At 63.4% G+C, this 230686-nt stretch carries 198 protein-coding genes, 3 tRNA genes, 4 pseudogenes and 1 riboswitch (2 of these 206 only partly in view); of the genes and pseudogenes, 100 read left to right on the top strand and 105 right to left on the bottom strand.

Annotated elements, in window-relative coordinates; genetic code table 11:
• The 4 genes from secD to queA form a co-directional block, all read right to left on the bottom strand.
• Window positions 1-1456, bottom strand: the 5' portion of a protein-coding gene (secD, locus tag HU719_RS01295; protein WP_186535244.1) for a protein translocase subunit SecD. 407 nt of this gene lie to the left of the window's left edge; the window shows 1456 of its 1863 coding nt (coding positions 1-1456); the start codon lies at window positions 1454-1456; the stop codon falls past the left edge of the window.
• Window positions 1457-1519: 63 nt separating this feature from the next.
• Window positions 1520-1855 carry a preprotein translocase subunit YajC gene (gene yajC, locus HU719_RS01290; protein ID WP_056795769.1) on the bottom strand — a complete coding sequence of 112 codons (336 nt, stop codon included), beginning with the start codon at window positions 1853-1855 and terminating at the stop codon, window positions 1520-1522.
• Window positions 1856-1900: 45 nt separating this feature from the next.
• Window positions 1901-3016: a tRNA guanosine(34) transglycosylase Tgt gene (tgt, locus tag HU719_RS01285; RefSeq protein WP_186517516.1), complete on the bottom strand. Its 1116-nt coding sequence runs from the start codon at window positions 3014-3016 to the stop codon at window positions 1901-1903.
• 14 nt (window positions 3017-3030) lie between these two features.
• Window positions 3031-4080: a tRNA preQ1(34) S-adenosylmethionine ribosyltransferase-isomerase QueA gene (gene queA / locus HU719_RS01280; RefSeq protein WP_186517478.1), complete on the bottom strand. Its 1050-nt coding sequence runs from the start codon at window positions 4078-4080 to the stop codon at window positions 3031-3033.
• Between the two features lie 108 nt (window positions 4081-4188).
• On the opposite strand from queA, the gene HU719_RS01275 reads away from it, so the two are divergent.
• The 3 genes from HU719_RS01275 to HU719_RS01265 all read left to right on the top strand — a co-directional run bounded on the left by HU719_RS01275 (window position 4189) and on the right by HU719_RS01265 (window position 5960).
• Window positions 4189-4273 (top strand) — tRNA-Leu (locus HU719_RS01275).
• 91 nt (window positions 4274-4364) lie between these two features.
• The gene (locus tag HU719_RS01270) at window positions 4365-5159 is read left to right on the top strand and encodes a potassium channel family protein (RefSeq protein WP_186535243.1); all 795 of its coding nucleotides are present in this window, start codon (window positions 4365-4367) and stop codon (window positions 5157-5159) included.
• 321 nt (window positions 5160-5480) lie between these two features.
• Window positions 5481-5960: a GNAT family N-acetyltransferase gene (locus HU719_RS01265; protein ID WP_186535242.1), complete on the top strand. Its 480-nt coding sequence runs from the start codon at window positions 5481-5483 to the stop codon at window positions 5958-5960.
• A 10-nt stretch (window positions 5961-5970) separates the two neighbouring features.
• On the opposite strand, the gene HU719_RS01260 is transcribed toward HU719_RS01265, so the two are convergent.
• Window positions 5971-6267, bottom strand: a complete 297-nt coding sequence (locus HU719_RS01260) for an addiction module antidote protein (RefSeq protein ID WP_186517484.1) — start codon at window positions 6265-6267, stop codon at window positions 5971-5973.
• The gene (locus HU719_RS01255; RefSeq protein WP_186517486.1) at window positions 6264-6560 is read right to left on the bottom strand and encodes a type II toxin-antitoxin system RelE/ParE family toxin; all 297 of its coding nucleotides are present in this window, start codon (window positions 6558-6560) and stop codon (window positions 6264-6266) included. The genes HU719_RS01260 and HU719_RS01255 overlap by 4 nt, the downstream gene beginning before the upstream one ends.
• A 241-nt stretch (window positions 6561-6801) precedes the next feature.
• Between HU719_RS01255 and HU719_RS01250 the strand changes: the two genes are divergently transcribed.
• The gene (locus HU719_RS01250) at window positions 6802-7695 is read left to right on the top strand and encodes a bestrophin family protein (protein ID WP_186535241.1); all 894 of its coding nucleotides are present in this window, start codon (window positions 6802-6804) and stop codon (window positions 7693-7695) included.
• A 174-nt stretch (window positions 7696-7869) separates the two neighbouring features.
• Here HU719_RS01250 and phnE read toward each other — a convergent pair whose 3' ends face one another.
• The 4 genes from phnE to HU719_RS01230 are packed head-to-tail and all read right to left on the bottom strand — an operon-like array spanning window position 7870 to window position 11100.
• Complete coding sequence (gene phnE, locus HU719_RS01245; RefSeq protein WP_186535240.1) at window positions 7870-8637, bottom strand: phosphonate ABC transporter, permease protein PhnE; 768 nt, start codon at window positions 8635-8637, stop codon at window positions 7870-7872.
• Entirely contained in the window at window positions 8634-9461 is an 828-nt protein-coding gene (locus HU719_RS01240) for a PhnE/PtxC family ABC transporter permease (RefSeq protein ID WP_186517492.1), read from the bottom strand. The genes phnE and HU719_RS01240 overlap by 4 nt, the downstream gene beginning before the upstream one ends.
• Complete coding sequence (locus HU719_RS01235) at window positions 9455-10249, bottom strand: ATP-binding cassette domain-containing protein (protein ID WP_186517495.1); 795 nt, start codon at window positions 10247-10249, stop codon at window positions 9455-9457. The genes HU719_RS01240 and HU719_RS01235 overlap by 7 nt, the downstream gene beginning before the upstream one ends.
• Window positions 10246-11100 carry a putative selenate ABC transporter substrate-binding protein gene (locus tag HU719_RS01230; RefSeq protein ID WP_186517496.1) on the bottom strand — a complete coding sequence of 285 codons (855 nt, stop codon included), beginning with the start codon at window positions 11098-11100 and terminating at the stop codon, window positions 10246-10248. The genes HU719_RS01235 and HU719_RS01230 overlap by 4 nt, the downstream gene beginning before the upstream one ends.
• 117 nt (window positions 11101-11217) lie before the next feature.
• Here HU719_RS01230 and selD point away from each other — a divergent pair, with 117 nt between their 5' ends.
• A complete protein-coding gene (gene selD / locus HU719_RS01225) occupies window positions 11218-12252 on the top strand; it encodes a selenide, water dikinase SelD (RefSeq protein ID WP_186535239.1) in 1035 nt (344 codons plus the stop codon).
• Complete coding sequence (mnmH, locus tag HU719_RS01220; protein WP_186535238.1) at window positions 12252-13355, top strand: tRNA 2-selenouridine(34) synthase MnmH; 1104 nt, start codon at window positions 12252-12254, stop codon at window positions 13353-13355. Before selD ends, mnmH begins: the two co-directional genes overlap by 1 nt.
• 33 nt (window positions 13356-13388) lie before the next feature.
• On the opposite strand, the gene HU719_RS01215 is transcribed toward mnmH, so the two are convergent.
• The 17 genes from HU719_RS01215 to hmpA all read right to left on the bottom strand — a co-directional run bounded on the left by HU719_RS01215 (window position 13389) and on the right by hmpA (window position 43027).
• Window positions 13389-13775, bottom strand: coding sequence for a lysozyme inhibitor LprI family protein (locus HU719_RS01215; protein ID WP_186535236.1), 387 nt, complete (start codon window positions 13773-13775; stop codon window positions 13389-13391).
• A gap of 40 nt (window positions 13776-13815) precedes the next feature.
• Window positions 13816-14355 carry a hypothetical protein gene (locus HU719_RS01210; protein WP_186517500.1) on the bottom strand — a complete coding sequence of 180 codons (540 nt, stop codon included), beginning with the start codon at window positions 14353-14355 and terminating at the stop codon, window positions 13816-13818.
• 66 nt (window positions 14356-14421) lie between these two features.
• A complete protein-coding gene (locus HU719_RS01205; RefSeq protein ID WP_186517501.1) occupies window positions 14422-14985 on the bottom strand; it encodes a GNAT family N-acetyltransferase in 564 nt (187 codons plus the stop codon).
• Between the two features lie 243 nt (window positions 14986-15228).
• On the bottom strand, window positions 15229-15489 hold the full coding sequence (locus HU719_RS01200; RefSeq protein ID WP_186535233.1) for a DUF3077 domain-containing protein: 261 nt from the start codon (window positions 15487-15489) through the stop codon (window positions 15229-15231).
• The gene (locus HU719_RS01195; protein WP_186535231.1) at window positions 15486-15731 is read right to left on the bottom strand and encodes a hypothetical protein; all 246 of its coding nucleotides are present in this window, start codon (window positions 15729-15731) and stop codon (window positions 15486-15488) included. Before HU719_RS01195 ends, HU719_RS01200 begins: the two co-directional genes overlap by 4 nt.
• An 895-nt stretch (window positions 15732-16626) precedes the next feature.
• Window positions 16627-28713, bottom strand: coding sequence for an autotransporter-associated beta strand repeat-containing protein (locus tag HU719_RS01190; protein WP_367616349.1), 12087 nt, complete (start codon window positions 28711-28713; stop codon window positions 16627-16629).
• Window positions 28668-31913 (bottom strand): beta strand repeat-containing protein, encoded by a 3246-nt coding sequence (locus HU719_RS23735; RefSeq protein ID WP_186536809.1) that lies wholly within the window; start codon window positions 31911-31913, stop codon window positions 28668-28670. Before HU719_RS23735 ends, HU719_RS01190 begins: the two co-directional genes overlap by 46 nt.
• 306 nt (window positions 31914-32219) lie before the next feature.
• Window positions 32220-32603: a YkgJ family cysteine cluster protein gene (locus HU719_RS01180; RefSeq protein WP_186536808.1), complete on the bottom strand. Its 384-nt coding sequence runs from the start codon at window positions 32601-32603 to the stop codon at window positions 32220-32222.
• Between the two features lie 266 nt (window positions 32604-32869).
• Entirely contained in the window at window positions 32870-34078 is a 1209-nt protein-coding gene (gene alaC / locus HU719_RS01175; protein WP_186521136.1) for an alanine transaminase, read from the bottom strand.
• Between the two features lie 126 nt (window positions 34079-34204).
• On the bottom strand, window positions 34205-35332 hold the full coding sequence (locus HU719_RS01170) for a hypothetical protein (RefSeq protein ID WP_186536807.1): 1128 nt from the start codon (window positions 35330-35332) through the stop codon (window positions 34205-34207).
• Window positions 35333-35468: 136 nt separating this feature from the next.
• A complete protein-coding gene (cyoE, locus tag HU719_RS01165; protein WP_186521134.1) occupies window positions 35469-36356 on the bottom strand; it encodes a heme o synthase in 888 nt (295 codons plus the stop codon).
• Window positions 36357-36367: 11 nt separating this feature from the next.
• Complete coding sequence (gene cyoD / locus HU719_RS01160; protein ID WP_186521133.1) at window positions 36368-36700, bottom strand: cytochrome o ubiquinol oxidase subunit IV; 333 nt, start codon at window positions 36698-36700, stop codon at window positions 36368-36370.
• Window positions 36700-37323 carry a cytochrome o ubiquinol oxidase subunit III gene (gene cyoC / locus HU719_RS01155; protein ID WP_186521132.1) on the bottom strand — a complete coding sequence of 208 codons (624 nt, stop codon included), beginning with the start codon at window positions 37321-37323 and terminating at the stop codon, window positions 36700-36702. Before cyoC ends, cyoD begins: the two co-directional genes overlap by 1 nt.
• 3 nt (window positions 37324-37326) lie before the next feature.
• Window positions 37327-39345, bottom strand: coding sequence for a cytochrome o ubiquinol oxidase subunit I (cyoB, locus tag HU719_RS01150; protein ID WP_186536806.1), 2019 nt, complete (start codon window positions 39343-39345; stop codon window positions 37327-37329).
• 3 nt (window positions 39346-39348) lie between these two features.
• Window positions 39349-40293, bottom strand: coding sequence for a ubiquinol oxidase subunit II (cyoA, locus tag HU719_RS01145; protein WP_186521130.1), 945 nt, complete (start codon window positions 40291-40293; stop codon window positions 39349-39351).
• A 557-nt stretch (window positions 40294-40850) separates the two neighbouring features.
• Window positions 40851-41357, bottom strand: a complete 507-nt coding sequence (locus HU719_RS01140) for a disulfide bond formation protein B (protein WP_186521129.1) — start codon at window positions 41355-41357, stop codon at window positions 40851-40853.
• Between the two features lie 494 nt (window positions 41358-41851).
• Window positions 41852-43027: an NO-inducible flavohemoprotein gene (gene hmpA / locus HU719_RS01135; RefSeq protein WP_186536805.1), complete on the bottom strand. Its 1176-nt coding sequence runs from the start codon at window positions 43025-43027 to the stop codon at window positions 41852-41854.
• 154 nt (window positions 43028-43181) lie between these two features.
• Between hmpA and norR the strand changes: the two genes are divergently transcribed.
• The 11 genes from norR (at window position 43182) to HU719_RS01080 (ending at window position 57780) form a co-directional block, all read left to right on the top strand.
• Complete coding sequence (gene norR / locus HU719_RS01130) at window positions 43182-44732, top strand: nitric oxide reductase transcriptional regulator NorR (protein WP_186521127.1); 1551 nt, start codon at window positions 43182-43184, stop codon at window positions 44730-44732.
• Window positions 44733-45274: 542 nt separating this feature from the next.
• Window positions 45275-46174, top strand: coding sequence for a chemotaxis protein (locus tag HU719_RS01125; RefSeq protein WP_186537324.1), 900 nt, complete (start codon window positions 45275-45277; stop codon window positions 46172-46174).
• Window positions 46175-46261: 87 nt separating this feature from the next.
• On the top strand, window positions 46262-46573 hold the full coding sequence (locus tag HU719_RS01120) for a hypothetical protein (protein ID WP_186522921.1): 312 nt from the start codon (window positions 46262-46264) through the stop codon (window positions 46571-46573).
• A complete protein-coding gene (locus HU719_RS01115) occupies window positions 46570-47304 on the top strand; it encodes a YkgJ family cysteine cluster protein (RefSeq protein ID WP_186522919.1) in 735 nt (244 codons plus the stop codon). Before HU719_RS01120 ends, HU719_RS01115 begins: the two co-directional genes overlap by 4 nt.
• Before the next feature lie 257 nt (window positions 47305-47561).
• Window positions 47562-48725, top strand: coding sequence for an efflux RND transporter periplasmic adaptor subunit (locus tag HU719_RS01110; protein ID WP_186537325.1), 1164 nt, complete (start codon window positions 47562-47564; stop codon window positions 48723-48725).
• Window positions 48722-51808 carry a multidrug efflux RND transporter permease subunit gene (locus tag HU719_RS01105; RefSeq protein WP_186537326.1) on the top strand — a complete coding sequence of 1029 codons (3087 nt, stop codon included), beginning with the start codon at window positions 48722-48724 and terminating at the stop codon, window positions 51806-51808. Before HU719_RS01110 ends, HU719_RS01105 begins: the two co-directional genes overlap by 4 nt.
• A 9-nt stretch (window positions 51809-51817) precedes the next feature.
• Window positions 51818-52489, top strand: a complete 672-nt coding sequence (locus HU719_RS01100) for a heavy metal response regulator transcription factor (protein WP_186537327.1) — start codon at window positions 51818-51820, stop codon at window positions 52487-52489.
• A 182-nt stretch (window positions 52490-52671) separates the two neighbouring features.
• The gene (locus HU719_RS01095) at window positions 52672-54066 is read left to right on the top strand and encodes a heavy metal sensor histidine kinase (protein WP_225917091.1); all 1395 of its coding nucleotides are present in this window, start codon (window positions 52672-52674) and stop codon (window positions 54064-54066) included.
• Window positions 54067-54205: 139 nt separating this feature from the next.
• A complete protein-coding gene (locus HU719_RS01090; protein ID WP_186537328.1) occupies window positions 54206-54430 on the top strand; it encodes a hypothetical protein in 225 nt (74 codons plus the stop codon).
• Window positions 54431-54637: 207 nt separating this feature from the next.
• Window positions 54638-55948: an OprD family porin gene (locus HU719_RS01085; protein WP_186537329.1), complete on the top strand. Its 1311-nt coding sequence runs from the start codon at window positions 54638-54640 to the stop codon at window positions 55946-55948.
• 329 nt (window positions 55949-56277) lie between these two features.
• The gene (locus HU719_RS01080) at window positions 56278-57780 is read left to right on the top strand and encodes a sensor domain-containing diguanylate cyclase (protein WP_186537330.1); all 1503 of its coding nucleotides are present in this window, start codon (window positions 56278-56280) and stop codon (window positions 57778-57780) included.
• Here the strand turns inward: HU719_RS01080 and HU719_RS01075 are convergent.
• Complete coding sequence (locus HU719_RS01075) at window positions 57777-58253, bottom strand: ferritin-like domain-containing protein (RefSeq protein WP_186522903.1); 477 nt, start codon at window positions 58251-58253, stop codon at window positions 57777-57779. The two genes, HU719_RS01080 and HU719_RS01075, sit on opposite strands and share 4 nt — an antisense overlap.
• A 200-nt stretch (window positions 58254-58453) precedes the next feature.
• On the opposite strand from HU719_RS01075, the gene HU719_RS01070 reads away from it, so the two are divergent.
• The gene (locus HU719_RS01070; protein ID WP_186522901.1) at window positions 58454-58663 is read left to right on the top strand and encodes a DUF3820 family protein; all 210 of its coding nucleotides are present in this window, start codon (window positions 58454-58456) and stop codon (window positions 58661-58663) included.
• A gap of 426 nt (window positions 58664-59089) precedes the next feature.
• On the opposite strand, the gene HU719_RS01065 is transcribed toward HU719_RS01070, so the two are convergent.
• The 3 genes from HU719_RS01065 to ptsP are packed head-to-tail and all read right to left on the bottom strand — an operon-like array spanning window position 59090 to window position 64624.
• Complete coding sequence (locus tag HU719_RS01065) at window positions 59090-60820, bottom strand: PTS fructose-like transporter subunit IIB (RefSeq protein WP_186536442.1); 1731 nt, start codon at window positions 60818-60820, stop codon at window positions 59090-59092.
• On the bottom strand, window positions 60820-61770 hold the full coding sequence (gene pfkB, locus HU719_RS01060) for a 1-phosphofructokinase (RefSeq protein WP_186536441.1): 951 nt from the start codon (window positions 61768-61770) through the stop codon (window positions 60820-60822). The genes HU719_RS01065 and pfkB overlap by 1 nt, the downstream gene beginning before the upstream one ends.
• A gap of 1 nt (window position 61771) precedes the next feature.
• Window positions 61772-64624: a phosphoenolpyruvate--protein phosphotransferase gene (gene ptsP, locus HU719_RS01055; protein ID WP_186536440.1), complete on the bottom strand. Its 2853-nt coding sequence runs from the start codon at window positions 64622-64624 to the stop codon at window positions 61772-61774.
• A 294-nt stretch (window positions 64625-64918) separates the two neighbouring features.
• On the opposite strand from ptsP, the gene cra reads away from it, so the two are divergent.
• Window positions 64919-65911, top strand: a complete 993-nt coding sequence (gene cra, locus HU719_RS01050) for a catabolite repressor/activator (protein WP_186520293.1) — start codon at window positions 64919-64921, stop codon at window positions 65909-65911.
• A 2-nt stretch (window positions 65912-65913) separates the two neighbouring features.
• Entirely contained in the window at window positions 65914-66690 is a 777-nt protein-coding gene (locus tag HU719_RS01045) for a TatD family hydrolase (RefSeq protein WP_186536439.1), read from the top strand.
• A 168-nt stretch (window positions 66691-66858) separates the two neighbouring features.
• On the opposite strand, the gene ampE is transcribed toward HU719_RS01045, so the two are convergent.
• The 3 genes from ampE to HU719_RS01030 all read right to left on the bottom strand — a co-directional run bounded on the left by ampE (window position 66859) and on the right by HU719_RS01030 (window position 70581).
• Window positions 66859-67689 carry a regulatory signaling modulator protein AmpE gene (ampE, locus tag HU719_RS01040; RefSeq protein WP_186536438.1) on the bottom strand — a complete coding sequence of 277 codons (831 nt, stop codon included), beginning with the start codon at window positions 67687-67689 and terminating at the stop codon, window positions 66859-66861.
• Window positions 67686-68252, bottom strand: a complete 567-nt coding sequence (ampD, locus tag HU719_RS01035) for a 1,6-anhydro-N-acetylmuramyl-L-alanine amidase AmpD (RefSeq protein ID WP_186520290.1) — start codon at window positions 68250-68252, stop codon at window positions 67686-67688. The genes ampE and ampD overlap by 4 nt, the downstream gene beginning before the upstream one ends.
• 181 nt (window positions 68253-68433) lie before the next feature.
• Entirely contained in the window at window positions 68434-70581 is a 2148-nt protein-coding gene (locus HU719_RS01030) for a DUF1631 domain-containing protein (RefSeq protein ID WP_186536437.1), read from the bottom strand.
• 241 nt (window positions 70582-70822) lie between these two features.
• Between HU719_RS01030 and nadC the strand changes: the two genes are divergently transcribed.
• Window positions 70823-71671 (top strand): carboxylating nicotinate-nucleotide diphosphorylase, encoded by an 849-nt coding sequence (gene nadC, locus HU719_RS01025; protein WP_186520288.1) that lies wholly within the window; start codon window positions 70823-70825, stop codon window positions 71669-71671.
• A gap of 157 nt (window positions 71672-71828) precedes the next feature.
• On the opposite strand, the gene trxB is transcribed toward nadC, so the two are convergent.
• Complete coding sequence (trxB, locus tag HU719_RS01020; protein ID WP_186520287.1) at window positions 71829-72791, bottom strand: thioredoxin-disulfide reductase; 963 nt, start codon at window positions 72789-72791, stop codon at window positions 71829-71831.
• A gap of 319 nt (window positions 72792-73110) precedes the next feature.
• Here trxB and cysZ point away from each other — a divergent pair, with 319 nt between their 5' ends.
• From cysZ to HU719_RS01005, 3 genes are all read left to right on the top strand, one after another.
• Window positions 73111-73860, top strand: coding sequence for a sulfate transporter CysZ (gene cysZ / locus HU719_RS01015; protein ID WP_186520286.1), 750 nt, complete (start codon window positions 73111-73113; stop codon window positions 73858-73860).
• Window positions 73861-73941: 81 nt separating this feature from the next.
• Complete coding sequence (locus HU719_RS01010) at window positions 73942-74760, top strand: hypothetical protein (protein ID WP_217843687.1); 819 nt, start codon at window positions 73942-73944, stop codon at window positions 74758-74760.
• A gap of 106 nt (window positions 74761-74866) precedes the next feature.
• Window positions 74867-75199 (top strand): hypothetical protein, encoded by a 333-nt coding sequence (locus HU719_RS01005; protein ID WP_186536435.1) that lies wholly within the window; start codon window positions 74867-74869, stop codon window positions 75197-75199.
• Window positions 75200-75268: 69 nt separating this feature from the next.
• Here HU719_RS01005 and HU719_RS23795 read toward each other — a convergent pair.
• Together HU719_RS23795 and HU719_RS23790 are read right to left on the bottom strand one after the other, a co-directional pair.
• Window positions 75269-75691 (bottom strand): annotated as a pseudogene (locus HU719_RS23795) (methyl-accepting chemotaxis protein); the annotation flags it as partial.
• A gap of 165 nt (window positions 75692-75856) precedes the next feature.
• A pseudogene (locus HU719_RS23790) lies at window positions 75857-76495 on the bottom strand (PAS domain-containing protein); the annotation flags it as partial.
• 277 nt (window positions 76496-76772) lie between these two features.
• On the opposite strand from HU719_RS23790, the gene HU719_RS00995 reads away from it, so the two are divergent.
• Window positions 76773-77966 carry a glycosyltransferase family 4 protein gene (locus tag HU719_RS00995; protein WP_186536432.1) on the top strand — a complete coding sequence of 398 codons (1194 nt, stop codon included), beginning with the start codon at window positions 76773-76775 and terminating at the stop codon, window positions 77964-77966.
• Here HU719_RS00995 and HU719_RS00990 read toward each other — a convergent pair.
• Together HU719_RS00990 and HU719_RS00985 are read right to left on the bottom strand one after the other, a co-directional pair.
• On the bottom strand, window positions 77959-78441 hold the full coding sequence (locus tag HU719_RS00990; protein WP_186520281.1) for a glutathione peroxidase: 483 nt from the start codon (window positions 78439-78441) through the stop codon (window positions 77959-77961). The genes HU719_RS00995 and HU719_RS00990 overlap by 8 nt on opposite strands.
• 145 nt (window positions 78442-78586) lie before the next feature.
• A complete protein-coding gene (locus HU719_RS00985; RefSeq protein ID WP_016501463.1) occupies window positions 78587-79072 on the bottom strand; it encodes an FKBP-type peptidyl-prolyl cis-trans isomerase in 486 nt (161 codons plus the stop codon).
• Here HU719_RS00985 and HU719_RS00980 point away from each other — a divergent pair.
• Complete coding sequence (locus HU719_RS00980) at window positions 79071-79373, top strand: DUF3565 domain-containing protein (RefSeq protein WP_186536444.1); 303 nt, start codon at window positions 79071-79073, stop codon at window positions 79371-79373. The genes HU719_RS00985 and HU719_RS00980 overlap by 2 nt on opposite strands.
• A gap of 33 nt (window positions 79374-79406) precedes the next feature.
• Window positions 79407-81497, top strand: coding sequence for a phosphate acetyltransferase (gene pta, locus HU719_RS00975; protein ID WP_186536430.1), 2091 nt, complete (start codon window positions 79407-79409; stop codon window positions 81495-81497).
• Between the two features lie 76 nt (window positions 81498-81573).
• On the opposite strand, the gene HU719_RS00970 is transcribed toward pta, so the two are convergent.
• From HU719_RS00970 to HU719_RS00925, 10 genes are all read right to left on the bottom strand, one after another.
• Entirely contained in the window at window positions 81574-82299 is a 726-nt protein-coding gene (locus HU719_RS00970; RefSeq protein WP_186536429.1) for a YiaD family glycine zipper/OmpA-like lipoprotein, read from the bottom strand.
• Between the two features lie 94 nt (window positions 82300-82393).
• Window positions 82394-83038: an MBL fold metallo-hydrolase gene (locus tag HU719_RS00965; protein WP_186520278.1), complete on the bottom strand. Its 645-nt coding sequence runs from the start codon at window positions 83036-83038 to the stop codon at window positions 82394-82396.
• A gap of 11 nt (window positions 83039-83049) precedes the next feature.
• A complete protein-coding gene (locus HU719_RS00960) occupies window positions 83050-83397 on the bottom strand; it encodes a type II toxin-antitoxin system ChpB family toxin (RefSeq protein WP_186520277.1) in 348 nt (115 codons plus the stop codon).
• The gene (locus HU719_RS00955) at window positions 83394-83648 is read right to left on the bottom strand and encodes an AbrB/MazE/SpoVT family DNA-binding domain-containing protein (RefSeq protein ID WP_225917090.1); all 255 of its coding nucleotides are present in this window, start codon (window positions 83646-83648) and stop codon (window positions 83394-83396) included. The genes HU719_RS00960 and HU719_RS00955 overlap by 4 nt, the downstream gene beginning before the upstream one ends.
• 203 nt (window positions 83649-83851) lie before the next feature.
• Window positions 83852-84544, bottom strand: coding sequence for a sensor histidine kinase (locus tag HU719_RS00950; protein ID WP_186520275.1), 693 nt, complete (start codon window positions 84542-84544; stop codon window positions 83852-83854).
• Window positions 84541-86148, bottom strand: coding sequence for a tetratricopeptide repeat-containing response regulator (locus HU719_RS00945; protein WP_186520274.1), 1608 nt, complete (start codon window positions 86146-86148; stop codon window positions 84541-84543). Before HU719_RS00945 ends, HU719_RS00950 begins: the two co-directional genes overlap by 4 nt.
• A gap of 160 nt (window positions 86149-86308) precedes the next feature.
• Window positions 86309-89026 (bottom strand): winged helix-turn-helix domain-containing protein, encoded by a 2718-nt coding sequence (locus tag HU719_RS00940; protein WP_186536427.1) that lies wholly within the window; start codon window positions 89024-89026, stop codon window positions 86309-86311.
• A 432-nt stretch (window positions 89027-89458) separates the two neighbouring features.
• Complete coding sequence (locus tag HU719_RS00935; RefSeq protein ID WP_186536425.1) at window positions 89459-90823, bottom strand: DUF1329 domain-containing protein; 1365 nt, start codon at window positions 90821-90823, stop codon at window positions 89459-89461.
• Between the two features lie 26 nt (window positions 90824-90849).
• On the bottom strand, window positions 90850-92721 hold the full coding sequence (locus HU719_RS00930; RefSeq protein ID WP_186520271.1) for a DUF1302 domain-containing protein: 1872 nt from the start codon (window positions 92719-92721) through the stop codon (window positions 90850-90852).
• Between the two features lie 324 nt (window positions 92722-93045).
• Window positions 93046-94728, bottom strand: a complete 1683-nt coding sequence (locus HU719_RS00925) for a fatty acid--CoA ligase (protein WP_186536423.1) — start codon at window positions 94726-94728, stop codon at window positions 93046-93048.
• 226 nt (window positions 94729-94954) lie between these two features.
• On the opposite strand from HU719_RS00925, the gene HU719_RS00920 reads away from it, so the two are divergent.
• From HU719_RS00920 to HU719_RS00910, 3 genes are all read left to right on the top strand, one after another.
• On the top strand, window positions 94955-95920 hold the full coding sequence (locus HU719_RS00920; RefSeq protein WP_186536421.1) for a 2-hydroxyacid dehydrogenase: 966 nt from the start codon (window positions 94955-94957) through the stop codon (window positions 95918-95920).
• 51 nt (window positions 95921-95971) lie between these two features.
• Complete coding sequence (locus HU719_RS00915; RefSeq protein WP_186536419.1) at window positions 95972-96970, top strand: methyltransferase; 999 nt, start codon at window positions 95972-95974, stop codon at window positions 96968-96970.
• 40 nt (window positions 96971-97010) lie between these two features.
• Window positions 97011-97131: riboswitch (yybP-ykoY riboswitch) on the top strand.
• An 87-nt stretch (window positions 97132-97218) separates the two neighbouring features.
• Entirely contained in the window at window positions 97219-97806 is a 588-nt protein-coding gene (locus HU719_RS00910; protein WP_186520267.1) for a TMEM165/GDT1 family protein, read from the top strand.
• Window positions 97807-97847: 41 nt separating this feature from the next.
• Here HU719_RS00910 and HU719_RS00905 read toward each other — a convergent pair whose 3' ends face one another.
• The 4 genes from HU719_RS00905 to HU719_RS00890 form a co-directional block, all read right to left on the bottom strand.
• Window positions 97848-98663: a M48 family metallopeptidase gene (locus HU719_RS00905; RefSeq protein WP_186520266.1), complete on the bottom strand. Its 816-nt coding sequence runs from the start codon at window positions 98661-98663 to the stop codon at window positions 97848-97850.
• A gap of 113 nt (window positions 98664-98776) precedes the next feature.
• Complete coding sequence (locus HU719_RS00900; protein ID WP_186520265.1) at window positions 98777-99397, bottom strand: SOS response-associated peptidase; 621 nt, start codon at window positions 99395-99397, stop codon at window positions 98777-98779.
• Between the two features lie 15 nt (window positions 99398-99412).
• Complete coding sequence (locus tag HU719_RS00895; RefSeq protein WP_186520264.1) at window positions 99413-99673, bottom strand: putative signal transducing protein; 261 nt, start codon at window positions 99671-99673, stop codon at window positions 99413-99415.
• Complete coding sequence (locus HU719_RS00890; protein ID WP_186520263.1) at window positions 99673-99855, bottom strand: CPXCG motif-containing cysteine-rich protein; 183 nt, start codon at window positions 99853-99855, stop codon at window positions 99673-99675. Before HU719_RS00890 ends, HU719_RS00895 begins: the two co-directional genes overlap by 1 nt.
• Window positions 99856-99980: 125 nt before the next feature.
• Between HU719_RS00890 and HU719_RS00885 the strand changes: the two genes are divergently transcribed.
• On the top strand, window positions 99981-101147 hold the full coding sequence (locus tag HU719_RS00885) for a 1-acyl-sn-glycerol-3-phosphate acyltransferase (protein WP_186536417.1): 1167 nt from the start codon (window positions 99981-99983) through the stop codon (window positions 101145-101147).
• Window position 101148: 1 nt separating this feature from the next.
• On the opposite strand, the gene HU719_RS00880 is transcribed toward HU719_RS00885, so the two are convergent.
• A complete protein-coding gene (locus HU719_RS00880; RefSeq protein ID WP_186536415.1) occupies window positions 101149-101409 on the bottom strand; it encodes a hypothetical protein in 261 nt (86 codons plus the stop codon).
• Between the two features lie 161 nt (window positions 101410-101570).
• Between HU719_RS00880 and HU719_RS00875 the strand changes: the two genes are divergently transcribed.
• On the top strand, window positions 101571-101777 hold the full coding sequence (locus HU719_RS00875) for a hypothetical protein (protein WP_186520260.1): 207 nt from the start codon (window positions 101571-101573) through the stop codon (window positions 101775-101777).
• Window positions 101778-102163: 386 nt separating this feature from the next.
• Here HU719_RS00875 and HU719_RS00870 read toward each other — a convergent pair whose 3' ends face one another.
• The gene (locus tag HU719_RS00870; RefSeq protein WP_186523594.1) at window positions 102164-102748 is read right to left on the bottom strand and encodes a YajG family lipoprotein; all 585 of its coding nucleotides are present in this window, start codon (window positions 102746-102748) and stop codon (window positions 102164-102166) included.
• A gap of 762 nt (window positions 102749-103510) precedes the next feature.
• On the opposite strand from HU719_RS00870, the gene mqo reads away from it, so the two are divergent.
• The gene (gene mqo / locus HU719_RS00865) at window positions 103511-105016 is read left to right on the top strand and encodes a malate dehydrogenase (quinone) (protein WP_186537489.1); all 1506 of its coding nucleotides are present in this window, start codon (window positions 103511-103513) and stop codon (window positions 105014-105016) included.
• Window positions 105017-105313: 297 nt separating this feature from the next.
• Here the strand turns inward: mqo and HU719_RS00860 are convergent, their stop codons facing one another.
• The 3 genes from HU719_RS00860 to HU719_RS00850 all read right to left on the bottom strand — a co-directional run bounded on the left by HU719_RS00860 (window position 105314) and on the right by HU719_RS00850 (window position 106803).
• Complete coding sequence (locus tag HU719_RS00860) at window positions 105314-105604, bottom strand: PA4642 family protein (protein WP_186521586.1); 291 nt, start codon at window positions 105602-105604, stop codon at window positions 105314-105316.
• A gap of 68 nt (window positions 105605-105672) precedes the next feature.
• Window positions 105673-106143 (bottom strand): hypothetical protein, encoded by a 471-nt coding sequence (locus HU719_RS00855; protein ID WP_186521587.1) that lies wholly within the window; start codon window positions 106141-106143, stop codon window positions 105673-105675.
• 102 nt (window positions 106144-106245) lie between these two features.
• On the bottom strand, window positions 106246-106803 hold the full coding sequence (locus HU719_RS00850) for a hypoxanthine-guanine phosphoribosyltransferase (protein WP_186537394.1): 558 nt from the start codon (window positions 106801-106803) through the stop codon (window positions 106246-106248).
• Window positions 106804-106964: 161 nt separating this feature from the next.
• On the opposite strand from HU719_RS00850, the gene upp reads away from it, so the two are divergent.
• Both upp and HU719_RS00840 read left to right on the top strand, forming a co-directional pair.
• A complete protein-coding gene (gene upp / locus HU719_RS00845) occupies window positions 106965-107603 on the top strand; it encodes a uracil phosphoribosyltransferase (protein ID WP_186521589.1) in 639 nt (212 codons plus the stop codon).
• Window positions 107604-107605: 2 nt separating this feature from the next.
• Entirely contained in the window at window positions 107606-108880 is a 1275-nt protein-coding gene (locus HU719_RS00840; protein WP_186537395.1) for a uracil-xanthine permease family protein, read from the top strand.
• 142 nt (window positions 108881-109022) lie between these two features.
• Here the strand turns inward: HU719_RS00840 and hemH are convergent, their stop codons facing one another.
• The gene (hemH, locus tag HU719_RS00835) at window positions 109023-110036 is read right to left on the bottom strand and encodes a ferrochelatase (protein ID WP_186521591.1); all 1014 of its coding nucleotides are present in this window, start codon (window positions 110034-110036) and stop codon (window positions 109023-109025) included.
• A 13-nt stretch (window positions 110037-110049) separates the two neighbouring features.
• Window positions 110050-110955 carry a TIGR01777 family oxidoreductase gene (locus tag HU719_RS00830; RefSeq protein ID WP_186537396.1) on the bottom strand — a complete coding sequence of 302 codons (906 nt, stop codon included), beginning with the start codon at window positions 110953-110955 and terminating at the stop codon, window positions 110050-110052.
• 189 nt (window positions 110956-111144) lie between these two features.
• On the opposite strand from HU719_RS00830, the gene HU719_RS00825 reads away from it, so the two are divergent.
• From HU719_RS00825 to HU719_RS00805, 5 genes are all read left to right on the top strand, one after another.
• Window positions 111145-112131, top strand: coding sequence for an NAD(P)/FAD-dependent oxidoreductase (locus tag HU719_RS00825; protein ID WP_186521595.1), 987 nt, complete (start codon window positions 111145-111147; stop codon window positions 112129-112131).
• Between the two features lie 107 nt (window positions 112132-112238).
• Window positions 112239-113207, top strand: a complete 969-nt coding sequence (locus tag HU719_RS00820) for a YbgA family protein (protein WP_186537397.1) — start codon at window positions 112239-112241, stop codon at window positions 113205-113207.
• On the top strand, window positions 113197-114066 hold the full coding sequence (locus HU719_RS00815; RefSeq protein WP_186537398.1) for a MerR family transcriptional regulator: 870 nt from the start codon (window positions 113197-113199) through the stop codon (window positions 114064-114066). Before HU719_RS00820 ends, HU719_RS00815 begins: the two co-directional genes overlap by 11 nt.
• A 19-nt stretch (window positions 114067-114085) precedes the next feature.
• Complete coding sequence (gene phrB / locus HU719_RS00810) at window positions 114086-115504, top strand: deoxyribodipyrimidine photo-lyase (RefSeq protein ID WP_186537399.1); 1419 nt, start codon at window positions 114086-114088, stop codon at window positions 115502-115504.
• 20 nt (window positions 115505-115524) lie between these two features.
• Window positions 115525-116220, top strand: coding sequence for an SDR family NAD(P)-dependent oxidoreductase (locus HU719_RS00805; RefSeq protein WP_186537400.1), 696 nt, complete (start codon window positions 115525-115527; stop codon window positions 116218-116220).
• A gap of 341 nt (window positions 116221-116561) precedes the next feature.
• Here HU719_RS00805 and HU719_RS00800 read toward each other — a convergent pair whose 3' ends face one another.
• The 6 genes from HU719_RS00800 to hemA form a co-directional block, all read right to left on the bottom strand.
• Window positions 116562-117080, bottom strand: a complete 519-nt coding sequence (locus HU719_RS00800; RefSeq protein ID WP_186521602.1) for an acyloxyacyl hydrolase — start codon at window positions 117078-117080, stop codon at window positions 116562-116564.
• Window positions 117081-117188: 108 nt separating this feature from the next.
• Window positions 117189-117986, bottom strand: a complete 798-nt coding sequence (gene murI, locus HU719_RS00795) for a glutamate racemase (protein WP_186537031.1) — start codon at window positions 117984-117986, stop codon at window positions 117189-117191.
• Entirely contained in the window at window positions 117979-118734 is a 756-nt protein-coding gene (locus tag HU719_RS00790; protein ID WP_186521604.1) for a molybdopterin-synthase adenylyltransferase MoeB, read from the bottom strand. Before HU719_RS00790 ends, murI begins: the two co-directional genes overlap by 8 nt.
• A complete protein-coding gene (gene prmC / locus HU719_RS00785; RefSeq protein WP_186537030.1) occupies window positions 118728-119558 on the bottom strand; it encodes a peptide chain release factor N(5)-glutamine methyltransferase in 831 nt (276 codons plus the stop codon). Before prmC ends, HU719_RS00790 begins: the two co-directional genes overlap by 7 nt.
• A gap of 1 nt (window position 119559) precedes the next feature.
• Window positions 119560-120642: a peptide chain release factor 1 gene (gene prfA / locus HU719_RS00780; RefSeq protein ID WP_186537029.1), complete on the bottom strand. Its 1083-nt coding sequence runs from the start codon at window positions 120640-120642 to the stop codon at window positions 119560-119562.
• Window positions 120639-121916 (bottom strand): glutamyl-tRNA reductase, encoded by a 1278-nt coding sequence (gene hemA / locus HU719_RS00775; protein ID WP_186521615.1) that lies wholly within the window; start codon window positions 121914-121916, stop codon window positions 120639-120641. The genes prfA and hemA overlap by 4 nt, the downstream gene beginning before the upstream one ends.
• A 249-nt stretch (window positions 121917-122165) precedes the next feature.
• Here hemA and HU719_RS00770 point away from each other — a divergent pair, with 249 nt between their 5' ends.
• The 9 genes from HU719_RS00770 to HU719_RS00730 all read left to right on the top strand — a co-directional run bounded on the left by HU719_RS00770 (window position 122166) and on the right by HU719_RS00730 (window position 130675).
• Entirely contained in the window at window positions 122166-123887 is a 1722-nt protein-coding gene (locus tag HU719_RS00770; RefSeq protein ID WP_186537028.1) for a tetratricopeptide repeat protein, read from the top strand.
• Between the two features lie 3 nt (window positions 123888-123890).
• Complete coding sequence (gene lolB, locus HU719_RS00765; protein WP_186537027.1) at window positions 123891-124508, top strand: lipoprotein insertase outer membrane protein LolB; 618 nt, start codon at window positions 123891-123893, stop codon at window positions 124506-124508.
• Between the two features lie 4 nt (window positions 124509-124512).
• Window positions 124513-125373, top strand: coding sequence for a 4-(cytidine 5'-diphospho)-2-C-methyl-D-erythritol kinase (gene ispE / locus HU719_RS00760; protein ID WP_186537026.1), 861 nt, complete (start codon window positions 124513-124515; stop codon window positions 125371-125373).
• Window positions 125374-125393: 20 nt separating this feature from the next.
• Window positions 125394-125468 (top strand) — tRNA-Gln (locus HU719_RS00755).
• A 47-nt stretch (window positions 125469-125515) separates the two neighbouring features.
• Window positions 125516-126457, top strand: a complete 942-nt coding sequence (locus HU719_RS00750) for a ribose-phosphate diphosphokinase (protein ID WP_186521623.1) — start codon at window positions 125516-125518, stop codon at window positions 126455-126457.
• Window positions 126458-126579: 122 nt separating this feature from the next.
• Complete coding sequence (locus HU719_RS00745; RefSeq protein ID WP_186537025.1) at window positions 126580-127176, top strand: 50S ribosomal protein L25/general stress protein Ctc; 597 nt, start codon at window positions 126580-126582, stop codon at window positions 127174-127176.
• Window positions 127177-127255: 79 nt separating this feature from the next.
• A complete protein-coding gene (pth, locus tag HU719_RS00740; protein WP_186521627.1) occupies window positions 127256-127840 on the top strand; it encodes an aminoacyl-tRNA hydrolase in 585 nt (194 codons plus the stop codon).
• A 23-nt stretch (window positions 127841-127863) separates the two neighbouring features.
• Window positions 127864-128964: a redox-regulated ATPase YchF gene (ychF, locus tag HU719_RS00735; protein ID WP_186521629.1), complete on the top strand. Its 1101-nt coding sequence runs from the start codon at window positions 127864-127866 to the stop codon at window positions 128962-128964.
• Window positions 128965-129514: 550 nt separating this feature from the next.
• Window positions 129515-130675, top strand: a complete 1161-nt coding sequence (locus tag HU719_RS00730) for an MFS transporter (protein WP_186537024.1) — start codon at window positions 129515-129517, stop codon at window positions 130673-130675.
• Window positions 130676-130684: 9 nt separating this feature from the next.
• On the opposite strand, the pseudogene HU719_RS00725 reads toward HU719_RS00730, so the two are convergent.
• Window positions 130685-131686: pseudogene (locus tag HU719_RS00725) on the bottom strand (Fic family protein).
• Between the two features lie 219 nt (window positions 131687-131905).
• Here HU719_RS00725 and HU719_RS00720 point away from each other — a divergent pair.
• The 3 genes from HU719_RS00720 to HU719_RS00710 all read left to right on the top strand — a co-directional run bounded on the left by HU719_RS00720 (window position 131906) and on the right by HU719_RS00710 (window position 135325).
• A complete protein-coding gene (locus HU719_RS00720) occupies window positions 131906-132295 on the top strand; it encodes a YybH family protein (protein WP_186537023.1) in 390 nt (129 codons plus the stop codon).
• A gap of 86 nt (window positions 132296-132381) precedes the next feature.
• Window positions 132382-133881 carry a purine-cytosine permease family protein gene (locus tag HU719_RS00715; protein WP_186537022.1) on the top strand — a complete coding sequence of 500 codons (1500 nt, stop codon included), beginning with the start codon at window positions 132382-132384 and terminating at the stop codon, window positions 133879-133881.
• A 13-nt stretch (window positions 133882-133894) separates the two neighbouring features.
• Window positions 133895-135325, top strand: coding sequence for an aldehyde dehydrogenase family protein (locus HU719_RS00710; protein WP_186537021.1), 1431 nt, complete (start codon window positions 133895-133897; stop codon window positions 135323-135325).
• Window positions 135326-135698: 373 nt separating this feature from the next.
• On the opposite strand, the gene HU719_RS00705 is transcribed toward HU719_RS00710, so the two are convergent.
• The 4 genes from HU719_RS00705 to HU719_RS00690 all read right to left on the bottom strand — a co-directional run bounded on the left by HU719_RS00705 (window position 135699) and on the right by HU719_RS00690 (window position 142280).
• Window positions 135699-138098, bottom strand: coding sequence for a DUF3772 domain-containing protein (locus HU719_RS00705; RefSeq protein WP_186537020.1), 2400 nt, complete (start codon window positions 138096-138098; stop codon window positions 135699-135701).
• A 55-nt stretch (window positions 138099-138153) separates the two neighbouring features.
• A complete protein-coding gene (ada, locus tag HU719_RS00700) occupies window positions 138154-139194 on the bottom strand; it encodes a bifunctional DNA-binding transcriptional regulator/O6-methylguanine-DNA methyltransferase Ada (protein ID WP_186537019.1) in 1041 nt (346 codons plus the stop codon).
• 87 nt (window positions 139195-139281) lie between these two features.
• A complete protein-coding gene (locus HU719_RS00695) occupies window positions 139282-140439 on the bottom strand; it encodes an MFS transporter (RefSeq protein ID WP_186522694.1) in 1158 nt (385 codons plus the stop codon).
• Window positions 140440-141068: 629 nt separating this feature from the next.
• The gene (locus HU719_RS00690; RefSeq protein WP_186523501.1) at window positions 141069-142280 is read right to left on the bottom strand and encodes an MFS transporter; all 1212 of its coding nucleotides are present in this window, start codon (window positions 142278-142280) and stop codon (window positions 141069-141071) included.
• Window positions 142281-142475: 195 nt separating this feature from the next.
• Here HU719_RS00690 and HU719_RS00685 point away from each other — a divergent pair, with 195 nt between their 5' ends.
• Complete coding sequence (locus tag HU719_RS00685) at window positions 142476-143408, top strand: FecR family protein (RefSeq protein WP_225917089.1); 933 nt, start codon at window positions 142476-142478, stop codon at window positions 143406-143408.
• A 98-nt stretch (window positions 143409-143506) separates the two neighbouring features.
• Window positions 143507-143583, top strand: a tRNA-Met gene (locus HU719_RS00680).
• A gap of 58 nt (window positions 143584-143641) precedes the next feature.
• Here HU719_RS00680 and HU719_RS00675 read toward each other — a convergent pair.
• Together HU719_RS00675 and HU719_RS00670 are read right to left on the bottom strand one after the other, a co-directional pair.
• The gene (locus HU719_RS00675; RefSeq protein ID WP_186537459.1) at window positions 143642-144256 is read right to left on the bottom strand and encodes a LysE family translocator; all 615 of its coding nucleotides are present in this window, start codon (window positions 144254-144256) and stop codon (window positions 143642-143644) included.
• Between the two features lie 545 nt (window positions 144257-144801).
• Complete coding sequence (locus HU719_RS00670; protein WP_186536847.1) at window positions 144802-145584, bottom strand: IclR family transcriptional regulator; 783 nt, start codon at window positions 145582-145584, stop codon at window positions 144802-144804.
• Between the two features lie 179 nt (window positions 145585-145763).
• Here HU719_RS00670 and hmgA point away from each other — a divergent pair, with 179 nt between their 5' ends.
• The 3 genes from hmgA to maiA are packed head-to-tail and all read left to right on the top strand — an operon-like array spanning window position 145764 to window position 149006.
• A complete protein-coding gene (hmgA, locus tag HU719_RS00665; protein ID WP_186536839.1) occupies window positions 145764-147065 on the top strand; it encodes a homogentisate 1,2-dioxygenase in 1302 nt (433 codons plus the stop codon).
• A gap of 3 nt (window positions 147066-147068) precedes the next feature.
• Window positions 147069-148361: a fumarylacetoacetase gene (gene fahA, locus HU719_RS00660; RefSeq protein WP_186536838.1), complete on the top strand. Its 1293-nt coding sequence runs from the start codon at window positions 147069-147071 to the stop codon at window positions 148359-148361.
• Between the two features lie 12 nt (window positions 148362-148373).
• Window positions 148374-149006, top strand: a complete 633-nt coding sequence (gene maiA, locus HU719_RS00655) for a maleylacetoacetate isomerase (protein WP_186536837.1) — start codon at window positions 148374-148376, stop codon at window positions 149004-149006.
• On the opposite strand, the gene HU719_RS00650 is transcribed toward maiA, so the two are convergent.
• Entirely contained in the window at window positions 149000-149806 is an 807-nt protein-coding gene (locus HU719_RS00650) for a SirB1 family protein (RefSeq protein WP_186536836.1), read from the bottom strand. The two genes, maiA and HU719_RS00650, sit on opposite strands and share 7 nt — an antisense overlap.
• A 122-nt stretch (window positions 149807-149928) precedes the next feature.
• On the opposite strand from HU719_RS00650, the gene HU719_RS00645 reads away from it, so the two are divergent.
• Window positions 149929-150948, top strand: coding sequence for a Glu/Leu/Phe/Val dehydrogenase family protein (locus HU719_RS00645; protein WP_186536835.1), 1020 nt, complete (start codon window positions 149929-149931; stop codon window positions 150946-150948).
• A gap of 6 nt (window positions 150949-150954) precedes the next feature.
• Here the strand turns inward: HU719_RS00645 and HU719_RS00640 are convergent, their stop codons facing one another.
• Window positions 150955-151218: a YebG family protein gene (locus HU719_RS00640; protein WP_186536834.1), complete on the bottom strand. Its 264-nt coding sequence runs from the start codon at window positions 151216-151218 to the stop codon at window positions 150955-150957.
• Between the two features lie 240 nt (window positions 151219-151458).
• Between HU719_RS00640 and HU719_RS00635 the strand changes: the two genes are divergently transcribed.
• Entirely contained in the window at window positions 151459-151929 is a 471-nt protein-coding gene (locus tag HU719_RS00635) for a phosphate-starvation-inducible protein PsiE (protein WP_186536833.1), read from the top strand.
• A gap of 3 nt (window positions 151930-151932) precedes the next feature.
• Here HU719_RS00635 and HU719_RS00630 read toward each other — a convergent pair whose 3' ends face one another.
• The 5 genes and pseudogenes from HU719_RS00630 to HU719_RS00610 form a co-directional block, all read right to left on the bottom strand.
• Window positions 151933-152232 (bottom strand): DUF3509 domain-containing protein, encoded by a 300-nt coding sequence (locus tag HU719_RS00630; RefSeq protein WP_217843686.1) that lies wholly within the window; start codon window positions 152230-152232, stop codon window positions 151933-151935.
• A gap of 132 nt (window positions 152233-152364) precedes the next feature.
• Window positions 152365-152712, bottom strand: coding sequence for an HPF/RaiA family ribosome-associated protein (locus HU719_RS00625; protein WP_186520058.1), 348 nt, complete (start codon window positions 152710-152712; stop codon window positions 152365-152367).
• Window positions 152713-152891: 179 nt separating this feature from the next.
• A pseudogene (gene fecA / locus HU719_RS00620) lies at window positions 152892-155231 on the bottom strand (TonB-dependent Fe(3+) dicitrate receptor FecA); the annotation flags it as partial.
• A 68-nt stretch (window positions 155232-155299) separates the two neighbouring features.
• On the bottom strand, window positions 155300-156223 hold the full coding sequence (locus HU719_RS00615; RefSeq protein ID WP_186537380.1) for a FecR domain-containing protein: 924 nt from the start codon (window positions 156221-156223) through the stop codon (window positions 155300-155302).
• Window positions 156220-156714, bottom strand: a complete 495-nt coding sequence (locus HU719_RS00610) for a sigma-70 family RNA polymerase sigma factor (protein ID WP_186520061.1) — start codon at window positions 156712-156714, stop codon at window positions 156220-156222. Before HU719_RS00610 ends, HU719_RS00615 begins: the two co-directional genes overlap by 4 nt.
• A 158-nt stretch (window positions 156715-156872) precedes the next feature.
• Between HU719_RS00610 and HU719_RS00605 the strand changes: the two genes are divergently transcribed.
• The 6 genes from HU719_RS00605 (at window position 156873) to HU719_RS00580 (ending at window position 163266) form a co-directional block, all read left to right on the top strand.
• A complete protein-coding gene (locus HU719_RS00605; RefSeq protein WP_186537379.1) occupies window positions 156873-157178 on the top strand; it encodes a DUF3649 domain-containing protein in 306 nt (101 codons plus the stop codon).
• Complete coding sequence (locus HU719_RS00600) at window positions 157175-158743, top strand: PepSY-associated TM helix domain-containing protein (RefSeq protein ID WP_186537378.1); 1569 nt, start codon at window positions 157175-157177, stop codon at window positions 158741-158743. Before HU719_RS00605 ends, HU719_RS00600 begins: the two co-directional genes overlap by 4 nt.
• Window positions 158743-159069 carry a DUF3325 domain-containing protein gene (locus tag HU719_RS00595; RefSeq protein ID WP_186520064.1) on the top strand — a complete coding sequence of 109 codons (327 nt, stop codon included), beginning with the start codon at window positions 158743-158745 and terminating at the stop codon, window positions 159067-159069. Before HU719_RS00600 ends, HU719_RS00595 begins: the two co-directional genes overlap by 1 nt.
• A gap of 4 nt (window positions 159070-159073) precedes the next feature.
• Window positions 159074-159625 carry an RNA polymerase sigma factor gene (locus HU719_RS00590; RefSeq protein WP_186520065.1) on the top strand — a complete coding sequence of 184 codons (552 nt, stop codon included), beginning with the start codon at window positions 159074-159076 and terminating at the stop codon, window positions 159623-159625.
• On the top strand, window positions 159622-160593 hold the full coding sequence (locus tag HU719_RS00585) for a FecR family protein (RefSeq protein WP_186520066.1): 972 nt from the start codon (window positions 159622-159624) through the stop codon (window positions 160591-160593). The genes HU719_RS00590 and HU719_RS00585 overlap by 4 nt, the downstream gene beginning before the upstream one ends.
• A gap of 261 nt (window positions 160594-160854) precedes the next feature.
• Entirely contained in the window at window positions 160855-163266 is a 2412-nt protein-coding gene (locus tag HU719_RS00580) for a TonB-dependent siderophore receptor (RefSeq protein ID WP_186537377.1), read from the top strand.
• Window positions 163267-163591: 325 nt separating this feature from the next.
• On the opposite strand, the gene HU719_RS00575 is transcribed toward HU719_RS00580, so the two are convergent.
• The gene (locus HU719_RS00575; protein WP_186536411.1) at window positions 163592-164467 is read right to left on the bottom strand and encodes a helix-turn-helix domain-containing protein; all 876 of its coding nucleotides are present in this window, start codon (window positions 164465-164467) and stop codon (window positions 163592-163594) included.
• A gap of 212 nt (window positions 164468-164679) precedes the next feature.
• Here HU719_RS00575 and HU719_RS00570 point away from each other — a divergent pair, with 212 nt between their 5' ends.
• Complete coding sequence (locus HU719_RS00570) at window positions 164680-165579, top strand: DMT family transporter (protein ID WP_186536409.1); 900 nt, start codon at window positions 164680-164682, stop codon at window positions 165577-165579.
• A 7-nt stretch (window positions 165580-165586) separates the two neighbouring features.
• Here the strand turns inward: HU719_RS00570 and HU719_RS00565 are convergent, their stop codons facing one another.
• The gene (locus HU719_RS00565) at window positions 165587-166561 is read right to left on the bottom strand and encodes a 2-hydroxyacid dehydrogenase (protein ID WP_186536407.1); all 975 of its coding nucleotides are present in this window, start codon (window positions 166559-166561) and stop codon (window positions 165587-165589) included.
• Window positions 166562-166785: 224 nt separating this feature from the next.
• Window positions 166786-167733: a LysR family transcriptional regulator gene (locus tag HU719_RS00560; protein WP_186536406.1), complete on the bottom strand. Its 948-nt coding sequence runs from the start codon at window positions 167731-167733 to the stop codon at window positions 166786-166788.
• A gap of 180 nt (window positions 167734-167913) precedes the next feature.
• On the opposite strand from HU719_RS00560, the gene HU719_RS00555 reads away from it, so the two are divergent.
• The 6 genes from HU719_RS00555 to HU719_RS00530 all read left to right on the top strand — a co-directional run bounded on the left by HU719_RS00555 (window position 167914) and on the right by HU719_RS00530 (window position 174455).
• Entirely contained in the window at window positions 167914-169440 is a 1527-nt protein-coding gene (locus HU719_RS00555) for an efflux transporter outer membrane subunit (protein ID WP_186536405.1), read from the top strand.
• A complete protein-coding gene (locus HU719_RS00550; protein ID WP_186536404.1) occupies window positions 169437-171614 on the top strand; it encodes an FUSC family protein in 2178 nt (725 codons plus the stop codon). Before HU719_RS00555 ends, HU719_RS00550 begins: the two co-directional genes overlap by 4 nt.
• A complete protein-coding gene (locus tag HU719_RS00545; RefSeq protein ID WP_186520074.1) occupies window positions 171604-171804 on the top strand; it encodes a DUF1656 domain-containing protein in 201 nt (66 codons plus the stop codon). The genes HU719_RS00550 and HU719_RS00545 overlap by 11 nt, the downstream gene beginning before the upstream one ends.
• Window positions 171805-171814: 10 nt before the next feature.
• Window positions 171815-172675 carry an efflux RND transporter periplasmic adaptor subunit gene (locus HU719_RS00540; protein WP_186536403.1) on the top strand — a complete coding sequence of 287 codons (861 nt, stop codon included), beginning with the start codon at window positions 171815-171817 and terminating at the stop codon, window positions 172673-172675.
• A gap of 141 nt (window positions 172676-172816) precedes the next feature.
• Window positions 172817-173143: a helix-turn-helix transcriptional regulator gene (locus HU719_RS00535; protein ID WP_186520076.1), complete on the top strand. Its 327-nt coding sequence runs from the start codon at window positions 172817-172819 to the stop codon at window positions 173141-173143.
• Window positions 173133-174455 (top strand): type II toxin-antitoxin system HipA family toxin, encoded by a 1323-nt coding sequence (locus tag HU719_RS00530; protein WP_186520077.1) that lies wholly within the window; start codon window positions 173133-173135, stop codon window positions 174453-174455. Before HU719_RS00535 ends, HU719_RS00530 begins: the two co-directional genes overlap by 11 nt.
• 11 nt (window positions 174456-174466) lie before the next feature.
• Here the strand turns inward: HU719_RS00530 and HU719_RS00525 are convergent, their stop codons facing one another.
• Window positions 174467-174922, bottom strand: coding sequence for a universal stress protein (locus HU719_RS00525; RefSeq protein WP_186520078.1), 456 nt, complete (start codon window positions 174920-174922; stop codon window positions 174467-174469).
• 226 nt (window positions 174923-175148) lie between these two features.
• Here HU719_RS00525 and HU719_RS00520 point away from each other — a divergent pair, with 226 nt between their 5' ends.
• The 4 genes from HU719_RS00520 to HU719_RS00505 all read left to right on the top strand — a co-directional run bounded on the left by HU719_RS00520 (window position 175149) and on the right by HU719_RS00505 (window position 180479).
• Complete coding sequence (locus HU719_RS00520) at window positions 175149-176054, top strand: LysR family transcriptional regulator (RefSeq protein ID WP_186536402.1); 906 nt, start codon at window positions 175149-175151, stop codon at window positions 176052-176054.
• 306 nt (window positions 176055-176360) lie between these two features.
• A complete protein-coding gene (locus HU719_RS00515) occupies window positions 176361-177884 on the top strand; it encodes an MFS transporter (RefSeq protein WP_186536401.1) in 1524 nt (507 codons plus the stop codon).
• A 28-nt stretch (window positions 177885-177912) separates the two neighbouring features.
• Window positions 177913-178974: an HlyD family secretion protein gene (locus HU719_RS00510; RefSeq protein ID WP_186520081.1), complete on the top strand. Its 1062-nt coding sequence runs from the start codon at window positions 177913-177915 to the stop codon at window positions 178972-178974.
• 11 nt (window positions 178975-178985) lie between these two features.
• Window positions 178986-180479 (top strand): efflux transporter outer membrane subunit, encoded by a 1494-nt coding sequence (locus tag HU719_RS00505; protein ID WP_225917088.1) that lies wholly within the window; start codon window positions 178986-178988, stop codon window positions 180477-180479.
• A 93-nt stretch (window positions 180480-180572) separates the two neighbouring features.
• Here HU719_RS00505 and HU719_RS00500 read toward each other — a convergent pair whose 3' ends face one another.
• The 14 genes from HU719_RS00500 to HU719_RS00435 all read right to left on the bottom strand — a co-directional run bounded on the left by HU719_RS00500 (window position 180573) and on the right by HU719_RS00435 (window position 198361).
• Window positions 180573-181385 carry an SDR family oxidoreductase gene (locus tag HU719_RS00500; protein WP_186536400.1) on the bottom strand — a complete coding sequence of 271 codons (813 nt, stop codon included), beginning with the start codon at window positions 181383-181385 and terminating at the stop codon, window positions 180573-180575.
• Between the two features lie 239 nt (window positions 181386-181624).
• Window positions 181625-182089 carry a multidrug transporter gene (locus HU719_RS00495; RefSeq protein ID WP_186521496.1) on the bottom strand — a complete coding sequence of 155 codons (465 nt, stop codon included), beginning with the start codon at window positions 182087-182089 and terminating at the stop codon, window positions 181625-181627.
• Between the two features lie 158 nt (window positions 182090-182247).
• Window positions 182248-183702: a mannose-1-phosphate guanylyltransferase/mannose-6-phosphate isomerase gene (locus HU719_RS00490; RefSeq protein WP_186521498.1), complete on the bottom strand. Its 1455-nt coding sequence runs from the start codon at window positions 183700-183702 to the stop codon at window positions 182248-182250.
• Window positions 183703-183737: 35 nt separating this feature from the next.
• Window positions 183738-184385 carry an alginate O-acetyltransferase AlgF gene (locus HU719_RS00485; RefSeq protein ID WP_186521494.1) on the bottom strand — a complete coding sequence of 216 codons (648 nt, stop codon included), beginning with the start codon at window positions 184383-184385 and terminating at the stop codon, window positions 183738-183740.
• A gap of 17 nt (window positions 184386-184402) precedes the next feature.
• Window positions 184403-185563 (bottom strand): alginate O-acetyltransferase, encoded by a 1161-nt coding sequence (locus HU719_RS00480; RefSeq protein ID WP_186521492.1) that lies wholly within the window; start codon window positions 185561-185563, stop codon window positions 184403-184405.
• A gap of 10 nt (window positions 185564-185573) precedes the next feature.
• The gene (locus HU719_RS00475) at window positions 185574-187034 is read right to left on the bottom strand and encodes an MBOAT family O-acyltransferase (RefSeq protein WP_186521490.1); all 1461 of its coding nucleotides are present in this window, start codon (window positions 187032-187034) and stop codon (window positions 185574-185576) included.
• Window positions 187035-187216: 182 nt separating this feature from the next.
• Window positions 187217-188320, bottom strand: coding sequence for a mannuronate-specific alginate lyase (locus HU719_RS00470; protein ID WP_186521488.1), 1104 nt, complete (start codon window positions 188318-188320; stop codon window positions 187217-187219).
• A 7-nt stretch (window positions 188321-188327) separates the two neighbouring features.
• Window positions 188328-189770, bottom strand: coding sequence for an alginate O-acetyltransferase (locus HU719_RS00465; protein ID WP_186521486.1), 1443 nt, complete (start codon window positions 189768-189770; stop codon window positions 188328-188330).
• Window positions 189771-189783: 13 nt separating this feature from the next.
• Complete coding sequence (gene algG, locus HU719_RS00460) at window positions 189784-191343, bottom strand: mannuronan 5-epimerase AlgG (RefSeq protein WP_186521484.1); 1560 nt, start codon at window positions 191341-191343, stop codon at window positions 189784-189786.
• Window positions 191344-191361: 18 nt separating this feature from the next.
• The gene (locus tag HU719_RS00455) at window positions 191362-192840 is read right to left on the bottom strand and encodes an alginate export family protein (protein ID WP_186521482.1); all 1479 of its coding nucleotides are present in this window, start codon (window positions 192838-192840) and stop codon (window positions 191362-191364) included.
• The gene (algK, locus tag HU719_RS00450) at window positions 192837-194279 is read right to left on the bottom strand and encodes an alginate biosynthesis TPR repeat lipoprotein AlgK (RefSeq protein WP_186536398.1); all 1443 of its coding nucleotides are present in this window, start codon (window positions 194277-194279) and stop codon (window positions 192837-192839) included. The genes HU719_RS00455 and algK overlap by 4 nt, the downstream gene beginning before the upstream one ends.
• Window positions 194280-194291: 12 nt before the next feature.
• On the bottom strand, window positions 194292-195458 hold the full coding sequence (locus HU719_RS00445; RefSeq protein WP_186521478.1) for an alginate biosynthesis protein Alg44: 1167 nt from the start codon (window positions 195456-195458) through the stop codon (window positions 194292-194294).
• A gap of 36 nt (window positions 195459-195494) precedes the next feature.
• Entirely contained in the window at window positions 195495-196976 is a 1482-nt protein-coding gene (gene alg8 / locus HU719_RS00440; RefSeq protein WP_186521469.1) for a mannuronan synthase, read from the bottom strand.
• Window positions 196977-197044: 68 nt separating this feature from the next.
• A complete protein-coding gene (locus tag HU719_RS00435) occupies window positions 197045-198361 on the bottom strand; it encodes a nucleotide sugar dehydrogenase (protein WP_186521467.1) in 1317 nt (438 codons plus the stop codon).
• An 899-nt stretch (window positions 198362-199260) separates the two neighbouring features.
• On the opposite strand from HU719_RS00435, the gene HU719_RS00430 reads away from it, so the two are divergent.
• From HU719_RS00430 to HU719_RS00395, 8 genes are all read left to right on the top strand, one after another.
• On the top strand, window positions 199261-199704 hold the full coding sequence (locus tag HU719_RS00430; protein WP_186536397.1) for a hypothetical protein: 444 nt from the start codon (window positions 199261-199263) through the stop codon (window positions 199702-199704).
• A gap of 100 nt (window positions 199705-199804) precedes the next feature.
• The gene (locus HU719_RS00425; protein WP_186536396.1) at window positions 199805-200584 is read left to right on the top strand and encodes a hypothetical protein; all 780 of its coding nucleotides are present in this window, start codon (window positions 199805-199807) and stop codon (window positions 200582-200584) included.
• A gap of 116 nt (window positions 200585-200700) precedes the next feature.
• Entirely contained in the window at window positions 200701-201468 is a 768-nt protein-coding gene (locus HU719_RS00420) for a hypothetical protein (RefSeq protein ID WP_186536395.1), read from the top strand.
• A 45-nt stretch (window positions 201469-201513) separates the two neighbouring features.
• Window positions 201514-202293, top strand: coding sequence for a hypothetical protein (locus tag HU719_RS00415; protein ID WP_186536394.1), 780 nt, complete (start codon window positions 201514-201516; stop codon window positions 202291-202293).
• A complete protein-coding gene (locus HU719_RS00410) occupies window positions 202293-202967 on the top strand; it encodes an ABC transporter ATP-binding protein (protein WP_186536393.1) in 675 nt (224 codons plus the stop codon). Before HU719_RS00415 ends, HU719_RS00410 begins: the two co-directional genes overlap by 1 nt.
• A complete protein-coding gene (locus tag HU719_RS00405) occupies window positions 202957-204135 on the top strand; it encodes an ABC transporter permease (RefSeq protein ID WP_202883367.1) in 1179 nt (392 codons plus the stop codon). The genes HU719_RS00410 and HU719_RS00405 overlap by 11 nt, the downstream gene beginning before the upstream one ends.
• On the top strand, window positions 204128-205588 hold the full coding sequence (locus HU719_RS00400; protein ID WP_186536391.1) for a TolC family protein: 1461 nt from the start codon (window positions 204128-204130) through the stop codon (window positions 205586-205588). Before HU719_RS00405 ends, HU719_RS00400 begins: the two co-directional genes overlap by 8 nt.
• Complete coding sequence (locus HU719_RS00395) at window positions 205581-206810, top strand: efflux RND transporter periplasmic adaptor subunit (protein WP_186536390.1); 1230 nt, start codon at window positions 205581-205583, stop codon at window positions 206808-206810. Before HU719_RS00400 ends, HU719_RS00395 begins: the two co-directional genes overlap by 8 nt.
• 375 nt (window positions 206811-207185) lie before the next feature.
• Here the strand turns inward: HU719_RS00395 and yaaA are convergent, their stop codons facing one another.
• Window positions 207186-207965, bottom strand: coding sequence for a peroxide stress protein YaaA (gene yaaA, locus HU719_RS00390; protein ID WP_186518813.1), 780 nt, complete (start codon window positions 207963-207965; stop codon window positions 207186-207188).
• Between the two features lie 137 nt (window positions 207966-208102).
• On the opposite strand from yaaA, the gene HU719_RS00385 reads away from it, so the two are divergent.
• From HU719_RS00385 to moaE, 5 genes are all read left to right on the top strand, one after another.
• Window positions 208103-209218 (top strand): polysaccharide deacetylase family protein, encoded by a 1116-nt coding sequence (locus HU719_RS00385; RefSeq protein ID WP_186518811.1) that lies wholly within the window; start codon window positions 208103-208105, stop codon window positions 209216-209218.
• A 314-nt stretch (window positions 209219-209532) separates the two neighbouring features.
• The gene (locus HU719_RS00380) at window positions 209533-210927 is read left to right on the top strand and encodes a PhoH family protein (protein WP_186518809.1); all 1395 of its coding nucleotides are present in this window, start codon (window positions 209533-209535) and stop codon (window positions 210925-210927) included.
• Window positions 210928-211035: 108 nt separating this feature from the next.
• Window positions 211036-211506: a cyclic pyranopterin monophosphate synthase MoaC gene (moaC, locus tag HU719_RS00375; protein WP_186518807.1), complete on the top strand. Its 471-nt coding sequence runs from the start codon at window positions 211036-211038 to the stop codon at window positions 211504-211506.
• A complete protein-coding gene (locus HU719_RS00370; protein WP_186518805.1) occupies window positions 211506-211751 on the top strand; it encodes a MoaD/ThiS family protein in 246 nt (81 codons plus the stop codon). The genes moaC and HU719_RS00370 overlap by 1 nt, the downstream gene beginning before the upstream one ends.
• Window positions 211752-211753: 2 nt before the next feature.
• The gene (moaE, locus tag HU719_RS00365) at window positions 211754-212200 is read left to right on the top strand and encodes a molybdopterin synthase catalytic subunit MoaE (RefSeq protein ID WP_186537102.1); all 447 of its coding nucleotides are present in this window, start codon (window positions 211754-211756) and stop codon (window positions 212198-212200) included.
• 134 nt (window positions 212201-212334) lie between these two features.
• Here moaE and rhlB read toward each other — a convergent pair whose 3' ends face one another.
• Both rhlB and HU719_RS00355 read right to left on the bottom strand, forming a co-directional pair.
• The gene (gene rhlB, locus HU719_RS00360) at window positions 212335-213801 is read right to left on the bottom strand and encodes an ATP-dependent RNA helicase RhlB (RefSeq protein WP_217843685.1); all 1467 of its coding nucleotides are present in this window, start codon (window positions 213799-213801) and stop codon (window positions 212335-212337) included.
• A 99-nt stretch (window positions 213802-213900) separates the two neighbouring features.
• Window positions 213901-214557, bottom strand: coding sequence for an alpha/beta hydrolase (locus HU719_RS00355; RefSeq protein WP_186537100.1), 657 nt, complete (start codon window positions 214555-214557; stop codon window positions 213901-213903).
• Window positions 214558-214891: 334 nt separating this feature from the next.
• Between HU719_RS00355 and HU719_RS00350 the strand changes: the two genes are divergently transcribed.
• The 4 genes from HU719_RS00350 to HU719_RS00335 all read left to right on the top strand — a co-directional run bounded on the left by HU719_RS00350 (window position 214892) and on the right by HU719_RS00335 (window position 219048).
• Window positions 214892-215920 (top strand): amino acid ABC transporter substrate-binding protein, encoded by a 1029-nt coding sequence (locus HU719_RS00350; RefSeq protein WP_186518797.1) that lies wholly within the window; start codon window positions 214892-214894, stop codon window positions 215918-215920.
• A gap of 67 nt (window positions 215921-215987) precedes the next feature.
• Complete coding sequence (locus tag HU719_RS00345) at window positions 215988-217166, top strand: amino acid ABC transporter permease (protein WP_186518795.1); 1179 nt, start codon at window positions 215988-215990, stop codon at window positions 217164-217166.
• A gap of 9 nt (window positions 217167-217175) precedes the next feature.
• Window positions 217176-218273: an amino acid ABC transporter permease gene (locus HU719_RS00340; RefSeq protein ID WP_186537099.1), complete on the top strand. Its 1098-nt coding sequence runs from the start codon at window positions 217176-217178 to the stop codon at window positions 218271-218273.
• Window positions 218274-218283: 10 nt separating this feature from the next.
• Window positions 218284-219048: an amino acid ABC transporter ATP-binding protein gene (locus HU719_RS00335; RefSeq protein ID WP_186518791.1), complete on the top strand. Its 765-nt coding sequence runs from the start codon at window positions 218284-218286 to the stop codon at window positions 219046-219048.
• Between the two features lie 50 nt (window positions 219049-219098).
• On the opposite strand, the gene algW is transcribed toward HU719_RS00335, so the two are convergent.
• Entirely contained in the window at window positions 219099-220259 is a 1161-nt protein-coding gene (gene algW, locus HU719_RS00330) for a Do family serine endopeptidase AlgW (protein ID WP_186518789.1), read from the bottom strand.
• A 195-nt stretch (window positions 220260-220454) separates the two neighbouring features.
• On the opposite strand from algW, the gene HU719_RS00325 reads away from it, so the two are divergent.
• From HU719_RS00325 to cysN, 3 genes are all read left to right on the top strand, one after another.
• Window positions 220455-221213, top strand: a complete 759-nt coding sequence (locus tag HU719_RS00325) for a Nif3-like dinuclear metal center hexameric protein (protein WP_186518787.1) — start codon at window positions 220455-220457, stop codon at window positions 221211-221213.
• Between the two features lie 372 nt (window positions 221214-221585).
• Complete coding sequence (gene cysD, locus HU719_RS00320) at window positions 221586-222503, top strand: sulfate adenylyltransferase subunit CysD (RefSeq protein WP_186518785.1); 918 nt, start codon at window positions 221586-221588, stop codon at window positions 222501-222503.
• 15 nt (window positions 222504-222518) lie between these two features.
• Entirely contained in the window at window positions 222519-224420 is a 1902-nt protein-coding gene (gene cysN, locus HU719_RS00315) for a sulfate adenylyltransferase subunit CysN (protein WP_186537098.1), read from the top strand.
• 112 nt (window positions 224421-224532) lie between these two features.
• Here cysN and HU719_RS00310 read toward each other — a convergent pair whose 3' ends face one another.
• Entirely contained in the window at window positions 224533-224784 is a 252-nt protein-coding gene (locus HU719_RS00310) for a bacteriocin immunity protein (RefSeq protein WP_186537097.1), read from the bottom strand.
• 110 nt (window positions 224785-224894) lie between these two features.
• A complete protein-coding gene (locus HU719_RS00305) occupies window positions 224895-225374 on the bottom strand; it encodes an Lrp/AsnC family transcriptional regulator (protein WP_186518779.1) in 480 nt (159 codons plus the stop codon).
• Between the two features lie 127 nt (window positions 225375-225501).
• Here HU719_RS00305 and HU719_RS00300 point away from each other — a divergent pair, with 127 nt between their 5' ends.
• Window positions 225502-226692 carry a methionine gamma-lyase gene (locus HU719_RS00300; RefSeq protein WP_186537096.1) on the top strand — a complete coding sequence of 397 codons (1191 nt, stop codon included), beginning with the start codon at window positions 225502-225504 and terminating at the stop codon, window positions 226690-226692.
• A 269-nt stretch (window positions 226693-226961) separates the two neighbouring features.
• Here HU719_RS00300 and HU719_RS00295 read toward each other — a convergent pair whose 3' ends face one another.
• Entirely contained in the window at window positions 226962-227396 is a 435-nt protein-coding gene (locus HU719_RS00295) for a ZapG family protein (protein ID WP_186537095.1), read from the bottom strand.
• A gap of 135 nt (window positions 227397-227531) precedes the next feature.
• Here HU719_RS00295 and HU719_RS00290 point away from each other — a divergent pair, with 135 nt between their 5' ends.
• From HU719_RS00290 to zapE, 3 genes are all read left to right on the top strand, one after another.
• Entirely contained in the window at window positions 227532-228167 is a 636-nt protein-coding gene (locus HU719_RS00290) for an alpha/beta hydrolase (protein ID WP_186537094.1), read from the top strand.
• A 25-nt stretch (window positions 228168-228192) separates the two neighbouring features.
• Window positions 228193-229542 carry a tryptophan--tRNA ligase gene (locus HU719_RS00285; protein ID WP_186518771.1) on the top strand — a complete coding sequence of 450 codons (1350 nt, stop codon included), beginning with the start codon at window positions 228193-228195 and terminating at the stop codon, window positions 229540-229542.
• A gap of 517 nt (window positions 229543-230059) precedes the next feature.
• Window positions 230060-230686: the 5' portion of a cell division protein ZapE gene (gene zapE / locus HU719_RS00280; protein ID WP_186518769.1), read on the top strand. Its footprint extends 468 nt past the window's final position; only the first 627 of its 1095 coding nucleotides appear in the window; the start codon lies at window positions 230060-230062; its stop codon lies off the right edge, out of view.

The raw sequence follows: 230686 nt of genomic DNA, 5'->3' as shown, positions 1-230686 counted from the left end.
TGGCGATGACGCCGAAGCCGCGATAGATGGCAATGATGAACAGCGACACGAACAGCATGCCCCACAGGGATGCATCGATACCCTTGGTGATGTTGTCAGCACCCAGGCTTGGGCCAATGGTACGTTCTTCGGCGAAGTACATCGGCGCAGCCAGACCACCGGCACGCAGCAGCAGGGCAAGTTCAGACGATTCGCCCTGGCCGTTCAGGCCGGTAATGCGGAACTGGCTGCCCAGCGGCGACTGGATAGTCGCCAGGCTGATGATCTTTTTCTCTTCCTTGAAGCTCTGTACGGCTACGTCTTTCTCGACGCCACCGACGGTCTGCTTCTCATAGCGGGTCACCGGCTTCTGCTCGATGAAGATCACCGCCATGCTGCGCCCGACGTTGGTGCGGGTGGCACGGCTCATCAGCTCGCCACCATGGCCGTCAAGGCGGATATTCACCTGCGGACGGCCGTGCTCGTCGAAGCTTGCCTGGGCATCGGTCACCTGGTCACCGGTGATGATCAGGCCACGCTCGACCGGCGCCGAACGGCCGCCTTCGCGAAACTCGAACACCTCGGTGGTGGCCTTGGAGGCACCCGGCTCGGCACCGAAGCGGAACTCAAGGTTGGCGGTCTTGCCGAGAATACGCTTGGCTTCGGCAGTGTCCTGCACGCCTGGCAGCTCGACCACGATCCGGTTGGCGCCCTGGCGCTGAACCAGTGGTTCGGCAACGCCCAGTTCGTTGACCCGGTTACGCACCGTGGTCAGGTTCTGCTTGATCGAGTATTCGCGGATTTCGGCAACCTTGGCCTGGGTCAGCGCCAGACGCAGCACGGCGAGCTCGTTGCGCTCGGTGGTGGTCAGGTCGAAATCACTGAAATTCTTGCGGATCAGGCTACGTGCCTGCTCGCGGGTGGCATCGTCAGAGAAGCCCAGCATGATCCCGCCATCCTGCTGCGGCAGGCTGCGGTAGCGGATGCGCTCTTTGCGCAGGAGGGTCTTGACCTCACCTTCGTAGACTTTCATGCGTGCGGTCATGGCCTTGTCCATGTCCACTTCCAGCAGGAAGTGCACACCACCGGACAGGTCCAGGCCGAGTTTCATCGGGCTTGCACCCAGGTTGCGCAGCCATTGTGGGGTGGTCTGGGCCAGGTTCAGGGCCACGACATAGTCGTCACCGAGGGCCTTGCGCGCCACGTCTTTGGCTGGAAGCTGGTCTTCCTGGTTGGTCAGGCGCACCAACGCACTGCCCTTCTCGCCCAGGCTGCCGCCTTTGACGACGATACCGGCATCGGTCAGCGCCTTGGTGACGCGATCGAGGTCGGCCTGGCTGACATGCAGGGCGGAGCTGGCACCGCTGATCTGCACCGCCGGATCATCCGGGTAGAGGTTGGGTGCGGAATAAATGAAGCCGATCGCCAGGACCAGCACGATCAGCAGGTATTTCCACAGAGGGTATTTGTTCAGCATCACGCCGCCCGTTCAAGACGCGGGACGCTTTGCGCGCCCCGACTGGAAAATAAAACCGGTAACTCAGATAGCCTTGAGCGTACCTTTTGGCAGGGTCGCCGCAATGGCACCCTTCTGGAACTTCAGTTCGACGGTATCGGACACTTCCAGAACAACAAAGTCGTCAGAGACTTTGACAATTTTGCCGGCGATGCCGCCGTTGGTGACGACTTCGTCACCTTTCTGCAAGTTGCCCAGCAGGTTTTTCTGCTCTTTGGCGCGCTTGGCCTGTGGGCGCCAGATCATCAGGTAGAAGATGACCAGAAAACCGACCAGGAAGATCCACTCGAAGCCGGTACCGGCTGGGCCGGCTGCAGGGGCTGCGGCGTCCGCGTAGGCGGCGGGAATCAAGAAGCTCATGGGGTGCACTCCTAATGCAAATATTTTAATAATGGATGCGAACAGTCAGTCCAAAGGCGGCACGGCAAGCCCGCGTTTGGCGTAGAAGGCGTCGACAAAGGCGGCCAATTTACCCTGTTGAATAGCCTCGCGTAAACCGGCCATCAAGCGCTGGTAATGGCGCAAGTTGTGGATGGTATTCAGCATGCTGCTCAGCATTTCGCCGCATTTGTCCAAGTGGTGCAGATAAGCGCGGGAGAAGTTGCTGCAGGTGTAGCAGTCGCAGGTCGGATCCAACGGCGAATCATCGTGGCGATGGAACGCGTTGCGGATCTTGATCACGCCGGTATCAACGAACAGATGGCCGTTGCGCGCGTTGCGGGTTGGCATCACGCAGTCGAACATGTCGACGCCGCGGCGCACACCCTCTACAAGATCTTCCGGCTTGCCTACCCCCATAAGGTAACGAGGTTTGTCAGCCGGCATCATGCCTGGAAGGTAGTCGAGCACCTTGATCATTTCGTGCTTGGGCTCGCCCACCGACAACCCGCCGATGGCCAGGCCGTCAAAGCCGATATTCTCGAGGCCTTCGAGCGAGCGCATGCGCAGGTCCTGGTACATGCCGCCCTGAACGATGCCGAACAGCGCCGCGGTGTTGTCGGCGTGGGCGTTCTTGGAGCGCTGGGCCCAGCGCAGCGACAGCTCCATGGAGGTGCGCGCGACATCGTGCTCGGCCGGGTACGGCGTGCACTCGTCGAAGATCATCACCACGTCCGAACCCAGGTCACGCTGCACCTGCATCGATTCTTCCGGGCCCATGAACACTTTCGAGCCATCGACCGGCGAGGCGAAGGTCACGCCCTCTTCCTTGATTTTGCGCATGGCGCCCAGGCTGAACACCTGGAAACCGCCGGAATCGGTAAGAATCGGGCCTTTCCATTGCATGAAGTCATGTAGGCCGTTGTGCTTCTTGATCACTTCGGTGCCCGGGCGCAGCCACAGGTGGAAGGTGTTGCCCAGGATCATCTCGGCACCAATGGCCTCGATGTCACGCGGCAACATGCCCTTGACCGTGCCGTAGGTGCCCACCGGCATGAACGCCGGGGTTTCGACGGTGCCACGCGGGAAGGTGATGCGGCCGCGACGGGCCTTGCCGTCGGTGGCCAGCAGTTCGAACGACATTCGACAGGTGCGACTCATGCTTGATCCTCTGGGCCGCGTGGCGCCGGATTGCGGGTGATGAACATGGCATCACCGTAACTGAAGAAGCGGTAGCCCTGCTCGACCGCCGCCGCGTAGGCAGCCATGGTCTCGGGGTAACCGGCGAAGGCCGAGACCAGCATCAGCAGCGTGGACTCCGGCAGGTGGAAGTTGGTGACCAGGCAGTCGACCACATGGAACGGCCGGCCCGGGAAAATGAAAATGTCGGTATCGCCGCTGAACGCCTTGAGCACGCCATCACGGGCGGCGCTTTCCAGCGAGCGCACGCTGGTGGTGCCAACGGCAACCACGCGCCCACCACGGGCGCGGCATGCCTGCACGGCATCGACCACATCCTGGCTCACTTCGAGCCACTCTTTATGCATGGTGTGGTCTTCGATGTTGTCGACCCGCACTGGCTGGAAGGTACCCGCGCCCACATGCAGGGTGACGAAGGCACGCTCGACGCCCTTGGCGGCGATCTTGGCCAGCAGCGCCTCATCGAAGTGCAAGCCAGCAGTTGGCGCGGCCACGGCGCCGGCACGTTCGGCGTAGACGGTCTGATAGCGTTCACGGTCGGCGCCCTCATCCGGGCGGTCGATATACGGCGGCAGCGGCATGTGCCCGACGCGCTCGAGCAGCGGCAGCACTTCTTCGCTGAAGCGCAGTTCGAACAGCGTGTCGTGGCGGGCGACCATTTCGGCCTCCCCACCGCCATCGATCAAAATCTGCGCGCCCTCTTTCGGCGCCTTGCTGGCGCGCACATGGGCCAGCACCCGGTGGCTGTCGAGCACACGCTCGACCAGCACTTCGAGCTTGCCGCCCGAGGCTTTCTGGCCAAACAGCCGCGCCGGGATGACCCGGGTGTTGTTGAACACCATCAGGTCGCCGGGGCGCAGGTAGTCGAGCAGGTCGGTGAACTGCTTGTGGGCCAGCACCCCACTGGGGCCGTCCAGAACGAGCAGGCGGCTGCCGTGGCGCTCGGCCAGAGGGTGGCGGGCGATGAGGGAGTCTGGGAGTTCGAAAGAGAAATCGGCGACGCGCATGATGATGTTCGGTTCGACAGGGCCGGGAAGTTTAGCCCAACGGACGAAAATTGACCATGAAAGCCGATTGACCGGTTGCACGACCCTCTCTATACTGCGGCGCCACAAGCCCTGATGGCGGAATTGGTAGACGCGGCGGATTCAAAATCCGTTTTCGAAAGGAGTGGGAGTTCGAGTCTCCCTCGGGGCACCAAATCTGAAAAAAAACCTTGCTCAAGCAAGGTTTTTTTTTGCTCGAAAAAAAGCCTCAATGGCCTGGCCTTTGATCTCAAGGATGATGACGCTTGAACACAGCATCGGACCCAGAAAAAAAAGTATTCATGGATCGTTGGGCTGAGCGGACCAAGGACCATCCGTGGCGGGCTGTGGCGGTGCTCATGCTATGTATCGCTGCCACTTTCGGGGTTGTACATTGTGCCCCATGGTACTGGGCACTCGTCACCATCGTCGTTTTCTATGCTGCTTTCACGTTTGTGATTTTTTGCACCTCCCGCCCACGTGGCTGGGAAGGAAGCATCCTTTTCCTCACCTTTATCATGGCCGCGGTGCTTTTCATTGCTTTGTTTGGCTTTGTTTATAAAACAGGAACTCTCATCGTTTTCGAACACTGCAGCGCATTAGAAAACGGTGTTCAGGAATGCACAGCGAACACCGAGGCGTGGGACTGGTACTACTATTCGACTGTCGTTTTCACCACGCTTGGCTTCGGCGATGTTACCCCAACGCTGTTTGCCGGCAAGGTCGTGACCTCTGTGGAAGCCCTCCTTGGAATGGCATACGGCGTGACTGCCGTCATTACCTTTTTGGGGCGTCATTCGTGGCTTAATGCCCAGGGTAGCGCCGATGACAAGCAGGCTTCTCCAGCCGCGTCCCCTTGCCGCTCGGCAGATCCACAATTGATTTCCCTAGTGGGTGCAGTGGCCGCCCAGAGCCACGACCTTGCCAACCTGCGCGAACAATTTGCAACTCACCTCATGGAAACGGCCATCAAGCTGAAACACTTGAAATATGCGTTGTGGATAACGTGGGGGTTGCTCGCGATGTTGACGATCATCTTTGTTAGCTGGCAACTTCATTAACGAATGCGCCTCAGCCACTGTATGAACAGTCTGCCCCGAGGCCCCTTCATCGCGGAGTGCGCGCATATCCGGCGCAGTGATGCACAGTAAGTTACACAAAATGCAACTTTGTGTAGAGCCATCTTGACCTTATCGTTGATTTCACCGTGGGCTGACGCCGGACAGTGTCAGGTCGGGCAGATCCACTCGCCGTGCTGGCCATCGCGGGGCAAGCCCGCTCCCACGCCGAATCTCCCACGCGCGCGCTCACACCTGAGCGCCTGCATCCAAAAAACTGCCCATGGACTAAGCTGGCCCTTCACCACCTGCGCGAGCCCGCCCATGAATCTGAGTCACCGCCCGGCAAGGACTGCCGACATCCCCGCCATCTGCTGCTTCCCGCAGGGCGCGGATGAGCTGTTCTACATGTTCCCAAGGGCCACCTACCCGCTTACCCCCGCGCAACTGAGCGAGGCAATAGCGCAACGCAGTTGCTCCACGGTTGTGGAAGGTGACGGGGTGGTGCTGGGCTTTGCGAACTTCTACAAGGCCGAATGCGATGGCGTTTGCGCGCTGGGCAATGTGGTCGTGGCCCCAGCTGCCAGGGGCCGAGGGGTGGCGCGCTATCTGGTGCAGGTCATGATCGAACTGGCCCGTGAAGAATTCGCCGCGCGTGAGATTTGGGTTTCATGCTTCAACCACAACACGGCCGGCTTGCTGCTTTATCCACAGCTGGGGTTCGTGCCGTTCGCCATTGAAGAGCGGCAGGCGCCAGATGGCAGCAGGGTTGCACTGGTACAGATGAAGATGGGCTCAGCCTGACCGCCTTTGCTCAACCACCCAAGGCGTGCGGCTGTGCCGAGAGATCAAGGCCCAATGCACGAATGACTTTGAGCACTGTGTCAAAGCGAGGCTTTGCGCCAGGGCCGAACGCCTTGTAGAGGCTTTCGCGGCCCAGGCCTGTCTCCTTCGCGATTTGCGACATCCCCCGCGCCCGAGCGATGTGGCCCAGCGCGCGGAGTATCTCGTCAGTATCGCCATCGGCAAGCACCTGGCTCAGGTATTCACTGATCGCTGCATCACTATCGAGCAACTGCGCCATGTCGAACGGGATGAGTTTCTCGCTCATATCAACTCCTTGGCCAGCGCCCTTGCCTTGAGGATGTCGCCAGCTTGTGAAGACTTGTCCCCGCCCACCAGGAGCAGGACCAACCTGTTGTTCCGGGTGATGAAGTAAACCCTGTAGCCGCCGGAGACATCGATACGCAGTTCGCTGATCCCCCCGCCGACCGGTTTGCAATCGCCTGCATTGCCCAACGAGAGACGCTCGATCCTCCGGCCTATCGAAAGCCGTGCGCGCAGATCACGCAGTTGGGCCAACCATAGGGAAAAGCTCTCCGTTTGTTCAATTTCATAGCTCACCGGACCTCCCAGACTGTATCCTAACGAATACAAACAATCAACGTTCAGGATCGCTGTACAGCAGATCCCCACCAACCCGGAACACTGCCTTGATCACGCAAACAGAGGCATCCAGCCGCTTCCCAGTCTCACGTGGTCTATTTCCCTATTCCCCGTCCCCCATTTCTTGTTACACCCCCGCCGTGAACCCCAACCGCGTCCGTGGCGTCGGATAAAGCACCACCGCTTCGAGACACCCCTTGTGAAAAACCTCCTCATCCGCAATTTCCGCCTGGCCCACAAGACCATCAGCTACATCGGCTGGTCACTGTTCTGGCTGCTGATCTGGGACGTGCTGGTCACCATCGACTTCATGCTGTTCTTCAACAGCAAGTTCAGCCTGCCGCTGATCCCATTGACTTTGCTGGGCTCGGCGCTGGTGGTGCTGGTGAGCTTCCGTAACAGCAGCGCCTACAACCGTTGGTGGGAAGCGCGCACCTTGTGGGGAGCGCTGGTGAACAGTTCGCGCAGCTTTGCGCGCCAGGTGCTAACGCTGGTCGACGACCCGGACGATGGGCTGAACCCGGTAAAGGCGACGCTGCTACGCCGGCATATCGCCTATGTGAACTGCCTGGCGGCGCACTTGAAGAACGAAAAATGCCCGGACGAGTTGATCGCGTTCATTCCGCCGCAGGAATTCGAGCGGCGTAACCGCTCCAACAACTTTGCCAATGACATTCTCGGCGGCTCGGCGGCCTTGCTTGCGCGGGAGTATCAGGCCGGGCGGCTGGACAGCATTCGCCTGGCGCGGCTGGAGTCGACGCTGGTGGACCTGTCGAACGCACAAGGCGGCATGGAGCGCATCGCCAATACGCCGCTGCCCTACCCTTACGTGTATTTTCCGCGGCTGTTCATCACCCTGTTCTGCCTGATCGTGCCGGTGGGGCTGGTGGAATCGCTGGGCTGGTTCACCCCGCTGGCCTCGACCGTGGTGGGCTTCATGCTGCTGGCGATCGAGCGCATCGGCACCGACCTGCAGAGCCCGTTCCGCTCCAGCGAGCATCAAATCCCCATGGACACCATCTGCGAGACGATCGAGCGCAACCTGGATTCGATGCAGCGTGAATCGCAGTGCGAGGAGCAGATGGTCAAGTAGGCGGTCAACGGTGCGGGCCTCACTCGATCTTGTGTAGGAGCGGCCTTGCGTCGCGAAAGGGCCGCAAAAGCGGCCCCGGCGATATCAGCTTGAACTATAAATCTGGGGCGCTACGCCCTCCTTTCGCGACGCAAGGCCGCTCCTACACAAGACCGTGCCGGCCTAAACCAGCGCTCAGGCCCGCACATACCGCTGGCGCAATACGTCACTGAATGCATCCACCAACAACACCAGCACCAGCATGGCGATGATCACCGTGCTGGCCTGTGCCTCCTGGAACAGGCTGAGGGTGGTGTAGAGCATCTGCCCCAAGCCACCCGCGCCGACAAACCCAAGCACACTGGCCATGCGAATGTTGTTTTCCCAGCGATACAAACTGTAGGCCAGCAGCTGCGGCCAGAGGTTGGGCAACGTGCCAAAGCAGAACGCAGCCACCTGGCTGGCGCCCTGCAAGCGAATGGCCGCAGCCGGCTCGGGTGGGGCGTTTTCCAGCGCTTCGGCAAACAACCGCCCGAGCACGCCTGCGGTGTGCAGCGCCAACGCCAGGGTGCCGGCATTCGGCCCAAGGCCTGCAGCCAGCACTGTGAGCGCCGCCCACACCAACTCCGGGATCGCCCGCAGCGCATTGAGCAGCAGCCGCGCGGCGCCTTGCAACGGCCAGCCGAAACGCCCAGCCGCAGGCAGTGCCAGCAACATGCCGAGGACCATCGCCAGCAACGTGCCCATGCCGGACATCGCCAGGGTTTCCAGCGCGCCGCGCCCCACTGCGCGCAAATGCTCGGGCGACAGGTCTGGGTGCATGAAGCGCCCGGCGTACTCGCCCATTTGCGCCAGGCCGCCGTTGCCGACCAGCGCCTGCAAGTCCAGCTCCAGAAAGGCGAACGATGCCGCTACCGCCAAGGCAATACCCAGCAGCACCAGCCGGTTGATCAGCCGGCTCATGCCAGCCTGCCGCGCAGCAGACGGCTGAACAGATCAGCGAGCATTACCAGCAGCAAAAATGCCAGCAACATACTCGCCACCTCCGCCCCTGCGAACATGCGCATCGACAGGTCGATCTGCTGGCCCAGGCCGCCTGCGCCGACAAAGCCCATCACCACCGAGGCGCGCACCGCGCATTCCCAGCGGTACACGGTATATGACACCACTTCGGCTGCGGCATTGGGCAGAACGCCGTAACAGAACGCCAGCAACCGCCCACTGCCCGCCTGCAACAACGCATGGGCCGGGCGCTGGTCGACCGACTCGAAGATTTCGGCGTAGACCTTGCCGAGCATGCCGCTGTAGGTGATGGCAATGGCCAGCACCCCGGCCGTCGGGCCCAGGCCTACTGCGCGTACGAACAGCAGCGCCCAGACGATCTCCGGCACGCTGCGCAGAAACACCAGCACGCCGCGCACCGGCATGCGCAGCACCCGCGAGGCCCAGCCCGGCCTGCCGCCACGCGACGCCGCCCGCAACGACAGTGCGCGGCTGGCCAGCAGGCTGGTCGGCACCGCCAGCAGCAGCGCCAGGCTCATGCCGGCCGTGGCCACCGCCAGGGTCTGCAAGGTTGCCTGCCATAACAGGGCAAGGAAGTCGCGGTCGTGCGCCGGTGGCCAGAAGCCGCTGACGAAGCTGCCCATCTGCTGACGGTTTTCGGCTTGCAGCAGCACACCGGGGTTCAGCTCGCTCAGGTGCAGCCCCGGCCATAGCAGCGCCAGGCACACCACAGTCAACAGCACGCGGGGCAGCGCTGCCGGGTCGCGGTCAGCGGCAATCAGCATCGCGGAATCTGCACCGTCAACGCTGGGGCGCTAACCACCGGCGCTGCCAGATGCTCGTTGGCATACAGCGCCTGCAACAAATCGTCACCGACCGCGTGCGCCGGGCAATCGAACATCACCTGCCCTTCACGCAGGCCGATCACCCGAGGGAAATGCGCAAGCGCCAGCTCCACCGCGTGCAGGCTGGCGACCAGCGTCAGGCCCCGTTGCTGGGCATGGCGGTTGAGCAGCGCCAGGCTGTGCACGGCCAATACCGGGTCCATGGCCGACACCGGCTCATCGGCCAGCAGCAGCTCAGGGCGTTGATACAGCGCACGGGCGATGCCGACCCGCTGCAACTGGCCACCCGACAGCTGCCCGCATTGGGCGAATAGTTTGTCCGCCAGCCCAAGCTCGGCCAGCGCCTGGCGCGCACCCGGCACATCGCCTGGGTGCAGCAGGTTGAGCAGACCGCGCAGCGTGCCCCACTGCCCCAGCCGCCCGGCGAGCACCGCCGTCACCACCCGTTGCCGCGGCGGCAGCGGCGGCGCCTGATGCACCAGCGCCACCCGCGCGCGCAGGCGCTGGCGGGCGCCGGCAGGCAGCGCCCAAGGCTGCGCGCCAAGCAGTTCAAGCTGGCCGGCACTGGGCTGCACGGCAGTTGCCATCAAGTGCAGCAAGCTGGACTTGCCCGCCCCGGACGGCCCGATGATCGCCACCCGCTCGCCTGTTTCGATGCGCAGGTCGACGGCACTGAGCGCCTGCACCTGGCCATGGCGCAGGCTTGCCGCTTGCAGACAGATACTCACTTGAGCAGGCCGGCCTCGCGCGCTGCCTGTTCGGTGCCCTGGTAGTTTTCAGGCTTGGTCTCGATGAAGCGGCTGGCCGCCTGCAGGTCGAGGATGGCTTTGTCGGCAGGCTTGGCCGGGTCGAGGGCCAGGAACGCCTGCTTGATCTTGTCCTTGAGCGCCGGGTCCATGTTGCCGCGCACGGTCCAGTTGTAGTCGTAGTAGGTGGGCGTGGTGGCAAACACCTTGACCTTGCTGGTATCGACCTTGCCGGCATCCACCAGTTTTTGCCAGACGCTGGCGTTGAGCACCCCGGCATCCACCTTGCCCGCCGCCACCCAGGCCACGGTAGCGTCGTGGGCGCCGGAATAGGCGACGCGGCTGAAATAGCTCTCGGGCTTGATGTTGTCTTCTTTCAACATGAAGTAACGCGGCATCAGGCTGCCCGAGGTCGACGAGATCGAGCCGAAGGCGAACGTTTTGCCCTTGAGGTCGGCCAGGCTCTTCACATCCGGGTTGGCGGTGATGAACTTGGAGGTGAACTGCGCATCCTGCTCACGCTGCACCAAAGGCGTGGCGGTCGGGTCTTTGAGGTGCACCTGAACAAAGGTGAAACCACCCAGCCAGGCCAGGTCCAGGCGGTTGCTGGCCAGCGACTCGACCACGGCGGGGTAGTCGGCCACCGGCACGAACTGCACCTTCATGCCCAGTTTCTGCTCCAGGTATTCACCCAGCGGCTTGAACTTGCGCAACAGCTCCGTCGGCGCCTCGTCGGGGATGGCGCTGACCCGCAGCACATCGGCTGCCTGGGCGACAAATGCGCAGCAGGACAGAGCAAGGCCGGCGGCGAGCGCCAGAGGGCGTTTGAGCATGGGAGTTCTCCGATTCTGGAACAAGGGCTTTAGCGCGTAATCGGGGAAGTATAAGAGCCACGGGCACAAAGGCCAGCTTTGCTACAATCGCGCCAATCATTGTAGGTAGAGGTGCGTATGAGCGAGCCGATTCGTCTGACCCAATACAGCCACGGTGCCGGTTGCGGGTGCAAGATTTCCCCCAAGGTGCTGGACGTGATCCTGGCCGAAAGCGGCACCCAGGCCGTGGACCCAAACCTGTGGGTGGGCAACGCCTCGCGTGACGACGCCGCGGTCTATGCCCTGGATGACGAGCGCGGCGTGGTGTCGACCACCGACTTCTTCATGCCCATCGTCGATGACCCTTACGACTTCGGCCGCATCGCCGCTACCAACGCCATCAGTGACATCTATGCCATGGGCGGCGACCCGCTGATGGCCATCGCCATTCTCGGCTGGCCAGTCAATGTGCTGCCGCCTGAAGTGGCCCGCGAAGTGATTCGCGGCGGCCGTGCGGTGTGCGCAGAAGCCGGTATTCCGCTGGCGGGCGGGCACTCCATCGACGCCCCCGAGCCGATCTTCGGCCTGGCCGTCACCGGTGTGGTGAGCAAGCGCCACCTCAAGCGCAACGACACTGCCCGCGCCGGCAGCACCCTATACCTGACCAAACCACTGGGCATCGGCATCCTCACCACCGCCGAGAAAAAGGCCAAGCTGCGCGAGCAGGACCAGGGCCTGGCCCGCGACTGGATGTGCACCCTCAACACCCCCGGCAGCCGCTTCGGCAAGCTGGCCGGGGTGCAGGCCATGACCGACGTCACCGGCTTCGGCCTGCTCGGCCACCTGGTGGAAGTCGCCGAAGGCAGCGGCGTGACCGCACGCCTGGACTTCGCGGCAGTGCCGCGCCTGCCAAGCGTCGACTATTACCTGGCCGAGGGCTGCATCCCCGGCGGCACCTTGCGCAACTTCGAAAGCTATGGCCACAAGATCGCCGCACTGAGCGACTCGCAGAAACACCTGCTGTGCGACCCGCAGACCAGCGGTGGCCTGCTGGTGGCGGTCAGCGCCGAAGGTGAAGCCGAGTTCCTCGCCGTAGCCCGCGAGCTGGGCCTTGAGCTTGCGCCCATCGGCACCTTGGTGGAACGACAGACCCACGCAGTCGAGGTGATTTGATGCGCCCCGACTGCACCGAGTTGCACCGATTGTTCGTCGACGATGTGCCGCTGATGGACATGCGCGCCCCGGTTGAATTCGCCAAGGGCGCCTTCCCCGGCGTAGTCAACCTGCCGCTGATGACCGATGACGAGCGCCACAAGGTCGGCACCTGTTTCAAGCAGCAAGGCCAGGCGGCGGCCATCGCCCTTGGCCACCAGTTGGTCAACGGTGCGGTCAAGCAACAACGCCTGGAGGCCTGGGCGGCGTTCGCCAAGGCCCACCCCGACGGTTACCTGTATTGCTTTCGCGGCGGGCTGCGCTCGCAGATCGTCCAAGGCTGGCTGAAGGAAGCCGGCATTCATTACCCGAAAGTGGTCGGCGGCTACAAAGCCATGCGCACCCTGCTGCTGGAAACCACCCAGCAGGCCGTGGCACAGTGCGATTTCGTGCTGCTGGGCGGGCTGACCGGCACCGGCAAGACCGATGTGCTGCTCAAGCTCGACAACGTGCTCGACCTCGAAGGCCATGCCAACCACCGCGGCTCCAGCTTCGGCAAGCGGGCCACCGCGCAGCCGGCGCAGATCGACTTTGAAAATGCCCTGGCCATCGATGTGCTGAAAAAGCGCCAGCGCGGCATCGAGCAGTTCGTGCTTGAGGACGAAGGCCGCATCGTCGGCAGTTGCGCAGTGCCGCTGGAGCTGTACAAGGGCATGCAGCAGTACCGCCTGGTGTGGCTTGAGGACAGTTTCGACAACCGCGTGCAGCGCATCCTGCGCGACTATGTGATCAACCTGTGCGGCGAATTTGTCGCGCTGCATGGCGAAGAGAGCGGGCCGCAGCTGTTTGCCGAGCGCATGCGCCAGAGCATGGCCAATATCCACAAGCGCCTGGGCGGCGAGCGCTTCCAGCGCTTGTACGGGTTGCTGGAACAGGCGCTGGACGAGCAACTGCGCAGCGGCGACGTGGGCCTGCATCGGGGCTGGATCGAAGGGCTGCTCAATGAGTATTACGACCCGATGTACGCCTATCAGCGCGAGGCCAAGGCCAGCCGCATCGAGTTTGCCGGCGATGCGCTGCAGGTTCGCGAGTACCTGAAGGCGCGGGCCGAACCGCGACCTTGATACCGGGCTCGTGTAGGAATGGTAGCAAGGCCACTACTGCCCCGGGCTAAGCACCCGCTCAAGCTCGGCAGCGCGTGTTTTGCTCATGTCCATCACGCACATCGCCCCCTCGATCCGATACAGGCTGCCGTCACTGAGGTTGCGGTGGAACGCGCAGTTGCCATCGCGGTAGGCAATCCATTTGCGCTGCACCTCGCGCAGGGCTTTTTGTTGGCCAGGGGCAAGCTTGGCCAGCAATTGTTTGTACACCCGGTTCAGGCGCTCATCCTGCAATTTGGTCTCGGCCTGGATACAGGCACCCATGGCTGTAGTGCTGGAAGCGGTGTCCATGCATTGGGTGTAGGTCGACGAGTAGTCGTCGGCCTGGGCGCTGGCCAGGCCAAACAGCGCAATGGCGCCAATCAGATTACGGGGCAGCATGACGAATCCTTTTCCAGGGCAATAGCCATGCAGCCTAGCATCACAACGCCTGCTGCGGCGCAGGCGGGCGCATCACCTTGTTCGGCTCGAAACGCAGCGACGGCATTTCGGTGGCCGCATAGAATGCCAGCCCGATAGCCGCCATCAGCGCCACATCCAGCCAGCGCCAGCCGGGCACTTCATTGGCGTGCCTGGCCTTGTAGCACCACCACAGCTGCCCCGCGCAAAACGCCACGATGGCCGCCAGCCACAGGTAAAAGCCCACACCAAAGCCGACCACATTCTGGAAGTCATAGCTCTGGTTGTCCGGCAACCGTTCCACGCCAAGGCTGCTTACTGCCAGGTACAACGCCGCCAGGCCGCACACCAGCGCCAGCTTTCGAAATTTGCGGTGGGCCAGTATGGCCAGCGCCAGCAGGGGGTTGGCGAACCACTGGTACTCACCCAGGGTGATCCCCCAGGGGCCATAGATAAGGATCTGCAACGCGGGCATGTGCCGCCCACTGGCCATCAACACGGCGTCGAAGCCCAGGCTCAGCAGGTAGATGCAGAGGCTTAGGGTCAGGTAGAAAGCGGGCAAGGGACACACCAGAGCGAACGGGACAGGCTGCGACCTTAACCCAGCCCCTGCCCCGCCTCCAAACCTTCACGCAACCGGCGGCTCCAGCAGCAGCCCGTACATGCCCGAGTCAGACAGTTCGCCGGCCACGCACCAGCGTGCGCGCAAAGTGCCTTCGAGGACGAAGCCCTGGCGCTCCAAGGTACGCGCCGAACCCTGGTTGCGAGGGTCGATTTCGGCCTCCAGGCGGCGCAGATGCAGGGTGTTGTGCAGGTAGTCGATGAAGCAGGTCAGCGCTTCGTCCATGTAGCCGCGGCCTTGCGCAACGCGGGCCAGGCAGTAGCCGATCTCGCCGCGGCGCGAGGCGTCTTCGAGGTTGAACAGCTGGACCATGCCGATCAGCTCGTCATTATCGCGGCGGTACATGCCGAGTTTGAGCAGTTGGCCACTGGCGTAGGCTTCGCGGTCGGCGGCCAGGGCGCTTTCGGCCTCGGCCAGGGTTTGCCACGGGGCGTGATACCAGTAACGCATCACTTCCGGGTCAGCCATGATGGTCAACCATTGCTGCGCATCGCCATGGCGCATGGGGCGCAGTTGCAGGCGGGGGCTTTCGAGGCACAAGTCGCTGGAGAAACTGCGGGGTTCGGGCACGCCGGGACTCCTGTCCGATGTGGGAAAGATGACAGTCTAGCGTCAGCGGCGGTTTGCAGGTACCCGTCGAAAGACGGAGGGTATGGAGAAGGGCTTCGGGCGTGCGCTATATCGATGCGGTCTTACGCGGTTGCGTGTAGGAGCGGCCTTGTGCCGCGAAGGGCTGCGGAGCAGCCCCAGGATCTTCGCATCATGCAGAGTGGCGGGGGCTGCTTTGCAGCCCTTCGCGGCACAAGGCCGCTCCTACACGGGATCGCGTCGATTGCGCCGCATGCCGCGTTCCAGGTCATTGATCAATGCCTTGGCCATTGCGCTCAGAATGCGCGCAGCGCTGCCGGCCAGCAGGTCGCTTTCCAGTTCGGCCTCGGCGGTCAGGTGACGGATGCAGCCCAGTAACACCGACAGCTCGTCGAACGCGCGCTCGAACGGGATGCCCGGCTTGATGCAGAACAGGTCAAGGAAGGTTTCGGCACCTGCGGTCCCACAGGACCGGGGCTCGTTCATATGGATGCCTGCTCGGCGACGGCATGGTCTACCAACACGATGACCAACTGTGAAAGAACGATGGCGGTGTCGAGCGTGCTTTGCGAGCGGTGCTCTGGGGGGCATTGGGCATAGTCGTGGACGGTGGTTGCCAGGGTGTCCATCAGCGTGGCGGCTTGGGCCATGGCTTCGGCGGGTGGGAGGGCGTTGATGATTTTCAGGTAGTGGGTTGGGCAAGGGGGATCTGGTACTAATTTTTTCATGGTGTCTCCTAGTAACTAATGGAAACAACCACCTCCATCCTTCTCACAGACAAGGGTGGCAGTCGTACGCATGGTGAGAAGACCGTGTAGACACCATCAAGCCACGGCCGGGCGAAAGCCCGCACGCGCACGACTGCCATAAAATGGAAAGCCAGATGGTGGGTTACAACGGGCTTCTCACACCCGGTCGCCAAATGTGACGACCCCGCGAAGTTAACCCCGGTGTATTTCCCCGCCAATTCGGCGATTTCCGACAGGGGCGTAGGATAGGTCCGAATGGGTTTGGGACTGAAGGATTTGGTTTCAGTTTGGGAAATGTCTTACAGAGGGGGCGGGGTGGCGGCGGGATGTTCGGTTTGAGGTGGCGTCAGGGCTTACAGGTGTCCGCCATGGGCCTTTCAGCGCCTATCAGATCGAGCGCCGCCCGCGCGGCGCATCGCAGGCTATCTTACACAGAGCTCGCCCATCCCATATCGATGCCGTCTACGCGGTCAGTGTAGGAGCGGCCTTGTGTCGCGAAAGGGCTGCGGAGCAGCCCCAGCGATTCTGGTGGGTGCACATATCCAGGGGCTGCTTCGCAGCCCTTTCGCGACACAAGGCCGCTCCTACACAATCAAAAGCGACTTGCCCGAAACCATAGAATCTCCCACATTTGTTTCGGGCCAATATCGCCTGTGCCATTGCCTGGTCCGCCTTGTTTGCAGGGCGCGGTTTCAGCGTGGGCGCCAGACTCTTTCGGCGTCATAGCAGGCTCTCGCTAGCTTGCACATGCATCAACAGCGACGCGGTCTCTGTAGGAGCTGGCGATAGCCTGCGATGCGCCGCGCGAGCGGCGCCAGATCTCACAGGCGCTGAAAGCCCACTGCCATGCACCTGCATGCCCAACGCGCACCCCTCAGAACCCCATACTGAAGCTCACCACCACTCCATGATCCCGCGCCCCGCTAGACACCTGCCCGGAATACCCCACCCCCAACTTGCCGTTCTGCCCCACCGACATATCCAACCCTGCCTCGACCACGGCCGCGTCACGAGCAATCGGTACACCTGAGGTAGAGAAACTGCCGCCGCCGTCCACAAACCGCACATCCGTCTGCGCCTGGGTGTCGCCAAACGCATGCCGCCAGCCCACCGACAACCGTGGCGTCACGCTGGTGCCCTTGCTCAGTTCGATGCGCTTGCCTACGCGCACACCCAAGGTGGAATACGTGACATCCTCCTCGACGCTGCCATGCAGGCGCCCGGCATCGCCCTTCTCGTGCAGGTGCTCGCTGTCATAGTTGACATACGCAAGCCCCGCGAACGGCTCAACCGCAATGCCGCCGGCATCGAAGGCATAACCCACTTCGCCGAACACCTGGGCGGTGCGTGCCTTGTACTTGCCTTTGATGCGGTCGTTGTAGGCGCCCACGGTGACATCACGCTTGGTCTCGATGTCGTGCCAGCTGTAACCGGCACCCAGCCGGGCGGCAAAGGCGTCGAGCTGGTAGTTGAGGTAGGTGGCCAGGTGATAACTGTCCACCGACGCGTCGGAGCCGCGGCGGTTGGCGTCGATGCTGGCATTGGTGTAGCCGGCCGCGATACCCAGCTTCCACTGCTCATCCAGCGCTTTGTCCACGCCCAGCATGAAGCCCTGCAACTGCCGGTCGACAGACGCCGCGCCGCCACGGGCGTCATAGCTGCCCCAGCCGCCGATGGCGCGCATCCAGCCCACGGCCTGGCCTTGGCAGCCTTCGCCGGTAAGTTGCTGGTTGGCGGTGGGGGCCAGGGTGCGGCGCGGGTCGTTGACGGCGCTGCAATCGGCCTGGCGCATGCGGTCGTTGACGGCGTCGCGCAGGTAGCGCGAATCCTCAAGCAGCACGGTAGCGGTGCTGGCGTGGATTTCACCGGACAGGCTGTCGAACGCGGCCTGCGCCTGCGCCGTGGCCATCGGCAGGATATTGTCAACCAGCATGGGCGGTGCGCCAGGGCCGGTCAGTGCGCCCGCGACACCACCTTGGTTGGGGGTGCCGGCAACGCTGCCCATGCTCGCACCATTGCGCGTTACCGACAGGGTCACCTGGTTGGCGCTGTAGTCCAGCGAGGTGCTGAGGAACGCCGAATTGCTCAGGTTGGTGCCGGCGAAGGTACCGTTGATGCCGCCCGTTGCACTGACCACGGTGTACTGCCCACTGCCCGTGAAACCGCTGAGGTTGAGCACCTGCAGGCTGCCGCCCAGGTTGGCGGTGCCGCCGACGGCCAGGTAGCTCACCGGGTTGCTGGTAATGTCGATGGCCAGGGTGCCGGTGGCACCGTTGGTGAAGTTGCCGGCCACCGTGAGGTTGCCGCCCTGCCCCGGCATCACCGTGCCGAGGTTGTTAAGGCTGGCGACACTGCCGGTGCCAGTGAGCATCGCGCCATTGGCCACGTTCACGGCGGCGGCCAGGTTAGCGCCGGGGTTGGCAGTGTTACCCACTTGCAGCACGCCTTGGTTGACGTTGAAGGCGCCGCTGGCCTGGTTGCCGGTCAGCAGCAAGGTGCCGTTGCCCTGTTTGACGGTGGTGCCGCTGCCGCTCAGGGTGCCATTGAAGGTGCCGTTGCTGGCCTGCATGAACACCAGGCTTGCGTTGTTGGCGATGCTGCCCTGCAGGCTGGTGGTGTCGCCTGCCAGCGTGCCGCCGCTGACGGTGGTGCCGCCGCTGTAGGTGTTGGCACCGGACAACAGCAGCAACCCGGCGTCGAGTTTTTCGATGCCGCCGCTGCCGACGATGGGGGCGCTGATCAGCGCAGTGGCGCCGCTGTCTACCCGCACCACGGCCTGGCTGCCGTCGCTTGCGTTGACGGCGGTCAGGCTGCCAGCGTTGCCGGCCACCAGCTGGTAGCCGCTGGTGAGGAACTGCATGCCGGTGAACGCCTGGCTGCCCTGGACGGTGACGGTCCCGGCCTGCCCGGCAAATACGGCGAACTGCCCCCCGGAGGTTTCACTGGTGGTGCCGGTGGCGTTGGTCCAGTTGCTGGCGCTGCCCCATGTGCCATTGCCGCCAACGATGCTGCCGTCAGGGGTGGTCTGGGTGCCGTTCCAGAATTGCAGCGCGCCCGCCGCCCCTTGCACCACCAGGTTGACCTGGTTGGCGATGGCGGTCTGCAGGCTGAGGTCGCCCAAGGCGACGCTGCCGGGGATGGCGCCGAATACCAGGGTGTTGTCGGTCAGCGCGCCGCCATAGCTGAACAGGCGGTACACGCCCGGGCCGAAACCGCCGGCATCGGTAATGTCCAGGGTGCCGTCGAGGGTCAGGTTGCCGGCCACATTGACCACGGTGGTGGCGGCGCTGGCCGCGCCGAGGGCGAAGTCCAGGGTGCTGCCCGAGGCCAGGCTGAGGCTGCCGAGCGACAGCGGCGTGGCGCTCTGCCCGGCGCTCAAGGTGCCGCCGTTGGCAACCTGCACGTTACCTGCGAGGGTGCCATTGCCGCCCAGGGTGGCGCCGCTGGCAACCTGCACAGTGGCGCTGTTCAGGCGGCCGTTGACCAACAGCGTGCCGGCACTGACGGTGGTGTTGCCGGTGAGGGTGTTGTTGCCGGTCAGCAGCAGCTCGCCGGTGCCGGTCTTGGCCAGGGTGCCGCTGCCACTGAGGTTGCCGGCGTAGGTGCCGTTGCCCGCCTGGGCGAAGGTCAGCGCGGCATTGTTGAGGATCGCCCCTTGCAGGCTGCTGCTGTCGCCCACCAGGCTGCCGGCGTTGATGCGGGTGCCGCCGGTGTAGCTGTTGCTGCCACTCAAGGTCAGTTCGCCAGCGCCGTTCTTGACCAGGCCGCCGCTGCCGCTGATATCGCCAGCCAGCCCCAGCGTGTTGCTGCCGGCGATGTTCAGGGCGCCGTTCAGCACAGCGTCGTTGGCCAGGGTGACCGCGCTGTTGCTGTCCAGCGTGGTATTGCCGGCGGCGGTCAGGGTGCCGCTGCCCAGCGCGCTGTCGTTGCCGACCACCAGGGTGCCACCATTAAGGCTGGTGCCGCCGCTGTAGCCATTGGCAGCGTTGAGCACCAAGGTGCCGGTGTCGTTCTTGACCAGGCTACCGGTGCCGTTGATGGCAACGTTGAGGGTGGCTGTCTTGCTGGGGTCGACCCGCACATAGGTGCTGCCGGTGCTCAGCAGTTCGCCATCGATACCGCCTTGCAGCACATAGCCGTCGGTGACGAACTGCATGCCGCTGAGGTTGTGGCTGCCATCGACGGTGACCGTGCCCGCCGCCCCCTGGAACACCGCGAAGGTATCGTTCCACTCGCTGTTGACCAGGCCGTTGGCGTCGGTCCAGTTGCTGTCAGTGGCGTTCCATACGCCATTGCCGCCATTCACCACGCCGTTGGCGAGGGTCTGGCTGCCGTCCCAGAACAGCACGTTGTTGCTGCCGCCCACGACCAGGTTGACCTGGTTGGCCACCGCGGTCTGCAAGGTCAGGTCGCTGAGTGGCACGGGTGAGCTGCCGATCTGCATGCCGTTGTTGGTCAGCGCCCCGCCGTAGTCGAACAGGCGGTAGACGCCAGCACCGAAGCCGCCGATGTCGGTCACGTTGAGGGTGCCGCCAAGGGTCAGGTTGTCGGTGACGTTGACCAGCGCGGGGCTGGCGTTGGGCGCGCCAAGGGCTGCGTTGAACACCGAGCCGCTGCCCAGGTTCAGGCTGCCGACGTTCAGCGTGCTGCCGCTGCTGCCGGCCAGGGCACCGCCACTGCCGACCAGCACGGTGCCCGCCAGGCTGCCGCTGCCGCCAAGGCTTGCGCCACTGCCGACATTGACGGTGCTGCTGGCCAGGCTGCCGTTCACTTGCAGGGTGCCGCCATCCACGTTGGTAACGCCGGTGAGGCTGTTGTTGCCGGTCAGGGTCAAGGTGCCGGTGCCTTGTTTGATCAAGGTGCCGGTGCCTGCGATATCACCGCCGAAGGTGCCGCCTTGCACGCCCAGGCTGTTGCCGGCGCCAATCTGCACGCTGCCGTTGCCACCGAGGGTGCCAAGGGTGGTGTTGCCGGCAAGGTTCAGGGCCGCGCCGCTGGCCACGTTGAGTGCGCTGAGGGTATCCAGGCTGGTGGTGCCCAGGGTGCTCAGGCTGCCGGCGTTGAGGTTGAAGATGCCGCTGAAACTGTTGTTGCCCGACAGCGTCAGGTCGGCCAGGCCGCTTTTGTTGAGCGTGCCGGCGCCACTGAGCGCACCAGCCAGGGTCAGGTCTTCGCTGCCGAGCACGTTGAGCACGCCACTGACCGCGATGGCGTTGCCCAGAGTGGTAGCGGTGCTGGCATCGAGGTTGCCGGTGCCGGTGACGCTCAGGCTGCCAGTGCCCAGCGCTGCGTCATTGCCAACCACAAGGGTGCCGGCCTGCAGCACAGTGCCGCCGCTGTAGGTGTTGGCGCCGTCGAGTTCCAGGCTGCCACTGCCACTTTTGGTCAGGCTGCCGGCGCCGGACAAGGTGCCGGCCAGGGTGATGTCATGGCTGCCGAGCACGTTGAATGGCCCAGCGATGCTGACGTTGTTGGCCAAGGTCACGGCCTGGCTGCCGAGCAGGCTGGTATTGGCCGCCGCATTCAGCGTGCCGCTGCCAAGCGCGGTGTCGGAACCTACGATCAGGCTGCCGGCGTTGAGCGCGGTATTGCCGCTGTAGCTGTTGTTGCCGGCCAGTTCCAGGCTGGCGGTGCCGGCCTTGACCAAGCCGCCGCTGCCGCTGATGTCGCCGTCGAGGGTCAGGTTATGGCTGCCTGCGATATTCAGCAGGCCGCCGAGCACCAGTTCGTTGCCTAGGGTGACCGCCTTGTTGCTGTCCAGGGTAGTCGCGGCGCTGGTGCTCAGCGTGCCAGTGCCCAGCGCGGTATTGCTGCCCACCACCAAGGTACCGCCGCTGAGCAGGGTGCCGCCGGTGTAGCTGTTATTGCCGTTGAGTACCAAGGTGCCGGTGTCGAGTTTATCCAGGGTGCCAGTGCCGATGACGGCCACATCGAGGGTGGCAGTGGCGCCTGGGTCGACGCGCACGGCGGTGTCGCCAGTGCTGCCGTTGACCAGGTTGAGTGCTCCCCCCGCGCCGCCGAGCAGGTGGTAGCCGTCAGTCATGAATTGCAGGCCATTGACGCTCTGCGCACCGACCACCGTGACGTTGCCGGCGCTGCCCTGGAACACCGCGAAGCTGCTGTCCCAGGTGCCATTGGTGGTGCCGTTGACGTCGGTCCAGTTGCTGTTGCCGGCATTCCAGGTGCCGCTGCCGCCATTGACCTGGCCGTTGCCGGTGGTCTGGCTGCCGTCCCAGAACAGGATGCTCTGGCTGCTGGCGCCGACCAGCAGGTTGATCTGGTGGGCAATCGCGGTTTGCAGGCTGAGGTCGCCCAGGTTCAATCCACCCGGCAGGCTGCCGAATTCCAGGGTGTTGTCGGTCAGCGCACCGCCGTAGTCAAACAGCCGATACACGCCGTTGCCGAAGCCGCCGATATCGCTGACGTTGAGAGTGCCGTCGAGGGTGAGGTTGCCATCGACGCGGAACAGCGCGTTGCCCCCGGTGGAGGGCGCGGCCAGGCCGACATCGACGATGGCGCCGCTGTCGAGCACCAGCGCACCGAGGCCAAGGGTGTTGTTGCTGGTGCCCACCAGATGGCCACCGCTGCCGATGATCACCGGGCCACCGACGTAACCGCTGCCGCTGAGGCTGGCGCTATTGCCGACCGTGAGGCCGGCACTGGTCAGGCTGCCATCGACTTTGAGCGTGCCGGCGTTGACCTGGCTGTTACCCAGCAGGCTGCTGATGCCGCTCAGGGTCAGGGTGCCGGTGCCGACCTTGGCCAGGTTGCCCGCGCCGCTGAAGGCGCCCGCGAAGAGGCTGTCGGCGCCGTTGCTGCCAACGCTCAAGGTGGCACTGTTGCCGATTACGGTGCTGCCGCTGCCGGTGAGGCTGGCCAGGTTCGCATCGCCATTGAGGTTCAGGGTGCCGGCGCTGCCGACGTTCACCCCGGAGACGTTGTCCAGCACCCCGGCGCCTTGCAGGGTCAGCGAACCTGCGGCGATATCGACATCACCGGTCAGGCTCTTGCTGCCGATCAGCAGCGCATCGGCAGTGCCGGTCTTGATCAAGCTGCCGCTGCCACTGATATCGCCAGCGAGGGTCAGGGCGTTGAGGGTGTTCAACGTCAGGCGGGTGCCGGCGGCCACATCCACGCTATTGGCCAGCACCATTGCCACGCTGTTACGCAGCGTTGCATCGCCCGTGACACTCAGGCCCGCGCCGCCCAGTGCGGCGCTGTTGCCCAGCACCAGGGTGCCGGCGGCAAGCTCGGTGCCGCCCTGATAGGTGTTGCTGCCGTTCAGGGTCAGGGTGGCGTTGCCGGTTTTGCTCAGGCTGCCAGTGCCGGCGAGGGTGCCGGCCAGGGTCAGGTCGTTGCTGCCTGCGACGGTCAGCCCGGCGTTGAGCACGACATCGTTGGCCAGTGCGGTTGCGCCGCTGCTGCCAAGGGTGGAGGCGCCAGCGACGGTCAGCCCGCCCTGCCCCAATGCGGCATTGTTGCCGACCAGTAGGGTGCCGGCGTTGAGGGTGGTGCCGCCGCTGTAGGTGTTGGCCGCGCCGAGGGTCAGCGTGGCGTTGCCATCCTTGAGCAGGCCGCCAGTGCCGGCGATCGCCCCGTTGAGGGTCAGCGCGTAGCTGTTGCCAAGGGTAAGGTCGGCGCCGCTCAGGTTGATGGCATTGCCCAAGGTCATCGCCTGGCTTGCGTCAAGGGCGCCAGCGCCGGTGACAGTGAGCGCGCCGCTGCCAAGCGCACTGGCGTTACCCAGCAGCAGGCTGCCGGCCTGCAGCGTGGTACCGCCGCTGTAGCTGTTGCCAGCGTTGAGGATCAGCTCGCCAGTGCCCCGTTTGTCCAACGCGCCAAGCCCACTGATCACGCCATTGAGGGTGAGGCTCTGGGCATTTCCGACGCCCAGCGTGGCGGCGTTGCCGAGGGTGATGGCATTGCCCACCTGCAACACGCCCAGGCTGCCCAAGGTACTGTTGCCGGTGACCGCAAGGCTGCCGCTGCCAAGGGCGCTGTCATTGCCCAAGGTGAGCGTGCCGGCAGCGAGGGTCGTGCCGCCGGCATAGCTGTTGGCGGCGCCCAGGGTCAGGTTGCCGGTGCCGGTCTTGATCAGCCCTTCCGGGCCGCTGATCACGCCGTTGAGGGCGAGATCGTTATTACCCGCCAGGGTCAGGTCGCCGTTCAGCAACAACTGGTTGGTGACGTTGTTCAGCGTGGTGCTGGTGGCAAGGTTCGCCGCGTTGGCGACGGTCAGCGCGCCCGTACCCAGTGCAAGGTTGTTGCCAAGGGTCAGCGTGCCGGCATTGAGCACGGTGCCGCCTGCGTAGGTGTTGGCGCCGGCCAGGGTGAGGTTGCTGGTGCCATTTTTGACCAGCGCGCCTGCACCACTGGCCACGCCGCCCAGGTTCAGGCCATTGCTGCCGGCGACGGTCACGCTGCCGGTGATGTTCACGGCATTGGCCAGGCTCACGTCAGCGCTGCTGTCCAGCGTGGTGCCAGCCGCTGCGCTGAGGATGCTGGTACCCAGCGCGGTGTCGCTACCCAGCAGCAGAGTGCCGGCATTGAGCCGGGTATCGCCCTGGTAGGTGTTGTTGCCGTTGAGCGCCAGCACGCCGGGGCCGCTCTTGACCAGCTCGCCGCTGCCGCCAATGGCACCGTTGAGCACCATGTTCTGGGCGCCAGCCAGGGTCAGGCTGCCGAGCAGGTCGATCTGGTTGCCCAACGTCAGGTTAACGCTGCTGCCCAATGTGCCGCCCTGCGCTTGCAGGGTGCCGGTGCCGAGCGCTGCGTTGCTGCCCAGAATCAGCGTGCCGCCGCTGAGGGTGGTTGCGCCTTGGTAGGTATTGGTGCCGTTGAGGGTCAGGGTACCGCTGCCGGCCTTGTCCAGGCCACCGTTGCCACTGAGTACGCCGTTGAACGTGAGGTTGTTGCTGCCGTTCACGCCCAGGTCGGCGTTGAGCGCGATGGCGTTGGCCAGGGTGAAATTGCCGGTGCTGCCGAGGTTGCCGCCATTGACGGTCAGCGCGCCGCTGCCCAGTGCCTGCGCGTTGCCCAGGGTGATGGTGCCGGCGTTGAGCACGGTGCCACCTGCGTAGGTGTTGGCATTGCTCAAGGTCAGGTTGGCCGCGCCGTTCTTGATAAGGCTGCCGGCGCCCGCAACGATGCCGCTCAGGCCCAGGTCGGCAGTGCCGCCAATGGTCAGCGGGCCGGCCAGGGCAAAGGTATTGCCCAAGGTGACGGCGGTGTTGCTGTCCAGGGTGGTGTTGGCCGCCGCATTCACCTGGCCGGTGCCGAGGGCGGTATTGCTGCCCACGATCAAGGTGCCGCCTTGCAGCGCGGTGCCGCCGGTGTAGGTATTGGCGCCGTTGAGGATCAGCGTACCGGTGTCGAGCTTGCCAAGGGTACCGGCGCCAGACAGGCCGACGTCAATGGTGGCGGTAACGTTCGGGTCGACGCGCACGGCGAAGGCGCCGTTGCTGCCGTTCATCAGCGTCAGACCGCCGCTGCCCACCAGGCGGTAGCCATTGTTCATGAATTGCAGGCCGGTGGCCGCCTGGGTGCCGACCACGGTCACATCGCCGCCGGTATTCTGGAACACCGCGAAGGTATCGCCCCAAGCGCTGTTGAGGGTGCCGCCGACGTTGGTCCAGTTGGTGCTGCCGGTGCTCCAGGTGCCGACGCCGCCATTGATGGCGCCGTTGGCGATGGTGTTGTTGCCATCCCAGAACTGCACACCGCCCGCTGCACCGCCCACCAGCAGGTTGAGCTGGGTGCCGATCGAGGTTTGCAGTTGCAGGTCACCAGGCAAGACGCTGCCGGGCACGCTGCCGATGTTCAGGCCGTTGTCGACCAGGGTGCCGGTGTAGTCGATCAGGCGATACACGCCTACGCCAAAGCCGCCGATATCACGCACATTGAGCGTGCCATCGAGGGTGAGATTGCCGTTGACGCTGACCAGCGCGGTGCCGCCGGTGGCCGGGCTGCCCAGGCCGACATCGAAGACCGAGCCGCTGTGCAGGGTGAGGCTGCCGGTGTTGAGGGTGGCCCCGCTGTTAGCCGCCAGATGCCCGCCATTGGCGATGTCCACCGCGCCGAGCACGCTGCCGACACCGGTCAGGGTCGCGCCGCTGTTGACCTGCACGCCGCTGGTGGCGAGGGCGCCGCTGACGTTGAGCTGGCCGGCGTTGACCGTGGTTGCGCCGCCGATTGCGCTGGTGCCAGACAGCTCAAGGCTGCCGCTGCCGTTTTTGATCAACCCGCCGCTGCCGGCCAATACACCGCTGAACAGGCTGTCGAGGTTGTTACTGCCCACACTGAGGTTGCTGCCCGCCCCCAGGTTGACACCCCCGCCGCCGCTCAGGCCGCCGACGCTGGCGCTATTGCCCAGGTTCAGGCTGGCGCCTGCGCCGACATTCAGCGATGAGGCATTGCCCAAGGCGTTGCTGCCAATGGTGGTCAGGCTGCCGCTGGCCAGGTCAATCGCCCCGGTGAAGCTGTTGTTGCCGCTCAGGGTGAGGTCGGCCAGGCCGTTCTTGATCAGCCCGCCGGCGCCGCTGATGGACCCGCTCAGGGTCAGGTCGTTGCTGCCGCCGAGGGTCAGGTCATTGCCCAGCACTACCGCGTTGCCCAGGTCGACGACTGCGCTGTTGTCCAGGCTGGCGGCACCGGCAATGGTCAGGGCGCCGCTGCCCAGAGCGCTGTCGTTGCCGACAACCAGCCCGCCGGCGTTGACCGTGGTGCCGCCGCTGTAGCTGTTGGTGCCATTGATTGTGACGGTGGCCGCGCCGTTCTTGATCAACTGCCCGGCGCCGCTGATGGTGCCATTCAGGGCCAGGTTGCTGCTGCCCACCAAGGTCAGGTCGGCGCCCAGGTTGATCGCGTTGCCCAGGCCGAACACATCGCTGGTGTCCAGGCTCGCGTTGGCGGCTACATTCAGCGCGCCGCTGCCGATTGCGCTGCCGTTGCCCAGTATCAGCCCGCCGCCGTTGAGCGTGGTGCCGCCGCTGTAGGTGTTGTTGTTGGTGAGCGTGAGGGTGCTGTTGCCGTTCTTGACCAGGCCGCCGCTGCCGTCGATCAGGCCGCCAAGGGTCAGGGCCTGGCTGCCGGCCAGGGTCAGGTCATCGTTGAGAGTGATGGCGTTGCCCAGATTGAGCGCAGTGGTGGTGTCCAGGCTACCGGCGCCGGCCACGGTGAGTTTGCCGCTGCCGAGCGAGCCTGCGTTGCCGAGCACCAGCGCCCCGGCGTTGAGGGTGGTGCCGCCCAGGTAGGTATTGGCATTGCTCAAAGTAAGGGTGCTGGCGCCATTCTTGATAAGGCTGCCTGCGCCTGCGACCAAGCCGCTCAGGCCGAGATCGGCACTGCCATCGACGGTCACCACGCCGGCCAGGTTCAGCGCATTGCCCACCGTGAGCGCGGTGTTGGCGTCCAGGTGGGTGCCGGCGGCGGCGTTCAGTGCGCCCGCACCGAGGGCTGCGGCATTGCCGAGCACCAGGGTGCCGGCGTTGAGGTTGGTGTTACCGAAGTAGGTGTTGGCACCGTTGAGGGTCAAGGTGGCATTGCCGTCCTTGCTCAGCCCGCCTACGCCCGCAATCACCCCGCTCAGCGCCAGGTCGTTGCTGCCCACCAGGTTCAGGGTGCCGCCCAGGTTGAGGTTGTTGGCGATGTTCAGACCGGCGATGCTGCTGTCCAGGCGGGTGTTGGCGCCAGCGTTCAAAACGCCGCTTCCCAGCGCAGTGTTGCTACCCAGGATCAGCGTGCCGGCATTCAACGTGGTGCTGCCGCTTTGGGTGTTGGCGCCGCTGAGGGTGAGCGCGGCGCTGCCGTTCTTGATCAGCTCGCCAGTGCCGCTGAGGTTGCCGGCAAGGGTCAGGTCGTTGGCGCCGGCGAGGGTCAGGTTGGCGCCAAGGTTCACAGCATTGGCGACGCTCATCGCAGCGCTGTTGGCCAGGGTCGAGGCACCGCCGACAGTCAACGCACCGGTGCCCAGGGCTGCGGCATTGGCCAAGGTCAGGGTGCCGGCGTTCAGGGTCAGGCCGCCGCTGTAGGTGTTGCTGGCGCCGAGGGTCAGGTTGCTGCTGCCGTTCTTGACCAGGCCCCCGCTGCCGCTGATCACGCCGCCCAAGGTGGTTGCCGAACTGCCTGGCAAGGTCAGCGTATTGCTGCCGAGGTTGACGGCATTGGCCAGGGTGACCGCCGTGCTGGCATCCAGGCTGGCGTTGCCGCCCAGGGTCAGCGCGCCGCTGCCCAACGCAGCGTTATTGCCGACGATCAGGGTGCCGGCATTGAGCGTGGTACCACCGCTGTAGGTGTTGGCGCCGTTCAGCGCCAGGCTGGCGCTGCCGTTCTTGACCAAGGTCCCGCTGCCAGTGATTACACCCGCCAGGGTGGTGGCGTTGCTGCCGAGCAGGTTGAGGCTGTTGGCGCCGAGGTTGACCGCGTTGGCCAGGTTGACCGCCGTGCTGGCATCCAGGTTGGCGTTGCCGCCCAAGGCCAGCGCGCCCGTGCCCAAGGCGGCGTTGTTGCCAACGAGCAGCGTGCCCGCATTGAGCGTGGTACCGCCGCTGTAAGTGTTGTTGCCGTTCAGGGTCAGGCTGGCGCTGCCGCTTTTGATCAACCCGCCGCTACCGCTGATTACGCCGCCCAGCGTGGTGGCGCTGGTGCCGAGCACATTGAGGGTGTTGGCACCGAGGTCGACGAGGTTGGCCAGGGTGACTGCACTGCTCGCATCCAGGCTGGCGTTGCCGCCCAGTGCCAGCGCACCGGTACCTAAAGCGCCGTTGTTGCCAACGATCAGCGTGCCGGCATTCAGCGTAGTACCACCGCTGTAGGTGTTGGTGCCGTTCAGCGTCAGGCTGGCGCTGCCGTTCTTGACCAGGCCACCGCTGCCGCTGATCACACCGGCCAGGGTCGTGGCGCTGCTGCCCAGCAGGGTCAGGGTGTTGCTGGCGAGGTTGACGGCGTTGGCCAGGCTGACCACAGCACTGGCATCCAGGTTGGCGTTGCCGCCAGGGCCAGCGCGCCGGTGCCCAAGGCGGTGTTGCTGCCGACGGTGAGGGTGCCTGCATTGAGGCTGGTGCCGCCGCTGTAGGTATTGTTGCCGCTCAGGGTCAGGCCGGCACTGCCGCTCTTGACCAGGCCACCTGTGCCGCTGATCACGCCAGCGAGGGTGGTGGCGTTGCTGCCGAGCAGGTTGAGGCTGTTGGCGCCAAGGTTGACGGCGTTGCCCAGGGCTACGGCGGTGCTGGCATCGAGGCTGGCGCTGCCACCGAGGGTCAGCGCGCCGCTGCCCAAGGCGGTGTTGCTGCCCACTGTCACGGTGCCAGCGTTGAGGGTGGTACCGCCGCTGTAGGTGTTGTTGCCGCTGAGGCTGAGCCCGGCGCTGCCGTTCTTGATCAGCGAGCCGCTGCCGCCGATCACCCCGCCCAGGCCAAGGTTGGCGCTGCCGCCGAGTGTCAGTGCACCGCCAAGGGTCAGCGCATTGCCCACGTTGACCGCCGTGCTGGCGTCAAGGCTGGTGCCGCCGGCTGCAATCAGCGCGCCGCTGCCCAGGGCTGCATTGTTGCCCAGCACCAAGCTGCCGGCGTTGAGGTTGGTGGCGCCGGTATTGGTGTTGGCAGCGGTCAAGGTCAAGGTGGTGTTGCCGTTCTTGGTCAGGCCGCCCGCGCCGGCAACCACGCCGCTTAGGGTGAGGTTGTTGCTGCCGGGCAGGATCAGGCTGCCGGCGAGGTTGAGCTGGTTGGCCAGGTTGAGGTTGGCTGCGCTGGTGTCCAGGGTGGTGCCGGCGGCGGCGTTCAGGGCACCGCTGCCAAGGCCGGTATTGCTGCCGATGATCAACGTGCCGACGTTCAGCGCGGTGGCGCCGGTCTGGGTGTTGTTGCCGCTCAGGGTCAGGGCGCCGCTGCCGTTCTTGATCAGCCCGCCGGTGCCGCTGATGTTGCCGGCCAGGACCATACCATTGGCACCGGGCAGGGTCAGGTTGGCGTTGAGGTTGACCGCGTTGGTCAGGGTCATCGCTGCGCTGTTGCCTAGGGTCGCGGCGCCCCCGACATTCAGCGCCCCGGTGCCGAGGGCCGCAGCGCTGGCCAGGGTCAGGGTGCCGGCATTGAGGTTCAAGCCACCACTGAAGGTGTTGGCGCCGCTCAGGGTCAGGGTGCTGCCGCCGTTCTTGGTCAGCGCGCCCGTGCCGCTGATCACACCGCTCAAGGTGGTAGCGGCGCTGCCTGGCAGGGTCAGGGTGTTGCTGCCAAGGCTGACCGCGTTGCCCAGGTTGACGGTGGTGTTGGCATCGAGGCTGGCGTTGCCACCCAGGGTCAGCGCGCCCGTGCCCAGCGCTGCACTGCTGCCCACGGTAAGTGTGCCGGCGTTGAGCAAGGTGCCGCCGCTGAAGGTATTGCTGGCGTTCAGCGTCAGGCCGGCAGCGCCATTCTTGACCAGGCCGCCGGCGCCACTGATCACCCCACCCAGGGTCATGGCGCTGGTGCCTGGGAGGGTCAACGTGTTGCCGGCCAGGCTGATGGCGTTGGCCAGGCTTACGGCGGTGCTGGCATCCAGGCTTGCGTTGGCGCCCAGGCTCAGCGCCCCGGTGCCCAGTGCCGCATTATTGCCGACGATCAGCGTGCCGGCATTCAGGCTGGTACCACCGGTGTAAGTGTTGGCGCCACTGAGGGTCAGGTTGCCGCTGCCGCTCTTGATCAGCGAGCCAGTGCCGCTAACCACCCCACCCAGGCCCAGCGCGTTGCTGCCAGGCAAGGTCAGCGCTGCGTTAAGGCTGACGGCATTGCTCAGCACCAGTGGCATGCTGCCTTGCAGCGTAGCGGCGCCGGTCACGTTCAGGGCACCGCTGCCCAGCGAAGTCGCACTGCCCAGGTTGAGGCCGCCGCCAGCGAGGGTGGTGCCGCCGCTGTAGGTATTGCTGGCGCCGAGGTTGAGCACACCGATGCCGGTCTTGATCAGCGAGCCGGTGCCAGACACCACGCCATTGAGCGCCATGGCGTTGGCGCCGCCTGTGGTCAGCGCACCGCCCAAGGTAATGGCGTTGGCCAGGGACAGGTTGGCAGCACTGGCCAACAGGCTGCCGCCGTTGGCGATGATGCTGCCGCTACCGAAGGCTGCGGCGTTGTCGAAGTTGAGCACGCCGCCGTTGAGGGTGGTCTGGCTGTTGCTGCCGAGCACCTGGCCAATCAGGCTCCAGGTGCCGCTGTCGACGATCAGCCGGTTGAAGTTGATGTAGTTGGCGGCGTTGATGCTGCCGGTGCCGGTGGTACCACTGCCGCCGCCAATCGCATTTTGCAGGGCCAGGGTATTGGTACCACCGGCGCCGCCGTCGATTACGCCGGCCGCTGCGAAGGCCAGGTTGGGGTTGCTGGTGACCAGCAGTTCCACGCCGACACCGCCCCCAGCGCTGACACTGGAACCCGTGATGGCGTTGAAGCGGTTGGCGCTGTTGGCGCCCATCGACAGGCTGCCAGTGATGCTGCCGGCGTTGGTGAAGGTGTTGCCACCACTGTTTGCCGCCTGGAAGGCTGCCCGCCCGACAATGCTGCCAGTGTTGGTCATGTTGACCGAGCCGCCACCTTGCACGGCGATCACTGGAATATCCTGGGTCAGTACACTGGCGCTGGCCAGCGCGTCAGAGCCGATGGTGCCGGCGTTGTTGATGACCGTGGTGCCGCCTGCGCCGTTACGCACATCCAGGGCCATGCCGTTGAGGTTGAGCAGGTTGGCACTGAGCAGCCCGCCGGTGCCCTTGAGCACGCCACTGGCGTTGTTGTTGATTACTACCGTGCTGGCGTTGCTGGTGTTGCCGATGATGGTGCCGGTGGTCAGCCCACCGATCAGGCCCAGCACCGAGGGGTCGATCAGGCCGTTGTTGGTGAAGGTGATGTTGTTGCCAGTCAGGCTCATGCCCGCACCCAGCAGCGGCGCGCCCATGGTGGTGCCGCCGACCACGGTGACGTTGAGGTTGTTGGCGCTGCTGGAAAAGCTGTTGGTGCCGCCCAGCAGCGAGGCCTGGCCGCTGCAGGACACAGAAGCCCCAGCGCCTGGGAATGCGGGCGTACAGGCCGCTTCGGCGTGCTCGATTGCAAGGCTTGCAAACAAGGCCCCGGTCGCCAGGCTCACGGCGAACGACAAGCGAGAGAGGCGCACAGGCAAACGGGCGGCGACAAGACGATCCACGGCAAGCTCCTTCTTCGTGGATCAGGCGGCAGTCTGTGTGACCGGTGCAGCGGCTGCATGGGCGACGACTGAATACCTGACCCAACCAACAAATTCCTTTGAAGAAATTTGTAGCTGCTACTTGGCGCGCAGCACGCAGAAGGGGCCGGTCAAATGGTGTTAATACTTTCTCGAAGTACCACGTGGTTCATGGGTTACAAGGCAGAAGCGCCGGTTTTTGAGCCGACGAGCGGTCATGGCAATACGCCAGAACCTGACGCATTTGCCGCCGTTAATTGGCCCACCAATAGTTGGTGCGCCGTGCGCTCACGCCACCTGGGCGCCGTCATCCGGCCAGTGCGGCTCGTTGGCCCCCGGCGGGGTCAGCGGCGGCAGCCCATAGGCGGCCCGGGCGTCGTCACAGCTTGGGTTGTGCTGGCCATGCTCCCAGGAGGCTTCGAACTCGCGGCACGGGCTTGAGCGCTGTTCATAGATGGTGCACGCCACCTGCGTGCCGATTTCGCCGCCCAGGCTTACGCAACGGCAAGGCTTGGCGTCGGTACCGATCATCGCGACCCGTGTCGGGTTGATCTGCACCACCAGGTCGTCAGGCACAACGCCACCCGCCGACTGGCATTCACCCCAGAAGAAAGACACACGAAAGTAGCCGCAGCAGGCGCCGCAGGTAAGGCAAGGGTTCTGTTCGGACATGATGACCAGGGAGGGGGAGGTTGTTGTTATTGGGGCTAGCGCCCGCGCCGCTATTTGTAATCCAGCCGCGGCCGGCTGAACAGAGGGATGATGAAAAAAAGACGGCCGCTGGTCGCGGCCTTGAGCTTGGAGCAGCAAGCGGCAAGTGGGTATCCACCTCCCTTCCCTGCCTAGGTTTGTGGTGAGCGGGCTTGCCCCGCTCGCCACCAGGAGATTTGTCTGCGCTTGGAAGCCAGGTACAGACCTAGTTCTCTACTGCTTGCCGCTTACCCCTCGCGGTTTGCGTCTGCGCGGAACATCTGGCGAATGCCGCGAATGGCCTGGCGGATGCGGTCCTGGTTCTCGATCAGGGCAAAACGCACATGGTCATCGCCATATTCACCAAAGCCAATGCCCGGCGACACGCAAACCTTGGCCTCGGCCAGCAGCTTCTTGGCAAACTCCAGCGACCCCAGGTGGGCGTAGGCCTCGGGGATTTTCGCCCAGACATACATCGACGCCTTGGGGTTCTCGACCATCCAGCCCAGTTCGTGCAAACCTTTAACCAGCACGTTGCGGCGCTGGCGGTACTGCTCGGCGATATCACGCACACACTGCTGATCACCTTCCAGCGCCGCGATGGCCGCCACCTGCAACGGGGTGAAGGTGCCGTAGTCGTGGTAGCTCTTGATGCGCGCCAGAGCATTGACCAGCTCGGGGTTACCGACCATAAAGCCGATGCGCCAGCCGGCCATGTTGTAGCTCTTGGACAGGGTGAAGAACTCAACCGCAATGTCCTTGGCCCCCGGCACCTGCAGAATCGACGGTGCTTTCCAGCCATCGTAGACAATGTCGGCATAGGCCAGGTCGTGCACCACCAGCACATCGTACTGCTTGGCAAGCGCCACCACGCGCTCGAAGAAATCCAGCTCGACGCACTGGGCGGTAGGGTTGGAAGGGAAGCCCAGGATCATCATCTTCGGCTTGGGGATGGACTCGCGTATGGCCCGTTCCAACTCGTTGAAAAAGTCCACGCCCGGCACCAGCGGCACCGAGCGCACCTGGGCACCGGCAATTACTGCACCGTAGATGTGAATGGGGTAGCTGGGGTTGGGCACCAGCACCGTGTCGCCCTGGTCGAGGGTGGCGAGCATCAGGTGCGCCAGGCCTTCCTTCGAGCCAATGGTCACGATGGCTTCGCTTTCCGGGTCGATATCGACCTCGTAGCGTTCCTGGTACCAGCGCGAGATGGCACGGCGCAGGCGCGGGATGCCGCGAGAGGTGGAATAGCCATGGGTGTCTTCGCGCTGGGCCACTTGCACCAGCTTCTCGACGATGTGCGGCGGCGTGGCGCCGTCGGGGTTACCCATGCTCAGGTCGATGATGTCCTCGCCACGGCGGCGGGCAGCCATCTTGAGTTCGGCAGTGATGTTGAAGACGTAAGGCGGGAGACGATCAATGCGCGCGAAACGGCGCGGCGAACCAGGGTTGGCCATGGTTTCCTCTGAAGACGTAAGCGCCCGGAACCGTCCGAGCGACGCTGGCCGCTGCGGCGGCCGACGACGAAGATAATCTCATCGGCCGCCCAGTGTAAAGGCCTGGGTTCACCAGGCCGTGGCGGGTCAGGCCTCATCAGCCTCGGCGTGTTTTTTCCAGAGTTTCAGGTTCAACCCTTCCGACGGGTTGAAAGGTTCTCCATTGACCGTGTCATAGGCCACCGCCTGATCGCCGTGGTAAACCCACCGTTGGCCGTCTTTTTCCTCGGTGAACACTGTGTAGGAGTGCTTACGCATGGCCAGGTACTGGGCGTCGTCCTCTGCCACCTTCACATACCAGCCATCGAGCAGTTCCTGATCCAGCTTCAAGGCGGGGTCCAGCACCGTCCCCCAGCGCCCCAGGAAATCCGCTGCATGAAACCTTACGATGCGCCCCGGCTCTTTGAGAGTACCGGGCTCGCTAACGCCATCGAGCGAAGCATTGCCGACCAGCGTGGCATGGCGCCCCGGCAGTGGCCAGACGCTGATCTGGGTGCCTGGTTCGGTGAACGGGATCACCGCAGCGAACCCCATCGAGCGCTCGTCGCGGGCATAAAACCCTACGTACTCTGCCACGTTGCTCTGCAGTTTGTAGCGTTCCGGCGAGAGATTGAAAGGCCCGGGGACCGGATCGACCGCGAATATATTCACTTTGACGGCACTGAGCAGTGGGTCTTTTGCCATGGCGTTGGCCAGCATATGACAGCAGATCGCGCCCCGGCTCCAGCCGACCAAATTGACCGTGTCCGGAATCAGCGGCTTACGGTTCTCCTTGATCAGTTGCTCCTCCAACTCCTGCAGCGTGATCTTTCGATTGCTGTGATCGAAGCGCTGCCACATCCAGGAGTTGCGTGCGCGCTGCCCATCAACGCCCGCAGGCTCGCCCTCGATCCGTTCGAATTCACCCTCGGCACTCAAGTCCCCTCGCCAGTCACTGTGCCCCTTGATCACGTTGAGCGCATGCTGCACGTTCTCGTCCCACCCCGATCCGAACGCGGTACCGAACACTTCGTAGTGGTCTTGGTCCTGCACGAAAAGACGCTCATGCTGATGATTGCCAGAGCCTGGCCCGTCGATCGCGATCCAGTCGATGAAACGCTTGCCCTGGTCGCTATCGGCCAAGGTGGCGATCAGTTCGCCCTCCCAGTACAGCGGGTTGTGATCATCTGCCCGGTTCGATCCAGTCCCCGAAAAATACACGGTAAAAACGCCCATCACTTCGCACCTCGTCATGTTGTCGAGGTGCGAAAATAGGGTTGGGCACGGGGCTCATATCAGCAGGAATACTGACCCACCAGGGAAAAAAAACCCGGCACTCAAGGCCGGGTTTTTTAATGAAGCGCTTGCTCGATCAGCGCGCGTAGGTCATCAGCACATCGGCGGCAGTCTGGCTGTCCACCCCCATCATTACGCTCAAGGCGGTCACGAGAAGGATGGAGAAGCCAAACACTTTGCGCGCCCACTTGCTGTCGTCCTCAGCCTTGTAGCCGCCCCAGGCCATGTACAGCCAGTACAGGCCCATGGCAGCCGCGACGGCCAGGTAACCCAGGCCTGCGTAACCGCCAAGGGTCAGCATCAAGGTGGCCAGGACGAACGCCAGCACGTACAGCACGATCTGCTTTTTCGCAGCCAGGATACCGCGCTGCACCGGCAGAACCGGGATGTTGGCAGCGCTGTAGTCCTTGAAGCGGAAGATCGCGATGGCGAAGCTGTGCGGCATCTGCCACAGGCTGAACATCACCAGCAGGGTCACCGCAGCCAGGTCGAAGCTGTTGCTGACGGCGCAGTAGCCGATCACCGGAGGCATGGCACCGGACAGGCTGCCGACCAAGGTGCCGTGCACCGATTTGCGTTTGAGCCACAGGCTGTAGAAGCCAACGTAGACCACAAAGCCGACCAGGGCGCAGAACGCCGCCAGCGGGTTGGCCTGGACATACAGCATGCCAAAGCCGACCACCCCAAGCAGGGTGGCGTAAGCCAGCGCGAGGGGCAGCGACATGCCGCCCTGCACCATGACGCGGTTCTTGGTGCGTTCCATCTTGTGGTCGATGTCACGGTCGATGCAGTTGTTGAACACGCATCCCGAGGCAACCACCAGGGAAGTACCGATTACCACCGCCAGGAACAGGGCGAAGTCCACTTGGCCCTTCGAGGCAAGGAAGAAGCCGCCTGCCACGGAAAGCACGTTACCGAAAATGATCCCCGGTTTGGTGATTTGGATAAAGTGCTTTACGGACATGCAGTCTTACCTCACTTGGCCATCATTTCGAAGTGGATGCTGAACATGATCCACAGCGACAGGCCGACCAGCAGAGCGATAACCATGACGGTGAACAGGAACGTCGACACATTGGAGCGTTGCTCTTTCGAGCGGTCCATGTGCAGGAAGTACACGAGGTGTACTACCACCTGAATGACGGCCATGGCCACCACGATCAGGACGGTCAGGTTCTTCGGCAGGCTCGGGTACATCACCAGGCCAAACGGGATAGCGGTCAGGATGATCGACAGTACGAAACCGATCATGTACGACTTGACGCTGCCGTGGCTGCCTTCGTGATGGACGTCGTGTGCGTTAGCCATTAGATAACTCCCAACAGGTAAACGACGGTGAATACGCAGATCCAGACCACGTCCAGGAAGTGCCAGAACAGGCTCAGGCAGCTCATGCGGGTCTTGGCGGTCGGCGTGATGCCGTGCTTGTTGATCTGATACATCATGATAGCCATCCAGATCAGACCGGCAGTCACGTGCAGACCGTGGGTACCTACCAAGGCGAAGAACGCCGACAGGAAGCCACTGCGCTGCGGGCCGAAGCCCTCGGCGATCAGGTGATGGAATTCATAGATTTCCATCGCGATGAAGCCGGCACCGAACAGGAAGGTCACAGCCAACCAGCCCAGTACACCTGCCTTGTTGCCGGCGAACATCTTCAGCATGGCGAAGCCGAAGGTGATCGAGGACAGCAGCAGGAACGCGGTTTCAACCAGCACGAAATCGAGCTGGAAGATGTCGTGACCCGACGGGCCGCCGGCAAAACTGCCGGACAGCACCGCGTAGGTGGCGAAGAGCGACGCAAACAGGATGCAGTCGGTCATCAGGTACAGCCAGAAACCCAGTACGGTCATCTGGCCCGAGTCGTGGTGGTGATCATCGTGCCCATGGTCGTGACCATGTGCATCACCGTGCATTACTTGACTGGACATTGATTACACCCGCTCAAACGATTCGACACGTGCGCCGGCAGGCAGAGCACCTGCTTGGGCCAGCGCTTTCATGCGCTCGCCTTCGATGCGCGCCACTTCTTCGGCCGGAACCATGAAGCCCTGGTCGTCACGTGCAGCGTGGCGAACGAAGACTGCGATGGTTGCCACCAGGCTTGCGCCCACCAGCCACCAGATGTGCCAGATGAAGGCGAAGCCGAACACGGTCAGGAACAGACCCATGAACAGACCGGTGGAGGTGTTGCTCGGCATGTGGATCGCTTCGTACTTGGCCGGAGCCTTGTACGCAACACCGGCTTCCTTGGCTTCGTGCCAGGCGTCCAGGCCAACTTTCTCAGGCATGTGAGCGAAGTTGTAGAACGGAGGTGGCGACGAAGTGGACCATTCCAGAGTACGGCCGCCCCATGGGTCGCCGGTCACGTCGAGGTTCTGGTTGCGATCGCGAACCGAAACGACGATCTGGATCAGCTGGCAAGCGATACCGAACAGGATCAGCACGGCGCCGACAACGGCTACGTACAGGTAGGGTTCCCACAGTGGGTTGTCGGAGTGGTTCAGACGACGGGTCATGCCCATGAAGCCCAGGGCGTACAGCGGCATGAACGCAACGTAGAAGCCCGACAGCCAGAACCAGAAGGCAGCTTTGCCCCACTTCTCGTTCAGGGTGAAGCCGAAGGCTTTCGGGAACCAGAAGGCGAAGCCGGCAATGTAGCCGAATACCGCACCACCGATGATCACGTTGTGGAAGTGAGCGATAACGAACAGGCTGTTGTGCAGCACGAAGTCAGCACCCGGAACGGCCAGCAGTACGCCGGTCATGCCACCAATGGAGAAGGTGACCATGAAGCCCAGGGTCCACATCATCGGTGCGGTGAAGCGCACACGGCCTTGGTACATGGTGAACAGCCAGTTGAACAGCTTCACACCGGTCGGGATGGAGATCAGCATCGTCGCCAGGCCGAAGAAGGTGTTGACGCTGGCGCCGGCACCCATGGTGAAGAAGTGGTGCAGCCATACCGCAAAGCCCAGGATCGCAATGGCACCCGATGCGTAGATCATCGCGTGGTGGCCGAACAGGCGTTTGCTGGAGAACGTCGAAGTCACTTCCGAGAACACGCCGAAGGCCGGCAGGATCAGGATGTAAACCTCAGGGTGACCCCATGCCCAGAACAGGTTGACGTACATCATCGGGTTCCCACCAAGCTCGTTGGTGAAGATGTGGAAGTCCAGATAACGGTCAACAGTCAGCAGGGCGAGTGCGGCGGTCAGGATCGGGAAGGAAGCGACGATCAGCACGTTGGCCCAGGTGCAGGTCCAGGTGAAGATCGGCATGTCCATCAGTTTCATGCCAGGGGCGCGCATCTTCATCACAGTGACGAGGAAGTTCACGCCGGTCAGTGTCGTACCCAATCCGGATAGCTGTAGCGCCCAGATATAGTAGTCGACACCTACCCCAGGGCTGTACTGGATACCCGCAAGCGGCGGATAGGCAACCCAGCCGGTCTTGGCGAATTCACCAACACCCAGCGAGATGTTGACCAGCAGCACGCCTGCCAGCAGCAGGTAGAAGCTCAGGGAGTTCAGGAACGGGAAGGCAACGTCACGAGCACCGATCTGCAGAGGAACAGCAAGGTTCATCAGGCCGGTGAAGAACGGCATCGCCATGAAGATGATCATGATCACACCGTGAGCGGTGAAGATCTGGTCATAGTGTTCAGGCGGCAGATAGCCTTCGGAGCCACCGGTAGCGGCAGCCAGCTGGGTACGCATCATGATGGCGTCGGCAAAGCCACGCAGCAGCATGATCATCGCGACGATGATGTACATCACCCCGATTTTCTTGTGGTCGACGGTGGTCAGCCACTCAGTCCACAAGTAGGTCCACTTGCGGAAATACGTAACGAGGCCGACGACAGCGATACCGCCGAGCGCAATCATGGCAAGCGTCACCATGACTATCGGCTCGTGATAGGGTATCGCCTCCAGGGTTAATTTACCGAACATCTCTTACTCCTCTGCACCGGCAGCTGGTTGCGTACTCGATTCCACACCCGTGGTAGTGGCCAGATCTTTGCTGCCTGCTTCTTCGTGGACCGGCTTGCCGCGGTTCATGCCTTCGTACTTGTCGACGATGGTCTGGAACAGCTCCGCTGGCGCCTCGCTGTACAGCGCGACTGGGTTGTATTCGCTAGGCTTGGCCAGAGCTTCATACTCGGCTTTGCCCAGTTTCAGCGGCGACTGCTTCACTTCGGCGACCCACTTGTCGAAGTCTTCCTGGGAGGTAGCAGTTGCCTTGAATTTCATGCCGGTGAAACCAGCACCGCTGTAGTTGGCGCTGATGCCGTCAAACACACCGTTTTCGTTGGCGATCAGGTGCAGTTTGGTGGTCATGCCCGCCATGGCGTAGATCTGGCCGCCCAAGCCCGGGATGAAGAACGAGTTCATCACGGCGTCCGAGGTGACGCGGAAGTTCACCGGGGTGTTGGCCGGGAAGTTGATCTTGTTGACCGTGGCAATGCCCTGTTCCGGGTAGATGAACAGCCATTTCCAGTCCAGCGCGACCACGTCGATCTGGATCGGCTTGACGTCCGAATCCAGTGGGCGGTACGGGTCCAGCTTGTGCGTGGAGTGGTAGGTGACATAACCCAGGGCGATGATGATCAGGATCGGGATGATCCACACCGCGGCTTCGATCTTGGTCGAGTGCGACCAGTCAGGGGTGTAGGTGGCAGCCTTGTTGGAAGCACGATACTTCCAGGCGAACACCAGCGTCATGATGATCACGGGCACGACCACCAGCAGCATGAGGCCGGTGGCGATCAGGATCAGGTTCTTCTGCTCAATGCCGACCTGTCCCTTCGGGTCGAGCAGGGTCCAGTTGCACCCACTGAGTAAAAGCATGCCTAAAAAGGGCAATATGCCAAACAGTCTGGGGTAACGCTTTTTACTCATCTCACGACCTCTAGATCAGCTTGCTTCAATGCAATTTGTGTTTTGGTAGCCAACACTTCGTCCTGCCAAGTGCGGCATTTCGCGCCCGAACTCGCTCCTGCCGGGGGCCTGAAAAAAGGCCTTGGCGTCAAGCGGATTAGCGGTGCGTGGTTTCGTAGGCAACAGGCCTGTACTTCAGACCAAGTCCATTTGGTGCGGGAAAACGCGGAGGGGTGTCCGCCCGGTATCGCCGTTGGGCGAAACTTGACGAAGTCAGCAATAAGGGAGCGCTGCGGCTTCCTTCAATCCTGCGACTCGCAAGCAGTGCCGAACGGAAATTGGGGGCGATTGTAGATAGGTCGCCCCCCCTTTACTATGACTTATTGAGCAACAGTCTTTTACAGAATACGTAACAATACTGCTCAAAAAATCAACTTCGCGACAGTTTGTCGCACCCCTTCCAGTACCCCTGTAGCCCGCGTCGCGCAAGGCCCGGAGCATGACCCTGATCAATCTTTGAGCGAGGCCGGGGGCTTATCTCGCGGTGCAATAGACCTGGGTCAAACAATGACTTTGGTCTATGCCCGACGACGGTTTCGGTAGATCCCCAAGGGGACCAACAGGGCAGTCAGGACGAAGGCGACCAGTGCCCATTGGGCAAGCGACAGGCCCAGAATTGGCGGGTAAGGGGTAGAACAGAAACCGTCGACCTGGAATGCCAGCGGCCACAGCTTGGCCAGCGGCAGGTCGTCGACGATCGGTTGCAGGGTATCGATGCCGCAGCTGACCATCGGGTTGGCGAGTATATAGACATGGTTGCCGGCTGCAATGATTCCGCCGATGGCGCTCAGCACCACCAATGCCTCGAACAGGGTGAGGCTGCGCTTGCCCGGCATTGCGGCGGCCAGGAAGGCGAACACGGCAATGAACAGCAGTGCGTAGCGTTGCAGGATGCACAGCGGGCAGGGTGCTTCGCCGAGCACCACTTGCATGTACAGGGCACCGCCGATCAGCGCGAGGCAGATCACGCCGAGCAGCACCAGAAAGCGCCGTTCGCGATTCAGGCGCGATGAGAGTTCGTTCATTGCCTATTCCTTCGATGGAGAGTGGCAGCGTGGGGCTGCCCGACGGGCGCCAAGTTTACACGCAGAGTAAAAGAGCGCGTCGAAGAAAGGCGTGCGCGGCTGTGCATGGACGAACTGAGACCGGGAGAGTGGGTTTCGGTTCAGCGATACGCCTTAAAAAACGCACCGCCCCCAGCGCCGGACAGGGCCAGGCCCCTCGACACCGGGAGTGAAGAATACAGTGATTAAAGGAGGATTAAAGATGAAGGCGGATGTACGCCGCTTCATCTTGGGGGATGTATGGATGAAGCCTCGCCTGCGGGCATGGGGCGCGGTGGGGTGGAAATCCAGGCGTCCTGCCAGATCGCCGGGGCCGCTACGCAGCCCTTCGCGGCGCAAGGCCGCTCCTACAAGGGATGCGCTCGCCTGTAGACATGCGCCCCAGGCTGTAGGAGCGGCCTGGTGCCGCGAAAGGGCCGCAAAGCGCCCCCCCCCCCGGCATTCACGTACTGCGATCACTCCAACGCCGCTGCCGGCCCAAAGAACTCATAACGGCTCTGCCCCTCCGGCACGCCCAGCGCCTTGAGCTGACGCTTGATCGCCGCCATGAACCCCTTGGGCCCCAGGAAGTAGGCATCCACGTCACGCTCACGCGGCAACCACTCGGCCAGCAGGTCCTGGTTCAGCAGGCCAACGGCGTCCGCCTGGTTGGCCGGGTCCTCGGCGTAGCAATAGAAACGTTTGAGCTGCGGATGACGCGCGGCCAGTTCATCGATCCAGTCGCGGAACGCATGCACCGCGCCATTGCGTGCGCAATGGATGAAATGCACCGGGCGCTCGGTTTTCAACGCCGCCTCCAACATTGCCAAGGTAGGGGTGATGCCCACACCCCCACTGATCAGCACCAACGGTTTGTCACTGGCGCTGAGGGTAAAGTCACCCGCTGGCGGGAACAGCTGCACGGTGTCACCGACCTTGAGCTGCGCGTGCAGCCAGTTCGACACCTTGCCGCCCGCCTCACGCTTGACGCTGATGCGGTACTGCTGGCCATCGCTCAACGCCGATAGCGAATAGTTGCGGCGCTGCTCGCTGCCATCGACGAACAGCTGCAGGCCAATGTACTGGCCGGGCTCGGCTTTGAGTACCGGCTTGCCATCTATTGGCGCAAAGTAGAACGAGACGATTTCCTCGCTCTCTTGCTCGCGGCGCACCAAGCGGAACTCGCGGGCGCCACGCCAGCCACCGAGAGCATGTTCCTTGGCCTGGTAAAGCGTTTCCTCGGCGCCGATGAGAATGTCCGCCAGTTGCCCGTAGGCCGCGGCCCAGGCAGCAATCACTTCAGGCGTGGCGATGTCCTTGCCCAGCACTTGCTCGATGGCGCGCAACAGGCAGCTGCCAACGATGGGGTAATGCTCGGGAAGAATCTGCAAGGCCACGTGCTTGTTGATGATCTGCCCCACCAGGCCGCCCAACTGCTCAAGCTGGTCGATGTGGCGGGCGTACATCAGCACGCCATTGGCCAACGCTCGCGGCTGGTCGCCGCTGGCCTGGTGGGCCTGGTTGAACAGCGGGCGTACCTCGGGGTACTCGTTGAGCATCATTTTGTAGAAATGCGTGGTCAGCGCCTCACCGCCGCTTTCGAGCAGTGGGACGGTGGCTTTGACGATTGCACGTTGTTCGGCATTGAGCATTGCAGCAACTCCTGAGCCTTAGGCTTCATATGATTGCCTTGGCTATTTCAGCAATCGTGCCAACTGCCACAGCCAATGAATACAGGGCCTATCCAGCACCCATGTCAAAATGACGCGCCACGGCGTATAGTCATTCCGACTACCAGGAGTCGATATGACCGCAAAGCCCCTGCTTACCGCCCTCCTCCCGCTGGTCAGTGACCTGTCCTGCGACCTGCCCGACCAGGAACGTTACCGCCGCTTGCTGCAAGCCATGCGCGGCCTGCTGCCGTGCGATGCCGCAGCCCTGCTGCGCCTGGACGGCGAATGGCTGGTGCCGCTGGCGGTGGACGGCCTGTCAGCAGACACCCTGGGCCGGCGCTTCAAGGTCAGCGAACACCCGCGCTTCCAGGCCCTGCTCGCCAGCCCCGCCCCTACCCGCTTCGCCAGCGACAGCCAATTGCCCGACCCCTACGACGGCCTGGTCGAAGGCCAGCATGTCGACCTGGAAGTGCACGACTGCATGGGCTGCCCATTGATGGTCGACGACCAGCCTTGGGGCCTGCTGACCCTCGATGCGCTCACCCCCGGCCAGTTCCAGAGCCTGGAACTGGAAGCCCTGCAAGCCTTCGCCAGCCTGGCCGCTGCCACGGTGACCGTGGCGGAGCGCATCGAGCACCTGGCCCTGCGCGCCGAAGACGAACACCAGCGCGCCGAGGTATACCGCCAGGCCAGTAGCCAGGGCCGTGAATTGATCGGCCAGAGCAAGGCGCACAAGCGCTTGCTGGAAGAAATCAACCTGGTCGGTGGCAGCGAGCTGACCGTGCTGATTACCGGCGAAACCGGTGTCGGCAAGGAGCTGGTAGCCCAGGCCCTGCACCGCGCCAGCCACCGCGCCGACAAACCACTGATCAGCCTCAACTGCGCGGCGCTGCCGGAAACCCTGGTGGAGAGCGAGCTGTTCGGCCACGTCCGCGGCGCCTTCACGGGCGCCCATGGCGAACGGCGCGGCAAGTTCGAGCTGGCCAATGGCGGCACGCTGTTTCTCGATGAAGTCGGCGAGCTGCCCCTGGCGGTGCAGGCCAAATTGCTGCGGGTGCTGCAAAGCGGGCAACTGCAACGCCTGGGTTCGGACCGCGAGCACCAGGTGGATGTGCGCCTGATTGCCGCGACCAACCGCGACCTCGCCGAAGAGGTGCGCAACGGCAACTATCGCGCGGATTTCTACCACCGCCTGAGCGTCTACCCGCTGCATGTGCCGCCGCTGCGCGAGCGTGGCCGCGACGTGCTGCTGCTGGCGGGGTATTTCCTCGAGCAGAACCGCTCGCGGCTTGGGTTGGGCAGCCTGCGCCTGTCTGCCGAGGCGCAGGCTGCGCTGCTGGCCTACGATTGGCCGGGCAATGTGCGCGAACTGGAGCACCTGATCGGCCGCTCGGCGCTCAAGGCCCTCGGCCAGCAGGCGCGACGCCCGAAAATACTCACCCTTGAGGCCGCTGACCTTGACCTGCGCAGCGTGGCCCCCAGCGCGCCGCTGCCAGCCGCGCCCGTGCAGGACGCCGTCGCGTTGCCCGAGGGCGGTTTGCGCGAAGCGCTGGATGATTACCAACGCCAAGTCATCGAGGCTTGCCTACAACGCCACGCAGGCAACTGGGCGTCGGCCGCGCGCGAGCTGGGCCTGGACCGCGCCAACCTGAGCCGCGTGGCCAAGCGCCTGGGTTTACGCTGAGAGGGGCTGCTGCGCAGCCCAATCGCAGGCTGACGCCAGCTCCCACTGGATCTGGGCAAGGCGTCGATAGTGCAACTGTGCGCGGTCTCTGTGGGGGATTCTATGGTTTTGTACAAGCCTGTTCTCGCCAGACACATTTCCCACAGAATTGGGTCCAACCAGCAATGTTGCGGTTGAGCACGGTCTCTGTGGGAGATTCTATGGTTTTTGTACAAGCCTGTTCTCGCCAGACATATCTGCTTGTGGCGAGCGGGCTTGTCCCGCGTTGGGCTGCGCAGCAGCCCCTTGGGTTTTCAGGGCTGCTGCGCAGCCCAACGCGGGACAAGCCCGCTCGCCACAACTCTCTGTCATTTCCCACAGGATTGGGTCCAATCCAGCAATGTTGCGGTTGAGCAGGGCCTGCGTGGGAGCTGGCGACAGCCTGCGATTGGGGCGCGTAGCGGCCCCGCTTTACATGATCTGACACAAACCGTGCTAAAGCCCCTCGCCCCCAGGCCGATAACCCGGCATCCTCCCCGTAATTTCCATACCGAAGGTCGCCCATGGCCACGCAAAATGCCCGCGCGGACGCGTTGTCCCTGCTGCTCTTCACCCTGCGCAGCGGCAAGCTGATGGCAATCAACTTGCTCAAGGTCAGCGAAATCATCCCCTGCCCGCCACTGACCAAGCTGCCCGAAGCGCACCCGCACGTAAAAGGCGTGGCCACCCTGCGCGGCAACTCGCTGTCGGTCATCGACCTGTCCCGCGCCATCGGCGAACAGCCCCTGGCCGACCCCAACGGCGGCTGCCTGATCGTCACCGAGATCAGCCGCTCGCGACAAGGCCTGCATGTGCAAGCCGTCAGCCGCATCATTCATTGCCTGAGCACCGACATCAAACCGCCCCCGTTCGGCTCGGGCAGCCGTTCGTTCATCACCGGCGTGACCCGGGTCGACAACACCCTGGTGCAAGTGCTGGACATCGAAAAAGTGATTCACGGCATTACCCCGCCGGCCCACGAAGTGCAGCCGGGTGCACTCAGCGAAGAAGACGCAAGCCTGCTGGCCGCGGCCAATATCCTGGTGGTCGACGACAGCCAGGTGGCGCTGCAACAGTCGATCCACACCCTGCGCCACCTTGGCATCGAATGCCACACTGCGCGCAGCGCCAAAGAGGCGATCAACGTCCTGCTGGACCTGCAAGGCACCGAGCGCGAAATCAACATCCTGGTCTCCGACATCGAAATGTCCGAGATGGACGGCTTCGCCTTCACCCGCACGCTGCGCGAAACCCCGGACTTCCAGCACCTGTACATTCTTCTGCACACCTCGCTGGACAGCACCATGAGTAGCGACAAGGCCAAGACCGCCGGCGCCAACGCCATCCTGACCAAGTTCTCCTCGCCAGAGCTGACCGACTGCCTGGTGGTGGCGGCCCGCGCAGTGGTCTTCGCCGAGCGCTGATATATCCGGCGACAAACTCCCCGGCTTGATGTCGGGGCGTCTTCGGGCATAATTTCCACCCCTCCGCTGCTCAATGGCACACCGCCCATGAAACCTCTCGCCTTCTTGCTGACCGCCTGTGCGCTGGTCAGTGGCGCAGCCCACGCCTCCAGCACCCAAGCCTGGAACGACCAGCGTCAGCACATGCTCAAGGCCTGCCTCAGCGCCAGCCAGTTCAAAAACGCCCACGCCTTGGGCAAACCTGCCGAGTTCGATGACCGCGTCGGCTACAGCGCATTGCTGGTCGAAGGCGTCTACCCGCAAAAACACATGAACAACCGCACCGGCACCGAGCTGTGCCTGTACGACCGCCAGCGCCAGCAGGCTTTCGTCAGTGAGTGGGACGCAGGCAAACGGTGAGCGCCAGCATTCGTTTCAGTTGTACCGGGTGCGGCAAGTGCTGCACCGGCCATCATGTTCCGCTGACCCTCACCGAAGCGCGCCAATGGGCGCAATCCGGCGGCCAGGTCATCGTGCTGGTCGAAGGTTTCATCAATGAAGGCCCAGGCATGCCGGCCGAGCAGCGCGAGCACGTGCTGCGCCGCTCCCACCCGGTAGCCTGCGGCAGCGGCGAACTGCGCGTGTCGGTAACATTCGCGGCCTTCAACCCAGGGCGCTGTCGCAACCTCGACGCCGATGACCGCTGCCTCATCTATGACAACCGCCCATTGGTGTGCCGCATCTACCCGGCCGAGATCAACCCGCACCTGCCGCTGCGTCCCGAGGCCAAGGACTGCCCGAGCGAGGCCTGGGCGCAAGGCCCGGCGCTGATTGTCGGCGGGCAGTTGCAGGATGCCGAGCTCAAGGCGTTGATCGAGGCCTCACGCCAGGCCGACCGCGACGATATCGCCAGCAAGGTTGCCATCTGCCAGGCGTTGGGCATTACCACCAGCGCCCTCAAGGGCAACGGTTTTACTGCCTGGCTGCCGGACATGCAGGCTTTTGCGGGGTGCTTGCAAGAAGTGCCCACGAATGCAGCAGGCGCCTGGGCGCTGCACATCGAGGACGCCGCGCTGAGCACACAGGTGCAGCCTTACGGGGTGCACGTCAGCGCCGAAGCGCCGCTGTACTACGCGTTTATCGGGTTTTAACGGAGGTCTTGTAGGAGCGGCCTTGTGCCGCGAAAGGGGTGCGTAGCGCCTCCACGATTCGTGCTTCAAACTAATATCGCCGGGGCTGCTACGCACCCCTTTCGCGACACAAGGCCGCTCCTACACAGGGCGAGTCAGGTTGCCTGTTCTGACGCTATCGAAAGTGAAACTGACAACGCTGTCAGCCAGCGGTCACGCTGGCGACCTGATGCCTACGCTATACACACCCTCTCCTCTGCCGGTGATTGGCCCAACCTATGTCTCGACGCCTGCCCCTTTTGCTGTTGCTTGCGCTGATCATCGCCGGGCTGTGCGCCGGCTCATGGTGGTTGAGCACCAAGCTCGGCCACCAGCCACCCAAGATGGCGGCCAATGCAATACCGGTGCGGGTGATCGGCGTAGTACGCCAGGACGTCCCCCGTCACCTCGACGCCATTGGTTCGGTACTGTCGCTGCACAGCGTCGAGGTGCGCCCGCAGGTCGAAGGTGTACTGACCCAGGTGCTGGTCAAGGAAGGCCAGGCCGTCAAGCAGGGCGACCTGCTCGCCAGCCTCGATGACCGCGCATTGCGCGCAGGCCTTGAGCAGGCCCGCGCCCAGCTCGGCCAAACCCAGGCGCAACTGCAAGTGGCCAACGTCAACCTGCGCCGCTATCAGGTGCTGAGCACCGACGACGGTGTTTCCAAACAGACGCTTGACCAGCAGCAGGCCTTGGTCAAGCAACTGCAGGCCACCCTCAAAGGGGACCAGGCCGCCATCGACAACGCCGCCGTGCAACTGGGCTACACGCAAATCCGCTCGCCGGTGAGCGGCCGCGTTGGCATCCGCAACATCGACCCCGGCAACCTGGTGCGCAGCAGCGATGCCCGCAGCCTGTTCAGCGTGACCCAGATCAACCCCATCGCAGTGGAATTTGCCCTCGCCCAACAACACCTGCCGACGCTGCACAGCCTGCTCGACAGCGCCACTCCCGCCGAGGTTGAAGCCTTCATCGACGCCGACGGCGAGCGCAGCCTGCTCGGCAAAGGCCACCTGACGCTGATCGACAATCAGGTCTCCGCCACCACGGGCACGGTGCGAGTAAAGGCCGAATTCGATAACAAGGACGGCCACCTGTGGCCCGGCCAGCTCGTTACCGTGCGCCTGCGCACCGCCCTGCAAGCCAACGCCCTGGTGGTGCCGCCGCCTGTGGTGCAACGCAGCATCGATGGGCACTTCGTCTACCGCCTCGACGGCGACAAAGTGACCAGCGTGCCGGTAAAAGTGCTGTACCAGGACAGCACACTGAACATCATCGACGGCGTGAAGGCCGGTGACTGCCTGGTGCTCGACGGCCAGTCCCGGCTCAAGCCTGGCAGCCTGGTCGAGCCCAGCGAGCCCTGCCCGGCAGGTGCCAACAGCGCCCCACGGGCTCAGCCATGAACACCCGCAACGGCCTGTCAGCCTGGTGCATCGACCACCCCATCGCCACCTTGTTGCTGACGTTTGCCCTGGTACTGCTGGGCGCGATTGCTTTCCCTCGCCTGCCGGTGGCGCCCTTGCCCGAGGCGGACTTCCCGACCATCCAGGTGACCGCCCAGTTGCCCGGTGCCAGCCCCGAAACCATGGCCTCATCGGTGGCGACGCCGCTGGAAGTGCAGTTCAGTGCCATCCCCGGCATGACCCAGATGACCAGCAGCAGCGCCCTGGGCTCGACCAACCTGACCTTGCAGTTCACCCTCGACAAGAGCATCGACACTGCCGCCCAGGAAGTCCAGGCGGCGATCAATACCGCCACCGCGCGCCTGCCCCGTGACCTGCCCAACCCGCCGACCTGGCGCAAGGTCAACCCGGCCGACAGCCCGGTGCTGATCCTCACGGTCAGCTCCGCGCAGATGCCCGGCAACCAGCTCAGCGACTACGCCGAAACCCTGCTGGCACGCCAGCTCAGCCAGATCGACGGGGTTGGCTTGATCAACATCACCGGCCAGTTGCGCCCGGCGATCCGCGTGCAGGCGCAACCCGAAAAGCTCGCCGCCATCGGCCTGACCCTGGCCGACATCCGCCTGGCCATCCAGCAGACCAGCCTCAACCTGGCCAAGGGCGCGCTGTACGGCGAGCACAGCGTGTCGACCCTGGCTGCCAACGACCAGCTGTTCCACCCCGAGGACTACGCGCAACTGGTCGTCAGCTACCGCGACGGCGCACCGGTGTACCTGGCGGATGTGGCCAAGGTAATCAACGGCGCCGAAAACGCCTACGTGAAGGCGTGGTCCGGCCAGCAACCCGGGCTTAACCTGGTAATCTTCCGGCAACCGGGGGCCAACATCGTCGATACCGTCGACCGGGTGATGGCCGCGCTGCCGAGGCTGCAGCAGATGCTGCCGGCGGCCATCGAGGTTTCGGTGCTGCAAGACCGCACCCAGACCATCCGCGCCTCGTTGCACGAGGTCGAACTGACGCTGTTGATCGCCGTGGCGCTGGTCATCGGGGTAATGGCGCTGTTTCTGCGCCAGTGGTCGGCAACCCTGGTGGTCTCCTGCGTGCTCGGCGTGTCGCTGATTGCCAGTTGCGCGCTGATGTATGTGCTCGGTTTCAGCCTCAACAACCTCACCTTGGTGGCCATCGTCATTGCCGTGGGGTTTGTGGTGGACGACGCCATCGTGGTGGTGGAGAACATCCACCGCCACCTGGAAGCCGGCGACGACAGCCGCACCGCCGCGCTCAAAGGCGCCGGCGAGATAGGCTTCACCGTGGTGTCGATCAGCTTTTCGCTGGTCGCCGCGTTCATTCCGCTGCTGTTCATGGGCGGCGTGGTAGGCCGGTTGTTCAAGGAGTTCGCCCTCACCGCCACCGCGACCATCCTGATTTCGGTGCTGGTGTCGCTGACCCTGGCGCCCACCCTCAGTGCGTTGTTCATGGGCAAGCCGCAGCATGGCCCGCAGGATGGCGTTGGCCCGCGCCTGGTGCGCTGGTACGAAAAAGGCCTGAACCGGGCGCTGGCGCACCAGCGCATCACCCTTGGCATCTTCGGCATCACCTTGGCGCTGGCGGTGGCGGGCTATGTGGCCATCCCCAAAGGGTTCTTCCCGTTGCAGGACACAGGCTTCATCCTCGGCACCACCGAGGCTGCGGCCGATGTGTCGTACCCGGCCATGATCGAGAAACACCAGGCGTTGGCCAAAATCATCGAAGCAGACCCGGCGGTGCGCGCCTTCTCGCATTCGGTGGGGGTCACCGGCAGCAACCAGACCATCGCCAACGGCCGCTTCTGGATCGCCCTCAAGCCACGCGGCGAACGCGATGTGTCGGCCAGCGAGTGGATCGACCGCATGCGCAGCAAGCTGGCCACAGTGCCCGGCATCGTCCTTTACCTGCGCGCAGGCCAGGACATCAACTTGAGCTCCGGCCCCTCGCGTACCCAATACCAGTACGTGCTCAAGAGCAACGACGGCGTGGCGCTGAACCTGTGGACCCAACGCCTGACCGAGCGCCTGCGCCAGAGCCCGGCCTTGCGCGACCTGTCCAACGACCTGCAACTGGGCGCCAGCGTCACCCGTATCGACATCGACCGCCAGGCCGCCGCGCGCTTCGGCCTGACCACCACCGATGTCGACCAGGCGCTGTACGATGCCTTTGGCCAGCGGCAGATCAGTGAATTCCAGACCGAAACCAACCAGTACAAGGTGATCCTCGAGCTGGACGCACGGCAACGGGGCAAGGCCGAAAGCCTCGGTTTCTTCTACCTGCGCTCGCCACTGACCGGCGAGATGGTGCCGTTGTCGGCGCTGGCCCATGTGGCCGCACCCAGCACCGGGCCGCTGTCTATCAGCCATGACGGGCTGTTCCCGGCCGCCAACCTGTCGTTCAACCTGGCACCGGGCGTGGCGCTGGGCGATGCGGTGCAGCTGCTGGAACGCACCCAGCGCGAAATGGGCATGCCCGATTCGATCAGCGGCAACTTCCAGGGCGCCGCCCAAGCCTTCCAGAGCTCGCTGTCGAGCCAGCCGTGGCTGATTCTCGCAGCGCTGGTGGCGGTGTACATCATCCTCGGTGTGCTCTACGAAAGCTTCGTGCACCCGCTGACCATCATCTCCACCCTGCCCTCGGCCGGCCTCGGCGCGCTGTTGCTGCTGTGGGCCATGGGCCAGGACTTCACCATCATGGGGCTGATCGGGGTGGTGCTGCTGATCGGTATCGTCAAGAAAAACGGCATCCTGCTGATCGATTTTGCCCTCGATGCCCAGCGCCAGCATGGTCTGTCAGCGGAACAGGCGATTCACCAGGCATGCCTGGTGCGCTTTCGCCCGATCATCATGACCACCCTCGCCGCGCTGCTCGGCGCGGTGCCGTTGATGTTCGGCTTTGGCGCCGGCGCCGAACTGCGCCAGCCGCTGGGCATAGCGGTGGTGGGTGGGCTGCTGGTGAGCCAGGCGCTGACGCTGTTCACTACCCCGGTCATATACTTGGCCCTGGAGCGCCTGTTCCACCGCCGCCAGGCCGCTGCCGCGCCGACCGCCAGTTGAGACAAGACCATGCGTGTGCTGATCATCGAAGACGAAGAGAAAACCGCCGACTACCTGCATCGCGGGCTCGGTGAACAGGGTTTCACCGTGGACCTGGCACGCGATGGCATCGATGGCCTGCACCTGGCGCTTGAGGGCGACTATGCGGTAATCGTGCTGGATGTGATGCTGCCCGGCCTGGATGGCTACGGCGTGCTGCGTGCGCTGCGGGCGCGCAAGCAGACGCCGGTGATCATGCTGACCGCCCGTGAACGGGTCGAGGACCGCATCCATGGCCTGCGCGAAGGTGCCGACGATTACCTCGGCAAGCCGTTTTCGTTTCTCGAACTGGTCGCCCGGTTGCAGGCCCTGACCCGCCGCAGCACCAGCCACGAACCCTTGCAGGTGCAGGTGGCCGACCTGCGCATCGACCTGCTGGCGCGCAAAGCCAGCCGCGCCGGCCAGCGCCTGGACCTGACCGCCAAGGAATTCTCCCTGCTCAGCGTGCTGGCAAAGCGCCAAGGCGAAATCCTGTCCAAGACCGCCATTGCCGAGCTGGTCTGGGATATCAATTTCGACAGCGACGCCAACGTCGTCGAAGTCGCCATCAAACGCCTGCGCGCCAAGCTCGATGGGCCGTTCGACAATAAATTGCTGCACACCATCCGGGGGATGGGCTATGTCCTCGAAAACCGTGACTGACCTGCACGTACTGCTGAGCATGATTACCGAGCACGCTCTCTGTAGGAGCGGCCTTGTGTCGCGAAAGGGCCGCGTAGCGGCCCCAAAATCTCGGCCGCATGCAAAATCACCGGGGCCGCTGCGCGCCCCTTTCGCGACACAAGGCCGCTCCTACACAGTCAAAAGCGGCTTGCCTGACGCATATGACCATGTTGCGTAACTCCATCGCCGTGCGCCTGTCCGTGCTGTTCACCCTGGTGGCACTGCTGGTGTTCATGCTGATCGGCAGCGCGCTGTACCGCCAGGTGGACCGCAGCCTCGACATGCTGCCCGCAGCCGAGCTGGACGCCCGCTTCAGCGTGCTCGAATCCACCCTCAAGCGCTACGGCACCGCCGAGCACTGGGCCAAGGTGCACAACAAGCTCAACCTGCTCAGCGAAGAAGACCGGCGTATCCGCTTCTGGGCAGTGAGCAGCAACCCGGCATTCGAATACGGCCACCCCACCGAGCAGGTCCGCGCGCTTGCCGAGAGTGGGCCCGGCATGCGCGACCTGCGCCTGCCTGAGCGGGCATACCCGTATAAAGTACTGGTCAGCGACCTGCCGGCACTGGGCGAACGCCCGCCGCTGCGCTTTCTGATCGCCATCGACACCGAAACCTTCGCCCAGGCCCAGCACAGCCTGCTGGTGGCAATCGTAGGCTTTGCGGCACTGGGCGTGTTGCTGGCGTCCTTGCTCAGCTACTGGGTGGCGCGCATCGGGCTCAAGCCGTTGCTGGCGTTGTCTGACGAAGCGCAGACCCTCGCCCCGCCGCGTCTGGACGGGCGCCTGCAGACCAAGCACCTGCCCCCGGAGCTGGCGCGCTTTGCCGATGCTTTCAATACCGCGCTGGAGCGGGTCAGCCAGGCCTATTCGCAACTGGAGGCGTTCAACGCCGATGTGGCCCACGAACTGCGCTCGCCACTGACCAACCTGATCGGCCAGACCCAGGTGGCACTGACACGCGGGCGCAGCGCCGAACACTACTTCGAGGTGCTGCAATCGAACCTTGAGGAACTGGAGCGGCTGCGCAGCATCATCAACGACATGTTGTTTCTGGCCAGCGCCGACCAGGGCAGCAAAGCCACCGCGCTCAGTTGCGCGTCATTGGCCGAAGAAGTCGCCACCACCCTCGATTACCTCGACTACATCCTTGAGGATGCCCAGGTACAGGTCAGCGTCAGCGGCGATGCCCAGGCCCTGATCGAAAAGGCCCAACTGCGCCGTGCCTTGATCAACCTGCTGCACAACGCCGTGCAGCACACCGCCGCCCACGGGCACATTGCGGTGCACATCGACAGCCACGAGGGCCAGGTGAGTATCGCAGTCAGCAACCCGGGGCCTGCGATTGCCGAGGAGCACCTGCCGCTGTTGTTCGAACGGTTCTACCGGGTGGACGCGGCCCGGGCCAACAGCGGCGGCAACAACCATGGGCTGGGCCTGGCAATCGTCAAAGCCATTGCGCTGATGCACGGCGGCAGTGTTTTTGTGCGCAGCGAGGCGGGCGCCAACACCTTCGGGTTGAACCTGCCAAGCGTCAACCCCGCGGGTTTGCCGTAACAAGGCGGGGGCTAGCCCTGTAATCATTACTTTTTGCGCAAGAGTGCTTATCGCAACGGCCCCTGTTTCCAGGGCCATTACAGGACTAACTTTAGCCCTGTCTCCATTAGCACTTGCCCCGCAAGAAGGTAGCTTCAAAATGTCCAACAGTATGGGTGTTGCCAGCGTATTCATTCTGTCGTCCCTGTTGTTGTCGCCCCTGGCCATGGCGGAAGAATCGCCGGCCTTCGTCGCCCGTAATGCCGAACTTTCAGCTGTTCACCAAGAGGCCCGTGAAGCCCTCGCCGCGCATCAGCGCGATGCGGCAAAAGACGCACAGCAGACAGCTTCCAAAGTTCAAGCCGACGATAACGCCGAGAGCTGATCGGGCTTGATTCGGTACCCAGTTTTCCCTCGGCTACGTCATGGGCACTGCCTGTGTTGATATGTTAGCCTTTCAAAGCCGCTGCGCATCAGCGGCTTTTTTTATGTGTCGAAAATATCAGCCCGGCTGCTGCGTCTCTTTAAGGGAGACTGTGCAGACACGACAATAAAAACTGCCCCACCGCCCGACCAAAGGAGCTTGTCCCCGGTGCCTTACGCGTTTCGTTTTACCCCGCTATTCATTGCATTGACCGCAACGATCCCCTTCGCCGCACAGGCCGATGAAGACAAGGCTGATGGCTTTATCGAAGGCTCGTCGCTCAACCTGAATTTCCGTAATGCCTACTTCAACCGCAACGAGCGCAACGCCGGTGTGCGTGACAAGCGCGAGTGGGGCCAAGGCGCCGTGGCGCGCTTCGAGTCTGGCTACACGCCCGGTGTAATTGGTTTTGGCCTGGATGCCCACGCCATGGTCGGGCTCAAGCTCGACGGCGGCGACGGCCGCGCGGGTACTTCCATTTTGCCCAGCGAGCCGGGCGACAAATCGCGCCAGGCGTTTTCGACCGCAGGCGCGGCGCTCAAGCTCAAGGGCTTCGATACCGAATTCAAGGCCGGTGACCTGTTCCTTACCAACCCGGTTATCGCCGGTGGCGAGACGCGCATGCTGCCGCAGACCTTCCGCGGCTTTGCCCTGAGCAACACCAGCATCGACGGGCTGATGCTCGAAGGTGGCCAGGTCAGCTTCACCAAGCCGTACAACCAGAGTGGCCACCGCCGCATCGATACCTACTACGGCGCCCTGCAAGACGGTGACAAGAGCAAGCACCTGAACTGGGCCGGCGCTTCGTGGAGCGGCACCGAGAACATCACCGCCAACCTGTACGCCGCTGAACTCAAGGATGTCTGGAACCAGTATTACGCTGACTTCGACTACACCTACGCGGTCAACGACCTGGTCAGCCTCAACCCTGGCGTGCACTTCTATCACACCCAGGACACCGGCCAGTCGCTGCTGGGCAGCATCGACAACAACACCTACAGCGTGCATTTCACTGTCGCTGCCGGTTACCACAGCGTCACCGCCGCCTACCAGCGGGTCAATGGCAACACGCCGTTCGACTACATCAACCTGGGCGACAGCATCTACCTCGACAACTCGCGCATGTACTCGGACTTCAACGCCCCCAACGAGCGTTCGTGGAAGCTGCAGTACGACTATGACTTTGCAGGCGTCGGTGTGCCTGGGCTGAGCGGCACGGTTTCGTATTCGCGCGGTGAAGCCGACTTGACCAAGGCCACCCAGGACACCACGCACTACGCCTACTACAACCCCGAGGGCAAGAACGCCAAGCACTGGGAGCGCGACCTGGACCTGAAGTACGTGTTCCAGGAGGGTGACTTCAAGGACCTGTCAGTGCTGGTGCGCTACGCCACCCACCGTGCCGGCCAGGGCTATTCGCAGCAGGACGACAACGACGAAGTGCGGGTGATCGTGGATTATCCGGTGAACGTCTTCTGACCTGATCAATTCAGCGCCCAGAAACATCTCGTTGTGGCGAGCGGGCTTGTCCCGCGTTGGGCTGCCCAGCAGCCCTGAAGGTTTGAGGGCTGCTGCGCAGCCCAACGCGGGACAAGCCCGCTCACCACAAAAAACCTGTCTTCCAACGCTCAGCCAAAGTCGCGCAGCTATCGATCCTCATGGCAGGGCATGCCCACTGACCTGCCCCCCCGGACATTTCCGTCGGACGGTCTCGTATATTTCTTGTCCGACAATCGCACCTTCCCTATCATATTGCCGCCGCGTAATGGCCCATCCCCCATGGATTCAGGGGCTTTGCAGTAGCGAGCATGACGTCAATCACCCGATCACCGCGTTCCGCCCTGTACAAGTCGCACCCTGAACTGGTCCTGAACCTGGGCAGTTGCCTCGCTGTGCTCGCCATTCTGGGCATCGTCGGCTTCCTGCTGGCGCGTGAGCGCGACAGCGTCGAACAGTCGGCTATCCGCTCATCGCGCAACATTGTCCAGCTGATCGAAAGCGACATCGTGCGCAACGTCGAGCTGTACGACCAATCGCTCAAGGGCGTGATCTGGGCAGTCGAGCACCCGGAACTGTTGAAGGTTCCGCCCAGCCTGCGCCAGCAGATCCTGTTCAACCAAGCCTTCTCCGCGCCGATACGTGGCGACATTCTCTGGCTGAACGCCAAAGGGGATGTAGTGGGCGACTCCACCAGCGCCGTCCCGCGCCAAGCCAACTTTGCCGACACCGCGCCGTTTCAGGCGCACCGCGAAAACCCAGGCCTGGGCCTGGTGATCGGCCCACCGTTCAAGGCACGCCTGGGCGACCTGGACTGGTGTATCAGCTTCAGCCGGCGCATTTCCGGGCAGCACGGCGAGTTCATCGGGCTGGCAGCCGGCGCCTTGCGGCTTTCCTATTTCGACCAGCTGTTCCAGCGCCTGGATATCGGCGAAGAAAGCAGCATCAACCTGCTCAATACCGACGGCCAACTGCTGGCACGCCAACCCACGCGCCCACAGGACCCGATGATCGGGACCAATTTTTCCGCAACGCCCAATTTCAAACGCATCCTCACTGAACGCTCCGGCAGCTTCTCGGCCCATTCACAAACCTACGGCACCCAGCGTATCTACACCTTCGCCAAGGTCGGCGACCTGCCGCTGATCGTGCTGGTGGTGCATTCAGCCGACGAGGTGTACCAGCCGTGGAAGCGCACAGCGCTGCTGGTCAGCGCCGCCACTGGGGTGCTGTGCATCGGCATCCTGTGGCTGACGTTGCTGCTGGGGCGCGAACTGCGCCGCCGCCATGAAGCCGAGCAAGGGCTTGAGACATTGGCCGCCACCGATAGCCTGACGGGCCTGGCCAACCGCCGCCGCCTCGACCAGATGCTGCGCCAGGAATGGGCGCGCGCCCAACGCAATCGCAAGCCGCTGGCGGTGCTGATGGTCGATGTGGATATGTTCAAGGCGTTCAATCAACGCCACGGGCATGCCGGCGGCGACCATGTGCTGCGCGAGGTAGCCAAGACCATCGAACGCTGTATACGGCGCCCGGCGGACCTTGCGGCGCGCTATGGCGGGGAGGAATTCCAAGTGGTGTTGCCGGAGACCGATCTGGCCGGGGCCCTGATGCTGGCCGAGCGTATCCGCGCCAGTGTCGAAGCCATGCCACCGTTTGCCGGTGACGAACGTGCCGTTACGGTAAGTGTCGGGATTGGCCTGCACATCCCCGGCACCCAGCGTGATCTGACACAGCTGTTGGGCGCCGCGGATGAGGCCCTCTACCGGGCCAAGGCGCGTGGCCGTAACCGGGTAGAGGGGCCCGAGGATTAAGAGCTGGCGCGAGCAGAGTTGCGCAGCGCCTTGACCTGATCATGGTTGCGCTGTACGCCCTGCAGTTGTTTCTCGACCAGGCTATAGGACTGGTCGGTGGCAGCGCGGCCCAGCTTGACCAGCTTCTCGCGGGCTTCCTTGTAGGCTTTCAGGGCGTGGTCTTCACCGCGCTCAACTTCGTTGAGCACCGCCTCTTCATCCTTGCCGGTCAGCATCGACTTGAGGTTGACCCAGCCACGGTGCAGGTCACCGCTGATGCTGGTGCTGGTTTCCGGATCACCGCCCAGACGACGCACTTCGCTCTGCAGTTCGGCCGCAGCGCTGGCGCATTCGCCGGCACGCTGTACGAAGAACGCCTTGAGCTGTGGGTTCTTGACGTCATCGGCAGAAGTGCGGAAGCCCTTCTCGCCATCTTTGCTGTATTCGATGAGGTCGTTCAGTACGTCGATAACGTCTTTGTTTGGATTGCTCATGGGTACAACTCCTTGGCAGATGGAAGTCCCTAGTACTAGAGCAGGCTTCGTGCCAAGCCGAGCGGAATTAAGTAATCTTTAAAAATCAATAAGTTATGCCGGAATGCAAAATAGCCATCATTGGCGTTCTGCATGATTTGCGCTTGGGCGTTCGTGCAGATTGCAGTATGGTCCGCGCATGACTTGCTACAGGTGGCGCGATGAAACCCGAGACCCTGCAACTACTGGTGACCCGCAGCATGCCGTTCGGCAAATATCAGGGCCGGTTGATCGCGGATCTGCCCGGTGATTACCTGGCCTGGTTCGCCCGCAAAGGCTTCCCGCCCGGTGAGCTGGGCGGGTTGTTGGCGTTGATGCACGAGATTGACCATAACGGCCTGGGCGACCTGCTCAAGCCTTTGCGCCGCTGACTTGAGCCGCCCGCTCCCACGCCGAGTTTTGCGAGCACAGTCTTGTGCAGGCCTGCTCCGGCCTCATCGCAGGCTGTCGCCAGCTCCCACAAGTGAACTGCGCCGGACCGGGATAGACAGCCTGACTGAGAACCTGTGGGAGATTCTATGGTTTTGTACAAGCCTGTTCCCGTCAGATATATATCCTTGTGGCGAGCGGGCTTGCCCCGCGTTGGGCTGCGCAGCAGCCCCTTGGGTTTTCAGGGCTGCTGCGCAGCCCAACGCGGGACAAGCCCGCTCGCCACAACTCTCTATCATTTCCCACAGGATTGGGTCCAACCGGCAAGGTTGCGGTTGAACATGGCCTCTGTGGGAGCTGGCGAGAGCCTGCGATGAGGCCACCACAAGCTTGCACAGAACCATAAATTTCCCGCGCTGCCCGGACAATCAGCGTGTGGTCTGAGCCGGAGCCACTGCCAATTCCACCTGCTCGGCCTTCTTGATCAGCGCATACACCACCGCCGTCACCAAGCTGCCCGCAACAATCGCCAGCAGGTACAGCAGCGCGTGGTTGATCGCATTGGGGATCAGCAGCACGAACAGCCCGCCATGCGGGGCCATCAGTTTGCAGCCGAAATACATCGACAGCGCGCCGGTCAACGCCCCGCCGGCAATGCTCGCCGGGATCACCCGCAGCGGGTCCTTGGCAGCGAACGGGATCGCGCCTTCAGAGATGAAGCACAGCCCCAGCGCCAGCGCCGCCTTGCCCGCCTCACGCTCGCTCTGGGCGAACTTGCGCCGCGCCAGGAACGTCGCCAGGCCAAGCCCGATGGGCGGCACCATCCCGGCGGCCATGGTCGCCGCCATCGGTGCGTAGCTGGACGAAGCCAGTAGCCCCACCGAGAACGCATAGGCAGCCTTGTTGATCGGCCCCCCGAGGTCGACACACATCATGCCGCCCAGCAGCACCCCAAGCAGGATGGCGTTGGTGGTGCCCATGCTGTCGAGAAAATGCGTCAGCCCCACCAGCATCGCCGCCACCGGCTGGCCAACCACATAGATCATCACCAGCCCCGTGAACAGGCTCGCCACCAGCGGGATGATCAGGATCGGCTTGAGCGCATCCAGGCTGCTCGGCAGGCGTACCCAGCGGGCCAGGGCCTTGGCGCTGTAGCCGGCCAGAAAACCTGCGACGATCCCGCCAATGAAACCTGCACCCAGGGTGCTCGCCAGCAAACCGCCAATCATCCCCGGCGCAAGGCCTGGGCGGTCGGCGATGGACCAGGCGATGTAACCCGCCAGCAGCGGCACCATCAGCTTGAACGCAGCATCACCGCCGATCTGCATCAAGGCGGCGGGCAAGGTGCCAGGCTCCTTGTAGGCTTCGATGCCGAAGACGAATGACAGCGCGATCAGCAGCCCGCCCGCCACCACCATCGGCAACATGAACGAGACGCCGGTCAGCAGGTGCTTGTACACCCCGGCTTTCTCGGTTTTCTGGGCGGCCTGGGCGCTGTCGCCGGCGCTTTCAACCTTGCCTTCGGCAAGCGCCTTGTCCAGCGTGGCGCGGGCTTGCTTGAGGGCGATGCCGGTGCCGCAGCGATAGATGCGCTTGCCGGCAAAGCGCGCCGTCGGCACTTCAATATCCGCGGCCAGCAGCACCACGTCGGCCTCGGCGATAGCCTCGGCCGGCAGTGGGTTGCGTGCCCCGACCGAGCCTTGGGTCTCGACGGTGAGCTGGTAGCCGAGCGCCGCAGCGGCCTGCTGCAAGGCCTCGGCGGCCATGAAGGTGTGGGCGACGCCGGTCGGACAGGCCGTCACTGCCACCAGCCGTGGCGCCGCCGCCGCCGCAGCCGGTGGGCTGTCGTGCAGTACCTGGGCACTGGCGGCGGCTTCGTCGAGGAAGCCTTCGCGGTCGGCCAGGGCCTGCGCCGGCGTGCTCTGGTACACCCGTTTGCCGGTGAAGCGGCTCAGGTCCACCGGGCCGGTGCTGACCACCAGCACCCAGTCGGCGCCAGCGATCTGTGCCGAGGTCAGGCGGCGTTCGGGGTGTTCGCTGTCCTGCACCTCGACGCTGGTACTCCAGCCCCGGCGTTGCGCAGCCGCAGACAGCAGGCGTGCACTGAGCACGCTGGATACCTGGCCGTTGGGGCAGGCAGTGACAATGGCAATGTTCATCAGCGGCCCTCAGGTTCTTGTTGTTCGGTCAGTTGCACGCCGGCTTCAAGGCGCGCCAGTTGCTCACGGTCACAAATGCCGAAGCCGACCTGGGTAACGGCCTGCGCGGCAATGGCGGTGGCGCGGCGCAACGTGGCGTGCGGCGCCTCGCCTTGCAACAGGCCATGGACCATGCCCGCCACCAGGGAGTCCCCGGCGCCGACGGTGCTGGCAATGCGCACGCTTGGCGGCTGTGCATGCAGCGCCTGGCCGGCGGCGAACCAGCTGACGCCGTGCTCGCCCTGGGAGACAACGACATGGGCGATGCCTGTGCTCAGTAGCTGGGCAGCCGCCGTGCGCTGCTGCGCCGGCGCCTCCACCGCCATGCCGAGCACCTCGCCCAGTTCTTCGGTGTTGGGTTTGACCAGCCATGGCGCGGCTTGCAAACCGGCGCGCAGGGCGTCGCCGCTGCTGTCCAGGGCAACTTTCAGGCCCATCGCCTTGAGCCGTTCCAGCAATTGCCGCAGCCACTGCGGGCTGACTCCACGGGGCAGGCTGCCGGCCACCACGACCGCGTCATGGCCGGGGGCAATCTGCGCCAGGCGCTCAAGCAGTGCGGCACACGCGGCTTCGTCGACCTGTGGCCCGAGGCCATTGATGTCGGTGACCCGGCCGTCGGCTTCGACCACCTTGATATTGCTGCGCGTCTCGCCCGCTACGCGCACGAAACAGTCAGTAAACCCACGCGCGGCGATCAACGCTTCGAAGGGTTGCAGATTGTCCTGGCCGAGAAACCCGCCAACGGTGACGCTGTGGCCCAGGTCAGCCAGCACTTGGGCGACGTTCAGCCCCTTGCCGGCGGCGTGGCTGTGCTGGGCCTGGCTGCGGTTGACCGCACCGGGGCGCAGGGTGTCGAGGCTGACGGTGAGGTCCAGCGCAGGGTTGAGGGTCAGGGTAAGGATCTTGGCCATGTCAGTATCGCTCCACCAGCGCCCGAACCGCTTCGGCGCTGTCCTGTTGCAGGGCTTCGCGCGCCAGGGCGCGAGCCGTCGAATAATCGGCCTGGCGCACCAGTGCCTTGACTTCGGCGACGCTGCGCGCTGACACACTGAGCTCGTCCACCTCAAGGCCCAGCAGCACCGCCACCGCTTGCGGGTCGGCAGCCAGCTCGCCACACACGCCTACCCACTTGCCATGGGCATGGGCGGCGCGCACGGTCATGTCGATCAATTGCAGCACCGCCGGGTGCAGGCCGTCGGCCTGGGCCGAGAGGCTCGGGTGGCCGCGGTCGATGGCCAGGGTGTACTGCGTCAGGTCGTTGGTGCCGACGCTGAAGAAGTCCACCTCACGCGCCAACTGCGGGGCCAGCAAGGCCGCCGATGGCACCTCGACCATGATCCCCACTTGCAGGTCGCGCACCGGGATCTGCTCGCGCAGCCGGTCGACCATCGCCTTGGCCGCGCGCCATTCATGCATCTGCCCGACCATCGGGAACATGATGCGCAATGGCCGGTCGTCAGCGGCCTGCAGCAGCGCGCGCAGCTGGTCTTCCATGACCTGCGGGCGCTGCAAGGTCAGGCGCACGCCGCGCACGCCAAGGAAAGGGTTTTCCTCTGCGCCAATCGGCCAGTAAGGCAGCGGTTTGTCGCCGCCGACATCCAGTGTACGTACCACCAGCGGGCGACCTGCCAGGCCATCGAGCACGCGGCGGTACTCGGCCTCTTGGGTGGCAACATCGGGAGCCTGGGTGTGGGCCATGAAAATCAGCTCGGTGCGCAGCAGGCCAACCCCTTCGGCGCCCTGCTCCACCACTTTGTCGATGCTTGCGCTGTCGCCGATGTTGGCGCACACCTCCAACGCGTGGCCGTCGCGGGTGGTCGCCGGCTCATGGCGGCTGGCCCAGGCCGCTTGCAGGCGCTGCTCGCGGGCGTCGCGCTCGGCCAACGCACGCTGCAGTTCATCTGCTTCGGGGGCAATCGTCACGCGGCCGCGCTGGCCATCGAGCAACAACGGCGTGCCGCTGTCGAGCACCAAGATCGCCTCCCCTGCGCCAACTACGGCAGGGATGCCCAGGGCGCGAGCCACGATGGCGCTGTGCGCGGTGGCGCCGCCGTGGGCGGTGACGATGCCGGCGACGCGGGCCGGGTCCAGGCGCGCTACATCGGACGGGCCGACTTCGGCCATCACCAGCACATAAGGTTGTTCAGGCTCGGCGCTTTGTTGCACGCCGCACAGTTGCGCCAGCACGCGCCGACCAATGTCGCGCAGGTCGGCGGCGCGTTCGGCGAGCAGCGTGTCCTGCAGGGCTTCCTGCTCGCGGGCGGCGGCTTCGATCACCGCCATCCAGCCGGCAGCCGCGCTTTCACCTTGGGCCAGGCGCAGTTCGACTTCATCGGCCAGCGCCGGGTCGCCGAGCATTTCCTGGTGCGTGACGAAGATCTCGCCAATGGCCTTGTCACTGCGCTGCACGAGGTGTTGCAGGTCTGCATGCACCGCATCAAGGGCACTGCGCAGCTTGACGCGCTCCTTGGCGGGCGACTCGCCGCGCAGCGGGTAGTCGATATCACGCTCGACGCAGACATGCGCCGGGCCACAGGCGATACCAGGCGCTGCGGCCACGGCCTGCAAGGTGCTGCCGGCAACCGGCGCAACCACGGCTTCAGGCGGGGCCTCGGGCAGCACTTGCACGGCCGCAGGCACCGGCTCCACCGCCTCGCCAAGGCCTTGCTCGATAGCAGCAAGCAACGCCGGCAGGGCGTCGGCGGCAATGCCGGGCTCGGCCACCAGTTCCAGCGTCTGGCCACGCCGGGCACCGAGGCTGAGCAACTTGCTCAGGCTTTTGACCGACACTGCTGTTTGCGGGCTGTCGGCTACGCGGATCCGAATCTCGCCATCAAAACGCTTCGCCAGTTGTGCCAGCTCCTTGGCCGGGCGGGCGTGCAGGCCGTGGGGGTTGGCCAGCACCACGCGGGCACTCGGCCAGTCGGCGGGGACTTCACCGCCAAGCACTTCAAGCACCGTACGGCTGCTGGTGGCCTGGTAGAGCATCTGCCCGCGGCCTTCGATCAGCACTTCGCACAGCCGCTCAAGCAACGCCTGATGCGCAGCGCCGAGGCTGGCCAGGCAGAACAGCCCGTTCAGCGGCTGGTCGCGGTAACGCAGCGGTTGCTGTGGGGTAATGAACGCCAGGCCCGGCTGGCGCACCTGGCGCTCGCTGTGCAGCCACCAAAGGCCTTCGCCCAGCGGCAGCGGCTCGGCCTGTTGCAGCACACCGGCAAAGCCGCTCTCGACGCAGCCAGCGCGCTGTAACAGGCGTGCGCCGCGCCAGGCCAGCTCGTCAAAATCTTCCGCGGCAAGGTTCAGCCCGACCAGTTGCGCATCCAGCGCCAGCGCCTGGGGCGCGCCCTGCAACAGTTTGAGCAGCGCTTCTGCGGAACTGGCGCGGCGCAACGCCTCGGCAAGGTCGGTCTCGCCTAGGGCGCGGGTCAGCAGTTGCAACAGGCGCAAGTGCTCGTCAGAGCGCGCGGCGATGGCGATGGCGAGGTAGACGATCTGCCCGTCGCCCCAGTCCACCCCGTCGGGGAACTGCATCAGGCGCACGCCGGTGGCATACACAAGGTCGCGGGTCTCGGGGGTGCCATGGGGGATGGCAATGCCTTGGCCCAAAAAGGTCGAACCCTGCGCCTCGCGGGCACGCAGGCCATCAAGATACCCCTCGGCCACCAGGCCATCGGCTACCAGCCGTTCGGCCAGCAACGCCAGCGCCTGGCCTTTGTCGGCGGCTTTCTGGCCCATGGCAATCTGCTCCACGGCAAGCTCGAGCATGACCTTCTCCTTTACGGCGCCCATGTTGGCAGCCGAGGTATTGTTGTGAATTTCAACGGCACGGGCCGTTCAAATAACCTGCGCAGGCGGCGAATTCGATAATCCGGGCAGGAAATTTCGCCACGCTGAAACGTTTAATCTGACCAAGCCGGCACGTTACTCGATAATCTTCCAACGAAAAAGCCCCATCCCGTCGGACAATTGCGACAATGGTCGCCTGCGCACACGCTTGCCCTTGGGACACACTACCCGGTCAGGCAAGCAGCCAGTCCCGGAAATAACAAGGAAAATTCGGTGAAACTCAGCGATATCGCCCGTCTGGCCGGTGTGTCAGTCACCACCGCCAGCTACGTCATCAACGGCAAGGCTGAACAGCAGCGCATCAGCAGCAGCACCGTCGAGCGCGTGCGTGCGGTGGTCGAGGCCCATGGCTTCACCCCCAACCCCCAGGCCGCCGGCCTGCGCAGCCGCCATACCCGGACCTTGGGGTTCATTCTCCCGGACCTTGAGAACCCCAGCTACGCCCGTATCGCCAAACAGCTGGAGCAAGGTGCTCGCGCCCGTGGTTACCAGTTGCTGATCGCCAGCAGTGATGACCAGCCAGAAATCGAACACCAGTTGCAGCAGCTGTTCCGCGCGCGGCGCTGCGACGCGCTGTTCGTCGCCAGTTGCCTGCCCGCGCAGGACACCAGCTACCGCGAACTGCAAGACAAAGGCCTGCCGGTAATCGCCATCGACCGTGGGCTGGACCCGGCCCACTTCTGTTCAGTCATCAGTGATGACCGTGATGCCAGCCGCCAACTCGCCGGCAGCCTGCTGCAAACCGCCCCGCAGAGCATCGCACTGATCGGCGCGCGCCCAGAGCTGTCGGTCAGCCAGGCCCGTGCCGGCGGTTTCGATGAAGCGCTGCAGGGGTTTGCCGGGCAAGTGTGGCGCTACCAAGGCGAGGCGTTCAGCCGTGAGTGCGGGCAGCGCCTGATGCAGCAACTGATCGACGAGCAAGGCGGGCTGCCGGATGCGCTGGTGACCACCTCCTACGTACTGCTGCAAGGGGTTTTCGACACCTTGCAGGCGCGCCCTGCCGGCTCGCGTCAGTTGCAGCTGGGCACCTTCGGCGACAATCAGTTGCTCGACTTCCTGCCGCTGCCGGTCAACGCCATGGCCCAGCAGCACGGTCTGATCGCCGCAACTGCGCTGGAGCTGGCCCTGGCGGCCATCGAAGAAAAACGCTACCAGCCCGGCGTGCACGCCATTGGCCGCACCTTCAAGCGCCGCATCACGGCCTGACCATGCGCCTGATCGATACCCACACGCACCTGGACTTCCCCGACTTCGACGGCGACCGCCGGCAACTGCTGGCCAGCGCTGCGGCGCGCGGGGTGGAACGCATGGTGGTGCTGGGGGTGTATCAGGACAACTTCCAGCGCGTGTGGGACCTGGCCTGTAGCGACGAGCGAATTTTCGCAGCCCTTGGCCTGCACCCGGTCTACCTCGACCAACATCGCCCCGAGCATCTGGCAACATTGCGCGACTGGTTACAGCGCCTGTGTGGCGACCGACGGCTGTGCGCGGTGGGCGAATTCGGCCTGGATTACTACCTGCCAGCGCTTGACCCGCAGCGTCAGCAAGCGCTGTTCGAAGCCCAGTTGCAACTGGCCTGCGACTTCGCACTGCCCGCCCTGCTGCACGTTCGCCGCAGCCATGCGCAGGTGATTGCCACGCTCAAGCGCTACAAGCCTGCGCGGGCGGGGGTCATCCATGCGTTCGCCGGCAGTTATGAAGAGGCGCGCGAATATATAAAGCTGGGGTTCCGCCTGGGGCTTGGGGGGGCTGCGACCTGGCCCCAGGCGCTGCGCCTGCGCAAGACCCTGGCCCGCCTGCCGCTGGAGGCTGTGGTGCTGGAAACCGATGCCCCCGACATGGCCCCGGTGATGTATGCGGGCATGCGTAACAGCCCGGAGCATCTGCCTGAGATAGCTGAAGCATTGGCGCAGGTGATGGGGGTTGAGGCTGGCGAGTTGGCTGAGGTGAGCAGCCGCAATGCCGATGAGCTGTTTGGCTGGTAGCTTCAGCCTGTACTGGCCTCATCGCAGGCTATCGCCAGCTCCCACAGGGGTTGCGTCATACATCGATATAAAGGCCCGGCGCGATCCCTGTGGGAGCTGGCGATAGTCTGCGATGAGGCCACCACAGGCGTGTACACCCCCCAGAACCTCCCATAAAGACCGCGCAGGTCAGGCCAGCACGGTACACAGCGCAAAGCAGGCGTACCACAACACCGCACAGCGCAGCAGCAGCTCCCACAAGGTGTCCAGACGCGCCAGCCCTTGCTGATGGCCTTCCTCCTCGGGAATGTCATCCGCCACCCGGCCAACCTGCGCAACCAAATGCCCCGCGCTGACATGCCAGTCGAGCAAGGCATGCAACATCACCCGGGTGACCGCGACGAAGTTGCCCACCAAGGCAAAGCTCACCGCAACCACCCGCACCGGCAACCAGTCCATGGCATGGCGCAGCTGCGCAGCCAACGCCTGGATGCCTGGCTGGCGACTGTGCTCGGCACCCAGCGCCAGCAGGCGATAGGCCAGCGCCGCGGCAGGCCCCAGCAGGAAGTACCAGAAAACCACCGCAAAGAAGCTCTGATAGGCCTGCCACAGCAGGTGCCCCTGAACGCGCTTGATCAAGCTGCCGGCGTCTTCGGCCTGTAACCCAAGGTCACGCTCGGCCGCGTGCAGCGCGGCCTGGTCATCACCGCGGCGCCAGGCATCGCGAAACGGCCCGAGCGATGCCTTCACATCACCACGGCCCAGGCTGTAGATCAGCACCAGCAAGTGCACGGGCAACGCCAGCAGGCCGTAGGCAACCGGCTCCAGCACGTGCAGCAGCAGCAACAGCACCACCACCGGGGCCAGTACCAGCAGCGTCAACGCCCAGGCCGGCGCTGCCTTGCCGCTGCGTTCAAGGCGCAGCAACTCGCCAAGGAACAACCCGTCACGCTGCAGACGCTGGCGCAGGGCGGAAAACTTCTCGACCCACAGCACCAGCACCAAGACCAGAAAACTCATTGTTTGCCCTCACTGTGTTGCAAGGCGGCGCGGTAGCGCTGCCAATCGAATGCCGGGCCGGGGTCGGTCTTGCGCCCCGGCGCGATGTCGCTATGGCCCTGGATGCGCTGCGTATCGATCTGCGGCCAGGCTTGGCGGATCTGCGCAGTCAGGCGCTCGAGCGCCAGGTACTGGGCATCTGTATAGGGCAGCTCATCGGTGCCTTCAAGCTCGATGCCGATAGAAAAGTCATTGCAGCCTTCGCGCCCGTCAAACCTCGACACCCCCGCATGCCAGGCGCGGTCATGCAACGACACGAACTGCGTCACCGCGCCGTCGCGCTCGACAAACAGGTGCGCCGACACCGTCAGGTGGCAGATGCTTTCGAAGTAAGGGTGTTCGGCAGCGTCCAGGCGATTCTGGAAGAACGCCTGCACCTTGCCAGTACCGAAGCAGGCGGGCGGCAGGCTGATGTTGTGGATAACCAGCAACGACACAGCCTCGCCGGCGGGGCGTTCATTGAAGTTCGGCGAGGGGCAGCGGGTGACGCCGGTGAACCAGCCAGTCGCGCGGTCCAGTTGCATGGGGCAGATCCTGAAAGGGGCCAGGGGCAGGTTGATGCTTGGCAGTGGGGTTCGTTGAGGGCCATCGCGGGGCGAGCCCGCTCCCACAAAAGCCGTACTTCCTGTAGGAGCGGGCTTGCCCTGCGAAGGGTCGCAAAGCGGCCCCAGCGGGCATGCACTCAGTATGCCTGCGCAAGCGCCGTCAGCGCACCTGCTGAGCGCGCAACTGCGCAAGCACAGCATCCAGGGCGCGCTCGAACAGCAACCCGTCATCAAGCAGGCGAACCTCCCCCCGACGCAGGGCCACGGCCAGCTCGGCGCGGCTCCATTCACGCACCTTCATGCCGGTGCGGTTGGCAAATACCAAGCGGTCGCTGCAGTCGATACGCGCCACCAGCTTGCAGCGCAGCGCATCACCGTCATCCATCACCTCAACCCAGGTGCCCAGACGCAGGCGATCGACCTGATGCAGCGCAGGCTCCTCGGCAACGCCCGGCTGCCTCGGCGCACAGGTGGACTCATCCGCCAGCGCCAGCACGATGTCGGACTGCACACAGACCTGCGCTGGCACCTCGTCATCGGCCAGCGAGCCACCACAGGCACGCAGGTGCAGGCGCTCCAGTTGCTGGAAGAAATCGCGGGTGGCGGCTGAATCCAGGGCAACCCCGGCCAGCCCCTCACGCAGCGCCTTGAGCAACGCCGGTAATTGTTCAAGCAACTGCTCAGGTTGCGGGTGCGGCGCAATGCTGGCCAGCAACGCGTCGACCGTCGCCAGGCCCTCGGCCCAGGCGCTGGAAGCTTCGCCCTGCTTGAGCCAGGCCAGCAGCAGCACCTGGCTCCAGGCATGCTCAAGCATTTGCACCAGCGTCAGTGGCAACACACGCCCGCGCAAGCGCTGGTTCAGTTCATCCTGCACCCGCAGCCGCGCCTGCTGGGTACGGGCGCGGCCTTCTTCGGCGTCGCGGGTGCGCTGCTCCAGCAGTTCGTTACGCCGGCGCTCGTCCTGGCTGAAGGCCAGAAACTCGTCGAGCAATTCGTTGAACAGGCTGCAGTCTTCGGAAAAATCGTTGAGCAAGCGTTGCACCACACGCTCGACACGCAAGTGCAGGCTGTCGCGCAGGCCTTCGCCGTCGGTTTCCCAGCCAATCGCCACGGCGGCGATTTCGTTGACCAGGCGCCGCGCCGGGTGGGTGGCGCGGCTGAACAGTGTCTTGTCGAGCAACGCCACCTTGAGCAGCGGGATATGCAAGCGGCAGATCAGCGCGCGCAGGCTCTCAGGCAGGTTGTAGTCGTCCTGGATAAAGGCGAACAGCAACGCCACCAGGTTGATCATGTCTTCATCGCCAACGGCAATGCGCCGGCGCGTGCCGCTGCGCACGCTCACCCGCAGCAGCAGTTGTTCAAGCTGCTGGCCAAGGTCGAAGTCGTCCGACTCGCCCGGCGCCGGTACATAGTGTTGCAGGTGGGTCAGCAGGCGCAGCAGGTCGCTGGTGCTGATCGCCTGCACCGCGCCGGCACTCGACAGGCGCGGTGCGAACTGGCCACGGGCCGGCGCCAGCAAGTCGCCCAGCGCCGCGATGAACGCCTGGCCGGAACTGTCGGGCGTGGGGTCGTTGGCCAAACCATCGGCGCAAGGCATGCCAAGCGGGCTGCTGCGCCGGTCTTCGGCGCGGCGGCGCGGCGCAGGCAGCAGGTCGGGCAACACATCGGCGCTGGCCAGCAACTGGTTGGCTTCGCCATAGAGCTGGTCGAGGTCGCGCAACACATAACGCTCGAACAGCTTCAGCAACACCAGCTTGACGTTCAGGCCCACACCCAAGCTGCGCCCGGCGGCGAGAAAATAGCCACACAGGCTGGCGGGCCCCATAGGGTTGCGCGACTCATCCAGCTCGACGTCCAGCAATACGCTGAAGCGCAGGTTCAGTTGTTGCAGCACGAAGCCATCGCGTGAAAGCACCCGATCAACCATGCCCTGCACCGCCACTGCACGCTCCAGAGGGCCGTTGGCCGACGCAGGGGGCAGGCCCAGCTCGTAGGCGTCAGCCTGGCCGATACGCGAGAAGGCGTCGTAGAAGGTGTCGAGAAAGCCGCGCTCGATGCTCTTGCGCTTGAGGCGCAGGTCGCGCATGGCTTCGAAATAGAGGTTCTGGTCGGGGCGCCCGCTGGCCTTGTCGGCCATCTCGAACAGGGTGTCGTCGGCATTGTCGAACAACGCTTGCAAACCCTGACGCAGCTGCATTGCAGCCTTGTCGCGCACTTGCAGCAGCAATACCGGAAGGCAGGGCGAGAGCGCACGCGCGCCTCGGTCGATGGCCCCCGCCAGGGGCACCACCTTGCCTTCTTTATGCATCCGGAACTCCTTGCTGGATGTAGCGATATTCGACAGGACAGTACGTCAAAGCTATGACGCCAAATACAAGGCGCCATTATCTGCGAAAACGCCCATAGCCGCCAGCGGCCTTTTGTACGCCTGAACTGACCACGGTTTTGGCAAAAAGCTCACAACGCCTGACAAAAGGTCATCGCCGCCGCTGCTGTACAGCCCGCGCCCCTGCCCTATAATCGCCGCCATCTAGCTTGTGGAGCCGACCATGCCGAACCTACGCCTCGCCGACCTGACCGCCGAAATCGAAGCCAACGTGCGCCGTGCACTGCGCGAAGACATCGGCAGCGGCGATATCACCGCCGAGCTGATCCCGGCCGAGCGCCTGGCCACCGCGACCATCATCACCCGCGAAGACTGCGTAATTGCTGGTACCGCGTGGGTGGATGCGGTGTTCCGCCAGCTCGACCCGCGGGTTGCGGTGCACTGGCAAGTGGCTGACGGCGACCGCGCGGTGGCCAATCAGGCGCTGTTCCACCTTGAAGGGCCGGCGCGCTCGCTGCTCAGTGGCGAGCGTTCGGCGCTGAACTTCCTGCAGATGCTGTCGGGCGTCGCCACCCGCGCACGCTTTCTGGCCGACCTGGTCGAGGGCACCCAGGTGCGCCTGCTCGACACCCGCAAAACCTTGCCGGGCTTGCGCCTTGCGCAAAAGTACGCCGTCACCTGCGGCGGCTGCGACAACCACCGCATCGGCCTGTACGACGCTTTCCTGATCAAGGAAAACCATATCGCCGCCAGCGGTGGCGTGGCCGAAGCGGTTGCCGCCGCGCACCGCATCGCCCCAGGCAAGCCAGTGGAAATCGAGGTAGAAAGCCTTGATGAGCTGCGCCAGGCACTGGCGGCGGGCGCCGACATCGTCATGCTCGATGAACTGACCCTTGACGAAATGCGCGAAGCGGTGCGCATCAACGCCGGCAAGGCCAAGCTTGAGGCCAGCGGCGGAGTCAATGAAGAGACACTGCGGGTGATTGCCGAGACCGGCGTTGACTACATCTCGATTGGTGCCATGACCAAGGATGTGAAGGCGGTGGACCTGTCCATGCGCCTTAGCCTGTGAATTGATCGCGGGGCAAGCCCGCTCCCACAAGATCTCAGTCAGAGATCTCCATCAGGGGATGGCACGAGGCCGGTGCAGTGGGCCTATTACCGTCCTGGGCTTGCTCGGAGTGCCAAACCACCGCGAAAGGGCCGCAAAGCGGCCCCATCTGCCTCGATCAGAACGAAGCGTTGGCCAGCCCGTCCAGGTAGCGTTCGACGTCCAGCGCCGCCATGCAGCCAGCACCGGCCGAAGTGATCGCCTGGCGATAAACGTGGTCAGCCACATCGCCTGCCGCGAACACGCCCTCGACGTTGGTGGCGGTGGCATTGCCTTCACGGCCGCCATTGACCACCAGGTAGCCATCCTTGAGGGTCAGCTGGCCTTCGAACAGCGACGTGTTCGGGGTGTGGCCAATGGCAATGAATACGCCGTCGACCTTGATTTCATCGCTGCTGCCGTCGTTGTTCTTCAGGCGCGCGCCGGTCACACCCATGTTGTCCCCCAGTACTTCATCCAGGGTGGCATTGAGCTTGAGTTCGATCTTGCCTTCAGCGACACGGGCGTTGAGCTTGTCGATGAGAATTTTCTCGGCGCGGAAGGTATCGCGGCGGTGCACCAAGGTGACTTTGCTGGCGATGTTGGCCAAGTACAGCGCCTCTTCCACAGCGGTATTGCCACCACCTACCACAGCGACCGGTTTGTTGCGGTAGAAGAAACCGTCGCAGGTGGCGCAGGCCGAAACCCCTTTACCCATGAAGGTTTCTTCCGACGGCAGGCCCAGGTAACGGGCACTGGCACCGGTAGCGATAATCAGCGCGTCGCAGGTGTAGGTGCCGCTGTCGCCCTGCAGCGTGAACGGCTTGTTGGCCAGATCGACGGCATTGATGTGGTCGAAGACGATTTCGGTCTCGAAGCGCTCGGCGTGTTCCTGCATGCGCTGCATCAGTGCCGGGCCGGTCAGGCCATGGGGGTCGCCCGGCCAGTTGTCGACTTCAGTGGTGGTGGTCAGCTGGCCACCGGCCTGCATGCCGGTGATCAGCAGCGGCTTGAGGTTGGCACGCGCAGCATACACGGCAGCGCTGTAACCGGCAGGGCCGGAACCCAGAATGATGACGCGCGAATGACGTACTTCGGACATGACGAACTCCTGTCGAGCGGGCCGCACCGTCAAGGTGGCGGTTGCGCCAGCTGGAATTAAAAAGGGCCTACGCAGCACTTGGGGAAGCACTACAACGCGTCGGCCCTGAAACGAAAAGTTGAGCGCACTGTAGCGAGGCCGCAGAGATTAAGGAAATATCCTTCGACAATCCACCTTATAGGCACTCTCTATTTGCGAAGAATCGCGCCACTTGCCAGCCGCGCCCTTTGTTACACGCCGTTTCGCAGTGCTCGGCCACCTTCCGTCAGCGCAACAAACTCGGTAAGGTCAGCGCGTTTTCCACACGCGGAGCCTTCCCATGCAAGCCAATGTTCTTTCTGGCCCTCAATACCTGCGCGAGGGCCTGAAGCTTGTGCTCAGCCCTGGCCTGCGCCTGTTCGTGCTGCTGCCCCTGGCAGTGAACCTGCTGCTGTTCTGCGGCCTGATCTGGTTTGCCGGCCAACAGTTCAGCACCTGGCTCGACCACCTGATGCCCACCCTGCCCGACTGGCTCAGCTTTTTGAGCTATGTGCTGTGGCCACTGTTTGTGGCGCTGTTGCTGCTGATGGTGTTCTTCACCTTCACGATGCTGGCCAACGTGATCGCGGCCCCATTCAACGGTTTCCTCGCAGAAAAGGTCGAGGTGGTGCTACGCGGCGAGGATAACTTCCCCACGTTCAGCTGGGGCGAACTGGTCGCCATGGTGCCCCGCACCTTTAGCCGCGAAATGCGCAAGCTGGGGTACTTCCTGCCACGGGCCATCGGCCTGTTCATCCTGTCGCTGATTCCGGTGGTCAATTTGATTGCCGCGCCGCTGTGGCTGGTGTTCGGCATCTGGATGATGGCTATCCAGTACATCGACTACCCAGCGGATAACAACAAGATGAGCTGGCAGGACATGCTCGCGTGGCTGCGCAGCAAGCGCTGGCAGTCGCTGGGTTTTGGCGGCATCACCTACCTCGCCTTGCTGATCCCGTTCGTAAACATCCTGATGATGCCGGCAGCGGTTGCCGGGGCCACCTTGTTCTGGGTTCGCGAAGAGGGGCTGGCTAAAAAGACGGAGCGGTAGATAGGTACGCTCCTCGACACTTCACCCTATGGCTCAATCATCTGCGCCACCTGTTGGCATTCATATCAAGAGGATAAGCAGATGAATGACGATGACAAAACCAAAGAAAAGGAAGTAGTACCGAACCTCGACGGTGAAGGCTCGGTGATCATTGATGAGGGCGGTATTGATCCGGATGAATCGGTAATTATCGACGAGGGCGGTATTGATCCGGATGAATCGGTAATTATCGACGAGGACGGTGACGGCACCGTGGATCCACAGGTCGTTGATCCAGACGTCGATACAGAGGTCGATCTAGAGGTCGTTGATCCAGAGGTTGTTGATCCAGAAGTCGTTGATCCACCAGAAGTCGTTGATCCGGAAGTCGTCGATCCGGAAGTCGTCGATCCAGAAGTCGTCGATCCGGAAGTCGTTGATCCAGAAGTCGTTGATCCAGAAGTCGTTGATCCAGAAGTCGTCGATCCGGAAGTCGTTGATCCGGAGGTAGTCGACCCAGTAGATCCAGAGATCAAGCCAGAACCTCAGGGCCCAATTGACCCCGATGGCCCGCTGGGCAATCTGCGCGAAACCGGCCGCATGGGCCCTCCCCTGACCAACGAGCAACACGATGCCTTCGGTTTGGTACAGGAAAGCGTTTACGCGGTGCTGATGGAAGTACTGCCAAAGCATGGACTGAATGCCACTGGACATTGGCTCATCTCCAACACCGATGATGCCTCCGACCGGCTACCTGTCGATATCTATCTGACCTGGGCAGTGATTACCGGAAATCTGGAAACTTCTGACCAACTGCAGTACGGCTTTTACGGGGAAAGCATCATGCGCGATGAAGGCAACTTCGCAGCCGCCCTCAACGAAGCGTTCGCGCAGATGTTGGCAATGGACATCATCGCCTGATCTTCCAAAGCTGGTTAACGGGGGCAGGCACAGCAGTTCATTCTGCGGCATCCCTCTATCAGGCACTCAGCCGACCAGCGCCTCTGATTAAAAAGGAATATTGCACATGACCACAGCTTTTGAAACGCACCAAAACAATGCTAGCGAGTTGCTCGATAAAGCCTTGCAGGAACAAGGTATCGATCAGCCCGCCGATCAAATCTACATCAACAGCGTCAACAACCATACCGAAAAGCTAGTGATTCATAGTGAATCGCTGCCTGTCTTGGTAGCCAACGCCCTCCTCGACAACGAACGGCCCAACATTACCGCAAGTTTCAGCGGTGTGTTCTCAGTCGCTTACTCGTTCGAAGATGAATATCGTATCGATGGCGAAGAACAGAGCATCGAAACGTTCGCCGCTATCGCCGGCGAGGTTTATGACCAGCTGATTGGCTGAACCAACATCGCGCCTGCGTGATGGAGCCCATCAAGCAGGCGTGCCTGGGCGCTGCAGGCCGGCCTACGCTCAGTTGTTCAACTGGCTGGAAAACTGCCCCACCGCATCCACTACCTTCTTCGCCCCTTCCTGAATCTCGACGATCACCCCACCTGTATCGGCAGCCAACGCCAGCCCTTGCTCGGCCTGGCGCTTGCTGGTGTCGATGATGTCGACCGCCGCTTGCGCGAGCTGCTCGTTCTGCTGCACCACCTTGGCAATCTCTTCGGTAGCGCTGCTGGTGCGCGAAGCCAACTGACGCACTTCGTCGGCAACTACCGCAAACCCTCGGCCTTGCTCACCGGCGCGGGCAGCCTCAATAGCGGCGTTGAGCGCCAGCAGGTTGGTTTGCCCGGCAATGTCACTGATGGTCTTGATGATCGCGCCAATGACCTTGGACTGTTTGTCCAGGGCCTGAATGCCCTCGGCGGCGTCCTGCATCGAACCTTCCAGGCCGCGCATCACCTCGACTGTCTGCGTGACCACTTCGGTGGCTTTGCGTGCACTGTCGTCGGTTTCAAGCGAGGTGGTATAGGCAATGTCAGCAGCCTGGGCGACGGCTTGCTCCTGGTTGACCTGGTCGGTTACCACGGTTGCGAACTTGACCACTTTGTAGAGCACGTCATGGGCGTCGAAGATCGGGTTGTACGAAGCCTCCAGCCATACCGTGCGACCATGGGCGTCAATACGCTTGAAACGCCCGGCCACGTATTCGCCACGGCGCAACTGGTCCCAGAACGTCTTGTAATCGCTGGAGTTCACCTCCTCGCCATCGCAGAAAATGCGGTGATGCTTGCCGCGCACCTGCTCAAGGCTGTAGCCCATACTCTTGAGAAAGCGATCATTGGCCGTCAGCACCACACCTTCAAGGTTGAACTCGATCACTGCGGTGGAGCGCATCAGCGCCTTGATCAGGCTCTCGTGCTCGCGAGAGGCTTCGATGGTGCGGGTCAAGTCGCTCGAATGCAGCGAAAAATGCTTGATGCGCCCGTTGGCGTCTTTGACTGGCTGCAGAATCGAGCGCAGCCAGGCCTCATCGCCGTTACCCCGCAGCAAACGGAAAGCGCCGTTGAGGTGCTCGCCACGGGCGATGGCGGTTTTCATGCGCTGGTAGAAATCGAGCTTCTTCACATGGGCCGGAATGATTTCTTCGATGTTGCGCCCAAGCAATTGCTCGGCACGGTAGCCCATCTCGCTCTCGAAATTGCCGTTGACCGACTCGATACGCCCCTGCGGGTCCAGCTGCAACACCAGCATCTCGCTGTCGAGGCTGTTCTTGACCTGCTCGACCGACAATAGCTCTTCACGCAGTTGCTGGATTTCTTGCTTCAGTTTGCTGTTGAACATCACCGCTCTCCCGGAGCGTACACCTATAGGCGAATGCATTTGCATCGGCTCGGGCGGGTAAAGCTTGATTGACCTTGCGCAAAAAAAAGGTGCGCAAGACTACCCGTTTTGCGCTGGTTATTTGGCGTCACCTGCTCGTCACAAAAACGCCACATGAGCGCAACCCGAGCGGCGCAGACTTTGCCCCATGAACACACCGCCCATGCGCATTACCCTGGTCAGCGAAACCTTCCCGCCGGAAATAAATGGCGTGGCCAATACCCTGGGTCGGTTGAGCGATGGGCTGCGTTCGCGTGGCCATCAGGTCGAGCTGGTTCGCCCGCGCCAGCCCAGCGACTCAGACACGGCACACACCGATGACCTGCTGCTGTGCCGGGGCTGGCCAGTGCCAGGTTACCCTGGGTTGCAATGGGGCGAGTTGTCGATGCACACGCTGTGGCGGCGCTGGCGCCGGCAGCGCCCGGATGTGCTGTATATCGCTACCGAGGGGCCGCTTGGGCTGAGCGCGCTGCGCGCGGCGCGGCGCCTGGGTATCCCGGTGGTCAGCGGTTTTCACACCAATTTTGCGCAATATTGCGGGCAGTACGGCCTGGGGCTGCTGACGCGGATGCTCACCCACTACCTGCGCTGGTTCCATCGGCGTACCGCGATCACCCTGGTGCCCAGCGCCAGCCAGCACCTGGAGCTGGAACGGCGGGGTTTCGAGCGGCTCGGGCTGATGGCACGCGGCGTAGATGCCTGCCTGTTCAACCCGGCCCGGCGCAGCGTCGCGCTGCGTGAGCAATGGGGCCTCGGCGCGGATGACATTGCGCTGCTCTATGTGGGGCGAATCGCCGCTGAAAAGAACCTGGCGCTGCTGCGCCCGTGCCTGCTGCAACTGCAGAAGACTTACCCACAGCGCCGGATGCGCCTGATTGTGGTCGGCGACGGCCCGTTACGGACAAACCTTGAGCAGCAGTGGCCCGATACGCTTTTTTGCGGTGCCCAGCGCGGCGAGGTGTTGGCCGAACATTACGCCAGCGGCGATATGTTCCTGTTTCCCAGCCTGACCGAAACCTTCGGCAACGTGGTGCTTGAGGCGCTGGCCTCGGGGTTGGCAGTTGTGGCCTATGACGAAGCTGCCGCAGCCCAGCATATTCGCCATGGCCACAGTGGCGCGTTGGCGATGCCGGGGGATCAGGCGGCGTTCATCGATGCCGCTTGCTGGCTGCTCGAACAGGACGAGACATTGCGCCGGGTACGCCTGAATGCCCGCCAGCACGCCAGCCGCCAGGGCTGGCCGGCAATCATCGAGCAGTTCGAAGGTTACTTGCAGCAGGCCTGCCGCGAGGGCATGGCGGTTGCGTCACCCTCCGCCAGGGTGACGCCCGACATCAGCTAAGCGCTTTCTCGATGGCCTGCACCACGCCTGGGTCGTCCGGCGCAGTGCGCGGGGAAAAGCGCGCCAGCACGCGGCCGTCCTTGCCCACCAGAAACTTTTCGAAATTCCAGCTGATATCACCCGGAAACTCCGCGCCCTCCCCCGCCAACAGGCGATACAGCGAGTGGCGCTGCGGGCCGTTGACCTCAAGTTTGGCGCCCAGCGGGAAGCTGACCCCGTAGTTGAGGGCACAAAACGCCTGAATGTCCTGTTCGCTGCCAGGCTCCTGCCCGGCAAACTGGTTGCACGGCAAGCCCAGCACATTGAACCCTTTGCTCTTGTACTGCTGGTGCAGTTTTTCCAGTGAAGCGTATTGCGGCGTCAGGCCACACTTGGAGGCAACGTTGACAACCAGCACCACCTGGCCCTTGAACGGAGCCAGCGGCAGATCGTCGCCGTTCAGCGCTTTCAACGTCAGCTCGTGAAATGCACTCATGATCTATCCCCTCTGAGGTTCCTGGTGGTCGCAAGGGCGAATCGCGCCCACTAAAAAGGCGCGCGGCCAAGCCGTCGACCCTCCCGAGGAGGGCTGCAACGGCTTGCCCGAGCGCCTGGCGACTCTCTGAGCGTAGCGCAGAAAATCAGTGGTGATGGCCACCTTCACCGTGGATGTGACGGTGAGCGATTTCTTCTTCGCTGGCATCACGAACATCGACCACTTTGACCTGGAAGGTCAGACGCTGACCGGCCAGTGGGTGATTGCCGTCAACGGTGACGTCGTCGCCGTCGAGGTCACGGATGGTGACGATCTGCATCTGGCCGTCCGGCGCCGAGGCGTGGAACTGCATGCCGACTTCCAGCTCGTCGACGCCTTCGAACAGGCTGCGGTTCAGGGTGCTGACCAGCTCGGCCAGGTATTCGCCGTAGGCGTCTTCTGGCTCGATGGAAACGTTCAGCTCGTCACCGGCCTGCTTGCCTTCCAGGGCTTTTTCCAGGCCTGGGATGATGTTGCCGGCACCGTGCAGGTAAACCAGCGGGGCGCCACCGGCGGAGCTGTCGATGGTCTCCCCGGCGTCGTTGGTCAGGGTATAGTCGATGGAGACTGCCTTGTTGGCGGCGATCAGCATGGGGCAAGACCTTTTGCAAAAGAAAGTAGAGCGTGGAAGTGTAACCAACGCATCGCCCGATTGCGAACCGACCATGGGCGAAGGGACGCCCGTCAGTCTGATCACAGGGTTCGATCAAGACCAGGACGGCCATTGGGTCGTGGCACTTTCCTGCGGCCACACCCAGCACCTGCGCCATCAACCGCCCTGGCAAGCCCGGCCCTGGGTGCTCGACAGCGCCGAGCGCCAGCGCCGTATCGGCCAGGCATTTGCCTGCGGCTGGTGCGCGCAAGGGGTGGTTAGCGCTACCCTTGAACACTGATTTTTCTTGCAGCGCTTATTTCGAGAAGCACCCATGCAGACATTTTTCATCGCACCGACCGATTTCGGTGTGGGCCTCACCTCCATCAGCCTGGGCCTGGTCCGCACCCTGGAGCGCGCAGGGCTCAAGGTCGGGTTCTTCAAGCCCATCGCCCAGCCACACCCTGGCGACACCGGCCCGGAACGCTCCAGCGAGCTGGTTGCCCGTACCCACGGCATCAAGCCGCCAACCCCGCTGAGCCTGGGCCATGTCGAGCGCATGCTGGGCGACGGCCAGCTGGACGAGTTGCTTGAAGAAATCATCCGCCTGTACCAGCAGGCCTGCGTCGGCAAGGATGTGGTGGTGGTCGAGGGCATGGTGCCCACCCGCCATGCCAGCTACGCCGCGCGGGTCAACCTGCACCTGGCCAAGAGCCTGGACGCCGAGGTGATCCTGGTCTCGGCCCCCGAAAACGAAGTGCTCAGCGAGCTTTCCGGCCGGGTCGAGTTGCAGGCCCAGCTGTACGGCGGCCCGCGCGACCCTAAAGTGCTCGGGGTGATTCTCAACAAAGTCCGCACCGACGAGAGCATGGCCGAATTCGCCACGCGCCTGCGCGAGCACTCGCCGCTGCTGCGCGGCAACGACTTCCGCCTGCTCGGCTGCATCCCCTGGCAGGCTGAACTCAACGCCCCGCGTACTCGTGACGTGGCCGATCTGCTCGGCGCCCAGGTGCTCAACGCCGGCGACTACGAACAGCGGCGCATGAACAAGATCATCATCTGCGCACGCACCGTGGCCAACACCGTGCCGCTGCTGACCTCCGGCACCTTGGTGGTGACCCCGGGCGACCGTGACGACATCATCCTGGCGGTGAGCCTGGCGGCGATCAACGGCGTGCCGCTGGCCGGCCTGCTGCTGACCAGCGACAGCAAGCCCGACCCCCGCATCCTGGAACTGTGCCGGGGCGCGTTGCAGGCCGGGTTGCCGATACTTTCAGTGAGCACCGGCTCCTACGACACCGCCAACCAGCTCAACTCGCTGAACCGGGAAATCCCGGTGGATGACCGCGAGCGCGCCGAATTCATCACCGATTTCGTTGCCACCCACCTGGACGCGGCATGGCTGCATCAACGCTGCGGCACCCCACGCGAGCTGCGCCTGTCGCCGGCGGTGTTCCGCTATCAATTGATCCAGCGCGCTCAGCAGGCCAACAAGCGCATCGTCCTGCCCGAAGGCGCCGAGCCGCTGATGGTGCAGGCTGCCGCCTTGTGCCAGGCGCGGGGTATCGCCCGCTGCGTGCTGCTGGCCAAGCCCGATGAGGTGGCCGCCGTCGCTCGCGCCCAGGGCATCAGCCTGCCGCCGGATCTTGAAGTACTCGACCCTGAGCTGATCCGCGCCCGCTACGTCGAGCCAATGGTCGAGCTGCGCAAGAGCAAGAACCTCAACGCGCCGATGGCCGAGCAGCAACTTGAAGACCCCGTGGTGATCGGCACCATGATGCTCGCCCTCGGCGAGGTCGACGGGCTGGTTTCGGGCCTGGTGCATTCCACCGCCAATACCATCCGCCCGGCCCTGCAGTTGATCAAGACCGCGCCGGGCGCAAGCCTTGTGTCGTCGGTGTTCTTCATGCTGTTCCCGGACCAGGTGCTGGTGTACGGCGACTGCGTGATGAACCCGCACCCAAGCGCCGCGGAGCTTGCCGAGATTGCCCGGCAAAGCGCCGAGTCTGCCGAGTCGTTCGGCATTGCGCCGCGGGTGGCCATGCTCAGTTATTCAAGCGATTCGGCCGCAAGCGACGAGGAAGTGGAAAAAGTCCGTGAGGCCACCCGCCTTGCGCACTTGGCCGAGCACGGCCTGCTGATCGACGGCCCGTTGCAGTACGACGCTGCCGCCAACCCGGACATCGCTCGCCAACTGGCGCCTTCAAGCCCGGTGGCCGGGCGCGCCACGGTATTCGTGTTCCCCGACCTCAATACAGGCAACACCACCCACAAGGCGGTGCAGCGCAGCGCCGATTGCGTCAGCCTGGGGCCGATGCTGCAGGGCCTGCGCAAGCCGGTGAACGACCTGCCGCGCGGGGCGCAGGTGGATGACATCGTGCATACCATCGCGCTGACCGCGATCCAGGCCAGCAACGTGCGCTAAAAAAATCGCGGGGCCAGGCCACTCCCACAAACTTGTGGGAGCGGGCTGGCCCCGCGATCAGTTTCAGCCAAGCGGCTCAGGGATACTGCTGCACAGTGCCCTGCTGGTCATACTGCTGGCCAGGAATCGGCTTGAGGTTGACCTCGACGCGGCGGTTCTGCGCGCGGCCATTGGCATCGGCGTTGCTGGCAATCGGCTGGTCCGGGCCCATGCCACGCACGCTCACCCGCGAAGCATCGACACCTTGCGAGGTCAGGTAGGTGCTGACCGACTGGGCGCGGCGCTGCGACAGGTCCATGTTGTGCTGGCGGCTGCCGGTGCTGTCGGTGAAGCCAACCACTTCGATGGTGTTCTGGTTGAACTGCTTGAACGAGTTGGCCAGGTTGTTCAGTGGCGCATAGAAGCTTGGCGAAATGTTCGCAGAATCAGTGGCGAAGGTAATGTTGCCCGGCATGATCAGCTTGATCTGGTCACCCTGGCGCTGCACTTCAACGCCCGTGTTGGCCATTTTCGCGCGCAGCTCGGCTTCCTGCTTGTCGGCGTAGTAGCCGTAGCCCGCAGCGGCAGCGCCCACGGCAGCGGCGCCAATCAGCGCGCCTTTGCCACGGTGGTTATGGTCGATGGCAGCGCCGGCAATGGCACCTGCCAGCGCGCCCAGCCCGCCGTACTTGGCTGTTTTGCTCATGCCACCGGAACCCTGTTCCTGCCCCTGGCTCTGGCCGTCATAGGGGTTGGGGCTGGCGCAGCCGGACATCAGCGCGGCGGCGGTTGCGACAATAATCAGACGACGCATGGTGAACATGGACAAGCTCCTACTGAATTCATAAGTACAGCGGATCGCATACGGATCTGTGCCGGGCTTGGATCACAGCGAAGCGCAAAGATTCCATGAAACTTCAGGCACGCACGAATGGGTTCTCGCGCATTTCTTCGCCGAGGCGGGTATCCGGGCCATGGCCGGTCACCACGATGGCCTCTTCATCCAGACGGTACAGCCGCTCCTTGATGGAACGAACGATAGCCCGTTGATCGCCCCCCCACAAATCGGTCCGGCCAACCCCCCGGCGGAACAACGTGTCACCGGCAATCAGCAGCTTGTGTTCGGCGAACCAGAAGCTCATCGAGCCAGGCGTATGACCGGGCGTATGCAGCGCCACGCCACAGCCACAGGCCAGTTCCTCGTCATCGGCCAGCCAGCGGTCTGGCGCCGGGACCGGGGTGTAGGGCACGCCGAACATCTGGCACTGCATTTCAAGGTTGTCCCACAGCGGCTGGTCATCCTTGTGCAGATGCAGCGTGGCACCGGTCAACGCCTTCAGGCGCCCCGAGGCGAGAAAATGGTCGAAGTGGGCATGGGTGTGGATGATGCTCACCAGCGTCAGGCCATGGTGCTGCAGGCGGGCGAGGATCTTCTGCTCGTCACCGCCCGGGTCGACGACGATGGCTTTTTTAGTCAGCGGATCGCCGATCAGCGTGCAGTTGCACTGCAACGGGCCGACGGGGAACGTTTCGCGGATGAGCGATACCGGTAGGTTTTGCATGGGGGGACTCATCAGTCAAAGAGTGTCTGAACGCGCGCAAGTGCATCCAGTATTACCGCTTCGGGGACGGACTCGACACGCACGGCGTTTCTCGCTGTAAGGTCTACGCTTCGAATCTGGTTGCAGAGCATGACGCCCTGCGTCAGCGTTCCCGCGCCGCTCAATGTCACCGCAAAGCCTGCATGCCTCGCAAAATCGCCACCCTGGGATATAGGTGCGATTACAGCAAGCCCTGAAATGTTAAATGAGCCAGGAGTCAACACCAGTGCCGGCCTGCTGGCTCCTTGCTGCTCCCGACCCACGGTGGGATCAAGGCAGATCTGGACAATGTCACCTCTGGCAAACCGTCCCCGCCTCATACCTCACGCCCCACCGGACGCATCGCGTTCCATTCGGACATGTCTTCGGGCTCAGGCGCGTCAAAGTCGCACTGCGCCATAAGTTCATCCAACGTGTACTGCGGCCTCGGCCTGACCGGTTTGAGAACCAACGTTTCACCGGCCGTGTCCAGGCTAAGGGTGGAACCAACTCCCAGACGCAATTGCTTGAGAACCGCGGCAGGCAAACGAATAGCTGCGCTATTGCCCCATTGCTGAATTTTGATCTGCATAAGTATCTCCCAAGGTAGATACATAGTAGAAACGCTCCCGCTCAAAGCAAGTGAAATGTAGAAACGAAGTATCTACATTGTCACCCTACGAAGCTTTGCAAAAGCCCATCTAGTACGAGCAGGATGCATCCTACGCGATCTTGGGAAACAGCTTAAAAATGGTAACACCGCGCTGTTTGCCACGCATATCCAAGCGCCGGCACTCAGGGCAGATACAACCTGAACAACCCGCCCCCCAAGGCCCCGCCGTTGGCGATCTCGATGCGCCCGCGCACGCCGTTGCGCTCGTGCAGCGCAGCGATGCGGGCGGCGAAGTACAGGCCGAGGCCGGTGCTGCCGCTCTGCGCGTCGATGCCTTGTACATAGTCGTGCTGGCGCTCGAGCATGCGCTGTGGATAACCGGTGCCGTCGTCGTTGACGCTGATTACCAGTTGCTCGCCCTCCTCCTCGATGCTGATCAGCAATGCGTGGCCGGCGTAGCGCGTGGCGTTGGTCAGCACGTTGCCGACCACCGAGGCCACCAGTTCGCGGTCGAAGAAGCCCAGCGGGCTGGCGGTGTCGATGCGCCAGGTAGCAAGGATATCGCGGTGCAGCAACACCTCTTGCTGGGCGGCGAGCTGGGCTTCGATGAAGTCGTCCAGCTCGTGGTAGTCCGGGCACACCGGCAACTGGTTGACGCCCAGCTTGTAAAGGCCCAGCAGTTGCACCAGCATGCCGTTGAGGTGGCTGAACTCGTGCTCCATGATGCCCTGCTCGGTGCCGCCCTGCAGCTCTGCAGGCAGGCGCGCCAGCCACTGGTTGTGGGTCTGGATCAGCACCGACAACGAGTTTTTCAGGTCATGCACGGTGGAGGCAATCACCGTGGAAAAATCCAGCCCCTGATTGTCCTGACTCATGCGCCGAATACCCGCAGATGCAACTTGCGATAGCGCTCATAGCGGCTGTCGCTCTTGGGAATACCGCCCACGCTGGTCAGGCAGTTGCGACACTCTTGCAACAGCGCCGGCGGGGTCACCTCACCACCGATGCGCAACAGCGCCTGGGCGGTGTTGAGGGCGATACTGATGTTCTTGGGCTGCAATGCCAGGGCCTTGCGGAACATGCCAAGGGCTTCGCTGAGCTGGCCGCCCTGATAACTGCGCACGCCTTGGCGGTTCAGGTCGACCGCCTCGGTCACCGCCCCCAGCACTGTCGGGTCGTCGGTCAGCTTGGCGACGCTCTGCATCACCTTGGGGTCGTCGCCGTAGGTTTCGACACAACCTTTGAGAATCGAGCTGCCTGCCGCGTCCTGGCCGAGCTGCTGCAACTGCTTGGCCACCGTCAGCGCAGCCTCTACCGAGAAGAACTGGTCCATCTTCTCAAGCCGCTGCATCGCCTGCTCGGTGAGCTTGGCTGCGGTTTCGGCATCGCCGGCCTGCTGCAGGCTGGCGGCTTTCATCAGCCGTGCGCGCACTTGCAGGCCCTGGTCCTCGACATGCTCCTTGGCCACTTCGCTGAGCACGGTATTGATTTCAACCCGAGTCCGGGCATCGAGGCCGTTGCCGACGTTCTTGTTCATCAGGGCCTGGGCCAGGCCCAGGTTGCTTTCGGCGCTCTTGTAGCGCGAACTCTGGCCTTGGCTTACCGCATGGCGGAACGCCTTGGAAGCGCTGTCGAAGTCGGCGTTTTCCAGCGCCAGCTTACCCAGCGCGGCCTGCCGGCGTACTGCCAGCGGCGACAAGCGCACCGCTTCTTCGAGCATATGCTGGGCGCGCTTGCTCTCGCCCTGGGCGATCAAGGCTTCGGCCATCCCGTCGTAGAGGCTGGGCATGATCGGGAAAGCCTTGAGCGCCTGCTCGAACACACCTTGGGCCTGGGCATGCTGGCCGCGCTTGAGCATCAGGTTGCCCAGTGCCGCATACACCCATGGCTGTGGCCGGCTGGCGAGGATGCCCTTGAGGAACTTCTCCAACTCATCGAACCGGTTGAGGTCGCGCAGGGCGTCGGCGCGGTAGCGCAGGCACAGTGGGGCGAAGCGCGGGTCCTGTTTGCACAGTTCGGCGCAAGCCACCAGCACCTGGGCCGGCTGGCCGCGGTCAAGGGCCTGCAGGATCGGTTTGAGCAAGGTTTTGCGCTGCACCAGTTTTTCCAGCCGCTGGGCAAGCCCCACGCGGTTGAACGGTTTGGTCAGGTAGGCATCCGGTTCATGCTCGATGGCGCTGAGCACGATGGCCTGGCTACTCTCGGCGGTCACCATGATGAACACGCATTCATGGCTGATCAGCTTGTCGAGCAGCAGGTCTTCGAGCACCTGCTGGCCGTTCTTCTTGCCGTCGCCCAGGTGAAAATCCTGAAGCACGAAGTCGTAGCGCTTCTGCCCGCACATGCGCAGCGCCTGCTCGCCGCTGTCGGCGGTGTCTACGTCGCGCACACCCAGTTCGCGCAGCATCGAGCGCGTAGAGGTACGAAAGTCGGTGAAGTCGTCGACGATCAGAAAGCTTTTTTGCCCGTACTGCAGCATCAAGACGACCTGTATTGAAATAATTGAAAAAAAGCGCGTAGCGACGCGTACCGCCGAGAATATATCGGCAGCGCATCGTGAAAGATGAGGCCTGAAAGGCCGCGCAAAACTAGTGGCACGTAGCCATTATTGTAGCCGGCCCTGCGCTGCACGGCTACCGCTAGGCCAACAACCCCAAGGCCTTGGCCCGCGCCACCGCCTGGGTACGCCGCTCTACGCCGAGCTTGCTGTTGATATGGCTGGCGTGGGTCTTGACCGTGTGCAGCGAAATGAACAACCGCTCGCTGATCTGTTGGTTGGAACAGCCCTGGGCGATCAGCTCCAGTACCGCAAGCTCTCGGCCGCTCAGGCTTTCTGCGCCGCTGTTCGGCACCTCTGGCAGCTCGGGCAGGCGCGCCAGCAGATCGCCCCTGAGCGCGCACTGGGTGCGTGGGGCAAGTTGTTCGCGCAACCACTGCGGGTGGCCCTCAATCAACCGCTGGAAGGCCTGCAGCACGCCACCCTGCGCAGCATCTAGCGCCTGCATCAGGCACTCGCTGGCCTGCTGTTCACGGCCCTGCGCCAGCAGCAAACTCACCAACTGGCACAACCCACACACCGCCAAGGCCAGGCCGCCACTGCCCTGCCCCCGTACCGCCAGCCCATGCAGCCGCGCTTCGGCGTCAGCGATGCGCCCCAGCACCTGCTCAAGCAACGCGCGCTGCAGTTCGATATGCAAAGGCAGCAAAGGGTGGAATTCAGGCGCAGCGGCGGGTTGCTGGCCGCCGTAGGTCTGGCCCAGGCGCAACAACCACGATTCGGCAAGGTCCGTGCGCCCCTGGGCCAGCCACAGCTCGCACTTCACCAAGGTGATCATGGCCAGGTAGAAAATCGGCGGCACATCCCAGATATGCATCAGCCGCTCGGCCTCGGCCAACTCGGCGAAGGCTTCGGCAAAGCGGCCTTCGCGCCCGTCCAGCGAAGCGATCACGCAGTGCCCGATCAACACGCTTATATCGCGACACGCCCGCGCTTCGCTAAGCCCCGCACGCAAGCGGGCTCGCGCCTGCGCCGGCTGCAGGCGCGTGGCCAGCAGATAACCCTCATAGAGCGTCAGCCGAGCGCGTACCGCATAAAGGCGCTGCGCCGACAGCCCCTGCAAGCGCTGCAGGCCCTGGTGCACCTCGTCCAGGGCCCTGAGCACTTCGCCACGGGCATGCAGCACCCGCGCCCGGTCGTAATGGGCCAGGGCTTCGAACAGCGGGTTGCCGACCCGCTGGGCCAGCTCCAGCGCCTCGCGGTTCCAGCCCCGGGCGCGCCAGAAATCGCCGTCGGCAATGGCCAGGTTGGACAGGGTCGACAGGCAGACCAGGCGCTGCCCATAGCGTTTTAACGGCAAGGTTTGCAGGGCTTCGCCGCAGTACGCAAGCGTGCGCTGGCGATCCCCTCGCCCGCGAGCGATGACCCCGCTCAGCGCCAGCCACTGGGCCAGCATGGAGCGCTGCGCAGTGGCCGATGGCGCTGGCAGAAACCGGCTGAGATGAGCCGCCAGCTCTTCGGCGGCGTCCAGTTGGCAGGCCAGGCCCAGTGCCCAGCTGTACAGCACGATCAGCCGCGGCGTGCTGATCAGCAGGCTGTCGGGGAGGTCCATTTTCCAGCGCAGCAACATGCCGACGTTCTGCTCGGCCAGCAGTTGTTCTTCAGAGAGGCTCTGCACCAGGTCTGCCGCAACATCGAGGTGGCCGGCGCGCAAGGCCTGTTCAACGGCCTCGTCGAGCAGGCCCTGGGCTTGGAACCAGCGGCAGGCGCGCAGGTGCAGACTGACCAGCGGCTCACTGCTCTGGCGGCTACGCAGCAAATCGGAAAACAGGTGGTGGTAGCGGAACCACCGGCCATGCTCGTCAAGCGGCACCAGAAACACTTGGTGGGCTTGCAGGTAGTGAAGAACCTCAGCGCTGTCCACGCGTTCACGCAGCGCGTCGCACAGGTCGGCGCAGAAGCGCTCCTGGCAGGCGGTATCGTAAAGAAATGCCTGCACATGGGCGGGCAGAATATCGATCACTTCTTCGAGCAGATAGTCGCGGATCAGGCCCTCGCCGCCATGCAGGGCTTGCGGCAAGGCACCGTCTTCACCCGACTCGCTGGCGGCCAGTTGCCAGAAACGCAAGCCCGCCACCCAGCCGTCGCTGCGCTGGATGAGGTTGTCCAGAGCCTGGCCGCGCAGCCCGGTGGGCTGCCGACCGATCACCGCCAGGGCTTCGTCCGGGGTCAGGCGCAGGTCCTGCTCGTTGAGTTCGACCAACTGCCGCGATAGCCGCAGCCGCGCCAGGTGCCAGTCGGGGCGCTGCCGGCTGGTCACCAACAGGGCCAGGCCTGCTGGCAGGTGGTTGAGGAAAAACTGCAGGCAGCGGTCGAGCACCGACCCCTGAGCCAGGTGATAGTCGTCAAGCACCAGCAGCAGAGGGGTGTCGGGCTGCAGGTACAGCGCCAGCTCATCGAGCAGGCCATCAAGCCATTCTTCAAAGGCGAAGGGTTGATGGCGCTGGCGCATTTTCAGCAAGCCCATCGCTTGGCCGCCCAACGCCGGGCAGAACTGCTGCAGGCCTTCGAGCAAACGCTCAAGAAAACGGCCGGGGTCGGCATCGCGCTGGCTCAAACCCAGCCACAGGCTGCGCCAATGGCTGGGCAGCGCCTGGCAGAACTCGATGGCCAGGGAGCTTTTGCCAAAGCCTGCCGGCGCGCTTACCAACAACAAGCGCCCTGCAAGGCCGGTGCTCAAGCGCTGGCAAAGGCGTGGCCGGGGGACGTGCGCCTCTGGCAGCGGTGGCCGATAGAAACGCCCGTCCAGCAGGCCAATGGCCTGGCTGGCGACTCCATGCATACGGGACAGATCAGTCATGGCCGGCTCGTTCTGATGGAAACTTCGTCGGTACGGATGTTGCGAGACTAGCGGCAAAAACAGCGCATTTGAAGGCAATGGCCGCGATTTGCACAAAAAGACTACGACAAAACGCAACAACGCTGATCGACATCAGCGGGCCGGATAACCGGCCATAAGCCAGCATTGGTCTCTACGCAACTTTGGCGCGGCGCAGGAGCACAAGTTGTTGTGGCGAGCGGGCTTGCCCCGCGTTGGGCTGCGGAGCAGCCCTGAGGGATACCGGTGTGTGAATACTTTGACAGAGATAGGTTTTAGAGCTGCTTCGCAGCCCAACGCGGGGCGAGCCCGCTCACCACAATGAAATATGTCTGAGCGAGAAATTGTGTAGAGACCCATGACGCAAACGGGGCCGCATCGCGGCCCCGGATCGGTCAGAAGCCTGCAACAGGCTTAGCGCACCCCGGACTGGCGCAGTGCCGCGGGTTGGAAGTCAGCTTTGCTGGCAGTAAAGCCGAAGTCGTAAGCGCGCTTTTCTTCGTTTTTCATGCCCAGTGCCAGGTAACGGCCCGATTGCAGGTCGTAGATGGCTTCCAGGGTATACCACGGCACCTGGTTGGCGTAATACGGCTGGGCATGCGCCTCAGACACCCGCCACAGCTGGTTGCGGCCATCGTACTGGTCGATCACCGCGGCCTGCCAGGTGTCCTCGTCGATGTAGAAGTCACGCTTGGCGTAGATATGCCGCTGCCCAGGCTTGAGGGTTGCCACCACATGCCAAACACGGCGCAGCTCATAGCGCGAGAGGTCCTGGTTGATATGGCCGGCCTTGATGATGTCGGCGTATTTGAGCTTCGGGTCATCCAGTTTGAAAGCGTTGGAGGCGATGTACAGTTCTTTCTTGCCCTCAAGCTTCCAGTCGTAGCGGTCGGGCGCACCGTTGAACATGTCCAGGTTGTCCGAGGTACGCAGACCGTCGGCGGCGGTACCCGGCCCGTCATACGACACTTGCGGCGCCTGGCGCACGCGGCGCTGGCCGGCGTTGTAGATCCAGGCCTTGCGCGGCTCCTTGACCTGGTCGAGGGTCTCGTGCACCAGCAGCACGGTGCCGGCCAGGCGCGCCGGGGCGGTCACCTCCTGTTTGAAGTAGAACAGGATGTTGCCGGGGTTGGCCGGGTCGTAGTCCTTCATGCGGTCGCGGAACACGAACTGGTCCTGGAAGTACACCAGGCTGTAGGAGCCGTTTTGCTGCGGCGTGGCCTGGGTCACCAAACGCGTGACGCTGCCGCCACGGTAGCGGGTGATGTGGTTCCAGATGACTTCCAGACCGTCTTTGGGGATCGGAAACGGCACCGCAGTGCGGAAGTTGTTCAGGCCGTTGCCACCTTCTACCAGGGTGGTTTTGGTGGCGTTTTCCTTGATGGCGGCGAACACATCATCAGGCACCGTGGCGCCACGGTGGGTTTTGTACACCGGGATCTTGTAGCTGTCGGGGTAGCGTTTGAGCATGGCCATCTGGCCGGGCGACAGTTTGTCCTTGTACTGCTCGGCGTTCTGCGCAGTGATGGTGAACAGCGGCTTTTCGCTGGCATAGGGATCGGACAGGAAACCTTTGCCATCGACACTGCCGGCAGTTTTGCCCAGCGGCTCCCAAGGGCCGATGGAGCCGTCGGCGTTGCCGGCCTTTTCTGCCCCCATCGGCGTCAGCGTGGAACCCAGCTTGGCCGCCTGGTCGGCAGACACCGCCGCCATGACGCTGGTCGCCAGCAAGGACATGCCCAAGACACCGGCCTGCAGTAGTCGTGTGGTCATTTTCATACGGTTGTCGTCCTGAATCAGTGGGCTTAGAAGTTCACGCCGAAGCTGAGGGCGACGAAGTCGCGGTCATCTACGGTTGTGTACTTGCCATCGAAGAAGTTGGTGTACGAAAGGCTCGCCGTGTAGGTGTTCTGATACTCGGCGTCCAGGCCCAGGCTGACTGCCTTGCGGCCTTCCTCGAAGTTGGCACCTGGGCCTGGCGAGTAGCCAGACACGTCGTGGGACCAGGCCACGCTAGGCTTGAGGTTGACCCCCGAGAACACATCCGGGTACTCCCAGATGGCACGGGCACGGTAGCCCCAGGAGGTGCTGGTGGTGAAGCCATCGCTGTTGCAGTTACGCGACAGGTTGGCGGTCGATGTACCCAGGCCCGAGCCACCAATGGTGCCGGCGTTCAGGGTCTGGCAGGTGCCGTTGGGCAGCTCCCCTGGGCCGTAGACCGGGTCGCGGCCGTAGCGCGCCTTGCTGGTGCTTTCGAGCCCGCCCACGTAAGTGACGCCGACTTCGCCGACGAGGGTGAGGCGGCTGGCGCCCATTACCTGGTCCAGGAAGTGGGTGAATGTGGTCTGGAACTGGGTGATCTCTTTACGCCGGTAACCATGCAGGTCTTGCCCTGGCGTGCCCTTGAGCACCGAAGCATCGTTGAAGCCGCCAATCGGCGTCACACCTGCGAACAGGATATCGGTTGAGTTCAGTTGCACCGGGGCGTTGGGCCGGTAGCTGAGTTCACCGCTCCAGGCAGTGCCGGTGGGCAACGTGGTGGAGAAGCTCAGGCCGTACAGGCGAATGTCTTCCGGGTACTCGACGAAATACTGCGAATTGCCCGCCACTATAAGCGCCTGCAGGTTTGCCGGCAGTGCTGCAATACGGTCGAAGACTCCCTGCGAAGCGCCGGTGGCGCTGAAGATCGGCGCGCGGCTGTGGTAGTTCATGAAGTAGGCGCCGAACTCGGTGTCGAGCGGCTCGAACATATAGCGGAAGGCAACGCCAAATTGGCCGCTGTCGCGCGCGTCACGATCGGCGCCGCGCCTGACCAGCACGCCTTCGTCGTTGTAGTTCACGCCGTTGGCGGCGAGCAGACCACGGACGCCTGCAGGCAAGCCGTTCAGCGTACGGGCGCTGCTCAGCACCCGCAGGTTGTCGGTACAGCCATCGGCAATGATGTCCGGCTGCGAGAAGAACGTACCGCAGTTGTCGACGACAGTCTGGTCCCACTCCACCTGGTAGAAGGCCTCGGCCGACAGGTTGTCGGTCAGGCTCTGGGAGACATAGAACATGTTGACCGGAATCAGCCCTTCCTTCACCTCGGAGCCGGGGCGGCGGAATGCCGATACGTCGATCGGGTTGATGGAGTTGATACCGCCGCCAATGAAGGTGCTTTCACCCCAGCTGACCACCTGCTTGCCGAAGCGCACCGAGCCCGGCATGTCGCCGATGGAATAGTTGTGGTAGACGAACGCATCGAGAATCTCGCCGCCCGAGGACTGCGCGCCCTCTTTGCGGTTGGAGTCACTGATGTCCTTGAACTCGCGGTGTTCATCCTTGAGCTCGAAGTCGTACCAGTACTTGCCGCGCACGAACACCCCGGTGTCGCCGTACTTGAGTTCGAGGTCGTGGATGCCCTTGAAGATCTTCGAGAAGGTCTCGCCCTTCTTGAAGTTCAAGTGACCGTCGTCGGAGGTTTGCGACAACCCCTTGCCGCCATTGTTGGCGCCGATGAGGTTCTTGTTCGGGCTGGCGGTGGACCAGCTGGCGCCGACAGAGAGCGACGAGTCGAACTGGCCTTCGATTTCACCGATGTTGAAGCTGACAGCGAAAGCAGGGCTTGCGAGCGTGGAAGCAAGGCTGACGGCCAAAGGCAGTCGGGCCCGGCGCCAGAACGGGTTTGCAGATGTCATCGACGCTACTCCATGTACTTTATTGTTATGGCAGTGAGTCCCTTCAGAAACGGCCCGAGCGCCTGGTGACATGGCTCCTGCCCGCAGCGCCGCACAACGTGCGTCGCCTCCCCCATTCCTGAAAATCCCCTGAGCCGACTATAGCCAGCGGCCAAAGGTGCTTGATCCCTCTAAAGTGTGATTTGCGCTCCGTGCGGCCGACGAGCACCGGGTAATTGCGCCTGATGATCGCCGTGCACAAGCATGGCTCATTTTTTTGCTTTGACAAGCCACCAACCCCTCTAGCGTGGGCAACGGCCTGAAAATAGCCGCGCCCGCTCGCGTTTACAGGGTGGACAGAAATGCGCTGTTACTGGCCTGCCATTCAGTGATGTCCAGGCGGATACGCTTCTTGTCGAGCTTGCCGACGCTGGTCTTGGGAATTTCAGTAACAAGGGCGATCTGGCTGGGGATGGCCCACTTGTTTATATGGCCCTGCTCGACGAACGGCTTGAGATGGTCCTTGAGCGTACGCGCATCGACCACTTGGCCCTCGCGCACCACAATCAGCGCGAATGGCCGCTCACCCCATTGCGGGTCGGGCACGCCCACCACGGCCACCTCGCGCACCCCCGCGTGGCGGCTGATGAGGTCTTCGAGGTCCAGCGAGGACACCCACTCACCGCCGGTCTTGATCACGTCCTTGATGCGGTCGCGAATATCGATGAAGCCCATGCTGTCCAGGGTGGCCACATCCCCGGTATGCAGCCAGCCGCCCTGCCACAGCTCGGCGCTTTTTTCCGGCTCCTTGAAGTAGCCCATGGTCAGCCACGGCGCACGCAGCACCAGCTCGCCCTGATGTTCACCATCGGCAGGCAGGAAATTGCCGTCGCCATCGACAATGGCCGCCTCGACCAGCGGCACCGGCACCCCGGCCTTGATGCGGTAGGTGACGCGTTCGTGCTCGCTACCGGCTTGCAGTTCGTCGTTCAGGTGCGCGGCGCTGATCAGCGGGCAGGTCTCGGACATGCCATACGCGGCAGTCAGCTGGATGCCGCGCGCCAGCGCCGCCTCGTAGAGGGCGCGGTTGAGTGCGCTGCCGCCAATGATGATTTTCCAGCCGCCGAAGTCCTGGCCTTGCGAGTTGGGGCAGTTGAGCAGCATTTGCAGGATGGTCGGCACACAATGGGAGAAGGTGACCTTCTCTTCGCGCCACAGCTTGACCAGCATGTCGGGCTCGTAGCGGCCGGGGTACACCTGTTTCATGCCAAGCATGGTCGCGGCGTAGGGAATGCCCCAGGCGTGCACATGGAACATCGGGGTGATGGGCATGTACACATCATCGCTGCCGATCAGCCGCACGCTGTCGATACTGCCGGTGACCGACGTTTCGGCCAGGGTGTGCAGTACCAACTGACGGTGGGTGAAGTACACACCCTTGGGGTTGCCGGTGGTGCCCGTGGTGTAGAAGGTGGTGGCGACCGAGTTCTCGTCAAAGTCGGGGAAGTCGTAGTGCGGGCTGGCCGCAGCCAGCAGCTGCTCGTACTCGCCAACCAGCCCCGGCAAATCGGCTGATTTGCCTGGCCCGTCGGTCAACAGCAGGGTCTTGTCCACCGTGGTCAGTTGCCCGGCAATGGCCTGGTACAAGCCGACGAAATCGCTGTTGACCAGCACGAAGCGGTCTTCGGCGTGGTTCATGGTGTACAGAATTTGCTCAGGCGAAAGGCGCACATTGATGGTGTGCACCACCGCGCCGATCATCGGGATGGCGAACATGCATTCGAGGTAGCGATGGCTGTCCCAGTCCATCACCGCCACGGTATCACCGGCCTTGACCCCGGCAGCGCTAAGCACGTTGGCCAGGCGCGCGATACGCTCGGCGAGCTGTGGATAAGTCAGCCGCACCTGGTCGCGGTAGACGATCTCGCGGGTTTTCTCGTAACGACCACCCGACATCAGCAGTCGCTTGATCAACAGAGGGTACTGATAGGCGCCCTCGGCGGGCTTGATGATGCGCGTCTGCAACATAGAGATCCCTTTTCTGTAGAACGGCCCGGACATTTCAGACAGTTACTGTAGATCGGTGAGGCACCCGTCAAATCAGCCAAAGGAATGATTCGGCTTTGCCAGGTATGAGAAACGTGGCCCGGCGGCCTTGAGTGTGCACCACACTTGATGACGTAACCGCGCCTGATTAAGTAAGGTGCAGGTCGGGCGCCACCGCCCAGACCACGCCCCCGCAGAAGGACCCGTCATGACCGCCGCACGCGATGCCGTATTTCTCGACCATGCCTCCCTGGACCTCGGGGACCTCGACCTAGGCCCCTTGCAGCAGTGCTTTTCGTCGCTGCGCTGCCACCCGGCGACCGCCGCCGACGAAGTCGCCGAACGCCTGAAGGGCGCCACAGTGGCGATCAGCAACAAGGTGGTGCTCGATGGTGCAACCCTGGCGGCCAACCCGCAGCTCAAGCTGATCCTGGTGTCGGCGACCGGCACCAACAACGTTGACCTCGCCGCGGCGCGCGCCCAAGGCATTACCGTGTGTAACTGCCAAGGTTATGGCACCCCTTCGGTGGCCCAGCACACCTTGGCCCTGCTGCTCGCGCTGGCCACGCGCCTTTGCGACTACCAGCAGGCCGTGGCGGCCGGGCAATGGGCCAAGGCCAGCCAGTTCTGCCTGCTCGACTTCCCTATCGTCGAGCTTGAGGGCAAGACCCTCGGCCTGCTGGGCCATGGCGAATTGGGCGGGGCGGTGGCGCGCCTGGCCGAAGCGTTCGGCATGCGTGTCCTCAGTGGCCAGATTCCCGGCCGGCCGGCGCGCGCCGACCGCTTGCCCCTGGACGAACTGTTGCCCCAAGTCGACGCCCTGACCCTGCACTGCCCGCTCACCGAGCAAACCCGGCACATGCTCGGGGCCCGTGAGCTGGCGCTGCTCAAGCCCAGTGCGCTGGTGGTCAACACCGCGCGCGGCGGGCTGATCGACGAGCAGGCCCTGGCCGATGCGCTGCGCAGCGGGCACTTGGGCGGGGCCGCCACCGATGTGCTCAGCGTCGAGCCCCCCATCAACGGCAACCCGCTGCTGGCGGCGGATATCCCACGCCTGATCATCACCCCGCACAGCGCCTGGGGCGCGGTGGAGGCGCGCCAGCGCATCGTCGGCCAACTGGCCGAAAACGCCCAGGCGTTCTTTGCCGGGCAGCCACGGCAAGTGGTCGGCTGAACCGCAGGCGGCTCTGCTACACTGCGCGACTTTTTTCAGGAGGCGTCGTCCATGGACCCGCGCAGTGAAGTGTTGCTCCGCCAGGCGGAGCTGTTCCAGGGCTCGCTGCTGATCGCCGGCGCCCCCGCCGACGGCCTGCTCGCCGAGCTGCCGCAAGCCCAGGCCTGGACCTGGCACGCCGGCGACCAGGCGCAGCTTCTGGGCCGTTTTCCTGGCCGCTGCCACCACGGTGTCGACGCACCGCAGGTGCCCTTCGACAGCGCCGTGCTGTTTTTGCCCAAGTCCCGCGAGCTTGCCGCCTATCTGCTCAACGCCCTGGCCTCGCGCCTGGCTGGCCGCGAGCTGTACCTGGTCGGTGAAAAGCGCGGCGGCATCGAGGGCGCAGCCAAGCAATTGCAGGCGTTCGGCAAGCCGCGCAAGCTCGACAGCGCCCGCCATTGCCAGTTGTGGCAGGTAACCGTAGATAACGCACCGGTTGCGCAGCCGCTGGAAAGCCTTGCAGAACGCTTCGAACTGGCGTTGCCTGACGGGCCGCTGCACGTGGTCAGCCTGCCTGGCGTATTCAGCCATGGCCGCCTGGACAAGGGCACCGCGCTGTTGCTGGAGCATCTGCAAAACCTGCCCAGCGGCCATGTGCTTGATTTTGGCTGTGGGGCTGGTGTGCTGGGCGCGACGGTCAAGCGCCGTTACCCGCAAAGCCAGGTGACGCTGCTGGATGTCGACGCGTTTGCGGTGGTTGCCAGCCGCCTCACACTGGCCGCCAATGGCCTTGAAGGCGAGGTAATCAGCGGCGACGGCATCGATGCAGCGCCCCAGGACCTGAGCGTGATTCTGAGCAACCCGCCGTTCCACACCGGGGTGCACACGCATTACCAGGCAGTTGAAGACTTGTTGGCGAAATCTGGCAAAATTCTGCGAAAAGGCGGCGAAATGCGCCTAGTTGCCAACAGCTTCCTGCGCTACAAACCGTTGATAGAGGCCGCCTTGGGCAACTGCGAAACCCGCGCCGAAGCACAGGGTTTCAAAATTTACCGCGCCACGCGCGGTTGAAAAACAGCGCTTGCCTAAAGCGTTTGGCCTAGGCAGAATCCGCACCGTCCTAGGGGAGTAGTCTCCCGCAAGCACCCAGCTTGCCCGGCACGCGTCAACATACTTGGCCCTCAGGCCATGGCGCGTGCGACCCACGGTCCACACAGATGGATCCAGGGTTTGACAAGACCTATGACACGCACACCTTACCCGGGGCGGGGAGGCTGTACGTGTCATAGCCGTGTCGACCCGCCCCCGTAGGAATCCTGATGCTGGAATCGTTGCTCGTCCCCACCGCCATCGTTGCGCTCGCCGAAATTGGCGACAAGACGCAATTGCTCGCGCTTATTCTCGCGGCCCGCTTTCGCAAGCCTTGGCCGATCATTGCCGGTATCGTCGCCGCCACCTTGGCCAACCATGCCGCCGCGGGCGCTGTGGGCGCCTGGGTCAGTGGGTTTTTCAGCGAGTCGGTGCTGCACTGGGTACTGGCCGCAAGCTTCACCGCCACGGCCTTGTGGACCTTGGTGCCGGACAAGATGGACGATGATGAAACCAGCAACGCGCGCCGCTTCGGGCCGTTCCTGACCACGCTGATTGCGTTCTTCCTGGCGGAGATTGGTGACAAGACCCAGGTCGCCACAGTGATGCTGGCTGCGCAGTATCCGCACCTGATCATGGTGATCATTGGCACCACGCTGGGCATGCTGATTGCCAACGTGCCGGTGGTACTGGCGGGTAATTTTGCAGCAGATAAACTGCCGTTGACGCTGATCCGTCGCCTGGCGGCGGCGGCGTTCGTGGTGCTGGCAGTGGTCGCCGTGTATTCGGCAATGAAAACCAGCGGCTGGATAGGCTGATCGAAAAAACGCCGCCCCTTGCAGGAGCGGCGTTCGAGGGCTTACTTCTTCGACGCTTGGTACAGCGGCATCACCTTCGGAATGGCTGCCTGCAGCGACGCAATACGGCTGGTGGAAGCCGGGTGAGTGCTCATGAACTCAGGCGGCGCGCCTTCGGAAGCCTTGCTCATCTTGTTCCACAAGGTGATCGCAGCGTTCGGGTCGTAGCCGGCGCGGGCCGACAGTTCGAGGCCGATCAGGTCGGCTTCGTTCTCGTTGGCGCGGCTGTTGGGCAGGGTCATGGAGTAGTTCACCACGGTGTCTGCCATGGCCATCTTGTCCTGGCCAATGCCGAAGATGGCGCCGGCGCCTTGGCGGGCCATTTCCACGCCGTAGGCCTTGGACATTGCTTCACGGCCATGCTCGCGCAGGGCGTGGGCAATTTCGTGGCCCATCACGGCGGCGATTTCTGCGTCGGTCAGCTTCAGCTGGTCGATCAGGCCGGTGTAGACGATGATCTTGCCGCCTGGGCCGCAGTTGGCGTTGAGCTCGTCGCTCTTGATGACGTTGACTTCCCATTTCCACTGCGCGGCGTCCGGCCGGAACTGTGGTGCCTGGGCGATGAGGCGGTCAGCAATGGCCTGCACCCGCTTGGCGTCTTTGCTGGACTTGTCCAGCACGCCTGCGTTGGTGGCTTCACCGAGGGTCTGCTGGTACGACTTGGCGTACATCTGGTTGACCTCATCGGTCGAGAGCATGCTGAACATGTACTGCTTGCGTTCAACACCGACGGCGCCACCACTGGTGGTATTGACCGCCTGACAGCCGCCCAGCAGGATGCCGGCGCTCAACATGCTGACAACGAATGACTTACGCATGAAAACACTCCCTATTTACGTGCCGCGTATCCTAGGCGTTGGCGCTTCAGGCCGCTAGAGCTTTGGGTAAGTTTTCCTACGTAAGCCGACGATTCAACTGACCCGGTGCAGGCTCACGCTGGGGTCAGGCATTCCGGGCCGTCAAGCTTGGGGTCGTTGACCAACAGCGCCAGGGCGCGCTCGCGCAGGCTGGCCGGGGGTTTGGCGAGCAGCTCGTGCAGGCGCGCCAGCGGCGTATCGGGGTCGAGCCACAGCGCCTGCTCGGCTTCATCCAGAATCAGCGGGCGGCGCTGGTTCATTGCAGGCTGGGTGATTACCGCGCAGCTTAGCCAAACCTGCTCTTGCACCGGGTATTGTTCCCACACGGCGGCAAAGAACAGCGAAGCGCCCTCCCCCGGTGTCACCCAATACGGGCGTTTGCGTGCAGTGCCGCGCCACTCGTAAAAGCCGTTGGCCGGCATCAGGCAGCGCCGCTGGCGGAACGCATCGCGAAACATCGGTTGTTCGGCCAGGGTCTCGGCGCGGGCCTGGGCGGGCGTGCGCGAGAGGTCGGTCAGCCAGGCCGGGGTCAGCCCCCAGCGCGCACTGGCCAATTGCAACTGGCCGGCCTGCTGGCGCTGGATCAGCACCGAGGCGCCGGGCGAAATGTTCCATTGCGCACGCTGCTCAGGGGGAAACCCCGGCAAGCCGGCAAAGGCTGGGGACCAGCGAAACAGGGCGTAGCGTCCACACATGGGCGAAATCAAAACCTAACAGATCAGGGTTCCCGGATAACTTTCCGGTTCGTCGCCGGCAAGGGGCTGGGCAGCATTGTACGCATCGATCAGTTGCCGTGCGTAGGCGGCATGCTCATCGGCGACCGCCAGGCCCAACAGCCCGTGCATCGGCAGCTCACCCACCGCGCCCATCAGGTCGCGCCCGACCAGGTGCACCTCAACGCCTTCGCTGGCGAGCATGCCCACCAGCATTTGCGCCTCCAGCAGGCTTTCAGGCTCGTATATACGCAGCATCAGTCGTTCTCGCCGTAAACATCGAGCATCCACTCATCACCCTCGACCTGCAGCTTGAAGGTGATGGGCTTGCAGCAGACCTGGCAGTCCTCGATGTACTCCTGGTCGCCGGCAGACAGGTCCACGGTCGTTTCAACCTGTTCACCACAGTACGGACAATCGTAGATAGCAGTTTCCAGCATCGCGGTCTCCTGAGTGACTTGTGCGTATAATTGCCGGTCTATTTACAGGGCTGATGTGTGTCGGAGCCGTTTTTCCGACCCCGCCCCTACCTTATTACCCTAGCCGTTTCCAACAAGAGAGCATGATGGGCGAATTCGATGCCATCCGACCGTACGACGACGCTGAGGTGCCTGCCGTTCTGGCGCGCCTGTTCAGCGACCCGGCATTCCTCGATATCCTCACCCACTTCCGCTTCCCGCGGGCAGCGGGCGCCTTCGGCTGGCTGCTCAAGCCACTGATCGCGCGGCGCCTGCGCAAAGAGTTCGCTGGCGTGAGCTGCGTTTCGACGTTGCAGGACAAAGTCGAGTACTACGTCGACCGGACCATCGACCGTGCAACCGACGGCGTCACCTACACCGGCGTCGAGCAGCTCAAGGCGGGCACCGCCTACCTGTTCCTGGCCAACCACCGCGACATCGTCATGGACCCGGCTTTCGTCAATTACGCCGTGTACCACGCAGGCTTGCCCACGCCGCGGATCGCCATCGGCGACAACCTGCTGCAGAAGCCCTTCGTCAGCGACATGATGCGCCTGAACAAAAGCTTCATCGTGCACCGCTCGATCAGCGGCCGCCGCGAGAAGCTCGCCGCCTACCAGTTGCTGTCGGCCTACATCAACCATTCCATCCGCAGCGATGGCGCCTCGATCTGGATCGCCCAGGCCGAAGGCCGCGCCAAGGACGGTGATGACCGGACCGATTCGGCGATCCTGAAAATGTTCCACATGAGCCGCAAGGACGAGCCGTTTGGTGCGGTGATCCAGAGCCTGAACCTGATTCCGGTATCGATCAGCTACGAATACGACCCGTGCGACCAGGCCAAGGCCCGCGAGCTGTACATCCGCGCCACCACCGGCAGCTACACCAAGGCGCCGGGCGAGGACGACAACAGCATTGCCCAGGGCATTACCGGCTACAAAGGCCGGGTGCACATCAACTTTGCACCGCCTGTAACCGAGTACCACGAGGACACCAAGCAACTGGCCCTGGCCATCGACCGGCAGATCCTCGGCGGCTACCGGCTGTTCCCGGTGCACTACCTGGCCTATGCGATGTGGGCCGAGAAAGACGAGGCACTGCAAGTGCCGAGCGCTGACAAGGTGTTCCCGGCCGAAGAGCTGCAAAAGGCCCGCGCAGAATGGCAGCGCCGCCTGGACGCCTGCCCTGCCGAGCAGCGCCCGTACCTGGTGCAGCAATATGCGACGCCGGTGCGTAACCAGTATCAGGTCAAGCGCCAGGCCACCTTGGCCTGAATCAGGCCCAGGTGCTGAGCCACGACAGCAGCAGGGCCATCGCCAGGCAGGTGAACCCGAGGCTGTAGTAATAGCGCGGCACGCGCAGGTCGAAGCCTTGCGCCGCGCCCTCATCCACCGCCAGCCGCTGGCGGGTGATTGCTGCACGGCGCCGGGCGCTGTGCAGCAGCAAACCGCCCGGGCAGGTAATCAGCAGGGCCAGAAGGTTTACCAGTTTGGCCGGATGGGCAGCGAGAAAGCCCATGAGCACTTGCAACGACATCGACACGACCCTCGGTTTCAGGTTCAGCAAAGCCCGGCATTCTACCTAGGCCCGTTGGCACGCCCGCACTTTTGCGACCAACTGCGACTAAATTTCATCTGTCATACGCTCGTCATCAAGACAGGCCACCCTGTCGGCCTGCAACCGAACCGGAGCTTGTCATGCTGCACGCCGAAAACCAGGACCGTCTCTACCTTGTTGCCCAGAGTGACGAACAGCAGGCGCTGATCGATGGTTTTTCCATCAACGTGCAAGACCGCCACTGGCTGGTGTACTGCGCGCTCGGCGGTCACAGCCATGACGACCTGCCCGAGGTCGATACGCAAACTGGGATCAGCCTGCTCGACTTTCACGTCCACGCCGCCTGAGCCTGTGCGGGCCTCATCGCAGGCTGGCGCCAGCTCTCACAGAAATTGAGTCTGCTACCCATATCGCAGCTGACGCGGCCCCTGTGGGAGATTCTATGGTTTTGTACAAGCCTCTTCCCACTAGACATATCTCCTTGTGGCGAGCTCCCTTGTGGCGAGCGGGCTTGTCCCGCGTTGGGCTGCGCAGCAGCCCCTGGGGTTTTCAGGGCTGCTGCGCAGCCCAACGCGGGACAAGCCCGCTCGCCACGGCTCTCTATCATTTTCCACAGGATTGGGTCCAACCAGCAATTTTGCGGTTGAGCACAGCCTGCGATGAGGCCCGCGAAGACCACAAAAAAGCCCGCTGCCTGACACTCAGGCAGCGGGCTTTATGTTGAAGCCGGACGTTACTCGCCCAGTACCTGACCGACAGTCGGGTCCTTGAACAGGCGGGTCAGCGCATCGCTGAGCACGTCGCTCACCAGCTTGGTGTTGGTTTCCTGGTTCGGCGCCATGCCGAAGCGCTGGTCCAGCGAAGCACCGTAGCGGCCGCTGTAACGGCGGTTGGCGTTGGACACGTCAGCACGGAAGGTGGCGCCGATGGTGGCCTCGGTCACGTACATCTTGTCCTTGGGCGACTGATACTTAAGCTCCGCCAAGGTGACCGTCAGCTGTGGCGCGCCAGCGGCGTTGGGCGTCGGGGTGAAGCCGAGCAGGCGTACCGCAGCTTCGGCCTGGGCCTGCAGCTTGGGCACGACATCGTTGCCATTGACCGTGATGGTGCTGGTTTCAGGGTACATGCCACCGCGGGTGCCCAGCGACTGCGAAGCACGGCCATCAACCACTCGCACCACCACCGCCTGGCCATGGCCGACCGGCGCCAGCTGTTGGGTAAGCTTGGGCTGCGGGCTGAGTTGTTGCGGGCTGTGGGCACAACCGGCCAGGCTCAGGCTGGCCACCGCGAACAAACCGAACAACAGACGTTGCAACATGCGCATTTCTCCAGAAAAAGCGGCAAAGGCGCACAGTATACCCAGCGCCGAGCGGTTAGCGGCAAGCTGCGAGAAAAACCGCCGTAGAGCGCGCATGCACGGCGCTCGGGCTTGCACCCCGGCAAGAGGTGGTTGGCAGCAACGCATACTCGCTACCTGACAAACGCTGCAATAAAAACCAATAAGAACGACCTTTCTGCCCGCGACATCGCTATAATCTCCCCCCGATTATAAGGACGTCTCCTGATCGGGCCCCGCATTCGCCGATTGACCCCGGCACCCTCGACGCTTCGCCCACAGAGAGCCTTCCACTCAGGTCTTGCATTGGCTGTCGTGCCTGCTGTTCTGGCCGCCTGCTTGGCATGAACCTGCGGGTTGCCATCGCGCATCCCTTTTGAGGTTCACGTCTCCAAAAGAGCGTGAAAAACACGGTTTTCACTACTTCACAAGAGTGTGGCGAGCAAATGAACAGTCTGGCATGTGTAAAAGCGACAGATGTGTCTGCAACAGCCCTGAACAGGCGGCAAACGTACTCCTGCTGGATGGGAGCCTGAGGCCGGTCCATAACGCACGACGGATCACTTGACCATAAGTCGAATTGCCGCAGGGGTGGCAATCGGGGTTCAATAGTGCAACCCCCCGAGACTGATTGGCGGTGTCCGCGGAAGTGGCAACAACTGCGAAGAGTCGGACATGGCAATCCGGGCAACCCCGGTTTCCTATGCTGTCAATTAGGTGCTGTAGATTGTGGAGACGCGTTAAATGGCGCAGAACGAATCGGTTGATGTAGTACTGGTAGGCGCGGGCATCATGAGTGCCACCCTGGCCGTACTGCTCAAGGAGCTCGACCCGGCCCTCAAGCTGGAGGTCGTCGAAGCGATGGACTCCGGTGCTGCGGAAAGCTCCAACCCGTGGAACAACGCCGGTACCGGCCATGCCGGCCTGTGCGAGCTCAATTACACCCCGCAGGCCGCCGATGGCAGCATCGACATCAAAAAGGCCGTGCACATCAACACCCAGTTCGAGGTTTCCCGGCAGTTCTGGGCTTACCTGAGCAAAAAGGGCACCTTCGGGTCGCCGCGCGCGTTCATCAACCCGGTCCCGCACCTGAGCTACGTCGAAGGTGACAAGGGCGTGGGCTTCCTCAAGAAGCGTTTCGAGCTGCTCAAGCAGCATCACGCCTTCGCCGAGATGGAGTACACCGAAGACAAGGCGGTGATGAACGACTGGATGCCGCTGATGATGCCCGGCCGCCCCGCCGACCAGCACATTGCCGCCACCCGCGTGATGAAAGGCACCGACGTCAACTTCGGCGCGCTGACCAACAAGCTGCTCAAGCACCTGGGCAACAGCCCGGATGCGCAGGTCAAGTACAGCAAGAAGGTCGTCGGCCTGCGCCGCAACGGTAGTGGCTGGACAGTGAGCATCAAGGACGTCAACAGCGGCAGCAGCCGCGAAGTCGACGCCCGCTTCGTGTTCCTCGGCGCCGGTGGCGCTGCCCTGCCGCTGCTGCAGCAATCGGGCATCCCCGAGAGCAAGGGCTTCGGCGGCTTCCCGGTGAGTGGCCAGTGGCTGCGTTGCGACAACCCGGAAATCGTCAAGCAGCACCAGGCCAAGGTCTACAGCCAGGCCGCTGTCGGCGCACCGCCCATGTCGGTCCCGCACCTCGATACCCGCGTGGTCGATGGCAAGAAGTCGTTGCTGTTCGGGCCGTACGCAGGCTTCACCACCAAGTTCCTCAAGCACGGCTCGTTCATGGACCTGCCGTTGTCGGTGCGCCTGGGCAACATTGGCCCGATGCTGGCGGTGGCCCGCGACAACATGGACCTGACCAAGTACCTGGTCAGCGAAGTGATGCAGTCGATGGAGCAGCGCCTTGATTCGCTACGCCGCTTCTACCCTGAAGCCAAGGCTGAAGACTGGCGCCTGGAAGTGGCCGGCCAGCGCGTACAGATCATCAAGAAAGACCCGAAAAAAGGCGGCATTCTGCAGTTTGGTACCGAGCTGGTTTCGGCCCAGGACGGCAGCCTCGCAGCCCTGCTGGGTGCATCACCAGGCGCTTCGGTGACCGTGTCGATCATGCTCGACCTGATCGATCGCTGCTTCCCCGATCAGGCCAAGGGTGCCTGGGCCGCCAAGCTCAAGGAAATCTTCCCGGCCCGCGAAAGCGTATTGGCGACCGACGCTGCCCTGTACCACAAGATCAGCGCCGACAACGACGCAGCGCTGGACCTGGTGGAAAGCAGCCCGGCCAAGCACTACGCCTGAGCCGCGCGTAAAACGAAAAAACGCCCTTCGGGGCGTTTTTTTGTATTCGTGGGGTGAGGGTGAGGTTCGACGGTTTTGTACAAGCCTGTCCTGGCCTCAACATGGCTGGTGGGACCCAATCCTTTGGGAAATGATAGAGCGTCGTGGCGAGCGGGCTTGTCCCGCGTTGGGCTGCGCAGCAGCCCTGAAAACCCAAGGGGCTGCTGCGCAGCCCAACGCGGGGCAAGCCCGCTCGCCACAAGGAGATATGTCTGGCGGGAACAGGGTTGTACAAAACCATCAAACTGCTCAGGTCAATCAGCCGCGGGCCTTGTCGATGATCTCGATGTAGTCCGGCGCGGTGCGCTGGTCGGCGATCACTTCGGCAAAGGTCTTGCCGTGCTCATCCTTGCCATCGACATCGAAGCCCGCCTCGACGAAGAAGCCGACAAAGCGCTCGAAGTCGTCGATACGCAGCCCACGGTAGGCTTTGATCAGCTTGTGATGCGATGGCGACGTCACGCCATCGGCTGGCTCGAATTGCAGAAACGCCTTGATGTAGTCGTCGCTGATTTCATCGCCAATTATTTGTTTCTTGTCTTTACGCATCGCCGGCTCCCACTGAATCATCACGGAATTTCGAAGGCCGGCAGTGTACCCCTCGCCCGCCTCGGGCCTCAACGCGTACGTACGGTGCCGGTGTGCAGGTCGGCCCAGATGTGGCCGTTGGGGTAGCTCAGAAACTGCACATACAGGGTTTCGTTGCGCAGCAGGTCCATGATTACCCGGTAGTCAGCCATGGGGTAGTTGAGCGTCAGGGTGCGCGTCTTGTCGTCGTAGACCGGCTTTTTCAGGCTCTTGCCACCCTCACCATCGAAGTTGAGCAACACCTGATTGATGGTGGCGCCCTTGTTCATCGGCTTGCCCTTCAGGCGCATCTGCAACGATGCGGTGATCGGGATCGGCTGCTGGTCGGACTGGCGCTGGGTGCCAACCACGACCGAATAGTCGGTGACTTGCAGCAGTTGCTGGGCGGTCGGTGCTTCCTGGCGCAACGACAGGTCATCAGCGGGCAGGAACTGGCTGTGCAGCGGGGCCGCAGAGAGTGGCAGGCTCAGCGCCAGCAGCAGAGGGAAAATCGCGCGCATGTGAGGCTCCTTGGCATGAGGAGGCACTCTAGCATGGTGGGTTTGCCGCTATAGGGCTGATTGCATGCCGCCGCCGGCGGTGGCGGCATGCGCGAGGCAGCGTTACAGGCCTTTGACGGCGAAGATGCCATTGGCGTTGCGCCAGTAGCCTTTGTAGTCCATGCCGTAGCCGAAGATATAGCGGTCGATGCACGGCAGGCCGGCATAGTTGGCCTTCAGGCCCGGGCTGGCCTTGCGATCGTGGTCCTTGTCGATCAGCACTGCGGTGTGCACCGAACGGGCGCCGGCGTGCTTGCAGAACTCGATGATGGCGCTGAGGGTGTGGCCCTCATCGAGAATGTCATCGACGATCAGCACGTCGCGGTCGATGAACGAAACCTCAGGCTTGGCCTTCCAGAACAGCTCGCCGCCGCTGGTCTGGTTGCGGTAGCGGGTAGCGTGCAGGTACGAGGCTTCGAGCGGGAACTGCAAATGCGTGAGCAGCTTGCCGGCGAAGATCAAGCCGCCGTTCATCACACAGAACACCACGGGGTTCTTGTCGTGAAGGTCGGCGCTGATCTGCTTGCCGACCTCGGCGATGGCCGCCTCGACCTGAGCTTCGGTGTAAAGGCAGTCAGCCTCGTGCATCACTTGACGGATGTGCTCTAGATCGGCGGACATGGCGCTCTCCAGGGGGTGCAGTTTGGAAAAGCGGGCAAAGGTACGCATCCGCTCGGCCCAGATCAAGCCTTTCTGGACTAACGTGCACAATGACTGCACGACAGCAAAGACTGAATAGATTAATCTAGCGCGGTTTTTTTGCCCGCCTTCCGGAGCCCCCCATGCCTATTCGTGAGATCCGCCATCCGCTGATCCGCCACAAGCTCGGCCTTATGCGCCGCGCCGATATCAGCACCAAGAATTTTCGCGAACTCGCCCAGGAAGTCGGCGCGCTGCTGACTTATGAAGCCACCCAGGACCTGCCGCTCGAAAACTACGAAATCGACGGCTGGTGCGGCAAGGTACAAGTCGAGAAAATCGCCGGCAAGAAGATCACCGTGGTGCCTATTCTGCGCGCCGGTATCGGCATGCTCGACGGCGTCCTCAGCCTGATCCCGGGTGCCAAGGTCAGCGCCGTCGGCGTGGCCCGCAACGAGGAAACCCTCGAAGCGCACACCTACCTGGAAAAGCTCGCCCCCGACATCAACCAGCGCCTGGCCCTGATCATCGACCCGATGCTGGCCACCGGTGCCTCGATGGTCGCCACCATCGACCTGCTGAAAAAAGCCGGCTGCAAGGAAATCCGCGCCATGGTGCTGGTCGCCGCCCCGGAAGGCATCGACGCGCTCACCCGGGCGCACCCGGATGTACAAATCTACACCGCTTCCATCGACCAGCGCCTGAACGAGCACGGCTACATTGTGCCGGGCCTGGGCGATGCTGGTGACAAGATCTTCGGCACCAAGCAGAAGGACGCCTGACCATGCAGGACGGCTTCAACGACCCGCTCTGGCGCCAGGTCGTTTCGGGCGCGCAGATGCTCTTCGTGGCATTTGGCGCGCTGGTGCTGATGCCGCTGATTACCGGCCTGGACCCCAACGTCGCCCTGTTCACCGCAGGCATCGGCACCTTGCTGTTCCAACTGGTCACCGGCCGTCAGGTCCCGGTATTCCTGGCGTCGAGCTTTGCCTTCATAACCCCGATCATCCTCGCCAAAGGCCAGTTCGGCCTGGCCGCGACCATGGGTGGGGTGATGGCCGCAGGCTTTGTCTACACCTTCATGGGTTTGATGGTGAAGATCAAAGGGACAGGCTTCATCGACCGCATGCTGCCGCCGGTGGTCATCGGCCCGGTCATCATCTCCATTGGCCTGGCCATGGCGCCGATTGCCGCCAACATGGCCATGGGCAAAGGTGCTGACGGCGCGGCGCTGATGCCGTACAAGACCGCCATGCTGATCTCCATGCCGGCCCTGCTGACCACCTTGGTGGTGGCGGTGTTCGGCAAAGGTATTTTCCGCCTGGTGCCGATCATCTCCGGGGTGCTGGTGGGCTTTGCCCTGTCGTTCGCCTTTGGCGTGGTCGACACTGCCAGGATCGCTGCAGCACCGTGGCTTGAACTGCCCAATTTCACTGCGCCCGAGTTCAACTGGCAGGCGATTCTGTTCATTGTTCCGGTGGCCCTGGCGCCGGCAATCGAGCACATCGGCGGGGTAATTGCGGTGGGCAGCGTGACCGGCCGTGACTACCTGAAAAAGCCTGGCCTGCATCGCACGCTGCTCGGTGATGGCCTGGCCACCACCGCAGCCGGCCTGTTCGGCGGCCCGCCCAACACCACCTATGCCGAAGTGACCGGCGCGGTGATGCTGACCAAGAACTACAACCCGAAGATCATGACCTGGGCGGCGCTGTTCGCCATCACCCTGGCGTTCATCGGCAAGTTCGGCGCCCTGTTGCAGAGCATCCCGGTGCCGGTGATGGGCGGCATCCTGTGCCTGCTGTTCGGCTCGATCGCAGCGGTGGGCATGAATACCATGATCCGCCACAAGATCGACCTGGCCGAGGCGCGCAACCTGGTGATCGTGTCGGTGACCTTGGTGTTCGGTATCGGTGGCGTGCTGATCGGCAGCGGCGACGGCCCGGACGACTGGGGCCTGAAAGGCATCGCGCTGTGCGCGGTAGTGGCCATTGCCCTGAACCTGGTGCTGCCTGGCAACGACAGCTGGAAGAACAACAAGCTGGACGACCAACTGCCTTAAGGTTCTACAACACCGTAGGAGCGGCCTTGTGCCGCGAAAGGGGTGCGAAGCACCCCCAGCTTTGCGGCCCAACTTTATATCGCCGGGGGCGCTTCGCCCCCTTTCGCGGCACAAGGCCGCTCCTACAAGGACCGCGCCGCCGTTAAACGTTTTCGCACATCCCCGCCAGCACCCGCACCCATTCTGGGTGATCGTTCAGGCACGGCACCAGCACCAACTCCTGGCCGCCCGCTTCGATGAACTGCTCGCTACCGCGCATGCCGATCTCTTCGAGCGTCTCGATGCAGTCGGCAACGAACGCCGGGCACATTACCAGCAGCTTCTTCACCCCGGCCTTGCCCAGTTCGTCCAGGCGCGTCTCGGTATAGGGTTCGATCCACTTGTCACGCCCAAGGCGCGATTGGAACGACACCGACCACTTGCCATCCGGAATGCCCATTTTCTGCGCAAACGCCTTGGCGCTGGCTAGGCATTGGCCGCGATAGCACACCGCACGCACTTCGGCGCTGGCATCGGCGCAGCAGTCGGCGGCGCGCAGGTCGTGTTTTTCGCCGCGGATGAGCTTTTTCACATGGCGCTCAGGCAAGCCGTGGAAACTCAGCAACAGGTGGTCGAAACCCTGCTCCAGGTAGGGCCGCGCACTGGCGGCCAGGGCGTCGATGTATTCAGGGTGATCGTAGAACGGCTGCAGCAAGCGGGTCTGCAACGGCAGGTTGCGCTCGGCAATGGTCTGCCTGGCCTGCTCGACCACGGTGGTGACGGTGCTGTCGGCGAACTGCGGATACAGCGGCGCCAACGTCACCTGGCGCACGCCTTGGGCAGCCAGGCGCTCGAGCACCTCTGGCAGCGCCGGCTGGCCGTAGCGCATGGCAATTTCCACAGGCCCGTGGGGCCAGTGCGGCTGCATCGCGGCCTGGAGCCTGCGGGTCAACACCACCAGCGGCGAGCCTTCGTCCCACCAGATCGAGGCGTAGGCGTGGGCCGACTGCTCGGGGCGCTTGATCAGGATCAGCGATACCAGCAGGCGGCGCAGCGGCCAAGGCAGGTCGACGACGTACGGGTCCATCAGGAACTGGTTCAGGTAACTGCGCACATCGGCCACCGAAGTGGAGGCCGGCGAGCCCAGGTTGACCAGCAGCAGGGCGTGATCGGTCATGCAGCGTCCTATGTCAGAGGCGGCTGGACAAGTCGTCCAGGGCCGATTGCAAATCGTTGAAGCGGAAGGTGAAGCCTGCCGCCAGCAGCCGCTCGGGGCGCGCGCGCTGGCCGCCCAGCAGCAGCGTCGACAACTCGCCGAGCCCGGCCTTGAGCAACAGCTTGGGCACCGGCAGGCAGGCGGGCCGATGCAACGCACGGCCCAGGCATTTGGCGAACTCGCGGTTGCGCACCGGCTCCGGCGCGCAAGCATTATAGGGACCGCTGGCGTCGTTGTGCTGCAACAGAAAATCAATCAGGGCGATCTGATCATCGATGTGCACCCACGGCATCCACTGCCTGCCGTCGCCCAGCGGCCCGCCGAGGCCGAGTTTGTAGGGCAGGCGCAGGCGCGACAAAAAGCCGCCATCGGCTGCCAAAACCAACCCGGTGCGCACCAGCACCACGCGAATGCCCAGCGCTTGGGCGCGGCTGGCGGTTTCTTCCCAGGCGATACACAACTGGCTGGCAAAATCTTCCTTGACCGGTGGCGAGGCCTCGGTCAATTCGCGCTCGCCGCCATCGCCGTACCAGCCCACAGCAGAGCCCGAAACCAGCACGGCCGGGCGCTGTTCCCGGCGCCCAAGCCAGCTCAGCAGTTGCTCGGTCAGGGTGATGCGGCTGGCCCACAGCAAGGTGCGCCGCGCGGCAGTCCAGTGCCGGTCGGCGATGGGCGCGCCGGCCAGGTTGACCACCGCATCCAAGGTGTCGTCATCGGCAATTTCGTCCAGACGCGCAATGCCGCGCACGTCGCTGCCGCAAAGCTTGGCGACCTGTTCGGGGTTGCGGCTCAAGACGGTCAGGCGATGGCCCTGCCCGCGCCACAATTGGCACAGGTGGCGGCCGATCAGCCCGGTACCGCCGGTCAGCAATATATGCATGGCTGTGTCCTCACAGTTGGCGGCCGTGGTCTATTTTTAAGATCAAGGCACTTTTTTGACCGAACGCTCTCGGATAAACCATAGGCGAACCTGCATTTATCGAGCGGAATAACCTTATACAGATTTTACGCATTGTACAGGTTTGCCGGGCAGCGTAGGCTGCACACAGCAAGGTTCGAAGAGGCCATCATGACTGTACCTATTGCCATCATCGGGGCCGGTATCGCCGGCCTGTCCGCCGCCCAGGCCCTGCAGAAGGCCGGGCATACCGTTCATTTGTTCGACAAAGGCCACGGCAGTGGCGGGCGCATGGCCAGCAAGCGTAGCGAAGCCGGCGCCCTGGACCTCGGCGCACAGTACTTTACCGCCCGCGACCGGCGCTTCGTCGAGCAAGTACAACAGTGGGTCGCTGCCGGCTGGGCCGAGCAGTGGAAACCACAGCTGTACAACTATCGCGACGGTGAGCTTACCCCTTCGCCAGACGAACAGGTACGTTGGGTTGGCGTGCCGCGCATGAGCGCCATCACCCGCGGCCTGCTCAATGACGTGACGGTCAACTTCGGCTGCCGTATCGCCGAGGTGTTTCGCGGCAAGCAGTATTGGCACCTGCAGGACACCGACGGCACCAGCCATGGCCCGTTCAGCCGGGTGGTGATTGCGGTGCCGGCACCTCAGGCCACACAACTGCTGGCTGCCACCCCCAAGCTTGCGGCGGTAGCAGCAGGCGTGCAAATGGAACCCACCTGGGCGATCGCGCTAGCGTTCGAGACCCCATTGCAGACCCCGATGCAGGGCTGCTTCGTGCAAGACAGCCCGCTCGACTGGCTGGCACGCAACCGCAGCAAGCCCGGGCGCGACGAGCAACTCGACACCTGGGTGCTGCATGCCACCTCCAACTGGAGCCGGCAGCATCTGGACCTCTCCAAGGAAGAGGTGATCGAGCAACTGGGCGGCGAATTCGCCGAGCTGATCGGCTGCGTGGTGCCTACTCCAGCCTTCACCATCGCCCACCGCTGGCTGTATGCGCGGCCGGCCGGCAATCATGAATGGGGCGCCCTGGCTGACGCCGACCAGGGCTTGTACGCCTGCGGTGACTGGTGCCTGTCAGGCCGAGTGGAGGGCGCCTGGCTAAGCGGCCAGGAGGCCGCGCGGCGTCTACTGGAGCACATGGAGTAAGCGCGGGCCAGCTTGTACAAAAATTATTGTTTGTATAAGTTTGGTTTTGTGCTGGAATAGGCTTGTACAGCAAATGAATTTTGTACAAGCCTATTTCGGAGGGCGCAATGAACCTATCCCCAGCACGCCGCAAGCCACGCCTGGCCATCAGTGCCTGCCTGACCGGCATGGACGTGCGTTTCAATGCCGGCCACAAGAACTCCGAGCTCTGCCATGAACTGCTCGGCGAGCACTTCGACTGGGTGCCTGTATGCCCGGAAGTGGCCATTGGCCTGGGGATCCCCCGCGAGCCGATTCGCCTGGTAGGCGACCCCGAAAACCCGACCGTAACCGGCACCCGCGATTCCAGCGCCGACTTTACCGCCCCGCTGCGCGCCTATGGCGAGCGGATGGCTGACGAACTCGGCGACATCTGCGGCTATGTGTTCATGCAAAAATCCCCCTCCTGCGGCCTGGAGCGGGTCAAGGTTTATCAAGATAACGGCTACCCCGCCGCACAAGGCGCACGCGGTGCCTATGCCCAGGCGTTCTGCGCCAGCCGCCCGGACCTGCCGGTCGAAGAAGAAGGCCGCTTGCACGACCCGGTCCTGCGCGAAAACTTCATCAGCCGGGTGTACGCCTACGCCGACTGGCAGCAATTGCTGCGCGAGGGCTTGAGCCGCGGGGCGCTGGTGCGCTTTCATTCACGCTACAAGTACCTGTTGATGGCGCACAACCCGCAGGCCTATCGCAGTGTCGGCAAATTGCTGGGCAGCATGACCCGCGACGATGACCCGCAGCAGATTGGGCCGCGCTACTTCAGCCAGTTGATGCAGGCCCTGCGCCGCTGCGCCAGCCGTGGCACCCATGGCAATGTGCTGCAGCACTTGAGCGGTTATCTGCGCGACGGCCTTGGTCAGGCCGACAAAGCCGAACTCAAGCAGGTGATCAATCAGTACCAACACGGCATAGTGCCACTGGTGGTGCCAATGACGCTGCTCAAGCATCATCTGCGTCATCACCCCGACCCTTACTTGATGCAGCAGGCCTACCTGCAGCCTCACCCCGAGAACCTTGGACTACGTAATGCAATCTGATGAACTGCTGCCCATTGGCGAGGTGGCCCGCCTTACCGGTGTAAACCCCGTCACCCTGCGCGCCTGGGAGCGCCGTTATGGCCTGATCAAGCCCCAGCGCACCGCCAAGGGCCATCGGCTGTATCCACAAGACCAGGTCGAGCGCGTGCAGGCAGCGCTGCGCTGGCTGGAACGTGGCGCGGCCATCAGCAAGGTGCGCGAGTTGCTGGACAACGCCAGCGACACAACCACCGAAGTCGAAGGCGAATGGGGCGAGCGCATCACCCAGTTGATCGACGCCATTGGCCGCCTGGCACAGCGCCCGCTCGACCAGTTGCTGAACCAGGCGATGGCGTTGTACCCGGCAGTCACCGTGTGCGAACACTTGCTGATGCCGCTGCTCGACACGCTGTCGCGGCGCTGGCAGTCGCATTTTGACGCACGCCTGGAACAGGCGTTCTTCCACACCTGGCTGCGCAGCAAGCTCGGCGCCCGCGTGTACCACGACAGCCACTCGTTGCCCGGCCCTTGCGTGCTGTTGGCACGCACCGACGACGCGCCGTTCGATGCCGAGTTCTGGCTGTGTGCCTGGCTGCTGAGCAGCAACGGCCAGCCGCTGGAAATTCTGGAATGGCCGGTTGAGCCGCGCCAATTGCGCCAGGCGGTGGAGCTGCTACAGCCGCGCGCGCTGCTGTTGCACCTGGGCCGGCGCCCAGACCTTGCCGCCTGGACCCGCAGCCTTGCCGACATCCCGACGCGCAAGCTGCTTGGCGGCTCGACGCTGAGCCTGCACCAGGCCGAGTTGCAGAATATGGCCCTGCCCGACACCCTGCTGTTCGACAGCCCCCAGGCGGCCCTGCGCTGCCTTCAGCACCCCTGACCCCAAGGCTCGCCTCCCCATGCAATTGATCTGGCTGCGCAGCGACCTGCGCGTCGACGACAACACCGCCCTTGCCGCCGCCTGCCAGCGTGGCCCGACCATTGCCCTGTGGGTCGCCAGCCCCGGCCAATGGCAGGCCCATGATGATGCGCCGTGCAAGGTCGATTTCTGGCTGCGCAACCTGCGCGCGCTGCAGGCCGCCCTACAGGCGCTGAACATTCCATTGCTGGTTCGCCATACCGACACCTGGGCGCAAGTGCCGCAAACCGTGGTCGACGTATGCCGTGAGCACCAGGTGGAGGCCGTGCACTGGAATGACGAGTACGGCGTCAACGAAACCCTGCGCGACCAGGCCACCGCCGCGCAGCTCGACGCCTGCGGCATTGGCCACCACAGCTACCTCGACCAGTTGTTGTTCAAGCCCGGCAGCATCCTCACCCGCACCGGCCAGTATTTTCAGGTGTTCGGCCAATTCAAGCGGGTGTGCCTGGAGCACCTGCACCGCAGCCTGCCTGCCTACGCCCATAGCCCGCAGCAGCAAGCGCAGCTGGCCATCGCCAGTGATCCGATCCCCGACCACATCGAAGGTTTCGAAGGCACCACCGAGGCGCAGCGTGAGCATTGGCCAGCCGGCGAGCAGGAAGCCCAGCGGCGCTTGGCGCAGTTTGTCGATGAGCGCATCGAAGACTACGTGCAACAGCGCGATCTGCCGGCCACGGCCGGGACCAGTGAGCTTTCGGCGTACCTGGCCGCAGGCGTGATCTCCCCGCGCCAGTGCCTGCACGCGGCGCTGGCCAGCAACCGCGGCGAATTCGACAGTGGCAACGCCGGGGTGCAAACGTGGGTCAGCGAACTGCTTTGGCGCGAGTTCTACAAACATATCCTGGTGGGTTATCCACAGGTCTCGCGCCACCGCGCGTTCCGCGAGCACACCGAAGCGCTGCCGTGGCGCAATGCACCGGACGACCTGCAAGCCTGGAAAGAAGGCCGCACCGGCTTCCCGCTGATCGACGCCGCCATGCGCCAGTTGCTGCACACCGGCTGGATGCACAACCGGCTACGCATGATCGTGGCGATGTTCCTCAGCAAGAACCTGCTGATCGACTGGCGCGAAGGCGAGCGGCACTTCATGCGGCATTTGATCGACGGCGACCTGGCCGCCAACAACGGCGGTTGGCAGTGGAGCGCCTCGACGGGCACCGACTCGGTCCCCTACTTCCGCATCTTCAACCCCGTAACGCAGTCGCAGCGCTTCGATCCGAAGGGAACTTTCATTCGGCACTGGTTGCCCGAATTGCAGGGCATAAGTGACAAAATGATTCACCTCCCGGTGAAATCTGCCGATCTTTTTGCTACAACACGCTACTTTAGTCCAATAGTCGATCTTGACAGCAGTCGTCAGCGGGCATTGCAAGCGTTCAAAGGCTTGTCCGGCTGACAGTAACAGAGGACAAGGCCTTGTTTGATAGTCGCCGTTTATGGATTACGGGGGCAACCAACGGATTGGGTTTGGCATTGGTACATCAGGCGCTCGAGAACGGGCATCTGGTGGCCGCCAGTGGCAAGGAAAGCCGCCCGCTTGAAACACTTCAACTCCAGTACTCGAGCCGCTTGCTGAGCCTGGCCGGGGGGCTGCAAGCCGCCGAGCCAGGCTTGGTTCTGCAGCAAGCCTGGGGAGCGCTGGACACGCTACTGGTCAACGCCGGCGGTTGTGATCACATGGCTGATGATCCCCCCCAGAGTCAGCTTTTCGAAGCCATCGCGCTCAGCAATTTCGAGGCCTGCAAACAGAGCCTGGCTCAAGCACTGCCGTTGCTGGCCAAAGGCGAGCGCCCGCAGGTGATGGTGGTGCTCAGCCGCCATAGCGCACAGCAACTGGCACACCCTACCCAGCCTGCGTCAGCCAGCAACAGCCTGACGCATTGGTTGCGTGAGCAGCGCGCTGCGCTGGGGCAGCTGGGCATTGACCTGACCATCGTGGCGCCACAGCCGCTGCATAGCCCCCTGCCCTTGGCGATACCCGAAGACTGGACCGCCGAGCAGGCAGCGGCGCAGCTGTTGGAGCGCCTGGAAAGGCGGCAAGCGGAATTGGTGCTGGAAGTGCTCCGCCCGGACCAGCTTTGGCCGCTGCCGCAGCAGGCCAGCTCCACGTAAGCTCCTTTGCGGGGAATTCCATGGTTTTGCGCCAGCCTGAACCGGCCTCATCGCAGGCTGGCGCCAGCTCCCACAGGGACCGCGACAGCTGCTATTGCTATACGGGTGCCTGGCTCAATTCCTGTGGGAGATCACCCAGCCCTTCCGGGCTGCGCTGTCGCGCAGAGAACTGGGCACCGTGGGAGCGGGCTTGCCCCGCGATGCGATGCTGGCAGTGCTATCGCTATCGCTGGGCAAGCCCGCTCCCACGTTTCGATGTAAATCGGACAGTTAGCGTTTGTTCTATGAGAGCTGGCGCCAGCCTGCGATGAGGCCGGTGCAGGCGGCTAAAACCACAAGCCTTACAGCGGCATACGGTAGTGCAGCGCGTAACTCTCGACGCCATCGTTAGGCTGCTTGATGCCGGCGTTGGAGTAGTGAATCGCCCGCACGCCAATCTCCTGCCCGCCCGCAAAGCGCAAGCCGAAACCGATGCGGTCCTCGAACTGGAACGACGACCCCAGCTCGTTGCTCTCAAGCTGGGTACTGGAAAACGCCGCAACCCCGATACCCGCCTCGATATACGGTTTGACCGAGTCCCCGGCAAACTCGTAGACGAACACCGGCGCAAACGAAAGGCTGTGGTTGCTGGCAGTCTCGTCGCCATCCCAATACGTATAGGCCCCATCCCAATAGCCGGTCACACGCCCGACACTGGTCTGCCACCAACTGGCGTCCCAGTTCGATTGCAGCCCCAACCGGTAGACCATGGTGGAGTCACCGGTCTGGCCCACCGACAGCGAAACATCCGCCGCCTGAGCCGTTATGACCTGCCCTAGTGAAAGCGCGGCAAAGGCCGCCAAAGTGCACAGCTTGTTCATTGGAAACACCCTTCATTGCGCTGTTGTTGTCAGTGCTGGCCTGCCATGCAGGCTGAAGGATAGAAACCAGCGGTGGAACGATAGTTCCAACGAATTTTCACGCTTTTTTTACATTTCGAAGCGTTGCACGCCGCATGATTGGTGCCACAGCAGCGGCAGCACTTTTTTCAGCATGGCGGGGTCGCCACTACTCCAGAACCGCGTGCCCTGCGCCGGGCCTGCAGCGAGCAGTTCACGGGCGCCAAGCAGGCGTTGCAGTTGGCGAGCCACGGCGGCGCCGGTATCGATGATGGCGACATCGCCCGGCACCAGCTCGGCCAGTAGCGGGCGCAGGAAGGGGTAGTGGGTGCAGCCCAGAATCAAGGTGTCGCAACCGGCTGCCAGCAGGGGCTGAACGTAACCTGCCAGCAAGTGGCGCAAGGCCGGGCTCGCCAGGTCGCCACACTCGATGCACTCCACCAAGCCCGGGCAGGGCTGGGTGATCACCTGCACGTCATTGGCAAAACGGTCGAGCAAGGCGGCGAACTTGGCGCTCTGCAACGTGCCGGTGGTGGCCAGCACGCCGACCACGCCAGAGCGGGTCGCGGCGGCGGCAGGCTTTACCGCAGGCTCCATGCCTACCAGCGGCCAGTCCGGGTACAGTTCGCGCAGGTCGGCCACCGCTGCCACCGTTGCGGTGTTGCAGGCCAGGACCATCGCCTTGGCACCTTGCTCACGGAAAAACCCGGCGATGTGGCGCAGCCGCCGGCGAATGTAGTCCGGGGATTTCTCGCCGTAGGGTACATGCCCGCTGTCGGCCACATAGAGCAACGATTCGTTGGGCAGCAAGCGCTGGATTTCAGCCAGCACCGACAACCCGCCAACGCCCGAATCCATTACGCCCACTGGCGCCGAGGCTTCAGCCATGGCGGCTGGCGCACACGGCGCAGGCGGGGTCGCGCTTGACCCGCAACTCGCGCATGCGCGTGCTGAGGGCATCGATCAACAGCAAGCGCCCGACCAGCGGCTCGCCAAAACCTGCCAACAGCTTTATGGCTTCGAGCGCCTGCAGGCTACCCACCAGGCCAACCAACGGGCCGAGTACGCCAGCCTCGCTGCAGGTCAGCTCAGCCTCGCTGCCATGGCCGTACAGGCAGTGGTAGCAAGGACTGTTGTCACGGCGGGTGTCGAACACCGAAAGCTGGCCTTCGAGGCGGATCGCCGCGCCGCTGACCAACGGCTTGCCAGCGTCGACGCAGGCAGCATTGACCGCTTCGCGGGTAGTGAAGTTGTCCGAGCAGTCCAGCACCACATCCACCGCCGCCACGGCGGCAGCGAGGGTGTCGTCATCCAGCGCCTGGCGGTGGGCCACAAGGGCGACTTCGGGGTTGATCGCCTGCAAGCGCTGGATGGCCGAATCGACCTTGCTCATACCGACGCTTGCGCTGTCATGAATGACCTGGCGTTGCAGGTTGGTCAGGTCGACCGTGTCGAAGTCGGCCAGATGCAGCGCGCCCACCCCCGCGGCGGCCAGGTACAGCGCCACCGGCGAGCCAAGCCCGCCGAGGCCGACCACCAGAGCCTTGGCCTGTTTGAGTTTCAGCTGGCCGTCGATATCGACCTGCGACAGCAGGATCTGCCGGCTGTAGCGCAGCAGCTCCTGGTCGCTCAGCATGGGCGGCGCCCCAGGCTGATGCGTTCATGGCCGCCAAGGTCAATGCGGCTGGCAACGTCGTTGAAGCCACTGGCAACCAGCAACTCACGCACGGCAGCGGCCTGGTCGTAACCATGCTCGAGCAGCAGCCAGCCACCGGGCAGCAGATGCTGCGGCGCTTGGGCGACGATGACGCGCAGGTCATCCAGGCCGTCTTCGCCAGCTACCAGGGCGCTGCTGGGCTCGAAACGCACGTCGCCTTCGACCAGGTGCGGGTCGGCCGCGCGAATGTACGGGGGGTTGCTTAGAATCAGGTCAAAACACTCATCGGCCAGCGCCGCAAACCAGTGGCTGCCAAGCACCTGCACATTATCCAGCCCGAGGCGCTGGCGATTGCGCTCGGCCAGGGCCACGGCCTCGTCGATGCGGTCCACGGCGGTGACCTGCCAGGCCGGGCATTCGTTGGCCAGGGCCAGGGCGATGGCGCCCGTGCCGGTGCCAAGGTCAAGCACCCGTGCAGGCTTGGCCGGCAGCAGTTGGAGTGCGGTTTCAACCAGCAGCTCGGTGTCCGGGCGCGGGATCAAGGTGTGCGGTGCCACTTCCAGGTCGAGCTTCCAGAAGCCCTGCTGGCCGAGGATATACGCCACCGGCTCACCCGCGCGGCGGCGCGCCAGAAACACCGAATAGGTCTCGGCCGCCTCGCTGCTGACGATGCGCTCGGGCCAGGTATGCAGGTAACTGCGCGACTTGCCCAAGGCGGCTGCCAGCAGCAGCTCGGCGTCCAGGCGCTCGCTTGGCGATTCAGGCAACTGCGCATTGCGCAGCAGGCTGGCGATGATGGTCATGTCAGTCCCCTAGGGCGGCCAACTGATCGGCCTGGTATTCGGCCAGCAGCGGTTCGATTACCGCATCCACGCCACCGGCGAGCACGTCGTCCAGGCAATAGAGCGTGAGGTTGATGCGGTGGTCGGTAACCCGGCCCTGTGGATAATTGTAGGTGCGGATGCGCTCGGAGCGATCACCCGAACCCACCAGCAACTTGCGCTCGCTGGCGATGGCGTTTTGCGCAGCGCTGGTCTGGATGTCGTTGAGCTTGGCCGACAGCCAGGACATGGCGCGGGCACGGTTCTTGTGCTGCGAACGCTCTTCCTGGCACTCCACCACGATACCGGTCGGCAAGTGGGTGATGCGGATTGCCGAGTCGGTCTTGTTGATGTGCTGACCACCGGCACCCGATGCGCGGTAGGTATCCACCCGCAGGTCGGACGGGTTGATCTCGATGGCGACCTGCTCGTCAGGTTCGGCCAGCACCGCCACGGTACACGCCGAGGTGTGGATGCGGCCCTGCGATTCGGTCTCGGGCACACGCTGGACGCGGTGGGCGCCGGACTCGAACTTGAGCTTGCCGTACACGCTGTCGCCTTCGACGCGGGCGATGATTTCCTTGTAGCCGCCGTGCTCGCCCTCGTTTTCCGAGAGGATCTCCAGGCGCCAGCCGCGTTTTTCGGCATAGCGCGAGTACATGCGGAACAGGTCGCCGGAGAAGATCGCCGCCTCGTCGCCGCCCGTACCTGCACGGATTTCAAGGAACACGTTACGCCCGTCATTGGGGTCCTTGGGCAGCAGCATGCGTTGCAGTTGCGACTCAAGGCCCACCAGTTGCTCCTTGGCGTCGCGCACCTCGTCGACGGCCATCTCGCGCATATCGGGGTCGGCGTCCTTGAGCAGCGCCTGGGCGCCCTCCAGGTCGTCCTGCACCTTGCGCCACTCTTTATAGGCGGCGACTACCGGCTCGACTTCGGCGTATTCGCGGGAATAGGCGCGAAAGCGGGTCTGGTCGGAAATGACTTCGGCATCACCCAGCAGCGCGGTGAGTTCCTCGAAGCGGTCCTGGAGGGTATCCAGTTTGTTCAGCAGCGACGCTTTCATTGCGGGGTTTTGTCCGTCGAGCCCTCGTGGAGGGCAAACAGCTCCTGGGCCATGGCCAGCGCATCGACGCGGCCTTCGGCTGAGAGCTTTTTCAGCTGCACGCTGGGGGCGTGCAGCAGCTTGTTGGTCAGGCCCCGGGCCAGTTGCATGAGCACGTCCTCGGGGTTGCTGCCATTGCCCAGCGAACGCAGGGCCTTTTGCAGTTCTTCGTCGCGCAGACGCTCGCTTTGCTGGCGATAAGCCTTGAGCACATCGACCGCCGCCAGCTCGCGCAGGCGCACCATGAAATCGTCGGCGCCGGCCGAGACCAGCTCTTCGGCAGCTTGCGCGGCGCCCTGGCGGCTCTTGAGGTTCTCGGCGACGACTTCGTGCAGGTCGTCGACGGTGTACAGGTAAACGTCGTCCAGCTCGCCGACCTGCGGCTCGATATCCCGCGGCACGGCGATGTCGACCATGAAGATCGGCTTGTGCCGGCGCTGCTTCAGCGCGCTTTCCACCGCGCCCTTACCCAGAATCGGCAACTGGCTGGCGGTGGAACTGATGACGATGTCGCTGTGCACCAGCTCCTGGGGGATTTCCGACAGCAATACGGCGTGGGCGCCGAACTGCTCGGCGAGCATGCTGGCGCGCTCAAGGGTGCGGTTGGCCACGACAATGCGGCGCACGCCCTGCTCGTGCAGGTGGCGGGCAACCAGGGTGATGGTTTCGCCAGCACCGATCAGCAACGCCTGGCTGCGCCCCAGGTCAGAGAAGATTTGCTTGGCCAGGCTCACGGCGGCGAACGCCACCGACACCGGGTTCTCGCCGATGGCGGTATCGGTGCGCACCTGCTTGGCAGCGCTGAACGTCGCCTGGAACAGGCGCCCGAGCAGCGGCCCGACAGTGCCGGCCTCGCGGGCAACGGCGTAGGCCGACTTCATCTGGCCGAGAATCTGCGGCTCGCCAAGCACCAGCGAGTCGAGCCCGGAGGCGACCCGCATCATGTGTTTGACCGCCTCGTGCTCCTCGTGGATGTAGGCGCTGGCGCGCAGCTCCTCGAGGCTGAGCTGGTGATAGTCAGCCAGCCACTGCAGCACCGCATCGGCGCCGAGCTGGTCCTGCTCTATATATAGCTCGCTGCGGTTGCAGGTGGACAGGATCGCAGCCTCGCGGCTGGCGGTCAGTCGGCAGAGCTGCTGCAGGGCGTCGACCAGTTGCTCTGGGGTAAACGCCACGCGCTCGCGTACGTCTACCGAGGCAGTCTTATGGTTGATACCAAGTGCAAGAAAGGCCATGCAAGATCGCTGGTGGGGACGTGAAGCCGATAATTGTCCTACTTCGCAGGTTCCAGAACAACCACCGTTCGCTATTGTCGTGATACCGAGTAGCCAGCAACCCCATGAAGGATGGTTTCAGCCCCCGTCGCTACAGGAACCTCCCCCTGCCAAGAAGGTCGCATTCAACCACATGCTGCGTGGGTGGGTTTGCCTCCACGCTTGTGTCATCATGCTCCGACCGCCGGTTTAAGCCCTCAAAAGCCTTCTATGAACAAATCCTACGCATTGCTGCTTACCCTCGCCCTGCTTCAAGGCTGCCAGAGCCTGGCGCCGAAGACGGACGCCCAGTCGCCCGCTGCCGACGCCGGCAAGCACGCAGACAAGCCTATGGAGTACGGATCGTTCAAGCAGGACACGCTCTACAGCCTGTTGGTTGCCGAGCTGGCCGGCCAGCGCAACCGCTTCGATATCGCCCTGGCCAACTACGCAGACCAGGCCGAAAAAACCCAGGACCCTGGTGTTTCCGAGCGCGCCTACCGCATTGCCGAGTACCTGGGCGCCGACGAGCCGGCCCTGGACACCGCGCTCATCTGGGCCCGCAACGACCCACAGAACCTCGACGCCCAGCGCGCCGCAGCCATCCAGCTGGCCCGCGCCGGGCGCTACGACGATTCCATGGCTTACATGGAAAAGGTCCTGCAAGGCCAGGGCGACACGCATTTCGACTTCCTCGCCCTGTCGGCGGCCGAAACCGACCAAAGCACCCGCGACGGCTTGATGCAAAGCTTCGATCGCCTGCTGGTCAAGTACCCCGAGAACAGCCAACTGGTGTTCGGCAAGGCGCTGCTGCTCAACCAGGACGAAAAGCCGCAACAGGCGCTCGACCTGCTTGAAGCGCACCCACCGCAAAATGGCGAAATCGCCCCGGTGCTGCTGCGCGCGCGCCTGCTGCAAACCCTGAACCGTGGCCCCGAGGCCCTGCCGCTGCTGCGCGGCGCCATCCGCGACAACCCCGATGACAAGCGCCTGCGCCTGACCTACGCGCGCACCCTGGTTGAGCAGGACCGCATCGACGACGCCAAGGCCGAGTTCGAAAGCCTGCTGCAGCAGTACCCCGAAGACGACGAAATCCGCTATTCGCTAGCCTTGGTGTGCCTGGAAACCAAGCACTGGGATGAAGCCGAAGGTTATCTGCAAGAGCTGGTCGAGCGCGACGCCAACGTCGATGCCGCGCACTTCAACCTGGGCCGCCTGCGCGAAGAGCGCGGCTTGCCCGCTGCCGCCCTGCGTGAATACGCGCTGGTCGGCACCGGCCCGGATTACCTGCCTGCGCAACTGCGCCAGGCCGACATTCTGATTGCCAATGGCCGCAGTTCCGAAGCCTCGCGCCTGCTTGCCGAAGCCCGCGAAGCGCAGCCCGACTACGCCATCCAGTTGTACCTGATCGAGGCCGAAAGCCTGGGTAACAATGGCAAGGAAGATGAGGCCGATCTGCTGCTGCAACAGGCAACCAAACGCTACCCGGACGACCTGAACCTGCTCTATACCCGCGCCATGCTCGCCGAAAAACGCGACGATTTGCCGCAAATGGAAAAAGACCTGCGTGCGATCCTCACCCGCGAGCCAGAAAACGCCATGGCGCTCAACGCCCTGGGTTATACCCTGGCCGACCGCACCAGCCGCTATGCCGAAGCCAAGACGTTGATCGACAAGGCGTACCAGCTGACCCCGGATGACCCTGCCGTGCTCGACAGCCTGGGCTGGGTCAACTACCGCATGGGCAAGCTCGATGAAGCCGAGCGCCTGCTGCGCCAGGCGTTCGAGCGTTTCCCTGACCACGAAGTGGCGTCCCACCTGGGCGAAGTTCTGTGGGCCAACGGCAAGCGCCGCGAAGCCCGGCAGATCTGGGCCAAGGGCTTCGAAGCCCAGCCTGACAGCCCCATCCTGCGCAAGACCCTGTTGCGCCTGACCGGATCCGAGAGCCTGTAAACCATGCTGCTGCGTCATTGCATTACCCTCACCCTCATCGCCCTGCTGGCCGGTTGTGCAGGCTTGGGCAACAAAGAAGCCGTTCGCGGCCAGGGCAACGCGCAACAATGGCGCGAGCACAAACAGCAATTGAGCACCCTCGACGGCTGGCAGATCAGCGGCAAGGTCGGTATCCGTGCCCCGCGCGATTCCGGCAGCGGCACGCTGTTCTGGCTGCAACGCCAGGACTACTACGACATCCGCCTGGCCGGCCCGCTTGGCCGTGGCGCCGCCCGCCTGACCGGCCGCCCCGGTGGCGTGGCCCTGGAAGTGGCCAACCAAGGCACCTTCGAAGCGGCGGACCCAGAAGCGCTGCTTGAAGAACAACTTGGCTGGCGCCTGCCGATTTCGCACCTGGTGTGGTGGGTGCGCGGCCTGCCCGCCCCGGACACCAAGAGCCAGTTGACCCTGGACGGCGACAGCCGCCTGGCCGCACTGACCCAGGACGGCTGGCAAGTGGAATACCTGAGCTACACCGAGCAAAACGGCTACTGGCTGCCCGAGCGGCTGAAGCTGCATGGCGAAAACATCGACGTAACCCTGGTGGTCAAGGACTGGCAGCCCCGCCAGCTGGGGCACTGACTCCATGCACACACTGGTACTGCCGGCCCCGGCCAAGCTCAACCTGTGGTTGCACATCACCGGCCGGCGCGCCGACGGTTACCACGAGCTGGAAACGGTGTTCCAGTTTCTCGACCATGGCGACGAGCTGAGCTACGCGCTGCGCGAAGACGGGCAGATCTGCCTGCACAGCGACATTCAAGGCGTCCCCCACGACAGCAACCTGATCGTGCGCGCCGCGCGCCTGCTACAGGCGCAATCGGGCACCAGCCTGGGGGCTGATATCTGGCTGCACAAGGTACTGCCCATGGGCGGCGGCATCGGCGGTGGCAGCTCGGACGCTGCCACCACGCTGCTGGGCCTGGCGCATTTATGGCAGCTCGACTGGGATGAAGACCGCCTGGCAGCCTTGGGCCTGGCCCTTGGCGCCGATGTACCGGTGTTCGTGCGCGGCCACGCAGCTTTCGCCCAAGGCGTGGGCGAGCAACTGACTCCGGTCGATCCTGCCGAGCCATGGTATGTGGTGCTGGTCCCGCAAGTGTCTGTCAGCACAGCGGAAATTTTTTCGCATCCAGAGTTGACACGTGATTCCCTCCCCCTTAAGATGCGCCCCGTTCCCGAGGGAAACAGTCGAAATGACTGCCAACCGGTAGTAGAGCAACGGTATCCAGAAGTTCGCAATGCGCTGAATTCTCTGGGTAAATACACCGAAGCACGAATGACCGGAACTGGAAGTTGCGTGTTTGGGGCCTTCCCAAGCAAAGCCGAAGCTGATAAAGTTCTGGCCCTTCTTTCAGAGACCCAAGCAGGGTTTGTGGCAAAAGGAAGCAATATTTCGATGTTGCATCGCAAGCTGCAAAGTCTGATCAAGAAGTCGAGCTCATAAGAGTTCGCAGCAACAGATACAGGGGCGTCGCCAAGCGGTAAGGCAGCAGGTTTTGATCCTGCCATGCGTTGGTTCGAATCCAGCCGCCCCTGCCATTTTCCTATACTCATCCAGGTATACCCTCAGCCTTCAGGTACTGCGCGTGTCCAAGATGATGGTCTTTACGGGGAACGCTAACCCCGATCTGGCTCGGCGTGTCGTACGTCAGCTGCATATCCCTCTCGGTGACGTCTCTGTCGGTAAGTTCTCCGACGGCGAAATCAGCACTGAGATCAATGAAAATGTCCGCGGTAAAGACGTATTCATTATTCAGCCGACCTGCGCCCCGACCAACGATAACCTGATGGAACTGGTAGTGATGGCCGACGCCTTCCGCCGCTCCTCAGCATCCCGAATCACCGCCGTGATTCCTTACTTCGGATACGCCCGCCAGGACCGCCGTCCGCGTTCGGCACGTGTAGCCATCAGCGCCAAAGTTGTCGCTGACATGCTCACTGTCGTGGGTATCGACCGTGTTCTCACCGTCGACCTGCACGCTGACCAGATCCAGGGTTTCTTCGATATTCCTGTCGACAACATCTACGGCTCGCCCGTACTGGTCGACGATATCGAAGACCAGCGTTTCGAGAACCTGATGATCGTCTCCCCGGACATCGGTGGCGTTGTGCGTGCACGCGCCGTTGCCAAGTCCCTGGGTGTCGATCTCGGGATCATCGACAAACGCCGCGAGAAGGCTAACCACTCCGAGGTTATGCACATCATCGGCGACGTCGAAGGGCGCACTTGCATCCTGGTAGACGACATGGTCGACACCGCCGGCACCCTGTGCCATGCGGCCAAAGCCTTGAAAGAACACGGCGCTGCCAAGGTTTACGCCTACTGCACGCACCCTGTTCTGTCGGGCCGCGCGATCGAAAACATCGAGAAGTCGGTACTGGACGAACTGGTGGTGACCAACACCATCCCGCTGTCCGCCGCTGCTCAAGCCTGTGACCGTATCCGCCAGCTGGATATCGCACCGGTTGTCGCTGAAGCGATGCGTCGCATCAGCAATGAAGAATCGATCAGTGCGATGTTCCGCTAAGCGGACCACGTGTTGATATGAAGCGCCCCGCCCCGGCACCTGTTGCCGGGGCGGGGCTTTTTTGCCATCCCCGTCCGGCGCTGGTCGCAAACGCCCTCGGGGGGCTATTTTGGAGAAACAAAATGACTGATTTTACCCTGAACGCCCAAGCGCGTACTGACCTGGGGAAAGGTGCGAGCCGCCGCCTGCGTCACTCGCTGAACGTGCCTGCCGTTGTTTACGGTGGCAACAAAGACGCCCAGTCCGTGACCATCCTGGCCAAGGAACTCGCCAAACTGTTCGAAAACGAAGCTGCCTACAGCCACGTTATCGAGCTGAACGTTGACGGCACCAAGCAAAACGTCATCGTCAAGGCTATGCAGCGTCACCCAGCCAAGCAGTTCATCATGCACGCCGACTTCATTCGCGTCGTTGCTGGCCAGAAACTGACCGCTCAGGTTCCAGTTCACTTCGTCGGCGAAGAAGCCCCGGTCAAGAAAGGCGGCGAGATCTCGCACGTTGAAGCTCAGATCGAAGTTTCCTGCGAAGCCAAAGACCTGCCTGAGTTCATCGAAGTCGACCTGTCCAAGGCCGAAATCGGCACCATCATCCACTTGTCGGACCTCAAAGCGCCTAAAGGCGTAGAGTTCGTCGCTCTGGCCCACGGTGATGACAAGGCTGTTGCCAACGTTCACGCTCCACGCGTTGCACCAGAAGCACAAGAAGGCGCTGCCGAGTAATCCACTCGCACGCCGGCGTTGACCGGGTTACAGTGCCGCGCGCCCTGTAACCCACCAACTCCAAGGAAGAGCCCCTGACGTGACCGCCATCCAGTTGATCGTTGGCCTGGGTAACCCCGGCCCCGAATACGAACAGACCCGGCATAACGCAGGGGCTCTTTTCGTTGAGCGCATTGCCAGCGCCCAGCGCGTCTGCTTGACCGCTGATCGCAAGTATTTCGGCCTGACGGCAAAATTCAGCCATCAAGGCAACGATGTTCGTCTGTTGATCCCCACCACCTACATGAACCGCAGCGGCCAGTCCGTGGCGGCATTGGCGAATTTCTTCCGGATCAAACCGGACGCCATTCTGGTGGCCCACGACGAACTCGACCTGCCCCCCGGCGTCGCCAAGCTCAAGAAGGGCGGCGGCCATGGCGGGCATAACGGCCTGCGCGACATCATCGCGCAGCTCGGCAACCAGAACGACTTCCACCGCCTGCGGCTTGGCATTGGCCACCCGGGCGACGCCAAACTGGTCTCCAACTTCGTCCTGGGCCGCGCGCCGCGCGCCGAGCAGGAGAAGCTCGACGCCAGCATCGATTTTGCCCTCGGCGTGCTGCCGGATGTGCTCGCTGGCGATTTCGCCAAGGCGATGCGCGAGCTGCACAGCCAGAAGGCCTGACCACTCTACCGAGGGGAATTCCCATGGGTTTCAACTGCGGCATCGTCGGCCTGCCCAACGTCGGCAAGTCCACCCTCTTCAACGCCCTGACCAAGTCCGGCATTGCGGCGGAGAACTTCCCCTTCTGCACCATCGAGCCGAACAGCGGCATCGTGCCGATGCCCGACGCCCGCCTGGCGGCGCTGGCCGAGATCGTCAAACCAAACCGCATCCTGCCGACCACCATGGAGTTCGTCGACATTGCGGGCCTGGTTGCCGGTGCGTCCAAAGGTGAAGGCCTGGGCAACAAGTTTTTGGCCAACATCCGTGAAACCGACGCCATCGCCCACGTGGTGCGCTGCTTCGAAGACGAGAACGTGATCCACGTCTCCAACAGCGTCGACCCCAAGCGCGACATCGAGATCATCGACCTCGAACTGATCTTCGCCGACCTGGACAGCTGCGAGAAGCAACTGCAGAAAGTCACCCGCAACGCCAAAGGCGGCGATAAAGACGCCCTGGCGCAAAAGGCCATTCTGGAAAAGCTGATCCCGCACTTCACCGAAGGCAAGCCTGCGCGCAGCCTGATGAAGCACATGGCTGAGGACGAAAAAGCCGTCATCCGTGGCTTCCACCTGCTGACCAGCAAGCCGGTCATGTACATCGCCAACGTCGCCGAAGACGGCTTTGATAACAACCCGCACCTGGACGTGGTCAAGGCCATTGCCGAAGAAGAAGGCGCGGTGGTTGTACCGGTGTGCAACAAGATCGAAGCCGAGATCGCCGAGCTGGACGACGGTGAAGAGAAGGACATGTTCCTTGAGGCCCTGGGCCTGGAAGAGCCTGGCCTGAACCGCGTAATCCGCGCCGGCTACGAGCTGCTGAACCTGCAGACCTACTTCACTGCCGGCGTTCAGGAAGTCCGCGCCTGGACCGTGCGCATCGGTGCCACCGCACCGCAGGCCGCTGGCGTGATCCACACCGACTTCGAAAAAGGCTTCATCCGCGCCGAAGTGGTGGCCTATGACGACTTCATCCAGTTCAAGGGTGAGAGCGGTGCCAAGGAAGCCGGTAAATGGCGCCTGGAAGGCAAGGAATACATCGTCAAAGATGGCGACGTGATGCACTTCCGCTTCAACGTCTAAGCGCAAGAAGCCTGGCGTAAGCTCAAACCCCTTGAGGTCATGCCTCAAGGGGTTTTTTGTGGCCAGTTGTTCTGCAGTACCGGTGGGAGCGGGCTTGCCCCGCGATAGCGTTGGGCGGCACACCTGTTTGATCGATTTCGGCTTCAGGGTAATTTGCTCTCGGGAGGGCCCCATCGCAGGCTATCGCCAGCTCCCACAGGTATTCACTGACTTCTAGTTCATGGGGTCCCTGTGGGAGCTGGCGCCAGCCTGCGATGAGGCCCTGGAGGGCTTGCACAGACCCCTAGAATCTTCCACAAAATGACATATCGACCTGAAGCCAGTAGAGATCCTGTGGGAGCTAGTCAGGGCGCCGAACTACCGCGATTACGCGAGCGAGGGCAACACTGTGCCTGGGCTTTCACATGACAGCCCAAGCCCTTACACTTTCCAACAGTTGAACGCGGGATAACCGAAGCACTGCCTCGAAACCCGATGGACCTGACCTTGCCGGTCAGCCTTCGGGACCAACCGGTCCGGGCCACGGCCGGCTGTTTATCGGAGGCACCGCATGAACCCGCGTATCTGGCTACTGGCCCTGGCGACCTTTGTCACCGGCATGGCCGAAAACATCACCGTCGGCATTCTGCCGGTACTGGCCGATGGCCTCGAGGTACCGCTTGGCGTAGCCGGGCAACTGACCACGGCCTTCTCCTTGAGCTTCGCCCTCGCCGCGCCCTTCTCTCCTTTGCTCACCGCCCGTCTGCCGCTGCGCCGCTTGCTGTGCGCCGCACTGGGCGTGTTCGCCCTGTTCAACCTGCTGGCAGCCATCGCGCCAGGCTACAGCACACTGTTGGTTGCACGCCTGGGCATGGCCGCGACCAGCGCCCTCACCTGCCTGATCTGCACACTGATGGCCACGCGCATGGTGCCGGCCGCCCTGCGCGGGCGTGCCATTGGGGTAATCTTCATGGGCATCTGCAGTTCGCTGGTACTGGGCGTGCCTGCCGGTATGCTGCTGAGCGAGGTGCTGGGCTGGCGCGGCGTATTTGCTGGGCTGAGCCTGCTGGCGACCGCGGTGCTGCTGATGGCCTGGCGCGGCTTGCCGCAATTGCAGGGCAGCGAGCCCATCGCCTTGGCCAGCTACCTGCGCCACCTGCGCGATGGCCGCTTGCTGGCGGCACAGCTGGTGTCGCTACTGATGATCGCCGGGCATTTCACGGTGTTCGCGTATCTGGCGCCCTACGCCCAGCATATCGCCAACGTGCCGGCGGCTTGGCTCGCAGCCGTGTTTGCCGCCTTCGGCATTGCCGGTGTGGCGGGTGGCTATGTCGGCGGCTGGATGGCCGACCGTCTGGGCGCAAGCCAGGCAATCCTGCTGGCGCCGCTGCTGTACCTTGCAAGCCTGCTGGCGCTGCCGTTCTGCGCCGGCACGCCTTGGCTGTTCTTGCCGGCGATGATGCTCTGGGGCGCGCTCAGCTGGACCACCTCGCCCGTGGTGCAGAGCTACCTGGCCACACGCGGTGCGGATACCTTCCCGGCGGGCATGAGCCTGAACCTTTCGGCGATGCACCTGGGCGTCGGGCTTGGCTCGGCCATTGGCGGCGTGGTGATTACGGGTGCAGCCTTGTCAGCGACGCCCTGGGCTGGGGCGCTGCTGACCGCGCTGGCGGCGGGGCTGGCGATGTGGATTTCAATGCCTCGCGGCGTTGAGCTAAAGCTGGCGCCATGAGTCAGGGCCCTACAAGACGCGCCGGTATTGCTGGCCTGGACTCCGTGGAGAAGCGGGGTTTGTCATCTCGATCAGGCCCGCCGCCAATGCCGGCTTGAGGTAGTTGGCACTGAAGGTCGGCCGGTGAGTCAGCTCCAGGCGCTGCATCAACTCATTGGCCTTCAACGCGACACCCGGTCTGAGCACATCAAGCAGTCGCGCTACTTGATCGGTTACTTGATCGGTTACTTGATCGGTTACTTGATCGGTTACTTGATCGGTCTCGACCAAGGCCTCCAACAATGCTCGCAACATGTACTCGACAAAAGGCGTGGCTTCACCCGCCCTGTCTGCCGCCGCCAGCGCAGCGTAATAAGCCTCCTGCTGCGCACAGATCACCGACTACACCGGCAAGTAAGCTAACACAGGGCGCCAGCGGCTCAGGATCAGGGTCTGCCATAAACGCCCCATGCGCCCGTTGCCATCGGCAAACGGGTGGATGAACTCGAATTCGTAATGAAAAACACAACTGCTGATCAGCGGGTGCCAGTCACTCGCGCCCAACCAGGCCAGCAGGTCGTGCATCAAGGGCTGTAAACGGCTGGCTGGCGGGGCCATATGCAGCAGACGCTGCTCCCGATAGATACCTACCCCGCCCTCGCGAAAATGCCCAGCGTTGTCGATCAACCCGGCCATCAGCGACTTGTGCGCGGCCAACAGGTCTGCCTGACGCTCAGGACGCCAGTTGCCCATCGCTTCATAGGTGCAGAACGCATTTCGCACTTCCTGAATTTCGCGCGGCAAGCCCAGCACACGCTTGCCATCCAGCACTGCGGTGACCTGCTCGACGCTCAGGGTGTTGTTCTCGATGGCAAGGGATGCCTGAATGGTGCGGATGCGGTTGCCCCTGCGCAACTGCGGCGTCAGCGCAGCTTCTCGATTGGCAGTCAGCACCCCCACTTGCTCACTGATATCAGCCACCAGCGCCAGCATGGTCGGGGTCACGGTCAGCGGCGGCTGATATTTGCTCATGGGCAGAGGTTCCATCGATTTCAGTTGCATTCAAAAACAGCGCCCTGTCACCAGACAGAGGCTGTCGACACCTTAGCCAGTGATAACGGCAGGGTAAAGCTAGCGACAACATTGGTTCACGATTTTCTGAACTGATTATTTGCCCCAGCCGATTTGTCGCCCAGCCTGCGCACACCAGAATCGCTTCACCACAATCACAAGAACAGTGAGGCCACTCCCGTGGACCAGACACTTCAGGTGCGCCAAGCCGCCGCCGACCTCGTCGCCGCCTTTGCCAGCAACGACACCACCCGCTATTTCGCCTGTTTCAGTGAGGACGCCTCCTTCCTGTTTCACACCCTGCCCCAACCACTGCTGTCGCGCCGCGCCTATCAAGAAGTGTGGGCCGGCTGGCAGGCCGAGGGCTTTGCCGTGCTGGGCTGTGAATCCAGCAACGGGCAGGTGAGCCTGCAAGGTGAAGTCGCGATCTTCATGCACGACGTGGCCACGCGCATTCGCCTGGCCGGCGAAGAACACGCGCTGCGCGAACGCGAGACCATCGTGTTTCGCAAACAGGGCGAACGCTGGCTGGCGTGCCACGAGCACCTGTCGGCTATCTCGCCAGCCTGACCTTTTTAAAGCGGCCTTGCCGCACTGCCATCGCACCCACAACAAGGCCTGCCACAGGCCGACAACATTCGCGCTGGAGCACCCCCATGAGCCACTCGACCGGTATCGAGACCAATGGCGTCGAGCAGATCCCCGATGATCAACGCGACGCCTCCCCGCTGGACCTGTTCCGCCTGATCTTCGGCGGTGCCAATACCTTCGCCACCGCTGTACTGGGCAGCTTCCCGGTGTTGTTCGGGCTGTCGTTCCAGGCCGGGGTGTGGGCGATTCTGCTCGGCGTCGGCATCGGCGCGTTGATCCTGGCGCCGATGGGGCTGTTTGGCGCACTTAATGGCACCAACAACGCCGTATCGTCCGGCGCACATTTTGGCGTGCATGGGCGCATCGTCGGCTCGTTCCTGTCGCTGCTGACGGCGGTGGCGTTTTTCTCGCTGTCGGTGTGGAGCTCAGGCGACGCGCTGGTCGGCGGCGCCAAACGCCTGATGGGCCTGCCGGAAACCGACCTCACCCTGGGCCTGGCCTACGGCCTGTTCGCCGTGCTGGTGCTGGTGGTGTGCATCTTTGGCTTCCGCTTCATGCTGTGGGTCAACAAGATCGCGGTGTGGGCCTCGAGCCTGTTGTTCCTGCTGGGCATCGCGGCCTTTGCCGGGCCTTTCGATGCGGGCTATGCCGGCAGCGTCAACCTGGGCCAGGCAGGCTTCTGGGCAGCGTTTGTCGGTGCGGCGATTCTGGCCATGAGCAACCCGGTTTCGTTTGGTGCGTTTCTCGGCGACTGGTCACGCTATATACCGCGCGCCACGCCCAAGCGGCGCATCATGCTGGCGGTCATCGTCGCCCAGGGCGCCACGCTGATCCCGTTCCTGTTCGGGCTGTGCACGGCCACGCTGGTGGCCAGCCAGGCGCCTGACTACATTGCCGCCAACAACTATGTCGGCGGCCTGCTGGCGATTGCACCGGGCTGGTTCTTCCTGCCGGTGTGCCTGATTGCAGTGATTGGCGGCATGTCCACTGGCACCACGGCGCTTTACGGCACGGGCCTGGACATGTCCAGCGTGTTCCCGCGCCTGCTCAGCCGCGCCGCCGCCACCCTGCTGATCGGCGTGCTGGCGATAGGCTTCATCTTCATCGGCCGCTTTGCCTTCAACCTGGTGCAAAGCGTTTCGACCTTCGCCGTGCTGATCATCACCTGCACCAGCCCATGGATGGTGATCATGATCCTCGGCCTGATCACCCGCCGCGGCTTTTACCACGCCGATGACCTGCAAGTGTTTACCCGTGGCCAGCAGGGCGGCCGTTACTGGTTCGACCACGGCTGGAACTGGCGCGGCATGGGCGCCTGGCTACCGAGCGCCGCCATCGGCCTGTGCTTCGTCAACCTGCCAGGGCAGTTCGTCGGCCCGCTGGGCGAGCTGGCCGGCGGCATCGACCTGAGCCTGCCGGTCACCCTCGGCATCGCGGCAGTGCTGTACCTGAGCCTGCTCAACCTGTTCCCCGAGCCTGCCGCCGTGTATGGCCCGCAAGGCCCACGCTGGGTGCGCTGCAAAAGCGCCCCGACCCAACCCGTAACCTGCGCCAAGATGGCCTGACCGGAAGCCGACCATGACCCCTTCTCACTATATCGACGGCCGCTGGGCCGAAGGCCAGGGCAACGACTGCATCGTTGTTCACGACCCCGCCAGCGGCCAGCCGTTTACCGAACTGATGGCCGCCAGCAGCACACAGGTCGACCAGGCCGTGGCCGCCGCCAGGCGCGCCCTGCCCGCCTGGAAAACCACCTGCGCAGCAGACCGCGCCCGCTACTTGCGCGGTTTCGCAGAGCAGTTGGGCGTGCGCCGCGAAGCACTGATTGCCTTGCAGATGCGCAACAATGGCAAGCCGCGCCATGAGGCCGAAATCGACCTCGATGACGCCATCGCCACTTTTGCCTACTACGCCGACCTTGCCGAGCAGTTGCCGGCGAAAAACCGCGACGTGCCCCTGGCCGCGCCAGGCTTTACCGCCCGCACCCGTTTGGAAGCGATTGGCGTGGTCGGCCTGATCGTGCCCTGGAACTTCCCCTTGGTCACCAGCGCCTGGAAACTCGCGCCAGCCTTGGCTGCCGGTTGCACTGTAGTGCTCAAACCCTCTGAAGTGACCCCGCTGGTCGAACTGGCCTACGGCCAGATTGCCGAGCATCTGGGCCTGCCGGCAGGCGTGCTGAACATCGTCAACGGCAAGGCTGATACCGGCGCTGCGCTCAGCGGCCACACGGGTTTGGACAAACTGTCGTTCACCGGCAGCAACGGCGTCGGCAGCCAGGTAATGCGCGCCGCCGCCGCACAATGCCGGCCGGTGACGCTGGAGCTGGGCGGCAAGTCGGCCATCGTCGTATTCGACGACTGCGATATCGACCAGGCCGTGGAGTGGGTCATCGCCGGTATCACCTGGAACGCCGGGCAAATGTGCTCGGCCACCTCACGCCTGCTGGTGCAGGACGGTATCGCCGACGCCCTGCTGGCACGCTTGCAGGCGGCGCTGGGGCAGTTGCGGGTGGGCAACCCGCAGCTTGAAGAGGCCGACATGGGCCCGCTGACCAGCCAGGCGCAGTGGCTGAAGGTTGCCAGCTATTTCGCCGTCGCCCGCGAAGAGGGCCTGAAGTGCCTTGCCGGCGGCCAGACGCTGGACCGCGAAGGCTGGTTCGTCAGCCCCACGCTGTATGTGGATGTGCCTGCAAGCAGCCGCCTATGGTGCGAAGAAATCTTCGGCCCGGTGCTCTGCGGCCGGCGCTTTGACAGTGAAGCCGAGGCCATCGCGCTGGCCAACGACAGCCGCTTCGGGCTGGTCGCCACCGTATGCAGCACCGACCTGCAACGTGCCGAGCGGGTGGCCGACGCGCTGGAGGTGGGGCATGTGTGGATCAACTCCGTGCAAGCGGTGTTTGTCGAGACGTCCTGGGGTGGTACCAAAGCCAGCGGGATCGGGCGCGAGCTTGGGCCTTGGGGGCTATCGGGGTATCAGGCAGTGAAGCATGTGACGCGGTGTTTGGGGTGATTTTGTAGTCTTTGCTTTCAAGGGCCTGGGGGGCTGGCAGGTGTCTGGCGAAAGAGTTTTAGCGCTTATCAGATCGAGCGCCGCCCGCGCGGCGCATCGCAGGCTGGCGCCAGCTCCCACATTTGTTTCGGGCCAGTATCTCCTGAGCCATCACCTGGTCCGCCTTGTCTGCTCGACGCGGTTTCAGCGTGTGCGCCAAGGCCACACCACACGAATCAAGGCGTTCACCAAGGCAGGCGCCTCTATTTTCACAGGAGTAATTGGCCCGAAACAAATGTGGGAGCTGGCGCCAGCCTGCGATGCGCCGCGCGGGCGGCGCTCGATCTGTTAGGCGCTGCAAAGCTCTCGGCGGGGGCGAGTCCATCGATTACAGTCAGGCCGATTCGTCAGCCCGCGCGCTTTCCTGCACCAGCACCATGCTCGCCGGCGACGACAAGGGGATGCCCGCCTCGCGCAACCGCCCAAGAATGGTGAACAGCAGGTCACTGCGGGTACCCGACACCTGCCGTGGCGACGCCACATAACCGCTGACGCCAATCACCATGCCGCTGGCGGTCAAATCCTTGAACGACACCGAACAGGCCGGCGCATCGAGAATCGACTCGTGCTCATGGTAGGCCGCCAGCAACAACTCACGCACCTGGGCCGGGTCGGTTTCCAGCGGCAGCGTCAGGGTAATGCCGACCACGCCGAGGGCATTGGCCATGGTCACGTTACGCACGTTCTGCGAAATGAACTGCGAGTTGGGGACGATCACCGTCGAACGGTCGGACATCTGGATTTCGGTGGCGCGCACGTTGATGCGGCGGATATCGCCTTCGACGCCGGCAAGGCTCACCCAGTCGCCCACCTTGACCGGCCGCTCGGTGAGCAGGATCAAGCCGGAAATGAAGTTCTGCACGATCTGCTGCAAACCAAAACCGATACCCACCGACAGCGCACTGACTACCCAAGTCAGGCTGGTCAGGTTGATGCGCAGGGTCGACATCACCAGCATGGCCAGGAACAGGAAGCCCAGGTAGCCGACCAGCGTCACCAGGGAGGCGCGCATGCCGGCATCCATGTCGGTTTCCGGCAGCAGGCGCTCGCTCAGCCAACGCTTGAGCACACGAATGGCAAACCAGCCACCAAACAGCATCGCCAAGGCCAGGAAGATATCGCCCGGCACGATGTTGAGGTTACCCAGCACCTTGCCGCCGCTACCGTCCCAGTCGGCCAGGCTGAGCAACAGCTCGCCGGGGCTGGTGCCCGAAGGCATGAACGCCAGCAACGCGGCGCAGCACAGCAACAGGGTGCGGCCAATGCCGGCGAGGATGGTGCTGGCCTGGGCCTGGTGGCGCTGTTGCAGGCCCAGCGCCGAGGCCAGTGCCAGGCCGCCTGGCTGGCGTGGCGACAGCAGCGTTTCACAGAGGTCGCCGAACACTTTCACCAACAGATAGGCGCAGGTGGTGACCACACTTATCCACAGCAGCTTGGCGGTGAGGAAGTACGCCAGGGTCAGGTAACCGGCCAGCAGCGTCAGCAGTATCAGCGCGACCCACACCACCACCACGAACGGGATCAGCCCCGCCAACCCGGACGGGCGCTCCAGGCCGTGCTTGCGGCGGGTGCGGCGGTAGCCAACCAGCGCCGCGACGAACAACAGCGACACCACCAGCGCAGTCAGGCCGTTGGTGGCCAGGGTCAGCGCCAGGCTGGTGCCGATGACACTGTTGATGCGCTCCTGGGTGAGCAGCACCATCAAAGTCAGGGCCAGGGCCTGCGGGAACCAGCCGAGCGCGCTGGCGACCTCGTCAGGGATCGGCGGCAGGCGCCAGGACGGGCGCTGCAACATCAGCATGGCGCGGCCCAGGCCGGAAATGAAGGCGCTGAACACCACCAAGGTCAGAATATGGTTGGTCAGGCTGGCCACATCGGTGCCCAGCTCGGCGCTGCTTTCGAGCCCCCAGCGCACCAGCGAAACAGCACCGGCGATGGTGCCCAACGTCGCCAGGCTAACCCCCAAGGCCAGGGCGCTGCGGCGCAGGCGGCCATCGGGTACCCAGCGCACCATGGCCTTGGCCAGCAAGCGTTCGAGCAAGCGGCGCAGCAAGGTCCACACCAGCACCGCGGCAATCAAAGCGCTGATGAACAACACCCGGTGCTCGGCGCTGAAGGCACTGGCGACGGCATCGGCAGCCTCGCCACGCAGATCGCGCAGGCGCGCCAGGTCTTCGTCGGTGGGGCGGATCAGGCTCGACCAGAACGCCGGGCTCAGCGGGCTGGCGGCGCGGCTGGTGATTTGCGAGTTGAACAGGCTGCGGCGCAGGTTGACGATCTGCGTGGACAGGTCGCGGGCGGACTGGGTCAGCGTGGCAGCTTCTTTCTGCTCGGCCAGCACAGCGTTTTTCTCATCGCTGAGCTGCTTGCGCTGGCGAGTCAGGGTTTCCGGCTCGTCCGGCTGCTGCGGGCCGAGCACCTTGAGCTGGTCGTCCAGGCGGTCGACATCGGCAGTGCGCTTGGTGGTCAAGGCATCGGCCTGGCGCTGCACCTGCAAGGCCGACTGGCGCAGTTGCGAAAGCAAATCGTCATTGGCGTTGGCGCTGACGCCTTGGCGGATCTGGTCGAGCCGCTCGCTCAACTGCTCAAGGTTTGCGTCCTCGTCAAGCACCTGCTGCTCGGCTACCGCCAGGCGCGATACCGGCGCTGCCGGGTTGGCCCAGGCCGGTAGCGCCAGGCACAGCAACATGGCCAGAATACCCATATAAAATCGGTCAAGACTGACACGCCCCATCGAACATTCCTCTGATGCATCACGACAAAGCGCGAATTCTACGCGCTCCGCACGCTCATCGGGGTACCGTTTCTCGGGCCAGCAACAGGCGTTTGCGCTCCACGCCCCAGCGGTAGCCGCTGAGTTCGCCATCGCGTCGCACTACGCGGTGGCAGGGGATCGCCACGGCAATGCTATTGGCCGCACAGGCCTTGGCCACGGCGCGCACCGCCTTGGGTGCGCCGATCCGCTGGGCGATGTCGGTGTAGCTCACCCGGCTGCCCGGCGGCACCTCGCGCAGGGCTTGCCAAACGCGCTCCTGGAAGGCGCTGCCCTGCACATCCAGCGGCAGCGACAAGCCAAGCGCAGGTGCCTCGACAAAGCCGATCACCTGGGCCACCCACTGCTCGTACTCGGCATCGCCGCCGAGCAGCGTGGCGTTGGGGAATTTGTCCTGCAACTGGTGCAACAGAGGCTCCGGGGTATCGCCCAGCAGAATCGCGCAAATGCCCCGCTCGCTCTGCGCCACCAGAATCGCGCCAAGGCTGCACTGGCCTAGGGCAAAGCGAATAACCACGCCTTCAGCGCCAGCCCGGAACGCCCGTGGCGGCATGCCCAGGCGCTCGCCCGCGCTTTCATAGAAACGGCTGTTGGCGTTGTAGCCAGCCTCGAAGATCGCATCGGTGACGCTCCCGGCGGTGCCTAACTGCTCCCGCATCCGCCGGGCGCGCAAGGCGTTGCTGTAAGCCTTGGGGGTGAGGCCGGTTTCGGCCTTGAACTGGCGATGCAACTGGAAGGTGCTGACGTTCAATGCAGCCGCCAGTTGCAGCAGGCTCGGCGCCACGTCGCTGGCCTCGATCAAGCGGCAGGCGCGGGCCACCCGATCAATGCGCGTGGCGCTTGCCCAGCAGCGCTTGCAGGCGCGGTATCCGGCGGCCTCAGCTTGGAGGGCATCATTGAAGAACTGCACGTTTGCGCGCTTGGCAAGACGCGAGGTGCAGGCCGGCTGGCAATACACGCCGGTGGTGCGGACGGCGTAGACGAAGTGCCCGCAGGCCGCTTTGTCACGGGCCTGCACGGCGTGCCAGCGGTCGGTGTCGGTGATGTAGAGGGTCATTGCAGCCACTCCAGGGGCGATGGCAACAGCGTGACAGCAAACCTCGGGGTGTTCACTCCGATTCTTGCGGGCAATTCGAGCGCTTGATCAGTCTGCCGCTGCCTGCAACTTGCCCGTGCGCCGATAGGCCTGGCGGGCAAAGCACACGAACAACCCGGCCATCAGCGCCAGCGCCATGGGCAGGCCGTGGGGCGCGACATCCATGGCCGCGCCGCTGATCAACGGCCCGACCAGGCTGCCGACACCCCACAGCAGGCCCACGCTGGCGTTGGCCGTGACCAGGTCCTGGCCCCTGAAACGCTGCCCGATCAACACCAGCGCCAAGGTATAGATGCCGCCCGCCACCGCGCCCAACACCACCAGCAATGGCCACAGCAGCCAGGTCATGTGCAGCAGCCAAGGCAAGGCGATGCCAATGCTCATCGCCACCACCCCGCATACCAGGTGCAGCCCGGTGCGCTCAACGCGGTCGGCCAACCAGCCCAGCGGCAGTTGGAACAGCATGTCGCCGGCAAACACCACGGTAACCATCAGCGCCGCCACGCCGACGGCAAAACCATGGCTGGTGGCGTAGACCGGCAGCAGCGACAGCGCCACGGCATCGAAGAACGAAAAGAACAGCACCGCCACGCACAAGGCCGGCGCCACGCGGAAGAACCCGGCCAGGCCAAAACTCTTTTCGCCCTCTTCATGCTCGACGTAGTCGTTGGGCACAGTGAACAGGATGCACAGCAGCGCCAGGCCATAACAGGCGGTGACCACGCCGGTCAGCCACGGGCTGTCGGCGCCGAGCAGCGCCAGCAGCGCCGGGCCCAGTACCTGAAAGCCGGTAAAGCTGGTGGCATACAGGGCCATGATCTTGCCGCGATTGTGCTCGGGGCAAAGCTCGTTGACCCACGACTCGCCAAGGATGATCGCGATGCCCATGCCCAGCCCAAGCCCCAGGCGCAGCAGCGCCAGCCACAGCATCGAATCGAATGCCCACTCCAGCAAGGCGATGCTCAGGGTGCACAGGCTGAAGCTGAGCAGGTAGATGACCCGCCGCGTGAGGTGCTTGCAGCAGGCATCGACCATAAACGCCGAAAGCATCATGCCGGCTGCCGGAATGGCCGAAATAACACCGATTTCCAGGGTGCCTGCGCCGGCTTCATGCAGCCGCAGCGACACCAACGGCAGGCTCGCCCCGAGGCTGAACCCCACCACAGACACCGCAAACAACAGGCCCGCCAACAAACGCATGTTCATGTACCGCTCCTTGCTCGCCAACACTGCCGAGTGAATGCCCGGGCCGGCTGGAATATCCGCTGAATAGATGATCGAACGCAGGCGCCCGCCGTCACGCCGGGATGGCGCGGCACACAGGGGCGCGAATCAGTTCAGGGCAAGGTGTGGCGAGAAGGTGAAGGCAAACAGCACGCTGCGCCGCCGCTTCAGCACCGTGTCGCTCGGCCACGCACGGCGCGCTGTCGGGGCGACAGGCTGGCGGTGTGGACGATGAGCGTGGGGGCGGCGCATTGCAGTGGCTACGCAGGTAAGGGGGAATCGGCACTCTAGGCCAGGGCCCGTCGTCACGTCAATCGCGGCCACAGAGACTTTTGTACAACCCCATATCGATGCCGTCTACGCGGTCAGTGTAGGAGCGGCCTTGTGTCGCGAAAGGGCTGCGAAGCAGCCCCAGGATCTGAGCAACCACCAGAATCGCTGGGGCTGCTTCGCAGCCCTTTCGCGACACAAGGCCGCTCCTACACAATCAAAAGCGACTTGCCCGAAACCATAGAATCTCCCACAAGGGACCGCGTCAGCTGCGATATGGGTATCTGGCTCAATGCCTGCGATGAGGCCGGAACGGCCTGCACATAACTGCGCCCCCAAGGTCAGCGCTTGCCAGTGGACGGCAAAAACACCGCCAGCAAACCGAACAACGGCAGGTAAGAGCACACCGTATACACGTACTCGATACCGCGCAGGTCGGCCACGTAACCCAGCAATGCCGCGCCAATGCCGCCAAAGCCGAACATCAGGCCGAAGAAGATCCCGGCAATCATGCCGACATTGCCCGGCACCAGTTCTTGGGCATACACCACGATGGCCGAGAACGCCGAGGCCAGGATGAAGCCGATCACCAGGCTCAGGACGGTGGTCCAGAACAGGTCGGCATACGGCAACACCAGGGTGAATGGCGCCACGCCCAGAATCGAGAACCAGATTACCGCCTTGCGCCCGATACGGTCACCGATCGGCCCGCCGAAGAAGGTGCCGGCAGCCACCGCGCCCAGGAACAGGAACAGGTGCAACTGCGAGCTGGCCACCGACAGCTGGAACTTCTCGATCAGGTAGAACGTGAAGTAGCTGGTGAAACTGGCCATATAGAAGTACTTGGAGAACACCAGCAGGCCCAGCACCACCAACGCTGCCACCACCCGCTGGCGCGAAATGCCGTGGGTGGCTTGCACCGCTTTGCGCGCCTTGGCCTGGTTGAGGTGCTCCTTGTACCAGCGGCGCAGTATCAAGGTGACGCCAAAGAAGAACAGCGCCGCCAAGCCGAACCAGGCGACGTGGGTCTGGCCAAACGGGATGACAATGGCGGCCGCCAACAGCGGGCCGAAGGCAGAACCGGTGTTACCGCCCACCTGGAAGGTCGACTGCGCCAGGCCGAAGCGCCCGCCCGAGGCCAGCCGCGCGATACGCGAGGTTTCTGGGTGGAAGGTCGAGGAGCCGATGCCCACCAGGGCCGAGGCCAGCAGAATCATCGGGAAACTGCCAACGAATGCCAGCATCACGATACCGACCAGCGTACACAGCGTGCCCATGGGGAGCAGGTTGGGCGTCGGGCGCGAGTCGGTATAAAAACCCACCCAAGGCTGCAACAGCGAAGCGGTGACCTGGAAGGTCAGGGTGATCAGGCCGATCTGGGTAAAGCTCAGGTCGTAGTTGGCCTTGAGCATCGGGTAGATCGCCGGCAGCACCGACTGGATCAGGTCGTTGATCAAGTGCGCCAACGCGCAGAACGCGATGATGCGCATGACCAGCGGGTTCGCCTGGCTGGCAGTGCTGGCGCTGGTTGTCGGGGTGCTGCTGATAGCCATGGGCTCGGGTTCCGTGCGCTGGTTGGGATCCGATTATCGTGAAACAAATAGATACGAAGCTACCTTTTTATTCGCCAAGGCACGCCTTCCATCCGCACGCACTTGTAAATGGTTCTCAATATATTTAGCATCCCTGGCTCTCTTCCCCCGTAAACGCTGGGCGACCACCGCCCCGTCCTTGCGAGCAACCCTTCCATGTGCCCGATGCCCGCCTTGCAGCTACAGCACGATCCCGAGCAGGAAGCCCTGGACTGGTTTACCCGCCTGCGTCAGCCCGGTTGCGATGCAGCCCTGCGCCAAGCCTTCGGCGACTGGTATGAGCACCCGCTCAATGCACAGGCCTACGCCCGTCTCGAAGCTTACTGCCAGCAGTTGCAGGCGCCAGCCCCGCGCCCTCGCCCGCGGGTGGTAGCACTGCGCCGCAGCCGCCTGGGGTTGGTGCTGGGCCTGGCGTTCTTGTTGCTGCTGTCGGTATTGGCGTTTCTGTACTGGCCCATGCTGCAGCGCCTGAGCTGCGAACTGCACACCGAAAGCGGCGAACGCCGCAGCGTGCGCCTGGCTGACGGCTCGACGCTGCACCTGGACAGCGCCAGCGCCATGAACGTCGACCTGCGCGGCCGCACCCGCCTGCTGCATCTGGTGCAGGGCCAGGTCGCTATCGACGTGATGCTCGATGGCCGGGCCATGGAGGTGCAGGTGGACGACACGCGCATCCAGGTGTTCGGCACGCGCCTGCAGCTCGCGCGCTATCAAGACCACGACGAACTGGTGGTACTGGCAGGCAAGGCAATGGTGCTGCAAGGTGGCGACCAGCGCCTGGTCAACGCCGGTGAACGGGTGACCTTCAGCGCCAGCCGTATCAATGCAACCGAAAAGGCAGACGGCAAAACCGTTGATGCCTGGCGCGGTGGGCTGATTCAGGCCAGCAATATGCCTCTGACGCAGGTGCTGGAACGCCTGGCCGCGTACCAGGGGCAACGGGTCTGGCTGCTGAACGAGCAGGCGGCCTACCGCCGGGTGAGTGGCACCTTCGACCTGAACCAGCCGGCGCAGAGCCTCGAGCGGCTGGCAGGCGATCAGCAACTGAGCCTTTTCAGCGTGTCAGGCCAGTGGTTGATCGTGCGCTGAAGCCGGCATGGCGGCTTAAGTTTTTGAAAGGTTGGAAATTTTTTTTTGAAACCAGTGTTGACAGGTATGCAATTCGAGCCAATAATGCGCGCCAAGTTGGCTACATAGCTCAGTTGGTTAGAGCATAGCATTCATAATGCTGGGGTCCGGGGTTCAAGTCCCTGTGTAGCCACCACCTTTTAAAAGGGCTTATCGAAAGATAAGCCCTTTTTCTTTGCCCGCAAAAAAGCCTGTTACTTCACCCCCGCCACGGCAACTGCCAACCCAAGCCCAATCAACGCCACCCCGATCATGCGGTCCACCAGACGCTGGCGCTCGATCATCGCCCGGCGCAAGCCTGCATTCGAAAAGAACACCGCGACCAGGCTGAACCATAGCCAATGGGCCACCGACATGAAGCCGCCATAGGCGAAGTCCAACGCCAGCGAGCTGCCCGGCTGCACCACCTGGGTGTAGGCGCTGACCACAAAGAGCATGGTCTTGGGGTTCAGCGCATTGGTCAGAAAGCCCGCGCGCAGGGCCTGGCCGAGCTGTGCCTGGCTGGGCGGCTGCTCATCGAGACGAATGCGGGCTTGGTTGGTCAGCGACTTGTAGCCGAGGTAGATCAGGTAGCCCGCCCCCAGCACTTTCATCAGCATGAACAACCCAGGGCTGTGGCTGATGATCACCGCGATGCCGAAGACGGTGTAGAACACATGCACCTGAACACCCGAGCCAATGCCCACCGCCGCCGCCAGGCCGGCTTTGCGGCCCTGTGCATAACTGCTGCGGGTGACCATGGCGAAATCGGCGCCGGGGCTGATGACGGCCAATAACGTGAACAGCGCAACGGCGATGAGTTCGGCCATGGGTGAAGATCCTCGATGGAAAGTGACTGAAACGTGAGTATCGGAGGCCTTCGCCGTGCTAAAAAACGATTTATCGGGCAGGTTATCTGCTAGTTTTAATCACACATTTTCGCTGCCGCCATCCTCGGCTATACACGAACGCTGTAGGAGCGGCCTTGTGCCGCGAAAGGGCTGCGCAGCAGCCCCGGCGATTGTGCGTGAGGCCAAGATCTTGGGGCCGCTGCGCAGCCTTTTCGCTACACAAGGCCGCTCCTGCACAATTAAAAGCGACTTGCCTGAAACGGACAAAAAAAAAGCCGCTGCAAACGCAGCGGCCAATCGAGACGTAAGATCAAGGAGCTTCAAAATCAACGTCGTTGAACCTGGGCGGGCACTCGAGGCGAGGGGGAGATGCCTTCCGTGCCGGCCAGTGCGATCAGAATAAGCGCTTGATCCTGTGGGAAAAATAGCCGCTTCTGACATTCACCTTTACGGTTCGGGTAAAAGTGAGCGGCGCACTATAACCACGCGCGCCGCCGAATTTGCGTAATGCTATGTAAGCCTTTTCAACGTTCGCCGCTGAACCCCATCCGCCAACTGGTCGCCTGCGCCGCCGCCAGCAGGCGCTTTGCGGCCGGCCCATGCTCATCGGCATGGAAGATCGAGGTCGGCCCGACCACGGTCATCACCGCTGCCACCTGGCCCATGGCATTGAACACCGGCGCCGACAGTGCATCCACCCCCGGCATCAGCAGGCCATGCACATGGTGCAGGCCACGCTCGCGGATCTGCGCCAGCAACGGCTCATAATCCTCTACGCTTTGCGCCATGGCTGCCAGTTCACGGTCACGCAGTTCGATGGTTTCGCGTTGCGGCAGGTGCGCGGCGAACACCAGGCCTGTGGATGAGCTGAGCAGTGGCAGCACCGAACCCATCTGCGTCACCACCGTCACGGCGCGCACCGCAGGCTCGATGCTGACCACCGTCGCCCCTTGGTTGCCCCACACGGCAATGAAGCAGCTTTCGTTGAGCTCGTCGCGCAGTTGCGACAACGGCAAGGCCGCCACCTTCAGCACATCGATGCTGCCCAGCGCTGCCATGCCGACGCGCAACGCTTCGCGGCCCAGGCCGTAATGGTTGGTCGCCGGGTTCTGCTCGGCAAACCCGCTGGCGATCAGTGCTTGCAGGTAACGGTGCACCTTGCTTGCCGGCATCTGCACGTGTTCGGCCAGGCGCGACAACGAGGTCGATGGCGAGAGTTCGGCCAAGGCCTTGAGGATGTCGGTGCCGACCTCTGCCGAGCGGACCTTCTGTTTGCCGTTGTCGGCGCTGGTGCTGGTTTTGGCCATGGGAATTTCTGTGTCGGACATTTCGGATTGGCGCCTTTATAGCTTGACGCCGGCATGGGAGCAAATTACGTTATTCGTAATCTGATTACGATAAAAACAATGCAGACGTGCTGCCAGCCTGTCATCCCCGGGCCTCGCAGCCTGCTGCCCGTAAAGGCTCACGCAGCCCGGAGGCATTGATGACCCGCAGCACCTCCCCCGACCTTCAGTACCTGAGCGGTTTCGGCAACGAATTCGCCAGTGAAGCGCTGCCCGGCGCCCTGCCGGTGGGGCAGAACTCGCCGCAAAAGGCGCCCTATGGGCTGTACGCCGAGCTGCTGTCCGGCACCGCCTTCACCATGGCCCGCAGCGAACTGCGCCGCACCTGGCTATACCGCATCCGCCCCTCGGCCTTGCACCCGCGTTTCCAGCGCCTTGAGCAGCAGCCGCTGGCAGCACCGCTGGGCGCAATCAACCCCAACCGCCTGCGCTGGAACCCGCAGCCGATGCCCGCCGAGCCCACCGACTTCATCGACGGTTGGCTGCCGATGGCGGCCAACTCGGCGGCGGACAAGCCAGCCGGGGTCAGCGTGTACATCTACCGCGCCAACCGCTCCATGGAGCGGGTGTTCTTCAACGCCGATGGCGAGCTGTTGCTGGTGCCTGAGCAAGGCCGGCTGCGCATCGTTACCGAGCTGGGTGTGTTGCAGGTCGAGCCGCTGGAAATTGCGGTGATCCCCCGGGGCATGAAGTTCCGCGTTGAACTGCTCGACCCCCAGGCCCGCGGCTACCTTGCCGAAAACCATGGCGCCCCGCTGCGCCTGCCGGACCTGGGCCCCATTGGCAGCAACGGCCTGGCCAACCCCCGTGACTTCCTCACCCCGGTTGCCCATTACGAGGAGGCCCAGGGGCCGGTGCAACTGGTGCAGAAGTTTCTTGGCGAGCACTGGGCGTGCGAGTTGCAGCATTCGCCGCTGGATGTGGTGGCCTGGCATGGCAGCAACGTGCCGTACAAATACGACCTGCGCCGTTTCAACACCCTTGGCACGGTCAGCTTCGATCACCCCGACCCGTCGATCTTCACCGTGTTGACCTCGCCCACCAGCGTGCCGGGCATGGCCAACATCGACTTCGTGATCTTCCCGCCGCGCTGGATGGTGGCCGACAACACCTTCCGTCCGCCGTGGTTCCACCGCAACCTGATGAACGAGTTCATGGGCCTGATCAAGGGTGCCTACGACGCCAAGGCCGAGGGTTTCCTGCCCGGCGGGGCTTCGTTGCACGGGGTGATGAGCGCCCATGGCCCCGACGCCGATACCTGCGACAAGGCCATCGCCGCCGAGCTTGCACCGCACAAAATCGACAACACCATGGCCTTCATGTTCGAGACCAGCCAGGTGCTGCGGCCAAGTGTGCAGGCCCTCGAAAGCGCGCAATTGCAGGCCGACTACGACAGCTGCTGGGCTTCGTTGCCGAGCACCTTCAACCCGAACCGGAGATAACCGATGAACCACACCGCCATTGCTCGCAGCTGGGTCGAGCACGCCAACGGGCACCGCGACTTCCCGTTGCAGAATCTGCCGCTGGGTATCTTCAGCCGGCCAGGGCAGGCGCCGCGTAGCGGCGTGGCCATCGGTGACGCCATCCTCGACCTTGAGGCCGTGCTTGCCGCAGGCCTGTTCAACGGTGCAGCCAAGGCGGCGGTCGAGGCCATGCAGGGTGGTGCACTGAACGCATTCTTCGCCCTCGGCCGCCCGGCGCGCGTGGCCCTGCGCGAGCGCCTGCTCGGTTTACTGGCAGAAGGCAGCGAGCACCAAGGGGCGCTGCAAGCGGCGCTGTACCCTGCCAGCGACTGCACCCTGCATCTGCCGGCCAAGGTCGGTGACTACACCGACTTCTACGTCGGCATCCAGCACGCCACCAATGTCGGCAAGCTGTTCCGGCCCGACAACCCGCTGCTGCCCAACTACAAATACGTACCGATCGGCTACCACGGCCGGGCCTCCACCCTGCGCCCGTCCGGCACCGACGTGCGCCGCCCCAAGGGGCAGACGTTGCCAGCCGGGCAAACCGAGCCCAGCTTCGGCCCCTGCGCACGCCTGGACTACGAGCTGGAGCTGGGTATATGGATTGGCCAGGGCAACCCGATGGGCCAGGCCATCCCGATTGGCGAGGCCGATGAGCATCTGGCCGGCCTGTGCCTGCTCAACGACTGGTCAGCGCGTGATATCCAGGCCTGGGAGTACCAGCCGCTTGGCCCGTTCCTGTCCAAGAGTTTCATCACCACGCTGTCGCCCTGGGTGGTCACCGCCGAGGCGCTGGAGCCGTTCCGTTGCGCGCAACCGGCCCGCCCCGAGGGCGACCCGCAGCCGCTGCCGTACCTGCTTGATGCGCGCGACCAGGCCAACGGCGCCTTCGACATCGAACTGGAAGTGCTGCTGCGCACCGCGCGCATGCGCGAGCAGAATCTGCCGGCGCATCGCCTGGCGCTGAGCAACACATTGAACATGTACTGGACCGTGGCCCAGCTGATCGCCCATCACAGTGTCAACGGTTGCGAGTTGCAGCCGGGCGACCTGTTCGGTTCGGGCACGCTGTCCGGCCCTACGCCGGGTTCCTACGGCAGCCTGCTGGAGATCAGCGAGGGCGGCAAACGCCCGGTGCAGCTGCCCAGCGGTGAGCAGCGCAAGTTCCTCGAAGACGGCGACGAAGTCATCCTGCGTGCTCGCTGCGTGCGCGAGGGCGTGGCCAGCATCGGCTTTGGCGAATGCCGCGGTACTGTGGTTGCGGCCAACTGAGAGGGCAGGGCGATGGAGCTGTTCGGCTATTACCGTTCCACATCGTCATACCGGGTACGCATCGCCCTGGCACTCAAGGGCCTGGGTTACCAGGCCATCCCGGTCAACCTGCTCAAAGGTGAGCAGCGCAGCGCGGCGTACCTGGCACTAAACCCCCAGGGCCGCGTGCCGGCCTTGCGGGCGGATGACGGCGAGTTGCTGCTGCAATCGCCCGCCATCATCGAGTACCTCGAAGAACGTTATCCACAGCCCGCGCTGTTGCCAGGCGGCTGCGAGATGCGGGCCAGGGTGCGCGCTGTGGCGGCAATTATCGGCTGCGATGTTCACCCATTGCACAACGTCAGTGTGCTCAACCAGCTGCGCCAACTGGGGCATGACGAGGCGCAGGTGAGCCAGTGGATCAGCCACTGGATCGGCCAGGGCCTGGCGGCGGTGGAGCAGTTGATCGGCGATGGCGGCTACTGTTTTGGCGAGGCGCCGGGGCTGGCCGATGTGTACCTGATCCCGCAGCTTTATGCCGCCGAGCGCTTCAACATCGACTTGAGCAACTACCCGCGCATTCGCCGTGTGGCGGCGTTGGCCGCGAAGCACCCAGCCTTTGCCCTGGCCCATCCTTCCTGCCAGCCAGACACCCCAGCTCAGTGAATCGAACGCTTGCCCGAGGGTAGCTGGGCCAGGCGTTCGCTGAGTTTGAGGCGCTGCACGGGGTCGTCGGTCAGCAGCAGCGCGTGCTCCAGGTCGAAGCGTTCGGCCTGGGGGCATTCCAGTTGCTGGTACAGGTTGGCGCGGCTGAGGTAGTCGTTGACCTGCGCCGGGCCCAGCAGCATCACCCGTTCTGCGTCCACCAGCGCAGCCATGGCGTTGTCGTTGCTGATGTGCAGTTGGCGCAGGTTGCGCGACAAGCGTTGCAGCATCTGCCGCGGTGTGGCGCTGCGCATATGCTCGGCACTCAGTGGCATCTGTGGGCCGTACTGGCGCGCCAGCAGTTCGCGGCAATCGGCAGGGTACAGGCGGCGGCCGCCGCAGGGGTCGAGCAGGTGATCGGCGCCGGGTACGCGCAGCAGAAAATGGCCGGGGAAGTTTACCCCCTCCAACGGGATCGACAAGCGCTGGGCCAGCTCAAGGGCGATGATGGCCAGCAGCAGCGGCTGGCCGCGACGGCGTTGCAGCACCTTGTCCATCAGCGCGGCTTGCGGGCGCAGCGGGTGGTATTCGTCCTGGGCAAACCCTTGGCTGTTCAGCTCACGCAGCAGCGGCTGGGCCAGCTCGCCCAACGGCAACATCGGCAGGCGCGTGCTGACCTCGCGTTGCAGGTTGTGCACCTGGCCCAGGCACGCGGCAGGGTCGACGCTGCGGTCATGTTCGGTGGCCAGCCACAAGGTAGCTTCCAGCAGGGCGACCGGCTCGCGTTCCAGGCAGGCCAGGCAAGCTTGGCGTGGGTTCATAGAAGTCTCCGTCACGCCTGTACTTGTAGCGCTGGCGCAGCCTTTCGTCCAGTGGTCCGGCCGTCACCTGGGCGTTGGCCGGCTGCCTATACTGCTAAATGCACCTGCCGGGGAGCCCGTCGATGTTTGCCCTAATGCAAAGCACTCGCACCCAGTCACTGCACCTGTTCACCGACCCGCCCACCGGGTTGAAGGCAGTGGTGGTTATCCACAGTGAACAACTGGGGCCAGCCTTGGGCGGCTGTCGCTACCTGCCGTACGCCGACGACGAAAGCGCCATGGCCGATGCCATCCACCTGGCCCAGGGCATGAGCTACAAGGCGGCGCTGGCCGGGCTGGCGCTGGGCGGGGGCAAGGCGGTGATCGTGCGCAACGCCCATGTCGAAAACCGCGCCGCGCTGTTCGAAGCCTTTGGGCGCTTTGTCGATAGCTTGCAGGGGCGTTTCATCACCGCCGTGGACAGCGGCACCTCGACCCTGGACATGGACTGCATCGCCCAGTCGACGCAGCACGTCACCAGCACCACGGCATCCGGCGACCCCTCGCCGCATGCGGCCATGGGGGTCTTTGCCGGCATTCGCGCAACCGCGATGGCTCGCTTGGGCAGCGATAACCTGGAGGGGTTACGGGTGGCGGTGCAGGGGTTGGGCAATGTGGGCTATGCGCTGGCCGAACAGCTGCATGCGGCGGGTGCCGAGTTGCTGGTCAGTGACTTGGATCAGGGCAAGGTGCGCGTTGCAGTGGAGCAATTGAACGCCAAGCCTTTTGCCCATGAGGCGCTGGCCAGCACCCCGTGCGATATCTTCGCGCCCTGCGGGGTTGGGCCGGTGCTCAATGGGCAATCGGTGATGCAACTGCGCTGTGCGGCAGTTGCCGGCTCGGCCAATTACCAGTTGACCCATTTGCAGGTGGCCGACCAATTGGAGCGACGCGGCATTTTGTACGCACCGGATTATGTGATCAACGCCGGTGGGTTGATCTATGTTGCGCTGACCCACCGTGGCGCCGACCACGGCACCATTACCGCGCACCTGGCGGGCATTTCCAGCCGGCTCACCGAGGTGTTCGCCCACGCCCAGGCTGAAAAGCGCTCACCGGCGCGGGTGGCGCAAACGCTCGCAGAGCGGTTGCTCTACGGTTGACGGCAATTACTGCGCCGTTTCACCTTCGAGCAATTCGGCCAGTGCATCTGGTTGGCTCTTGAACGCGCGGGCAAAGACATCGCGGTTTTTGGCCATGTAGATGCCGGCTTCTTCGACCTGCTTCTCGCTCAGCGAAGGCACCGCTTTTTGCAGCACTTCTGCCAGGCGCTCGGCCAGTTCGAGCATCTTGTCGTGACGATCTGCTTCGGCCTTATCCATGAACAAGCGCTCCGGGTCGCGGCTGCTGCGGTATACCACTTCGACGGCCATTCATCACCTCTGTGCCTTTTAGCTTGGTTGGATTTTTACTGTATAGGCATACAGTACATCGACAGGCCCCCGTTGCGCAACCCGAGTGATGGCCTTTTGCACAGAAAAACAGCGTAGCGCAAAGGTGCCCTGCGGCAATCGGCCACCTTCCAAGACAGGGTGTATGGCCCTTTAACTGCATGGCAAAAACGTCATGCACGCCATCCATCATCCTTCTGTCGTATCGGGGAATCGAACATCGTGAACATCAAATGGGCAGACAAGCTGCGCAAGGGCCTGCACGGCTCGGCAGATTCGCTGGGCAACCTGTGTGTGGAAGCGTTCCACTACCTGGCGTTGTTCGGCATCGGCGCAATCACCGCCTATGCGGCGGTGGTGACCTTCATCGACATGCTGGGCAAGGGCGGGATCAGCGTGGACGATATCCTGCTGCTGTTCATCTACCTGGAGCTGGGGGCGATGGTGGGGATCTATTTCAAGACCAACCACATGCCCATCCGCTTCCTGCTCTACGTCGCTATCACCGCGCTGACGCGCCTGCTGATCGGCGATGTGTCGCACCACAAGGCGCCGGATGCCGGGCTGCTGTATGTATGCGGCGGCATCCTGCTGTTGGCGTTTTCCATCCTGGTGGTGCGCTACGCCTCGTACCGTTACCCATCCGTGCGGGTACTGGATGCCAACGGCAAGGAAGTCGACGAGGGCAAGTAGGCCTCAGTTGGCAAGACCCGCAGCGGGGAAGGGCGTGCTGCGGCGGTGCTCGCCGGTCAGTGCGGCGAGCACTTCCAGCGGGTTCTGTCCAAGCTCGATGGCCAGGCCCAGGCGGATGCTGTCGATAACCCGCTGCAGGCGCACCGGGTCGTTGCGTTGCTCTTTGCTGATCAGGCGCTTGGCGACCACGCCACTGTCGTCGGAAAGGGTCAGCATGATGCTGCCGTCCAGGCGTTCGATGCTCAGGTTGACCCGGTATTCCGGCGCGAAGGCGGCGCTGATCTGGTCGAATGGGTTGTTCATGGTCAAGGTCTGCAATGAATGACTGCAGAAATTGACCGGGCCTGGGCGGGGTTGGTTCAGCCCCGTTGATCGCGGCAAACGAAAACGCCCGGCGCAAGGCCGGGCGTTGTGTCAGTAGTTCAAGAAGCTTGATCAGGCGTCTGGGTCGCTTAGCTCCAGCACCCCGCGCTTGCTGCGCAGCTTGCCGTAGAAGTGTTCCAGCGCGTGGTTGAGCTTGCTGGCGGCGCCGTCTACCGCCTGGTCTAGCGACCCTGCAGTGTGGGTAACCGAAATTGGCGAGTGGCCTTTGGGGCGAGCCTCCATTTGGCAGCGTTTGTCATGGGTGCCAGGCTTGGCGCCGTTGTCGTCGCGCAAGTGGACTTCGATGCGGGTAAGGTCATCCTCGTAACGTTCGAGGTTGCTTTGCAGGGTGGTACGCACCCAATCGTTCAAGCGGACGTTGCCCTGGATCTGGTTGCTGCTGTTGACCTGGATTTGCATGACTTCAATCCTTATTCAGCTTTGCTCGCAGAAGGTGCCGCCAAGCCACTGAGGGCGTTGGTCTTTGTGCGCCTCTTGACTCTAAGGTCAGGCAAGTGGAGAACGAATTCAAGCCCCTATTTGAAAAATAATATGTATTTGGGGTTTTGCCGGGCGCGCCTCACGCACCCGGCAGTCGGTCAGAACGCCACCGACGTTTGCACGTACAAGGTGCGCGGCTCACCGACGTATTTGCCCTTGTTGTTATCGTCGAACGAGCGGGTGTAGTACTGGCGGTTGAACAGGTTCTTCACCCCCACGGCTACCTTCAGGTCCGACAGCTGCGGGCCAAAATCGTAGCCTGCGCGGGTGCTCACCAGCATGTAGCCGGGGATGCGCCCGGTGCTGCCGTCGGCGCTCTCGCTGCCAGTATTGGCGTTGTCGGCGTACTGGCTGCTCTGGAAGCTGCTGTCCAGGTCCAACTGCCATGGCCCGTCGCTGTAACCGACGCCCACCGTGCCTTTGTGGCGCGAGGAGAACGGCACCTGATTGCCTCTGTTCGGGCCATCTTCGCGGATAGTCGCATCCACAAAGGCGTAGCTTGCATGCACATCGAAGCCGCTCAGCGCCGGGCTCAGGCTGTCCAGGGCGTAACGCAGGCTGGTTTCGATGCCCTGGTGGCGCGTCTCGCCACGGGCGATGACACTGTCGTTGCTCTGGTTGCTTTCGTACTGGTTGTCGAAATTAATCAAAAACGCGCCGATCTCCGCTTGCAGGTCGCCATTGTCGTAGCGCGTGCCAACTTCCCAGGTGCGTGCCTTTTCCGGTTTTACTGCACCGCCAGTCACCCGGTTGGGCATCTGGCTGTACTGCACGCTGCCGAACGAGCCTTCGGTGTTGGCGTACAGGTTCCAGTTGTCGGTGAGGTGATACATCACGTTCAGCGCCGGCAGCGCAGTGTTGTAACTGCCCTGGTAGCGACGGCCGTTGAGTTCGTTGGTCTGCTCGGAGTCGATCATCTCGTAGCGCACGCCCGGGGTGATGGTCCAGCGGCCGATGTCGATGCGGTCATCCAGGTAGATGGCGTGGGCTTCGGTGTGGCCGCGGGTGTCGCGGTCGTTGCGGCTGTCGGTGGTGGGCAGCACGTTGGCGTTGGTGTTTTCGCGGTAGCGCAGTTCGTGGCCGGCCTCGTTGACGTAGCGGTAGCCGATGCCCAGTTCATGCCAGCTATCGCCCAGCGCCAGGCCCTGCGAGAAGCGCGTTTCGATGCCGCGCACCCAGTACTCGCGTGGCGACAGCGAGACGAACCCGACCTGTTCCAGGTAACCGCTGCGCAGGGTGTTGGTGTAGAAGCTGTTGACGCTGAACTGGCGGTCGTCCTGCTTGTAGTCGTAGCCGACGTTGAACAAGGTGCGGCGCCCCCAGAACTTGTCCTTCAGGCGCGTCGACTGGTACGGGTCGGCATCGTAGTCGGCGCTGCTGAGGCCGCCCGGCATCTGCGCTTCGCCTTCGTAATACTGCGCCATGGCGTGCAGGCTGTTGGCTTCATCGAGCTGCAGCTTGCCCTTGAGCATCAGGTCGTCGATTTGTGTGTCGCTGTGCTCGCGCCAGTCGCCGCCGCGCGTGCCCGAATACAACAGGGCGCCGCCCAGGCCGTTGTCGTTGGTGCCACCGACCAGCAGGTTGGCGCTGTTCTTGAACCCGTCGTGGCTCGACGAGGGGCTGATCTGGTTTTGCATCGCCGCCTTGAACGTCGCCTCTTCGGGGATGGCGCGGGTGACGAAGTTGACGATGCCGCCGACGTTCTGCGGCCCGTAGCGCACGGCGCCGCCGCCGCGCACCACGTCCACGGCATCCATGTTGCCCATGCTCAGCGGCGCCAGCGACAGTTGCGGCTGGCCGTAGGGGGCGAACGGCACCGGGATGCCGTCCATCAGCACGGTGGAGCGCGAGGCCAGGCGCGGGTTGAGGCCGCGAATGCCGAAGTTCAGCGCCAGGTCATGGCTGCCGGTGCCGCTGTTTTCTGGCGCGTTGACGCCGGGTATGCGGTTGAGCACTTCACGCGCCGTGGTGGCGCCGCTGCGTTCGAATGCCTCGCGGCGCACCACATCGCGGGCGCCGGGGTGTTCGAAGACGTTGTCCTGGCGGGCATCGGCCAGCCAGTCGCCGACCACGGTGGACGCGCCCAGTTCGACCGGCGCACCGGCTGCCGGGGTTGGCAGCGGTTGCAGGGTATAGGCGTTGTCAGCCTCCTGGCGTGCCTGCAAGCCGCTGCCGCGCAGCAGCGCATCCAGGCCTTGGGCGGTGTCGAAACGGCCTTCCAGGCCTGGGCTGCTCAAGCCTTGGGTCACGGCAGAGCCGAACGAGATCAGCGCGCCGCTCTGGCGGCCGAACTGGTTGAGGGCTTGCTCGAGGTTGCCGGGGGCGATGTGGTAGTCGCGGGTTTCGCCAGCCAGGGCGAAGGGGGCAACGAGCAACAGGGCGTAGGCCGGAGGGCGCAGGTACATGTGACGAAGGTCCTGTGAGAAGGGGTTCTGCCTTCTCTGTCACGCAAGGTTCGGAAAATGGCTCAGGGTTATGAAATTATTTTTTCGGCGGCGATCAACGCTCACCCGGTAGCCGCTTCGACCGACACCCAGTAGCGAGTAAACCTGCGCACCTTCACCGGCAGCGCCACTTCGAGCATGGCCAGAATCCGCTCGCTGTCGGCAAGCGGGTAGGACCCGGAAATGCGCAAGTCAGCCACCTGTTCACTGCACCCCAGTTGCCCCAGCCGATAGCGCGAAAGCTCGGCAATGAAGTCGCCCAGGCGCATCTGCGCCACCACCAGCATGCCGTCCACCCACGCAGCGCGGTTCGGGTCCAGCGGTGCGATGGCCTGCCAGCTGCCGGTGGCGAAGCGCGCCTGATGCCCCGCCAGCAGCGACTGCCCGGCCACCTGTGCACTGCCGCTGAAGACCGAGACCAGGCTGAACCCGTCGAACTGGCGCACGTTGACCCGGCCGCTCTGCACTTGCAGCTCGCCCTGGGCTGTTTGCAAACGCAATGGCCGTGGGTCGTTGGCCGCTTCGAGCAGCAGTTCGCCCTCTTTGAGTCGCACCAGCCGCTGCTGGCCGTCGAAGCGCACATCAGCTGCGCTGCGGGTGTTCAGGTGCAGCTGGCTGCCGTCGTCCAGGGCCAGGCGGCGGCGCTGCCCGACTGGGCTGCGGTAGTCCGCCATCAGCGCCGGCAACGGGTTGTGCTGCTGCAGGCCAAGGCCGGTGGCACTGGCCACTCCCACCAGCAACAGCGCCTTGAGCGCACGGCGCCGGGCCGGGGAGGGCGGGGCCTGCAAGGTGGCGTGCACCACCGGCGAAGCCACCCCGCGCAGGCGGCCATTGATCTGCTGAATGTGCGCCCAGGCGCGTTGGTGCTCGCTGTCGGCATGCAGCCAGTGTTCCAGCGCCTGTTGCTGGTCGAAGCTTTCGTCCTGGGATTCCAGCAGCCAGTGCACCGCCTGTTGCGCCACTTGGGGCGAAAATGGGGTGTTCACAGGGCGAAGTAGCAGCGCAGCGCTGCCTTGTGCAGGTAGCGCTTGACGGTGGCCAGCGAAATGCCCAGCTCGCGGGCGATCTCGCCCTGGCCCAAGCCATCGACCTGGGCCAGCAGGAAGGCCCGCTTGACCAGCGGCGCCAGGCCATCGAGCAGGCGGTCCAGCTCCAGCAGGGTTTCGAAGATCAGCGCTTTGTCTTCTTCGCTCGGCGCCACGTGCTCGGGCACCTGCGCCAGTGCCTCAAGGTAGGCACGCTCCAGCTCCTGGCGGCGAAAGTGGTTGCACAGCACGCGCTTGGCGACGGTGGTAAGGAACGCGCGTGGCTCGACCAGTTGCGGCGCTTCACGCGCTTGCAGCAGGCGCACATAGGTGTCCTGCGCCAGGTCTGCCGCGCTGTGCGGGCAGCCCAGGCGGCGCTTGAGCCAGCCGGTCAGCCAGCTGTGGTGCGCAAGGTAGAGGCCTTCAACGGTAGAGGTCAGGGCGCTGGACACCGAGGAAACTCCGGCGCCTGCTGGCGCAACTGGAAGTAAGAATTGTTCGCATTATATTCGTCGTCTCAGGCTGTCCGCTACCCCCGCGTTCATCGCCGGGCTTTGCTTATGAGAATTGAAATCATTATTATTGATGCCCCTTTACCCGGACCCCCGCGATGAACCGCAAAGCCGCCGGACTTCCCTTGAGCTATCGCCTGGCCGTGGCCTCGCGCTGCCTTGCCGCCTGTGGCGGTGGCTATGTGCTGGCCGCGCAGGTCAGTGTCAGCGGTGCGCTGCTGCTGCCCATGGCCCAGGTCGACGCTGCGCTGACCGGCATGCTGCTGTCGTTCGTGTTTCTGCTGCTGGCGTTCATCTGGTGCTTTGCCTGTAGCAATGCCTGGCGCGCCTGGGCCGGGGTGTTGCTGCCAAGCCTGGCGCTGGGGCTGGTCAACGGGCTGGTCTACTGGATGAAAACCCCATGAAAGAGGGCTTTCGCCAAGCCATGGCATGGCTGCACACCTGGACGGGCTTGATCTTCGGCTGGCTGCTGTTTGCCATCTTCCTCACCGGCACGCTTGCCTACTTCAAGGAAGAAATCAGCCACTGGGCCAAGCCTGAAGTGAATAGCCACCCGCTCGATGCCGAGCGCAGCCTGGCCATGGCCCAGCGCTACCTTGAGGCCAATGCCGGCACTTCCAGCAACTGGCTGATCCGCCTGCCCAGCGAGCGTGAACCGGCCCTTAGCGTCGGTTGGCGCGACCCTCAGGGGCAAGGCCGGCGCGGTTTTGTGCGTAAAGAGCTGGATGCTGCCAGCGGCGCCGAGGTGCAGGCCCGTGAAAGCCGGGGTGGCGACTTTTTCTACCGCTTCCATTTCGAGCTGCAGATGCCCTACCCGTGGGGCCGCTGGCTGGCCAGTTGCTGCGCGTTCGTCATGCTGCTGGGGCTGGTCACCGGCATCATTACCCACAAGAAAATCTTCAAAGAGTTCTTCACCTTCCGCCCCGGCAAGGGCCAGCGCTCCTGGCTTGATGGGCATAACGCCATCGGCGTGCTGGCGCTGCCGTTCCACCTGATGATCAGCTACAGCAGCCTGGTGATCTTCATGTACATGGTGATGCCGGCCGGCATCCTTGCCAGCTACGGCAACAGCGGCGGCTATTTCGATGAACTGTTTGGCCGTGACGAAGTGCCCGAGGCGGCTGGCGAGCGGGTGCCACTGGTGCCTTTGCCGCAGTTGTACGCCAAGGTCCAGCAGCAGGCCCCCGGCGCGCGCATGGGTTTCATCCAGGTGTACAACCCTGGTGATCGCAATGCGCGGGTGAGCCTGGCGCGCGCCGCAGCCGACAGCGTCGCCTACAAGCGCAGCGCCAACTGGACGTTCGACGGCACCAGTGGCGCGCTGCTGACCCAAGGCGCGCCGGAAAGCGCGGCGATGATGACCGCGTTCACTTTCGTCGGCCTGCACATGGGCAATTTTGCAGGCCCTGGGCTGCGTTGGTTGTACTTCGTGTTTGGCATTGCCGGCACGGCGGTGATCGGCACGGGCCTGGTGATGTGGCTGGGCAAGCGCCAGCTCAAGCATGCCAAGAGCGCGCACATGCCCGGTGAGTTGCGCCTGGTCGAGGTGCTCAACATCGCCAGCATGAGCGGCCTGTTGCTGGGTGTGGCGGCGTTCTTCTGGGCCAACCGGCTGCTGCCGCCTGCGCTCGAAGGCCGCGACGGCTGGGAAATCGACAGCTTCTTCACGCTGTGGGCGCTGGCTTTGCTGCATGCCGCGTTGCGCCCGGGCCGCCGAGCCTGGGGCGAGCAACTGGCGCTGGGCGCCTTGGCCTTTGGCCTGTTGCCGCTGCTCAATGCACTGACCACCGGGCAGGGCCTCAACCATTCGCTCGCCGTGGGCGACTGGGCCATGGCTGGGTTCGACCTTACGGCGCTGGGCACCGGTCTGTTCCTCGCCTGGGCGGCGGGCAAGATGCTGCGTGCACCCAAGGTGGTGGCCAAACGCGCCGCAAAAGGTGACAAGCGCACAGCCCTGGAGGCGCAGTGATGCTGGCCTTCGCCCTGATCGGTTTTGCCGGGTTTGCCAGCCTGTGCCTGGCCATGGAAAAACACTTCAACGAACTGCTCAAACGCAAGCCCACGGCCGTTCAGCGCAAGGCCCTGCGCGTGGCTGGCTGGGCGTTGCTGCTGGTGTCGCTGCTGCTGGCTGTGCAGGTGCGCGGGCTGGCGTTGGGGCTGGTGGAGTGGGTTGCGGTATTGATGGCCGGCGTCACCTTGTGGGTGTTCGGCCTGCCTTACCAGCCACGGCTGTTGCTCGCGGCGGCTGCGGCCAGCTGTGTACTCGGGCCGCTGCTGGCCGTGCTTGCGCTATGACAACATGAGCGACCCTTTGCACGACAGCGGCCGGGCGCGGTTTGTCGAGGTATTTACCGCCCAGCGCGCGCGCATGGAGGCGCTGGTCAACCGGCGCATCGGCTGCCGCGCCACTGCCTCGGATCTGGTGCAGGACTTGTTCCTGCGCTTTTGGCGGCGCCCCGACGTCAAGGTCGAAGCCCTCGATACCTACCTGTTGCGCAGCGCCAGCAACCTGGCCATCGACTACCTGCGCAGCGAAGGCGCGCGCGACCGGGTTACCGAAGGCCTGTTGCACCATGACGACGAACCCGCAGCGCAGGCACCCGAGCAGGCGCTGGAGGTCGACCACGACCTGCAGTGCATTGAGGCCGCCTTGCGCGCCTTGCCCGAACGCACCCAGCAGATCTTTTTGCTCAACCGCATCCATGGTTGCACCTATGGCGAAATCGCCAAGGCCATGCAGCTGTCCCAGAGCGCCGTAGAAAAGCATATGATGCGCGCCCTTGAAGCGTGCAAGGCCAGCGTCGCCGAACCCGCCCGCTCACCCCGCCTGCCTGGGAGCGCCCGTCGATGAGCCTGGAAACGCCGATCACCGCCGAACAGTCGCAAGCGGCGTTGCGCTGGCTGGGGCGCAATCGCCAGCAGCCGGGGCAGGCCGAAAGCGCGGCGTTCAAGCGTTGGCTGTTGCAGCACCCGGCCCATCGGCAGGCCTATGCCGAGGCCGAACAGCTGTGGCAGCAGACCCAAGCCCCGGCCGCCCGGCTGGCCGCCGAGCAGCAGGCCGATCTGCAGCATTACCTCGACGCCATGCGCCGCCCACCGCGCACCCGCCAGTGGCCGCGTATTGCGGTAGCGGCGTGCCTGGTACTGGGGCTTGGCAGCGCGGCAGGCTGGCAGCCGCAGTTCTGGCTGCAGGACCTGCGCGCCGATTACACCAGCGCCGAGCAGGTGCGCCAGGTGACCCTGGCCGATCAGTCGCAACTGACCCTGGATGCCGGCAGCGCGGTCGCTGTGGATTTCGACCACGGCGAGCGGCGCGTCACTTTGTTGCGCGGGGCTGTGTTCTTTCAGGTGAGTCACACCGGTGAGCCGTTCGTGGTGCAGGCCAATGCGGGTGAGGTGCGCGTGTTGGGTACCCAGTTCGAGGTGCGCGAGCACGGTGACGGCGCCCAGGTGACGGTGCGCAGCGGGCGGGTGGCGGTGACCCCGCACCCGGGCGCGCAAGCGGCGCTGCTGACGGCTGACCAGCAGGTGCGTTACGCAGCTGGTGTTGCAGGGCCGGTGGGCAAGGTCGACAGCGAAGGCCAATTGGCCTGGCGGCAAGGCTGGCTGAATTATTACCAGGTGCCCTTGGGGCAGGTGGTCGAAGACCTGCGGCGCTATTACCCGGGGCGCATTGTGTTGCTTGATGATGAGTTGGCACAGCGCACGGTCAGCGGCAGCTTCCCGGCGGGCGAACCGATGCAGGCCCTGGACTCGTTGGGCCAGGTGCTGGGTTTTTCCCGGCATACCCTGCTTGGCCGGTTGACCGTGCTGCGCTGAGCCAGCCTGCGGCTTTGTGTAGGAGCGGCCTTGTGTCGCGAAAGGGGCGCGCAGCGGCCCCAATATCTCGGCTTCATGCAAAATCGCCGGGGCCGCTACGCAGCCCTTTCGCGACACAAGGCCGCTCCTACAGGGCTACGTTGCTGGTGTCAGCCTGCAAAAAAATCAAAAAGCCGGTGAGGTATCCGCCAACGGCATCCGTGTAGTGAGTGAAAGTGCGATTCATTCGCAACCGATTACTCCCTTCTCAGGTCAGCGTCCATGAAGTTCACCCCGCGTTGCGTCCCGCTCTGGTTCGGCCTCAGCACTTTGTCCGTCCTGCCCATGGCGCCCCAGGCGCTGGCCGCGCAGCAGAGCCAAGCGTATGCCTTCGCCCAGCCGAGCCTGCCGCTGGCCCAGGCGCTCAATGCCTTCAGCCGTGCCACCGGGCAGAGCGTGGTGTACACCCTGGCACTGCCAGAGCAACAAGCACCGGCGCTCAACGGCTCGTTCAGCGCCGAGCAGGCGCTGCAACAATTGCTTGGCAATTCCGGCCTGACCTGGCGCCGCCTGGATGCGCGCACCTTGACCCTGGACGCCGCTGAAACCGGCGCAGCCCTCAACCTGCAGGCGATCAACATCACCTCGCAGCAGGATGAATACAGCTACCAGCCGCCCGCCACGGCGTCGATCATGCGCGGCCAGGGCCCGAGCCTGGAGATCCCACACGCCATCAACGTGGTGCCGGCCCAAGTGCTGCGCGACCAGGCCCCGCGCAACCTGGACGATGCGCTGTACAACGTCAGCGGCATCACCCAGGGCAACAACTTCGGCGGCACCGCTGACACCGTCATGAAGCGCGGTTTTGGTGACAACCGCGACGGCTCGATCATGCGCGACGGCATGCCGCTGGTGCAGGGCCGCTCGCTCAATGCCAGTGCCGAGCGGGTCGAAGTGCTCAAGGGCCCGGCCTCGCTGCTGTACGGCATCCAGGACCCAGGCGGGGTGATCAACGTGGTCAGCAAGCGCCCGCAACGCGAGCAGTACAACGCTGTTACCGTGCGCGGCTCGACCTACGGCAGTGGCAAGAACGGCAGCGGCGGCGGCCTGGACAGTACCGGCGCGCTGGGCGAGAGCAACCTGGCCTACCGGCTGATCGTCGACCACGAAGACGAAGACTACTGGCGCAACTACGGCACCCACCGCGAATCGCTGCTGGCGCCGTCGCTGGCCTGGCTCGGCGAGGACACCCAGGTGGTGCTGTCGTATGAGCACCGTGAGTTTCTCTACCCGTTCGACCGTGGCACCGCCTTTGGCAGCAACGGCCACCCGCTGAAGATCCCCGCTACCCGGCGCCTGGACGAGCCCTACAACGATATGGAAGGGCGCTCGGACCTGTACCGGCTGGAAGTCGACCACCAGCTCAGCGACAACTGGAAAGCCCACTTCGGCTACAGCGCCAACCGCGAAACCTACGATGCCAGCCAGGTGCGCGTCACGGCGGTCAACGAGAGGGCTGGCACGCTCACCCGCAACAGTGACGGCACCCACAACGCCATGAGCCGCAACCAGTTCGCGACATTCAGCCTGAACGGCAATGTCGAGTTGGCCGGCATGCGCCATGAGCTGATCGCTGGGGTCGACCATGAGGACCGCAAGGTGTTTCGCGGCGATTTGATCCGTGGTGCGCGCAATACCTCGTTCAGCTACCTGGACCCGGTTTATGGCCAGCAGGCTGAAGGCACCACCGTTAGCGCCACAGACAGCGACCAGACCGACAAGCTGCGCACCGACTCGCTGTTTGTGCAGGATGCCTGGCACCTGGATGACCACTGGATCGTGGTGGCCGGTGGGCGCTTCCAGCAGTATGACCAGTACGCCGGTCGTGGCCGCCCGTTCAGGGCCAACACCGATACCAGCGGGCAAACCTGGGTGCCGCATGCGGGCCTGGTGTATCAGGTGGATGACCAGCTGTCGTTCTATGGCAGCTACAGCGAGTCGTTCAAACCCAACTCGACCATTGCCCCGTTGAACCAGGCCAGCAGCGGGCCAGCCCGGCCGCTGACCCTGGACTCCGGTTTTGCCCCGGAGCAGGGCAAGGCGTGGGAGGTGGGCGCCAAGCTCGACATGCCCGGCGCCATCACCGGCACCTTGGCGCTGTTCGACATCACCAAGCGCAACGTGCTGGTGTCCAACAGCGACACGGCCACCGGCGGCATTCTGTACAGCGCGGCGGGCGAGGTGCGCTCACGCGGCGTGGAGCTGGACGTCAGCGGCCAGCTCAGCGAGCGCTGGAGCCTGCTGGGCGCTTATGCCTTCACCGACGCCGAAGTGACCGACGACCCTGACTACAAGGGTAACCGCCTGCAGAACGTCGCCCGCAACAGTGGCTCGGTTTCGGCGGTTTACGATTACGGCCGCGTGTTCGGCGGCGACCGCCTGCGCCTGGGCGCCGGCGCGTGCTATGTGGGCGAGCGGGCGGGCAATGCCAACAACGAGTTCGACCTACCGGCGTACACCGTGGCCGATGCCTTCGCCAGCTACGAGACCAAGCTGGACGACCACAAGGTGCGCTTGCAGTTGAACGTCAAGAACCTGTTCGACAAGGTGTATTACAGCTCGGCGGTGAACCGCTACTTCGTGGCCGTGGGTGATGCCCGGCAGGTGAGTCTGTCGAGTACTTTGGAGTTCTGATTGCCTCCTGATGGGTGTTCCCTTCATTGCAGGCTGTCGCTAGCTCCCACAGGGTCTGGGTCAACCCACAATATCGAGGCTGGACGCGGTCACTGTGGGAGATTCTATGGTTTCGGGCGAGTCGCTTTTGATTGTGTAGGAGCGGCCTTGTGTCGCGAAAGGGCTGCGAAGCAGCCCCAGCGATTCTGGTGGTTGCTCGATCCTGGGGGCTGCTTCGCAGCCCTTTCGCGACACAAGGCCGCTCCTACACTGACCGCGTAGACGGCATCGATATGGGATGGGCGAGCTCTGTGGGAGCTGGCGACAGCCTGCGATGAGAACAGGCTCAGCCTGCGAACGCCGCCCGGTATTCGCCAGGCGTGGCGCCCAGCGCCTGCCTGAACCGGTTGCTGAAATGGCTGGCGCTGGCAAAACCACACGCCAGCGCCACTTGCCCCAGCGCCATGTGGCCAACGCGCAGCAACTGGCAGGCGCGGTGCAGCCGACGCGCCAATACGTACTGGTGGGGCGGCAGGCCGAAGCTTGCGCGGAACATCCGCGCAAAGTGGTATTCGGACAGGTTGCAGCGCAGCGCCAACTCGCCCAGGGTCAGCGGCTGATCGAGGCTGGCCTCGATGTAGTCGACCAGTTGCCGGCGCTGGTGCGGCGCAAGCCCTCCCTTGACCCGCAGCCCTTCGCGCCGGCCTGTCTGGTGCAGCACCGCATGGTCGATGATCGCGTGGGCCAGGCTGTTGGTCAGTAGCCGCTCGCCGGGCTCGGCCCAGTTCAGCGCGACCAGTTGGCGAAAGCGCACGGCCTGCTGCGGGTCATCGAGAAAGGTCGCTTCATGCAACTGCATTTCCCGTGGCTCACGGTCCAGCAGGCGGGTACAGCCCAGGGCGAACTGCGCCTCGCCCACATACAAATGCGCCAGGCGGATCTCGCCGTTGACGATCCAGTTCGACTCATGCCCGGCCGGCATGATGCACAGCTTGTTGGGCGCGCCTTTGTCGGCAGGCTTTTGCCGGCGAAACGTGCCGGTACCGTCGGCGATGTAGCACGACAGCGTGTGGTGGCTGGGCGCCTGGTAGTCGCGAGCGTCGTTGCGGTTGCTCCACAACGCAGCCGCCAGCCCGTCGCCCAGTTGTGCGCTCAGTTCCAGCTGAGCGTGGGGGGAGGCGTGCATGGCGGTGAAGACTTGCAGGTGGTCGAATGCAGACATGGGCGGATCCTCTGCTGGCCATCCTACTGCGCCTGTGGCCAGGTGGCAGCAGGCAGCGGCGCAAAAGCGCAAGTTTGTGCAAGCGCGGGGGCGGTGCCGGGCAGAGACTGGATGCCTGCGATGGCCCTGGCTCATGGCAAACCTGCCTCCACACCCTGTGGGAGCGGGCTTGCCCCGCGACAGGGCCATAAGCCTGACCAAGGAAGCCTGCCATGAACCTGTCGTTGTACCTGCTCACTGTCCTGATCTGGGGCACCACCTGGATTGCCTTGAAGCTGCAACTGGGCGTGGTCGCCATCCCGGTATCGATCACCTACCGCTTCGCCCTGGCCGGCCTGATCCTGTTCGCCATCCTGCGGCTGACCCGGCGCCTGCAACCGATGAACCGGCGCGGCCACATGATCTGCCTGGCCCAAGGGTTGTGCCTGTTCTGCATCAACTTCATGTGCTTTCTCACCGCCAGCCAGTGGATTGCCAGCGGCCTGATCGCTGTGGTGTTTTCCACTGCCACGCTTTGGAATGCGCTGAATGCGCGGGTTTTCTTCGGCCAGAAAATTGCCGCCAATGTGCTCGGCGGCGGCGTGCTGGGCCTGCTCGGGCTCGGGCTGTTGTTCTGGCCCGAGCTCAGCCACCACAGCGCCAGCCGCGAGACGCTGTACGGCCTGGGCCTGGCACTGCTCGGCACGCTGTGCTTCTCGGCGGGCAACATGCTGTCGAGCATGCAACAGAAGGCCGGCCTCCGGCCGATGACCACCAATGCCTGGGGCATGGCCTACGGCGCGGCGATGCTGGGGCTGTACTGCCTGGTCAGCGGCATACCGTTCGACATGGAGTGGAACACCCGCTACGTGGGCTCGCTGCTGTACCTGGTGATTCCAGGCTCGGTGATCGGCTTTACCGCCTACCTGACCTTGGTCGGGCGCATGGGGCCGGAGCGTGCGGCGTACTGCACGGTGCTGTTCCCGCTGGTGGCGCTGAATGTGTCGGCCGTGGCGGAGGGGTATGTGTGGACGGCACCGGCGCTGCTGGGGCTGGTGGTGGTGATGGCTGGTAACGTGCTGGTGTTTCGCAAACCACGCGCCAGGGTAGCAATGCCCGCCCCGGCGCGTTGAAGCCGGCTCAGCCTTTCCACACCTGCGGGTTGACCAAGTCCTGTGGCCGCTCGCCCAGCAGGGCGGCGCGCAGGTTGTCCAGCGCCCGGTTGGCCATGGCTTCGCGGGTTTCGGCAGTGGCCGAGCCAAGGTGCGGCAGGGTCAGGGCGTTGGACAGCTTGAACAGCGGCGAATCGCTCAACGGCTCTTTTTCATAGACATCCAGGCCCGCACCGCGAAGGGTGCCGTTTTGCAGGGCCTCGATCAGCGCCGCCTCATCCACCACCGGGCCACGGGCGATGTTGATCAGGAATGCACTGGGCTTCATCAGCTTCAGTTCACGCGCGCCGATCAGCTTGCGCGTGGCGTCGGACAGCGGCACCACGATGCACACGAAGTCAGCCTCGGCCAACAGCTGGTCCAGGCTGCGGTACTGGGCGCCAAGCTCCTGTTCAAGGGCAGCCTTGCGGCTGTTGCCGGCGTACAGGATGTTCATGTTGAAACCGAAGCGGCCGCGGCGTGCCACGGCCGCGCCGATGTTGCCCAGGCCGACGATGCCCAGGGTCTTGCCGTGCACGTCGCTGCCAAAGTGCGCAGGGCCGACGGTGGCTTGCCACTGGCCAGCCTTGGTCCAGGCGTCCAGCTCGGCGGTGCGCCGCGCGCAACCCATGATCAGGGCAAAGCCCAGGTCGGCGGTGCTTTCGGTGAGCACGTCGGGGGTGTTGGTGAGGGCGATGCCGCGCTCGTTGAAGTAGTCCAGGTCGTAGTTGTCGTAGCCGACCGACACGCTGGACACCACCTCCAGCTTGCCCGCACCTTCCAGTTGCGCCCGGCCAAGCTTGCGGCCGACGCCGATCAGGCCGTGGGCGTGGGGCAGGGCTTCGTTGAACTGGGCGTTGATATCGCCCTGTTTCGGGTTGGGCAGAATGACGTTGAAGTCTTGCTGCAGGCGCTCGGCCATGGCCGGGGTGATACGGCTGAAGGCCAGGACGGTCTTTTTCATCGGGCTGCTTCTCTGCAAGGCGGGGAACGAAGTCGGGCAGAAAAGCGGGGCCGCTGTGCGGCCCTTTCGCGACACAAGGCCGCTCCTACAGGTGGCGCAGGACCTTGTAGGAGCGGCCTTATGTCGCGATGGAGGGCAAAGCCCTCCCGTGGCCCTGTCTGCCAGACGCTGGGGTCAATGCATAGCAACCTACCATTGTCCCCACCCCCAATGCAGCAGCTTTTTCAGTTGGCGATGTGCAGTTCGTGGGTCTTGAGGTCGGCTTCGTTGGCGGCAAGAATTTCCGGCAGCGAGTTGCGCAGGTATTCGACCCAGGTCTTGATCTTGGCATCCAGGTATTGCCGCGATGGGTAGATGGCGTACAGGTTCAGCTCCTGCAAGCGGTACTCCGGCAGAATCCGCACCAGGCTGCCATCGCGCAGCCCCTCGATGGCTGTGTAAATCGGCAGCACACCCACACCCATGCCGCTGCGGATCGCGGTCCTCATGGCGTCGGCCGAGTTCACCTGGAACGGCGAGTTGGTGATGTTGACCACCTCCTGGCCTTCCGGGCCGTCGAATAACCACTTTTCCAGCGGGATCACCGGGCTGACCATGCGCAGGCAGGCGTGCTTGAGCAGATCCGAGGGCTTTTGCGCAAAACCGTGGCGGGCCACGTAGGCGGGGGCGGCACAGACAATGCTGTAGGTGATGCCCAGGCGCTGCGAAACGAAGCCTGAGTCGGGCAGCTCGGTGGCCAGCACGATGGACACGTCGTAACCCTCTTCGAGCAGGTCGGGCACGCGGTTGGCCATGGTCAGGTCGAAGGTGACATCAGGGTGCGAGTCGCGGTAGCGGGTAATGGCATCGACCACGAAATGCTGGCCGACGCCGGTCATCGAATGCACCTTCAACTGCCCGGCGGGGCGGGCGTGGGCATCGCTGGCCTCGGCTTCGGCCTCCTCCACATAGGTGAGAATCTGCTCGCAGCGCATCAGGTAGCGCTTGCCTGCCTCGGTCAGCGCAATGCGCCGGGTGGTGCGGTTGAGCAGGCGGGTTTGCAAGTGGGCTTCCAGGTTGGAGACCGCTCGCGACACGTTCGCGGTGGTCGTATCCAGTTGCGCCGCGGCAGCGGTAAAGCTGCCGAGCTGGGCTACGCAACTGAAAGCACGCATGTTTTGCAGGGTGTCCATGGGTCACTCTCGGTTTAGAGGACAAAATTGTGACATGAAGTAACGCGATTGAACGTGCGACTAAAGCCGGATTATCGCTGTTTTGGTAACAAAGATTCGCAGGAATATACGCTTATCGCCAATCAAACCCGCCCCTAGAATTGCCTGGCCCCTTCACCTCTTCCTCGGGAAATCGCCGCTGTGCCGCGTCGCAACATCGGAGCGCTCCGGGCGCTCAGTGCCTGTGTTTTAAGTTTGACCTTGAGCGGCTGTATCGGAACCTGGGGGATTGCCCCGCAAAGTACGACAATCCAGGCCAACCAGCTGGCCACTGACCACGCCATCCGCGAAGCGGTCGGTGATGCCCACTGGCCCGTGCGTCAGTGGTGGCGCGCCTATGGCGATGCGCAACTGAATGACTGGCTGGCCCAGGCCCTGGCCGGCAGCCCGAGCCTGGCCATGGCCGCTGCACGGGTACGCCAGGCGCGGGCAATGGCGGGCGTGGTCGAATCGGCTGAGCAGTTGCAGGCCAACGGCGAGGCCACCCTCAAACGCCACAATTGGCCCGAGGATCAGTTCTACGGCCCTGGCGCGCTGTCCGGCGCCAACACCTGGGACAACAACGCGGCCATCGGTTTCAGCTACGCGCTTGACCTCTGGGGCCGCGAGCGCAACGCCAGCGAGCAGGCGTTGGACCAGGCCCACATGAGCGTCGCCGAGGCCCGCCAGGCGCAGCTTGAGCTTGAGAACAACGTGGTGCGCAGCTATATCCAGCTCAGCCTGCACTATGCCCGGCGCGATATCGTCAAGGCGCAGTTGGCCCAGCAGGAACAGATTGTCGCCTTGGCCAAGCGGCGCCTGGACGGCGGCATCGGCACGCATTTCGAAGTCAGCCAGGCCGAAGCGCCGCTGCCCGAAACCCATCGCCAACTCGACAGCCTCGACGAAGCGATTGCCCTGGCCCGCAATCAGCTCGCCGCCTTGGCCGGCAAAGGCCCGGGGGCGGGCAGCCAGTTGCAGCGCCCGGCCCTGGCGCTTGGCGCAGCGCTGGAACTACCTTCGAGCCTGCCCGCCGAACTGGTCGGCCAGCGCCCCGATGTGGTCGCCAGCCGCTGGCAGGTTGCTGCCCAGGCGCGCGGCATCGACGTCGCCCATGCCGGGTTCTTTCCTAACGTCGACCTGGTCGGCAGCCTGGGTTTCATGGCCACCGGCGGCGGCCCGCTGGAGTTTCTGACCGGGCGCAAATTCAACTACAACGCAGGCCCCGCCATCAGCTTGCCGATCTTCGATGGCGGCCGCCTGCGCGCACAACTGGGCAAGGCCGCCGCCGGGTATGACCTGGCAGTGGCGCACTACAACCAGACCGTTATCGGCGCGTTAAAGAACATTTCAGACCAGCTCATCCGCCGCGAGTCAATGAATGCACAGGCGCACTTTGCCGCCCAAAGCGTGGCCGCCGCGCAGAAAACCTACGACATCGCCACCGTGGCCTTCCAGCGCGGCCTTACCGACTACCTCAATGTGCTCCAGGCGCAGACGCTGCTGTTCCGCCAGCAGCAGGTGCAGCAGCAGGTGCAGGCGGCGCGGCTGATCGCCCACGCAGAGTTGGTAACTGCACTGGGCGGTGGCCTGCAGGCCGGCAGCGACGTGCCCGACCAGCAGCATCAGGAGGCGCCGCCAACCCCGCCGGCGCTGACCCTGCTCGACCGTACAGGCCACGCCCGATGAGCACCCTGAGCTTGCCGCTGCGTTGGCTGCACAGCCTGGAATGGCGCCGGGGCTTTTTTGCCTGGGCGCGCACCGACGGCGTGACCTGGGTGTATATCTTCAAGGTACTGGCGGCGGCCTTCATCACCCTGTGGCTGGCCATGCGCCTCGAGCTGCCGCAGCCGCGCACGGCAATGATCACCGTGTTCATCGTCATGCAGCCGCAAAGCGGCCATGTGTTCGCCAAGAGTTTCTATCGGGTGCTGGGCACCTTGGCAGGTTCGGCGATGATGGTTGCGCTGATTGCCATCTTCCCGCAGAACACCGAGCTGTTTTTGCCCAGCCTTGCGCTGTGGGTGGGGCTGTGTTCGGCCGGGGCCATGCGCTACCGCACCTTCCAGGCCTATGGCTTCGTGCTGGCCGGCTACACGGCAGCGATGATCGGCCTGCCGGTGTTGCAGCACCCCGACCAGGCCTTCATGGCCGCGGTGTGGCGGGTGCTGGAGATTGCCTTGGGGATTCTGGTGTCCACCTTTGTCAGCGCCGCGATCTTGCCGCAGTCGGCCAGCGCCGCCATGCGCAACGCCTTGTACCAGCGCTTTGGCACCTTTGCCGGGGTGGTGGTCGAGGCCCTGCGCGGCGACAGCCAGCGCGACCGTTTCGAAACCAGCAACCTGCGTTTTGTTGCCGAAGCGGTGGGCCTGGAAAGCCTGCGCAACGTCACCGCCTTCGAAGACCCGCACATGCGCCGGCGCTCCGGGCGGCTGGTGCGCATGAACAGCGAGTTCATGGCCATCACCACCCGCTTCAACGCCTTGCACCGGCTGCTTGAACGCCTGCGCGCGCGCGGGCCGGTGCAGATTGTCGGGGCCATCGAGCCGGGCCTTGCGACCTTGGCAGAGCTGCTCGAACCCTACGTTGGCCGCGCGCTCACCGATGCCGATGCGCTGCGCCTGACGTTGGAGCTGGGCAGTTACAAGGAAGGCTTGCAGGCCCAGGTACGCGGGCTGCGCGCCGACTACCTGCAAACCGGCCCGAGCGAGGCGGAGTTGCTCGATTTCCATACCGCCTTCGAGTTGCTGTACCGCTTCATCGACGAGATGTACAGCTACGCCGAAACCCACGCCTCGCTGGCCGCCCACAGCCACGCCCGCGAGCAGTGGGACGAGCCCTATGTGGCGCAGACCAGCTGGCTGGTGTCGCTGGCCGCAGGGCTTCGCGCCTCGGCGGTGCTGTTGCTGCTGGGCAGTTACTGGTTGCTCAGCGACTGGCCCAGCGGCGCCATGATGACCCTGATCGCGACCGTTACCGTGGGCCTGTCGGCGGCATCGCCCAACCCCAAGCGCATGGCCTTCCAGATGGCCTGCGGCACGGCAGTTGGGGCGTTTGTAGGCTTCTTCGAAACCTTTTTCGTGTTCCCCTGGATCGACGGTTTCCCGCTGCTGTGCATGGTGCTGGCGCCGGTGTTCACGCTGGGCGCGTTCCTGGCCTCGCGCCCGGCCTATGCCGGTTACGGGCTGGGGTTGCTGGTGTTCTTCGCCATCGGCTCGGTGCCGAACAACCTCACCGTGTATGACCCCTACGCGTTTATCAATGACTACATCGGCATGGTCATCGGCATGTTCGTCTGCGCCGCTGCCGGGGCGATCATTCTGCCGCCCAACAGCCGCTGGCTGTGGAGCCGCCTGGAGCAGGCGCTGCGCGAACAGGTGCTGTTCGCCATCAGTGGGCGCCTGCGCGGCCTCGGCTCGGCCTTCGAAAGCCGTACCCGCGACCTGCTGCACCAGGCATATGGCCTGGCTGCCGGGCAGCCGAAGGTGCAAAGCGAGCTGATGGGGTGGATGTTCACTGTGCTGGAAATCGGCCACGCGGTCATCGAGCTGCGCAAAGAGCAGGAGCGCGCGCCGGTGCACCCGGCCTATGCCCAGAGCCAGCCCTGGCGCCAGGCCATCCGCGTGATGGGGCGAGCGCTGGCGCGGCTGTTCCTGCAACCCAGCGCCAGTAACCACGAGCGCGCGCTGGTGGCGGTTGACCACGCTATCAGCCGCGTGCAGGCCACCGACGAGCCCTTCGCCCGGCACTTCGATACCTCGGTGCTGCGCCGGGTGCAGAGCTACCTGCACTTCATCCGCACCGCCCTGCTTGACCCGCAATCGCCCCTGGCTCCGGCCCAAGGACTGCACCATGCCCCGTGAAATCGCCTTCCATGGCGTGTACATGCCGACCATGACCTTGATGTTCCTGTTTGCCCTGGGCCTTGGCTGGGGGTTGGACCGGTTTATCGCAAGCCACGACGGCTATCGCTTCTTCTGGCACCCGGCGCTGCTGCGCCTGTGCCTGTTCGTCTGCCTGTTCGGCGCCTTGGCGCTGTCGCTCTACTGGTGAGAAACCTTCGATGAAAAAGTTCTTCAGCCTGATCGCCACCTTGCTGGTGCTGACCGCAGCCGTGGTGATTGGCCGGCAGTTGTGGCTGCACTATATGACCACCCCGTGGACCCGCGACGGGCGGGTGCGCGCCGATATCATCAACGTCGCCGCCGATGTGCCGGGCTATGTGGTGGAGGTGCCGGTCAAGGACAACCAGCGGGTCAAGAAGGGCGAGGTGCTGATCCGCATCGACCCCGAGCACTACCAACTGGCGGTGGAGCAGGCCAAGGCGCTGGTGGCCTCGCGCAAGGCCACTTGGGAGATGCGCAAGGTCAATGCGCGGCGCCGCGCCGACATGGACAACCTGGTCATTTCCAGGGAGAACCGCGATGACGCCAGCAACATCGCCAATTCGGCGCTCGCCGACTACCAGCACGCCCAGGCCGAGCTCGCCGCCGCCGAGCTGAACCTCAAGCGCACGCAGATCATCGCCACCGTCGATGGCTATGTCACCAACCTCAACGTGCACAAGGGCGACTACGCACGCACTGGCGAGGCGGTCATGGCGGTGGTGGATGAGCAGTCGTTCTGGGTGTATGGCTTCTTCGAAGAAACCAAGCTGCCCCATGTGCAGGTGGGCGATCAGGCCGAATTGCAGATGATGAGCGGCGAACGCCTGAGCGGCCACGTAGAGAGCATCGCGCGCGGCATCTACGACCGCGACAACCCGCAAAGCCGCGAGCTGATCGCCGACGTGAACCCGACGTTCAACTGGGTGCGGTTGGCGCAGCGGGTGCCGGTGCGCATTCATATCGACGAAGTGCCCGAGGGGTATCTGCTGGCCGCGGGCACCACCTGTACGGTGGTGGTGAAGCAAGGCGGGGAGTGACCGAGAATTCGCCTTCTTTCAATGTTCATTAAATGGTCTTTATATCGATCATTAAATGGTTTAATGGTCGTTTTGTAGATCATTTTGTTGCGATAATCCTTGCGTAGCCCATACTGGTGCAATGCCTGAGGAGAGTCCTGCATGTCAAAACGTACCTACTCGCCTATCACTCAGAGCGCTTTGCAGCTCTTTAGCCAACTCATCGCCCTCAAGCGTCGTGAAAGAGGGTTGACCCAGCAAAATCTCGCAGAGCGGCTCGGCGTGACTCGAGGCACGCTGCGCCGCCTGGAAGCAGGTGATCCAAAATGCGAGATCGGTCTTTTTTTTGAATTGGCCTACTTGCTCGGTATCCATTTGTTCGACGCGCCGGAGCGTTATCAAAGCCTGGCTATCAGCATTCAAGACAAGCTGGCAGTGCTGCCCACACGTGTGCAGAAAACCAGGCAAGAGGTAGACAATGACTTCTGACACGACGCCCTGCTTCGTTTGGGCCTGGCTGCCGGGTTCCAGTCTTCCAGTGGTAGCTGGGCGTTTGGTCCGGCAGGCTGATGACAGGTTCGGCTTTATCTACGGTCGCAGCTATTTGGCCAACCCCCGCGCGATAGCACTCAACTCTCTGGAACTGGGCCTGAGCTCCGAACTGATAGAGCCGCCAGACGGGATGAAGCTGGCGAGCGGTATTCGTGACGCATCGCCAGACGCCTGGGGGCGGCGCGTGATCATCAACCGGCTATACGGCAAGGCGGGTCTGGCGGCCTATGATCAGGATCTGGACGAGCAGACCTACATGCTTGAGTCTGGTTCGGATCGCATTGGCGCGTTGGATTTTCAGACTTCCGCCAGCCACTACGTTGCACGAAGCAATGACAACGCCACGCTTGAGGAATTGCTCAATGCGGCGAGTCTGGTTGAGCAAGGCATACCCCTTACCCCTGAACTGGATCAGGCGCTGCGGCATGGTTCATCCATTGGCGGGGCAAGGCCCAAAGCGCTTATCCAGGAGCATGAACGCAAGTACGTGGCAAAATTTTCTGCCTCCGGTGACACCATCAGTGTGGTGAAGTCCGAGTTCATCATGATGCGTCTTGCGCGGCTGTCAGGGCTGAATGCGGCACCGGTCAAGCTAGAAAAGGTATTGGGCAAGGATGTGCTGCTGATTGAGCGTTTCGACCGGGTCAAGCTCGACGATGGGTGGGCGCGTCGGCTCATGGTTTCTGCACTGACTCTGCAAGGGTTGGACGAGATGATGGCTCGTTACACCAGCTATGAGGCGTTGACCCATGTGATCCGCAGGGACTTTCACGATCCGCGCGTCGATCTGCGTGAACTGTTCGCAAGGCTGGTATTCAACGTGCTCTGTGGGAACACAGATGATCATGCGCGTAACCATGCGGCGTTTTTTGATGGACAGGCCTATAGCTTGACCCCTGCCTACGATATTTGCCCGCAGAGTCGTTCGGGGAACGTGGCAAGCCAAGGTATGTTGATTCTTGGGCAGGCCAATCAGAGCCAGATAGCGTTGTGCCTCAATGCTGCGCACTTGTTCTTGCTCGACCGAGTGCAGGCTCGTGAGATTGTCATCGGGCAACTGGAAAATATTGCATTGCACTGGTCAGCGATTTGCCTGGAGGCGTCCATAAGCAATGTCGACCAGAATGTGCTGGCCACCCGTCAGATGCTCAACCCCTTTGCCTTCGAAAACTTGCCGGATCAGGATATGGACATTGCCCGATTGGCAGAGCGTATACGCCCTCAGTTGCTGGCGACTGCGCTTGCTTGAGTGCCGGCAGATCAACGGGGATCGTCAGCAACACCCACCAAAACCGGTACCTGCACCCGGTCGATCACCTTGGCGCTGATCGACGGGTCGAGCAGCCGCCCAAGGCGTGACAGGTGGCGGTGGCCCATGATGATCAGCTCGCATTCGAGCGCCTGTGCCTTGTCGATGATCGCCTCGGCCGGTTGGCCTGTCGCCATGCAGCCGACGGCCTCGAAGCCTGCTTCGCGCAGGTTGGCGACGGCGAAGGCTACCGCGCGCTCGGCCAGTTGTTGTTCGTCGCAGGCGGCGGGGTACTCCTCCAGTTCCTGCTCGGTGTAGGCCTTGGGCTGGTGGTGCACGGCGAAGGTGCTGTCGATGGCCAGCAACACGTGCAGGCTGTGCTCGCCGGGGCGGCAGTAGCGTCGTGCAAGGTCTAGCAGGCTGGCCGAGGCGGGGGAGGCGTCGATGGCAATCAGGACGTGTGGCATGGGGGATCCTTGTTGGCAGTGGCGGCCTGTCGCGGGGCAAGCCCTCTTCCACAAAGTCCAGGCGCTCGCCAGCGTGGGAGCGGGCTTGCCCCGCGACAGGGCCGCTAAAGGCTGACCCATAACCAGCCCAAGATAAATGGCCCGCCACGCACGGCGGCATTGCGTCTGACGCAATCCGGCAACCTGCTACCATCGCGTTTCCCACAGTAGTCACGGAACACCCGCCATGCAACTCCCGGACATGAACCTGCTGGTCGCCCTCGATGCCCTGCTCGACGAAGGCAGTGTGGTGGGCGCAGCCCAGCGCATGAACCTGAGCCCGGCAGCCATGAGCCGCACCTTGGGGCGCATCCGCGATGCCATGGGCGACCCGATTCTGGTCCGCGCTGGCCGCGGCCTGGTGCCGACGCCACGGGCGCTGGCGCTGCGTGATCAGGTGCGGCTGCTGGTGGAGCAGGCTGGGCAGGTGTTTCGCAGCGGCGATGAGGTCGACCTGGCCAACCTCGACCGGGCGTTCAACATTCGCACCAATGACCTGTTCATTGCCCTGTATGGGGCGCGGCTGCTGCACATGATGCTTGCCGAAGCACCGAACACGGTGTTGCGCTTTGTGCCCGAGCATCAGGGTGATGACGACCTGGTGCTGCGCCATGGGCAGATCGACCTGGTGGTCAGCTCGAGCATCGAGCTTGGGCCTGAAATAAAGGTGCAGAGCCTGTTCGATACCTGGTTCGTTGGCTTGGCGCGGGCCGACCACCCGATCTTCGATGGGCCAATCACCCCCGAACGTTTTGCCAGGTACCCGCAGATCAGCGTGTCGCGGCGCGGGCGGGCCAATGGGCCGATCGATGTGGAGCTGGGCAACTACGGCGTGCACCGGCGGGTAGCGCTGATCACCCCGAGTTTTCATTCAGCGATGTTCTCGTTGCCGGAGTCGGACCTGATTCTGCCGATGCCGGCGAACATCCTCGGCAGCGTGGCCAAGTTCGGCCTGCCGCTGCGCGCGTTCGAGATCCCGGTGCCGCTGGAGAAGGTGCGGGTGATGCAGGCCTGGCATCCGCGCTTTGACAACGACCCCGCGCACCGATGGTTGCGCAGGACGTTGAAGGCTTGCTGTGGTAGCGAGACCTGAAGGGGCTGCTTTGCAGCCCATCGCAGCCCATCGCAGGCTATCGCCAGCTCCCACAGGTTCAAGGCAAGGCCCTGATATTGCGACTGTGCGCGGTCCCTGTGGGAGCTGGCGACAGCCTGCGATGAGGCGAGAACAGGACTGCCAATCAAATCCGTGGGAGCGGGCTTGCCCCGCGATCCAGGCGACGTCGATCCAAGGTGGATTGCGTCTGGCGCAACATAAACCTGCCAATAAGTCGCTTTCCGTCATCATTCAACCTTCTTAGACTTCCCCCAGCCGAAAATTTGTTGCTGGAGATGTCATCCCATGAGTTCCCTGACCACACCCTCTGCCGCGCCCGCTGCGCCTGTGCAGGCGGCGTTTGGCCTGCAGGTGGTGGTGGGGCTGTTCGGCGTGCTGCTGGCGGTGCTCTGCGCCGGCCTCAACGAGTCTGTGACCAAGATTTCGCTCAACGATATCCGTGGCGCGATGGGCATCGGCGCCGATGAGGGTGCCTGGCTGCTGGCCGCCTACAGCGCAGCCTCGGTCTCGGCCATGGCCTTTGCGCCGTGGTTGGCCACCACCTTTTCACTGCGCCGTTTCACCCTGTGCGCGGTGGCCCTGTTTGCCCTGCTTGGCCTGCTGCAACCCTTCGCCCCCAACCTGCACAGCCTGATGCTGCTGCGCGTGTTGCAGGGCTTCGCCTCCGGGGCCTTGCCGCCCATGCTGATGAGCGTGGCGCTGCGCTTTCTGCCGCCAGGCATCAAGATCTACGGCCTGGCCTGCTATGCCCTGACCGCTACCTTCGGGCCCAACCTCGGCACCCCGCTGGCCGGGTTGTGGACCGAGTACGTCGGCTGGCAGTGGGCGTTCTGGCAGATCATCCTGCCGTCGCTGCTGGCGATGCTTTGCGTCGCCTGGGGCCTGCCCCAGGACCCTCTGCGCCTGGAACGCTTCAAGCAGTTCGACTGGCGCGGCGTGCTGCTGGGCCTGCCGGCCATCAGTTGCACCGTGCTCGGCTTGTCGCTGGGCGACCGCTGGGGTTGGTTCGATTCGCCGCTGATCTGCTGGTTGCTGGGCGGCGGTGGGCTGTTGCTGGTGCTGTTTCTGTACAACGAATGGTCCGAACCGCTGCCGTTCTTCCAATTGCGCATGCTGTCGCGGCGCAACCTGAGCTTTGCCTTGCTGACCCTGGCCGGGGTACTGATCGTGCTGTCTGGCACGGCCAGCATTCCTTCGGCCTACCTGGCCCAGTTGCACGGCTATCGCCCGGCGCAGACCAGCCCCTTGATGATGCTGGTGGCCATGCCGCAGTTGCTCGCCCTGCCGCTGGCCGCTGCGCTGTGCAACATCCGCGCGGTGGACTGCCGCTGGGTGCTCGGCGTGGGCCTGGCCATGCTGGCGGCCTCGTGCGTTGGCAGCAGCCTGCTGACCTCCCAGTGGATTCGCGGCGACTTCTACCCGTTCTACCTGCTGCAAGTGTTCGGCCAGCCGATGGCAGTGCTGCCGCTGCTAATGCTCTCGACCAACGGCATGAGCCCCCAGGAAGGCCCGTTCGCCTCGGCCTGGTTCAACACGGTCAAGGGCCTGGCAGCGGTGATTGCCGGTGGCCTGATCGAGGCCGTTGGCACCTTGCGCCGGCATTTTCATTCCAGCCACCTGGTCGACAGCCTGGGCAATGCGCCGCTGCTGGATGACCACGCGGCGGGCCTGGCCAAGCGCATCCATGACCAAGCCCTGGTGCTGACCTCTGCCGACCTTTACCTGGTGATGGCGGGCATCGCCATTGCCCTGATCTGCCTGATTCCCTTCGTGCCCACCCGGGTCTACCCGCCCCGTGCGGTGGCCTGAGCCTGTGGATGAATTCGAGAAAAGCAAAATGACCCAGAAACGTAAAACCCTGTTTATCGGCGCGGTCCTCGCCGTCGCCGTGCTGGCCGCCATCGCCGGCCCCTGGCTGTTTGGCAGCGACCACCACCAGAGCACCAACGATGCCTATGTCAGCGCCGACTACACAGTGGTCGCGCCCAAGGTTGCGGGCTTTATCAAGGAGGTGCTGGTTGAGGATAACCAGCAGGTCAGCGCCGGCCAGTTGCTGGCCACCATCGATGCCCGCGACTACCAGGCCGCCCTCGATGCGGCCGAGGCGCAGTTGTTGGTGGCCAAGGCGCAGAGCCTGGATGCCCGCGCTACCTTGGATCGCCAGGCCGCGCTGATTGCCCAGGCGCAAGCGGCGGTGAACGCCGCGGCTGCTGAAGTGGCCTTTGCCGACCATGAAGTCGGGCGCTACAGCCGCCTGGCCGAGCAGGGCGCCGGCACCGTGCAGAACGCCCAGCAAGCGCGCAGCCGGGTCGACCAGGCCCGCGCCCGGCTGGCCAACACCCAGGCGGCGCTGCTGGCGGCGCGCAAGCAGGTGGATGTGCTCAGCGCCCAGGTTGCCAGCGCCGATGGCCAGCTCAAACGCGCGGAGGCCGGGCTTGAAAAGGCGCGCCTGGACGTGTCGTACACCCGCATCACCGCACCGGTGGATGGCATGGTCGGCGAGCGTGCCCTGCGCGTTGGTGCGTATGTAAACCCGGGGGCGCGGTTGCTCTCGGTGGTGCCATTGGCGCAGGCGTACATCGTTGGCAATTTCCAGGAAACCCAGCTGACCCATGTGCAGCCGGGGCAGCCGGTGAGCATCAGCGTCGATACGTTTGCGGGTGAAAAACTGCACGGCCATGTGCAGAGCATCGCCCCGGCCACCGGGGTGACGTTTGCGGCGGTGAAGCCTGACAACGCCACTGGCAACTTCACCAAGGTGGTGCAGCGTATTCCGGTGAAGATCGTCTTCGATGATGGGCAGCCGTTGCTTGAGCGCTTGCGGGTGGGTATGTCGGTGGAGGCGACCATAGACACCGGGGGGGATTTGGTGGATGGCAAAGAGGTGAGTGCGCGATGAGTGGGCTGCGGATGTGTGATCGTGCCGAGATTGCTGGGGCTGCGGCGCAGCCCTTTCGCGGCACAAGGCCGCTCCTGCAAGGGATCGCGGTCGCATGGGCTGCTCCCATACTGCTCGCCGGCTGCACCCTCGGCCCCGACTTCCAATCCCCTGCCAGCCAGGCCCCGCAAAACTGGGCCGCGCTACAAGCCCAGGCCGCGGCCAGCCAGCCGGTCGCCGAACCGTTGGAGCTGCGCTGGTGGGACGGCTTTCATGATGCCCAACTCAGCGCCCTGATCGAAAAGGTCGCCCAGCGCAACCTCGACCTGCAGATGGCCAGCGCGCGCCTGCTGCAAAGCCGCGCCATACGTGGCACGGTGGCCGCCGAGCAAGCGCCTTCGGTGGATGCCGACGCCGGCTACAGCCGCGCCCGCAACAGTGCCCAAGGCTTGAACGACCCGTCTGGCAACGCGGGCAAAAAGGCCTACAACCTGTGGCAGGGCGACCTGGTTGCCGGTTGGGAGCTGGACCTCTGGGGCCGCGTGCGGCGCCAGGTCGAGGCCGCCGATGCCAGTGTCGAGGTGGCCGAGAACGACCGCCGTGGCGTGCTGCTTGCGCTGCTTGCAGAGACCGCCGGTGATTACATCCAGTTGCGCGCCGTGCAGCATACGTTGCAGGTGACCGAGGACAACCTCAAGGTGGCCCGGCACAGCCTGAAACTGTCCGAAGACCGTCAGGCCGAAGGCGTCGCCACGCGTCTGGACGTTGCCCAGGCCAGCGCCCAGGTTGCTTCGATCGAAGCGCGGCTGCCCAGCCTTGAAGCCCGCCGCGACGACCTGATCAACGCGCTGAGCCTGCTGGCTGCCGAGCCACCGCGTAGTTTGCAGGGCCTGTTGCAGCCAGGCGGCGAGCTGCCGGCGCCGCAGCAGCGTTTTGCCATTGGCGTGCCGTCGGAGCTTGCACAGCGCCGGCCTGATATCCGCCAGGCCGAGGCGCGGTTGCATGCCGCAACGGCCAGTATCGGCGTGGCCAAGGCTGACTTCTACCCGAGCATTCGGCTGTCGGGCAGCGTCGGTTTTCAGGCCATGCAGCTGTCGGACTTCGGCGCCTGGGATTCGCGCCGCTTCGCCTTCGGCCCGCAACTGTCGCTGCCGCTTTTCGAAGGTGGGCGGCTCAAGGGCACCTTGCAACTGCGCGAGGCGCAGCAGCAGGAAGCGGCGCTGAATTACCGCAAGGTGGTGCTGGGGGCGTGGCATGAAATCGACGATGTATTGCGGTTGTACAACGCCAGCCAGCTGCGCCGCGACCACTTGGCCGAAGCCGTGCGGCAGAACCGTATCGCGCTTGAGACCGCGCAGCGCCGGTACGTGGAAGGGGCGGTGGATTTCCTCAACGTGCTGTCGGTGCAATCGGCGCTGCTGGCCAGCGAAGAGCAGTGGATCGACAGCTCGGCGGCTGTTTCTCAGGCCTTGGTTGGCCTGTACAAGGCACTCGGTGGTGGGTGGCAGGCCTTCGACAAGGCCTGAAATCATTCGATCACACTCAGTTGTAGGAGCGGCACAAGGCCGCTCCTACAATGGCCGCGTCGATTGTGGTTCGGGGGCTTGCCCCGCGGTGCCTCAGAGCGGGCGCAGCAGGCCGAAGCGTTTGCGCAATACCCCGTCCAGCACGCGCTGCGGCAGCAGCCTGGCAATCAGCGGTAGCGCCGTGCTGCCATTGCCAATACGCACCAGCGCCGGCACCGGCGACTTGCGCGTAGCGGCCAGCAGCCCTTGGGCGAAGACCGCGGCAGGCGTAGGCCGGTCCTGCGAGGCCCGCGCCCGAGCCTGTACCTGCTCACGCAGTGGCCACCACGGCGAATCGGTCGCCAGCACTTGCTCGGCCTGTTGCTGCGCATTGCTGGCAAACTGCGATTCAATCGCCCCTGGCTGTACTTCCATCACTCGGATGCCAAACGGCGCCAGCTCCAGGCGCAGGGCATCGCTCAGCCCGTGAACGGCAGCCTTGGACGCGCAATACGCCCCGGCGAACGGGGTCACCAGCACCCCCGACACGCTGCCGATGTTCACCACCAGCCCACGTGAACGGCGCAGGTGCCCGAACAGCGCGCGGGTGACGCCAACCACGGCGAACACGTTGGTTTCGAATTGCTGGCGCATGGCCTCGACGCCGCCATCGAGCAGCGGGCCCATGGCGCCGTAGCCGGCGTTGTTGATCAGGATGTCCAGTTGCGGCAGTTCCTCGGCCAGGCGGGCCAGGGCCTCGGCGTCGTTCACATCCAGTTGCCGGGCGGTGAAGCCTGCGGCGTTCAGTTGGTCGACATCCTGCGGCTTGCGGGCGGTGGCCCAGACCTGGTGGCCGGCATCGCGAAAGGCGTGGGCCAGGGCGCGGCCAATGCCGCTGGAACAACCGGTGATAAGAACGGTGGGCATTGGCTGGGCCTGTGTGGGTTGGTTGGAGGTGCTGTGGGCGATTCCATGGTTTCAAGCAAGTAGCTTTTGATCGTGTAGGAGCGGCCTTGTGTCGCGATGGGCTGCGAAGCGGCCCCAGGATTCGTGCCTCATGCAGAATAGCTGGGGCTGCTTCGCAGCCCATCGCGACACAAGGCCGCTCCTACCGGGGCCACGCCCGGACATCCGTGGGAGCTGGCTTGCCCCGCGACAGGGCCGAATCAGTTGGCAAATGTACCTTGCAGGTGCTCGGCACGAAACTCCAGCGTCTGCGCCCGATACCCCGAGCGTAGCGGCGGCAGCGGCAGGCAGTCGTGCCACTCGCTGCCCGCCTGCAGTTCGCCAGGCCCGCGGTAGCGCGGGGCATTGTAGGTGTTCTCGGCAAGGTTCACGGTGTCGCCCGGCGCATAGGCCGCGACCCGCCAGCGCAACTCGGTCAGTGGCACCTTGTTACCGTTTTTCATGCGTACCAGCAGCGCACGGTCGGCAGGGCATTGCTCGGGCGCATAACTCAGGCGAATATCCAGGCGCGCCAGTTGCGCCGCCTCGCGGCTGTCCTGCCAGGCCACCCCCAGCGCCACCAATCCCAGGCCGCACACCGCCGCCAGCGAGATCGGCAGGGCCTTGCCCGGATAGCGCAGCAGCAGGACCAGCCAGGTGAGGATGAGCAAAGCGCCGATGATCATGGTGATTCAGGCCTCGGTGAAGGGGGCTCTTCATCTTGGAGCCGCTAGGTTTTAGCTGCAAGCCACAAGAAAAAGCGGGGCAGTGTTGAATCGAAAACCTTCGACCCACCACTGCCCCGCTTTTTCTTGCAGCTTGCAGCTAGAACCTTGCAGCTGCTTTATTGCGCGATGGTTTTCACCGAAACGCCGCGCTCGACCGGCGTGGACGTACGCCCATAGACATCCTCGAAGCGCTCGATGTCATCCTCGCCCAGGTAGCTGCCGGACTGCACTTCGATGATCTCCAGCGGGATCTTGCCTGGGTTGCGCAGGCGGTGCACCGAAGCAATCGGAATGTAGGTGGACTGGTTTTCGGTCAGCAGGAACACGTTCTCGTCGCAGGTTACCTCGGCGGTGCCGGATACCACGATCCAGTGCTCGGCGCGGTGGTGGTGCATCTGCAGCGACAGCGCAGCACCGGGTTTTACCGTGATGTGCTTGACCTGGAAACGCCCGCCCATGTCCACCGAGTCGTACGAGCCCCACGGGCGGTACACCTCAAGGTGGTTCTGGGTTTCGCTGCGGCCCTGCTGGTCAAGGGTGTTGACCATCTGCTTGACGCCCTGAACCTTGTCTTTGTGGGCGATCATCATGGCGTCCTTGGTTTCGACCACCACGATGTTCTCAAGGCCGATCACCGACACCAGCTTGCCGTTGCCGTGGATCATGCAGTTGTGGCTGTCCTGCACCACCACATCACCCTTGGTGACGTTGCCGTTGTCGTCTTTTTCCTGCACTTCCCACAGCGACGACCAGCAGCCCACGTCGCTCCAGCCCGCCGACAGCGGCACCACGCAGGCGCGCTGGGTCTTTTCCATGACTGCGTAGTCGATGGAATTGTCCGGGCAGCAGGCGAAGGTGGCTTCGTCGATGCTCAGCACATCGGCCTCTTCATCGCTGCGCTCAAGGGCCAGCAGGCAGGTGTCGTAGATGTCCGGGTCGTGCTTTTTCAGCTCTTCGAGGAAGCGGCTGGCGCGGAACAGGAACATGCCGCTGTTCCAGAAGTAGCCGCCAGCGCGGACGAACTCGTTGGCACGCTTCTCGTCGGGTTTCTCGACGAACTGCGCAACCCGCGCCACGCCTTCAGGCAGCAGGGCGTCCTGGCTGGAGCGGATGTAGCCGTAGCCGGTCTCAGGCTTGGTCGCCGGCACCCCGAACAGCACCATCTCGCCGCGCTCGGCGGCCACGGTGGCCAGGGCCAGGGCGCGTTGCAGGGCCTTCTGGTCCTCGATCACGTGGTCGGCCGGCAGCACCAGCATCAGCTCGTCACGGCCTTCGTTGACCAGCTTCATGGCGGTCATCGCCACGGCGGGTGCGGTGTTGCGCCCGAACGGCTCCATCAGGATCGCCTGGGTGTCCAGGTTCAGCGCGGCCAGTTGTTCCTGGACGATGAACTTGTGGTCCTTGTTGCAGACCACGATCGGGCTGTCCATGCCTTCGAACACCAGGCGCTCGATGGTTTGCTGGAACAGCGTGTGCTCGCCGGTCAGGGCCAGGAACTGCTTGGGGAACTGTTTGCGCGACAAAGGCCACAGACGCGAACCGCTACCACCAGAAAGAATTACCGGGATCATCATGTTTCTCCAATAGTCGTTATGAGGCAGAGGGATCAGTTGCTAGCCACGGGGCGAGTTACCCACACCGGCGACAGGCTGTTGCCGGAACCGGTGACGTACAGCACGGCTGCTTCGCCGCGCTCCAGAGCGACGGGTTTGACGTCGCCGACTTTCTTGTCGCCTGCATACAGGGCAAGGTTGACCTTGACCGGATTGATTTCACGTTCGCCACGGCCCTTGGCCGCTACTGGCTTGACCACTTCGGTCTTGCCGTCGGCAGTCTTCAGGGTCAGTTGCTGGTCGCTCAGGTTCTGCACGCGTACCAGGGCTTTCTGCTTGTTCTTGAACGGCGGCTCTTCGATCAACTGCGGGGTGCCGCCGGCGTTGTTGACCAGGGTGTAGTACTTGTCCGAAGCCAGTTTCACCGGGACGCTCTTGCCGCCCACCTGGGCGGTGTAGTCGCCGCCTGGCAGGAAGCTGAAGTCGCTGCTGGACTGGGCGCCGACCTGTTTGATCTGGGTGTTGCCGACCGAGGCTGCGGTCGGGGCGCTGGTGGCGTTGTACAGGCGCACGAAGGTCGAGCCTTTCGGTGCGCTTGGGCCGTACAGGGCAGCATCGGCGCCGGCGAAGGCCTGCATCGAAGCCAGGGAAAGGCCGGCTGCGAGGGTGAGGGCTTTGGCAATGGTGGTTTTAGTAGTCATGTGCGTGTTCCTCTCTATCAGTGGTTCGTCCGGTTGGACGACAAGGCCAGGTTTTCTTCGGATTTTCGGGAGTTTTTCAGCTGCGCGATCCACTGCGGATCGAAGCTGCTGAGGTCGTTTTTCATCGGCAGATAGCGTTCGGGGAATTCCCACACCACAACCTGTGGCGGGGCGTTCTTGAAGGCATCGCTTTGCAGGTACTTGAGCATTGGCAGCAGCGGGCCGTGACCGTCCTCGGCGTAGTTGGCGACGTCGCTGTGCAGCGCCTGCTGCAGCGCGCCGAGGAAGTTCCAGTGCGGGTTGGCGCTGTAGCTGGTGCCCACCAGCGCCACCGGGATCTGCGTGTCGGCAAACAGGGCATCGCCGCCGCCCTGGCCTTCAGCATCGGCGGGCCGAGTGCTGCGCTGTTGCAGGTTGTCCGGGCTTGGCAGCAGGTTGCTGAACAGCGGGTCCAGGGGCAGGAAGTTGGTCAGGTCGCCTTTGTACGGCGCGCTGGCGCCGGCTTCGGTGATGAAGGTCTGCGGCTCGGCGTCGAGCAGTTGCTGGCGCTTGACCGTCTCGGCGACGGCCTGGGCCACCACCTCGGCGCCCAGCGGCGTCCAGTGCGTGTCGGTACGCAGGAACACCTGGCCACGGGCCTTGGCCTGTTCCAGCGGCGCCAGCAGGTCCGGGGCCAGCACGTTGGCCTGGCGTGCCTGGGCGTGGAAGCGGTTGAACAGGTCGTCGTGCAGGCTGGCCGGGGTTTCCTTGCCGATGTACTCGGCATACAGCCGCGCCTTGGCCGGCACGATCGCCAGCACCAGTTGCACGCCTTGGCGCTGCAAGGTGTCGCGGACACCGCGCACCAGTGCCAGGTTGTCCTGCATCTGTTGCTCGGCGTCGGCAGCGGGGTTGAACTCCTCGTCGGTGAACAGCCACTGCTCGCGGCCCAGCACCACGCCAGGGCGGCCTTCATTGAACAGCTTGTAGTCCAGCGCGGCCCAAAGGTTGGTGCCCAGGCGCTTGATCGGGAACTGCTCGTCGTAGTGGGTTTCGGCGGCCTTGGCCAGCTTGCCGTTGAGCACGGTCATCTGCTCGGTGCGGTTGAAGCTTTCCAGCCCGCCAAGCGACCATGCGCCCAGGCCAACCAGCAGGCCCATGAACGACAGCGAATAAGTGATACGAAGTGTCCGGTTCATGATCGGGGCCTCAGAACTGGAAGTAGAGGAACGGTGAGTAGCTCTGCGCCGAGAGCTTGAGCACCGAGGCGACGAACAGCAGCAGCACCAAGGCGCGGGTCATGACGCGGGTCCAGTCCATGCCGACCGAACCGTCGGCATTGACCTGCACCGGGGTACGCGGCGCCTGGGCCGGGGCTGCGTTGCGGTAGAAGTCGCGCAGGCCGAAGAACGCCAGGGTCAGGTAGGCAACCACCAAGGTGGCCACTTGCAGCCCGGTGAGCTGGGCGCGGTTGAGCTCGGACAGCTGCCACTCGCCGAAGCTGAACATGGCGCCGTACATGCGAGCGGCCACATGCAGGTTTTCGGCGCGGAAGATCACCCAGCCGACCACCACCAGCAGGAAGGTAAAGGCCCACTTCACAGGGTTGAAACGCTGCGGGTTGGTGTCCAGGCCCAGCGCTCGCTCGATTGCCAGCCACATGCCGTGCCAGGCGCCCCAGATGATGTAGGTGAAGTTGGCGCCGTGCCACAGCCCGCCCAGCAGCATGGTCAGGAACAGGTTGCGGTAGGTGTTGAAGGTGCCTTTGCGGTTGCCGCCCAGGGTGATGTACAGGTAGTCGCGCAGCCAGGTCGACAGGCTGATGTGCCAGCGGCGCCAGAACTCGGTGATCGACTGGCTGATGTAGGGCTGCTTGAAATTTTCCATGAAGCGGAAGCCCATCATCAGGCCCAGGCCGATGGCCATGTCGCTGTAGCCGGAGAAGTCGAAGTACAGCTGCGCGGTGTAGGCCAGCGCACCGAGCCAGGCGTCGCCGGTGGTTGGGTTTTCCAGGGCGAAGCAGTGGTCGGCAACCACCGCCAGGGTGTCGGCGATGAACACTTTCTTGATGAAACCCTGCATGAAGCGGGTGCAGCCTTCGGAGAACTTGTCCAGGGTGTGGGTGCGGTTGTTGAACTGGTCGACCAGGTCCTTGAAGCGCAGCACGGGGCCGGCGATCAGGTGCGGGAAGATTGCCACGAATGCTGCGAAGTCGATCAGGTTGCGCGTGGCCGGGGTATCACCGCGGTAGACGTCGATGATGTAGCTGATCGACTCGAAGATATAGAACGAGATACCGATCGGCAGCAGCACGTGGGTCAGGATGAACGGCTCAAGGCCGAACGAAGTCATGATCGCGTTGAGGCTGTCGACGCCAAAATTGGCGTACTTGAAGTAGCCCAGGATGCACAGGTCGACGCCAACGCCCAGCAGCAGCCAGCGCTGCGCGGGCTTGGTGCGTACGCCGGCGGCGCCCACCTTCAGGCCGATCCAGTAGTTCCACAGGGTGACGCCTGCGAATAGGGCGAGGAAGTCCACGCGCCACCAGGCGTAGAAAATGTAGCTGGCAACCAGCAGCAGCAGGTTGCGGTAGCGGTTTCCGCTTATGTAGTACAAGCCGAGGAAAACCGGCAGGAACAGGAACAGGAACACGTTGGACGAGAAGACCATCCCGGTTCTCCTAGTTATGCACAGCACCTGGGGCAAAGCGCCCCCCAAACCCCCCAGCCTGGACCGGGGAGCAACCTAATACCTTGTGGGAGCGGGCTTGCCCCGCGACGGCGTCGGCAATGCCGGGCGCCACTGGCCTTCAGGGCCTCGTCGCGGGGCAAGCCCGCTCCCACAAGGGTTTGCTATTTCTTGTGTTCTGCGTTCGGGTCGTAGACCCGCGTTACATCACCGCCCAGGCGGAAGCTGTTGAACGGCTGCATTTCATGCTTGCGCTCAAGGCTGTCGCCGACGCAGTGGTACAACGCGCACCACGGCTCGAGCCAGGCGTACTTGCTTTCCACTTTCAGGTCTTTCATGTCCTGCTTCTGGCCGGTGCGCTTGACGAAGTGGATGGGGTCGCGAGCGCCAGCCAGTACCCCTTCACCCAGGCGCTGCAGGGCAAAGTTGTTCTCGGCGCGCAGGTCCACGCCGTTGGCCTGGGCAAAGCTTGCGATCATCGAAAGCGGCGGCAGGGCGTAGTTGTGATAGGCCAGGGCGCGCTGGCGGCGCTTGAGTTCGTTGGGCAGGAAGCCCTGGTCGTCGATCTGGTTGGCGCCAACCTTGTATTCCTTCACGGCCCAGTCGAACAGGTCGCGGCGGTCGGTGGCGACGGCGGTGGCCATCACCGACCAGGCTGCCCAGTAGCTGTGGTTGTTGATTTTCTCGAGCGGCAGGTCGCTCCAGTCGCGCACGGTCTGCTCGGCCAGTTGCGCCAGCCAGCGTTCGATTTCCTGCGCTTGGGCCTGGTGCGCGGCCAGTGGCCGGGCGTTGGAGAACTTCAGGCGCAGCCACGAACCACTCATGCTGCCCAGCGCCCATTTGCGCATGGACTTGCCGGTGTGGTTGAAATCGGTGGACTCCAGCGCATCGGCGCGGGCCCAGGTATCGAGCCAAGTCAGCACGCAGTCGAGCTGCGCGGGGCGGCCGTCGCGCATGTACTGGCCGACCATCTTGCTGATGCCACGCTCAAGCGTGGTGATGTCGGCGGTGGAGTCATGGAAGGCTTTTTCCGACGCCACGTTGAGGGTGGCGCGGGCCTTGTCGGAGCCTTCGTACTTGCTGCGAAACTGCAGCGGGCCGGTGTAGGGCTTGGGCGGGGCTTCACAGGTGAAGTTGCCTTCGCCGGTCTTGGGCTTGTCGATCCCCGCGTAGTAGCCCTGTGGTGGCACTAGCGCTGCCTGCGCGGCCGAGCCGAACAGGGCCAGGGCGAGCAGGGTGGGGGCGGTCTTGCGGCTGAATGATGTCATTTTCGCCTCACTGGCCGGCGTGCGCGGTACGTTGCGCGGCGCTGGCAAAGTTGTTGCGTTTGCACAATTTGGCTTCGACTTTCTGGGTCCCGCTTTCCGGCCCTTGCACCTCCAGCGCCAGCAGGTTCTGGCCGGCCCAGTCTTCGTCTTCACGCATCTGGAACACAAAGCGGCCGTCGGTATCGGAGGTTTCGGGCTTCTCGATCTTGATGTCCTCGTGACGGCCGTTCAGGTACCACAGGGTGGCCTGCAGCACTTTCACCGAGGTGTCTTCGAACTTGATGTCGATCTGGTGATTGCGGTTGGTCAGGTCCTTGATCACGCCGTTCTTGCCGTTGACCAGCAGCGCGTTGGTGCCAGGCTTGAGGGTGGCGCTGGCGCTCATCTGTGCCGGGCGGTCGTCGCAACCGTCGTCCAGCAGGCCGAGGATCTGCCGCCAGATGGTTTCCTGGTCCAGGCGGTACAGGGGCGAGAACTCCCAGATCAGGATCTTCGGCGGGTTGCTGCGGAATTCTTCGCTGCCCAGGTACTGGATCATCGAGCCTTCGAGGCCGCCACCGGGGAAGGCGACGTTGAGTACGTCGGCGCCGATGTACTGCTCAAGAAAGCCCGAGAAGTTGTAGTTCTTGCCGCTGTGGCTGGTGCCCACCAGGGTGATCTGCGCGTTGCCGCTGTCGCCGAACAGGTCGTCGTCACCCGCTGCGCCCTTGGGCTCGGTGGCGAACTGGTCCATGTACTGCACCGCATAGCTGGTGTTGCACAGCTGGCCGGCGACGTTGTGCAGGGTGCCGGTCTTGCCCATGCGCCCGGATTTCTTGGTCTCGAATTCCTTGCGCGGGATGCCTTCGAAGGCCGGCATCTTGTGCACGGTGTCGGCGACGATCTTGGCGGCGCGCTCGGCGCCGTACGGCGTCCAGTGTTGGTCGCCACGGAAGTAGAAATCCTTGCCCTGGTCGGCGGCGGCCAGCTGCTCGTTGGTCAGCGGTGACAGGTCCGGCACGTTGTAGCCCATCTTGCTGAAGCGGGCGAGCATGGCTTGGTAGTTGTGCAGCGCCTTCTGGTAGTTGAAGGCCGCTTTCTCCTGCGGGTTGAGCATGTTGCGGTTCACCAGGCCTCGGGTCGGCTGGTACACCACCACCAGTTCCACGCCGCGTTTCTTGAACGCATCGTGCACCTGCTGCAGGCGCTTGTAGCCCATTGGCGTGGTGTCGAACTCGGTGCGCAGGTCTTCGCGGGTACGGAACAGCCAGTCGCCCTGGGCCTGCACCAGCGTGGTGAAGTTCTGCTGGTAGCGGGTGGTGTAGCGGCTGGCGTCATGGGCCTCGGGGCACAGTTGGCAGCACGGCTCGGCGCTGAAGGTCGGGGCCTGGACGTCTTCGGCGCGCACGCCCTGGCTGATGGCCAGCAGTGCGGCGGACAGGCCCAGCAATTTCATCAGATGTGGGGTCATGGTCTGGGCTTCCTTAGTCGATCATTTCGGTCTGGCGTTCGACCGGGTCGATCAGCACAGCCTTTTGCTGGCGCACCAGCAGGTCGAGGATTTCGTCCTGGCGGTCGCCAAGCACGCCGTTGAGGGTGATGCCGCTGGACTTGCGCGGCATCAGCATCGACACCTTGTACAGCTCCACCGACAGCGGCGAGTCGATCGACAACGGGCCGGAACCGTTGGCCGCAAGCTCGCCGCCCACCACGATCAGCGACACCTTGGCGTCGAACGGGTCCAGGGCGATGTCGCGGTCAGTGTCGGACAAATCCTTGATGTGCCCGTAGACACCCACCAAGCCATTGGCCATGGCGATGTTTTCGTACAGGCGAATGTTCACGCTGTTGCGCACGCGGATGCCGTGGCGGCGGTTGTTGATCAGCTTGTTGCCCCAGATCAGGTTGTCGCCGCTTTCGTACAAGGTGATGCCGTCGGTGTGGTTGCGGTAGATCTCGTTGTAGGCAATCAGGTTGTTGACGCTGTTGCGGTCGATCACCACGCCCGAGAGCTTGTTGTCATAGCTCTTGTTGTTGATGATCCAGCTGTCGTTGACCTCGCGCGAAATGATGATGCCGTGCTTTTTCTTGGTGCCGTGCACGGTGTTGCCGGCGATGATCAGGCGGTGCGAGCGGTCGTGCGGGTCGATGCCGTAGACGATGTTGTCGCGGTAGGTGTTGTCCTTGACCACGAAGTCGCTGGTTTCGTAGCAGTAGAAGCCGTACCACATGTCGCTGAACTCAGAGCCGATGATCCAGCCGGTGGGTTCCGGGCGGCCCATCTGCTTGGCCATGTTCGGGGTGTACTGCGAAATGCTCACACCGTACGACTTGGACTTGGAGTAGCCGAAGCTGGCCATCTTGCTGTTGACGATGTAGGTCTCGGTGCCGCCCCAGCTGAGCAGGAACGGGCGGAACTGGTCAGGCTTGCGGAAGGTGGCCGGGCCGTTGGCCTGCTCGCGCCAGCCGGTGACTTTGGTGTCGCGAACGAACAGCTTGCCGTCGTTGACGATGAACGCGCCGCCTTCTTCGGACAGGCGCAGTTCCTTGACCTTGCCGTCCACTTCCAGCACGCCTTTTGCGCCGACCACGATCGGCAGGCGCGCCAGGTAGACGCCCGGTGCGGTTTCACGCAGGTACTGGGCGGGCACTTTCTTGCTCAGTTCGACCAGGTCGACATGGCCGTCGTCGATGAAGATCGCCTGCGGAATGCCGTGTTGGCGGCGGACCCACTCGGCGCCCTTGTTGTCACCGCCAATGAACTCCTTGAGCGAATCTTCCTGCAGCATGCGGCGCACGCTGACCTTGCCCTTGTGGCGGCGGTCGATCTTCTGCTCCACGGCCTGGGCGGTGTAGCCGCTGAGGTCGGGCAGCTTGGGCGGGTCCAGATGCAGCGGCTCGATGGGAGCGCTGGCCACGGTGTAGGTCTTGGCCTGTTGCAGCTCTTTGGCGATCACCGCAGGCTCGGCTGCGGCGACCACGCTGCTGGCCAGCAGCAGGGCGCTGGCCAGAAGGCTGTGGCGAAGGTTCGGGTGCAGGTTCATATCGGTCCTCTCCCGGCCTTAGAAACGCCAGATCACGTCGACGAAGGCGCGGTGCATGTACGAGTCGGCTTCTTTGCCATAGGCATCGCCTGGCTTGAACACACCGGCGCGCAGGCGTACCAGCGCCGACGGCTCGTCGATCGACTGGCTCAGCGAAGCCGGCAGCAGGCCTTGCTTGAAGTACTTGGTGACCACTACGTCCATTTCCTGGCCGAGGTCTTTCTCGCCGTTGATCAGCGGACGGTTCACGCCGCCGTCATCGACCACGGCATTGATGCCGCTGGAGCCGATGTTCTGCTTGTCATCCACGCGCCAGAACTTGTGGTAGATGAAGCTTGCGTCGTAGTCGTCGCGCAGTTGCCAGCTGGCAAACAGCGTGGCGGCCTGCAGGTTGCCCAGCTCACCGCGGAATGCCTCGCCGAAGCGGTGCACGCGCGAGCGGGTGCCGGTGTAGTTGGAGCGGTTGCTCTCAAGGCCGGTCTGCTCGAAGTTGTTCGAACCGTCATCGCCGCCACCGCCGCTGCCACGGGCGTAGGCCGCGCCGACTTGCCACTGCGGGTCCAGGCGCAGGCGCACACCGAGGTCGGTGGCCCAGGCGTTGACGTCGCCGCTTTGCGTGTCGCGGGCGATCTGCTGGTTGCCCACGGTGTCGCTGCGCAGGCGGTCACGGTCGCCGGTCAGCCAGGTCACGCTGCCCCAGTAGTTGACGGTGTGGTCGTTGCGCCAGTTATAGGCGTCGCTGTTGGCCTCAAGGCCCAGCCAGGTGAGGTCGCCGGTGCGCGTCTTGTCCAGCGCATCGACGCTTTCGCCGGGGTTCTTCAGACTGCCGCTGTCATGGGTATGGTGGGCGCGCACGCCGACCCAGTGGCCAGGGGTCCACTGCGCCGCGACGTTGCCGTAGACGTGGGTGCGGTCCTTGTCTTGCGGGGCCAGCTCGGTCAGGTCGGTGCGGTACTCGCTGAAGCGCTGGGCCACGCCCAGGTCGGCCTTGAGCAGGGTGGTGTCGAAGGTCCAGTTCAGCGCTTCGATGTTGGTGTCGCGCCACATGCCGTCGTCGCTGCGCAGGCGTTGGCGGCCCAGGCGCAGTTGCTCGCCGGGGTAGGCGGTCAGGCCGCTGTAGCCGACCCAGAACTCGCGCATGGCCAGGTAGCTTTTGTCCTGCTCGCGGCCGTTGGCGGCGGTGTCGGTGGTGGTGCCGTCGTCGTTCTGGCGCAGGGTGTCGGTTTCGATGGTGTCGGTGGCGGTCACTGCCTGGCCCATGGCGAAGGCGCTCCAGTTGCCGCGCTCGCCGTACACCCACGGGCGCAGGTCCAGGCCCAGGCCGTTGACGTCGCCGCCAGGGCGGGTGCCCAGGTCGCGGTCGTCTTCGGATTGGCCGGTAATCTTCACGTCAAGGCCGAAGTTTTTTTGCGCAGTTTCAGCAGCCAGGGTCGGCATCGACCACAGCAGCGCGAAGCTCAGGCCAATGCCGGCTTTCACGAAGGGATTGAGCGTCATAGCGAGTCCTCGGCGTCTACGTCTTTTTCGTCGTCTTGCAGGGCCTCGAGTGCCAGGGTGCTGTTGGCGCCCTGGAACAGGCTGGCGCGGGCCTTTTGTTCCTGTGCCAGCAACTGCCGGGCCTGGCCGAGCTGGTCAGGCGTGAGCTGCTGGTCGAGCTGCTGGGCAAGTTCGGTGGACTGCGGCGTCGGGTTGGCCTGGGACAGCTGCGCGAATACCCAGGCGTTGGTTGGCGCCGGGCGAATGCCGTGGCCTTCGCTGAACAGCTGGGCGAGGGCGTAGTCGGCGCTGTTCTGCCCGCCACGGGCGGCAGCCAGCAGGTGGTCGACGGCTTTTTGCGGCTCGACCTTGCCCAGGTAGCCGCGGCGGTACAGCTGGCCGAGGTAGTAGTCGGCGCTGACTTCGCCGGCCTGGGCGGCGGCTTGCAGGTGCTGTTCGGCCTTGGGCGCATCGGCCGGCAGGGTGCGGCCTTCGTAGTACAGGCGGCCCAGCAGCAGTTCGGCGCGTGGCTGTTCGGCCTCGCGGCCCTTGTCGATGTAGGCCATCAGCTGGTCGGTGTCGCCCAGCTCCGGGAAGTCATACAGCAACTGCGCAAGGCTCACCCACGAGGCCGGGTTGGCCGGGGCGACTTTTTCCAGCAGCTCTTTAGCGGTTTTTTCGTCGGTCTGGCCAAGGCTGCGGTCGGCCAGTACGCGGGCGACGCTGTCGACCCGGCTGCCTGGCACGGTGCCACGGGCATAGGCCGATTCCAGCTGGCTGATCAGCGCTGCCTGCTGGTCGGGCTGGGCGCGCTTCTGGTAGACGGTGGCAAGCTCGACGTAGCAGATGTCGGTGCTGGCAAGCGCTGCCTTGCAGATGCTTTCGACTTCACCCAGGTGTTGGTCGTAGGTGCCCTGGGTGCGGTACAGCAGCACCTGGGCCAGGCCCGCTTCGGGGTTGCCGGCGGCGCGCCATTGGTCGATCTGCTGCTGCGCGTTGATGTTGGGGAAGCTCTGCGGGTATTGCAGGTAGAGCATCGCCAGTGGGATCAGCGTGTTGCTTTCACCCCGTTGCGCAGCCAGCTTGAGCAGCGTTTCGGCTTCTTCGCGCTCGGCCTGGGTGCTGTCGGGCTTGGCCACCAGCAGGCGGCCAAGGCGGGCCTGGGCGCGCGGCGAGGTGGCAGCGGCGGCGCGGTAGGTGGCCTCGGCTTCCTTCAGCTTGGCGGGGTCGCGGGTAGCCACTTTGATGTCGGCCAGGCCCACTTGCGCATCGCTGTAACCCAGGTCGGCCAGGGCCTTGTAGTTGCGCTCGGCAGTGGCGGTGTCGCCACGCTTGAGCGCCTCATTGGCCAGGCGCTGGTCTGGCAGGCCGGCACAGCCGGCCAGGGTGATGGCCAGGGCCAGCAGCGAAACCGCCCGTGGCAGCGGGCTTGGCCCGCGATTGCTGTTATTGGCGATCATCAATCGGTCCTCTTACAGCCCGCGGGCCACGGCCTTGTCGATCAGCCAATCCAGCGACGGGCCACGGTCGCTGTTGACCGAGACAGGGCGGCCGGCCAGTTCCGATGGCAGGCTCTCGTCAGGCTTGATCTGCACGCGGATGTCCGACGCCAGGTTGTCGGTGTCCAGGCTTTCGCTGCCGACGATGTGGCCGGTGCGCACGCTGTCTTCGCCCGCCACCTGGAAGTTGACGCGGGTGCCCGGTTTGACTTCATCGAACTGGCGGTAGCTGAAGCGTGCCTGCACGGTCGGGATGGTGGTGCGTGGCACCAGGGCGAACACTGGCTGGCCTTTGCTTGCGTACTGGCCATCATCGACGTACTGGCGCGAAACCACGCAGTCGCACGGGCTGGTGAGGGTGCCGGACAGTTGCTTGCCGAACAGTTCCTCAACCTTGGCCGGCTCCAGTTGCGCGTCGTCCAGGTGGCCTTTGAGCATGTCCAGCATGCTGGTGTTGAAGGTGGCCAGCGGCGCGCCTTTGGCGACGCTTGCGCCGTTTTCGACCAGGCTCTGCACGCTGCCGTCACGTGGCATGGTGACGTTGGTGGTTGGTACTGCCACCACACCGGCTTCGGCGTGGCTGACGAAGTACAGGCCGTACAGCGACTTGGCCACGAAACCGAATGCCAGCAGGCCGACCGCGAATACCCCGGCGGTGACGGTGACAGCGCGCAGGCGGCCGAAGGCGCTCAGGCCCGAGCCACTGTCGCGCTGCTTGCGTGCCTTGGTGAAGTTGTCGCGCTGCAGGGTGCTGAGCACGTCACCGACACTGATCAGCTCACCGGACAGGTGGGTGGTGATGATGTGGCGCAGGGTGGCGATGTCGCGCGGTTCGAGGTTCTGGAACTCGGCGCCGACACGGCCGGTTTGCGTGTTGCTGGTGCGCACCAGAATATCCACATCCATCGACAGGCCAAGGTTGTCGACCACGAACTGCAGGCGGCCGCGGATCACCTCGTTGGCCGGCAGCGGTTTGGGCGCGTGGAAGGACAGGCCGCCTGCGGACAGATCGTCGACCTTGACCTCGTGCGGCTCGTTGTTGCTGTCCCGGTAGCGCAGCTTGGCGGGGATACGAACCCGGGCGTGCTGGCGCTGCGCTTCGGACTCATGCACGACATTGACGTTCACGGCGGTATTCATGGCGATTTCGTTCCTGTTATCCGATCCGGGTTTGGCTCACACGACCATGAACAGCACGGCGACGAAGATGCTCGCGGCCGAGAAGGTCATAGTCCGCGAGGACCAGGTGTTGAACCATTGTTGAAAGCTTTCGAGGTCACGTTTCAGGGCAGTGGGCTGGCGGGTCCAGGACTGCTTGTCGAGGCGGAAGAACACGTAGATCTTCATCAGGGCGCCGACGATCTGGTTGTAATAGAGAATCAGCGGGTAGGCCGGCCCGATGCTGTGGCCAGAGCACAGCAGCATGATGGTGAGGATCAGGCGGGTGATGCCGATCCACAGCAGGTACACCAGCAAAAAGCCCATGCCGAACTTGAAGCTTGCGATCAGCGCCACGGTCAGGCCCAGCAGGCTGGTCCACATCGACACGCGCTGGTCGAACAAGACGATGCTGGTGAACAGCCCCAGGCGCTTGAGGCCCAGGCCCAGTGCGCGGGAGTTCTGCCGCAGGTTGTTGCCGTACCAGCGGTACATCAGCTTGCGGCTGGCCTTGATGAAGCTCTTCTCGGGCGGGTGCTCGACCGTGTTGATGGCGGCGTCCGGCACGTAGAAGGTGTCGTAGCCAAGGCGCATCAGGCTGAACCAGCTCGATTTGTCGTCGCCGGTGAGGAACTTGAAGCGGCCCAGGCGCCAGTGCATCAGCGAGTCGCTTTCGACATCGGCGATGAACTCGGGGTCGGTGACCACGGTTGCGCGGAACATCGACATGCGCCCGGTCATGGTCAGCACGCGTTTGCTCAGGGCCATCGAGCACATGTTGATGTGGCGCTGGGCGAAGCGCAGCTTGTGCCACTCGCTCATGATGTAGCCGCCACGCACTTCGCAGAATTCGTTGGTGGTCAGGCCACCGACATTGGGGTAGAGCTTGAACCACGGCACGGTCTTGCGCACCACGCCCGGGGCCAGCACGGTGTCGCCATCGATCACCGCAGCCACGGCGTTTTCATCGGGCATCATCCGCGAGATGGCGCGGAAGCCATACGCCAGGCCGTCGCGCTTGCCGGTACCGGCGATGCGCACGAAGTCAAGGGTGACGTGGTCCGGTGGGTTGTACTTGGCCCACAGGCTCTTGATCAGCAGTTCGTCGCTCATCTCGACCAGCGAGCAGACCACGGTGGTCGGGTAGCCGCAGTCGATGGCTTCGCGAATGACCGAGCTGTACACCTGCGCGGTGGTCAGCGCGTCGATGCGAAAGCTGGTGACCATCAGGAAGACATGCGAGGGGTCCGCGGCCTTGCCCAGCTTCTGCACTTTGCGGCGCAGGTAGGGGTAGACGATGTACAGAAAGATCATGCCGCGGATGAAATGGGTGGCGCCCATGGAATAGCGCCAGATGCCGACAGCGCCGACCAGGAAGATGAAGTGCTTCGACTGCGAGTCGAAGATGTCGCTGGGCAGGGCCAGGGCGATCAGCATGAGCAGGCTCATGTAGGCCAGCCATCCGGCGCAATGCAGCAGCACTGTCTGGAACCTTTGCATGTTCGGCATCCGTGAAGAATTCTTGGTGGGGAGGGCAGCGCGCCGAACGACGCGCCGCCCGACCGGGGTTACCAGCAGATGCCTTCGGTGCCGCTGGTGGCGCAGGTTGGCTTGGTCATGAAGCCAACCAGGTCGATCACCTGCTTGCCGGCCGGCGCCTGTTGGGCGAGGGCGCGGAACTGCTCGTCACGGTTGCCCAGGACGATGATGTCGGCCTCGCCTACCACCTGTTCGAAGTTGGAATTGAGCAGCGACGAGACGTGCGGGATCTTCGACTCGATGTACTCTTTGTTGGCGCCGTGAACGCGGGCGTACTCGACGTTCTGGTCATAGATGTTCAGCTCGTAGCCTTTGCCGATCAGGCGCTCGGCAAGCTCGACCAGCGGGCTTTCGCGCAGGTCGTCGGTGCCGGCCTTGAACGACAGGCCCAGCAGGGCGACCTTGCGTTTTTCGTGGCTTTCGATGATGTCGAAGGCGTTCTGGACCTGGGACTCGTTACTGCGCATCAGCGAGTCGAGCAGCGGCGCCTTGACGTCCAGGCTGGCTGCGCGGTAGGTCAGGGCGCGTACGTCCTTGGGCAGGCACGAGCCGCCGAAGGCGAAGCCTGGGCGCATGTAGTACTGCGACAGGTTGAGCACTTTGTCCTGGCAGACCACATCCATTACTTCGCGGCCATCGACGCCGACGGCCTTGGCGATGTTGCCGATTTCGTTGGCGAAGGTCACCTTGGTGGCGTGCCACACGTTGCAGGTGTACTTGATCATCTCGGCGACTTCGATGGGCTTGCGGATCACCGGGGCGTCGAGTTCTTCGTACAGGGCCTGGAGCACGTCGCCGCTGGCGCTGTCCAGTTCGCCGATGACGGTCATCGGTGGCTGGTCGTAGTCCTTGATCGCGGTGCTTTCACGCAGGAACTCAGGGTTGACCGCAACGCCGAAGTCGACGCCGGCTTTTTTGCCCGAGCAGTCTTCAAGGATTGGGATGACCACGTTCTTGACGGTGCCCGGCAGCACGGTGCTGCGCACCACGATGGTGTGGCGGCGGGTGGTGTCGCGCAGCACGTAGCCGATTTCGCGGCACACCGACTCGATGTACTCAAGGCCCAGGTCGCCGTTTTTCTTGCTTGGGGTACCGACGCAGATCATCGACACGTCACTGGCGCGGATGGCTTCGGCGAAGTCGGTGGTGCCACGCAGGCGGCCGTTGGCCAGGCCCTGTTGCAGCAGTTCTTCCAGGCCCGGTTCGACGATGGGCGACTTGCCCTGGTTGATCAGGTCGATCTTGGTGCGCGAGACGTCTACACCAATCACTTCGTGGCCACGTGCCGACAGGCAACCTGCACAGACTGCACCTACATAACCCAAACCAAAGATGCTGATACGCATCGCATTCACCTCGTGTGTTTATCTCGCCAGCCCTTGCTCGCAAGAGCCGACCGGGTAGATTAACCAGCAGTTTTCGGGCGCACGGTGCCATGGCGAATGCACACTTCACCGAGCGCAGACATGAATAAATCCGGAGCGCAAAACGTTATGCACTCAAAGTTGGCAGTCAAAGGCCGTTATTGAAAGGCGTGCCCTGAAATGCAGCCGTCTTTATTGCAGCTCGAACTTTGCGCGCTGCTGTGCTTGTTCTTTCAATTGGAAAAAACCTTTTGAAATCAACCACTAGGACGATTAGTAGGAACGCCTCTCTGCTTCGCAGGCAGGCCATTCGGGGTTTCCCGTTACGCCTGCCTTAGTTTCCGTTACGGGCAGTGGATGCCCGCCGGTTGTCATCTGTAAGTCATCTCTCACGTTGCACGCTTGAAACTCGTTACGGGTGCTATGAGCGATTGGTCGTAGAAGAAGTTCCTGACCCGATTCAGCTCAGATGAAAGATTTCTAAATATTTATTCAGCCTTCGATACTTTCACTTTGATAGCACGGCACGGTTTTGTCCCCGGCTGTAAAGGGTCAAAACGAGGCGGGGTAGTGGATTGCCATCATGTAAAAAAATTTTTCAGAAATCGTCAATTTTTGTACGAACGATCTGATGGCGCACCCCGAAAATAAACGTAATGTTTATTTTTTGACGCCAAGAAATTGGCTAAAGTAGTTGCGCCAGTGCGTTAATGAGCAGGTCTTGCACCCGTGTTGGGCGCACAGGCAATAACCGGGTCTCGGCATGTGCCGATCCCATGGGGTGCTCGGGTGAGCTTCGCACGATCGAGGGAACGACGTGGGAGTTCGGGTCATAAGCCCGGCCGCTTCATTCATGGACATGGAAAGCGTGAGTTACAAAAATGAAAAAAACAAAGATGAGTGGCGTGGTTGCGGCGTTTGCGTTGCTGGCAACCGGGCTGGCTGAGGCGGGGCCCAAAGTCAATGTGACGTTCAAGAACGTGGGGACGCAGACCGCCGTGCTCAAGATCGTGACATCGAACGAGAGCAGCACTTTCCAGATCGCCAGCCCTCCGCCGCTGCAAAAGGTTGATTCTGGAAGTTTTACTAACTTCGATGTTCAACGGGTCATCAGTCCCGACGTCAATAGCGCGCAGGTGCGCTACACGATGGGCAGTAAAACCTGCGCGTTCGGAACGATCTACCAGATGCGGGTACTGCCGGGAGGTATTACTCAACCCCAGTGGACCAAGACCGCGACGCCTAGTGGGGGCGCAACCTGCACAGCCACCATCACTCGAATGAACGCCGATTACTCGTGGGCGGTTGAGTTCACCATGAAGTAAGCACTCTGCCGACTGATGCAAGTTGAGCCTGCGCTTCGCAGCAGAATACCTCTCTGCTGCGAAGTGCACTTAAGCCATCCCCCAATAAATCGAGTGTGCAATGGAATCTATCCGAGCTGGCCGAATTGATACTTACCCTTCTGCGACGAGCGTCAGACGCTCCCCTGAAAACGCCACAACCCCTAGCACCGAGCCGGTGGCATTGCCTGCGCCGCAAGAACCAGAGCTTTCATCTTTAGCTAAACAACTTAGTGCTGCAGTTGATAGGGCCGCAGCCCGCGACGCCTCGCTTACACGCAAGGAGTTGGGGGCGCTTGGAGAGTCCCTTTGGGAAAAAATCGCCGGGCAGAGTTATTACTTCAGCAAGCAGTCGCATGACGATTTTGTGCCCGACACCGACGACCCAAGTTTGCTCGAAAGAGCTAAACAGGCGACGGCATTCGTTAATGGGAAAGGTGAAAATCCGTTCAAGTCGTTGGGCCGTGAAGAGTTGAGTGCCATTGTCTACGACCAAGCCGATGTGTTTACGGTTAACGAGCGTCATGCCGCATGGAAGGAGGTCAATAAGCGGGACAGTGAATGGACTCTGCAGATGACACAGAAAATGGATGCCGAACGCCAGCGCACGGGAGGCATTGATCGGGGAATTGGCGAAATTCTTGATTACTTGCACGCTCTTCCTCCCATAGAGGAAGCGCAGATCCTGGGTAATTACGACGTCAACCTCAGGATGCAACTCAGCGGGGCCGAAATCGACTGGCCCGAATTCAACACCTCACTGCTCGACCTGCTCGCCAACAACTGGGGGCACGCCGAAGAGGAGGTTGAACCCGACCCTACCGGCGAGCCCGACGCCAACCAGGGCAAGACTCTCGACTGATGCCGGACACCATCAGGTTCATAGACATCACCCGTCGCCACGGGGAGCAGACCATTCTGCCAGCGCGCAACGTTATTCATTTGGCGAAGGAAGCTGAGTGAGAAGTGGAGGAACTAATGATAGAAGGTATACACGGTGGTGGTTTCAGGAAGGCCTCGATAGTCTCTGCTAATGCAGGAACATCGCAAGGCACTGAAGTTGGCATCGTTGAAAACGAGCGGAGCGAGCAGCCACGCGAGCAACTATCAAGTTTGGCTAAACAAATTCAAGCGGCTGCGGAGCGCGCAGCAGAGCGTGATCGGATATTGTCGCGTGATCAACTAGCGACGTTGGCTAAAGATATTCTTGAGCGACTTTCTGGTGGTAGCTATTTATTGTCAAAGTCTGCTCATGACGGTTACCGGCCGTCAACGGACGACCCCGAGCTTCTGCTACGCGCCGAGCAGGCTACTGACTTTGCCAACGGTAAAGGCAGCAATCCGTTCTCGGGCCTTTCCCATGAACAATTGAGCTTTATTACCTACGACGAAGGCGGTGAATTCACCGTGAATGAGCGTCGTGCCGCGTTAATCGAGCTAGCCGACCGGCACGGAAAATGGACTCAGGCTGTAACTCAGAAACTCCATGCCGAACGCCAGCGCACGGGAGGCATTGATCAGGGAGTTGGCGAAATTCTTGATTACTTGCACGCTCTTCCTCCCATAGAGGAAGCGCAGATCCTGGGTAATTACGACGTCAACCTCAGGATGCAACTCAGCGGGGCCGAAATCGACTGGCCAGAATTCAACACCTCACTGCTCGACCTGCTCGCCAACAACTGGGGGCACGCCGAAGAGGAGGTTGAACCCGACCGGGTGCTGCGCAAGATAGATAACCCTTGTTAAAGGCGACGCGCAGTTAAGTTATCCCTTCTAGAAAACGAGTGTGCAATGGAATCTATTCGATCTGGCCATATCGATACGCCGCCGTCTGCCGCGAGCGTCAGACGTTCTCCTGAAAACGCCCCAACCCCTAGCACCGAGTCGGTGGCATTGCCTGCGCCGCAAGAACCAGAGCTTTCATCTTTAGCTAAACAACTCAGTGCTGCAGTTGATAGGGCCGCAGCCCGCGACGCCTCGCTGACGCGCAAGGAACTGGGGGCGCTTGCAGGGGCCCTTTGGGAAAAAATTGCCGGGCAAAGTTATTACTTCAGCAAACAATCTTATGACGAATTTGTGCCTGACACGAACGACCCGAGTTTGCTCGAAAGAGCCAAACAGGCAACCGCATTCGTTAATGGTAAAGGTGATAACCCTTTCAAGGCATTGGGCCGGGAAGAGTTGAGCGCCATCGTCTACGACCAAGCCGATGTCTTTACGGTCAACGAACGTCACGCCGCATGGAAGGAAATCAACATGCGGGAATGCCAATGGACTCGGGATATCTGCCAGAAACTTGATGCCGAGCGCCAGCTCACCGGTCGGATTGACAATGGGCAGCGCGAGATTCTGGCTTATTACCAGTCTCTCCCTCCTATCGAGGAGGCAAAGCTCATCGGCAGTTACAAAATCAATTCAAGTATTCAGGGCGCCGACTTTGAAATCGACTGGCCCGAATTCAATACCTCACTGCTCGACATGCTCGCCAACAACTGGGGGCACGCCGAAGAGGAGGTTGAACCCGACCGCACCGGCAAGCCCGACGCCAACCTGGGCAAGACCCCCGACTGATGCCGGACATCATCAGGTTGACAGACATCACCCGGCGCCACGGCGAGCAGACCATTCTGCATGCCGTCTCGCTGGCCATCCCTTGCGGGCAGACCTGCGCCATCGTCGGCCCGTCGGGGTCGGGCAAGAGCACGCTGCTGAACCTGATCGGCCTGCTCGACCAGCCTTGCACGGGCCAACTGCTGCTCGACGGCCAGGACATGACCCACGCCAGTGCCGCGCAGCGGGCGATCATGCGCAACCGGGCGTTGGGTTTCGTGTTCCAGAGCTACAACCTGTTGCCGCGCCTGTCGGCGCTGGACAATGTGGCGCTGCCCTTGAGCTACCGCGGCGTCGGCCTGCATGCGGCGCGGCGTGTTGCGCAAGGGCAGTTGGCTGCGGTCGGCCTGCAAGCGCGGGCGCGCCATTACCCGGCGCAGTTGTCCGGCGGCCAGCGTCAGCGCGTGGCCATCGCTCGGGCGCTGGTGACCGAGCCGCGTTTGCTGCTGGCCGACGAACCTACCGGCAACCTGGACCGCAGCACCGCCGATGACATCCTGCAACTGCTGCTGGCGCTCAACCACGAGCGCCGGTTGACCTTGGTGATGGTGACCCACGACCCGCAGATGGCCAGGCACATGCAGCGCTGCATTCAGGTCAGCGATGGGCGGGTGAGTGATGGGCATGCAGCCTGAACGCTATGGCCCAGGCCTGCGCATGCGCCTGGGCGAAAGCCTGGCTAGCTTGCACCAGCTCGGGCGGCGGGCGTGGCTGGCGTTGCTGGGTATCGCCATGGGCTGCGCGGCGGTGGTGGCGCTGCTCGATGTCGGGCACAGCGCGGCGCAGCATGCGCGGCAGGTGTTTCAGGGCATGGGCAGCGAGCTGATGGTCGCCAACTTGATGCCTGTTGCCGACGGCGGTGCCCGTGCGCCGGTGGCTACCGGCTTTGCCGCGGCCCCAGGCGCCGTGCGCGGGTTGGCGCCATTGGCCATGACCGTGGCCGATGCCCGACGCGGCGCTGCCAGCCAGTCGCTCATGGTGGCCGGCAGCACGCCGGCGCTGGCCGAGGTGCTGGGCTTGCAGGTGCAGCACGGGCGTTTGCTGGCTGCGCGGGATGCGGGCAGTACCCATGTGCTGCTCGGGGCCGGGGTTGCCAGCCAGTTGCAGGCTGGGGTCGGTGACCGTGTGCAACTGGGGCGCTACCTGTTCGAGGTGGTGGGCGTGCTGGCGCCGCGTGGCTACAACCCTATGGTGCCGCTGGCTGTGGATGATGCAGTGCTGATGCCGCTGGCGGGCCTGCGGCGGCTGTCGGCATCGAGCCAGATCAGCGTGGTGCTGGCCTTGGCGGCTGATGACACGCGCATGGCGGAGGCGGCTGCGGTGCTGCAGTTGTTCTTGCAGGTGCAGATGCCGGCCATGCAGGTCGAGGTGTTGCTGGCGCAGCAACTGCTCGATGGCATGGCGCGCCAGTCACGGCTGTTCACCGGGCTGCTCGCCGGGCTGGGGGGGATCGCCTTGCTGGTGGGCGGGGTGGGGGTGATGAACGTGATGCTGATGAACGTCAGCGAGCGCCGGCGCGAAATCGGCGTGCGTATGGCGTTGGGCGCACGGCCTGCCGATATCGCCTGGTTGTTCCTGCTCGAAGCGCTGCTTTTGGCCGCCGCTGGGGCGCTGCTGGGGGCTTTGCTCGGGGTGCTGGCGGCCTGGGGCTTTACCGCTGCTAGTGGTTGGCAGTTGCATTTGGACCCGCTGTCGATACCGCTAGGGGTGGGCAGTGCGTTGGCCAGTGGCGTGTTTTTTGGGTTGCAGCCGGTCTTGGCGGCAGCGCGTCTGCAACCGGTGGTGGCGTTGCGTGATGACTGAGCTGCGGGGGTTGCTGCTACTGCTGGTGTGCCCTGCATTGCTGGCCGGGCAAAGCCTTGCGCCGTCGCAGCCAAGCCAGGGGGCAGGGGTTTCAGCACGGGCCTACCGCGCCGCACAGGCGCCACAGGTCGAGCTGGCGCTGGCCGATGCGGTGGCCTTGGCGCTGCGCGACAACCGCGCTATCCGCAGCGCGTACCTGGAGCGGATTGCGCAGAAGTTCGAGCTGCGCGTGGCCGGTGACCGCTTCGCCCCGCAGTTGGCGCTGAAGGCGCGCTACCTGGGCAATCGCAACCGCCAGGACCGTTATCGACAAGCCGACCTCACCCCGGCAGCCAGCCTGCTGACCCCCTATGGCACCCGGCTCAGCCTCGACTGGGCCTATGGCCATACCCGTGCCGATGACGCCGGGCCGCGTTATCGCGACGGCGCCAACCTGCTGGTCATCCAGCCGCTGCTGCGCGGCGCAGGCCCGGCGATAGCGGGCGCGCCGTTGTTGCAGGCGCAACTGAGCGAGCAGGCCAACCGCTTGGCGCTCAAAGACACCGTGGCGCAGACCATCACCCAAACCATCGGCCTTTACCGCGAGCTGTTGCGGGCCCAGGAGCAGTTGCGTATCGCCACCGATGCCTTGCAGCGCTCGAACCAACTGGTGGAGGTCAACCGCTCGCTGATCGCCGCTGGGCGCATGCCGGCCTTCGATATCGTCCAGGCCCAGGCGCAGGTGGCCAGCCAGGAACTGGCGCTGGAGGACAGCCGCAACCGCTTGCATGCCAGCCGCCTGGCGTTGTTGCAGGCCCTGGCGCTAGACCTTGCTACGCCATTGCTGGCTACCGAGCGGCCGCAGGCGCAGCACGTGCAGGTAGATGTGGGGCAGGCCTTGCAGCAGGCCAAGGCTCTGCAACCGGGGTACCTCATGCAACTGATTGCCGAGCAGCAGGCCCACATCGGCGTGCGTCTGGCCCGCGATGAGCAGCGCTGGGACCTGTCGTTGCTGGCCGGTGCCAGCCAGGCCCGCGAGCGCCCCGGCAGCCAGCGCGACTGGGAGCAATACGTCGGGCTGGAGCTGGAAATCCCCATTGGCGACCTCAGCCGGCGCCAGGCACTGGTGCGCGCCGAGGTGTCGCTGGCGACCCAGCAGGAGCGCATGGCCGAGAGCCTGCAACAACTGCAACGCCAGGTGACCGATGGCGTGCGCGAAGCCGAGGTGCGCTGGCGGCAGTTGGAAATTGCCGGGCGGGCTTTGGCGCTGTCGCGGCGCAAGCTGGAAATCGAACAGGAAAAACTGGCCTTGGGGCGGTCGAGCAACTTTCAGGTGCTCAGCTTTGAAGGTGATCTGCGCGATGCCCAGAGCGTGCAGCTCGATGCCTTGATCGGCTACCTGAATGCCCAGGCCGAACTCGACCTGGCACTGGGCACCACGCTCGATAGCTGGGAGGTGGCGCTTAATGATTAGGTTGATTCAAGGTGTGCTGGCGGCGCTGCTGGCGGGGGCGATCCTGCTGCTGTGGCAGCCCTGGCAGGCGAGTGCCCCGGTTGCCAGCCAGGGCCACTGGCTGCGGGTGCAGCCGCAGTTGCTCGAACGGCGCCTGGGGGTGCTGGGGCGTATCCAGCCGGCGCAGCAGGTCACGCTGGCCGCCCCGTTCGAAGGCACTGTGCAGGTGCTTGCGGTGCGTGAGGGTGAGCAAGTGGCAGCGGGGCAGACACTGCTGGCGCTGGACACCGCGCAGTTGGATATCCAGCTGCGCGAAGCCGATGCCCAGCGGCTCAAGGCCAGCCGCGCGCTGCGCGAGTTGCAGGCTTGGCAGAGCGGCCCGGAGGTCACCCGCGCGCAGCGTGCGCTGACGGTTGCCAGGCGCACCTTGCAGCACAGCGAGGCGGCGCTGGCCGATACCCGGCGGTTGCTGGCGCGCGGCATCGTGGCCCGGCAGGAGCTCGATACCCTGGAGCAGCAGGTGAGTGCCCAGCGCCTGGAACTGGTCAGTGCCGCAGACGAACTGCAACAGACCAAAACCCGTGGCCAAGGCGAGTACCTGCACATCGCCGGTATGGAGCTGAGCAATGCCCAGGCGCGCTACGACGCGCTTGCCGCGTTGCGCGCACAGCGTGTGGTCAAGGCGCCCTTTGCGGGCCTGGTAACGCGGGCGGCGGCAGAAACCGAAGGCCAGCAGCGCCTGGTCCAGGCCGGCCAGTTGGTGAGCCAGGGCATGCCCTTGCTGGGCCTGGTGGAGCTGGGCCGTTTGCAGGTGCTGGCGGCAGTGGAACAGGGCGATCTGGGCAAGGTGCGCGAGGGGATGGCGGTGCAGGTGACCGGTGACGGGTTCCCTGGGCAGTTGCTGCAAGGCACGGTGCAATCGCTGGGGTTGCAGGCGCGTGATGATGAAGGGCAGGGCGCGTGGTTCGATGTGCGTGTGCAGTTGGCCATCCAGCCGGACCCTTTGGCGTTGGGGGTGCGCCTGGGTATGAGTGCGCAGGTGACGGTGCTGTTGTATCGCAAGGAACAGGGGATGGCGGTGCCGGAGCAAGCGCTGCGCAGTGGGCCAGATGGGCGCCAGTATGTGCTGTATCGGGCAGGCCCAGGGCACGTGGAAAGCCAGGTGGCAGTGGTGGTTGGAGAGGTGCTGGTGCAGGGGGTTGAAGTCGAGGGGCTGCAGGCGGGGGAGGTGCTGTTGCCGTGAGGCCATCCGCAAGCGCAAGCCTGTGGGGGCCTCATCGCAGGCTATCGCCAGCTCCCACAGAGGCCATGTTCAACTGCAACATTACTGGTTGGACCCAATCCTGTGGGAAATAATAGAGCGTTGTGGCGAGCGGGCTTGTCCCGCGTTGGGCTGCGCAGCAGCCCCTTGGGTTTTCAGGGCTGCTGCGCAGCCCAACGCGGGACAAGCCCGCTCGCCACGAAGGAGCTCGCCACAAGGAGATAAGTCTGGCGGGAACAGGTTTGTACAAAACCATAGAATCTCCCACAAGGTCTGGGTCAACCCACAATATCACGGCTGTGCCCGGTCCCTGTGGGAGCTGGCGCCAGCCTGCGATGAGGCCCTTACAGGCTGATCTCAGTCTTGGGCATGATCGCGCAGAAACACCAGATGGTCTGGCTTGGACTGCTCGGCGCTGTAGTAGTAGCCCTGCACATCGAAGCCCTTCAACTGTTCAGGGTCGTTGATGCGCTGCTCGATCACGAAGCGGGTCATCATGCCGCGGGCTTTCTTGGCATAGAAGCTGATGATCTTGTACTGGCCGTTTTTCCAATCCTTGAAATCGACGTCGATCACCCGCGCATTCAAGGCGGATTTCTTCACCGCGCTGAAATACTCGTTGCTGGCCAGGTTCAGCAACAGGTCATCACCCTGCTCGGCCAGGGCCTGGTTCAGCCACTCGCTGATGCGCGTGCCCCAGAATGCGTACAAGTCTTTGCCACGGGCGTTGGCCAGTTTGGTGCCCATTTCCAGGCGGTACGGCTGCATCAGGTCCAGCGGGCGCAGCAGGCCATACAGGCCGGACAACATGCGCAGGTGATCCTGGGCGTAGCTGAAATCGTCCTCGCTCAGGGTGTTTGCGTCGAGCCCTGTGTACACATCGCCCTTGAACGCCAGCAATGCCTGCTTGGCGTTGGCCGGTGTGAAGTCGGGCGTCCAGCTGCCAAAGCGGGCGGCGTTCAGGCCTGCGAGCTTGTCCGACAGGTGCATCAGTTCGGCGATCTGCGCCGGGGCCAGCTCGCGCAGTTGCTCGATCAGCACCTGGGAATCGTCCAGATACTGCGGCAGCGTATGGCGTTGGGTGGCCGGCGGGGTGTCGTAGTCGAGGGTCTTGGCGGGGGAAATCACCGTCAGCATCGGGTCGGCTCCTGGAATCGTCGGGCAATTCTACGGGGCGAGCCTTGGAACGCCAAACTATGGCGACGATAGTCACCGACCATCAGCCACTGGCGCGCTATAGTGCGCGCCATGCCTACACAGGGAGAATGCCCATCGTGCGTATCGCTTTTGCCATGCTGGCCGGGCTGCTCAGCCTCGGCGCGCAGGCCGCTCCGGCGGATTTCGTCAGCTTCGACCGTAAGCTCTGGCCCGAGCAGGTCGACAGCCCGGCGCTGTTCGATGTGGCGTCGCGGGCCGAGATCCTGTCGTTTGGCCGTGTGTTGCACGAAAGCGAGATGCTCGATGAACACGCCCTGACCCAGCGCCTGGGCCTGCGCCAGGTCAACCTGGCGGTGGTGCGTGCAGTGCGCGCGCGCATGTGGCAGCGCTTGTGGAGCAGCTACCAGCAGGCCCAGCGCAGTTGCGAGCAGGATGCCTCGTTTTGCTACCCGGTGGAGTCGATGGCCGATCTGCGCACCCAGGCTGCAACCTTCGCCGCCGATGTGGGCACCTTTTATAGCGGTTGGGTCGAGCCCAGCCATCAGTTCCACAGCCGCTACCTCGATGAACAACTGCGCAAGGCGGCGCTGTTCCCGCAGACCACCAGCGAGGTCGAAAAGCTCTCCAGCCGCGAGCGCAGCGGTGAGGAACTCAATGACCGGATGTTTCTGCTGACGTTCGTTGGCGGGCCGACGCCTGCCGGTGGTAGTTCCGATGCGTTGGCCGAGTTTCTGCGCCGGCAGAAGCTCGATGGCATTTTCTTCGTGCTCGGCAACCGCCTGCAGCAGCGCCGTGATGCAGGGCCTGTGGCCAGGTTGTATGCCGGGCAGTGCGTGGGCATCCAGGGCTGGGAGTATCGCTCCCATGCGCAGTGGCAGGGGTGGGAAGACTCGCTGCGGCGCAGCCAGGCGCGCGTGCAGGCCGACCTGCCCGAGCAGTACGTCCCGCTGTTCCGCCCGCCCTATGGCCAGCGGCGCAGTGATGGCGAGGGCTTCATGGCCAGCCAGCATCTGCGGGTGTCGTTGTGGGATATCGATGCCCAGGATGACGGCCCGTTGACCGCCGAGGCCTCGGCGCAGCGGGTGTTGACCCTGATGTTGCTGTGGCGCAAAGGCGTGATCCAGTTCCACGACAGCCTGCCCAAGGCCCAGCCAGCGCTGGAGTGGCTGCTGCAGAGCACGGCGCAGAGCGGGATCGGCTGGGAAGGGTGCCGGGAGTATGGCGTGCGGTAGGCGCGTTGCGATGAGGCGGGCAGGTGTATTCGCTATTACCTGACCTATGACTCTAGTCCCGTCCAGCCCACCCGCCAAGCCCTGTTCGTCATTTGGAAAAATAAACTTCATCGCAGCGTAAAAAGACTTTTTCCGGTCATGGTTTTTGCGGTATCAAGGAATCAGACAGCCGAACCCTGCAGCACAGGTGGCGTCATCCAGGCCCTCCTGCCAGGTGCGCTCCCCGCCCGCAACGACACGGATACGGGGAGATCGGCGGTCACTCTGCGGCGCAGTAGTACGCGCCGTGTCGCTACCAGATAAGGTGACAGAGTATGGATGACCAAGGACGCACCACTTCCTCCACACAGCCAATCCTGTATGTGCTCGATACCAACGTCCTGATTCACGACCCCAACGCCCTGCTCAACTTCGAGGAGCACCACGTCGCCATACCGATGACGGTGCTGGAGGAACTCGACAAGCTCAAGACTGGCAAACACACCATCGCCGCCGATTGCCGCCAGGCCATCCGCCTGATCGACCAGACCCTCGGTGACGCCTCGCCCAGCGCTGTCGAAATCGGCGTGCCTATCCAGCGTGGCAAGAGCGGGCCGAAGGGCTTTCTGTCCATCCTCATGAGCACGCGAAACGAACCCAATCGCCTGCTCCCCGAGAACCTCGCCGACAACATCATCATCAACCAACTGCTCGACCTGCGCACCAAACGCCCGGACCTCGACGTGGTGCTGGTGACCAAAGACATCAACATGCGCCTGAAGGCGCGCGCCTGCGGCATCGCCGCCGAGGACTACAGTACCGACCAGTTGGTCGACGACGTGTCGTTGCTGTCCAAGGGCTACCACTCGGTCACCGGGTCCTTCTGGGACCGCGTCAACAAGGTCGACACCCGCCAGGAACGGGGCCGCACCTGGCATCGCGTGCAGATGATCGAGAACCTGCCCTCGGTGCACATCAACGAGTTCATCATTGACGAGCAAGGCTTCGTAGGCTGGGTCAAAGGCGTGCGCGAAAACGAACTGCTGCTGCTCGACCTGCACCAGGAGCCGTTGCTGCACCAGGAAGCCTGGGGCCTCAAACCGCGTGACATTCACCAGAGCCTGGCGCTGTTCGCCCTGCTCGACCCGGATATCCACCTGGTCAACCTGACCGGCGCCGCGGGCTCCGGCAAGACCATCCTGGCGCTGGCCGCCGCCATCGAACAAACCATGGTCAGCAAGCGTTACCGCCGCATCATCGCCACCCGCAGCGTGCAGGGGCTGGACCAGGAGATCGGCTTCCTGCCAGGCACCGAGGCCGAGAAGATGGAACCCTGGCTGGGCGCCATCACCGATAACCTCGAAGCCTTGCACATGGACGACGAAAGCACCCATGGCAGTGTCGAGTACATTCTCGAAAGGGTGCCGCTGCAGTTCAAGTCGATGAACTACATCCGTGGGCGCAGCTTCCAGCAGAGCCTGATCCTCATCGACGAATGCCAGAACCTCACCCCGCACCAGATGAAGACCATCATCACCCGCGCCGGCAGCGGCTCGAAAGTGGTCTGTCTGGGTAACCTGGCGCAGATCGACACCCCCTACCTGTCGGCCACAAGCTCCGGGCTGACCTACCTTACCGAACGCTTCAAGGACTTCCCCCACGGCGTGCACATCACCCTGCAGGGTGTACCGCGCTCGGTCCTGGCCGAGTACGCCGAGTCGCATATGTAACCCGCTCCGGCTCATCGCGGTGTCACCCCGCGATGAGCCGGGCACTTGCCCCTGCTCAAAGCTGACCCACGGGTTTACACTCTGTGCTCCCTTCACAGGAGCAGAGCAGTGCTGACTCATCTCGATTCCCAGGGGCGCGCCAATATGGTCGACGTCACTGAAAAAGCCGTCACCGCCCGCGAGGCCCTCGCCGAGGCGCGGGTGCGCATGTTGCCGGCCACGCTGCGCATGATCGTCGATGGCGCGCACCCCAAGGGGGATGTGTTCGCGGTGGCGCGCATTGCCGGTATCCAGGCGGCGAAGAAGACCAGCGACCTGATCCCGTTGTGCCACCCGTTGATGCTGACCAGCGTCAAGGTCGAGCTGGCTGCCGAGGGCGATGACGTGGTGCATATCGTTGCGCGTTGCAAGCTGGCCGGGCAGACCGGGGTGGAAATGGAAGCACTGACCGCCGCCAGCGTCGCCGCGCTGACGATCTATGACATGTGCAAGGCGGTAGACAAAGGCATGGTCATCGAGCAGGTGCGCCTGCTGGAGAAGATCGGCGGCAAGAGTGGCCACTACCAGGTGCAAGGCTGATGAAAATCAAGGTGATGTATTTCGCCCGTTACCGTGAGCAACTGGGGCTCGATGGCGAAACGCTGGACGGTGAATTCAAGGTGCTCGATGACGTGCGCCAGGCGTTGCTGGCCAAAGGCGGCCCGTATTCGCTGCTGGCCGAGCAGAACCTCATGTGCGCGCGCAACGAAGAGCTGTGCAAGCTTGATGAGCCGCTTGCCGAGGGCGACGACGTGGCGTTTTTCCCGCCTGTGACCGGAGGCTGAGCATGGGTATCCGGGTTCAGCAGGCGCCGTTCGACCCAGGGCAGGAGGTCAACGCCATGCATGCGGCCAACGCCGGGGTGGGGGCGGTGGTCGCTTTCGTGGGGTATGTGCGCGATTTCAATGAAGGGCGGGAGGTGGCGGGGATGTTCCTTGAACATTACCCAGGCATGACCGAAAAAGCCCTGGCCAAGATCGTGACCGAGGCCGAACAACGCTGGCCGTTGCTCAAGGTCGAAGTGCTGCACCGCATTGGCGCCCTGGAGCCGGGCGAGCCGATTGTCTTTGTCGGGGTTGCCAGTGCGCACCGGCAGGCGGCGTTCGATGCCTGCAACTTTGTGATGGATTACCTGAAAACCCGGGCGCCGTTCTGGAAGAAGGAAAACACCGAGGATGGGCCGCGCTGGGTGGAAGGGCGGCAGAGTGATCGGGATGCGGCGGGGCGGTGGTAGGCTGTTGAGGAGGTTGGGGCTGCTACGCAGCCCATCGCGGGGCAAGCCCGCTCCTACAAGGATCGCGTTCATTCTGGTGCAGGAGCGGGCTTGCCCCGCGATGGGCCGCATAGCGGCCCCGGCAGCCTGGCAGGTCAGTGCTGCTTGCGCGGCACCGCGACCAGCAGCTCATCAGGCGGCATCTCGCACTTGATCTTGCGCCCCAGCAGCGCTTCGATGCCTGGCAACTGGTAGGAATCGTCCTCACCGGCAAAACTGATCGACACACCGCTGGTTCCCGCACGCCCTGTACGGCCAATACGGTGCACGTAATCGTCCGGGTCTTCGGGCAGGGTGAAGTTGATCACGTGGCTGATCCCTTCAATGTGGATGCCACGGCCCGCCACATCGGTTGCCACCAGCACCGTGATGCGCCCTTCGCGGAAGTTCTCCAGGGTGCGGATACGCTTGTGCTGCGGCACATCCCCGGACAACTGCGCTGCATTGACGCCGTCGCGCAGCAGTTTTTCTTCGATACGCCGCACTTCGTCCTTGCGGTTGGCAAAGACCATCACCCGTTCCCACTTGTTCTGCGTAATCAGGTTGTACAGCAGCTTGTACTTGTCGCTGCCGGCAACGGCATAGACGTGCTGCTCGACGGTTTCGCTGGCGACGTTTTCCGGCTCGATCTCGACGATGGCCGGGTCCGTGGTCCACTGCTTGGCCAGGTTCATCACATCGTCCGTGAACGTGGCCGAGAACAGCAGGGTCTGGCGCTCGCTCTTGGGCGGGGTCTGGCGAATGATCTGGCGAACCTGCGGGATGAAGCCCATGTCGAGCATGCGGTCGGCTTCGTCCAGCACCATGACCTCGACCATGTCCAGGTGCACTTCGCCGCGTTGCTGGAAGTCCAGCAAGCGGCCCGGTGTGGCCACCAGGATGTCGCAATGGCGGGCTTCGAGGGCCTTGAGCTGTTTGTCGAAATCCATGCCGCCGACAAAGCTCATCACGTTCAGCCCGCTGTACTTGGTCAGCGCCAGGGCGTCATTGGCGATCTGCACCACCAGCTCACGGGTAGGGGCGATGATCAGCGCGCGCGGCTCGCCCATGTAGCGTTCCTTGGGCGGCGGGGTCTGCTGCAACTGCGCAATGATCGAGATCAGAAACGCGGCGGTCTTGCCGGTGCCGGTCTGGGCACGGCCGATGGCGTCCTGGCCGCGCAGGGTGTGGCCGAGCACTTGCGCCTGGATAGGCGTGCAGTAGGGGAAGCCCAAGTCGTGGATGGCGTGCATCAGCTCGTTGGACAGCTTGAAGTCGTGGAAACGGGTTTTGCCTTCTTGCGGCTCGACCACGAAGTCCTCGGGTTTCCACAGGCTCGCCTGCGGCTTGGGTTTACGCTCACGGCGAGGCTTGGGCGCGGTGGGCTGGGGCGCTGGCGCAGGCTCTGCAGCTTGTGCAGGCTTGGCCTGGCTGCGCGGCGGGTGGGATGGCTTTGGCTTGGCGCTGTTGCGCGCCGGCGCTTGTGGTTGCGGGGCCTGCGCGGGGGCGCTCACGGCTACAGGCTCGGCGGCTGACGGCGTGGCGTCACCTTTTGCGAATATTTTTTTGAGTGCCTTGAGCACGGTCATCTCGTCGACTGGTTAAGGAATGTACGCCGGCCAGTGTAATGCAAGAACCGGGCGCGGCGTAGTGCAATGCTCGGCGGGCTACAAACTGCCGGTTCAGTTGAGCTGCTGGCTCAGCCACTGCTGGATGTCGTGCAGCTCTTCGACGTTGACCTCGTGCTCCATCGGGTACTCGTGCCAGCGCGCCGCTACGCCCCAGGTATTGAGGTACTCGAACGCCGTGCGGCCCATCGACGGGATTACCACCGAATCATGCACGCCGTGCAGGCACAGCGCCGGGGTGCGTTGCTGGCAAGCGCTCAGTTGCCGGTCGTCGGCGAAGGTTGGCGCATAGGTCGACAGCGCGATCACCCCACCCAGGGCTTCTTGCCACTTTATATAGGCAGTGTGCAGCACCACGGCGCCACCCTGGGAAAAGCCTGCCAGGAAGATGCGCGACAGATTGATGCCTTTGGCCTGCTCGGCCTTGATCAGGTTGATGACCTGGTCAGCCGACGCCTCCAACTGCGCCTCATCGATGGCACGCGCCGGGCTCATCGCCGTGATGTCGTACCAGCTGGGCATTTCATAGCCGCCATTGATGGTCACCGCACGGGTTGGCGCCTGGGGCATGACGAAGCGAGTGCTGGCCAGGTGCTCCTGCATGAATTCGGCAACCGGTAGAAAGTCGTAACGGTCGGCGCCCAGGCCGTGCAACCAGATCACACAAGCGTCTGCGGTTTTCTGGGGTTCGAGAATCAACGGTTCGGTCATCACTGCTCCTAAAAAGTGCGTGCGTGCTCATTGAGTGCGCAAAAAAAAGGCGGGGCGTGCTCAAGCCTGAACAAGATGTCGCAACTGTACAACTTTTCCTACTTGACTCCTGCTTAAACGCTTAAGTCGCCCATTCTGGTACGCGCCTTGCTATGCACAAGTATGCGATGGAGTGGGCAGTCCTCAGTAACACCCCTTCGTATGAATTGAAGGCTGTCACAGAACAGCCCATTGCGCCAATTGACCCAAAAACAAGCCAACAAGGGGTCGGAAGCGCCTCATAAGGGTGCGGTGCAATCCGGCTCGTACAACAAGAGCGATTTGGAGGTTGTGAATGAAGATGTTGAAAACCACCCTGGCAGTCCTGACCGCTGCCGCCGCGCTGGGCGCGACCAGTTTCGCCCAGGCCGGTGCCACGCTTGATGCGGTAAAGAAGAAGGGCTTCGTCCAGTGTGGCGTGAGTGACGGCTTGCCGGGCTTCTCGGTACCGGACGCCCAGGGCAAGATCGTCGGCATCGATGCTGACGTCTGCCGCGCTGTAGCCGCCGCTGTGTTCGGCGACGCCAGCAAGGTCAAGTTCAGCCAGCTCAACGCCAAGGAACGCTTCACTGCGCTGCAGTCCGGCGAAGTCGACGTGCTGTCGCGCAACACCACCTGGACCAGCTCACGCGATGCCGGCATGGGCCTGGTGTTTGCCGGCGTCACCTACTACGACGGCGTAGGTTTCCTGGTCAATAAAAAGCTGGGTGTTTCCAGCGCCAAGGAACTTGATGGCGCGACCATCTGCATCCAGGCCGGTACCACCACCGAGCTGAACGTCTCGGATTACTTCCGCGGCAATGGCCTGAAATACACCCCGATCACCTTCGATACCTCTGACGAAAGCGCCAAGTCGCTGGAATCGGGCCGTTGCGACGTGCTCACCTCGGACAAGTCGCAGCTGTTCGCCCAGCGCTCCAAGCTTGCGGCCCCGACCGACTACGTGGTGCTGCCAGAGACCATCTCCAAGGAACCACTGGGCCCAGTGGTACGCAAGGGCGACGAGGAGTGGTTCAGCATCGTCAAGTGGACCCTGTTCGCCATGCTCAATGCCGAAGAGGCCGGTATCACCTCGAAAAACGTCGAGGCTGAAGCCAAATCCACCAAGAACCCCGACGTGGCTCGCCTGCTGGGCGCCGATGGCGAATACGGCAAGGACCTGAAACTGCCCAAGGACTGGGTCGTGCAGATCGTCAAGCAAGTCGGCAACTACGGTGAAGTGTTCGAGAAGAACCTCGGCAAGAGCACCCCGCTGCAGATCGACCGCGGTCTGAACGCCCTGTGGAACAACGGCGGCATCCAGTACGCACCACCGGTGCGCTGATCGCTGCACCCCGCGACGGCATCCCGCCGTCGCGGGTCGTTCGACTCCCTTCTTTTCGGGGCACTTCATGCAAAATCAAATCGGCGCACGGAAAGGGTTATCCCTGAGCGATCCACGTGTGCGCGCGTGGCTGTTCCAGATACTCACGGTGGTTGCCGTGATCGCTCTGGGCTGGTACCTCATCCATAACACCCAGACCAACATGCAGCACCGAGGCATCACCTCGGGCTTCGACTTTCTCGAGCGCAGTGCCGGCTTTGGCATCGCCCAGCACCTGATCGACTACACCGAAGCCGACAGCTATGCGCGGGTACTGCTGGTGGGCCTGCTGAACACGCTGCTGGCCAGCGTCATCGGCATCGTCATCGCCACCTTGCTGGGTTTTGTGGTCGGTGTGGCGCGGCTTTCGTCCAACTGGGTGATCAGCAAGCTGGCCACCATCTACGTCGAGACCTTCCGCAACATCCCGCCTTTGCTGCAGATTCTCTTCTGGTATTTCGCGGTGTTCACCGCGCTGCCGGGGCCTCGGGGCAGTATCAATATCGAAGACCTGTTCTTCATCAGCAGCCGTGGCGTGAACATGCCCGGTGCGTCGATGGCCGCAGGTTTCTGGCCGTTCATCGTGGCACTGGTGCTGGCGGTGCTGGCCATCGTGCTGATGGTGCGCCGGGCCAACAAGCGCTTCGATGAAACCGGCCAGCCGTTCCACAAGTTCTGGGCGGGGCTGGCGCTGTTGTTGGTAATCCCCACCTGCAGCGTACTGCTGTTCGGCAACCCACTGCAGTGGGAGGTGCCGCAGCTCAAGGGCTTCAACTTCGTCGGTGGCTGGGTGCTGATTCCTGAGTTCATGGCGCTGACCTTGGCGCTGTCGATCTACACCGCAGCGTTCATCGCCGAAATCGTACGTTCCGGCATCAAGTCGGTCAGCCACGGCCAGACCGAGGCGGCCCGTTCGCTGGGCCTGCGCGAAGGCCCGACGCTGCGCAAGGTGATCATCCCCCAGGCGATGCGGGTGATCATTCCGCCGCTGACCAGCCAGTACCTCAACCTGACCAAGAACTCATCCCTGGCCGCCGTCATCGGCTACCCGGAACTGGTCTCGTTGTTCGCCGGCACCGTACTGAACCAGACCGGCCAGTCCGTTGAAGTCATGGGCATCACCATGGCGGTGTATTTGACTATCAGCATCAGCATCTCGTTGCTGATGAACTGGTACAACAAGCGCATTGCGCTGATCGAGCGGTAGGAGACGCGCATGAACGCTCATGTTTTCAAACCTGATATGCCGCCGCCGGTGAAGACCGTCGGCGTGCTGGCCTGGATGCGCGCCAACCTGTTCTCCAGTTGGGTCAATACCCTGTTGACGCTGTTCGCGCTGTACCTGGTCTGGCTGATCGTGCCGGCGCTGGTGCAGTGGGCGTTTCTGGACGCCAACTGGTCCGGCACCACCCGCGCCGATTGCACCAAGGACGGCGCCTGCTGGGTCTTTGTGCAGCAGCGCTTTGGCCAGTTCATGTATGGCTATTACCCCAGCGAACTGCGCTGGCGCGTCGACCTCACTGCCTGGCTTGGGGTGATCGGTGCGGCGCCGCTGTTCATTCGCAGCTTCACCCGCAAGGCCGCCTATGGCATCGGTTACCTGGTGATCTACCCGATCCTTGCGTACCTGTTGCTGCACGGTGGCAGCTTTGGCCTGGTGCAGGTGCCGACCTCGCAGTGGGGCGGGCTGACCCTGACTCTGGTGATCGCCACGGTAGGCATCGCGGCGGCCTTGCCGCTGGGCATTCTGCTGGCCCTGGGCCGGCGTTCGCGGATGCCGGTGATCAAGGCCGTGTCGGTGACCTTCATCGAGTTCTGGCGGGGTATTCCGCTGATCACCGTGCTGTTCATGTCCTCGGTGATGCTGCCGCTGTTCATGCCCGAAGGCATGAGCTTCGACAAGCTGCTGCGGGCGATGATCTTCGTCATCCTGTTCCAGTCGGCGTATATCGCCGAAGTGGTGCGCGGCGGCATGCAGGCCATTCCAAAAGGCCAGTATGAAGCGGCGGCGGCCATGGGCCTGGGCTACTGGCGGGCGATGGCGCTGGTGATCTTGCCGCAAGCGCTGAAGCTGGTGATCCCCGGTATCGTCAACACCTTCATTGCCCTGTTCAAGGACACCAGCCTGGTCATCATCATCGGCCTGTTCGACCTGCTCAACAGCGTCCGTCAAGCCACTGCCGACCCTGCGTGGTTGGGCATGGCGACCGAAGGTTATGTATTCGCAGCCCTGGTCTACTGGGTTTTCTGTTTCAGCATGTCCCGCTACTCCATGCATCTGGAGCGCAAGCTGGACACCGGCCACAAGCGTTAGGAGTTTCGAAATGAGTGAAGCGATCAAGCAGCCTGTCGGCGCTGAAGGCATTATCCAGATGCAGGGCGTGAACAAGTGGTATGGCCAGTTTCATGTGCTCAAGGACATCAACCTGGACGTGCGCCAGGGCGAGCGCATCGTGCTGTGCGGGCCGTCGGGTTCGGGCAAGTCCACCACCATTCGCTGCCTCAACCGGCTGGAGGAGCACCAGCAGGGGCGTATCGTCGTTGACGGTGTGGAGCTGACCAACGACCTCAAGCAGATCGAGGCCATCCGCCGCGAAGTCGGCATGGTGTTCCAGCACTTCAACCTGTTCCCGCACCTGACCATCCTCGAAAACTGCACCTTGGCGCCCATGTGGGTGCGCAAGATGCCGCGGCGCAAGGCCGAGGAAATCGCCATGCATTTTTTGGAGCGCGTGCGTATTCCGGAGCAGGCGCACAAGTTTCCGGGGCAGTTGTCGGGCGGTCAGCAGCAGCGCGTGGCGATTGCCCGGGCGTTGTGCATGAAGCCTAAGATCATGCTGTTCGACGAGCCCACCTCGGCGCTGGACCCGGAAATGGTCAAGGAAGTGCTCGACACCATGGTGAGCCTGGCCGAGGACGGCATGACCATGCTTTGCGTAACCCACGAGATGGGCTTTGCCCGCACCGTGGCGAACCGGGTGATCTTCATGGACAAGGGCGAGATCGTCGAGCAGGCGGCACCGGATGATTTCTTCGACCGGCCACGCAGTGACCGCACCCGATTGTTCCTCAGCCAGATTCTGCACTGACCGAAGGCATTGCGGTGGTTCGGTCTTGCGAACCACCGCGGTGCACTTAATTACTTCTCTTCTTTTGCCGCCACAGGTGTCGGCGGTGGGCGCAGGCCCACTTCGGCAATCAGCTTGATCTGCTTGCCATTGCGCATCACTTCGATGCTGATCTTTTCGGTCGGCTTGATCCGCGCCACCTGGTTCATCGACTTGCGCCCGTCACCTGCCGGTTCGCCGTTGATGCTCATGATCACATCACCCAGTTGCAGTCCGGCCCTCGCCGCCGGCCCTTCGCGGAAGATCCCCGCTACCACGATGCCTGGGCGCCCCTCCATGCCGAACGACTCGGCCAGCTCTTCGCTCAGCGGTTGCACCTCGATGCCCAGCCACCCACGGATCACCTGGCCGTGCTCGATGATCGACTTCATCACCTCAAGCGCAAGCTTGACCGGAATGGCAAAGCCGATGCCCTGCGAGCCGCCGGACTTGGAGAAGATCGCCGTATTGATGCCCACCAGGTTGCCGTTGGCGTCCACCAGCGCACCGCCCGAGTTGCCGGGGTTGATCGCAGCGTCGGTCTGGATGAAGTCTTCGTAGTTGTTCAGGCCCAGTTGGTTGCGGCCGGTGGCGCTGATGATGCCCATGGTCACGGTCTGGCCGACGCCGAACGGGTTGCCGATGGCCAGGGTGACATCACCGATGTGAATGCTGTCGGAGCGCCCGATGGTGATCGCCGGCAGGTTTTTCAGGTCGATCTTGAGCACGGCAAGGTCGGTTTCCGGGTCGCTGCCGATCACGCGTGCGAGGGTTTCGCGGCCATCCTTGAGCGCCACGACGATCTGGTCGGCGCCGCTGGTGACGTGGTTGTTGGTCAGCAGGTAGCCCTCGGGGCTCATGATCACCGCCGAGCCCAGGCTCGATTCCCAGCGCTTCTGCTTGGGCAGGTTGTCGCCGAAGAAGCGGCGGAACTGCGGGTCTTCGAACAGCGGGTGGGCGCTCTTGTTGATCACCTTGGTGGTGTACAGGTTGACCACGGCCGGTGCGGCCAGGGTCACGGCGTCGGCGTAGGACACCGGGCCTTGCATGATCTGCGTGGTTTGCGGCGCCTGTTGCAGGTTGACGTCCTGGCTGGGCAGGCCGACCCACTGCGGGAAACGCTGGATGATCAGAACGGCGATCAGCACGCCGGTAAGCAGGGGCCAGCCGAAGAAACGCAGAGCCTTGAACATGAACGAGTCCTGAAAATAGGGCAGGGGCCGCTTCGGTGCAGCCTGAATGCAAGCGCGCGGGATCATACCTTGAGCGCTACGGCGCGAAAACTGCGGCGTTTGCCGCAGGTTTCGCCGGCACCGGGGACGGCCCATAATGGCGGGCATTATACGGGTGTTAAAACCTGCAAAAAGGCAGTTTTCGAGGAGAATTTCATGGCCGTTGCCCTCAATACCCTGGTCGAGGAAGCCGAGCGCTACCTGGGCAGCTCCCGCATTCAGGACTACTGCCCCAATGGCTTGCAGGTTGAAGGCCGGCCGCAGGTCAGCCGCATCGTGACGGGCGTCACCGCAAGCCAGGCACTGCTCGATGCAGCAGTCGAAGCGGGGGCTGACCTGGTGCTGGTGCATCATGGTTACTTCTGGAAGGGCGAAAACCCGTGCATCACCGGCATGAAGCAGCGCCGGCTGAAGACCTTGCTGAAAAACGATATCAGCCTGCTGGCCTACCACTTGCCGCTGGATGTCCACCCTGAGGTGGGCAACAACGTGCAGTTGGCGCGCCAACTCGATATCACCGTCGAAGGCCCGCTGGACCCGGCCAACCCCAAAGTTGTAGGCCTGGTCGGCTCGCTGGCCGAGCCACTGTCGGCGCGTGATTTCGCGCGCCGCGTGCAGGAGGCCATGGGCCGTGAGCCGCTGGTCATCGAGGGCGAGCAGATGATCCGCCGGGTGGGCTGGTGCACAGGCGGCGGGCAGGGCTACATCGATACCGCCATTGCGGCAGGCGTCGACCTGTTCCTGAGTGGCGAGGCGTCCGAGCAGACCTTCCACAGCGCCCGCGAAAACGGCATCAGCTTCATCGCTGCCGGCCACCACGCCACCGAGCGCTATGGCGTGCAGGCGCTGGGCGACTACCTGGCGCGGCGTTTTGCGCTGGAGCATCTGTTCATCGACATCCCCAACCCGATCTGACAGCCCGCCGCAGTGCGCTCCGAGCAACCCTGTGCCGGCCTCATCGCAGGCTATCGCCAGCTCCCACAGGTAGCTTGGCCAGACCTCGATTTTAGGGCTGAGAATGTTTTTGTGGGAGCTGGCGATAGCCTGCGATGAGGCCGGCACAAGCTTGTGCAAAACCATGGGATCTCCCACAGAAATCAGGGCGAGACCTGCATAGCGCGGCTATGCGCGGTCTCGTGAAAGCCCTGGCCCGGCCCAAACCCCCAGTCATATGGTTAGATTGTTTCGATCTAGCCCGCCGCCTAAATAGAATCAGGCGCTGTGATAAAGTGGCTCGCTCGAACACGGCCCGTAGGCCGTCCATAAGATCGTTTTTCGTGAGTAGCCATGGTCGACAATCTGACGCACTTGAAACAGCTGGAGGCGGAAAGCATCCACATCATCCGCGAGGTGGCCGCCGAGTTCGACAACCCGGTGATGCTGTACTCGATCGGCAAGGATTCCGCGGTCATGCTGCACCTGGCGCGCAAGGCCTTCTTCCCGGGCAAGCTGCCGTTCCCGGTGATGCACGTCGACACCCAGTGGAAATTCCAGGAGATGTACAGCTTCCGCGACAAGATGGTCGAGGAAATGGGCCTGGAGCTGATCACCCACGTCAACCCTGAGGGTGTGGCGCAGGGCATCAACCCGTTCACCCATGGTAGCTCCAAGCACACCGACATCATGAAGACCCAGGGCCTCAAGCAGGCGCTGGACAAGCATGGTTTCGATGCCGCCTTCGGTGGTGCACGCCGCGATGAAGAGAAGTCCCGCGCCAAAGAGCGCGTGTACTCGTTCCGCGACAGCAAGCACCGCTGGGACCCGAAGAACCAGCGCCCGGAGCTGTGGAACATCTACAACGGCAAGGTCAACAAGGGCGAGTCGATCCGCGTCTTCCCGCTGTCGAACTGGACCGAGCTGGATATCTGGCAGTACATCTACCTCGAAGGCATCCCGATCGTGCCGCTGTACTTCGCCGCCGAGCGGGAAGTCATCGAGAAGAACGGCACCCTGATCATGATCGACGACGATCGCATCCTGGAGCACCTCTCCGAGGAAGAAAAAGCGCGCATCGTCAAGAAGAAGGTGCGTTTCCGTACCCTGGGCTGCTACCCGTTGACGGGTGCTGTCGAGTCCGAGGCCGAAACGCTGACCGACATCATTCAGGAAATGCTGCTGACGCGTACTTCCGAGCGTCAGGGCCGCGTCATCGACCACGATGGTGCAGGCTCCATGGAAGACAAGAAACGTCAGGGCTACTTCTAACTTCAGGGTTACTCCATGTCGCACCAATCCGATTTGATCAGCGAAGACATCCTCGCTTATCTCGCTCAGCACGAGCGCAAAGAACTGCTGCGTTTCCTCACCTGCGGCAACGTCGATGATGGCAAGAGCACCCTGATCGGGCGCCTGCTGCACGATTCCAAGATGATCTACGAGGACCACCTCGAGGCCATCACCCGCGACTCGAAAAAGTCCGGCACCACTGGCGAAGAAGTCGACCTGGCGCTGCTGGTCGATGGCCTGCAGGCCGAGCGTGAGCAGGGCATCACCATCGATGTCGCCTACCGCTACTTCTCCACCGCCAAGCGCAAGTTCATCATCGCCGACACCCCGGGCCACGAGCAGTACACCCGCAACATGGCCACCGGTGCGTCCACCTGCGACCTGGCGATCATCCTCGTCGATGCCCGCTACGGCGTGCAGACCCAGACCCGCCGGCACAGCTACATCGCCTCGTTGCTGGGCATCAAGCACATCGTCGTCGCGGTCAACAAGATGGACCTCAAGGGCTTCGACCAGCAGCTGTTCGAGTCGATCAAGGCCGATTACCTGAAGTTCGCCGAGAGCATCAACCTCAAGCCTTCGAGCCTGCACTTCGTGCCCATGTCGGCGCTCAAGGGCGACAACGTGGTCAACCGCAGCGAGCAATCGCCGTGGTACACCGGCCCTGTGCTGATGGAAATTCTCGAAAGCGTCGAGGTTGCCGTCGACCGTAACGTGACCGACCTGCGCTTCCCGGTGCAGTACGTCAACCGCCCGAACCTGAACTTCCGTGGCTTCGCCGGCACCATCGCCGGTGGCGTGGTGCACAAGGGCGATGAAATCGTCGTGCTGCCGTCGGGCAAGAGCAGCCGGGTCAAGTCCATCGTCACCTACGAAGGTGAATTGGAATGCGCAGGCCCAGGCCAGGCCGTGACCCTGACCATGGAAGACGAGATCGACATCTCCCGTGGCGATTTGCTGGTGCACGCTGACAACGTACCGCAGGTGACCGACCAATTCGACGCCATGCTGGTATGGATGGCCGAAGAACCGATGCTGCCGGGCAAGAAATACGACATCAAGCGGGCCACCAGCTACGTGCCGGGCTCGATTGCCAGCATCACCCACAAGGTCGATGTGAACACCCTTGAGCATGGCGCGGCCAGCGCGCTGCAGCTGAACGAAATCGGCCGGGTCAAGGTTGCGCTGGACAGCGCCATTGCCCTGGACGGCTACGACAGCAACCGCACCACCGGTGCGTTCATCGTCATCGATCGCTTGACCAACGGCACCGTCGGCGCCGGCATGATCATCGCGCCACCGGTATTGCCCCATGGCAGCACCGGGCAACACGGCAAGCTGGCCCATGTTTCCACTGAAGAACGCGCCCTGCGCTTCGGCCAGCAGCCGGCCACCGTGCTGTTCAGCGGCCTGTCCGGCGCTGGCAAGAGCACCCTGGCCTATGCCGTGGAACGCAAGCTGTTCGACATGGGCCGTGCGGTCTACGTGCTCGATGGCCAGAACTTGCGCCACGACCTGAACAAGGGCCTGCCCCAGGACCGTGCCGGGCGTACCGAAAACTGGCGCCGCGCCGCCCATGTGGCGCGCCAGTTCAACGAAGCCGGCATGCTCACCCTGGCCGCGTTCGTTGCCCCGGATGCCGAAGGCCGCGAACAGGCCAAGGCGCTGTTGGGTAAGGAGCGTCTGGTAACCGTCTACGTTCAGGCTTCGCCGTTGGTGTGCCGTGAGCGTGACCCGCAGGGCCTGTACGCTGCCGGTGGCGACAACATCCCGGGTGAGAGCTTCCCGTACGATGTGCCGCTGGATGCGGATGTGGTGATCAACACCCAGTCGCTCAGCGTCGATGAAGGCGTCAAGCTGGTGCTTGATGCGCTGCGTCAGCGTGGTGCGATCTGATCGGTTGCTTCAGGTGACATGAAAAAACCCGCTACGGCGGGTTTTTTTATTGGGTGCTTGCATGAAAACCTATGGTGGAATCGTTTTTTTCGAGGAGGCGATGCCTGCGGGATTAGTCGGTTTTGAAGCCCGGCTTACCGTTAGAGGCCCGCCACTCTTTTACAAGCCGCAAAATTTCATCAGGTGTATCTAATCCGCCGGCTTCAGGCCAGTAAATTAAATCTGATCCACTAGGGTGCTCTGACAGCTCGTTGAATTTCACTATGCGAGCGTCTAGTTCACGTTCGCTGGTCTCGTGCGCCGGATCGGTGATAGAAATAATGAAGTCGAGAAATTCAGCCTCGGTAAAGTCGGAAATTTTCATCGTGTCGCTCATTGAGACTACACCGGCAGGTTGCTGCTTTCTAACCGCGAGGTATGTCAGGCATTGGGCCTCTGGAGGGTGGGAGCGGTCCTGTAATTGCTGGTGATTGGCTAAATATGTGTTTCGCTCACCGGTATCACCCGCCGCTCCTTCACCGCCTTGTACGAAAAACTCGAATAGATCTCCTTCACGCCCGGCAGCCGCTGTAGCACCTCGCGGGTGAATTCGCCAAACGACTCCAGGTCGCTCGCGAGGATCTCCAGCAAAAAATCGTAGCGCCCGGAAATGTTGTGGCACGCAACGATTTCCGGGATGTCGATCAGGCGTTGTTCGAAGGCCAACGCCATGTCCTTGGTATGCGACTCCATCATGATGCTGACAAACGCGGTGATGCCAAACCCCAGCGCCTTGGGCGAAAGAACGGCCTGGTAACCGGTGATATAGCCGTTGTCTTCGAGCAGTTTGACCCGTCGCCAGCACGGCGAGGTGGTCAGCGCGACCTGGTCGGCGAGTTCCGAAACGGTCAGCCGCGCGTTGTTTTGCAGGGCAGCGAGCAGGGCGCGGTCGGTGCGGTCGAGTGTTGAAGGCATGTTATGCCCTCCCTGTTGGGTTTTTATTGTTTTTGTTGCCAAAGTGCCGTGATGTTGTGGGCAACTTTGGAAAAATACGGGGTCTCTGCTGGCATAAGCTTATAACAAACCACCAGAGGCTGTTGCCATGGACGACTCACGACACGCCGGTTTCTCCACCCGCGCCATTCATCATGGCTACGACCCGCTCAGCCATGGCGGTGCACTGGTGCCGCCGGTCTATCAAACGGCTACCTATGCGTTTCCCAGCGTTGAATACGGCGCAGCCTGCTTTGCTGGGGAGGCGGCGGGGCATTTCTACAGTCGCATCTCCAACCCCACCCTGGCACTGCTCGAACAACGCATGGCCTCGCTTGAAGGGGGGGAGGCGGGGCTGGCGCTGGCTTCAGGCATGGGCGCGATTACCTCGACGTTGTGGACGCTGCTGCGCCCAGGTGATGAGCTGATCGTCGGCCGCACGCTGTACGGCTGCACCTTTGCCTTCCTGCATCACGGCATCGGTGAGTTCGGGGTGAAAATCCGCCATGTCGATCTGAATGACCTTCAGGCGCTGAAAGCTGCGATCACCCCCAAAACGCGGATGATCTACTGTGAAACGCCCGCCAACCCGACGATGCAACTGGTCGATATCGCTGCGCTGGCCGAGGCTGTGCAAGGCCATGACCTGACCCTCGTTGTCGACAACACCTACTGCACCCCGTACCTGCAACGCCCGCTGGAGCTGGGGGCTGACCTGGTCGTGCATTCGGCCACCAAGTACCTCTCCGGGCACGGCGATATCACGGCCGGGCTGGTGGTGGGGCGCAAGGCGCTGGTCGACCGGATTCGCCTGGAAGGGCTCAAGGACATGACCGGCGCGGTGCTCTCGCCCCACGATGCATCGTTGTTGATGCGCGGCATCAAGACACTGGCCCTGCGCATGGACCGGCACTGCGCCAATGCCCAGCAAATAGCCGAATTTCTGCTTGCTCAGCCCCAGGTTGAACTGATCCGTTACCCAGGGCTTGCGTCTTTCCCCCAGCATGAACTGGCCAGCCGCCAGATGCGCCTGCCGGGCGGCATGATCGCCTTCGAACTCAAGGGCGGCATCGAGGCCGGGCGACGCTTCATGAACGCGCTGCAACTATTTGCCCGGGCGGTGAGCCTGGGTGATGCCGAATCACTGGCCCAGCACCCGGCGAGCATGACCCATTCCAGCTACACGCCGAAAGAGCGTGCCGAGCATGGGATTTCCGAGGGGCTAGTGCGGCTGTCGGTGGGGCTTGAGGATATCGAGGATCTGCTGGGCGACGTGCAGCAGGCATTGCGGGCCTGTTAAGCGACTGCGAGCAGGCACAAAAGCAGGGCCCTGTGGGAGGTGCAAGCCTGTATCGGCCTCATCGCAGGCTGGCGCCAGCTCCCACAGGTTCAAGGCAAGGCCTCGATATTGCGACTGTGCGCGGTCTCTGTGGGAGCTGGCGACAGCCTGCGATGAGGCCGGAACAGGCGTGCGTCGAGCGTCCTGCGGGATGCCTGTTTCATCGCCACCCGCTTGGCCTGCAGGCACAAAAAAAGGCCGCATGCGCGGCCTTTGTCGTAGCGGTCGAATCAGCGCTTCAAGCCATAGCTCTCATCGAGCATGCCTGGCGAGTTCGGCACCTTGGGGGCGTAGTCGCGCGGCACTTCGGCGTCTTTGGGCGGCGTGAGGCGGTCACGCGGGCCATGGGCCGCTTCGGCGTGCAGCGAGGCCAGCAGGCGTTGGCGGGTCAGCTCGTCCAGGGCCAGACGGTTGGCGCCATCGGCCAGATGGTCCTGCACGTCCTGGTAGCTTTGCGTCAGCTTGCGCACCAGCGATGCGGTGCTGTTGAAGTGGGTGACCACCTCGTTCTGGTAAGTATCGAAACGCTGCTGGATATCATCCAGCTGGCGCTGTGTATTGCTGGGCGCAGCGTTAGGCAGCAGGCGGGCCAGCGCGAAACCGACGACCACGCCAATAACCAGGGCCAGGGTCGGCAGCAACCAAACAAGGAGCGAGTGTTCCACGAGTCCTTCCTCTATAAACGGCTTTGCTTTACGTTAACGGCTCAAACCTGCGCTGTATACCGCGAGCGATCGCAAATCAGAACAGAATTCATCAGCTAGACGAGTCGACCCTCCCCGAGGTCACGGAGTAGTGCCTTGCTTATCCGCGAAACCCCCTTGTTCATCGATGGCCCGAGCGGCCCGCTGGAAGCCTTGTACCTGGATGTTGCCGATGCCCGCGGCGCGGTGCTGATCTGCCATCCCAACCCGGTCCAGGGCGGCACCATGCTCAACAAGGTGGTCTCGACGCTGCAGCGCACCGCCCGCGATGCCGGCTACGTGACCCTGCGTTTCAACTATCGCGGCGTCGGCCAGAGCGCCGGCAGCCATGACATGGGTGCCGGTGAAGTGGCTGACGCCGAGGCCGCCGCCGCATGGCTGCGAGCCAGGCACCCGGCGCTACCTCTGGTGCTGATGGGCTTCTCCTTCGGCGGTTTCGTGGCCGCGAGCCTGGCCGGGCGCCTGGAGGCCGACGGCGTCAGCTTGCAGCAGCTGTTCATGATCGCCCCGGCGGTGATGCGCCTGAGCGAACAGTTCCCGCTGCCAGAGCGCGTGGCGCTGACCGTGGTGCAGCCGGAGACCGACGAGGTGGTCGATCCGCAGCTGGTTTACGAATGGTCCGACACCCTGACGCGCCCCCATGAGCTGCTGAAAGTGGCAGAATGCGGACACTTCTTCCATGGCAAGCTGACCGATCTGAAGGATCTGCTGCTGCCGCGCCTTTCGAACTGAGCCAAGCCTGAATAAGCGAACACCCATGACCACGCGCATTCTCACCGGTATTACCACCACCGGCACCCCGCACCTGGGCAACTACGCCGGTGCCATCCGCCCGGCGATCCTCGCCAGCCAGCAGCCCGGTGCCGATTCGTTCTACTTTCTGGCCGACTACCACGCGCTGATCAAGTGCGATGACCCGCTGCGCATCCAGCGCTCGCGCCTGGAAATCGCCGCCACCTGGCTGGCCGGCGGCCTGGACCCGGCCAAGGTCACCTTCTATCGCCAGTCCGACATCCCGGAAATCCCCGAGCTGACCTGGCTGTTGACCTGCGTTGCCGGTAAAGGGCTGCTCAACCGCGCCCACGCCTACAAGGCGTCGGTCGATAAAAACGTCGAAGCCGGTGAAGACCCGGACGCCGGCGTGACCATGGGCCTGTTCAGCTACCCGGTGCTGATGGCCGCCGACATTCTCATGTTCAACGCGCACAAGGTGCCGGTGGGGCGTGACCAGATCCAGCACGTCGAAATGGCCCGCGACATCGGCCAGCGCTTCAACCACCTGTTCGGCCAGGGCAAGGAGTTCTTTGCCATGCCTGAGGCGGTGATCGAGGAAAGCGTGGCGACCTTGCCGGGCCTGGACGGGCGCAAGATGTCCAAGAGCTACGACAACACTATCCCGTTGTTCACCAGCGCCAAGGACATGAAAGACGCCATCTCGCGCATCGTCACCGACTCCCGCGCCCCCGGTGAGCCGAAAGACCCGGACGCCTCGCACCTGTTCACCCTGTTCCAGGCGTTCTCGACGCCTGAGCAATGCGCCGAGTTCCGTGAGCAGTTGCTCCAGGGCCTGGGTTGGGGTGAGGCCAAGCAGCGCCTGTTCCAACTGCTCGACGGCCAGTTGGCCGAAAAACGCGATCACTACCACCAGCTGATTTCGCGCCCCTCCGACCTCGAAGACATCCTGCTGGCGGGCGCTGCCAAGGCGCGCAAAAGCGCGACGCCGTTCCTTGCGCAACTGCGCGAGGCCGTGGGCCTGCGTTCGTTCCGCGCCAGTGTGCAAGCGGGCACAGAAGTAAAGAAAAAGGCCGCCAAGAGCGCGCGTTTTGTCAGCTTCCGTGATGAGGACGGCAGCTTCCGCTTCCGCCTGCTGGCCGCTGATGGCGAGCAATTGCTGCTGTCGCGCAGTTTTGCCGACGGCAAGAGTGCAGGTGCTGTCAGCAAGCAACTGCAGCAGGGTGGCGAGGCCGATGTGCGTGTCGAGGGCCTGGGCTTCAGCCTGTGGCTGGGCGGCGAGCAGGTTGCCGAGGGGCCGCAGTTTGACGATGCACAAGCCCGTGATGCGGCGGTGCAAAGCCTGCGCGACGCGCTGCAGCCGGCTCAGGACTGATAGCCTCTGCAGCAATCGTGCGCACAGGGCATGGCAACCTGAGCTCTGTGCAAGCCTGTGCTGGCCTCATCGCAGGCTATCGCCAGCTCCCACCCAGGCCGTGCTCAACCGCAACCTTGCTGGTTGGACCCAATCCTGTAGGAAATGATAGAGAGTCGTGGCGAGCGGGCTTGTCCCGCGTTGGGCTGCGCAGCAGCCCTGAAAACCCTAAGGGCTGCTGCGCAGCCCAACGCGGGACAAGCCCGCTCGCCACAAGGAGATATGTCTGGCGGGAACAGGTTTGTACAAAACCATAGAATCTCCCACAGAGACCGCGCACAGTCTCGATATTGTGGCCTGCCGCAGACTCGTGTGGGAGCTGGCGATAGCCTGCGATGAGGCCAACACAGGCTTGCGCAGAACCCTGGAATCGCCAACGCTATGTAAAGCCTGCGCGCATTGGCCGCATGTATCATTGCTATCAGGCGGGCCGCTCGTTACAGTGACGGCCCGTTTTTTGTTGCCTCGCTAACGAATTATGACTCCCTTAGAACGCTATCAAGCAGATCTGAAACGTCCCGACTTCTTCCATGACGCGGCGCAGGAAACTGCGGTGCGTCACCTGCAGCGCCTGTACGACGACCTGGTCCAGGCCCAGAACAACAAGCCGGGCATGTTCGGCAAGTTGTTCGGCAAGAAGGAGCAGACCCCGGTCAAAGGCCTGTATTTCTGGGGCGGGGTAGGGCGAGGCAAGACATACCTGGTCGACACCTTCTACGAAGCACTGCCGTTCAAGCAGAAAATGCGCACGCACTTCCACCGCTTCATGAAGCGCGTGCACGAGGAAATGAAAACCCTCAAGGGCGAGAAAAATCCGCTGACCCTGATCGCCAAGCGTTTCAGCGACGAGGCGCGGGTTATCTGCTTCGACGAGTTCTTCGTTTCGGACATCACCGATGCCATGATCCTCGGCACCTTGATGGAAGAGCTGTTCAAGAACGGCGTCTCGCTGGTGGCTACCTCCAACATCGTGCCAGACGGCCTGTACAAGGACGGCCTGCAACGTGCGCGCTTCCTGCCGGCCATCGCCATGATCAAGCAGTACACCGACGTGGTGAACGTCGACAGTGGTGTGGATTACCGCCTGCGCCACCTGGAGCAAGCC

Origin of the sequence: Pseudomonas farsensis (assembly GCF_014268805.2) — a bacterium.
GTDB lineage: Bacteria > Pseudomonadota > Gammaproteobacteria > Pseudomonadales > Pseudomonadaceae > Aquipseudomonas > Aquipseudomonas farsensis.
Note: the sequence above shows the minus strand (reverse complement) of the source record. Positions and strands in the feature narration are given on the sequence as shown.

Coding starts and splice junctions, on each gene's coding strand:
- selD (WP_186535239.1), top strand. CDS start 11,218: ATGAGCGAGCCGATTCGTCTGACCCAATACAGCCACGGTGCCGGTTGC.
- HU719_RS01075 (WP_186522903.1), bottom strand. CDS start 58,253: ATGAGCAATCCAAACAAAGACGTTATCGACGTACTGAACGACCTCATC.
- cyoE (WP_186521134.1), bottom strand. CDS start 36,356: ATGTCCGTAAAGCACTTTATCCAAATCACCAAACCGGGGATCATTTTC.
- HU719_RS00685 (WP_225917089.1), top strand. CDS start 142,476: ATGTGCCCGATGCCCGCCTTGCAGCTACAGCACGATCCCGAGCAGGAA.
- HU719_RS01090 (WP_186537328.1), top strand. CDS start 54,206: ATGTCCAACAGTATGGGTGTTGCCAGCGTATTCATTCTGTCGTCCCTG.
- HU719_RS01230 (WP_186517496.1), bottom strand. CDS start 11,100: ATGCTCAAACGCCCTCTGGCGCTCGCCGCCGGCCTTGCTCTGTCCTGC.
- HU719_RS00930 (WP_186520271.1), bottom strand. CDS start 92,721: ATGACATCTGCAAACCCGTTCTGGCGCCGGGCCCGACTGCCTTTGGCC.
- algK (WP_186536398.1), bottom strand. CDS start 194,279: ATGATCGCCAATAACAGCAATCGCGGGCCAAGCCCGCTGCCACGGGCG.
- HU719_RS00880 (WP_186536415.1), bottom strand. CDS start 101,409: ATGTCGTTGCAAGTGCTCATGGGCTTTCTCGCTGCCCATCCGGCCAAA.
- HU719_RS00870 (WP_186523594.1), bottom strand. CDS start 102,748: ATGTTGCAACGTCTGTTGTTCGGTTTGTTCGCGGTGGCCAGCCTGAGC.
- HU719_RS00325 (WP_186518787.1), top strand. CDS start 220,455: ATGGCCGTTGCCCTCAATACCCTGGTCGAGGAAGCCGAGCGCTACCTG.
- HU719_RS00340 (WP_186537099.1), top strand. CDS start 217,176: ATGAACGCTCATGTTTTCAAACCTGATATGCCGCCGCCGGTGAAGACC.
- HU719_RS01195 (WP_186535231.1), bottom strand. CDS start 15,731: ATGAAAAAATTAGTACCAGATCCCCCTTGCCCAACCCACTACCTGAAA.
- cyoA (WP_186521130.1), bottom strand. CDS start 40,293: ATGAGTAAAAAGCGTTACCCCAGACTGTTTGGCATATTGCCCTTTTTA.
- HU719_RS00505 (WP_225917088.1), top strand. CDS start 178,986: ATGTGTGATCGTGCCGAGATTGCTGGGGCTGCGGCGCAGCCCTTTCGC.
- HU719_RS00915 (WP_186536419.1), top strand. CDS start 95,972: ATGGACCCGCGCAGTGAAGTGTTGCTCCGCCAGGCGGAGCTGTTCCAG.
- HU719_RS00645 (WP_186536835.1), top strand. CDS start 149,929: ATGTTTGCCCTAATGCAAAGCACTCGCACCCAGTCACTGCACCTGTTC.
- ampE (WP_186536438.1), bottom strand. CDS start 67,689: ATGAGTTTTCTGGTCTTGGTGCTGGTGCTGTGGGTCGAGAAGTTTTCC.
- phnE (WP_186535240.1), bottom strand. CDS start 8,637: ATGAGCCGGCTGATCAACCGGCTGGTGCTGCTGGGTATTGCCTTGGCG.
- mnmH (WP_186535238.1), top strand. CDS start 12,252: ATGCGCCCCGACTGCACCGAGTTGCACCGATTGTTCGTCGACGATGTG.
- HU719_RS01125 (WP_186537324.1), top strand. CDS start 45,275: ATGGCCACGCAAAATGCCCGCGCGGACGCGTTGTCCCTGCTGCTCTTC.
- HU719_RS00860 (WP_186521586.1), bottom strand. CDS start 105,604: ATGCGTAAAGACAAGAAACAAATAATTGGCGATGAAATCAGCGACGAC.
- HU719_RS00625 (WP_186520058.1), bottom strand. CDS start 152,712: ATGCAAATCCAGGTCAACAGCAGCAACCAGATCCAGGGCAACGTCCGC.
- hemH (WP_186521591.1), bottom strand. CDS start 110,036: ATGACCGATCACGCCCTGCTGCTGGTCAACCTGGGCTCGCCGGCCTCC.
- HU719_RS01105 (WP_186537326.1), top strand. CDS start 48,722: ATGAACACCCGCAACGGCCTGTCAGCCTGGTGCATCGACCACCCCATC.
- HU719_RS00410 (WP_186536393.1), top strand. CDS start 202,293: ATGCCGGACATCATCAGGTTGACAGACATCACCCGGCGCCACGGCGAG.
- HU719_RS01010 (WP_217843687.1), top strand. CDS start 73,942: ATGAATGACGATGACAAAACCAAAGAAAAGGAAGTAGTACCGAACCTC.
- queA (WP_186517478.1), bottom strand. CDS start 4,080: ATGCGCGTCGCCGATTTCTCTTTCGAACTCCCAGACTCCCTCATCGCC.
- HU719_RS00945 (WP_186520274.1), bottom strand. CDS start 86,148: ATGCTGCAGTACGGGCAAAAAAGCTTTCTGATCGTCGACGACTTCACC.
- HU719_RS00310 (WP_186537097.1), bottom strand. CDS start 224,784: ATGAAAATTTCCGACTTTACCGAGGCTGAATTTCTCGACTTCATTATT.
- HU719_RS00590 (WP_186520065.1), top strand. CDS start 159,074: ATGAGCGACCCTTTGCACGACAGCGGCCGGGCGCGGTTTGTCGAGGTA.
- HU719_RS01100 (WP_186537327.1), top strand. CDS start 51,818: ATGCGTGTGCTGATCATCGAAGACGAAGAGAAAACCGCCGACTACCTG.
- HU719_RS00630 (WP_217843686.1), bottom strand. CDS start 152,232: ATGAACAACCCATTCGACCAGATCAGCGCCGCCTTCGCGCCGGAATAC.
- HU719_RS00970 (WP_186536429.1), bottom strand. CDS start 82,299: ATGTTCACCATGCGTCGTCTGATTATTGTCGCAACCGCCGCCGCGCTG.
- cyoB (WP_186536806.1), bottom strand. CDS start 39,345: ATGTTCGGTAAATTAACCCTGGAGGCGATACCCTATCACGAGCCGATA.
- HU719_RS01045 (WP_186536439.1), top strand. CDS start 65,914: ATGCGCCTGATCGATACCCACACGCACCTGGACTTCCCCGACTTCGAC.
- HU719_RS00425 (WP_186536396.1), top strand. CDS start 199,805: ATGGAATCTATCCGAGCTGGCCGAATTGATACTTACCCTTCTGCGACG.
- HU719_RS00525 (WP_186520078.1), bottom strand. CDS start 174,922: ATGCCACACGTCCTGATTGCCATCGACGCCTCCCCCGCCTCGGCCAGC.
- ptsP (WP_186536440.1), bottom strand. CDS start 64,624: ATGCTCGAGCTTGCCGTGGAGCAGATTGCCATGGGCCAGAAAGCCGCC.
- hemA (WP_186521615.1), bottom strand. CDS start 121,916: ATGGCCTTTCTTGCACTTGGTATCAACCATAAGACTGCCTCGGTAGAC.
- HU719_RS00595 (WP_186520064.1), top strand. CDS start 158,743: ATGCTGGCCTTCGCCCTGATCGGTTTTGCCGGGTTTGCCAGCCTGTGC.
- HU719_RS01200 (WP_186535233.1), bottom strand. CDS start 15,489: ATGAACGAGCCCCGGTCCTGTGGGACCGCAGGTGCCGAAACCTTCCTT.
- HU719_RS00570 (WP_186536409.1), top strand. CDS start 164,680: ATGAACCTGTCGTTGTACCTGCTCACTGTCCTGATCTGGGGCACCACC.
- HU719_RS01215 (WP_186535236.1), bottom strand. CDS start 13,775: ATGCTGCCCCGTAATCTGATTGGCGCCATTGCGCTGTTTGGCCTGGCC.
- HU719_RS00995 (WP_186536432.1), top strand. CDS start 76,773: ATGAACACACCGCCCATGCGCATTACCCTGGTCAGCGAAACCTTCCCG.
- HU719_RS00715 (WP_186537022.1), top strand. CDS start 132,382: ATGAGCCACTCGACCGGTATCGAGACCAATGGCGTCGAGCAGATCCCC.
- HU719_RS00890 (WP_186520263.1), bottom strand. CDS start 99,855: ATGCTGGAAACTGCTATCTACGATTGTCCGTACTGTGGTGAACAGGTT.
- HU719_RS00600 (WP_186537378.1), top strand. CDS start 157,175: ATGAAAGAGGGCTTTCGCCAAGCCATGGCATGGCTGCACACCTGGACG.
- HU719_RS00905 (WP_186520266.1), bottom strand. CDS start 98,663: ATGCGTAAGTCATTCGTTGTCAGCATGTTGAGCGCCGGCATCCTGCTG.
- HU719_RS00545 (WP_186520074.1), top strand. CDS start 171,604: ATGCCCCGTGAAATCGCCTTCCATGGCGTGTACATGCCGACCATGACC.
- HU719_RS00790 (WP_186521604.1), bottom strand. CDS start 118,734: ATGCTGAGCGACCAGGAGCTGCTGCGCTACAGCCGGCAGATCCTGCTG.
- HU719_RS00575 (WP_186536411.1), bottom strand. CDS start 164,467: ATGTCTGCATTCGACCACCTGCAAGTCTTCACCGCCATGCACGCCTCC.
- HU719_RS00565 (WP_186536407.1), bottom strand. CDS start 166,561: ATGAAAAAGACCGTCCTGGCCTTCAGCCGTATCACCCCGGCCATGGCC.
- HU719_RS00920 (WP_186536421.1), top strand. CDS start 94,955: ATGACCGCCGCACGCGATGCCGTATTTCTCGACCATGCCTCCCTGGAC.
- HU719_RS01170 (WP_186536807.1), bottom strand. CDS start 35,332: ATGGGCGTTTTTACCGTGTATTTTTCGGGGACTGGATCGAACCGGGCA.
- HU719_RS00335 (WP_186518791.1), top strand. CDS start 218,284: ATGAGTGAAGCGATCAAGCAGCCTGTCGGCGCTGAAGGCATTATCCAG.
- HU719_RS00500 (WP_186536400.1), bottom strand. CDS start 181,385: ATGCCCACCGTTCTTATCACCGGTTGTTCCAGCGGCATTGGCCGCGCC.
- alg8 (WP_186521469.1), bottom strand. CDS start 196,976: ATGCAAAGGTTCCAGACAGTGCTGCTGCATTGCGCCGGATGGCTGGCC.
- HU719_RS00985 (WP_016501463.1), bottom strand. CDS start 79,072: ATGCTGATCGCCGCCAACAAGGCAGTCTCCATCGACTATACCCTGACC.
- HU719_RS00415 (WP_186536394.1), top strand. CDS start 201,514: ATGGAATCTATTCGATCTGGCCATATCGATACGCCGCCGTCTGCCGCG.
- HU719_RS00950 (WP_186520275.1), bottom strand. CDS start 84,544: ATGAGTCAGGACAATCAGGGGCTGGATTTTTCCACGGTGATTGCCTCC.
- HU719_RS00955 (WP_225917090.1), bottom strand. CDS start 83,648: ATGCAGATCAAAATTCAGCAATGGGGCAATAGCGCAGCTATTCGTTTG.
- algW (WP_186518789.1), bottom strand. CDS start 220,259: ATGTTCAAGGCTCTGCGTTTCTTCGGCTGGCCCCTGCTTACCGGCGTG.
- HU719_RS01065 (WP_186536442.1), bottom strand. CDS start 60,820: ATGAACATTGCCATTGTCACTGCCTGCCCCAACGGCCAGGTATCCAGC.
- fahA (WP_186536838.1), top strand. CDS start 147,069: ATGAACCACACCGCCATTGCTCGCAGCTGGGTCGAGCACGCCAACGGG.
- HU719_RS01240 (WP_186517492.1), bottom strand. CDS start 9,461: ATGCTGATTGCCGCTGACCGCGACCCGGCAGCGCTGCCCCGCGTGCTG.
- HU719_RS00470 (WP_186521488.1), bottom strand. CDS start 188,320: ATGACATCATTCAGCCGCAAGACCGCCCCCACCCTGCTCGCCCTGGCC.
- hmpA (WP_186536805.1), bottom strand. CDS start 43,027: ATGCTCAATGCCGAACAACGTGCAATCGTCAAAGCCACCGTCCCACTG.
- HU719_RS01095 (WP_225917091.1), top strand. CDS start 52,672: ATGACCATGTTGCGTAACTCCATCGCCGTGCGCCTGTCCGTGCTGTTC.
- alaC (WP_186521136.1), bottom strand. CDS start 34,078: ATGGCCAACCCTGGTTCGCCGCGCCGTTTCGCGCGCATTGATCGTCTC.
- HU719_RS01140 (WP_186521129.1), bottom strand. CDS start 41,357: ATGAACGAACTCTCATCGCGCCTGAATCGCGAACGGCGCTTTCTGGTG.
- ada (WP_186537019.1), bottom strand. CDS start 139,194: ATGACCCTCTACATCACCGACACCGACCGCTGGCACGCCGTGCAGGCC.
- lolB (WP_186537027.1), top strand. CDS start 123,891: ATGCTGCTGCGTCATTGCATTACCCTCACCCTCATCGCCCTGCTGGCC.
- yaaA (WP_186518813.1), bottom strand. CDS start 207,965: ATGCTGACGGTGATTTCCCCCGCCAAGACCCTCGACTACGACACCCCG.
- HU719_RS00965 (WP_186520278.1), bottom strand. CDS start 83,038: ATGCAAAACCTACCGGTATCGCTCATCCGCGAAACGTTCCCCGTCGGC.
- HU719_RS00430 (WP_186536397.1), top strand. CDS start 199,261: ATGAAAAAAACAAAGATGAGTGGCGTGGTTGCGGCGTTTGCGTTGCTG.
- HU719_RS00730 (WP_186537024.1), top strand. CDS start 129,515: ATGAACCCGCGTATCTGGCTACTGGCCCTGGCGACCTTTGTCACCGGC.
- prfA (WP_186537029.1), bottom strand. CDS start 120,642: ATGAAAGCGTCGCTGCTGAACAAACTGGATACCCTCCAGGACCGCTTC.
- trxB (WP_186520287.1), bottom strand. CDS start 72,791: ATGTCCGAAGTACGTCATTCGCGCGTCATCATTCTGGGTTCCGGCCCT.
- HU719_RS00815 (WP_186537398.1), top strand. CDS start 113,197: ATGCAATCTGATGAACTGCTGCCCATTGGCGAGGTGGCCCGCCTTACC.
- HU719_RS00605 (WP_186537379.1), top strand. CDS start 156,873: ATGAACCGCAAAGCCGCCGGACTTCCCTTGAGCTATCGCCTGGCCGTG.
- HU719_RS00370 (WP_186518805.1), top strand. CDS start 211,506: ATGAAAATCAAGGTGATGTATTTCGCCCGTTACCGTGAGCAACTGGGG.
- HU719_RS00850 (WP_186537394.1), bottom strand. CDS start 106,803: ATGTCCGCCGATCTAGAGCACATCCGTCAAGTGATGCACGAGGCTGAC.
- HU719_RS00900 (WP_186520265.1), bottom strand. CDS start 99,397: ATGTGTGGACGCTACGCCCTGTTTCGCTGGTCCCCAGCCTTTGCCGGC.
- HU719_RS01030 (WP_186536437.1), bottom strand. CDS start 70,581: ATGCATAAAGAAGGCAAGGTGGTGCCCCTGGCGGGGGCCATCGACCGA.
- HU719_RS00925 (WP_186536423.1), bottom strand. CDS start 94,728: ATGTTGCAGACGCGCATCATCAAGCCCGCCGAGGGCGCCTATCAGTAC.
- HU719_RS00495 (WP_186521496.1), bottom strand. CDS start 182,089: ATGATCATCGGCGCTTTGCTCATCCTCACCTGGCTGGTCCTGCTGCTG.
- maiA (WP_186536837.1), top strand. CDS start 148,374: ATGGAGCTGTTCGGCTATTACCGTTCCACATCGTCATACCGGGTACGC.
- ispE (WP_186537026.1), top strand. CDS start 124,513: ATGCACACACTGGTACTGCCGGCCCCGGCCAAGCTCAACCTGTGGTTG.
- HU719_RS00855 (WP_186521587.1), bottom strand. CDS start 106,143: ATGCGCGCGATTTTCCCTCTGCTGCTGGCGCTGAGCCTGCCACTCTCT.
- HU719_RS00840 (WP_186537395.1), top strand. CDS start 107,606: ATGCAGGACGGCTTCAACGACCCGCTCTGGCGCCAGGTCGTTTCGGGC.
- HU719_RS00400 (WP_186536391.1), top strand. CDS start 204,128: ATGACTGAGCTGCGGGGGTTGCTGCTACTGCTGGTGTGCCCTGCATTG.
- HU719_RS00745 (WP_186537025.1), top strand. CDS start 126,580: ATGACTGATTTTACCCTGAACGCCCAAGCGCGTACTGACCTGGGGAAA.
- HU719_RS00825 (WP_186521595.1), top strand. CDS start 111,145: ATGACTGTACCTATTGCCATCATCGGGGCCGGTATCGCCGGCCTGTCC.
- cyoC (WP_186521132.1), bottom strand. CDS start 37,323: ATGTCCAGTCAAGTAATGCACGGTGATGCACATGGTCACGACCATGGG.
- HU719_RS00960 (WP_186520277.1), bottom strand. CDS start 83,397: ATGAGGCGGGGACGGTTTGCCAGAGGTGACATTGTCCAGATCTGCCTT.
- HU719_RS00580 (WP_186537377.1), top strand. CDS start 160,855: ATGAAGTTCACCCCGCGTTGCGTCCCGCTCTGGTTCGGCCTCAGCACT.
- mqo (WP_186537489.1), top strand. CDS start 103,511: ATGGCGCAGAACGAATCGGTTGATGTAGTACTGGTAGGCGCGGGCATC.
- ampD (WP_186520290.1), bottom strand. CDS start 68,252: ATGCAACTGGACCGCGCGACTGGCTGGTTCACCGGCGTCACCCGCTGC.
- HU719_RS00875 (WP_186520260.1), top strand. CDS start 101,571: ATGCTGCACGCCGAAAACCAGGACCGTCTCTACCTTGTTGCCCAGAGT.
- HU719_RS00305 (WP_186518779.1), bottom strand. CDS start 225,374: ATGCCTTCAACACTCGACCGCACCGACCGCGCCCTGCTCGCTGCCCTG.
- hmgA (WP_186536839.1), top strand. CDS start 145,764: ATGACCCGCAGCACCTCCCCCGACCTTCAGTACCTGAGCGGTTTCGGC.
- HU719_RS00345 (WP_186518795.1), top strand. CDS start 215,988: ATGCAAAATCAAATCGGCGCACGGAAAGGGTTATCCCTGAGCGATCCA.
- HU719_RS00540 (WP_186536403.1), top strand. CDS start 171,815: ATGAAAAAGTTCTTCAGCCTGATCGCCACCTTGCTGGTGCTGACCGCA.
- upp (WP_186521589.1), top strand. CDS start 106,965: ATGCCTATTCGTGAGATCCGCCATCCGCTGATCCGCCACAAGCTCGGC.
- HU719_RS00350 (WP_186518797.1), top strand. CDS start 214,892: ATGAAGATGTTGAAAACCACCCTGGCAGTCCTGACCGCTGCCGCCGCG.
- HU719_RS00530 (WP_186520077.1), top strand. CDS start 173,133: ATGACTTCTGACACGACGCCCTGCTTCGTTTGGGCCTGGCTGCCGGGT.
- HU719_RS00695 (WP_186522694.1), bottom strand. CDS start 140,439: ATGAACATGCGTTTGTTGGCGGGCCTGTTGTTTGCGGTGTCTGTGGTG.
- HU719_RS00770 (WP_186537028.1), top strand. CDS start 122,166: ATGAACAAATCCTACGCATTGCTGCTTACCCTCGCCCTGCTTCAAGGC.
- phrB (WP_186537399.1), top strand. CDS start 114,086: ATGCAATTGATCTGGCTGCGCAGCGACCTGCGCGTCGACGACAACACC.
- HU719_RS00405 (WP_202883367.1), top strand. CDS start 202,957: ATGCAGCCTGAACGCTATGGCCCAGGCCTGCGCATGCGCCTGGGCGAA.
- HU719_RS00830 (WP_186537396.1), bottom strand. CDS start 110,955: ATGCATATATTGCTGACCGGCGGTACCGGGCTGATCGGCCGCCACCTG.
- HU719_RS00650 (WP_186536836.1), bottom strand. CDS start 149,806: ATGAACCCACGCCAAGCTTGCCTGGCCTGCCTGGAACGCGAGCCGGTC.
- HU719_RS00490 (WP_186521498.1), bottom strand. CDS start 183,702: ATGATCCCGGTAATTCTTTCTGGTGGTAGCGGTTCGCGTCTGTGGCCT.
- HU719_RS00585 (WP_186520066.1), top strand. CDS start 159,622: ATGAGCCTGGAAACGCCGATCACCGCCGAACAGTCGCAAGCGGCGTTG.
- HU719_RS00935 (WP_186536425.1), bottom strand. CDS start 90,823: ATGAAAATGACCACACGACTACTGCAGGCCGGTGTCTTGGGCATGTCC.
- HU719_RS01110 (WP_186537325.1), top strand. CDS start 47,562: ATGTCTCGACGCCTGCCCCTTTTGCTGTTGCTTGCGCTGATCATCGCC.
- HU719_RS01080 (WP_186537330.1), top strand. CDS start 56,278: ATGACGTCAATCACCCGATCACCGCGTTCCGCCCTGTACAAGTCGCAC.
- HU719_RS00710 (WP_186537021.1), top strand. CDS start 133,895: ATGACCCCTTCTCACTATATCGACGGCCGCTGGGCCGAAGGCCAGGGC.
- HU719_RS00355 (WP_186537100.1), bottom strand. CDS start 214,557: ATGACCGAACCGTTGATTCTCGAACCCCAGAAAACCGCAGACGCTTGT.
- prmC (WP_186537030.1), bottom strand. CDS start 119,558: ATGACCATCATCGCCAGCCTGCTGCGCAATGCGCAGTTGCCTGAATCG.
- HU719_RS00940 (WP_186536427.1), bottom strand. CDS start 89,026: ATGACTGATCTGTCCCGTATGCATGGAGTCGCCAGCCAGGCCATTGGC.
- HU719_RS00395 (WP_186536390.1), top strand. CDS start 205,581: ATGATTAGGTTGATTCAAGGTGTGCTGGCGGCGCTGCTGGCGGGGGCG.
- HU719_RS00435 (WP_186521467.1), bottom strand. CDS start 198,361: ATGCGTATCAGCATCTTTGGTTTGGGTTATGTAGGTGCAGTCTGTGCA.
- HU719_RS00895 (WP_186520264.1), bottom strand. CDS start 99,673: ATGCTGCGTATATACGAGCCTGAAAGCCTGCTGGAGGCGCAAATGCTG.
- cysN (WP_186537098.1), top strand. CDS start 222,519: ATGTCGCACCAATCCGATTTGATCAGCGAAGACATCCTCGCTTATCTC.
- tgt (WP_186517516.1), bottom strand. CDS start 3,016: ATGTCGTTCGAACTGCTGGCCACCGACGGCAAGGCCCGTCGCGGCCGC.
- HU719_RS00465 (WP_186521486.1), bottom strand. CDS start 189,770: ATGACCCCACATCTGATGAAATTGCTGGGCCTGTCCGCCGCACTGCTG.
- HU719_RS00510 (WP_186520081.1), top strand. CDS start 177,913: ATGACCCAGAAACGTAAAACCCTGTTTATCGGCGCGGTCCTCGCCGTC.
- yajC (WP_056795769.1), bottom strand. CDS start 1,855: ATGAGCTTCTTGATTCCCGCCGCCTACGCGGACGCCGCAGCCCCTGCA.
- HU719_RS00420 (WP_186536395.1), top strand. CDS start 200,701: ATGATAGAAGGTATACACGGTGGTGGTTTCAGGAAGGCCTCGATAGTC.
- HU719_RS00560 (WP_186536406.1), bottom strand. CDS start 167,733: ATGGACACCCTGCAAAACATGCGTGCTTTCAGTTGCGTAGCCCAGCTC.
- HU719_RS00910 (WP_186520267.1), top strand. CDS start 97,219: ATGCTGGAATCGTTGCTCGTCCCCACCGCCATCGTTGCGCTCGCCGAA.
- HU719_RS00640 (WP_186536834.1), bottom strand. CDS start 151,218: ATGGCCGTCGAAGTGGTATACCGCAGCAGCCGCGACCCGGAGCGCTTG.
- cysZ (WP_186520286.1), top strand. CDS start 73,111: ATGCAAGCCAATGTTCTTTCTGGCCCTCAATACCTGCGCGAGGGCCTG.
- HU719_RS00380 (WP_186518809.1), top strand. CDS start 209,533: ATGGATGACCAAGGACGCACCACTTCCTCCACACAGCCAATCCTGTAT.
- HU719_RS00285 (WP_186518771.1), top strand. CDS start 228,193: ATGACCACGCGCATTCTCACCGGTATTACCACCACCGGCACCCCGCAC.
- cysD (WP_186518785.1), top strand. CDS start 221,586: ATGGTCGACAATCTGACGCACTTGAAACAGCTGGAGGCGGAAAGCATC.
- HU719_RS00485 (WP_186521494.1), bottom strand. CDS start 184,385: ATGACTACTAAAACCACCATTGCCAAAGCCCTCACCCTCGCAGCCGGC.
- moaE (WP_186537102.1), top strand. CDS start 211,754: ATGGGTATCCGGGTTCAGCAGGCGCCGTTCGACCCAGGGCAGGAGGTC.
- HU719_RS00515 (WP_186536401.1), top strand. CDS start 176,361: ATGAGTTCCCTGACCACACCCTCTGCCGCGCCCGCTGCGCCTGTGCAG.
- HU719_RS00800 (WP_186521602.1), bottom strand. CDS start 117,080: ATGAACAAGCTGTGCACTTTGGCGGCCTTTGCCGCGCTTTCACTAGGG.
- pta (WP_186536430.1), top strand. CDS start 79,407: ATGCAGACATTTTTCATCGCACCGACCGATTTCGGTGTGGGCCTCACC.
- HU719_RS01070 (WP_186522901.1), top strand. CDS start 58,454: ATGAAACCCGAGACCCTGCAACTACTGGTGACCCGCAGCATGCCGTTC.
- HU719_RS01265 (WP_186535242.1), top strand. CDS start 5,481: ATGAATCTGAGTCACCGCCCGGCAAGGACTGCCGACATCCCCGCCATC.
- ychF (WP_186521629.1), top strand. CDS start 127,864: ATGGGTTTCAACTGCGGCATCGTCGGCCTGCCCAACGTCGGCAAGTCC.
- HU719_RS01120 (WP_186522921.1), top strand. CDS start 46,262: ATGAAACCTCTCGCCTTCTTGCTGACCGCCTGTGCGCTGGTCAGTGGC.
- HU719_RS00885 (WP_186536417.1), top strand. CDS start 99,981: ATGGGCGAATTCGATGCCATCCGACCGTACGACGACGCTGAGGTGCCT.
- HU719_RS00820 (WP_186537397.1), top strand. CDS start 112,239: ATGAACCTATCCCCAGCACGCCGCAAGCCACGCCTGGCCATCAGTGCC.
- HU719_RS00455 (WP_186521482.1), bottom strand. CDS start 192,840: ATGACGCTCAATCCCTTCGTGAAAGCCGGCATTGGCCTGAGCTTCGCG.
- HU719_RS00990 (WP_186520281.1), bottom strand. CDS start 78,441: ATGAGTGCATTTCACGAGCTGACGTTGAAAGCGCTGAACGGCGACGAT.
- algG (WP_186521484.1), bottom strand. CDS start 191,343: ATGAACCTGCACCCGAACCTTCGCCACAGCCTTCTGGCCAGCGCCCTG.
- HU719_RS00705 (WP_186537020.1), bottom strand. CDS start 138,098: ATGGGGCGTGTCAGTCTTGACCGATTTTATATGGGTATTCTGGCCATG.
- cyoD (WP_186521133.1), bottom strand. CDS start 36,700: ATGGCTAACGCACACGACGTCCATCACGAAGGCAGCCACGGCAGCGTC.
- HU719_RS00675 (WP_186537459.1), bottom strand. CDS start 144,256: ATGGCCGAACTCATCGCCGTTGCGCTGTTCACGTTATTGGCCGTCATC.
- HU719_RS00520 (WP_186536402.1), top strand. CDS start 175,149: ATGCAACTCCCGGACATGAACCTGCTGGTCGCCCTCGATGCCCTGCTC.
- nadC (WP_186520288.1), top strand. CDS start 70,823: ATGCCGAACCTACGCCTCGCCGACCTGACCGCCGAAATCGAAGCCAAC.
- HU719_RS00690 (WP_186523501.1), bottom strand. CDS start 142,280: ATGGCTATCAGCAGCACCCCGACAACCAGCGCCAGCACTGCCAGCCAG.
- HU719_RS00480 (WP_186521492.1), bottom strand. CDS start 185,563: ATGAACCGGACACTTCGTATCACTTATTCGCTGTCGTTCATGGGCCTG.
- HU719_RS00550 (WP_186536404.1), top strand. CDS start 169,437: ATGAGCACCCTGAGCTTGCCGCTGCGTTGGCTGCACAGCCTGGAATGG.
- pfkB (WP_186536441.1), bottom strand. CDS start 61,770: ATGGCCAAGATCCTTACCCTGACCCTCAACCCTGCGCTGGACCTCACC.
- HU719_RS00670 (WP_186536847.1), bottom strand. CDS start 145,584: ATGGCCAAAACCAGCACCAGCGCCGACAACGGCAAACAGAAGGTCCGC.
- norR (WP_186521127.1), top strand. CDS start 43,182: ATGACCGCAAAGCCCCTGCTTACCGCCCTCCTCCCGCTGGTCAGTGAC.
- HU719_RS00475 (WP_186521490.1), bottom strand. CDS start 187,034: ATGGTCTTCTCGTCCAACGTGTTCCTGTTCCTGTTCCTGCCGGTTTTC.
- HU719_RS00980 (WP_186536444.1), top strand. CDS start 79,071: ATGGGGCAAGACCTTTTGCAAAAGAAAGTAGAGCGTGGAAGTGTAACC.
- HU719_RS01005 (WP_186536435.1), top strand. CDS start 74,867: ATGACCACAGCTTTTGAAACGCACCAAAACAATGCTAGCGAGTTGCTC.
- murI (WP_186537031.1), bottom strand. CDS start 117,986: ATGGCTGAAGCCTCGGCGCCAGTGGGCGTAATGGATTCGGGCGTTGGC.
- HU719_RS01260 (WP_186517484.1), bottom strand. CDS start 6,267: ATGAGCGAGAAACTCATCCCGTTCGACATGGCGCAGTTGCTCGATAGT.
- HU719_RS01180 (WP_186536808.1), bottom strand. CDS start 32,603: ATGTCCGAACAGAACCCTTGCCTTACCTGCGGCGCCTGCTGCGGCTAC.
- HU719_RS00300 (WP_186537096.1), top strand. CDS start 225,502: ATGGACGACTCACGACACGCCGGTTTCTCCACCCGCGCCATTCATCAT.
- HU719_RS00535 (WP_186520076.1), top strand. CDS start 172,817: ATGTCAAAACGTACCTACTCGCCTATCACTCAGAGCGCTTTGCAGCTC.
- HU719_RS00445 (WP_186521478.1), bottom strand. CDS start 195,458: ATGAATACCGCCGTGAACGTCAATGTCGTGCATGAGTCCGAAGCGCAG.